Genomic DNA, 180,731 nt, shown 5'->3' on the forward strand with positions numbered 1-180,731 from the left:
TGGGGTTTCACGGGCTGGGCGGCTATCTGGCCAACGGGCTCACGGCGGCCGCCATCGCCCCCTACATTTCCTGACAGGGCCGGGCCCGCCCCATTTCGCGGCGCGCTTGACGCCACGGGGGTGCGGCTGTGGTGCCGCGAGGCGGGACCGGAAGGGGGGATGGTGGTTCGGGCGCTAGTGGCGGGGGTCGGGAGTTTCCCCACCGAGCCGGAGTGGTCATTGGTGATGCTCTGCTTGAGTGCGACCGGGATGCGTTCCTGGGCCGCTGGCGGGATCTACGGCAGGTTGCCGGCCCGAGGGAGCCCCTGATCGTGCATCTCGCCGGGCACGGTATCCAGGCCGCATCCGGCGGCCTGTTCCTAGCTGCTGCCGGAGCCACCGCCACTGACGGTCTTGAGCGACCAAGGCCTTGAGGAACGCGCCAGCAAGCTCGCCGGCGAAGCCAGCACCGCCCGGATACGCGCCGCCGAGCAACTTCTGGCCCAAGCAGAACCCAGTGCGGGTTGTCGCCGACCTGACCGGCTCTGGCACCCTGCGGCGACCACGTTGGGGAGGCCCACGCCATGCTCGACCAGGTCGCGAACTGCGCGCCCTCGGCGCCGGACCGGCCGGGGTGGCCGCGACGACCTGGTGACCCGGTTTGGAGATACGTCGCCACCTTCAGACCGCCAGCCGAGTGTTGGCGGTGATGCAAATCGGCTCCAGCGTGGATGACGGGGCCATTGGCTTCGATCGAATTCACGAAGCAGGACACCAGGTGTGGCTATCGCACCTGCCACATCTGGAGCGTATAGGTCGGCTTGCCGATCGAGCCGGGCGTGGTGGTCGTGATCGCCAGCATCTTGCCATCCGGGCTGAAGGCCAGTCCGGCGCCACCGATCCGGATGTTGGCCGGGCCTGCCGCTCCCAAGTACGAGCCCAGTGAAATGAGTCCGGTGGTTTGCTTGCTGGTGGCGTCCACGAGCCAGACCGCTCCGATGGACTTCCCTGTGATCTTTCCGCCGAAGGCCAGTGTGCGGCCGTCCGGGCTGACCGCGAAGGCATCGAACTCCTCCAGCAGGGGTTGCAGGGGAATCCGGGTGGCGGAGCCGCCGACCGCGTTCCGTTGGAACATCGGGATCTCGTGGGTCGTCTCAGGCGTACCGGCGTCGCCGTATATGAACACAGGCCTGTCGTCTGGGGCGAATCCAGGAGTGCCGTCGCAGTACAAGCTCCTGCCGTCCGGACTGAATATCGCGAAACCGCTGCCGCCATCGAGCCGCGCGGTGATGGTGGCCGTCGGCACCGTCACCAGCTGCGCGGACGTGCCGCCACTGGCGGCGACGGTGGTCCCGTCCGGGCTCAACGACAACAGGCCGATCGGGGATCCGGCGATCAGTTTCGGCTTTCCGATGAGCTTTCCTGAATCCACATCGTAGAACTCGACGTATCCATCGCTGCCGGCGCGCAAGCCGCCGACGGCCAGTGTCTTGCCGTCGGGGGTAAGGGCCAGGGCATTGGCATCACCGTAGCGGTCTTCGGCATAGGTCCGTTTCAGACGCCCGGTGTCCACGTCCCACAGACTCGTGGAATCGCCGCCGGTCACCAGGCTCCGGCCGTCGGCGCTGAAGGCGAGCAGGGTCCTTCCGCATTCCGGTGAGGAAAAGCTCCGGATGACTCGACCGGTGGCCGCTTCCACGAGATCGATGGTGTCCGCGGTTTCCAGCCTGTCGGGCCCGGTCCAGACCCACCGGGCGGCCGCCACCGACTTGCCGTCCGGATGGAACACCACTTGAGCGGGGTAGCCGGCGTACTTCGCGAGCCGCGCGGAGTCGGGCAGGACCGGCGGCGGTGGCATCGTCGAGGCGGGAACGGGCGACGCCGACGCGTTCTTCGCGTCGCCCTTCGATGAACCGTCGGCAGCCAGCACCGCCGTGACCGCGCCGCCCGCCCCCAGCGCGCCCAACACTCCGGTCAGCACCGTCCTGCGTCGGACGCCCCGCGACTCGGTCGCTTCCGGTTCGGGATCGATCACTGCGCCCCCTTGTGTACGGCAGTGTTCATAAGCACCCAGACTAGCGACCGTCGCCCGACGCCGTCACCAAAGCAGCCCCCGAACCGACCGGGCCTGCGGTCCTCAGCCCGAAAAGCCGACCCGAACCAGTCGACCTTCGCCGGCGAGGTCGACCCCGACCTGAGCAGCATGAAGCCTTCAGCCGGATTGCGGATCGGCGTCGATCGCGAGGCGATGGCGCGTTCGGGCGAGTACCGGCGGTCATGGCGTGATTGCGCACAAATCAATACCCTGTGTCGTGCAGTTCGACCGACCCGTACGATCCGAGCAGGTGGGGGCCCGTGACCAGTGTGATCATCCAGCTTCCTGATCGACTGGTGGAACTGGCGCCGGGTCAGGCGGTGACCTTCGGGCGCGGGGGCGGAGGTCAGGGCGGGTCGGTACACGTGGCGTTCGATGATCCGGCCGTGTCCCGGCTGGCCGGGCGCATCCGTGCTGTGGACGACTACTGGACGATCTCCAACCTGAGCTCGCAGGCCACGTACATCGTGGAGAACCCCGAGGGCGGAGGCGAGTTCGTGAAAGTGGCGCCGGGGCGGCTCGACATGCCGGTGCCGTTCGAGATCTCCAGACTTGTGGTGCCCGGTAGGGACGGCCAGATGTCGGTGAACGTGTTCGCTCCCGAACACGTCTACGTCACCAAGACCGTGCCCCACAGTGCTTCGACGACGCAGCCCGCGTTCGTGCTGAACGAGAGCTCCAAGTACTTCCTGGTGCTGGTCGCGTTGTGTGAGCTGCGGCTGCGTGACGGGGCATCGGTGGTGTTGCCCAGCGTCCCACAGATCGTCGAGCGGTTGAGGGGCCTGCAGTCCTGCCGCGAGCTGACGCGGTCCGCGGTCAATTTCCATATCGACTACCTCGCGCGCTCTAAGCTGCGGGTCCGAGATGTCGCCGCAGAAGGCGGGGAAAAGGAAGAGAAGGCGGACTGGCAGCGCGCCGCCATCGTGTCCACGGCACTGCGGTTCAACCTGGTTCGCGAGGAGCATCTGAGCCTGCTGCCGTCACGGACGCCCCGCTCGTCGGCGGCGGGCCCGGGGGACGTGGCACATCCGCAGATGATCGAGACGATCTCGCCGCGTCGGCGTCGGTGATCGGCCCCCGGCCGCGTGCGACGACCGGGGGTCCTGCGAACAGCCGCCGTTTCCAGCGGCCGTCACTTCCGCCGCGTGGTCGCCCCCAGCCGACGACGGAAGGTCATGAGAGTCCCGCCCAGGACGACGAGCACGGTGGCACTGACTGCGTAGGAAATGATGGTGGCTCCGGTGTGCGCGAGCTTCCCGGTGTCGTCGTTGTGCTGCGCCGGTGCCGAGAGCACGGTGTCGGAGCCCGTCTGGGCGTCCGATGCCGGTGGCTGGGCGGTGTCTGACGACTTGCCCACGCCGCCACCCAGGAAGGTGAGGTCGGTGTCGTTGTACGCCACCGGTGCGAACCGGGCGTCGGAGACTGTCCCCGGCAGGTTCTTGTACGTGCTCTGGAACGTCTTGGCTGACATCAGCGTGTGTGGTGACTTGGTGAAGTCCACTCCGCCCACCGCGTACTGCACCTTCTCCGGGACGCCGTTGATCGGGTAGTCGATCGAGAAGGTCGCGTCCCCGTCCTTGTAGGACTTGAGGTAGTCGGCGTAGACCTTCGCCGGGTTCCAAGCCGTGCGGGCCGGCCACCGGCTCACGTCGCCGCTGTCGATGATGGTGTGGAACGCGCCGGGATGCGCGGCGTCGCGCTCGCGGATCCACTCCGCGGCCACCCGGCTGTAGTAGACGCGGCGCAGGTCGGCGAAGCCCGGGTCGGTGTTCACCAGCTGCTGGGCCTTGGGCACCAGCAGCTTCTCGGTGACTCCGAGGTTGTAGTCCTGCGTGCTCTGCGGGAGCGTGCACTGCTTGCCGGTCGCCGGCGGGGTCTTGATCACCAGGCGCTGCAGCTCGACCTTCAGCGGCGCGTCGAGGATGTAGAGCTGGTCGCCCGATTCGCGGACGGTCGCGGTGTCCGGCTCGATCCAGACGCGATATGTGCCGGTGCACGGCGGCTCGGTGGCCGAGCCGTGCATCTGCTGCATGAGCTGTGTGCCGATCGGGTTGTTCGGGCCGGGCACCTCCAGGGACGACACGAGGTGCTTGAGCGCCAGATCGGAGGTCAGCAGGACGCGGCCGGCGTCGGTCTTGGCCAGGTGCGGGTCGACGATGCGGTCCGGTTGGTCGGGGTTGAGGTTGACCCAGAAGGTCTGCGGCGACAGCGCCAGCCAGGTGAACATGGAGTCCGAGGCCAGCTGCGCGTCCTGCATGCCGCCGAAGGACGGCTGGCCGGTGGTGTTGTCGTTGGCCTGGAAGGCGTAGTCGATCCCGCCGGTCGCGTCGGAGACGTAGCGCAGCTGCATCGTGGAGAAATCGATACCGCCCGGGTCGGCGGGGGCCTGATCCGGCGCGCCGGAGTCCTGGGCCTCGGCCTGGAACGCGTCGGAGGTGGCGTTGGCGTCGGCCTGGTCGGTGCCGGAGGCGTCCACCATGTCGGTGAGCGCTCCGCCGGCAGGGTTCTGCGAGCCGCCGGGCTCCATGAGGCTGGACGCGGCCGTGGCCTTGCCAGGCTGGTAGGCGTTGGTCACCACCGGGTTGGCCCTGAGAGTGACCGGCGGATTGAGCCCGGCGGCGGCCAGCTTCCGGATGGCGGCCTTGCTCGGCGGCCGACCGAAGACATACTGGATCTTGTACTTGGGGTTCTTGGCGAGGAACTCCTTGTCCTTCTCCAGCTGTGCGTCGTCGATACCAGTGCCCGACTTGAACTCGTAGATGACGTTCATGCTGCGGTTGATCGCGTCGAAGACCCGGTTGCCCGTCGAGGTGTTCTCAGTGTCCTGGCACTCCCAGTCCGGACCGCCCAGACCCATCGTCTTGGACGCCCACTCCTCGTAGGCCTCGCCCTTGTTCTTGTTGCCCTGGTTGGGCACGTAGCTCTTGAGCCACTTGTCCCACGGCTGCGGCGTCTTGCCCTCGGCCTGCTTGTCGGTGAGGTAGCGCTTCCGGGCCGTGTAGGCGTGGGCGGCGGTGCCGACTGTCACCTTCTTGGTGTTCGTCCCGTACTTCTGGAGCTGTGCCGGCGTCGGCGCCTTCAGTCCTCTGAGTGGTTCGCCGGGATTCTCGTAGGAGTACTTGCCTGTGGCGTGAGTGGGGATTTTGCCGGGCGTCCCGACCCCTGGAAGCTGTTCCCGGGGAGCCGCCTGCGGTATGCCGTACTTCTGACCGCAGTTGAACTTGTCTACGGCATAGCCCTGCGGGGCGATCCCGAAGACGAGAGCCGCCAGCATCGCGATGACGAGAGCGATGGCGGCGGAGCGGGGTTTGCGCGGAACCCCCTGGTGTGGCCTGCGTTTCACGATGTGCCTCCCCGAACAGAGTCTCGGCCGCCGGCCCGGGGCCATCGGCTGACCCGGTCCTCATCGGCTGACCGTCTTGCCCGTCAGGCAAACAGGGCTCTGATCCGCCCGGTACCTGTAAGCCTCCAGGGCGCCCGGGAAAGTGCAGGTCGGAGGCATCCTGGAGGCTTACAGGTGTCGGAGTGCGGTCATCGGTGATGGCATGGAGACCGCTGAGGGAAGGTGCGCGCCACGGAAGGTGGGAGGTGGGGCCGATGGTGAGTGGCAGGCAGCCGGGCGAACGGCTGGCCGACTGGTTGGAGATGCTCAGTCCGGTGCTGGACCGGCTGGCCTTTTTCGTGCCGCAGGACTTCGCCCGCGACTTCTCGGTGTCATCGTTGGACGCGTTGGAGGCGGTGCTCACAGCGCCGAATCAGGCGGCCGGCGACACCGGTCTGGTCGAGTCGGCCATGGCGTATCTCGGCGAAGCGCTGATGCGGGTCGGCGGCGGCCGGTGGACGTGGGACGACGACCCGGAGAATCCGCCGTTCAAGGGGCCGGTCATCCTGCTCGACGACGCACTCGGACTGCCGCCGCTGTCCCCGCTTCAGGTGATGGTGGACGCCCGCCTCACCGGGACGCGAACCGAATTCCGCAAGGTTCACGACCGCCTGCGGACGGCCGTCGCCGAATATCAGGACTCGCATCCGGGCTGGACCCCGACGAAGGAGCACAGCTCCGGCGTCGACCCGGTCGGCCTGGCAGAGCTTCCGCCACCGGATCCCTGGCTGACCGGCTGGTTGGCGGGCCGCGAAGCAGACTTCCCGCGCTGGGCCGCCGAGTGCGGCGGCACAGGGGAATGGCAGTTCACCCTGGCAACGATCGACGGCCTGGAACGGCTGTTCCTGGACCGCTTCGCCACCGTCGAGCAGTCCGCGGCACCCGAGAACGAGGTTTTCGTCGCCACCGCCTCGTGGGTTCTCGGCGAGACCGTGCGGCGAGCCGACCCGGGAGGCGTGGTCTGGCGCTACTACCCCGTCCCGCCGGAGTATGCCGACTTCGACGACTACTTCGCGAAGGTCGGCAATCCCTACGTGGGTTCGCCCGTGCTCTACCGGTTCCCGGACGTCGAGTTCGCCGATCCGCGTGTCCTGCTCCAGATCGTGGTCGAGGACCGCGAACCGGGGTGGCTGGCGCGCCGCCTGGCCGACTACCTGGCGCCGGTCACGTCCTGATGACGGCGCGCCGCGCCTGCGATCCTCGCGCGCCACTCATCGCGGAGGTGTGCCAGTCACGTGACCGCCCGAATGAGGGCTGAGATCGCTGGCCACCGCAGCATTCTTCGTTGACTTCACAAACCCACGATGGACAGCGGTGGCCCTCACGTCTCGCCAGCCCTACCGTCACACCAGCAACGAACGTCAGCTGGAATACCAGCCGGCGCAGCCAGGACGGCCCGATCGCTCCAGGCCGGTTTCGGACGAGCAACTCGGAACTGCCGCGGCCTTCCGATTGTTCTAGCTGGAAGCTGACTCCCAGCGCGTTACGGAGCCGAGCAAACCATGCTGGCTGCCGTCACGGGGCCGCGGGATATGGGAGTCGGCCCCATTGCGCTTGCCGCTCGCCCACTGAGTCGATCCGTGCTGCAAAGCCTGCCCTTACCAAGGGTAAGAGGGCAGGTCAAAAACATGCTGACAGCGGAGGATGTGGGATTCGAACCCACGGTGACTCTCGCCACTTTGGTTTTCAAGACCAACGCCTTAGGCCACTAGGCAAATCCTCCTGGAGCACCCCTGGCGCTCGTGAACAGAAAGTCTCTCACAACCCACGAGGGGCTCGTGGGCCTCAGGCGGCGCCGAACGGCAGCGTGTCCGGGCTCAGCGCGGCCGCCCCGGAGCGGGAGGCGGTCAGCCGGCGGCGGTGGTGCCGGCGGCACAGGACCTCGTAGCCGATCTCGTCCTCGACGGCGGTGTCGCCGACCACCACCTGCTCGCCCTCGACGACCATCTCGCCGCCGACGGTGCGGGCGTTGTGGGTGGCGCGGGCGCCGCACCAGCACAGGGTCTGCACCTGCAGTACCTCGATGCGGTCGGCCAGCTCGATCAGGCGCTTGCTGCCCGGGAACAGCCGGGTGCGGAAGTCGGTGGTGATGCCGAAGGCGTAGACGTCGATGCTCAGCTCGTCGACCATGCGCGCCAGCTGTTCGATGTGGTCCTCGGTGTAGAACTGCGCCTCGTCGGCGACCACGTAGTCCACCTTGCCGCCGGAGGACATCATCTGCACCACGTGGTTGAGCAGGTCGGTGCCGTTCTCGACCTCCACCGCCGCGGCCTTCAGACCCAGCCGGCTGGAGATGGTGGCGCTCCCGGCGCGGTCGTCCCGGGTGAAGATGAGCCCGGCCCGGCCCCGGGCGTTGTGGTTGTGGTCGAGTTGCAAGGCGAGGGTCGACTTGCCGCTGTCCATGGTTCCGGTGAAGAAGACGAGCTCGGCCATGGTCGCAGATTATCTCCTATACACGGGGCTGCCTGCGAACACCGGCGATTCGCGTGCGGATCCGCCCGAATGTCGGCTTCAGATGGGGCCCGGCGAGGACCAGGGCCGCGGCCAGTACCGCCACGGCCGCGAACAGCAGCCGGTCGCCGTCGGTCAGTGCGGCCCGCCAGGCGGTGAGCGCCATGTTCCGGCGCGAGCTCAGGACGGTCAGCAGCGAGACGCCCTCGACGTGCCCGACCAGGCGTATCGCGTGCAGGAAGCTGCCCGCGACGCAGCACAGCTCGGCGGCCGCTGCTGCGGCCAGCGCGGTGAGCGAGCGTCGGATCATCGCCTCACGATATCCACCGCCGCACGGGCTGGGGCAAACGCGTCGGGCGCGGGCCCCGGCAGCGGGGACCGCGCCCGCGGGACGCCGGGGCCGATCAGGCCTGGCGGCTGATGGTCACCGCGGTGCCGTAGGCGCAGATCTCGGTCCAGACGTCGCCCATCTCCGAGGTGTCGAAGCGCATGCCGACGATGGCGTTCGCGCCGCGGTTCATCGCCTCCTGGATCATCCGCTGCATGACGTCGTTGCGGCTGTCCATCAGGGCCTTGGTCATGCCCTTGAGCTCGCCGCCGAACATCGACTTCAGGCCCGCGCCCATCTGGCTGAAGGCGTTGCGGCTGCGCACGGTGAGGCCGAAGACCTCGCCGTAGACGGCGTCGATGCGGTAGCCCGGTATGTCGTTCGTGGTCACGCACAGGAAGTTCTGCTGGAACCCCTGCTGCTGCGGCGGCGGCGCGTACTGCTGTTGCTGCTGCGGCGGCGGTCCCTGCTGGTAACCGGGCTGTCCGTACGGCTGCTGGCTCATATGTCCCCCTGGTGATGGGCGATCGGTGGATGGTCCGTCGCTACGACGATACGACAAGGGACCCCCTGTCTGGTGAGCCAGTATGTCCGTCGTTTGAAGGCGCGGTGAAAGCGATTTGAACACCTGCCTTTTCCGATCGGCTCGGGTGCGCGGTTGCGGGGGTCATCTGGAAAGATTCCAGACGTGCAATCTTTGCGCCGCCCAGAGCCCCGTCCGACCGAACGGCGCCGCTCCGAGCCGGTGTCGGCGGCCCGGCCCCACATCGCGCTCCGGGCCGGCGCCTCGGGGCCCGCGCTCCCCCGCCGCCCCGCCGCGGAGATCCCCGTCATCGCCCACCGCGGCGCCTCCGAGGACGTGCCGGAGCACACGCTGGCCGCGTACGAGGCCGCGCTGCTGCAGGGTGCGGACGGCGTGGAGTGTGACGTGCGCCTCACCGCGGACATGCAGCTGGTCTGCGTGCACGACCGCCGGGTGAACCGCACCTCCGACGGCCGCGGCGTGGTGTCCACGCTGGAGCTGGCCCAGCTGCGGCAGCTGGACTTCGGCTCCTGGAAGCAGCCGGCCTCCGACGAGGAGTTCGCCGAGTACCCGGACCTGCGGCGGGAGGGCGCGCACCGGGTGCTGACCCTGGAGCGGCTGCTGGAGCTGGTGACGGGGCACCCGAACCGGGTGGAGATGGCGATCGAGACCAAGCACCCGACCCGCTACGCCGGCCTGGTCGAGGAGCACCTGGTGGCGCTGCTGGACCGGTTCGGGCTGGCGCACCCCCGGCTGGGGGAGCGGTCGCCGGTGCGGGTGATGTCGTTCTCGGCGATGTCGGTGCGCCGGATCCGGCGGCTGGCGCCGTCGTTGGACACGGTGCTGCTTCTGGACCGGGTTCCGTTGAGGTTGCGTGACGGGTCATTGCCGCGCGGAGTGCGCATCGCGGGGCCGGGAATCCACATTCTGCGAATCCATCCCGAATACGTGGAACGCGTGCATTCCATGGGAAATCGCGTTCACGTCTGGACTGTGGATCAGCCCTCGGACATCGACCTGTGTGTAGAACTCGGAGTGGACGCGATCATCTCCAACCGCCCCAAGGCGGTCCTGGCCAGGCTGGGCCGCGACGGCGCGGCGCCGCCGGCCACGGCGCGCCATGGCGTCATCGAGCTGAACCCTGATTCACCCTGACTTTGTCGTTTTCCGCAAGGACGAACCGGGCATCTACCGCGAGTAGCTCCTCGTCGGCAGGGAGGGAGCCGTGGGGGTCGTCATGTCGGTGCAACCGGAGAGTCCCCGGGAATCGGTATCAATACGTCCGTCTCAAACGGTCACACGCGCCCCGGCGCCCAGACCCGCGGGCGGCATGGGCGGGATCGAGTTCCCGTACACACCCGAAAGCGTCGGTACGGCCCGCCACGCGCTGGCCGACGCACTCCAGCGGATGCGCGTGGCACCCCCGGCCGCGGACGACGCGGTCCTGATCCTCTCGGAACTGGTGAGCAACGCCCTGCGGCACGCCCTGCCGCTGGCCGGCGGCACCATCCGGGTGGCCTGGTGGATGGCGGACGACAAGGTCCTGCGCATCGCCGTGACGGACGGCGGCCGCCAGCAGCCGGGACACGCGCCACCCCCGGAACCGGGGCTGGAGGGCCTCGATCTGGTGGCGGCAGACCTGGACGACGTAGACGAGTCCGCGGTGGACGGCCGCGGACTCGGCATTGTGGGGCTCCTGGCGGACGCCTGGGGCGTGGAACCGTGGTACGCGCCCGAGACGGAGGCGAGCACCCCGTACCTGCGCGACGCGGCAGGAATGGACCGAACGGGAGCGGGCCCGGCAGCCCCGCTCGACCCGACGGACCCCAGCGCCCCCAAGACAGTCTGGGCAGCGGTCCGCCTCCACGCCCGCCACGCCGCACCCCCACCCCCCGAAGACCACGACCGCCGCTGGTGGCGCCGCATGCGCGTGGCCCTGACCACGCACCTGCCCGGCGCCGGCCGCAACCGGGGCCGAGCCACCCGCCTGGGCGGCTCCCGCCTCGGCGAGGCCCGCGGCGGACCGGACGGGGACACGGTGGGCTCGGATACGGCGTGGGTGCCCCGGTACCCCGAGGCGCGGGTGGGGTGCACGGCGGCGGCCTGAGGGGCGCGAGGAGCCGGGCGAGGCTGGAGATGTGAGCGAGACCGGACGCGGCGCGCCGGCGCGGGGCGAGGGCTGACTCGCCTCGGCGGCGGTGCGGTGCGGTGCAGGCAGGCTTGGTGGCGCGGGCTGGTAGTGGCTGGCTACGACTGGTTGCGGCGAGCTGGGCTGCGGCGGCTATGGGGCGAGGGCTGACTCGCCCGGGCTGCGGCGGCGCGGTGCGGACGGGATTGGTGACCAGGCGCGGGCTGATGGTGGCCGGCGGCGGCGAGCTGGGCCGGCGCGGGCTTCGGTGGTGCCGCAGTGTGGGCGAGGGCTGACTCGCCTCGGTGACGGTGCGGGCTGGTAGCGGCGAGCCGGGTCGGCGCGGGTTTCGGTGGTGCCGCAGTGTGGGCGAGGGCTGACTCGCTTGGCAGGCGGCGCTGCAGTCCTGCGGTGTCGTGATCAGCGCTGGCAGCGCGGCCGGCCCCCCGACCGACCGCGCCGTCCTTGCCGTTCGTCCGCGCCGGCGTCCTTCAACGGTCGAGCAGCCGCCGGATCTCGCGGCTGAGGATGCCGAGGCCGTCCGTCGTCAGGACTGATTCGGGGTGGAACTGGAGGCCGGTGAACGAGGGGCCGCGCAGTGCCGCCGTCAGGTTCGTGCCGGGCAGGGCCACTGTCTCCAGGACCAGGAACTCCGGCATGCGGGCCGCGTAGGAGTTGTAGAAGGCGACGCGCTCCGTGCTGCCGAAGAGGTCCAGTTCGACCTGCGTGCCCTGCATCGGGGTCGGGAGGCGGACCAGTTCCAGGCCGAGGGCGGCGGCGAGTGCCTCGTGGCCCAGGCACAGGCCGAGGGTGGGGGTGCGGTGGTCGATGAGGAGTTTGGCCAGGTTGCGGACGCTGGTCATGCGCGGTGAGGTCGCGTCGCGAGGGTCGCCGGGGCCCGGCCCTAGGAGGATCAGGTCGTAGCCGTTGTGGTCCGGGACCTCGTCGTGGGCGACGCGGGTGGTCTGCAGGCCGAGCGCTCGCAGTTGCACGGCCAGCATCGACGTGAACGCGTCCTCGTTGTCGACGATCAGTACCTTGCGACCGGCCAGCACCGGGTCGACGAGGTCCGCGGGCTCGTGCTCGTTCAGCCAGAACGCCGACAGGTGCTCATTTCGTGACGCCAGGAGCGCCGCGATCTCAGGGTCCGCGGACCACGGCTCCGTCCGTGCCCCCGCCGCCGCATCACGCGCGTCGCCCCCGGCCGGCGCGGCCTGGCCCAAGCCGAGCTGCGCCCCGAAGCTCACCCCGAAAGCCCGCAGCACCCCCGCGGCCTTCGCATACGTCTCCCGCACCTCCTCATACGGATCCGACCCCCGCACCAACGTCGCCCCGACCGGCACCCGCACCGTCCCGTCGTTCCCCACATACGCCACCCGCAGCAGCAGCGGCGCGTCCATCGACGCCGCCCCCGCCGCGTCGCGCTCGATCAGCGCCGCGACCCCCGCGTAGTATCCGCGGCCGCCGCGCTCGTGCCGCTTGATCACGCGGAACGCGTTGCGGATGGGGGAGCCGGTGGCGGTGGGCGCGAACATCGTGGTCCGCAGGATCAGGCGCGGGTCCATCGTCGTGCGCGCCTCGATGTAGTACTCCGTGTGCGCGAGGTTCGCCATCTCCTTCAGGAACGGCCCGCGCACCCGGCCGCCGATGTTCCCCACCTCGGCGAGCATCTTCAGCTCTTCGTCCACGACCATCGCCAGTTCGTCGCGCTCCTTGGCGTCCCCCAGGAACGCCACCACGCGCTCCCGCGAAGCCGTCGCAGGGGCCTCGCGCAGGGTTCCGCTGATGGGGTTCATCACCGCGACGCCGTCGGCGAGCGACACGTGCCGTTCCGGCGTCGCGCCGACCATCAGCCCCTCGCCGGTGTCGATGAGGAACGTCCAGTATGCGTTCCGCTCCCGCTCCAGCAAGGCGCAGAACGCTCCATACGCGGTCTCCCGAGCGGAGTCGCAGTGCCCGACGAACGTCCGCCGCAGGACGAAGTTCGACCCCTCGCCCGCACCGATCTCCTCGTCCAGCACCCGCTTCACCGACGCGCCATACGCCTCGTCATCCACATCGAAAGCTCCGTCACGCAGTACCGGCGCCGTCGCCGGCGGCAACTGCGAGACCGCGCATCGCTGACGTCCAGTGATCCGCATGGCGAGCAACGGCGCATGATCGTCATGACACTCGTCCCCGCGCTCCATGAGCTGCCTATAGGGGACGAGTGCGAGAAGCGCGCCAGCGTCTTCTGTAGGGAGATCCGCCAAAGCCGGGAACTGCTCAAAGACGCGCCCGGTGAGGAGCTCTACCTCAACCTCTGCGCCGCGCCGAATCAGCGCGAACGGCCCGTCCGGAAGACGGTGGGGGAAGTCTGGAAGGGAGTCCGGGAAAGAGCCTGGGGATTCCTGGTGAGCCATTGCGGTGCCTCTCTGGAGAGGCCGCTCTGTGAGGCCCACCGGGGTTCTCCAGGAAGTTCTCAGAGAAACCGAAACCGGCCGCCTCGTGAGGCGGCCGGTTGGGGAGCGTGGATGCGCTTTACCGGGGTCCGCCTGAGACGGACCACCACCACTGTTGTGGGAAAGAGCGCATGACCAGACAGTAGCAGGGTGTCACTCGCCGTGTGGGCTCGTCTCACCCTCCGGGCCTACTAGGCTGACCCGGAAGCAAACACCCCAGCAAGGAAGGGCCGGCACGCATGGGCAAGAAGTCGAGCAGGACCGTGAAAGCCGGGCCGGCCAAGGTCGTGGACGGCGACATCCCCGTCGTCGGCGCCCGCGAGGCGTGCCCCTGCGGATCCGGCCGCCGGTACAAGGCCTGCCACGGCCGGGAGGCGGCCGCCGCCGCGCACCAGCAGGCCGGCGAGGCGACGGTCAACAAGCGGCCGTTCGAGGGCCTGTCCGGCGAGACCGACATCGTGGCCATGCGCGAGCTGGTCCCGGCCGCCACCGCGCCGCTGAAGCTGGCCGGTGAGCACGCCGACCGCACCGTCACCCTCGCCACCGTGCTGCCGATGGCCGCCCCGGCGGTGCACCGGGACACCGGCGAGATCATGCTGGCGCTCCAGACGCTGGCCACCTCCGGCGACCCGGACCGCGACCTGGCCGACGCGCTGCTGCGCGCCCTGGACAGCGAGCCGGGCACCGTCGTGGACTCCGCGGCGCCGGCGGCCGAGGGGCCGCGCCTGAAGGACCTGCTGGACACCAGCGGGGACGGCCTGGACATCACCGTCCACGACGACTTCTCCTTCTGGATCATCGACGGCGCGGAGGTGTCGGCCGAGGCGCAGCTCTCGCTGGAGCACGCCAACGCCGCCGCGTACCCGACCAAGAAGCTGGAGTCCGTCCCCTCGGCGTACTGGACGCGCATCCGCGAGAAGGGCCACCTCCGCTGGGTCATGCCGTACGAGGAGGAGAAGCTGATGGACGCGCTGGCCCGCCTGCACGCGGCCAAGCAGTCCAACCTCGGCGAGAACACCCGCTACGTCGGCGCCTTCCGGGCCTGCGGCCTGGTCGTCCCGGTGTGGGACCTCCCCAAGGAGATGGAGGCCGCGGAGATCGAGACGCCGGCCGCCGAGTTCGCCGAGCGGCTGGCCAAGGCGCTCGCCGACGACAGCCCGCTGACGAACGAGGAGCGTCGCGCGCGGGCCGGTCTGGTGAGCCGCCAGGTGACGCTGCGCTAAGGGCGGCAAACGCTATAGCGCGCAGAAGCGCGGGAGTCCTCAGGACTCCCGCGCTTCTGCGTTGCCAAATGCGCTACGCGCTACTGATGCCGTCCGCGCCGCCGCGTCGCGACGTACAACCCCGTCCCGCCACCGAGTCCGAGCACGGACAGCGCCGCCCACCAGAGCGACCCGTCACCGCCGTCCGAAGCCGTCGCCTTGGCGACGTTCGCAGCGGGAAGCGCAGGGCCGTTCTCCGGAGCGGCAGGACCGGGTTCGCCCTTGCCGTTGCCCTTCGCATGCTTGCCATGCGGTGACGAGTGCGACGGCGCGACATAGGCCGCCGGGTTCCGGGCGTCCCGCATCGTCGAGGGGGCCGCGGGCCCCGGCGTCTGTGGAACGCCCACATTCGCAGGAGGGCTCCCCGGCGTGGACGCTCCTGTGGTGAGCGTCGGGGTCGGCGTCGGCGTCGTCACCGTCCCCGAGCTCTGACACGCCACCTGCACATCGCCGAGGCGAAGCTTCTGCAGAGGTCCGCTATAGAGCTGCTTGCCTGCGCTGTCGTAGAAGACCCCGCTGATACTCAGGTCCATGTGCGCGTGCGCAGAGGTCGCATCCGTCTGTTGCCCCTGCATAGCGGTAGTGGAGTAGGTAACCTCAAGGCTTCCGTGATCCACACTCGTGACCCCGAGCTGAGCCCCGGTCACCGGCACCGTGGTCTTCCCGGTCCCGACCTTCGTCCCGAGCACCGTCACCGAGTCCGGAGACGTGTGTACATAAGTGTTCGCCCCTTGCGATGAAGACGGCACGCACTCTGCATGCGCGTCCACCGAGGAGATCGCATAGAGCTTCTTCCCATGCAGCGTGTACTCCACGGCAGGCTGCGCGTCGGCCCAGTTCTTCGCCGGGTCGGAGTGTGTCTTGGACTGTGCCGGCTGGTCCAGCGTGATCCGGTCGAGCACGCCTGTGGGGTCCTGCGTGCCGTCGGCGGAGTCGTCGCCGCCGTTCTGCGCCACCGTGCTGGTCGCGTACGTGCCCTGGAACGCGTTGACCGACAACGCCGGGACGCTGTCCACGGTCACCGTGATCAACGTGCTAGCCGCCGCATGTGTGCCAGCAGCGGCGGCGCCCGCGACGGAGACGGTCCTCGGGACGCTCTGAGCGGCTGCCGCGTGAGCCGCCAGACCCGCGCCGATCAGCGCGGTCCCGCCCGCGGCGGCGGCCGAGACGAGGGCCAGGGCGCGCGGCGCGGCCGTGCGTGAAAGTGCCATGCCGGACATGAAATCGCACGAACAGCAGCGGATCCGGCATTTCGCCCTTCGCCGATTCGCGTCTCGAACATACTTGTTTTGCGTCGAACCATCGGCGTGGGTACTGTGCTTCCAGCCCGGCCGCTGGCGCATCCCCCGTCGCCAGCGCCCGGGCGTCTAGGTACCGTGAGCGCTGCGCCTATTACCCAACGGAATCGCCGGGACCGGGTCGCAGATAGGCGTCCAGCATCTCGCTGAGCTCTTCCAGAAGCCGGTCCACCGGCACCGGTCCGGTCGCCCGCGCCGACACCACGAACGACTGCGCCGTCAGCAGTACCGTCCGCGCCTGCAGCGCCACCGAACCCGGCCGGATCGACCCGTCCTCGTGCCCTTGTTCCAGCCGCACCGACAGCAGGTCCAGCGCGTAGTGCTGGAGCGGGCCGAATTCGCGGGTCAGATACGGCAGCAGGAACTCGGCGTCGGATTCCAGGATCTTGTGCATCAGCAGATCGCCGTGGAAGGCCCGCACCACCTCGACCGTCCCGGAGACCAGCAGATCGCGCGCGCTCCGGTCGCCGCCGGCCGACTCCTGCAGGCCGGCGTTGCGCCGCACCACCCTGATCAGCTGCCGCCCGAGCACCTCGGTCAGCAGCGCGTCGATGTCCGGATAGCGCCGGTACAAGGTCATCCGGGACGCCCCGGCCCGCCGGGCCACCTCGGCCAGCGTGGTGTTGCGCAGTCCCAGGTCCAGCAGTGCGCTCTGGGCGGCGTCCAGGATCTTGTCGTCGCTGTGTCGGCTGCGGTCCATTGCCCGTCACGCTACCTCTAGGCTCGGGGCATGGAGGCGGAACCTGTCACGGAGGTCACATCGAGTGACGTCTTCGTCATCATCCCGGCCTGGAACGAGGAAGAGCGGATCGCCGCCACGGTGCACGCCGCCGCCACGCTGGGAACGGTCCTGGTCATGGACGACGGCTCCCGGGACGCCACGACCCGCCGAGCGCGCAGAGCCGGTGCCCGAGTGCTGACGAACCGCAACAACCTCGGCAAGGGCGCGGCTCTGGCCGCCGGCGTCGCAGCACTCCCCGACCGGGCCCGCTACGTCCTCTTCCTGGACGCCGACCTCGAAGACTCCGCGGCCAACGCGGGCCCGCTGGTCGAAGCCGTCCGGTCCGGAACCTGCGACATGGCGGTAGCGCTCCCGCCACCGCAGCCCGGCGGCGGCCACGGCCTCGTGGTCGGCCTGGCGCGCGAGGGAATCAAAAGGCTGACCGGTTTCGAGGCCGCCGCGCCGTTGTCCGGGCAGCGCTGCCTGACCCGCGCGGCCGCCGGGGCAGTCCGCTACGCGCCCCGCTTCGGCGTCGAGGTGGGCCTGACCATCGACCTGCTCCGCGCCGGTTTCCAGGTGGCCGAGGTCCCCGCGGACCTGCGGCACCGGGTCACCGGCGAGGACTGGCGGTCCCAGATCCACCGGGCCCGCCAGTACCGCGACGTGCTGCTGGCCCTCAGATCACGGTCCCTGCCGCTCCGGAGTCCGTGACCACCGCCTTGCCGGCGGCCTCCCAGGCCTGCATGCCGCCGGTCACGTTGACCGCCTCCACGCCGTTCTCGGTGAGGTACTGCGCCACCTGGGCCGAACGGCCGCCGGCGCGGCAGATCACGTAGACCGGACCCTCGGGCGCGCCGAGTTCCTCCTTACGCGCCACGAACTCCGACATCGGGATGTGCTTCGCGGTCGGCGCGTGTCCGGCCGCCCACTCGTCGTCCTCGCGGACGTCGAGCAGCAGGCCGCCCTCGGGCAGCGAGTTCACGTCGGTCGTGGCCAGCATGGTTACTCCTAGGTCCGCAGCCGGTATGGCTCGGGATTGCTCGTTCTGGCTTGGGACATCCATCAAAGCATTACGGCGGGGCCACCCGGACCGGCTAGCCTTGGTCCATGATTGACCTGCGACTCCTGCGCACAGACCCGGAGCGTGTCCGCGCCTCGCAGCGCGCCCGAGGTGAAGATCCGACCCTCGTCGACGCGCTGCTGTCCGCGGACGAGGCGCGCCGCGCGGCAGTCTCCCGCTTCGACACCCTGCGCAACGAGCAGAAACTGCTCGGCAAGCAGATCCCCAAGGCCGCGGGAGAGGAGAAGGCCGCGCTCCTGGAGCAGGCCAAGAAGCTCGCCGACGACGTGAAGGCGGCCGAGGCCGACCAGCACGAGGCCGACGACGTCCTGCGCGGCCTGCAGCTGTCGCTGTCCAACGTGGTCATCGACGGCGTGCCCGAGGGCGGCGAGGACGACTTCGTCCTGCGCGAGACCGTCGGCACCCCGCGCGACTTCGCGGCCGAGGGCTTCGAGCCGCGCGACCACGTCGAGCTCGGCAAGCTGCTCGGCGCCATCGACCTGGAGCGCGGCGTCAAGGTCGGCGGCGCGCGGCAGTACTACCTGACCGGCGTCGGCGCGCTGCTGGAGATCGCGCTGCTGAACATGGCGATGGCCCAGGCGACCAAGTACGGCTTCACCCCGGTGATCACCCCGTCGCTGGTGAAGCCGGAGGCGATGGCCGGCACCGGCTTCCTCGGCCAGGCCGCGGAGAACGTCTACCACCTCACCGAGGACGACATGTACCTGGTCGGTACCTCGGAGGTGCCACTGGCGGCGTACCACATGGACGAGATCCTGGACGCCGGCAAGCTGCCGCTGCGCTACGCCGGCTACTCGTCCTGCTACCGCCGCGAGGCCGGCAGCTACGGCAAGGACACCCGCGGCATCATCCGGGTGCACCAGTTCGAGAAGGTCGAGATGTTCTCCTACGTCCTGCCCGAGGACGCCGAGGAAGAGCACCTGCGCCTGCTGGGCTGGGAGAAGGAGTTCATCACCGCGCTGGAGATCCCGTTCCGGGTGATCGACGTCGCGGCCGGCGACCTGGGCAGCTCGGCGGCCCGCAAGTACGACTGCGAGGCCTGGATCCCGACCCAGGGCAAGTACCGCGAGGTCACCTCGACCTCGAACTGCACCGAGTTCCAGGCCCGCCGCCTGCAGATCCGGATGCGCACCGCCGACGGTGTGCGGCCGCTGGCCACGCTGAACGGCACGCTGTGCGCCATGACCCGGATGATCGTCGCGATCCTGGAGAACCACCAGAACGCCGACGGCTCGGTGACGGTCCCGGCGGCGCTGCGGCCGTACCTCGGCGGGCGCGAGACGCTGGAGTTGGTCGCGGGTTGAGGTTGAGCGGCCGGGGACGGGCTTCGCCCGGCTCCGGCTGACAGAATGCGACGGCGGCTGCCAATCGACTTGGATTCGATTGGCAGCCGCTTTGTGCCCGTGCCAGTGGCAACGGATTCTCAGGCGGTCACGGCCTCGGTCTCGTCCTGCGGTTCCGCCGCGGGCACCACGCCGTCGCGCGGCAGCATGAGGTAGGCGTAGACCGCGGCGGCGACGAACAGCAGGCCGGTGATCGTGAACATGGTGTCGATGGGGCCCATGTGGAGTCCGGCGACGTCGGCGTGGAAGTGCAGCATGACGGTGCTGAACAGCCAGCCGATCAGCACCGTCGAGCCGAGCTGCGTCACGCTGATCACCGGCATGATCACCGAGACCACGCGGCCCAGCATGGCCCGCGGCGTCACCTGGATGACGAGCGGCTCGATGGCCGCGTTGACCATCGCCACGGGCAGCAGGCCCAGGAAGATGACGGGGATCGCGGCCCAGATGGACGTCTGCCGGGCGTAGACCAGGACCAGCAGGCCCGAGGTCCCGACGGTCGTCCAGATCGCCTTCGTCATCCCGATCCGGGCGACGACCCGCGTGGACAGCAGTCCGCCGACGATGGCCCCGGCTCCGGCCGCCATGCCGAGCAGGCCGTAGAGCTTGGGCGCCGCGTGCAGGTTCTGGGTGGTGAAGAAGACGTCCAGCGTGTTCATCGCCTGGCCGCCGAAGTTCGCGATGCAGGCCGAGACGATGACCACGACCAGCACCCTGGTCTTGCCGAAGAACATGATCCCCACCGCGAACTCCGACCAGAAGCGCGATCCGGCCTTCTCGGCGGCGGTCGGGGCGTTGTCCGGGATGGACACCGTGCGGATCATCAGAAACGACACCACGTAAGACAGGGCATTGATGACGATCGCCCACTGCACGCCGCCGGCGAACAACAGCGGCGCGGCCAGCGGCGGACCGATCATCCCGGCCAGCGCGTCGGTGGACTGCGTGATGCCGGACGCCTTGGCGATCTCCACGGGGCCGTTGACCACATCGGGCACGACGGCCATGCGTGACGGGCCGAAGAAGGTCCCGGCCGCGTTGACGGCGAAGACGACGGCGTAGATGAGCGCCAGCCACACGCCGACCGGGAGCTTGTCGGCCGGCAGGAACGCCACGGCGGCGAGCCCGCCGACCAGGACGGCCCGGACCGCGTCCATCCGCAGCATCGTGCGCTTGCGGTTCCAGCGGTCTGCGAAGACCCCGGCGGCCGGCGCGACGGCGAACGTCGCGATCAGCCCGGCGATCAGCACGCCGGACACCGCGCCGGCGGCCCAGCTCTTGTGATAGCCCAGTTTCGTCGCGATCCACAGGACCAGTGTCGTATTGAAGACGTAGTCGCCGACTTTGGAGACCGCCTGGCCGTACCAGAGCCGCGTGAAGTCCCGGTTGATAATCGTCTTCAAAAGCTGTCCCCCCGGCACATTTACCCACAGCGTTTTATCGACTGCCTATACGTAGTCTGAGCTTTGATGACGGACGCGAACTACGCGAGGCTCCTGACGTCACCGTCGCACGGGTATAGGGGGCTTCTCGCCAATGAAACGCAGAACATCCAGCCTACTCACCGCTGTCGCACTGGTCTCGGGGGCGGCCGCCTCGGCGCTGGCCGTCGCGCCGGCGCACGCCGCGACCGACTCCGGAACCTGCGCCTCGGGGCTGGAGAAGCAGGCCCTGATCAGCTTCAATCCGCCTGCCGCGGTGGCGCCCGCGAACATCATGATCCGGGTCGCCGGCAACACCATCGACCCGGGCAACGGCTGCAAGGCCGTCCTGGACTTCGGCGACGGCCAGCAGGCGTCGCTGTCGACCGACGTCGACGTCGCGCACACCTACCAGAACCCCGGCGACTATCGCGTGACCCTGACACTCCAGTGGCCGGGCTACTCCCCGGCTCTGGAAAGCGCCCACCTGCTGGTGGGGGGTGCTGCCGGGCAGGCGCAGGTCACCCGGATCGCCGGCGCGGACCGGCTGGACACCGCGGTGAAGATCTCGCAGAAGCAGTGGCTCGCGGTGGACCCGAAGAGCAGCTGGGGCCAGGCCGAGACCGCGGTCATCGCGACCTCCGGGACGTTCCCGGACGCGCTCGCCGGCGGGCCCCTGTCGTTCTACAAGCGCGGTCCGCTGCTGCTGACCCCGCCGAACGCCGGGCTCTACGGGCCGGCCAACGACGAGATCAACCGCGTGGTGCCCAAGGGCCGCACCGTGTTCATCCTCGGCGGCTACGCCGCGGTCCCGGCGTCGGTCGACCAGCAGCTGATCAACGAGGGCTACAAGGTCCAGCGCTTCGCCGGCCAGACCCGCTTCGACACCGCGCTGCAGGTCGCGAAGTTCGGCCTCGGCGACCCGGCGAACGTGGTCGTGGCCACCGGCAAGGACTTCCCGGACGCGCTGTCGGCCGGTCCGCTGGCGGCCGGCCCCCGGGCCACCTCGGTCGCCGGCCAGGAGCCGCAGCCGGCCGCGATCATCCTGACCGACGGCCCGAACTTCTTCGACCCGAGTACCTCGGCGTACGTCAAGGGCAAGCTCGGCACCTCGAACTGCACCGCGGTCACGGCCGTCGGCGGCGCGGCGGTCCACGCGCTGAGCGCGCTGGCCGGCGGGCAGTGCCACAGCGAGCTTTACGGCGCGAACCGGTACGAGACCTCGGCGAAGGTGTTCGGCGAGTTCCCGCAGACCTACCTGGTCGGCGTGGCCAGCGGCGCGACGTTCGCGGACGCGCTGACCGGCGCGGCGTACGTGGCGAACGTGCAGCAGCCGCTGCTGCTGACCGACCCGAACAATCTGCCCGACGCGATCGGCGGGTACTTCGACGCGATGGGCAAGCAGCCCGGGGTGGCTTATGTCGACGTGTTCGGCGGGCCGAAGGCGATCACGGACAAGGTGTACACGCAGATCACCGATGCCGCGCACACGGGGCAGTACAACCCGTGAGGCGGTACGCCGGTAGTCACTACTAGCCGCTAGCTGACGGGCGTCCCGTTTTTCCACACCCTGTGGATAAGTGGGACGCCCGGCCTGTAGGCGAGGTGGAGGTGGCTCGGTGCGTCCAGTACGGCGAAGTCCGCGCGGGCGCCGACGCCGAGGTGGCCGACGTCCTCGCGGCGCAGGGCCTTGGCGCCGCCGACGGTCGCGGCCCACAGCGCCTCGGCCGGCGACATGTGCATGTCGCGCACCGCCACCGCGATGCAGAACGGCATCGAGTTGGTGTAGCAGGACCCTGGGTTGCAGTCGGTGGCGATGGCGACGGTCGCGCCGGCTTCCAGGAGGCGCCGGGCGTCCGGGTACGGCGAACGTGTCGAGAACTCGACGCCGGGCAGCAGCGTCGCGACAGTCTGCGATCCGGCGAGCGCCGCGATGTCCTTGTCGTCGAGGAACGTGCAGTGGTCGGCGGAGGCCGCGCCGAACTCGACGGCGAGCTGCACGCCGGGCCCGTTGCCGAGCTGATTGGCGTGCAGGCGCAGGTCCAGGCCCTTGGCCCGGGCGGCGGTGAGGATCTCGCGGGTCTGCTCCGCGTCGAAGGCACCGCGCTCGCAGAAGACGTCGGCGTAGTCGGCGAACGGCGCGCAGGCATCGAGCATGGGGCCCTTGACGAGGTCGACGTACTCCTCGGGCCGATCCTTGTACTCGGCGGGGACCACGTGCGCACCGAGGTAGGTGACCGCCTCGACCTGCTCGCGCGCGAGGCGCAGGGCCCGCGCCTCGTCCTCGACGGTGAGGCCGTAGCCGGACTTGCACTCGACGGTGGTCGTCCCCTGCCGCAGCATCTCGCCGGTGAGGCGCTTCAGGTTGGCGCGCAGGCCGTCGTCGGACGCGGCACGCGTGGCGGCAACGGTGGTCCGGATGCCGCCGGCGCTGTAGGGCGTGCCGGTCATGCGCGCGGCGAACTCCTCCGAGCGATCGCCGGCGAAGACGAGATGCGCGTGGCTGTCGACGAAGCCGGGAATCACCGCGCGCCCCCCGAGATCGACCCGCTCGTCGGCATCGGGCGCCTGCGCGGCCGGGCCGGTCCAGGCGACGCGGCCGTCGACGACGACGAGGGCGGCGTCGGCGAGGGTGCCGGGGGCGGCGTGGGTGGTGAGTTCGGCGATGTTGGTGAGGAGGGTGGTGGTCACGGTGCTTCCATTATGTTATGGGGGATTCGCCCCTTTTACGAGTATCGGCGAGGCCACTGACAGGCGACAGGCGACCGCCGACCGCCGCCGGTCCGGGCTTTGGCCGGGCCGCGCGATTCGCCAAGCCGCCGCGCGGGCCTCGTCTGCCGATCCGGACTACCGCGCTACTAGTTAGCTGCGCGGGTCACCGAGCCGCGAACCGAACTGCCTCGCCGCCAGCCACTTGACCGGCAGCTGCGCGCCAGAGTCCGCGAACCGAACTGCCTCGCCGCCGGCTACTTGATCGGCCGGCTGCGCGTCGGAGTCCGCGAACCGCTTGCCGCCGAGCTGCCGGCTTGCTGAGCCGTCATTCTGTTATGAGGCATCCGCCCCTTTTAACCAGTCTCGCCGCCCGCACTGACAGCCGCTGCCGTGCCACTGCCGCCAATGCCGGGCCGCTGCACAGCCGTGCTGCCGCCCGCGCCGCCGCGCTACTTGAAAATCGCCCCGATCGAAGCCTTCAGCCGCCCCGGCACATCCTCCACCAGCGCGTGCTGATGATCGCGCACTGTGAAGCGGCCGCCGACCACGACATGCCGCACGTCCGCCGCGGTGGCCGCGAAGATCACCGATTCGGCGGCGTGCGCCGGCTGGACGCCCGCCAAGCGCACCGTGTCCAGTGCGATCGTCGTGAAGTCCGCCAACGCCCCGACCTCCAGGCGCCCTGTCGCCGGCCAGCCGAGGGAGGCGTGGCCTGCCTCGGTCGCCGCCTGCAGCAGTTCCGCGGCGAGCCAGTGGCCTCGGCGTTCGGTGCGCAGGCGCTCGTCGAGTTCCACCGCGCGGGCCTCTTCGAAGAGGTCGATGACCGCGTGGGAGTCGGAGCCCAGGTTCACCGGGGAGCCCGCGAGGTGGCATGCGTGGGCCGGGCCGATGCCGTCCGCGAGGTCGCGTTCGGTGGTGGGGCACATGCAGACCGCCGTGCCGGAGGTGCCCAGCAGGTCGATGTCCATCTGCGACAGGTGGGTGGCGTGGACTGCCGTGGTGCGGGGGCCGAGGGCGCCGTGGGCGTGGAGCAGTTCCGTCGGTGTCTTGTGGTGGCGGACCAGGCAGGCGTCGTTCTCCGCGCGCTGTTCGGAGAGGTGGACGTGCAGTGGCATCTCGTTCTCCGCCGCGAAGGCCACCACCGGCGAGAGTTGGTCGACCGGTACCGCTCGCACGCTGTGCACCGCCGCGCCGATCCGCACTGTCTCAGAGCCCGCGTACGCCTTGCGCAGGGCCTCGACCCGGTCGGCCCAGCGGGCCGCGTCGCCGTCGGAGAAGCGGCGCTGGACGTCGTTCAGTTCGGTGTCGAAGCCGCCGGACAGGTAGCAGGTGTCGAGCAGCGTGAGGCGGATCCCCGCCGCTTCGGCGGCCTCGGCCATGGCGTGACCCATGGCGTTCGGGTCCTGATACAGGCCGCCCTTGGGCGAGTGGTGCAGGTAGTGGAACTCGCCGACGGCGGTGATGCCGGCCAGGGCCATCTCGGCGAAGACCGCCGTGGCCAGTTCTCGGTAGGAGTCCGGGTCCAGGTGTGCGGCGGCCTCGTACATGCGCTCGCGCCAGGTCCAGAACGTGCCGGACTCGACCTGGGTGCGGCCGCGGAGTGCGCGGTGGAAGGCGTGCGAGTGCACGTTCGCCAGGCCCGGGACGGTCAGGCCGGAGAGCTTCTCGGCGTTCTCGGGGCGGGGTTTCACCCCGCACGTGACCGAGGAGACGCGCCCCTGCGCCACCTCGATGAGGACCTTGCTCTTGATCTCGCCGCCGATCCAGGCCAGCTCGCACCAGAACGACGTGGTGGACGGGGTGGGTGAACCGGTCGGGGTCTGCGGCTTCTCGGGCGGCTTCTCGGGCAAAGTCACTGGCACAGCTCCTGCAACACGTCGGCGAGTGCGGTCACCCCGGCCAGGCAGTCGCGGTCGTCCGCGTGCTCGCCGGGCGCGTGGGACACGCCGGTCGGGTTGCGGACGTACAGCATCGCGGTCGGTACGGCCGCCGCCAGGATCCCGGCGTCGTGCCCCGCGCCAGTCGGCAGCACGGGAACGGCGCCGAACGTTTGACGAAGACTGCCCGCCAGACGGTTCCGCAAAACGTCGTCGAATTCCACGACCGGCGTGTGCGACTCCCGTTCGGTGCTCAGGACGGTGCCGTCCCGGCCGGCCCGCTCGTCCGCGGCTTTGATGATCTCCTCGGTCACGGCCGCCAGGATCTCATCGCCCGGGGCCCGGACGTCCAGCCAGGCGCGCACCCGCGAAGGGATGGCGTTCGTGCCGTTGGGCTCGACCACCAGCCGCCCGAACGTCGCCACCGCGCCGCCGAGCTTGGCCTTCTTACGGGCCGCCAGCACGGCGTTGGCGTAGGTGAGCATCGGGTCGCGCCGGTCCTCCAACCGGGTGGTCCCGGCGTGGTTGGCCTCGCCGGCGAACTCGAAGCGCCAGCGGCTGTGCGGCCAGATCGCCGAGGCGACCGCGACCGGCGACTCGGTGAACGCCAGCGCCTTGCCCTGCTCGACGTGCAACTCGACGTACGCGGCGATGCCGTCCAGGCGCTCGTCGTCACGGCCGAGCGTGTCAGGGTCCTGGCCCGCCTGCTCCATGGCGGCCGCCATCGTCGTGCCATTCAGATCGCACAGGCCGCGCGCCTTCTCGGCGGACAGCGCGCCGGTCATCAACCGGGATCCGGCGCAGGCGATGCCGAACCGCGCGCCCTCCTCGTCGGAGAAACAGGCCACTGCGAAGGGCTTAGCCGGGGTGAAGCCGCGGGCCCGCAGCACGTCGACCGCCGCGAACGACGACACGACGCCGAGCGGCCCGTCGAACGCGCCGCCGTCCGGCACCGAGTCCAGATGCGACCCGGTGACCACGGCGCCGGGACCCTTCGGCCCCCACCACGCCCACAGGTTGCCGTTGCGGTCGGTCTCCACCTCCAGGCCGCGCGCGGCGGCCTCGGAGCGGAACCATTCGCGGCACGCCAGATCCGCGGTGTTCCAAGCGAAACGGCGGTAGCCGCCGGTGTCGGAGTTCAGGCCGAGGGGCAGAAGCGAGCGCCACATCTGGAGGTAGCTGCTCGCTTCTGCCTCATCCACAGCCCTGTGGATAGCAGTTTGCAAGGACACTGTTACGCGTCACCCTCACGCATCGGCACGCGCACTCCGCGCTCCGCGGCGACCTCGTCCGCGCGGTCGTACCCGGCGTCGACGTGCCGGATGACCCCCATGCCCGGGTCGTTGGTCAGCACCCGGCGCACCTTCTCGCCAGCCAGCTTCGTGCCGTCGGCGACCGTCACCTGCCCGGCGTGGATCGAGCGGCCCATGCCGACGCCGCCGCCGTGGTGGATCGACACCCACGACGCGCCCGAGGCCACGTTCACCATCGCGTTCAGCAGCGGCCAGTCCGCGATCGCGTCGGAGCCGTCGGCCATCGCCTCGGTCTCCCGGTACGGCGAGGCCACGGAACCGGCGTCCAGGTGGTCGCGGCCGATGACGATCGGCGCGACGAGTTCGCCGGAGGCGACCATGTCGTTGAACCGCTCGCCGGCCCGGTCGCGCTCGCCGTAGCCGAGCCAGCAGATGCGCGCCGGCAACCCCTGGAACTTGACGCGTTCCGAGGCCATTGTGATCCAGCGCGCCAGCGACTCGTTCTCCGGGAACAGCTCCAGGATCGCCTTGTCGGTCTTGGCGATGTCGCTCGCCTCGCCGGACAGCGCGGCCCAGCGGAACGGTCCCTTGCCCTCGCAGAACAGCGGCCGGATGTAGGCCGGGACGAAGCCGGGGAAGTCGAAGGCCCGGGTGTACCCGGCCAGTTGCGCCTCGCCTCGGATCGAGTTGCCGTAGTCGAAGACCTCGGCGCCCTTGTCCTGGAAACCGACCATCGCCTCGACGTGCTTGGCCATCGACTCGCGGGCGCGCTGCGTGAACTCGGCCGGCTTGTCCTTCGCGTACTGCTTCATGTCGTGGAAGTCCACGCCGAGCGGCAGGTACGCCAGCGGGTCGTGCGCCGAGGTCTGGTCGGTGACGATGTCGATCGGCGCGTCCATCGCCAGCAGCTGCGGGACCAGCTCGGCGGCGTTGCCCAGCACGCCGATCGACAGCGGCTCGCGCTTGTCGCGGGCCTCGGTGGCGAGCTGGAGCGCGTGGTCCAGCGAGTTCGCCTTCACGTCCAGGTAGCGGTGCTCGACGCGGCGGTCGATCGAGCGCTCGTCGCAGTCGATACAGATCGCCACGCCGCCGTTCATCGTGACGGCCAGCGGCTGCGCGCCGCCCATGCCGCCCAGACCCGCGGTCAGGGTGATGGTCCCGGCCAGGGTGTCGTTGAACTTCTTCGCGGCGACCGCGGCGAACGTCTCGTAGGTGCCTTGCAGGATGCCCTGCGTGCCGATGTAGATCCAGGAACCGGCGGTCATCTGGCCGTACATGGTGAGGCCCAGGGCCTCCAGGCGCCGGAACTCCTCCCAGTTCGCCCAGTCGCCGACAAGGTTGGAGTTCGCGAGCAGGACGCGCGGCGCCCACTCGTGGGTCTGCATGACGCCGACCGGCTTGCCGGACTGCACGAGCATGGTCTCGTCGTTCTTCAGCGTCTGAAGCGTGCGCACCATCGCGTCGAAGGACGCCCAGTTGCGCGCCGCCTTGCCGGTGCCGCCGTAGACGACCAGCTCGTCGGGGTGCTCGGCGACCTCCGGGTCGAGGTTGTTCATCAACATGCGCATGGCGGCTTCCTGCTGCCAGCCCTGTGCGGTGATGCTCGTGCCTCGGGCGGCGCGGACCGGGCGCGGACCACTGGTCGCGGTCATTCCTGGACCCCTCTCATTCATGCTGGCGATCGACCGTATGATCTCATTCATTCAGACGGAGTAGTAACCCCACAAGGGAGCAGGGTGGCAATGAGCCAGACAGTGGTGATCGGTGAGGCGGATCTCACTTTCGGTGACGTCGTCGCCGTGGCCCGGGACGGTGCCCGCGTCGAATTGTCCGCGACTTCCCTGAAGGCGCTGGCCGAGGGCCGGGCCCTGGTGGACCGGCTGGCCGCGGCCCCGACCCCGGCCTACGGCATCTCCACCGGCTTCGGCGCGTTGGCCACCCGGCACATCGATCCGGAGATGCGCGCGCAGCTGCAGCGCTCCCTGATCCGCTCGCACGCCGCCGGCATGGGCCCGCTGGTCGAGCCCGAGGTGATCCGCGCGCTCACCCTGATGCGGCTCAAGACGCTGGCCACCGGCCACACTGGCGTGCGTCCCGTGGTCGCCGAGACCATGGCCGCGCTGCTGAACTCCGGGATCACGCCGGCGGTGCGCGAGTTCGGCTCGTTGGGCTGTTCCGGCGACCTGGCGCCGTTGTCGCACGTCGCCCTGGTGCTGATGGGCGAGGGCGAAGTCATCGGGGCTGACGGGGTTTCCGCGGTCGAGGCCGGACCGGTCCTGGCCGAGGCCGGCATCGAGCCGCTGGAACTGGCGCCCAAGGAGGGCCTGGCCCTCATCAACGGCACCGACGGCATGCTCGGCATGCTGATCCTGGCCCTCGGCGACCTGTCCGAGCTGGTGAAGATCGCCGACATCTCGGCCGCGATGTCGGTCGAGGCGCTGCTGGGCACCGACAAGGTGTTCCGCCCCGAACTGCACGCGATCCGCCCGCATCCCGGCCAGGCCGCCTCCGCGGCGAACCTGCTGAAGGTGCTGCACGGCTCGGCGATCATGGAGTCCCACCGCGAGCCCAACGAGTGCACCCGCGTCCAGGACGCCTACTCGCTGCGCTGCGCCCCGCAGGTCGCCGGCGCCACCCGCGACACCATGGCGCACGCCGCGACCGTCGCCGAGCGCGAGCTCGCCTCGATCGTCGACAACCCGGTGGTGCTGCTGGCCGACGGCCGCGTGGAGTCCAACGGCAACTTCCACGGCGCCCCGGTCGCCATGGTCCTGGACTTCCTCGCGATCGCCGCCGCCGACCTCGGCTCCATCGCCGAACGCCGCACCGACCGGATGCTCGACGTCGCGCGCTCGCACGGCCTCCCCCCGTTCCTCGCCGACGACCCGGGCGTCGACAGCGGCCTGATGATCGCGCAGTACACGCAGGCCGCGCTGGTCAGCGAGAACAAGCGGTTGGCCGTCCCGGCCTCCGTGGACTCCATCCCCTCCTCGGCGATGCAGGAGGACCACGTCTCCATGGGCTGGTCCGCCGCGCGCAAGCTGCGCACCGCCGTCGACAACCTGCGGCGCATCCTGGCCGTCGAGCTCGTCACCGCGGCCCGAGCGCTGGACCTGCGCGCGCCGTTGCAGCCCGCCGCCGGTACCGGCGCGGCCGTGCGCGCCCTGCGGGACGCCGGCGTCGGCGGCCCGGGCCCGGACCGCTTCCTGTCGCCGGAGCTGCGCGCCGCCGAGGACGCGCTGAAGTCCGGCGCTGTGGTCGCGGCCGTCGAGACGGCCGTGGGGCCGCTGAACTGAGGCCTCCGGCCCGCCTCACCCAGACCGGCGTGCGCCCGTGGGTTTCAATCCCGTTGGCGCGCGCCGCTTTGTGTGGTTACGAGTTTTCGAGGCGCTGGGTCATCGTCGCCAAAAGCTTGGCGTCGAGTGAGGGTGTTGTGTGCGAGGAGGACGTGTCACGCCGCGTGTCGGTTGACAGACAGTCCGAGGTAGGGCTGGCACCACCCCCGGCGTGGGGCGGTCGTCATGGCGCGGTACCCGGTCCGCCGTAGATCATGATTGCCATGCGGCTGAGATTCTCGGTGTGGACGAGGACCCTGATGGCGTCCCAGGCGGCCCGCCACAAGATGGCGATCGCGTTCGTCGGCTCGGCGATCGTGCTGGTCGGCTGGATGGTCTTCCTGGCCAACACGCTGCACGGCAAGGCCGTGGTGAGCCACTGGTCGACCGTGTGGATCGGCCTGGACACCATGGAGGCGCTGGCGTTGGCCACCCTCGGCATCCTCCTGGTCCGGCACGACCACCGGGCTCGCACCGCCGCCACCGTGGCCGCGACCCTGTTCGGTATGGACGCCTGGTTCGACGTGATGCTCTCGCGGGGCGGCGACTTCGTGCAGGCGCTGGTGCTGGCGGTGCTGTTCGAGATACCGCTGGCGGCGGCCTGCGCGGGGATCGCGCGGCAGACCGCTCGCTGGTACGACGTGTAGGAGAGGTGATCAGGCCATTGCGACCGCGGTGGCCGGTTCGCCCTCGGCGGCTTCCCGCTCCCGTCGCTCGGCCGCCTCGGCCAGCGCCGCGTCGATCCGCTTGTTGCTGGTCATCCGCGCCGCGACCACCGCCATCGCGGCCAGGATCCCGGCCCCGACGATGAACGGCGCCCGCAGCCCCGCCACATGCGCCAGCCATCCGCCGAACACCGCGCCGAGCGGGCCCGCGCTCAGGTTGATCAGCCGTCCGGTCGCCGCGACCCGCCCCATCAGGTGGTCCGGCACGATCGCCTGCCGGACCGCCGGCCCCAGCCCCATCGTGGTGCCCATCGCGGCGCCGAGTACCGTCTCGCCGACCGCGGCGACCCACGCGTTCGGAGAGAGGCCGATCCCCAACAGCGCCAAGGCTTCCACGACCGCGGTCAGCGTCAGCGTCCCGCCGGTGCCGAGCTTGCCCGCCAGCCGCGGCGCGAACGACGTCCCGACCAGCGCCCCGATCGCATTCGCCGTCAGGTAGAGGCCGAAGGCCGTGGTGCCGAGATGCAGGGTCTCCTTCACAAACAGCACCAGCACGGCGCTCGCTCCCATGAACGCGAAGTTCCCGACCGCCGGCCGCAGCGCCATCCCCACCAGCAACCGATTCCCGAGCAGGTACGCCGCCCCCTCCCGGGCCTCCCGCAGCAGCGATCCCCGCGGCTGAGCCGGCTTCGGCGCGGACTTGGGCAGTGTCCAGATCGTCAGGGAGCTGAAGAGGAACGACACGGCGTCGCCGAGAATGGGGACCGAGCGCCCCAGCGCGAACAGCAACGATCCGGTCGGGGGCCCGACGAAACCGCCGAGGGCCTGCTGCGCCCCCTGCAACCGCGAGTTGGCGACCTGCAAGGTGCCCAGGTCCCGCTCCAGCACCTCCGGCAGGAAGGCGATCGACGCGGTGTCGAAGAACACCTGCCCGATCCCCAGCAGGAACACCACGACGAACAGCGCGTAGATGTTCGCGGCGCCGGCCGCTATCAGCGCCGTCACGAACACCAGCAACAGGAACCGGCACATGTCGGCGATCACCATCGTCCGCCGCCGATCCCACCGGTCGACCAGCGCCCCGCCGATCATGCCGAAGAACAGCCAGGGCAGCAGCGAGCACGCCTCCATCGCGCCGAGCAGGATCGGGCTGTGCGTCATGGTCAACGCGAGCAGCGGGACCGCCGCGAAGTAGACGCCGTCGCCGAGGGCGGAGACCGCGGAGGCGGTCCATATGCGGTAGAAGCGCGCGGGAAGCTTGTCGGCCATCAGACGTCCTTCGGTCGGTAGAACGCAATGAACAGATCGGCGGCGGGCTGCGTGGGATCCGTGAGCTCTCTGAATTCGGCCATCAGGGCTTCGACGCGCTTGTTGAACTCCTCCCACGCCTCCGGGCTGAGCCGTGCGTGGTTCAGGGCGATGGTCTTCTGTTCGTTCAGCGGTGCGTCCTCCACGTCGGCCAACGCGTGCCGCATCAGCGTCTCGGGCTGTCCGGACCCGGGCTCCGGCAGCTCGATGCGCCGCCCGGTCATCGCGTAGTACTGCTCGGTGACGCCGCCGACCTTGCGCGTCTCCACGACCGCGACCAGGCCGGCCTTCGCCAGCACCTTCACGTGGTGGTTGGAGCTGCCCTTGGCGATCCCCAGCCGCTCGGCGATCTGGGTGATGGTCGCCGGTCCGTCCCGCAGGACGCGCAGGATCCGGTGCCGGGTGTGGCTGGCGACGGCGCGCAGCTGCTCGTCGGTCTGGATGTGGACGCTGTCTGCGTCTTCGGTGGTCACGAGCTCTATGGTCAAGGAGTCTTGACCGTTGGTCAAGATTTCTTGACCAACTGGGTGCGCGAAAGCTGGAGTGCGGGGGATGCGATGGTGGTGTTTGTCGCGCTACGTCACTTGTCGACGTAGAACCCGCGGGTCTCCGCGAGGGCTTCGTACGCTTCCAGCCGCTCCTGCGTCCGCTCTGGAGCGGCGTCGGCGAGCGACTGGAGCAGCAGCGCGGCGAACGCCATGGGTGCCGCGTGCGAGTCGAAGACGGATCGGGACCCGACGCCGACCGGCAGGAGCGCGTCCGCCAAATGTGCGAACGGCACCAGCGGGACGTCCGTCACTACAGCTGTCTTGAGTCCAAGCTCTCTAGCGCTCCGCAGCATGACGACGGACTCCGCCGAATAGCGCGGCAGTACAAACGCCAGGAGCCACGTACCGCCGGCGGACTTAGCCCGCAGCAGCGCCTCATGAGCCGGGGAGCCCGGCGTGTCGATCACGCGGACGTCTGGGTGAATGCGCGCGGCTCCATAGGCGAAGTAGGAGGCGACAGGCGCGGACATCCTTAGGCCGAGCACGGAGAGCGGTTCCGAGGCGGCGAGGTCGGTGCCCAGCCGGGCGAGCCGTGACGGATCGGCGGCGTACTTGTGCAGCGCTTCCAGGTTCGCTTGGTCGCTCTCCAGAGCGGAGTGCAGTTCGTTCCCCGCTATGCGTTCGCTGTGGATTCCCGTCTCAGGGACTCTGAGCGCGATCGGACGCAACGCGGCGCGCAACTCCGGGTAGCCCGAGAAGCCCAACGCGGCGGCGAACCTGGTGACCGACGGCTGGCTCACCCCGACGCGTTCGGCGAGCTCCATGCTCGACAGGAAAGCGACCTCGGGAAGGTTCTCCAGAAGGTAGTGCGCTATCCGTCGCTGTGCGGGCGACAGGCGCCGTCCGTCCAGCAGCGCCAGCAGCTCATCCGCTGGTGGCAGCGAGGAGGCCGGGCGTGCGGCGGACATCGCGACAGCGGATGTAGCGGGAGTCACAGCCGACGTAGCAGCATTGTCGACCGATGTAGTAGGAGTCACAGGCTCAGGGGCCGTCACAGCCTTCCCTCCTCCCTGTCGGTGCTGCCAACATCACTTGTGGCGCGCCAGAAGTTACTCGTCAGTAGGATAATCTGGGGCCTCGACTACCGTACCCTCCGTACGGACGGTGATCGGGATGTGTCCGTCGATACGCACGCGTAGGAGGAGACCGAGGCTATGCAGCTCGCAGCCATCGTCGTCTCGCTGGTGATCTCGGTCATCGGCTTCGGTCTGCTGGGCCGGACCGCTGTCTACATCTACCAGTTCGTGAAGCTCGGCCAGTCGGTCGCGCCCGGCGCGCGCACCAACGAGCCGCTGGAGCGGACCCGGAACCTCTTCCGGGAGTTCCTCGGCCACACCCGGCTGGCCCGCAAGGGCAAGCGCTGGATCGGCGCCATGCACTGGGTGGTCATGGTCGGCTTCGGCCTGCTGTTCTTCACCCTGGTCACCGCCTACGGCCAGCTGTTCTCCGCGGACTTCGCGATCCCGCTGATCGGCCGCTGGTGGCCGTTCGAGTTCGTCACCGAAGTGATCAGCTTCGTGATGATCCTGGCGATCGCCGGGCTGATGGGCGTCCGCCTGCGCAACCGCCCCTCGGGCGCCGGCTCGAAGGACAAGGGCAAGCGCTCGCGGTTCTTCGGCTCCACGATGTGGCAGGGCTACTTCGTCGAGTGGGTCATCCTCACCATCGGCCTGTGCATCATGCTGCTGCGCGGCTTCGAGGGCGCGCTGGGCCACCACCTCTCCTACAGCCTGCACTACCCGGTCAGCTACCCGCTGATCCACGCCTTCGATGGCATGTCGCGCGGCTCGCTGGAGAACTCGATCTACGCGGTCGCGATGGTCAAGATCGTGATCTCCATGGTCTGGGCCATCACCATCGGCCTGAACTCCACGATGAGCGTGGCCTGGCACCGCTTCCTGGCGTTCCCCAACATCTGGTTCAAGAAGAAGGCCGACGGCGGCACCGCGCTCGGCGCGCTGAGCCCGATGGCCTCCGGCGGCCTGCCGATCGACTTCGAGGACCCGGCCGAGGACGCCAAGTTCGGCGTCGGCGCGGTCGAGGACTTCACCTGGAAGGGCCTGCTGGACTTCTCGACCTGCACCGAGTGCGGCCGCTGCCAGGACCAGTGCCCGGCCTGGAACACCGACAAGCCGCTCTCGCCGAAGCTGCTGATGCTGGCCCTGCGCGACCACTCCGCGGCCAAGGCGCCCTACCTGTTCGCCGGCGGCGGCAAGGACCTGGAGGGCAACGAGAAGCTGGCCGAGGAGAAGTGGCTCTCGCTGCCGGACCTGGTCCGCGCCGAGGCCGAGCGGCCGCTGATCGGCACCGCCGACGACAACGGCGTCATCGACCCCGACATCCTGTGGTCCTGCACCACCTGCGGCGCCTGCGTCGAGCAGTGCCCGGTGGACATCGAGCACGTGGACCACATCGTCGACATGCGCCGCTACCAGGTGATGATCGAGTCCTCGTTCCCGTCCGAGGCGGGCACGATGCTGAAGAACCTGGAGAAGGCGCAGAACCCCTGGGGCATGCAGCCCAAGAAGCGCACCGAGTGGATCGCCGAGCTGGACTTCGAGGTCCCGGTGTTCGGCGAGACCCTGGAGGACATCTCCGAGGTCGAGTACCTCTACTGGGTCGGCTGCGCCGGCTCGCTGGAGGACCGCGCGAAGAAGACGACGAAGGCATTCGCCGAGTTGCTGCACATCGCCGGCGTGAAGTTCGCCGTCCTGGGCGGCATGGAAGCCTGCACCGGCGACCCGGCACGCCGCCTGGGCAACGAGTTCCTGTTCCAGATGCTGGGGCAGGGCAACGTCGAGATGCTGAACGAGGTCTTCGGCGAGGACACGCCGCGCGAGAAGCGCAAGATCGTGGCGACCTGCCCGCACTGCTTCAACTCGCTGGCGAACGAGTACCCGCAGCTCGGCGGCGAGTACGACGTCATCCACCACACGCAGCTGCTGGACACGCTGGTGTCCGAAGGCAAGCTGACCCCGGTGACGCCGATCGACCAGAACATCACCTACCACGACCCCTGCTACCTGGGCCGCCACAACAAGGTCTACACCCCGCCGCGCGAGATCATCGCCAAGGTCCCGGGCCTGAAGAACACCGAGATGCACCGCTGCAAGGAGAAGGGCTTCTGCTGCGGCGCTGGCGGCGCGCGCATGTGGATGGAGGAGCGCCTCGGGAAGCGCATCAACGTCGAGCGCGTCGACGAGGCGCTGTCGACGAACCCGGACGTCATCTCCACCGCCTGCCCGTACTGCCTGGTGATGCTCGGCGACTCGATCACCGCCCGGAAGCAGGCAGGCGAGGTCCCGGAGTCGATGGAAGTGGTTGACGTCGCGCAGCTGCTGCTGACTTCGGTCAAGCCCGTGGCGGCTCCTGTGAACGCCTGAGATGACCGGCCGGTAAAAGGGTCACAAAGAACCTCGACCAGCAGACGATCAACAGTTCGACGCTGCTAGCCTCGCCTCCGCAGGGTATGGGATACCGCGGAGGTGGGGCTTCAGTGTCTTTCGACGAGCCGGACGACGGGCCGCGCTACCCGGCTTCCGGGCTGCCGGACACCGAGTACGACGACGAGTACGACGACTCGGTGAACGAACCGACCGCGCCGCTTCCGACCCGCAGCCGTCCGGTGCTCCCGCCGGAACCGCAGTCGGAGTGGCGGCAGCGCGGCGGCCGGGCGTGGCGGTTCACGCGGACGCTGGCGATCACGGTGCTGGTGCTGGTCGGGCTGGGGGCCGTCGGCAACGTGCTGATCAACCACTACCCGCGCACCAGCAAGCACACGTACACGTACAACAACGTGCAGCAGATGCTGATCGCGGTCGACGGCAACGGCTCGATCAACATCACCGGCTCGGACACCGACGAGGTGACGATCAAGGCCACCGACAAGGCCACGCTGCTGGAGCCGGTGGAGCGCCAGATCATCAGCGCCGGCGGCTACCTGCTGGTCAGCGTGCACTGCCCGAACAGCGAGTGCGCCTCGAAGTACGACATCCAGGTCCCGCGCTCGATGTCGGTCGAGGCGATGATGGACCACTCCAGCGATCAGGCGGACATCTCGGCCACCGGCCTGGACGCGGCGGTGAAGCTGTTCACCGGCCGCGGCAACGTCACGATCAACCACCTGGCGACCACGTCGGACGTGAGCGTGACGGCCAACGGACAGGTGCAGGCCACGGATGTGAGCGCGGCGAACCTGGACGTGTTCGCGCCCATCGGCGACAAGATAAACCTGCAGGTGGCCGGGGACATCTCGAACATCCAGAACATCCGCGTCACGGCCGGGCAGCCGGCCGAGGTGACGCTGACCGTGCCAGCTGGCGGGTACCGGTTCTCATGCGTGCCGGCCGGGCACTGCACCGGGGCCAACGGGGACATCACGCAGGATCTGACGAGCCAGGTGCACGAGGACCAGAACTCGACGCACAACATTCAGGTGAACGTGGTGCAGAACACTGCGAAGATCCAGGCCGGCTGAGGTTCGGGGCTGCTGAGCTTCGCCGCCCGAAACCAGCGAGCCTGTTTTCGCCCTAGACGCCTTGAGGCGCGCCTCCTCAGCACCATTGCGGGAGGCGCGCTGCTTTCTCAGCGCTACAAGCTGGGAGCGGTCTCTACCGCCGCTCGTTCCTGTCGGTACCCCGGCCGAGGATGCGCTTGGCGTCCGCGAGGTACTGCAGGAGGCGTCCGATCAAGAACGCCGCGTATACGACACCGAAGATGATCAGTATCTCCATGGTGGTCCTCACCTCCCACCGATTCAGGCTGCGAGCCCGAGCCCACCGGCCCCGGGATCCGCGGGCGGAGTCCACGGGCACTGCGGGCACCTGGACGGCCAGCACCGGGCGCACTCGCCGAGGTCCGGATCCGCCCCGTCGCGCATCGTGTGCCGCCGCGCGCTGAGGTAGGCGGCCCAGCTCGCCTGTTGAGCCCGCTCCTGGTCGGCGACCCAGGGCTGCACCATCGAGGCCCCGAAGCACAGAGTGCACGTCAACCGGGCCTTGCCGATCCGGCCCTGCACGCAGCGCGGACAGTCTTCCAGCCCTGGTGACGATTGTTCGGGGGGCGTAGGGGTAGGTACTTCCATGAGGTTCTCTTCCCGTCTCTTCGAGTGATTCCGGTTTGGGGCCTCTCTTCGCCGGGTCGACGCCGCACTACGTCGGCCCGGCTTTCGTTGGTCCAGGTGGGTGGCTCTTTGGCAGAACCCTGTCGCGTACCCCTGTCTTAGTTGTACGATGCTCCTCGTCCAGAGGAGCTGTCAATTGCCATTCGCAAGTTCTTCCTGAATCTGCATCAGGCACCTGCCGTACGGCGGTTGCACTGTGTAGATGCCCACAGAACTTGCGTACGGAACATGCCTGACGGCAAGGAGGCCCAGGTGCGAGCGAATCAGCGAAACCAGCCGGTGGCAGGGATCAATGTTCTGCGCTGGGAGCTCGGCAACGAGTTGCGCTCCCTGCGTCAGGCTTCGGGCAAGAGCATCGCCGAGGCCGCCCGATGGTTGGAATGTTCGGACGCGAAGATAAGCCGGATGGAAAACGGCCAGCGTGGGGCGGTCGCGCGGGACGTGCGGGACCTGTGCAAGCTGTACGGGGTTCCGGCGCAGCGACGCGACCAGCTGATCACGTTGAGTCGGGAGGCCGTCGACGCGGACAAGGGGATGAGCACCACCATCCCGGCCAAGCATTCGACCTTCGTCGCGTTGGAGTCCCAGGCCAGGAGCCTTCGCAACTACGAGATGACCTTCGTTCCCGGACTGCTTCAGACCGAGCGGTATGCCAGGGAAGCCATCACGCGCAACGGAGACGAGCGCGATGAGGCTGAGGTGGAGCGAATGGTCCAGATGCGCATGGACCGCCAGAAAAGGATCTGGAATGAGGCCTCGCTGAAGGCCCACTTCATCATCGACGAGAACGTGCTGTGGCGCCCCGCCGCGCTCGACCCGCAGCCCCGTGCCGTCCGTGAGGAGCAGATAGATCGCCTCATCATGGCGACGCGTTTGGAGCACGTGACGCTCCAGATCATTCCCTACGGGGCGGGCTTCTATCAGGGCATGGAGGGAGCCACCATTCAGCTCCTGAATCTCGAAGACGGCCCGAAGGCGAGCAGCGCGTGCTACGTCGAGGGAGTCTTCCGCGAGCTGTTCCTGCGCGGCCACGCCGAGATCGCCGCCATCGGCGCGAAGTTCGCCGCGATGGCTGAGACGGCCCTGAGCGCGGAGGACAGCAGAAGATTTCTCATGCGTCTGCTGAGGGGCAACTACGAACACTGGTCTTCCGCGCGACCATCCGGGTCGTCGGGCTTAGGGAAGGTAGCCATGTCATGATCGAAAACGACGGCCTGCAATGGCGCAAGGCCGCCGCGAGCAGCGGTAACGGAACCTGCGTTGAGCTCGCCGCAGGTCAGACCGGTGTGGTCTATATGCGTGACTCAAAGGACCCGCAAGGAGCTGTCTTGACGTTCACTCGCAATGAGATCGCAGCGTTTCTGGATGGGGCCAAGGGCGGCGAGTTCGACGACCTGGCTTGATCAGCGGTGTTGGTGACAGGAGATGTCGACCAACACCCCTGAAGGCATATCCACCCATAGCCGACCCGGTCGAAGGTGCAGCCGAACGCTCCACGCTCACGAGGCAACGGGGCGTTCGCATGATTCTCATGGTGCGTAGCGATGCTTGTTACCGCTCTCTACCTCGGCAAAGTCTTGGTCATGGGGAGACTTGCGGCGATTGCTCCCTCTACCAGCGGGTAGGAACTACTCCCGGTACGGCGCGTCATTTCGGGAGGGCAGTCCATGCAAATCGATCAAAGTGAGGCGCGCTGGGTCAAGTCCAGTGCCTCAAACGGCAACGGGTCGTGTGTCGAGACGACCAGTGTCCGTACAGACGAGATCCTCGTCCGCAACAGCCGGGACCGAGAGGGTCCCGTCCTCGCCTTCACAAAAGCCGAATGGATCGCGTTCGTCGCAGGTGTGAAGGCCGGAGAGTTCGACGCGATCGTCTAAAACCGTCGCGGTTGCGGCCATTCCGGCGTCGGGTGTCGCCGCGGGTGCGTAGCATCGAGCGCGTGTCGTCCGAGAAGCCGCTGGTCTCCGAGTCCGCGTCCGCCGCCACTGATGCCGGTGGGCGTGGTCTTCCGTCCGTGCATGCCTTTCAAGTGGATCTGCGGGGGATCGTCGATCTCCTTTCGCATCATCTTTACTCCAGTCCGCGGGTGTTCGTGCGCGAACTTCTGCAGAACGCGGTGGATGCGATCACCGCGCGACGGGCTGTTGATCCCGGTTCCCCCGCAGTCGTGCGGATCCTTGCTGACGGCGCGCGGGTGCAGGTGCGGGATAGTGGGATCGGCCTCACCGAGGATGAGGTGCACCGGTTCCTCGCCACCATTGGGCGGAGTTCGAAGCGGGGCGCGTTGGGCGGTGATGCCGAGAGTGTGCTGGAGCTCGGTCGGGGGGATTTCCTCGGCCGTTTCGGTATCGGGCTGCTGGCGTGCTTCGTGGTCGCCGACGAGATCTGCGTGGTCACCAAGTCCGCCGTCGACGCCGACGCGCCGGCCGTCGAATGGCGGGGCGCCGCTGACGGCCACTACGACATCAGGATTCTGGCTCCCGAGGAGTCGCCCGCGGAGCCCGGGACGATCGTCACCCTGAAGCCACGGCACGGCCAGGAGTTCTGGTTCCAGGCGCCGCGGGTGGTCGAGCTGGCGCGGGACTTCGGCAGCCTTCTGCCGTACGAGACAGTCCTCGAAGACGAGGCCGGCTACACCTACCGCATCACCGAGACCCCGCCGGTCTGGGACCGCGAGTACTCCTCGCCGGGCACCCGCTTCGAGGCGCTGGCTGCCTACTGCCAGGACACCCTCGGCTTCGCGCCGTTGGACATCATCGAGCTCAACATCCCCCTGCTCGGCATCAAGGGCGCCGCCTACATCCTGCCCACCGCGGCCACCACCTCCGAACAGGGCGGCCACCGCGTCCACATCAAGGGCATGCTCCTCACCGACCAGGCGCGCGGCCTGCTGCCGGACTGGGCGTTCTTCGTCCGCTGCGTCATCGACACCGACGCGCTGCGCCCCACCGCCTCCCGCGAGGCCCTGTACGAGGACGACCGTCTCGCCGCCGTCCGCGAAGCGCTCGGCAACCGGGTCCGGGACTGGCTCGCCGGGCTGGCCGCGACCGATCCGCCACGTCTCAACCGCCTGCTCGTGGTCCACTATCTCGGGGTCAAGGCCCTGGCACGCTTCGACGACGACCTGTTCGCCCTGACGCTGCCCTGGCTCCCCTTCGAGACCACGGCCGGCCGGCTGCCGCTGACCGCCTTCGCCGACCAGCACCGCGTCATCCACCTGACGGCCGGCGACGAGGAGTTCCAGCAGGTCTCGCAGATCGCCGCCGCGGTCGGTCTGGGCGTGGTGAACGGCGGCTACACCTACGACGCCGACCTGGTCCGCAAGCTGCCGCGGGCGCTGCCCGGCGTGACCGTCCTCGACCTGGACCCCGAAACCATCGCCGCGCACCTCGACACCGTCGACACCGCCGAGGAGACGGTCGCCGGACCGCTGCTGGCCACCGCCCGCCGGGTCCTGGACGCCCTCGACTGCGACGTGGCCCTGCGCGCCTACCACCCCGTCACCATCCCCGCGCTGCTCCTCGACGGCCGCGAGGCCCGGCACGAGCGGGCCCGGGCCGACGCCGAGGCGGAGGCCGCCGCCGACGGCGACGACCTGTGGGCCGGCATCCTCGGCGCGCTGCGCACCGTCGGGCCGCGGGCCCGGCTGGTGCTGAACCATCGCAGCCCGCTGATCCAGGGCCTGATCGAGCTGGACGACGCCGAACTGGCCGCGACCGGCATCGAAGCCGTCTACGGCCAGGCGCTCCTGCTGTCCAAAAGGCCGATCCGGTCCAGCGAGTCGGCGTTGCTCAACCGGGCCTTCCTGGGCCTGCTGGGATTCGCCGTGGGGCGACGGCAGGAGCCCGAGACCGAAGAAGAGGACTGAGCCCGCCGATGTCCGTCATGCCCAGCACGAGCGAGCCGGCGTTCCAGCGTCAGACCTGGACCCCCGACGAACTGCGCGCGGCCCTGGTGGCGAACGAGGACGAGCCGCCGGGCCGGGCCCGGTCCGTGCGGGCCGAGGCGCTGCTCGCCGCCGCGGACAAGCTCGGCGATCCCGAGACCCAGATCTGCGCGCTGCACACGGTGATCGAGGCCTACGAGCGAGGCGGGGAGAGCTTCCGCTCGCCGGTCCTGTTCTCGCGCCTGCTGCGCCTGTGGGACCGCCACGGCAAGACCCTGCGCGACGCGAGCCGCCTCGAATACGAGACGCACTGGGTGTTCAAGTGGATGACCGCCGACCTGCTCTCGGTCCCCGAGGTCCCGCTGGCGACCGTCCACGGCTTCGTCGGCGAGATGGAACGCCGCTACCGCCTGGCCGGATACGGCATGCGTGCCGTCCACGCCCAGCGCTTCCGGATAGCGCAGCACCTCGGAGACGTCGCCGAAGCCGAAACGCACTTCGGACGCTGGCTGGCCGCCGAGCGCGACCAGATGAGCGATTGCCGCGCCTGCGAGCACTTGGCGCAGGGGACGTGGCGCGCGGAACGCGGCGACGATCTCGCCGCGCTGCGGCTGTGGCGGCCGACCGTCGACAACGAGATGTCGTGCCTGGACGAGCCCGCCAGCACCCTCGCCGCGTCGCTGAAGCCGCTGCTGCGCCTCGGCCGCTACGACGAGGCACGCGCGAACCACCTGCGTGGCTACCGCCTGCTCCAAGGGCACGTCGAGCTGCGCAGCGCTTTCGGACGCCACATCGAGTTCTGCGTGCTCTCGGGCAACGACGAGCGGGCCCTGGAGATCCTCACGGAGAACCGCCGCCTGTTCGACCCGCCCTACGAGCCGTCGGACTACCTCGAATTCCTGTCCTGCGCCGCCCTGCTGCTGCGCACCCTCGTCGCCGCCGAGCAGCACGTTCCAGTCGCCGGACCCGAAGGGCGGGACTGGCCGGTCGCCGAACTGCTGGGCCGGGTGCAATCAGAGATCGACGATCTCACCCACCGCTTCGACACGCGCAACGGTAACAACGCGGTGAGTTCCCGCATCGCCGCCACGATCAATCAGACGCCGCTGGTGGCGGAGCTGCCGCTCGTCGTCGCCCCGCGTCCGGCCGCATCGCCGCGGCAAGAGTCGGCGCCGACACCGGCGTTGCCGATCCAGCGCGAGCCGGTCCCCGAGCCGCCCTCCGAGCCGTCCGACCCGGACGCGGACATCGACTTCGACGACCTGCTCGCCGAGGCCCGCCGACTCTTCGACGTGGCCCATCCCGCGGCGATCAGGATGTGGGAACGGGTCGCGGCGGTGGCCTCCCGCCGCGGGATCGCGCTGGACCTGGAGGCACAGGCGCAACTCGCCGAGGAGCGGGCCGCCGACGCGCTCGACTGCGAGGACATGGAACGGGCTGTCCGGCTGCTCGGTGAAGCCGTTGAACGCTACGAGGAAGGCGGGATGCAGGGACGGGCCGTCGCCGTCCGGGCGCGCGGGCTGTTGGCCGAGGCGCTGCGTGAAAAGACCTACGAGCCCATTCCGGAACACGCTTTGATCGAGCTCTACGCGACCGCCCGAGTGCTGCTTTCGCGTGGCCGGGCCGCGCCGGAGGACGTTTTGACTGTCCGTCGCGCGCAGGCGTTCGAGGCGCGCCGTGCAACCGAGGTCGGCTCATACCCCGACCCCTACTCCGACCGCGAATCAGCCTTCGATGCCTTCGCGGAGAGCGTCGAAGCCCTCCTGGCCGACGCCATCGAGTTCGATGTCCCGGCCCGCGCCGCCGCCGCGCACACCATGCGGGCCGAGATCGCGCAGCGCCGTGGCCGTCCCGAGGAATCGGTGCCGGAACTGCTGGCGGCCATAGCGCTGTACGACCGCGCCGAGCGCCCCTGGGCGAATCTGCACCCGAACATGCTCCTCGCCCAGGCCTACCTCGCCGCCGACCGCGACGCCGACGCCGAACGGGCCGGTCTGGCCGCCCTCGACATCGCCGGGCGCTGGCCCGAGCAGCGCTTCCCGGCCGGGTACACCCGGCAGGTGCTGGCCAACGCCACCGGCGGCCTCGGCCGCTACGACGACAGCGCCGAGCACGCCCTGGAAGCCGTCGCGTGGGCCGACCGGCACGGCGTCCCGGACCTGGCGGCCAGCGCCCGCCACAGCCTCGCGTTCGCCTACGAACAGCTCGGCCGCGACGCCGACGCCGCCGCCATCCTGGAGTCCGCGCTGCCGGAGATCGTCGAGCACCTCGACGACCCGACCGTGGTCAACGCCCGCTGGGCGTTGGCCCGCTGCCTGGGCCGCCTGGAGGATTACCGGGGCGCCGCCGAGCAGTATCTGTTGGCCGCCTCGATCGCCGAGCACTTCCCGCAGCAGGGCGGGCACGCCATGCTCGCGGCGTCCGCCGGGCACGCGCTGCGCGCCGCCGGGCTCGCCGAGGAGGCCCGGCGCGCCTTCGATCGTGCCGTGATCCTGCTGCGCGCTCTGCCTGACCCGATCAACCTCGCCAAGACCCTCAGGGCCCTGGCCTGGGTGACGTTCGGCGAGTCGGAGGAAACGGCGCACGACAGCGAGCGCGAGGACGTCCTGGACCAGGTGCTCCTGCTGTTCGCGGAGGCCGCGCAGGTCCTGGAGTCCGCCGAGCGCTCCGGCGCCCACGAACGCGACGCCCAGGTCATCGCCTACGAAATGGCCGAGACCGACGACCAACTGGCCCGCCTGCACCTGAACGCCGACCTCTCCGACAAGGCGATGCCGTACGCCGAGCGCGCCGCCTCCGGATTCCGGGCGCTGCTGCCGCACAGCGCGATGGACTACGACTTCTCCGAGCAGATGGTGGCCTGGCTGCTGGACCGGTACGGCAGCCGCGACGCCGCGGTGGAGCGGCTGCGTGAAGCGATCGCGGCGTGCACGGAGGCCGGGGTCGAGGCGGTGCGCTGTGTGGCGTTCCTGGAGCAGCTCTCGGACTGAGACCCGTTGGACTGAGACCCGTTTCTCCCCCGCGTGCAACGATCCGCGCGCCGCCGGCCCTCTTCTGCGACATGAAGCACGAGACGAGGGGGATGGATGCGGGGTGACAAAAGTGAAAGCCGCGGGGACCACGAAGCAGAGTTCCGTGAGTTCATGGTCAGCCGGTGGGGCGGCCTGGTCCGGTTCGCCTACGGGCTGACCGGCGACCGCGGCCACGCCGAGGACCTGGCGCAGACCGCGCTGGCGAAGGCCTTCGCGTCCTGGCCGAAGGTGCGCCGCGCGCAGGACCCCGACGCCTACGTCCGCAGGATCCTGATCAACACCAACAACCACCGGTTCCGCAAGCGCCGGGTCGTCGAGCACCACGGCGAGGCCGCGGTCGAACCGGCCGTCGGCGACGGCACCGCCGCCCTCGACCAGCGCGACGCGCTCGTGGCGGCGCTCATGGAGCTGCCGCCCAAGCAACGCGCGGTCGTCGTGCTCCGCTACTGGGACGGCCTGACGGAGACCCAGGCCGCCACCGTGCTCGGCTGCTCGGTCGGCACCGTGAAGAGCCAGGCCTCGCGCGCCCTGGTGAAGCTCCGCACCAGCACACAGCTTCAGGACAGGAGTCTGACCTCATGAACGACGACCAGTTCGAACCGGGCCCGGGCGGCTCCGACGGCGCGGGCCCCGGCACCGGAACCGACGCCGGCCAGGAGATGTTCGCCGGCCTGGGCCACTTCACGACCGGGGCCATCCCGGTGGACGCGGTGGTACGGCACGGCAGGGCGATCCGCGCCCGGCGGCGCGCGGCCGGCGGCGGAGCGCTCGCGATCGCGGCGGCGCTGTCGATCGGCGTGCCGGTCGCGCTCGCCGGCGGGAGCGCGGGGGTCGGCGCCGCGAACGGCGGCCCGAGCGGGGTGTACGGAGCCACCAGCACCGGCGGGCGCGTCACCGTGAACCCGGTGCGGCTCACCGACGGCAAGGGGTATTTCTCGGGCGCGGTCGACGGCAAGAAATGGAGCGTCGACTTCGACAACGTGAACTGCTACAACATCCTGTGGACGTGCGGTTTCACGGATCTGTACACGTGGGACCAGTACGCCAGCCTGGGCGTCAACTCCAGTTGGGGGCTGCAGGGCCAGCCCGACGACTACACCCTGTACCTGAACAAGAACGTGGCCAGGGCCACGATCACCCTTCAGGACGGAGAAGTCCTGAAGCTGGACGCGGTGCCCACCGCGGGAGTTCCCGTGGCCATGTTCGCTCTGCCGTTCGGTCTCGGGGTAAGTAAGATCGAGCTCTTCGATACTCATGGCGCGGAGATCGCATATGCGATGCCGTTCAATATCAAGGGATCAGCCAGCGCCGCCGGGCATTGGTACAAGCCCGGCGAGACACCGGCCAAGGATTCCGGCTCGGTGGAACTGACGCGCACCGTGGTCGCCCCCGGCGTAGAGACGGTCATCACCGCTTACGCGGGAGCGGCGGGGCCGTGCGTGGTGTTCCAGGAGGGCGGGAAGTGGGGAGACCATCCGTCCCCGCAGTGCAGCGAGATCCCGGTGCTGAACGGGACCGAGCTGTCCGCGAAGGCCCCGGTGCGCGGAGGCGCCGCGTACATCCAAGAGTTCGGCAACGGTCTTGTCGCTCCCACCGTCGATCACATGGAACTCGACTTCTCCGACGGCACCAAGAGCACCGTGGCCATCAAGAGCCTCGGCGGCTACCGCTTCTATGCCTACATCGTCCCGAAGGGAAAGACTTTGACCAAGGTCACGGCCTTCGATTCCGCGGGCAAACCCCTTCCCGTCCAAAAAGGCGCCCCGGTGACGGTTGGCGAACAGAAATGGCCATCCCCGGACACGACGCGGTAAACTCTTGCCGCAAGAGCCCCTGTCGCCGCTTGCGACCGGGGCTTCCGTCGTTACACACAAAAGACGCGTCGCCCTAGAGGGACCTACTGGCAGCTAGTAGGCGTCTAGCGTTTGGAAAGGCATCTCCATGCCCGCTCTCGTGCTCGTCGGCGCCCAGTGGGGCGACGAAGGCAAGGGTAAGGCCACGGACCTGCTCGGCGGCTCGGTCGACTACGTCGTCCGCTACCAAGGCGGCAACAACGCCGGCCACACCGTCGTCATCGGCGACCAGAAGTACGCCCTGCACCTGCTGCCCTCCGGCATCCTCTCGCCCGGCTGCGTGCCGGTCATCGGCAACGGCGTGGTCATCGACCCGGCCGTGCTGTTCGCCGAGCTCGACGGCCTGGACCAGCGCGGGGTCGACACCTCGCACCTGCTGATCTCGGCCAACGCGCACCTGATCACGCCCTACCACCGGACCATGGACAAGGTCAGCGAGCGGTTCCTGGGCAAGAACAAGATCGGGACCACCGGGCGCGGCATCGGGCCGACCTACGCGGACAAGATCAACCGGATCGGGGTGCGGGTCCAGGACCTGTTCGACCCCTCGATCCTGCTGCAGAAGGTCGAGGGCGCGCTGCGCGACCGGAACCAGATGCTGGTGAAGGTGTACAACCGGCGCGCGCTGAGCGCCGAGGCGGTGGTCGAGGAGTACCTGGGGTACGCCGAGCGGCTGCGGCCGATGGTCGCCGACACCTCGCTGGTGGTGAACAAGGCCCTGGACGAGGGCAAGGTGGTGCTGCTGGAGGGCGGCCAGGGCACGCTCCTGGACGTGGACCACGGCACCTATCCGTTCGTCACCTCCTCGAACCCGACCACCGGCGGGGCGTGCACCGGCGCCGGCATCGGCCCGACGCGCATCACCCGCAGCATCGGCATCCTGAAGGCGTACGCGACCCGCGTCGGCGCCGGCCCGTTCCCGACCGAGCTGTTCGACGAGAACGGCGAGGCGCTGCGCAGCATCGGCCACGAGTACGGCGTCACCACCGGCCGGGACCGGCGCTGCGGCTGGTTCGACGCGCCGGTGGCCCGTTACGCCTCCCGGGTGAACGGCCTGACCGACTTCTTCCTCACCAAGCTGGACGTGCTGACCGGCTTCGAGCGGATCCCGGTCTGCGTGGCCTACGACGTGGACGGCGTCCGGCACGACGAGATCCCGATGACCCAGACCGACTTCCACCACGCGACCCCGATCTACGAGGAGTTCCCCGGCTGGACCGAGGACATCTCGGGCTGCAAGTCCTTCGAGGACCTGCCGGAGAACGCGAAGTCGTACGTGAAGGCGCTGGAGGAGATGTCGGGGGCGCCGATCTCAGCCATCGGCGTCGGCCCGGAGCGCAACGCGACCATTCAGCTGCGCTCGTTCCTGTAAGGGCATCGGCTCTCTTTGTTGACATGTTGCGGCCTCCCTCGCGGGGGGCCGCAACATGTACGTTCGGGGTTATGACTGACATCTCCTCCGACGACCTGAAGGCGGCTGGCGCGCAGGTCTTCGCGAACGACCGCGCCCACGTGTTCCACTCCTGGTCGGCGCAGGGGGCCATCAGTCCGGTCCCGATCGCCGGCGCGGAGGGTTCCTACTTCTGGGACTACGACGGCAACCGCTACCTGGACTTCTCCTCCCAGCTGGTGAACACCAACATCGGCCACCAGCACCCCAAGGTCGTCGCGGCGATCCAGGAGCAGGCCGGCAAGCTGTGCACCATCGCGCCGTCCTTCGCCAACGACGTGCGCGGCGAGGCCGCGCGGCTGATCGCCGAGCTGGCCCCGGGCGACCTGAACTACGTCTTCTTCACCAACGGCGGCGCCGAGGCGGTCGAGAACGCGGTCCGCATGGCGCGGTTGCACACCGGCCGCAGCAAGGTGCTCTCCACCTACCGCAGCTACCACGGCTCCACCTCGACGGCCATCTCCCTCACCGGCGACCCGCGCCGCTGGGCCAACGACGCCGTGGGCCAGTCCACCGGCGGCGCCGTGCACTTCTTCGGCCCGCACCTGTACCGCTCGCACTTCCACGCCACGACCGAGGCCGAGGAGTGCCGGCGCGCGCTGCAGCATCTTGAGGAGACCATCCAGTACGAGGGCCCGGCGACCATCGCCGCGGTCATCCTGGAGACCATCGTCGGCACCGCCGGCGTGCTGATGCCGCCGGCCGGCTACCTGGCGGGCGTGCGCGAGCTGTGCGACAAGTACGGGATCGTCTACATCGCCGACGAGGTGATGGCCGGCTTCGCGCGCTCCGGCGCGTGGTTCGCCGTCGACCACTGGGGCGTCACCCCGGACCTGATCACCTTCGCCAAGGGCTCCAACTCCGGCTACGTCCCGGTCGGCGGTGTGATCATCTCCGAGAAGATCCGGGAGACCTTCAAGGACCGCGTCTACCCCGGCGGCCTGACCTACTCCGGGCACCCGCTGGCGTGCGCCTCCATCGTCGCGACCATCAACGCGATGAAGGAGGAGGGCATCATCGAGCACGCGGCGCGGCTCGGTGAAGAGGTCTTCGGGCCGGAGCTGCGTGCGATCGCGGAGAAGCACCCGAGCGTCGGCGAGGTGCGCGGCGTCGGCGCGTTCTGGGCGCTGGACCTGGTCCGCTCCAAGGAGACGCGCGAGATGCTCGTGCCCTACAACGCGGCCGGCGCGGACGCGGCGCCGATGAACGAGCTCGCGGCGGCGATGAAGGCGCGCGGCGTGTGGCCGTTCATCAACTTCAACCGGCTGCACGTGGTGCCGCCGTGCACCATCTCCGAGGAGGACGCGCGCAAGGGGCTGGCGGCGCTGGACGAGGCGCTGGAAGTCGTGGACGCCTACGCGAGCTGACGTCCGCTGAGCGATCGAAGCACACGACGACGACGCGCGCTGCCGACCGGCGGCGCGCGTCATCTGCTGATATCTCCCGCTCCTGGAAGGAGCTGCTTCACCGCGGGTATTTTTGGGACTCGCGCGTTCGCGTCCTGAGATCGATCAAGGTCCGAACACGACTAAAGTTGCCACATGAGCCACGAGGTGGTCTTCCTCCCGCACATCCTGGGCCAGACGTGGGGCCAGGCCTTGGCCGCCGCGCGCACGGCGGCCCGCGAGGAGGACCCGAGGATAGTGGCCGCGCGCCTGGAGCCGTGGCCCGACCTCGTGCTCCACGCCGCGCAGATCCTGGGCCAGATCGAGGAGTTCCGCGGCCGGGGCCAGCGCGAGCTCGTGCATCCGGTGACCCGGCTGCGGTTCACGTTCTTCGGCGAGGACGGCGTCATCGCGCTGCCCTACTGGTACGACGGCCCGGTCGCGCGGATGGCGGCGACGATGGCGTTCCGCTTCGCGCACGCGGTGGAATCGGACACCGGCTTGGCGGCGTACGACCCGCAGCAGCGCATGCCGTTGGCCGAGATGGGTCTGGAGAAGTTCGTCGCCGGATACCTGCGGGGCCGCGAGAGGGCGCTGGAGCAGACGCAGGCGCGCGGCCCGGTACCGGTCGGGCACGCGCTGCCGACGGGACGGAGCGCGACGCGGCGGGAGCTGGCGGCCGGGCCCTCGGCGGCCGGTTCGCGCGGTACGGACGGCGGTGCGCGGGCCGGAGAGGCGGGCGCGCGTCCCGTGGCGGATGCGGGTCGGCCGACGGATCCCCGACGGCTGCGGCCGGCGGGGACGCCGGGGCGTGCCGACGACGCGGTCGGACCCACCGACGCCCGGCGACTGCGGCCTACCGGTGTGCCGGGCCGGGGACCGGCACCGGCACCGGGGCCGCGTCAGGGCGCGGACCAGCGGCAGGCGGCGAATCCTGGTCGGTTACGACGAGACGGCAAGCCGGCTCGGGACGACGTCCCCGGCACGGGAACACCGTCCGCGCGGCGCGAAGGCGCGGAGCGACGGCGCGAGGGTGCGGACGCGCGGCAGGCTGCTGATTCGGGTCCGATAGCCGGCTCGGGCCGGTGGTTCCGGCGCGGGAAGCCCGCGCGGGGCGAACAGGCGCGGGGTGAACAAGCGCAGCGTGAACAGGCGCAGCGGTCGGGGAAGGCCGCGGAGCCGAGGAAGGCGCCGCGTCGGGGTGAGCCCTCTGATTCGGAACGTGCACAGCGGGCCGGGCGAGTGGCCGAGCCCAGGAAGGCACCGCGTCGGGAGCCTTCCGATGCGGACCGAGTACAACGGCCGCGCGACGCGACAGATCCGCGGAAGGCGCCGCGGCGCGGCGAGCGTGAGGCCGAGCAGGGGCAGCGGTCCGGACGTCCGCCGGAACCCAGGAAGGTCTCGCGCCGCGAGCGTGCGGAGGCCGAGCAGGCGCAGCGCTCCCGGAATCCCCAGCGTGGCAGCGCGCCGCCCGGATCCGAGTGGGTGCCGCGTCCCGGGCGTCCCGAGCCGCGTGGTGGAGTGCCCACCGATCCCGGACGTCCCGAGCCGCGCGGCGGCGTGCCCACCGATCCCGGTCGAGCGCCGCGTTCGGGGCAGCCACCGCAAAGCGGTCGGGCTTCGCAGCGCGACGAGCCGTGGGGTACCGGAGAGCCGCCAGCGCCCCGGCGGCCGCCGCAGCGCGATGAGCCCTATGAGGCTCCGGACTTCTAGGGAACGGTGGCGTTCCCCACTAAGCTCTGCCGTGATGATCTCGCGCTCGGAATTCCAGCTGGTCCTCCTGCGGCGGATGGCCGACTACCAACCGGCCCTCGTGGAGCAGGCTCGGCAGGGCCTGGGCTTCACCATCACTGAGATGCGTGAAGCGAATGCCTGGTGGCAACGCTATGTGCGCTCGCGCTCCTCACCCCGCGGTCCGGAACGCTTTAGGGCGGTACTCGGTCCACCGGACAACGAGATGGACATGCGGACCGGGGATCTGGTCAGCCGGCTCTATCACTGGGTGCTGCCGTTGTGGCCGGAGCTGCGCTTCGAGATCGTGGTCGGTCCGGGCGGGCAGGTCTGGCAGGAGTGGCTGGTGCGGGCGCCCGGGACGAAGCCGCCGGCGGCGCCGGAGGATCAGGCGCTGAAGCCGTGGGAGTACGTGGTCGGGGACCTGGAGCGGATGTATCCGCGGGTGCGGCACCTTCCTGAGGACGCTCCGACGCGCTGGCACAGTGAGTACGGGTACGACGACGGGCACGGCGTCATCGTGCGGCGCCGTGCCCGTTTCGTTTATGGGCTGCTGCAGGAAGTGTCGGAGCCTTTGGAAGGAACTGCTTAAAGAGCGGCGGCTCTTTAGCCGTGCGTCTTAGCGAGCAGCTGCAGAATCTCCGCAGTAGAGGCGCGCTGGCCGATCTGCGGGAAGATGCGCTCGACGGCGTTCTCATGCACCTCGATACCGCGGTCGGCCATGGCGTCCGTGGCGAAGGCGACGCTGTAGTTGTGCGCATAGGCCTCGCGCGCGGTGGTGTCGACGCCGCGGCTGGTGACCAGGCCGGCCAGGACGATCTGCGTGACGCCGCGCCGGCGCAGCTGGGTGTCGAGCTCGGTGCCGTGGAAGGCGCCCCACTGGTGCTTGGTGACCCGGATGTCGGTGCTCTGCGCGCCGAGCTCGTCGACGATGACGGCGAAGTCCGCGGGCATCCCCTCGTCGTCTGCATCGTCTGCATCGTCTGCATCGTCTGCACCGTCCTCGTCGTCCTCGACCGACTCGTCGTCCCGGCCCTGCGGGGCGTCGGCGAAGTCGGGGGAGAAGGAGACGTTCACCAGGACCACCGGGAGCCCGTGCGTGCGGAAGGCGTCGGCCAGTTCCTTGCCGCGCGCTACTACCTCGGCGCCGCTATAGGGGACGGCGGGAGGCGTGACGATGCCGTACTGAAGGTCGATGAGGACGAGCGCGGTCTTCGGGTCGAGCGTCGTCAGCGCCATGTCGCGGGTTCCTTATCCGGTCTGTCCGCCTTGCGCGGTACGAAGGGACTGCGAGCGGTCGACCAGCACCACGATGAGCAGCAGCAGACCGCAGCCGATCATAACGACGGCCAGGGAGTGGAGGCCGCCTGAAGACGCCCCGGTGCGGAAGACGATCGCCACCGCGGCCGACGACAGGATGGCGCCGAGGTACTGGAAGGTGCGCAACAGTCCCGAGGCGGTCCCCATGCGCGACGCATCCGCCTGACGGAACAGGGCGTTCTGGTTGGCGAGACCGTTCATGCCCTGCGTGGTGCCCGCCAGAAGGCCCACGGCTATGAGGATCCATATAGCGGTTCCCCGGTTCAGGGCGAGCAGCGCTGTAGACGCCGCGATCATCGACACGGTGCCGACGAAGAGCTTGCTGCGGATCCCGCTGCGCCGTCCGGTGAACCAGGCCACGACGATCGCGGTGAGCGACGTCGGCAGAACGACGAGACCGGCTGCGGAGGCGCTGAGGCCGCGGCCTTCTTCCAGCCACTGCGTGAATCCGTAGATGAAGCAGTAGGTGAGGATGTAGGTGAGCGTCTGGCGCAGATAGGTGATCAGGAGCGGAGTGTTCCCGCCGAAGATGCGCAGATCTATAAAGGGCTCCCCTACGCGGAGCTCTATACGGACGAACGCCATGGCTATCGCAGCGGCGATGACTAGCAGGTAGAGGTGGCCGACGCTCAGGTCCATGAGGAAGAGCAGCAGGCTGGTCAGCATCGCGGCGAACAGGCCCATGCCGACCAGATCGATGCGGCTTCCGTTCTCTACTGGAGCGCTCTTGGGGAGCCTGCGCGCGCCGAGCGCTATACAGACCAGCGCCAGGGGGATGTTGACGGCGAACACCAGGCGCCATCCGCCGACGCCGATGAGCGCGCCACCGAGCGTGGGGCCGATGACCATCGTGCTCTGCGCCGATATGGAGAGCGCTGTGAGGATTCCGCTGGGCGTCTTCATACCGGTGCGCTGCGCTTCGCCGCGCACCGTGTGCATCGCCGCGGGGAACTGCGCACTGGTCCCGAAGCCCAACAACACGCGCGCCACGATCAGCACCCCGAGCGACGGGGTCACGGTACCGATCACCCCGGCGACGCCGACCATCCCGGCCCCGGCGAGGAAGAGCGGACGCGCCCCGAAGCGGTCCACAAGCCGGCCGATCACCGGCTGCCCTATAGCGGTCGCGAGGTAGAGCGCCGAGACGAGCCACACCGTCGCCGCAGGGGAGGCGCCGAAGGCCGCGCCGATCGGCACCAGCGCGATCGCGATCATCGAGGAGTTGATCGGGTTGAGGGTCGCGCCGAGGAGGAGCGGGACGGTGAGGCGGCGGTTGAAGGCGGGGGTGGGTGCTGTGGCCGGGGTGGAGGCCTGCGGGGGTGTGTCTGTCACTGTCATTCGCTCAACCGCTCCAACAATCCCAAGGCCGCGATCACCGTCGCGAGCTCGTCCGCCGAGTACCGCTCCCGCAGCGCCTGCTCCAGCCACTCGTCGCGGGCCCGCCGCGATCCGCTCACCGTCCGGTCGGCGGTCTGCGTCAGCTCGATGAGCTGGCGGCGGCCGTCGTCGGGGTCCTGGCGGCGGGCGATCATGCCGCGCTCCTCCAGCACCGCCACGGTGGCGGCCATCGACTGCGGACGCACGCGCTCGGCCTTCGCCAGGTCGCTGGTCGAGGCCGGGCCGTCGCGGTCCAGGCGGCCCAGGACCGCCAGCTGCGAGGCGGTCAGTTCGTGGACGTCGTCCACCTCGCGCAGCCGGCGGCGGAGGCGGCCGACCAGCACGCGCAGTTCGCGAGCCGCGTGCGCGGCATCGGTGCCGCTGCCTGCGCCGGTCTCGCTGTCGCCGCCGCCCTGCCGATCCGTCCTGATCCCAGCATCCATACCTTCAGTCTAAACTGTTCAGTCCAGACTGTCCATCTCCCCCGCCGGTACCCTAACGACCATGAAGGTCCTCGTCATCGGCACCGGCGGCCGCGAGCACGCCCTCGCCCGCGCCCTCAGCACCGACCCCGCCGTCACCGCGCTCTACTGCGCGCCCGGCAACCCCGGCATCGCGGAGATCGCCGAGCTGCGCCCGGTCGACGCGCAGGATCCGGCGGCGGTGCGCGATCTGGCCGTCGCGCTCGGCGTGGACCTGGTCGTCGTGGGGCCGGAGGCGCCGCTGGTGGCCGGGGTCGCCGATCCGGTGCGGGAGGCGGGGATCGCGGTGTTCGGGCCGTCGAGGGCCGCCGCGCTGCTGGAGGGCTCCAAGGCGTTCGCCAAGGAGGTCATGGCCGCCGCCGGCATCCCGACCGCCAAGGCCTACGTCTGCGAGAGCGAGGCCGAGTACGTCAAGGCGCTCGACGAGTTCGCCGGCTTCCCCTATGTGGTGAAGGACGACGCGCTCGCCGCCGGCAAGGGCGTCGTCGTCACCGAGGACCGCGCCGCCGCGCTGGAGCACGCGCGCGCCTGCGGCCGCGTGGTCATCGAGGAGTACCTCGACGGCCCCGAGGTCTCGCTGTTCGGCGTCACTGACGGCACCACCGTCATCCCGATGATGCCCTCGCAGGATTTCAAGCGGATCGGCGACGGTGACGCGGGCCCCAACACCGGCGGCATGGGCGCCTACTGCCCGCTGCCGTGGGCGCCGGAGGGGCTGACCGACGAGGTGGTCGCGACCGTCCTGCAGCCGCTCGTCGATGAGATGCGCCGGCGCGGCACGCCCTTCGCCGGGCTTGTCTACGCCGGCCTCGCCCTGACCTCCAAGGGGCTGCGCGTCGTGGAGTTCAACGCGCGCTTCGGCGACCCCGAGACGCAGAGCGTCCTGGCCATGCTCGAATCCCCGCTGTCCGAGCTGCTGTATCCGGCCGCGACCGGCACCCTCGCCGAGGCGCCCGGGCCGCGCTGGCGGGACGGCGCGTCCGTCACCGTCGTCATGGCGGCCGCCGGCTACCCGGGCACGCCGCGCGGCGGCGACGTCATCACCGGGATCGAGGCCGCCGAGCGGTTGGGCACTGTGGTGAACCAGGCCGGGACCAAGCGGAACGCGGACGGCGACCTGGTCACCGCCGGCGGCCGGGTGCTGGCGGTGACCGCCGTCGCGGACGGCCTCGGCGCCGCGCGCGCCAAGGCCTACGAGGGCGTCGCGGCGGTCGGTTTCGACGGCGAGCAGCACCGCACCGACATCGCGGCGGAGGCCGCGAAAACAGCTGGCTGATACGCCGACTGATAGGTCACCGTGAGGCACGGATCCCTTACCCCGCCATCCGAAAGTGTGTATTCACGCCACGGCCGCTAACCGCTGTGGGCGTTTCGCGCTAGCCTTCGCAACAGGCTCGTAAGCGGCCTGGACGCTTGGGGGATCCATCAGCACGGTGACTGCGACGACGGCGCGGGTGAGCGCCCACAGGGCGGCCCGCGCGCTACTGCGCGTCCGCGCGTGGGTGATAGCGGCCTACGCCTTGAGCGCTGCGGCGGCGAGCGCGGGCCTGATCGGCCTGGCGCGGGTGCGCGGCTGGGACGGTGCCGGACCCGAGGTGGCGGTCGCGGCGGCCGCGGTGGTGTGCGTGCTGTGGGCGCTGCCCGCGGTCCGGCTGCACCGCAGTGCCCTGGCGCCGCCGAAGACCGTGCCGCTGGGCGGCGAGGCCGCCCCCGAACTGGAACTGCTGGTGCGGCAGCTGGCGCTGCAACTCCAGGTGCCGAACCCGGCCGGGATCGAGCTCTCCCCGGACTGCGACGCGTGGCTGGATCCGCGTCCCGGCGGCCCGGTGCTGGTCATCGGGGCACCGTTCCTGTGGTGGCTGCGGGTCAGCGAACTGCGCGGGCTGCTGGCGCCGCTGGTGGCCGGGATGGCCGCGGCCGGGGACGAGCGGATCGTTCGGGCCCGGGCCTTCGCCAACCGGACCATCGGCGCGCTGCACGGCCGTCCGGGCCGGACGCTCCGGGTGTTCCCCGGCTGGCGGCTCCGGATCGCCGGCTACTTCGAGGCCCGCGCCGAGGCGCTGGAACGGGTCGTGGCCTGGGAGGCGGTGGCGGCCTCGCGGATGATCGAGCCCGCGGCCCGCGCCTACGCGCACGAGCAGATCAACATGGCCGCCGCCGGCTGGGACCGGGTCCTGACCCGGCTGGCGCACCCGGCCTGGGAGTCGGGCTACTGCCCGGTGGGGCTGAACGTGGCGCTGGTCGGCGCGCTGACCTCGCTGGGCCGCCGGGACCGGATGGCCGGTTCGCTGGCCACCCGGCTGAGCGAGCGTCCGGCCTGCGACCTGCTGGAGCAGCCCGGCGACGTGGACGCGCACGCGTCCCGGATGGCCGCCGAGCTGTTCGAGGGCCGCCGCATCGAGCGGACGGTGACCTGGGAGCGCTACGTCACCGCCGTCACCGAGCCGGAACTGGTGCGGCGCGCGGAGTCGGTACCCGAGGAGCACCCGGCCGCCAAGCGGATACGCACCCTGATCGCCGACGCCGGAGTGCCCGGCGCGCGACGCGGCGAGGGCGAGGGCCGCAGTGGTGGGGCTCGGGGCGGCGACGGCCCGCAGGGCGCGGTGATCCCCGGCCCGCGCCTGGGGGAAGTGGACGACCTGCCGTCCAGCGCCGGCGACGTCGCGGAGCCCGACATCGACAGCCTCGCCGCCTACCTCGCGGTCCGCCTCGTCGAGGCGCGCCTGGCGTCCTGGGGCCTGGACTGGCTGGACGGCCCGGTCCTGCGCGACCGCGTCGGGGACCCGGTGCCGATCCACGACATGGCGGCGGCGCTCGCGGACGCCGGAGACGTGTCCCGGCTTTCGGACTGGCTCGCGCACATCACGCGCTGAAGCTCGGGGAGGTCGCGCCCTGAAGCAGGACACGAAATAGCGCCGATTTCGAAGCATAAACACAGGATTTGAAAAATACTTCCGCCTCGGATCCAACCTCAGCGCGCCCCGCTGGGATCAAGTCACGTGAGAAGAATTCGGGGGTGGCGCCCACGCGGCGCCACTGATGCACGGGCCCATTGGCCGGGCATCGCAGCGATCATCTGGCCCGCGCTCGTCGTGGCCGTTCAAGGGGCCCGGCTGGGCCGGTGGATCGTCGACGACGCCGGGATCAGCTTCGCCTACGCGAGGAACATCGCGGAGGGCCACGGGCCGGTGGTGCAGGCGGGGGCCCCTCCGGTGGAGGGCTACTCGAACCCCACCTGGGTCGGGCTCCTGGCGATCGGGAGGCTGCTCGGCCTCTTTGACCACGGCGCGTGGTTCGGGATACCGGACTACGTCTTGTTCCCGAAGGCCTTGGGGCTGCTGTGCGTCATCGGCATCCTGAGCTGTTTCTATGCCGCGTGCCTGGCGGTGCTGCCCAACCGCATGGTGGCCGCGGTGGTCACCGCCATGGCCGGGACCGCGCTGGCGTTTGTGCCGACATTCGTCCTGTGGACGTTCTCAGGACTGGAGAACTCGTTCTATGCGTTGCTGGTCACCGCTGTCGCGGTCCTGTTGTTGCGTTCGGTGGCTGAGGACACCGACCGGTTGCTGTCCCGCCGGACCGCGGCCGTCGTCGGCGTGCTGGTCGCGCTGGCCGCACTCACCAGGCCGGACGGGTTGATCTATGGCGTCGTCTATCCGGCCGTCGTGCTGCTGGTGGTGGATCGGCGGCGCGTCCGGGATGTGCTCCGTCCGATCGGCTTCTTCGCTGCGTTTGCCTTCGGCCTTTACGGCTCGTACGTGCTCTGGCGCCGCTTCGAATTCGGGCGCTGGCTGCCGAACACCGCGGTGGCCAAGGCCCAGGCCAGTCCGTCGGCGAGCGATCTGAACCGGGTCTCCGACGTCCTGCAGTACCCCGGTCTGGTGATCTCGCTGGTCGCGATCGGCATCGTGGTCGCCGCGGCGGTGGCCATGCCGGCATTGCGGCGTCCGCTGACCGCGCTGCTCGTGCCGCTCGCGCTGGCGCTGCTCGCGTACTGCGTGCTGAACGCGGACTGGATGGGCCAGCTGCGGTTCTCCACACCGGTCTGGCCGCTGGCGGTGCTGGCCACGGCGGTCTGCGCGGCGCGGCTGGTCGTCAAGCCCGGACTGCGGCGCCGGATCGGCCTGGTCGGCTCGCTCGCCGGCGCCGTGTACCTGGCGCAGGGCGTCACCGGACCGATGCCCGGGGAAAGCGTGGCGCAGCCGGTGGCGCCGTTGTGCGTGGTGGCCGACGAGAGCGGCGAGCTGTTCAACTCCCTCGCAGACCTCGCCGGCGTCCAGAACGGCAGCCTGCTGCTGCCCGATCTCGGCGGGACGGCGCTGACCAGCCGGCTGCGGCTGCGGGACACCGCCGGGCTGGTCGACGCCAAGGTCGCGGACTACCTGAGTGCCAAGGACTCGAACGGGCTGCGTGACTACATCTTCGACGTCATGCAGCCGACCTTCATCCAGACCCACGGCGAATGGTCGCCGACCCTCATGGCCGGCTCCGGGTTCGACCCGCGCATGCTGGGGGATTACGCCCAGATCTACCCGCGGAGCCCGGACCCGGCGTCTCCGTGGGGCGGCAGCGAATGGGTCCGCAAGTCGGCGCTGAAGGACCCGGCGGACCTGGCGAAGCTGCGGGACTTCGCGGAGACCGCGATGCCGGGACAGGCCCGGTTCGAGCAGCGCACGCCGGACGGCGACTGCTCGGACCGGCTGCAGGTCGGTGAGCGCCTGGCTCTGCACTGATCGGCCCTGTCGGTCCGGCGCCGTGATCCGGCGCGCTGGGAGCCAGATCACACCACCGCCGACCTGCGGCGGTTAGGAAGGGCGGCGGCCGCCTGGGAGAATCGGGTGTCAGGACCTCCCGACGTCCGTGATGTGTCGACGAAGCACACAGGAAGGCCGCCGTCATGATCGAGCGCTACACCCTGCCCGAGATGGGCCGTGTCTGGTCCGAGGCCCACAAGTACGAGTTGTGGGCGAAGGTCGAGACGCTGGTCGTGGAGGCGCACGCGGCGGCCGGGACGATTCCGGAGTCCGCGGTGGAGCCGGTGCGCGCGGCGGCGCCGCCGACGCCGGAGGCGGTGGAGGCGATCGAGGCCGTCACGCAGCACGACGTGATCGCGTTCCTGTCCGCGTGGGCCGACAACACCGAGCCGCGCGAGGCCGCCGCCTACGTGCACTTCGGGATGACCTCCTCGGACCTGCTGGACACCGCGCTGGCGCTGCAGCTCACCGAGGCCACCGACATCCTGCTGGAGAAGGCGGACAAGCTGGTCGCGGTGCTGCGCGACCACGCGCTGGCGCACCGCGCGACGCTGCGCGTCGGCCGGACGCACGGGATCCACGGCGAGCCGGACGTCTGGGGGCACCGGGTCGCCGACTTCGCCTTCGGCGTGGCTCGCTCGCGCGACCGGCTGCGGCAGGCGCGCGAGGCGGTCGGGGTCATCGCGATCTCCGGCGCGGTCGGCACCTACTCCAACATCGACCCGGCGATCGAGGCCTTCGTCGCCGACAAGCTGGGTCTGAGGGCTGCTGACGTCTCCACCCAGGTGATCCTGCGCGACGGGGTCTCCGAATGGGTGTCGGCGCTGGCGATCATGGCCACGGTGCTGGAGGCCGTCGCGCTGGAGGTGCGCCACGGCCAGCGCACCGAGGTCCGCGAGCTGTGGGAGCCGTTCGGCAAGGGGCAGAAGGGCTCCTCGGCGATGCCCCACAAGAAGAACCCGATCATGTCCGAGCGGCTGGCCGGGATGGCACGCATCGTCCGCGCGCAGATCGTGCCGGTGATGGAGGGCATCCCGCTGTGGCACGAGCGCGACATCTCGCACTCGTCCACCGAGCGCATCGCGCTGCCGGACGCCTCGATCGCGCTGGACTACATGCTCAACCTGACCATTCGTCTGATGAGCGGACTGGTCGTCAACGCCGACCGCATGCGCGCCAACCTGGACTCCACCGGCGGCCTGGTCTACAGCTCCACGGTGCTGCTGGAGCTGGTCGAGATGGGACTGGAGCGCGACACCCAGGCCTACCCGCTGACCCAGCGCGCGTCGATGAAGACCTGGGAGACCGGGCGGCCGTTCCGCGAGACGCTGCGCGAGGAGGCCGACGCGGCCGGGCTGGCGATCGACGAGGCGCGGCTGGACGAGGCCACCCGGCCCGAGCGCTTCGTGGAGCGGCTGGACGGGATGTTCGAGAAGTTGGCGAAGCTGAGCTGAGCTTGATCTGACCGCGGGGACACCCGCGGGGCACCTGCGCACCTGCGCACCTGCGCACCGGCCGAAGCGGCCGTCGGACCGAGAGTCCGGCGGCCGCTTCGGCATTTTGTCAGGGATGTTTCGCGTGAAACATCGTTACGGGGTCAGTGTGGCGCCATGGTGCCGTCGCGTGGCACCACTGTTCATCAGGGGGAACGCAGGAAGTGAGCCAAGATGGCTTGCAATGGCACCACTTTGGTGCCAAAGTAGAGCCATGGAACTCACCCCCTACGTCGAAGCTCTCCGCCGCGAGCTGACGACCGCGGCCGAGGTCGGTGGCGAAGCCGCCCGGGCCCTCGCCGACCGGCTGCTGCCCCCGCTCGACGCGGCGGTGCGGCTCACCCTTCTGGAGGCGTTGTCGGCGGCGGCCGATGAGATCTCCGCGGAACTCGCTCCGGGTTCCGTGGACGTGCGGCTGCGCGGCGGGGACGCCGGGTTCGTCGTGACGCCGCCGCCCGCGCAGGCCGCTCCGGCCGACGCCGACGGGCCCGCGCCCGGCGACGTGCGCTTCCCGGTCACCGAGGGCGACGACGCCACCATGGTGCGGATCAACCTGCGGCTGTCGTCCAGCCTCAAGGCCATGATCGAGGACTCCGCCGCAGCGTCCGGGCTGTCCGTGAACGCCTGGATCGTTCGGGCCGCGGCCGCCGGGCTGGCCAACGAGGGCCGGCGCTCCGGGCGATCCGGGGCGTCGCCGAAGTCCAACCGGATCGTCGGAGAGAGCTACACCGGCTGGGCCCGCTGACTCCCAGCCCTGGTCCGCAGCCCTTCACAGCAACCCATCCCAGGCCGAGCCAACCGAAGGATTCGTCATGTCTCAGTCCACTTTCAAGGCCGTCTACCCCACCCCGACCGCGATCACCGTCACCCTCGACCTCTACGTCGCCGACGTCCGCATCGCCGCCTCCGACCGCACCGACACCCTGGTCGAGGTGCGGCCGAGCGACCCGGGCAAGGCCGCCGACGTCAAGGCTGCCGAGAACACCCGCGTCGAGTACGACGAGGCCACACGGTCCCTGACCGTCGTCACCCGCAAGCCGCGCAACCGCTTCGTCAACTTCAGCAGCAAGCGCCCGGAGTCCATCGACCTGCTCATCGAGGTGCCGACCGACTCCGACCTGCGCGCCGAGGCGGCGATCGGCGAGTTCCAGTCCGCCGGCGTGCTGGGCACGGTCGCGCTCAAGACCGAGATCGGCGGTGTGCGGCTGGCGCAGACCGGGCCGGTCAACGCGCGCTCCGGGGTCGGTGAGATCACCGTCGAGGAGGTCAGCGGCGCGGCCAAGGTGACCTGCGGGTCCGGCGTCATCCGGCTCGGGGCCGTGGACGGCGTCGCGGAGGCGACCAACAGCAACGGCAAGGTGATCGTCGGCGTGGTGACCGGACCGGCGACCGTCCGCTCCGCCAACGGCGGCGTCTACGTCGACCGTGCGCTGTCCGACCTCACCGCCACCACCTCCAACGGCGAGGTGCGGATCGGCGAGGTCGTGCGCGGCAAGGTGACCGCCACCTCCAAGAACGGCTCCGTCGAGGTCGGCGTCCGCGAGGGCAGCGCCGCCTGGCTGGACCTGAACGCCGGCGTCGGCCGGGTCCACAACGAGCTCGACGCCGCCGACGAGCCGCAGGCCGGCGAGCCGGTCGACAAGGTGGAGATCCACGCCAGCACCAAGCTCGGCGAGGTCGCCATCCGCCGCGCGCCGCGTCTGGACGAGGAGTGAGGACCGTGACGATTCCCGGTGCCCGGCCCGCCGCCGCGGACTCCGTTCCGGCGATCTCCGCCCGCGGCCTGCGCAAGTCCTTCGGGGAGAAGACCGTGCTCGACGGCATCGACCTGAGCGTGCCGGCCGGGACGATTCTGGCGCTGCTCGGCCCGAACGGGGCCGGCAAGACCACCGCCGTGCACCTGCTGACCACCTACCTGCGGCCGGACGCGGGTGACATCCGGATCGCCGGCCACGACCCGGCGAAGGATCCGCAGGCGGTGCGCCGTGCGATCGGCGTCACCGGCCAGTTCTCCGCGGTCGACGGCTATCTCACGGGTCGGGAGAACCTGATGCTGATGGCCGATCTGCACCTGCTGCCGAAGGCGGAGGGCCGGCGGCGGGCCGGGGACCTGCTGGAACGCTTCGAGCTCGCTGAGGCGGCCGACAAGCCGGCGGCGACCTATTCCGGGGGGATGAAGCGCAAGCTCGACCTGGCGATGACGCTGGTCGGGAACCCGAAGGTGATCTTCCTCGACGAGCCGACCACGGGTCTGGACCCGCGTAGCCGCCGCGTCATGTGGGACATCATCCGCGGGCTGGTCGCGGAGGGGACGACCATCCTGCTGACGACGCAATATCTGGATGAGGCCGACCAGCTCGCGCACCGGGTCGCGGTGCTCGACGGCGGACGCATCGTGGCCGAGGGGACCCCGGCCGAGCTCAAGACGCGCGTCCCCGGCGGGCACATCGAGCTGACCTTCGCCGACCGCGCCGAACTCGACGCCGCCGCGCTGGTGCTCGCCCCGACCGGCCGCGACGACGACGCGCTCACGCTCCAGCTGGCCGGCGACGGCCGGGTCAGCACCCTGCGGACCCTGCTCCAGCGGCTGGACGACGCCTCGGTCGAGGTCGAGGCGCTGGCCGTGCACACCCCCGATCTGGACGACGTGTTCTTCGCGCTGACCGGCAAGACCGACAAGGAAAGGGCTTGACGATGAGTACCCTGACCCTGGCCGATGGCCGTCCCGGCGGCGTCGACACCCGGACCCACGCCTGGGTCCACGCCCGCATCATGCTCCGCCGCAACCTGCGCCACATGCTGCGCTACCCCTCGCTGACCCTCATGGTCACGATGATGCCGCTGGTCTTCCTGCTCCTGTTCGTCTACGTCTTCGGCGGGACCCTCGGCTCCGGGCTCGGCAGCGGCACCCCGGTCGGCGTGCACGGCGGCCGCGAGGCCTACGCCGCCTACGTGGCCCCGGCGATCATCGTGATGGCGGTCGCCGCCGCCGCGCAGGGCACCGCGATCGCCGTGGCCCAGGACATGACCGAGGGCATCATCGCCCGCTTCCGGACCATGGCCGTCGCCCGCTCCTCGGTGCTGACCGGACACGTCGTCGGCGCCGCGATCCAGACCATGGTGAGCGTCACAGTCGTGACCCTGGCCGCCATCGCCGTCGGCTTCCGGCCGCACGCGGGAGTGGCCGAGTGGTTCGCCGCCGTCGGCGTGGTCCTGCTCCTCACCTTCGCCGTCACCTGGCTGTGCGTGGGCCTCGGGCTGTCGGCCAAGAGCGTGGAGACGGCCAGCAACTCGCCGATGTTCCTCATGCTCCTGCCCTTCCTGAGCAGCGGCTTCGTCCCGACCGCCTCGCTGCCGACGGGGATGCGCTGGTTCTCCCAGTACGAGCCCTTCACCCCGGTCAACGAGACGCTGCGCGGCCTGCTGACCGGCACGAAGATCGGGGACAACCTGGTCGTCACGCTCGCCTGGTGCCTCGGCGTCGCGGTGTTGTCCTACGCCTGGTCGCGGCGGCTGTATGAGCGGGAGCCGAAGGCGAGCTGAACCGCCGGTATTCTGAGCCCGTGATCACCGGCCTGAACCACCTCGCCAGCGGCAAGATCCGCGACCTGTACGCGGTCGGCGACGACCTGCTCCTCGTCGCCTCGGACAAGATCTCGGCCTTCGACTACGTGCTGGAGTCCGAGATCCCGGACAAGGGCCGGATCCTGACCCAGCTGTCCATGTGGTGGTTCAAGCAGCTCGCCGACCTGGTGCCGAACCACGTGATCAGTGCGGACGTCGACCAGTTCCCGGCCGAGCTCCAGCCCTACAAGGAGGAGCTGCGCGGGCGCTCGATGCTCTGCCGCAAGCTCGCCATGGTGCCGGTGGAGTGCGTGGCGCGCGGCTACCTCACCGGGTCCGGGCTCGCGGAGTACGAGAAGACCCGCACCGCGAACGGCGTTCAACTGCCGCCCGGGCTGGTCGACGGCTCCCGGCTGGACCGGCCGATCTTCACCCCGGCGATGAAGGGCGAGGTCGGCACGCACGACGAGAACGTCAGCTTCGACGTGATGGCCGAGCGGATCGCGGACCCGGAGCTGGCCGCGCACCTCAAGGACCTGACGCTGGCCGTGTACTCGCGGGCCCGGGAGATCGCCGAGGAGCGCGGGATCATCCTGGCCGACACGAAGTTCGAGTTCGGGCGGCTGCGCGGCGGGACCCTGGTCCTGGCCGACGAGGTGCTGACCCCGGACTCCTCGCGGTTCTGGCCGGCCGACGAGTGGAAGCCGGGCCGCACGCAGTCGTCCTTCGACAAGCAGTACGTCCGCGACTGGCTGACCTCCCCGGCCTCCGGCTGGGACCTCGCCTCCGACACTCCGCCGCCGCTGCTGCCGCCGGAGGTCGTGGCGGCCACCCGGGCCCGCTACGTCGAGGCCTACGAACGGCTCACCGGAGTGAAGTTCGACTAGGAGCCGCAGCTCACAGGGCCGGGTCATAGGAAACCTCTATGACCTCATGCCCGATCGGGGGCTAGTGGCGCCGGGCTTCGCGGGCGAGGCTGGAGGCATGGCGCACACGATCCAGCTTCCAGTGAGTCCCGCGATGTCGGCGAGGTCCCGATGGTCCGGCGTGGCGCCGCGCGACGCCTTCCGCCACATCGGCCCGAACTGGTACGCCTCGGTGATGGGCACGGCGATCATCGCCAACGCCGGTGCCGGGCTGCCGGGCTTCGAGCGGGGCGTGCCTCGCGTGGCCGTGACCGTGGTCTGGGCCGCCGCGCTCCTCTGGCTCGCGGTGGTCCTCCTGGCCCGCGCCGCGCACTGGCGCTGGCACGCCGACCAGGCCCGCCGCGACCTCCTCGACCCGGCGGTCGCGCCGTTCTACGGCTGCCTGTCGATGGCGATGACCGCCGTCTCGGCCGGGACGATGATCGTCGGCCGGGCCTGGATCGGCACCGGCGCGGCGCTCGGGCTGGCCTGGACGCTGTGGCTGGTCGGCACGCTGATCGGCCTGGCCACCACGGTGGTGGTGCCGTACCTGATGATGACCCGGCACGAGATCGCCGAGGGCAGCGCGACCCCGGCCTGGCTGCTGCCGATCGTCGCGCCGATGGTCTCGGCCGCCACCGGCCCGCAGCTGATCCCGCACGTCGCGGCCGGTCAGCTCCGCGAGACGATGCTGCTGGGCTGCTACGCGATGTTCGGCATCAGCCTGCTGGCCACGATGATCATCCTGCCCGTGGTCTTCTCCCGGCTGGTTCACCACAAGCCCCGGTGGAGTGTGGCCGCGCCCGGCCTGTTCCTGGTGCTGGGCCCGCTCGGCCAGTCGGTGACGGCCGTGAACAACCTCGCCGACGTCGGGCAGGGCGTCGTGAGCCCGCAACTGGCCGCCGCCCTGAAGCCGTTCGCGGTGCTCTACGGCGTGCCGGTGCTCGGCTTCGCGATGATCTGGCTGGTGCTGGCCCTGCTGGTGGTCGCCGAGGCCCGGCGCGACGGCCTGCCGTTCGCGCTGACCTGGTGGGCCTTCACCTTCCCGATCGGGACGTGTGTGACCGGAGCCACGGGGTTGTGGCACCACACCGGTCTGGCCGCCTACGCGTGGCTGGCCTGCGGGCTCTATGCGCTGCTGGTGGCCGCGTGGGGCGTGACCGCGGCGCGCACACTGCGCGGAGCCCTGTCGGGTGAGCTTCTCGTCAAGCGGCCGGAGGCACACATAACCCCCGGTAGAATCGGCTCCACCGCCATCCAATAGCCCCGGCGCGGACGTGCCGCGGCTGAAGCAATGGGAGTACCTGTGGCCCGCGTCCTCGTCGACGTCATGCTCAAGCCCGAGATCCTCGACCCCCAGGGCCAGGCGGTGCAGCGCGCACTTCCTCGCATGGGCTTCGACTCCGTCACCAACGTCCGCCAGGGCAAGCGCTTCGTGCTCGACCTCGCGGACGCCGACCCGGCCACCCTGCGGGCCACCGCCGAGCAGATGGCCGAGAAGCTGCTGGCCAACACCGTGATCGAGGACTTCCACGTCACCGTGCTGGACGAGGCCGGCGAGACCGGCGAGAGCGTCTGATGCCCGCCCGCATCGGCGTCGTCACCTTTCCCGGCACCCTGGACGACCAGCAGGCGCTGCGCGCCGCCGCGGCGGTCGGGGCCGAGCCGGTGGCGCTCTGGCACAAGGAGCAGAACCTGCACCAGGTCGACGCGGTCGTGCTTCCCGGTGGCTTCTCCTACGGCGACTACCTGCGCGCCGGCGCCATCGCCCGGTTCTCCCCGGTGATGGACACGATCATCGACGCGGCCCGCGGCGGCCTGCCGGTCTTGGGCATCTGCAACGGCTTCCAGGTGCTGTGCGAGGCGCACCTGCTGGAAGGCGCGATGATCCGCAACGGGGACCTGCACTTCATCAACCGCGACGTGACCCTGCGTATCGAGAACAACCGCACGGCCTGGACCTCGGACTACGAGGTCGGCGCCGAGGCCGTCATCCCGATCAAGAACGTGGACGGCCGCTTCGTCGCCGACGCGCACACCCTCGACGCGCTGGAGGCCGAGGGCCGCGTGCTGGCACGCTACGTCGCGAACCCGAACGGCGCCGCGCGGGACATCGCCGGCATCACCAACGCCGCCGGGAACGTGGTCGGCCTGATGCCGCACCCCGAGTACGCCATCGACGACCTGACCGGCCCCGCTGGGTTCATCGAGAATCGCAGGGTCCCGGGCACCGACGGCCTGCCGTTCTTCACCTCGATCCTCAAGAGCTTGGTTTCCGCATGAGCACCGGCAACTCCTCCGAGAACGTCTTCGACACGACCGACGTGTTCGTGGACACCGCGGTCGCGTTCGACACCGTCGCCAAGGCCGCCGAGACCCCCGACGTGAAGCAGCCGTTCCGCGAGCTCGGCATGACCGAGGACGAGTACCTGCGCGTCCGCGAGATCCTGGGCCGCCGCCCCAGCTCCTCGGAGCTGGCCATGTACTCGGTCATGTGGTCCGAGCACTGCTCCTACAAGTCCTCCCGGGTGCACCTGAAGCAGTTCGGCGAGAAGGCCCCGAAGACCGCCGCGTTGCTGGTCGGCCCGGGCGAGAACGCCGGCGTCGTGGACGTCGGCGAGGGCCTGGCCGTCACCTTCAAGGTGGAGTCGCACAACCACCCCTCCTACGTCGAGCCGTATCAGGGTGCGGCGACCGGGGTAGGCGGCATCGTCCGCGACATCCTCACCATGGGCGCCCGCCCGATCGGCGTCATGGACCCGCTGCGCTTCGGCCCCGCCGACGCCCCGGACACCGCGCGGGTGCTGCCCGGCGTGGTGGCCGGCATCGGCGGCTACGGCAACTGCTTGGGCGTGCCGAACATCGGCGGCGAGATCGTCTTCGACCCCTGCTACCTGGGCAACCCGCTGGTGAACGCGCTGTGCGTGGGCGTCCTGCGGGCCGACGAGATCAAGCTCGCCAAGGCCCCGGGCCCGGGCAACCAGGTGATCCTGTTCGGCGCCCGCACCGGCGGCGACGGCATCGGCGGCGCCTCGGTGCTGGCCAGCGCCACCTTCGACGCGGACGGTCCGGCCAAGCGGCCCTCTGTCCAGGTCGGGGACCCGTTCATGGAGAAGGTGCTCATCGAGTGCTGCCTGGAGATCTTCGCGGCCGATCTGGTCGTGGGCATCCAGGACCTGGGCGCGGCCGGGCTCACCTGCTCCACCACCGAGCTGGCCGCGGCCGGCACCGGCGGCATGGACGTGCGGCTGGACGCCGCGCCGCTGCGCGACTCGACGCTGACCCCTGAGGAAGTCCTCATGTCGGAGTCGCAGGAGCGGATGATGGCCGTGGTCGAGCCGGCCAAGGTCGAGGCGTTCCTGGCGGTCTGCGAGAAGTGGGACGTCACCGCGACCGCGCTCGGCGAGGTCACCGACACCGGCCGGCTGCGCATGTGGTGGCACGGCGAGCTGATCGTGGACGTCCCGCCGCGGACCCTGGCGCACGAGGGCCCGGTGTACAACCGGCCGTTCGCGCGGCCGGAGTGGCAGGACGCGCTGCAGGCCGACGTGCCGACCGCTTCCCGGCTGAAGCGGCCGGGGAACGCGGCGGAGCTGCGCGAGACGCTGCTGCGGCTGGTCGGCTCGCCGAACCTGGCCGACAAGACCTGGGCCGTGGAGCAGTACGACCACCGCGTCCAGGGCAACACCGTCCTCGGGCACGGCGAGGACTCCGGGATGGTGCGGCTGGACGCCGCGCTGCCGGGCACCTCGCTCGGCGTGGCACTGTCCACCGACGGCAACGGCCGCTTCACCAAGCTCGACCCGTACCGGGGCGCGCAGCTGGCGCTGGCCGAGGCCTACCGCAACGTGGCCGCCACCGGCGCCAAGCCGCTGGCCGTCACCGACTGCCTGAACTTCGGCTCCCCGGAGGACCCGGACGTCATGTGGCAGTTCGCCGAGGCCTGCCGCGGCCTGGCCGACGCCTGCCTGGAGCTGGGGACCCCGGTCACCGGCGGCAACGTGTCCTTCTACAACCAGACCGGCGAGCTGAACATCCACCCGACCCCCGTGGTCGGCGTCCTCGGCGTCATCGACGACGTCGAGCGCCGCACCCGCAGCGCCTTCGAGCGCGAGGGCGAGATCCTGCTGCTCCTCGGCGACACCCGCGACGAGTTCGGCGGCTCGGAATGGGCCCACGAGGTCCACGGCCACCTCGGCGGCCTCCCCCCGCGCCTGGACCTGAACCGCGAGAAGGTACTCGGCGAGGTGCTGATCGCCGGATCGCGCGACGGCATGCTCTCGGCGGCGCACGACCTGTCCGACGGCGGTCTGGCGCAGGCGGTCGTGGAGAGCTGCCTGCGCGGCGGGAACGGCGCCCGCCTGGTGCTCCCGGAGACGGACGCGGACGGCGGTGCGCTGGACCCCTTCGTCGCGTTGTTCTCCGAGTCGGCGGGGCGCGCGCTGGTCGCGGTCCCGCGCAGCGAGGAACTGCGGTTCACCGACATGTGCGTGGCGCGCGGGCTGCCCGTGGCGCGCGTCGGCGTCGTGGACGGCGACACCCTGGAGGTGCAGGGGCAGTTCACCGTGCCGATGGCGGAGCTGCGCGCGGCGCATGAGGCGCCGTTCCGGAAGTTGTTCGGGCACTCGGTGGTGGACGCCTGACGGTCTAGACGGCGTCGTCCTCGTCCGCTCCGGCGGCCTCGCGGACATCCTTGACTGGGTCGCTGCGGAGCTTCTCCAGAAGCTCTGCGGCGACCTTCTTGTTGAAGCCGCAGAGCGCGTAGGCGAGTGCTTCGCGGACGGCTGGGTCCGGGTGGTCGGCGAGGTGCGCGATGCGGAAGGCGTCGGCTTGGCCTCGGCCCTGGAGTTCGTCGAGGAGGTCGATGATCTCCGTGCTGTCCTGTGCGATGCGGAGCTTCTCCAGGACTTCCTGGCGGGGCCGGATGTGGCTCCGGTCGTAGTACGAGGACTTGTCGCGGATTTGGGAGATCCGGTACTCGCCCGCGTTCATGCACGCCGGGCAGGGGCAGGGCTTGTAGCCGTGCGCGTTCGGCCTATAGCGCCAGCCGATGGGGCGCTGGAGAGACCTGATGCGTCGGATCTCCTTAGCGTCGACACCGCGGGGGAGGAAGACTTCGTATCCGCGCATCTCCTCTGGAGACAGCGATAGGAAGCGCGCTACTGCTTGCGCCGCTGTCACTTCCTGCGGAGCGTCGCCGTAGTAGCCCACGGTCACCGCGGTGTCGTCCGGTATCCGGAAGTGGACGCCGACCAGGCGCGGCGACTTCCAGCGCTTGATCTCGCGGGACCACTGGTAGGTCAACGTGTAGTCGGCGAGGAGCGGCGTGCAGAAGAGGCCGGGGCGCGGGTCATCGCTGCGCGACCGGCTGACCGGCGATAGGCCGGAGCGGCGGACGCGCGCGGAGTTCTTCTCCGGAGTCAGATGTACGAACCAGGCCATAGTGCGTCCACGGTAGGGGCGTGGCGCTGATCAGTCACCTGCATTGTTGTAGCGGTAGGGCTCGTATACGCCGAACCCGTTGTAGTACGGATATGGGATCACGTGGTGCAGCGTCCCCTGGGGACACAGCTCGTAGCCCACATAGGAGTTGTGCGCGTAGTCGGCCCACCTGTCGAAGAGGATGACGTGGCCGGTGGTGACATCCGTGTTCAGCAGGACGTCGCCGGGGCGCAGGTCCTCTTTGGCGATCCGGTGCGCCACGTGCGGCATGGTCGACGTCACCAGGGAGTCGCGCAGGCCCCAGCACATGGAGACGTAGCCGGAGCAGTCCGTGCGGTAGCCCTCGTGCCACAGCCCCTGGTTGTAGGGGATGCGTTGCGCGACCCAGTGTTCGGCGTGCGCGATCATCTGGCGGCGAACGCGGCTCAGGGTGCCGAGCGCGGTCTCGGACAGGTCCTGGCCGCCGGCGCCGGCCGGATGCCAGAGGCCTGAGCCGTCGGGCGCGGATGCGGGTGCCGGAGGGGATGCGGACGCGCCCTGCCCGGCCAGGTCTGCGGATCCGGCGTAGGACCCCGCCGCGGCCAAACCGGTGACGTTCTCTTGTCCGGCGCCGAACACGGGGATGTCCTGGGTGCTCGGAGCGGAGGAGCCGTGCCCGGACGGCACCGTCGCCGGAGAGTGCATCGGAGGCACGGCCGCGTGCACCGCCGCGTCGGCCTGCTCGTAGGTCGTCTGTGTGTGCCGGATCCGTGCCGCGTCCTCGACCAGTTCCCGGACCAGCCGCTCGGTCGCCGACTCCAGCGCCGCGAGGCCCGAGGACTCCGCCGCCAGCTGGGGATCGGCCGTGGCGGCCTCGACGACGTGCCGCAGCGTGCTGCCGACCTCGCCGAGCTCGTGGGCGAAGCCGTCCCAGGCGGCGGCCAGCCACTCGAACTCCGGCCCGAGCGCGTAGAAGCTGGCGCCCGCCGACGCCGCCTCCGGGCTCGCCGCGCTCATCGCGCCGGTCCGTGCGCGCCGGCTCCGGCTTCCGGAGCGGTACCAGCCGTACCCGCCGCGCCGCTGGCCAGCCCACTCGCAGTGCCGCCGACCATCCCGCTGATCGTCCCGACGATGTCCGCGTGTCCCCTGCCCTCGGGTCCGGGCTGCCCGGCCGCAGCATGCTGTGCCGCCTGTGCCGCCTGTGCCGCCGCCACAGCCGCGGCGTGCACCCGCTCGGCCGAAGCCCGCAGGGCCACCGCCAGCTGCAAGCACTCCCGCGACCGCTCCGCCGCGCGGGCCCGGAACCGCTCCGCGGCGCGCCCGGACCACGTCACCTGCGAGGTGGCCCGCACGATCGCCGCGGACAGCTGGTCCATGCGCCGTGCCTGCGCGTCGATCGCACCGGACAGCGCGGCGCGCTCGGGGGTCGGGGCGGCGTCGGTGGGTGCGGGGGCGGGGCTCTCGGCGGTGATCACGGTGACAGCACGGTAGTCGCGAATCAGGCAGATCACCGCACACGCGACGCTGATTCACCACAATGGATGAGTTTGTCCTCAGCTCCGCCGGGCCGCCGAAAGTCGGACGTCACAAGAACTCCTCCGCATGCCAAAGCACCCGAATTGGCCCTCCCCGGCCCTCTCGCAGGTCCGTTATATTCCGGCCATGCCGAAGACCCGCCGCCCCGCCCCCGCCAAGGTCCGCCAAGCCGTCGCGAACCAGTGGCAGGCGCACATCGAGTACGCCGCCCGCCTGACGCCCGAGCAGCTGTCGGCACCCTCGAAGCTGACCGGCTGGGACACCCGGACGCTGGTCGGGCACGTCGCCTACACCGTGCACAGCGTGCAGTCCTGGGCGGCGCTGCCGGTCGAGGGCGGGCAGGCCGAGGTCTACGACTGGATGACGGCCACCCCCACCGCCGCGGCCGCCGTGGACGCCGTCACCCGCGAGCTGGTCGAGGAGGGCGTGGTCCTCGCCGACGAGGTCGCGGAGTCCGAGAAGCTCATGGAGCGCTACGGCGACGAGGACCTGATCGCGATGCGGTTCGGGCCGATGCGCTTCGACGACTTCCTGGTCTCGCGGATCGTGGAGGCCACGGTGCACGCCGACGACCTGGAACGCTCCACCGGGATCGAGTTCCCGCACGACCGGGAGGCGCTGGCGATCACCGTCCGCCAGTTGGCGGACGCGATGGCCACCAAGGTCCCGGGCAATTCGGTGGAGCTGCGGGTGCCGCCGTTCGCCGCCGTGCAGTGCGTCCCGGGGCCGCGCCACACCCGCGGCACCCCGCCGAACGTGGTCGAGATGGCGCCGCGGACCTGGATCCGGCTCGCGGCCGGCCGCATCACCTGGGACGAGGCGATGGACCAGGCGTTGGTGTCGGCCTCGGGCCAGCGCGCGGACCTGAAGGAATTCCTGCCCTTGATGGGGTGAGCGCTGACGGGGCGAGGCTCACGGACGTGCTGATCCTCACATCTGCCCAAATGGGAGTGGCTTATCAGTCGGGAGGATCATCACAGTCCGTGGCATAGACTCGACGTGTGATCCACCCTTCCGGCTTCCGCCCCGGCGATGGCAGACTCACCCACGAACTCGACCCCCAGGACACCGGCCCGCAGGACGCCTGCGGAGTCTTCGGTGTCTGGGCCCCCGGCGAAGAGGTCGCGAAGCTCGCGTACTTCGGCCTGTACGCGCTGCAGCACCGCGGCCAGGAATCCGCCGGCATCGCCGTGTCCAACGGCAAGCAGATCCTGGTCTACAAGGACATGGGCCTGGTCTCCCAGGTCTTCGACGAGGCCACCCTGCAGTCCCTGCAGGGGTACCTGGCCATCGGCCACGCCCGCTACTCCACCACCGGCTCCTCGGTGTGGGAGAACGCGCAGCCGACCTTCCGCGCCACCACGCACGGCGCCGTGGCGCTGGGCCACAACGGCAACCTGACCAACACCGGCGAGCTGGGCCGCATGGCCGCCGAGCGCCGGACCAGGACCGGCGCCACCGACAAGCACGCCATGACCTCGGACACCGGGCTCATGACCGAGCTGATGGCGTCCTACTCGGACCGCTCCCTGGAGGACGCGGCCGTGGAGGTGCTGCCGCAGCTGCGCGGGGCCTTCTCCCTGGTGTTCATGGACGAGACCACGCTCTACGCCGCGCGCGACCCGCAGGGCGTGCGGCCGCTGATGCTCGGCCGCCTGGACCGCGGCTGGGTGGTGGCCTCCGAGCAGGCCGCGCTGGACACCGTCGGCGCGAGCTTCATCCGGGAGATCGAGCCCGGCGAGCTGATCGCGGTCGACGAGAACGGCCTGCGCTCCCGGCACTTCGCCGAGCCCCGGCCCAAGGGCTGCGTCTTCGAGTACGTCTACCTGGCCCGCCCGGACGCCACGATCGCCGGCCGCAACGTGCACGCCGCGCGCGTGGAGATGGGCCGCACCCTGGCCCGTGAGGCGCCGGTCGAGGCCGATCTGGTGATCGCCACGCCGGAGTCGGGCACCCCGGCCGCGATCGGCTTCGCCGAGGAGTCCGGCATCCCCTTCGGCCAGGGCTTCGTGAAGAACGCCTACGTCGGCCGCACCTTCATCCAGCCCAGCCAGACCCTGCGCCAGCTCGGTGTGCGGCTGAAGCTCAACGCGCTGCGCGAGGTCATCGAGGGCAAGCGCCTCGTGGTGGTGGACGACTCGATCGTGCGCGGCAACACCCAGCGCGCGGTGCTCAAGATGCTGCGCGAGGCCGGCGCCACCGAGGTCCACCTGCGGATCTCCTCCCCGCCGGTGAAGTGGCCGTGCTTCTACGGCATCGACTTCGCCACCCGCGCCGAGCTGATCGCCAACGGGCTGAGCACCGACGAGATCGCCAAGTCGATAGGCGCCGACTCGCTGGCCTACATCACCCTCGACGGCATGACCGAGGCCACGCACCAGCCGGCCGACCGGCTGTGCCGGGCCTGCTTCGACGGCGTGTACCCGATCGAGCTGCCCGAGGAGGAGCTGCTGGGCAAGCACCTCCTGGAGATCGCGGTCGACCCGCTGGCCCACACCGACGCCCTGTCGCGGCCGTAACCCGGCGCGCGGCTGACGCCGACATCAAAGGAATTTCACCCATGTCTGGAGCCCCCGAGGCCGCCGGAGCCACCTACGCGGCGGCCGGCGTCGACATCGAGGCCGGCGACCGCGCGGTCGAGCTGATGAAGGAGTGGGTCGCCAAGACCCGCCGGCCGGAGGTCCTCGGCGGCATCGGCGGCTTCGCGGGCCTGTTCGACGCCTCGGCGCTGAAGGCGTACGACCGGCCGCTGCTGGCCACCTCCACCGACGGCGTGGGCACCAAGGTGGCGATCGCGCAGCGGATGGACAAGCACGACTCCATCGGCCGCGACCTGGTCGGCATGGTCGTGGACGACCTGGTGGTCTGCGGTGCCGAGCCGCTGTTCATGACCGACTACATCGCCACCGGCAAGGTGGTGCCCGAGGTGGTCGCCGGGATCGTCAAGGGCATCGCCGAGGGCTGCGTGCTGGCCGGCTGCGCGCTGGTCGGCGGCGAGACCGCGGAGCACCCGGGCCTGCTCAAGCCGGGTGAGTACGACGTGGCCGGGGCCGGGACCGGGGTCGTCGAGGCCGACCGGGTGCTCGGCGCCGAGCGGGTCCGCGAGGGCGACGTGCTGGTCGCGATGGCCTCCTCCGGCGCGCACTCCAACGGGTACTCGCTGCTGCGGCACGTGTTCTTCGACGTCGCGGGCTGGGAGCTGGACCGGGAGGTGCCGGAGTTCGGCCGCACGCTCGGCGAGGAGCTGCTGGAGCCGACCCGGATCTACTCGCTGGACTGCCTGGCGCTGATCGCCGCGGTGGGGGGGAACGGAAAGCCCGGGGTGCACGCGTTCTCGCACATCACCGGCGGCGGCGTGGCGGCGAACATCGCCCGGATCATCCCGGCGGGCCTGGAGGCCCGGCTGGACCGCGGCACCTGGACCCCGCCGGCGGTGTTCGGCACGGTCGGGCGGCTCGGCGGGGTGGCGACGCTGGAGCTGGAGAAGACGCTGAACATGGGCGTCGGGATGGTCGCGGTGCTGCCGCCGGCCGCGGTCGACCCGGCGCTGGCGCTGCTGGCCGGGCGCGGATTGCCGAGCTGGGTGTGCGGCGAGGTCGTCGCGTCCGAGGGGGCGATGACCGTGGGCGGTGCGAAGGGCGGCGACGGCGCGGCGTCCCTGCACGGCGACTACGCCGCGTAGTAGGAAGCATTCGGGAAACCCAAAAAGGCGCCTCGGCGGTCGGACCGCTGGGGCGCGACTTGCGTCCCACGAGACCCGCACGCATCATGCGCGCGAATCCGTTTCGGGCGTGACGAAGGCCCGTCCCAGTGGGACGGGCCTACTCAACCGGCGCTCGGCGGCCCGGTCCAGCCTCAACTGCGGCGGTGGTGACTGCGGTGGGAACCGCCGTCGTCCGCGCTGTCGTAGTCGTCATCGCCGTCTTCGTCGGCGTACTTCGCGTACAACTCGTCGTCGTCCGCGTCGTCGTCGTCCTGCTGCGACGGTGCCTCGGCGGTGTGCCCGTTGGACGTGTGTCCGTCCCGCTGCAGCTCACGCTGGAGCTGCGTCAGGTCGGTCCCCACGTCGCGATACTTCAGGTCTCGGGCGACCCGCGTCTGCTTGGCCTTGGCCCGGCCGCGCCCCATTGGCTCGACCCCCTCAACGATCGGGGCTGGTCTGCCCCTGCTCCGGTCATACGGTCAGTCGTGAGAATTCACGGTACCTGTTTCCCCAACCGATCGGTACGAGCCATACGGCTGATCGGCACGAACAGGCATAGCCGACCGCGTTACTCGGGTGTCACAGGCACGACCCCACGATAGCGCTTATACCCGCGTCGATGCCACGCGCCACCGGGGGTATCTGACGAGGCGTCCCATCGGGAGGCCTACGGCAGGTATACGCCGCGCAAGCGACCCACGTCGCGCATGCGGCGTTCGGCGAGCCGGTCGGCGGCCACCGAAGGGGGCACACCCTCCTCCGACGCCAGGGAGTAGATGCGCGCCGTCGTGTCGAAAATGCCCGACGCGCGGCGCTTGGCGCGCTCGAAATCGAAGCCGTGGATCTCGTCTGCGACCTGGATCACACCGCCGGAGTTCACCAGATAATCGGGCGCGTACAGGATCCCGCGCGCCTCCAGCTGCTTCTCCACGCCGGGGTGCGCGAGCTGGTTGTTCGCGGCGCCGCAGACGATCTTCGCGGTCAGCGCGGCGACGCTGGCGTCGTCCAGGGCTCCGCCGAGGGCGCACGGGGCATAGACGTCTATGTCGGCCGCGATGAGCTCCTCGGTGGTGGAGACGATCTCAACCTGCGCGTAGTTGTCGCGCAGCCACTGGATCGCGCCCTCGTACGGGTCGGTCGCCACGATCGACGCGCCGTCCTCGATCAGGTGCCCCACCAGGTAGCGCCCGACCTTGCCGACGCCGGAGATGCCGACCCGCTTGCCGGCCAGTGAGGACGAGCCCCACAGGTACTCGGCAGAGGCGCGCATACCCTGGAACACGCCGTACGCGGTGAGCACGGAGGAATCGCCGGCGCCGCCGGACTCGACCGAGCGGCCGGTGACGAACTTCGACTCCCTGGAGACGACGTCCATGTCCTGCACATAGGTGCCGACGTCGCATGCCGTGTAGTAGCGCCCGTTAAGGGACTGCACGAAGCGGCCGTAGGCGCGCAGCAGCGCCTCGGACTTGATCTCGTTCGGGTCGCCGATGATGACGGCCTTGCCGCCGCCGAGGTCCAGACCGGCGAGGGCGTTCTTGTAGGACATGCCCCGGGACAGGCGCAGGACGTCCTTCAGCGCGTCCTGCTCGCTGGCGTAGGGGAAGAAGCGGGTACCGCCGAGGCCGGGGCCGAGCAGAGTGTTGTGGACCGCGATGATGGCCTTCAGGCCGGTCTCCTCGTCGCGGCAGTACACGACCTGCTCGTGGTCGTTGGCGAATACCTCGCTGACGTCGTTGTCAGGCTTGTCAGACACTGCGTTGCTCCTGGTGATGACTGGTGGTCGGGGAGGCTTGCTGTGGTAGAGGCCTCCGTCGGGCGGGGCCGCACGGGGATCGCCCGGTCTGAACCCCTGAAGATGGAGGCAGTATGGAGGAAGCCTATTCGCGGCGGGCGGCGAACGAGCGCGTGGGGCATAAGTGGCGTGGATCGGTGGTTCACCGAACGTTCGGGCACATGCGTGGCGCGCCGCGGCTCCATAGGTGAGAGCATCACTACGTGCGCGCATCCCCCGGCGGCGCGATTCCGGCGCCCTATATGGCCTACCTGCGGGTGTATGAGCCGCTGGCCGCATTCCCGGCTGGAGAGCGCGCCGAGTGGGAGTCCTGGCTCCAGCGGAACCCCGAGCCCAAGACTCTCGCCGAGGAGCAGGGCACCTCATTGCGCGGCCTCGTGGCGGTCCCTCCCATCGCCGTTCCGGAGAACGAGTCCCGGGTCGCCTATGTGCTGGACAACGGAGAGAACCCACTGCTGTGCCCGTGGCAGTCGCGGCTGCGGTCCTGGCTGGCGCTGACCGAGCTGCGCGCGGTCCACGGCGACGGCGGGGTCCGGCTGTTCTGGCCGCAGCCGGTGCTCGACCGCGCGGACAGCGAGTACGAGCGGTGGTGGGCCGAGGACCCCGAGGCCCTGCCGCACATCCTGACGGCCTCCTGGCAGGTGCCGATTCGCTGGCTCGTCCTTTTCGGCCTGGAGGACGCCGTGCCGGGCGACGGGAGCGACGGCAGCGGTGGGGGTGGTGGCGGCGGTGGCGGCCAGGGCGATGAGAAGGTCGCCGCGGTGACGCTCCAGTTCCGGACCGCGATGAGCCAGGCGCGCAAGCGCTGTGCCAGGGCGCTGCGAGTCCTCAAGAGGTCGCTCGGGGCGGGGCCGCTTGTGGAGGCCGTGGAGACGCTGGGAATGTGGCTGGAGGAGTTCCACCCCCTGTCCGTCGTCGAACTCGACTACGGCGGTCTGATGGGGTTGCTGGTGGCTCAGGGCGCGTTGGGCGCCGAGGAGCGGGTAGACGGAATCGTCCTGGACTGTTCGGTGCGGTATGTGGCGGACGGTCTCGCTGCCCTGGCTCAGGGTGACGATACGGGGGTGACCGCTGCGTATCTGCGTTATCGCGCTAAGTGGGATGCCGTGCGTGTGCTCGCGCGGGCCAACTAGGTCGCGGCACGTTCAACGATCAGAGGTCTTCCGCACCGACTGTCCTCGATGGCAAGATCATCCCTCGGGTCGGTTCCGGACCGGTTTCGCCGCCCGGCCGCCGGGTCGAATCCGGGCATGGCGGGTGAAGCAACCAGCTGATGCCGTCCTGGATCGACACAGCGTTACAGGGGTGAAGCTGTCCGTATATCGGCCCCTACGTCCGCGGTCGGCCGGTGCGGGTTTTGTGTATCGATTTCATAGATATCGCCCACGGCCCCGGTTGGATGGTGTACTTGTACTGTGAACGACAAGCCGTTCGTCCTATAACCGACACGGCCGCACGGTCTTCCCGGGACCGGGCAAGCGAGGCTATCGGGGAGGGTCCACGAGAAATCGGGCGCGCTGGGCGCCCGTTTCCGTCAGGAGGAGTCCATATGACCGCACGTACGCCGGACGCTGAGCCTCTGCTCACGCCCGCCGAGGTCGCCACGATGTTCCGCGTCGACCCCAAGACGGTCACGCGCTGGGCCAAGGCCGGCAAGCTGACCTCTATCCGCACTCTGGGGGGCCACCGCCGCTACCGCGAGCAGGAGGTCCGCGCTCTGCTGAACGGCATCCCGCCGCAGCGTGAGGGCTGACCCGCCCAGGGAATCTCGTCGCAGTACCCAACGGGGGACGTACCGGCGACGCTCCAAGGGACGGGCCCCTTGGAGCGTTTCGCTTGAGTAGCCCCCCCGGGCTGCACCACCTCGGGTCACGACCCGCATGCGGCGCCCCCGCCCCGAACTCCCGTTGGCGCCCACGTGGGGAAAAAACGTAACGCCCGCCACCTGGCGATGTCCCAGGAGGCGGGCGTTGTCGTGCGCACGACAGTACGAGGCGGAACAGGCACCGGTCCTGTGTGGGCAGAACCGGCACCTGTCCCTGTCTCCGAGGCGGGCCTCCGGGGTGGGGTCAGCCGGTGAAGGCCTCGAAGGTGTGCGAGAAGTCGTACGCGTTCTGCTGGATCGAGGAGCAGGTGGGTGAGGCCCACGACGCCGGCTGCGCACACGCCTGGTCCCGTGTCAGGGACCACATGGCCAGCCGGCCGATGTGGTGCTGCGCGGCGAACTGTTCGACGACTTTGGCGTCGGAGACCTGGAACACCTCGTCGGCGGTGTCGTTGACGCCGATCATCGGGGTGATCCCGACCATGGCCCACAGCTGGGCGTCGGTGGCGCTCGGGTAGACCATCTTGAGCTGGTCGTGCACGGACTGCGCGGACTGGTCGGCGTACTGGCCCATCTTCCCGGACGGGCTCGGGGCGGCCCAGTCCCCGAAGTCCATGGCCATCACGTTGACGACCGAGACCTTCAGATTGTTCTTGGCGGCCGCGGTGACGATGTTCACACCGTCCTGGGTCAGGCCCGAGGGCAGGACCGGCAGGGTCAGCGACACGTCCAGGGTCTTGCCGGCCGCGGCGTAGTCGGACTGGAGCTGCGCCAGCGCCTGTGCCCGGCGGGTGACCGAGGCCTGATCGGTGGTGGCCGCGCCCTCGATGTCGAAGTCGACGTGGGTGAGGTCGTAGGTGTCGATCACCGACTTGTAGGCGGCCTTCAAGCTCGGCACGTCGGTGCAGGCCCGGGCCAGTTCGGTGCCGTTGGCGCCGCCGAAGGAGGCGATGGCGTCGCCGCCCTTGGACCGCAGGTCCGCCAGGCCGGCCTTCAAGCTGGTCTCGAAGGTGGGGTCGGCGGTGCCGTTCCACGCCGGGGTGCAGCCGCTGCCGCCGGCGAGCATGAACGCCGCGGTGACGTACTTCGTGCCGGCCGCCGCCGCGATCGCGCCGAGGTCCTGGCGCTGACTGGTGTCGACGTACGGCGCGAAGGTGTAGGACGCGCCGGACGGCGGCGGGGCCGGCACCGACGGGGCCGAGGAGGGCGCCGAGGACGGCGCGCTGCTCGGGGCCGACGACGGGACGGTGCTCGGCTTGCTCGACGGCGCGCTGCTGGGAGACGCGCTGGAGCTCGGCACCGTGCCCGGCGCGCTGCTCGGGGCCGAGCTCGGACCGCCGCCGCCTGTCCCGCCGGACGTCCCGCCGCCCGCGCCGCCGTCGCAGGAGGCGCCGTTGACCAGGCAGTTCAGTGGCGCCGCGCTCCCGGAGGTGGCGTCCACCACGAAGCCGAACGTGGCGCTGGTCCCGGTGGCCACGTCGCCGGCCCAGGACGGGTTCGCGACGGTGATGTGCTGCCCGGCGGCGGTCATCGTGCCGTTCCACAGGGAGCTGATGCGCTCCCCGGCCGGCAGGTCGAAGGAGACGGTCCAGCCGTGCACGGTCTGGCCGGTGCCGTTGGCGATCGTGTACTGGCCCTGGAAGCCGGTGCCCCAGTCCGTGGTCTTGGCGAAGGCGGCCGTGACGGTTCCACTGCTGCTTCCGGCGGCGCCGGCCGAGAAGGCGGCGACGGCTCCGGCGCCGACGACGGCAGCGGTGGCTAGTGAGATCCCTATGACGCGGGCGCGCTTCGACAGTCCCATGATCGAGCGGTGTCTCCTTGCGGTTGTGCGAGTGGGTGGTGGCACAGCGAGCCAACCGCAAGGACGTTCGGGGGCGGAAGAAGGTTAGGACGATCCGGTCCGGATCTTGACTCCGTCTTGGCACTCGCACGGGTGTTCTTGGTGTCTCCTTTACTCAGTTTGCGGATTCTGTAGTGATCGCCTCCCTTTCGGGCCCTGAGAAGACCTTCAGGAGCAAGTAGAACGCGGGCAGGATGACCACCATCCCGAAGGCCATCGCGATCAGCAGGGCGTGCAGGTTCGCAGATCCCGCGGCCGAGTCGCGGGCGGTCGCCGCGCCGACGGCCAGATCCGGGTACTGAGCCGCAGCCCAGCCGAGCAGCACGCCGATCACGGCGGTGGCCGCCGTGGCGCGGGCCAGGACGTAGTGCCGCTTCCAGATCACCGCGATCGAGCCGAAACCGCAGACCACTGCGACGACCACGAACGGGATCGACCGCTCGCTGAAGCGGTGCGCGACGGTCGGTGCGTCCTGATACAGCAGCGGCAGCAGGGCCAGGCTGACGACGCCGGCTAGGGCTGCGGCGGCCAGGGCCCGGCGTCGGAAGGCGGGGACCAGGTCTTCGGTTGCCGGGTCGGTGCCGGCGTCGTAGCAGAGGTAGACGGCGGCCAAGAACGCGGTGACGACGACCGCGAAGACGCCGGCCACCAGGGTGAACGCGGACTCGAAGGGCACCAGGGGCCCGGAGTTCGGGGTGATCTTGCCGGTGGCCAGTGCGGCGCCGCTGACACCGAGCATGAACGGGGTGATCGAGGAGGCCACCGCGAAGACCCGGCTCCACAGGCTGTCGGGTCCGGCGGCGCCTTCGCCGTAGGCGCGGTAGACGTACGCCGCCCCGCGTAGCACGATGCCGGCCAGCGCCAGGGCCAGCGGCAGTTCCAGGCCGCGCGCGATGATGCCGAAGGCGGACGGGAAGCCGCTGAAGGTCGCGACGATCACGAAGATCAGCCAGACGTGGTTGGCCTCCCAGACCGGGCCGAGCGCGTGCGCGATGAGGCGGCGCTCGCGGTCGGCGTGGCGGCCGCGGGCCAGCAGGTCCCAGACGCCGGCGCCGAAGTCGGCGCCGGCCAGCAGCGCGTAGGCGGCCAGGGCGCAGACGATCACGCCGAGCAGGAGGTCGACGGCGGTCATCGGGCGGCTCCTTCCAGTTCGGGGCTGCTCTCAGGGGTCTGAGGTTCGGGGTTCTCGGCCTCTGGGCTCTGAGGTGCGTGCGCCGGGGACTCAGGGTCCTGTGGCCCGGGGATCTCGACGCCGTCCGCCAGCTCCGGCGGCGCGCCGGTCGCCAGCCGGCGCAGGATCAGCAGCAGCGCCGTGGCCAGCCCCAGGTAGACCACGATCGTGGCGATCAGCGACCAGCCGATGCCGCCGCTGGTCGTCGCGGCCTCGCGGACGGTCATCCGGCCGTAGACGATCCACGGCTGCCGGCCGGCCTCGGTGACCTCCCAGCCGGCCAGCATCGCGGCCATCGCGGCCGGTCCGGTGAGGCCACCGGCCAGCAGCCACGGCCGGCTCAGCGGGATCAGGGGGCGGACACCCTTGCGGCGCCGCCGGAACGCGACCACGGTGAGCAGGGCCGCGAGCCCGAGGATCGCCATGCCGCCGGCCACCATCGTGTCGAAGGCCAGGTGCACCACCGGCGTCGCAGGCTGCTGCTTCGCCGGCAGGATCTCCAGGCCCCGGATGGTCTTGTCGGTGCGGAAGCCCGTGAGCAGGGACAGGCCGTCGGGGATCTCGATGCCGAACCGGGTCTTGCCGGTGCTCGGGTCGTAGATGCCGCCGAGGGTCAGGGGCGCGTGGCTCTGGGTGTGGGTCAGGGCTTCCATCGCGGCGAGCTTCGCCGGCTGGTACTTCTCCACCACCCGCGCGGCCAGGTCGCCGACCACCAGCTGGAGCGGGGCCATGGCCAGCACCGTGACCAGGCCGACCCGGAAGCCGCGCCGGTGGTAGCTGTCGCGCCGGCCGCGCAGCATCCCGACCGCGTAGACCGCGGCGACCACCCCGCCGGTGCACATGAGCGCGGCGAGGAGCATGTGCAGCGACTCCGGCAGCGCGCCGGGGCCGGTGAGCGGCGCCAGCGGCTCGGCGGAGACGACCTTGCCGCCGACCTCCTTGACGCCGGTCGGCACGTTCATCCAGGAGTTGGCGGTGACGATGAACAGCGTCGAGAGCGTGCCGGAGATGGCGATCGGCCACAGCGTGAGCCAGTGCGCCCGCGGCGACAGGCGCTTCCAGCCGTAGAGGTAGAGGCCGACGAAGATCGCCTCGGCGAAGAACGCGAAGGCCTCCAGCGTGAAGGGCAACCCCAGCACGCCGCCGTAGCGCGCCATGAACGCCGGCCACAGCAACCCGAACTCGAAGGAAAGGACCGTTCCGGACACCGCGCCGATGGCGAACAGCACTGCCATCACCCGGGACCACTTGCGCGTCAGGGCGAGCCACGTCGGGTCGCCGGTCTTCAGCCACCGGCCCTCGGTGAACAGCAGGAGCCAGGGAAGCCCCACCCCGAAGACCGCGAAGACGATGTGGAAGGCGAGCGAGAACCCGGTCTCGACTCGGGCGTCGGTGAGCGTGCTGCCGAGCATGGGCGTCTCCCATAGGTTCTACGATCCGTAGAAGTTCTACCAGTTGTAGAGTAACCCCATGGCGAACGAGCGCGCGGGCGGCCCCCCAAGACTGGGCGAACTGGAGCGCGCGGTGATGGACGTCCTCTGGAACGCCCCCGACGGAAGCACCGCGCAGGAGATCGTCGAACGCCTGGCGGCCCGCGACGGCACCGCCGAACTGGCGGCGACGACGGTGCTGACGGTGCTGGACCGCCTCCGCCGCAAGGACTTCGTGGAACGCGAACGCGCCGGCCGAGCGCACCGCTACCGCGCGGCACGCACACGCGACGACGTGATCGCCGCCTCGATGCTCGCAGTCCTGGAGACGACGGACGACCGCCGCTCGGCCCTGGTGCGCTTCGCCGGCTCGGTGTCGCCCGAGGAAGCGGCGCTGCTGCGCGAGGCCTTGGCGGGGCTGGAGGAGTAGACGGCGCGGTGATGGTCGGCGGTGCGGGCGCCTGCGCCGAGCGGGCAGAGATCGGCAGGCGGCGGCCAGGCGGCGTGCGGGCTGGCGCGATGTGCTGCGAGGCAAGTCGGCAGGTGGCGCGGCGGTGCTCGCTTCGCGCCGGGCGCGGCAGAAAAGTCGGCGGCCCAGCGGCGTGCGGCCTGGCCCGGCATGCAGCGCGGCGGGTCTGAGAAGCTTGTTGAGATGAGTGTTTCGCCGGCCGCCCCGGGCATGTCGACCGCCGTCTTGCGGGCGGCGCGCCATGTTTTCTGATGCCTGGCCCCTGGCCGTCCTCGCGGTGCTGTTGGCGTGGCCGGTCCCGGTGTTCCTGGCGCGCGCTGCGTGGCCGCGTCGTCATGCCCGGGCCGCGATCGCGTTGTGGCAGGCGGTCGGCGTCGCCGGTGGGCTGTCGCTGATCGGTGCGCCGCTCGCGGTCGGGGTGGCGCCGCTCGACAAGCATCTGCGGACAGGCTTGGTCGAGCTGTGGCGTGATGCGTTCCACCTGCGGGTGCCGAGTTCGCTGGGCCTCCTTCAGGAAGCCGCGCTGGCGCTCGCGGCCGTGCTCACCGTTCGGCTGGTCGGCGTGACGTTGCTCTCAGCCTTTCGGATCGAGCGGGATCTGCGCCGTCAGCGCGATGCCGTCGATCTCGCCGCCGAGCACGCCGATCGCCAGCTCCGCGTCCTCGAACACGCCGCGCCCGCCGCCTACTGCCTTCCGGGTACGCGGCCGCGCATCGTCATCACCGAGGGGACCATCGCCGCGCTCGCGCCCGATGAGCTCGAAGCGGTGCTCGCGCACGAGCGTGCGCACGCGAAGTGGCGGCATGAACTCGTGGTCCAGCCGTTCGTCGCCTGGGAGTCGGCGTTGCCGCTGCCCCCGGCACGCCGCGCGACGGCCTCGGTCACCGCGCTCGTCGAGATGCTCGCCGACGATCACGCCGCCCGCTCCGCCGGACGCCCCGCGCTGGCCCGGGCCCTGGTCGCCATCGGCGGGACCGCGGGGCCGGTGCCGAATCAGCGCGCTGACAACAGCTCCGGCGCCGCTCGCAGCACCCCGACGCTCGACCGCGTGCAGCGCCTGGTCAAGCCCGCCAAGAACGCCGCCGCTTTCACCGAGCGCCTCATCGGCCCGGCGGCCTGGTTCGCCGCGATCCTGCTCGTCGCGGGACCGACCTGGTACGTCCTGCGCTGACTCAGCCCCCGAAGAAAGCCGCCGCCGCCGAAGCCAGCAGGAACGGATCGTCCGCCCCGCCCAACTCCCGCGCCGAGTGCATCGACAGCGACGTGATCCCCACGTCGAACGTCGTCACCCCGAGCTTCGCCGCGGTGATCGGCCCGATCGTCGTCCCGCACGGCAGCGAGTTCTTCCCCACGAAGTACTGCGTCGGGATCCCCGCGCGCTCGCACACGTCCGTCCAGATCGCGCGTCCGAGCCCGTCGGTGGCGTACCGCTGGTTGACGTTCGTCTTCAGCGCCGGGCCGCCGTTCAGCCGGGGACGGTGCCCGGGCTCGTGGCGCTCCGGGTAGTTCGGGTGCACCGCGTGGCTCATGTCGCTGGACATCACCACGGTCCCGGCCAGCGCCCGCGCGTAGTCGTCCGCACTCCCGCCGAACTGCGCCTGCGCCACCCGGGTGAGCACGTTGTTCAGCAGCGGCCCGCCCGCGCCGGTGTCCGACTCGCTGCCGGTCTCCTCGTGGTCGAACGCCGCCAGGACCGGGACGGCCGACAGCGGTCCGGCCGCTCCCGTGGACGCCGCGATCAGCGCCTGCACCCCGGCGTGCACCGAGACCAGGTTGTCCATGCGCGGGCCGGCGATCATCTCCAGGTCGCGGCCCAGGTACGTCGGCGGCGTCACGTCGTGCAGCATCAGGTCGAAGCCCAGCACGTCGCCGGCCGAGACCCCGGCCTCCTTCGCCGCGAACTCGATCAGTGCGCCGTCCTCCACCGGCCCCAGGCCCCAGGCCGGGGTCAGGTGCTGCTGCTTGTCCAGCAGCAGCCCGGTGTCGTTCACGCCGCGGTCCAGGTGGATCGCCAGCTGCGGCACGCGCATCAGCGCGCGGTCCACGTGCACCAGCGCCGCGTCGCCCCCGCGCAGCACCAGCCGTCCGGCCAGGCCCAGGTCCCGGTCCAGCCACGAGTTCAGCAGCGGCCCGCCGTACAGCTCGACCGCCACCTGCCGAAAGCCCGCCGAGCCGGTGTCCGGCAGCGGCTTGACCCGCAGGTTGGGGGAGTCGGTGTGCGCGCCGACGACGCGGAAGCCGGTGTGCGCCTTCGCGTTCTCCGGCGCGTACCAGGCGATGAGCGCCGCGCCGCGGATCACGTAGAACCCGCCGCTGCCGGCCCGCTCCCAGCCGGCGCTCTGCCGGAGCTGACGGAACCCGGCGGCCTCCAGGCGGGCGGCCGCGTTCGCGACCGCGTGGTACGGGGTCGGCGAGGCGGCGAGGAACGTGAGCAGGTCGTCCGTGTGGGCGCGGTCGAATATCGGCATGCTTCAGAGCATAAGAGACCGGCGCCCCTGTCACTGGGAGTGACAGGGGCGCCCGGGACTTCGTTATGGCAGTGGAACCCTCATGCGGGTACTAGTGCCGTCATGGGCCCTCACCCGCGGGCGCCGGCTCCGACCCTCTCGTCGTCCAGGTCGCTGATCCGCGGCAGACCCTCGCCCCGGTCGCCGTCCTGGTGCGAGGCCACGCCCTTGTGGCCGGGCCACCAGGCCCTGGCGCCCATCAGCGCGGTGAACGCCGGCACCAGGAACATCGACATGATGAACGCCGCGATGCTGATGCCGATCGACACCGCGAACCCGATCTGCTGCATCATCGACAGCCCGCCCAGCATCAGCGAGGCGAAGGTGCCGGCCAGGATCAGGCCGGCCGAGGCCACCGACGGTCCGGCGTGCTCGACGGCCAGGGCCGCCGCCCGCTTCGGCTCGTTGCCCTCGCGGGCCTCCTCGCGGAGCCGGGAGATCATCAGGATGTTGTAGTCGGTGCCGATCGCCACCACGAACAGGTAGACCATGACCGGCAGCATGAACATCATGCCGGGCTTGTTCTGGACGGTCTGGAACATCAGCACCGAGGCGCCCAGGGTGCCGGCGTAGCCCAGCCCCACGGCCACCATCAGGTACAGCGGCGCGACCAGGGCCCGCAGCTGGAGCGCCAGCACCAGGAAGATCAGCAGGCCGGCCACCGGCAGGATCAGCGCCAGGTCGGAGTTGTTCGCCGACTGGATGTCCGCCAGCGCCGCGGTCCCGCCGCCGACCAGGGCCTTGGTCCCGGCCGGTGCCGAGCTGTGCGCCAGGGCCTTCAGCGGGCCGTTGACCGCGCTCATCGAGGACGCGGCGAACGGCGAGTCCTTGGTCAGCACCTGGATGTGCGCCGCGGTGCCGGCCGGGTTGTACTCCACGGTGGCGCCCTTGGTCCCGGCCGGGGAGCCGGGCTTGACCGGGAACGGCATCAGGCCGCCGAGCTGCGGCGAGGCCGTGCCGAGGGCGTCGGCGTAGCTCTGGATCTGCCCCCGGTCCAGGGTCTTGCCGTCGGTCGAGGTGACGATCACGTCGGTCGCCGCGGTGGCGCCCTGAGCGAACCCGGCGTTCTGCATGTCCTTGATCGCGATCGTGGACTCCACGCCGGCCGGCATCTGCGACTGCTGGTCGTAGTCGGCCTTGAAGCCGGTCGCGCCGATCGCCAGGCCCGCCATGATGACGAAGGAGACCGCGGCCACCGCCGCCGGACGCCTGCCGACCAGGTTGCCCACCTTGCGCGCCGGACCCGCGGTGGGGATCTTGCGCCACTTCTTGCCGGGCCAGAAGATCTTCGTGCCCAGCTTCACCATCAGCGCCGGCACCAGGGTCAGGCCGGCCAGCAGCATCACGGCGACCGCGATCGCCAGCGCCGGGCCCAGCGAGGTGAAGGCCTTGAAGGTGGCCAGGCCCAGGGCGCAGAAGGCGATGATGACGGCCGCCGCGGCCGAGGCGATGGCCTCGCCGACCCGCTCGACCGTGGTCTGGACGGCCTGCTCGATCGTGTCCCCGGCCCGCAGCCGCTCACGCAGCCGGAACAGCAGGAAGACGATGTAGTCGGTGCCTATGCCGAACAGCACCACGACCAGCATGATCTCCAGGAACGACTGCACGTGCAGGCCGAATCCCTTGGCCATCAACGCGATGACCGGCTGGGAGACCATCATCACCAGGAACACCGACAGGATCGGCAGCAGTACCGCGATGACGCCCCGGAAGATGAAGCCCATCAGGACGATGATCAGCAGCAGCGTGGCGATCATGACGATGCCGGTGGCCTTGTTCGACGAGTCCGAGGTGTCCAGGCCCATGGCCGCGTCGCCCGTCACCTCGGCCTTCATCCCGGTGCCGTTCAGCTTGCTCGCCAGGTCCGCGCGCAGCGCCTTGACGGCGTCGCTGCTCCCCTTCTGGTCGCCCTGGTCGGCGGTCAGCTTCGCGAACATCAGCTGAGCGGTCTGCTTCGGCGACACCTGACCGGCCTGCACCCCGGCCACGCCGGTGATGTGGTCGTCGGTCAGCGTGGTCGCCAGGTCCGAGACCTTCTGCTGCTCGGCGGCCGACAGCGCGCCGTCGCCGACCGGCCGGATCACGATGGTCGCGACCTGTCCCACGGTCGAGGGGAACTCGGCGTCCAGGGCGTTCTTGGCCTGGATCGACTCGTACTTGGAGGGCAGGAAGGAGGACTGGTTGTCGTTCGTCACGCTGGACAACTGCGGGCCGAGGGCGACGAGCGCCACGGCCGCGATGATCCAGCCGACGATGATCTTCCAGGGATTGTGGACGACGAAGCGTCCGAGCCGTCCGAACATGGGCGAACTCCTGAAGCGGTCTGGAGGCGGAGCGGTCTGATTTCGAGATATGTCTTGTGCAAGCTTTCACAAACTTACCGTGCGGCAAGTAGGCTGGGCTTCGAGAATTTGGCCCTGAGAGGGTTCATGAGACGCACCTCACAGTCGGAGCACGACCCGGGCGGCACCAAGGAACGCATCCAGCAGGTCGCGCTGGAGCTGTTCGTGCTGCACGGGTACGAGAAGACCTCGCTGCGCGAGATCGCCGACCGCCTCGGCATCACCAAGGCGGCGCTGTACTACCACTACGCCTCCAAGCAAGAGCTGCTGAAGTCGGTCACGCAGCCGCTGATCGACGAGTTCGAGCTCCTGGTCGCCGGCGACCCGGACCCGGAGACGTTGCTGCGCTCCTACATCGACCTGTTGGACCGGCACCAGGCGGTCTTCCAGCTGGTCGCCAACGACCACGCCAGCCTGGCCGCCGCCGAGCTCGTGGAGCGTTCGGTGAAGCTGCGGCGGGACGTCAACCGGCGGCTGGCCGGACCCGATCCGCGGCCCGAGGACTACATCCGCGCCGCCGCCGCGTTCGGGGCCATATCGCAGGGCTTCATGATCGCGCGGCGGGTTGAGTCCGCGGCCGATCCGGCGCTGCCGGACATCGAGGCGGCTGCCGCCGCGGCGGCCGGCCTGCCGGCTCCGGCCGACTACCCCGAGGGCGCCGAACTCGCCGAGATCCTGCTCGCGGCGGCGCTCGCGGTGTTGCGCTCCGGCTCCGGGTCCTGACGGCGGTCCCACCATCAGGCGTGCGGTCTCCCAAGTCCGCACGAAAACCCTGCTGGGCCCGGCGGCACCACGCCTATCCTGGTGGGGATGGATCTCGCGCTGCTGAGGACGTTCCTCGCCGTCCACCGCGCCGGCTCGCTCACCCGGGCCGCCGCGGACCTCGGCGTGTCCCAGCCCGCGGTGACCGCGCAGATCAGAACCCTGGAACAACGCGTCGGCCGGGAGCTGTTCGTCCGGCTGCCGCGCGGGGTGGCGCCCACGGCCGCCGCCGACGAGCTGGCTCGCGCCGTCGCCCCGCATCTGGACGCGCTCGCCGCGGTCGCGCACGAGACGCTGATCCCCGACTCCGGCTCGCACGCCGTGGTCCGCATCGGCTGTCCGGCCAGCCTCACCGCGACGCTCCTGCTCCCGGCCCTCGCCCCTTTGGTGGACGAGGGCCTTCGTGTTGTCGTGGCCGGCGGCCGCAGCGAAGAGCTGGTCGCGCAGCTGGCGGCCGGCCGGCTGGACATGACGCTGTCGGTCACCCGGCCGCGGCTGCCCGGGGTCACGGTGATCCCGCTGGCCGACGAGGAGTACGCGCTGGTCGGCGCGCCGCGCTGGAAACCGTTCGACCGCACCGGCCGCACACCGCTGCTGGATCTCGCTGAGAATCTTCCTTATATAGGTCTCTACTGGTCGTCCGTATACGACGCCGAATCCCCGTCCCACGCCGCGCTGGTCATCCCCGACCTGCGCGGCGTTCTCGATGCGGCGGTGGCCGGCTGCGGCGTCGCGGTGCTGCCCCGGCCGCTGTGCGCGCCGGCCCTGGACGACGGGACGCTCGTCCTGCTCGATGAACCGGAGATCCCGCCGATCCGTACTCTTTTCGTCGCGGTCCGTGGACAGCGGGCTCGGTCGGCGGCGGTCGGGCGAGTGCGGGACCGGCTGATCTCTGTGGCCTCGCGCTGGTGAGAAAGGCCTGCCGCCGATAACGAAGGCAAAGCGAAAGCCAAGAGTGGGTCAAGAGTCGCCGCTGCGACATGGGCCCGCCTGGGATCCGGCACCGGAGCGCATACGGGCTTTGCTTGGTTGTTCTACAGTGGGCGGGTCTGCCCGAGGGGGTTCAGAGAACCATGGAGACTTGTCAGCACTGCGGGACCGTCCTGCCGAAAACGCCGGGGGCGCGTTATTGCCCCAATTGCGGCGAGATGTCGGCGACGGTTCCGGCTGCTGCGTCCGATCCGACCCAGGCCTACGCGGCCGTGGGCGTGGGCAATCAGGGCGCGCCGAGCGCCCCGCCCGACAATGCCGTGAACAGCGGTATGACGTGGGCGCTGCCACCTCAGGAGGCGGCGACTCAGGCCATCCCGGCGCAGAGCGCTCCGCCGGAGCCGGACCCGTTCGCTCATCTGTACCGCCCCGAGGGCGGTGCGGCGCGGGCCAACCCGAACGCCACGCAGGTGATGCAGCCGGTCTCGCCCGACTTCGGCCGACCGGGGTATGACCAGCCCGCGTATGACCAGCCGATCGACTACCAGGCCGGGGGCGGCGGCGCCTACGCCGAGCCCTACGACGCCGGGTACGCCGACGACTACCCGGGCGAGCCCGGGGACGGCCGGCGCTCCAACCGCGGCGCGATGATCGGCATCGGCGTCGCGGCCGGCGCGGTCCTGGTGATCGTGGTCTCGTTGATCACCCTCGGCGGCGGCAGCTCGACTCCGACCGCGGCGCCCGGCGGTGCGCAGGGCTCGGTCACGACCCCGACCGGGACGCCCAGCTCGGCCGCGCAGACGTCGGCGCCGGCCAGCACCTCGACCAGCTCCTCGCCGAGCAGCTCGGCCAGCTCGCCGACCCAGCACACCCCGGGTCAGCTGCAGCTCGGCGACACCGGCGCCGAGGTGAAGTGGCTGCAGACCCGGCTGCACCAGCTCGGGCTCTACAACGGCCCGATCAACAGCACCTTCGACGCGCAGACGCAGGCCGCGGTCGCCGCCTTCCAGAACCGGACGCACGCGACGGACCCCTCCGGCGTCGTCGGCCGGTCCACCCGGACCGCGCTGATCGCCGCGGGGAGCAAGCCCACGCTGACCGTTCAGCTGGGTGCGGGCCTTCCGATCTTCGGCGGCGGGGACAAGCACCACAAGGGCCCGAACCCCGCGGACGTCAAGCGGCTGCAGCAGGCGCTGGCCGTGGCGCTGAACTCGAACGTGAAGGCCAGCGGCCAGTTCGACACGGACACGTTCGCCGCTGTGGTGCAGTACCAGAGCGCGTTGCACATGTCTCCGGACGGGGTCGTCAACGGTCCGGTGTGGACGGCGTTGCAGCAGGGGCAGATCGTCGGCTGAGCCCGCGGATCCGTGGCGCGCGTATCAGACCCGCGCGTCCGGATGGCACGTCCCGATCGCACGTCCGGATCGCACGTCCGGATCGCACATTCGCATCGGGAAACGGCCGCCGCGCATGGCGTCGGCCGCTTCCGCGTCAGCGCTTCTTCAGCGCTTCTTCGGAGCGCGCAGCTCCGAGGCGTCCTTCAGGCCGACCTCGACCAGCAGTGCGTCGCGTTCGGAGCGCGGGATCGAAGTCCACCGCTGGCCGCGCAGCGCGCCCTCCAGCGCGAGCAGCATGTGCGCGCACTCGTTGCCCTCGGCGGTGTCGGCGATCAGCTGCCATACCTCGATGGCGCCGCGCTCGCGGACCTCGTCCAGGGTGGTGACGCCGACGTCGCGGAGCCGTTGCGTCAGCACCGGCCCTATGTTCACGGCGTTCTGGATCGGGGTGACCGTCTCAGTCGAACTCACGCCTCCAAGCCTGAACCGGGAACGGGAAGCGGGCATCCCGGACTGACCCGTCAGGGGACGCGGACCGCTCAGACGATGGTGACCGGCTCCTCGGTGGCCTCGCCGTCGACGATCCGGAACGAGCGGAACTGAAAGTCCCCGAGTTTGTCCGTGTCGCGCGTGGACACCAGCACGTAATGCGCATTGGGTTCCATGGCGATACTGATGTCAGACCGCGACGGACGGGCCTCGGTCGAGGTGTGCGAGTGGTAGATGATCACCGGCTCCTCGTCCCTGTCGTCCATCTCCCGCCACACCTTGAACTGCTCGGTCGAATCCAGGCTGTAGAACGTCGGCGACCGCTCCGCGTTGGTCATCGGCACGAAGCGCTCGGGCCGGTCCGACCCTTCGGGGCCGGCCACGATCCCGCAGGCCTCGTCCGGGTGGTCCTTGCGGGCGTGGGCGACGATGGCGTCGTAGATCTCCTGCGAGATGGTCAACATGCCCACCACGGTAGGCCAACCACCCGATCGGACGCATCGCCGCATCGCCTGGCGGGATCGGCGGCAGGGGTAGGGGTATGACGACCAGGACCGAGCCCTCGAAGGCGACCGTCGCACCCCGCATCGTGTTCATCGCCGCCGCCGCGGCCCTGGGCGGTTTCCTGTTCGGCTACGACTCGGCGGTCATCAACGGTGCCGTCACCGGGATCCAGCACGACTTCAAGGTCGGCAGCGGGACCACCGGCTTCATGGTCGCCGCGGCCCTGCCCGGGGCGGCCGCCGGGGCGATCGCCGGCGGCTGGCTGGCCGACCGGATCGGCCGGATCAAGGCCATGCAGATCGCGGCCGTCCTGTTCACGATCAGCGGCGTCGGCAGCATGTTCTCCTACCAGCCCTGGGACCTCACGATCTGGCGCGTCATCGGCGGCTTCGCCATCGGCATCGCCTCGGTGATCGGCCCGGCCTACATCGCCGAGGTCTCCCCGCCGGCCTTCCGCGGCAGGCTGACCGCCTTCCAGCAGCTGGCGATCGTCCTGGGCATCGCGATCTCGGCCGTGGTCAACTACGTGATCAACCAGTGGGCCGGCGGCACCAACACCGACCACCTCGGCGGGTTGGCGGCCTGGCGCTGGATGCTCGGCGCGGAGGTGGTGCCGGCGATCGTGTACGGGGTGCTGAGCTCGATGATCCCGGAGTCGCCGCGGTTCCTGGTCGCGGTCGGGCGCGACGCCCAGGCCCGGCAGGTGCTCGCCGAGGTCGAGGGCACGGACGAGAACGTCGGCACCCGCATCGCCGAGATCCGCGAACAGCTGGCCGGGGAGGTCAAACCGAAGCTGGTGGACCTGCTCACGCCGAGTCGCAGGAACCTGCTGGCGGTGGTCTGGATCGGCATCGCGCTGTCGGTGTTCCAGCAGTTCGTCGGCATCAACGTGATCTTCTACTACAGCTCCCTGCTGTGGCAGTCGGTCGGCATCAACACCTCCAACTCGCTGCTGATCTCGATGATCTCGGCGGTGGTGAACATCGCCGGCACCGTGGTCGCGATGGCGCTGGTGGACCGGATCGGCCGGCGTCCGCTGCTGCTGATCGGCTCGGTGGGCATGGCCGCGACGCTGGGGCTGTGCGCGTGGATGTTCTCCTACGGCAGCCACGTCAACGGGAAGACGACCATGCCGAAGGGGCAGGGGATCGCCGCGCTGATCGGGGCGAACGCCTACGTGTTCTTCTTCGCGATGTCCTGGGGCGTGGTGGTGTGGGTGCTGCTCGGCGAGATGTTCCCGAACCGGATCAGGGCCTTGGCCCTGTCGGTCGCGGCCAGCGCCCAGTGGCTGGCGAACTGGCTGGTGACGGTCTCGTTCCCGTCGCTGTCCCGTTGGAGCCTGGCCGGCGCGTACTCGCTCTACGCGATCGCCGCCGCGATCTCCATCCCCTTCGTCTACTACCTGGTACGCGAAACGAAGGGAAAAACCTTGGAGTCCATGGGTTAGGTGTCGCGTAAGGACCCTTCTGCGTCGCAGGATGGACCCATGGGCCTTGACTTCCGCACCGATCCGGAGACGTTGCGCGAGATCGTCGACGATCCCGCCGCACTGTCCGCCCGGATCGGCACCCTGGCCGCGCTCGACCTGGAGGAGATGCCCGACGCCCGCTCGGAGTACGCCAACCTGCTGCGCATCGCCGGCCGCCATGAAGAGGCCGCCCTCGAAGCAGAACTGACCCTCGCCTCCGCCGACATGTCCGGAGACCTCCGCCGCATGGTCCGCGCCATGCTCCTGGTGGGCCACGCCCGCCAGTGGCGCGGCGAATGGGACCAGGCCGACACCATGTTCCACCGCGCCGAGAAACTGGCCCTGTACCTGAAGGACGACCACCTGGTCGCCGCCGCCGCCCACCACTCCGGCCGTAGCTTCTACGACCAGGGCAAGCACGTGGAGGCGGCGCTGCGCTTCCGGCTCGCGCTGGAGATCGACCAGCGGATCGGGAGCCCGAAGCTGCCGGTGGTGCGGGAGGCTTTCGAGGCGGCCATGGCGAAGTTATAGGGCTTCTAGCTGGGATGGGCTGGTCGGCGCGCTACGGTGGGCGCCGGCCGGCCTCAGCCGCCGAGCCGGAATGCCGCGAGCTTGTACTCCGGATCGGCCCGCCTGACGTCCTGCTCCGGCAGCGCCTCCAGGGCGCCGCAGATCTCCGCCACCCGGCGCGGATCGGCGTGCCGCGTCCAGGCGATCTCCTCCCGTACTCGGCGCGCCCACTCGCGGGGCGACCGTCCCTGGCCGTGCCCGATGTAGTCGGCCGCTCCCGCCAGCTCCAGTCCTGCCGCTGTCGCGACGTCGCGCACCCGCTCCATGCCGTCGCTCGCCGGTGGCGCCAGCTCCTGTTGGGCCGCTCGGAGGATGTCGCCGACGTCGCTGGATGTCTCGAACTGCGCCGAGTTCTTGTCCACGGTCGTCACCATCACCCCGCCGGGCCGCAGTACCCGCGCGGCCTCGGCGATCGCTGCCGCCACCACGGTCTCGTCGACCAGGTGCAGCAGCCACATGAACGTCACCGCGCCCACCGACCGCGTCGCCACCGGCAGCCGTGTCGCATCGCCGCGTACCGCCGTTCCGCGGCCGGCGAGCCGGGGCCGTGCCCGCGCCAGCATCCCGGCGGACATGTCCACGCCGAGCACCGTCCGCCCCGGCGCCGCCAGCAGCTCCGTCACGATGCCGGTCCCGCACGCGACATCGACCAGCGACGTACAGTCCCCTGGCACCAACTCCAGCACGGCCCCGGCCGCCGCGCGGGCTCGCGCCACGCCGCCGCGCGTCTGGTCGTAATGGGCTGCTTCGAGGTCGTAATCCAGCACGCTGGAGACGATACGACGCCTACTCCCCGCAGAGTACGCACGCGACCTCCCCTCGCCGGACGCCCGCCTCGCCGAGGCAGGAGCAGGATCGGCTCAGACAGCACCGCAGAACCCGGAACGCGCTACGCAGAAGTAGAGCGCAGAACGCCACTCAGGGAGACCGCCATGCACCCCCGCACCTTCCGCTTCGCCGCCGTCGCGGCCCTGGCCCCGACCGCGAAGGCCTGGCAGGCCCTGGCCCGGCGAGCCGAGGAGCTCGGCTACGACACCCTGCTCGCCCCGGACACCATGACCACACTGGAGCCCTTCACCGCCCTCGCCGCAGCCGCCACGGACACCGAGCGCCTCCGCGTCGGCACCTTCGTCCTCCCGGCGCCGTTCTACCCGCCCTCGGAGATCGCCTGGTGCGCGCTGGCCCTGGACCTGCTCTCCGGCGGTCGCTTCGACCTGGGCCTGGGGGCCGGCCGCCCCGGGGCCGAGGACGAGGTCGTGCACCGCGAGCGGCGCTTCGGCACGCCGGCCGAGCGGGTGAAGCAGCTCTCTGACGCCCTCCACATCGTCAAGGAGGAGATGGCCGCCGCCACGGCCGGCCGCTCGCTGCTCAAGCCGGTCCAGACCCCGCACCCGCCGATCCTGGTGGCCGCCTCCGGCCCGAAGATGTTCCAGCTGGCCGCCGCCGAGGCCGACATCATCACCCTCGGCCTGAACCCGCGCGCCACCGAGGAGGCCCTCGCCGCGAAGGTCGCCGAGCTCCGGGCGATCGCCGGCTCCCGCTTCGACGACCTCGAACTCAACTACAACATCGCCGGCGTCGGCACCGATCTGCCCGCCTATCTGAGCCAGCAGATGGGCGTCGACCCCGCCGAGCTGATCCGCACCGGCGCCCCGTCGGTCCTCACCGGCACGCCGCAGGAGATGGCCGACACCCTGCGCCGCCGCCGCGACGAGCTGGGCATCTCCTCCATCGCGGTGAACGGGATGTTCCTGGAGCAGCTGGCCCCGGTGGTGGAGATCCTCTCAGGGAACTGACCAAGGACCGAGCACGTCTAGTGTCCTGAGTCAGGAGACTAGCGCCGATCGGCCGGCATCCCCGGCCCGATCTCGGCACTGATCTCCGCCGGATCGGCGACGACGTCCGCGGCTGGTGGTCCGAAGCGGGCCTGCTCCCGCAGGACGCCGCCTCTGCCGTACGCGCCGAGCGTGCCGAACGCGCCGAGCGTGCCGAACGCGCCGGGCACACCGAAGACGCCGAGCACGCGGCGCAGGCTCAGCTCACATAAGGGCTCGAACAGCCCCGTACTCGTACCAGGGCTCGGTCAGAATCCGTTCCGGCTCCTCGGCATGCCCGCGGCCGCTGACCCGGTAGTACAGCATCCGCCGCGTCTTGTCCGACTCGTAGTTCCCCCCGATGTTGTGCCCGAGCAAGTAGTGCGCGAGCAGCAGGTCGCCGGCGCGCGCGGTGACCTGTTCCGGCTCGGGCAGCTTGATGTCCGGGTACGCGCAGTACATCTCCACGCCGCGCTCCCGGAAATACTCCGCATGCGTGAGGTGCGTGCCCGGCCAGACCCACAGGTTGCCCGAGTTCTCCGTCGCCTGGTCGGTGACGAAGACCCCGGCCAGCAGCGTGAAGCTGTTCGGCTTGAAGCCTGGCGTCGGCTCGCTGATAGAGGCGTCGATATGCGGCCGTCCCGGCTGGTGCGAGAACGGCGGGATGTTCAGCGCCACCTGGACCTGCTGCGGTTCCTCCAGCAGTCCGGGTTCGGTCAGCGCCTCGGCGTAGGCGAACGCGGCATCCATAAGAGGTTCGGTCAGCGCCGGTTCGTCGACGGCGGCCGGGAAGTAGAAGTGATGCCCGACGTGACCTTCGGCCGGCGGCTTGGCCTCGATCAGCTCGTCGATCCGCCGGTTCGCCCGCTCCACGAGCTCCGGGTCCACCACGCCGGGTACGACGAGGTACCCCCGCTCGCCGAACTCTTTCAGCTGTTCCTCGCTCAACACACAAGCCAGGCTAGGCATCGGGGATGGTGAGAGGCGACCGCTTTTAGGCAGCCGGCGACCAGCCCGGACCCCGCAGCACGTAGCCGAACCGCGCCCGCCAGCTCGCCGCGCCTCGCACGTCCCGGGCGATCGCGGCGTATTCGTGCACTGCGACGCGCAGCGGATTGAACGTGCCGATGTTCTTCGTCAGGCCGTACCGCACCGGCTCGCCCTCCGGCTCGAAGGACCGGAACAGCCGGTCGAAGACGATGAACACGCCGCCGTAGTTCTTGTCCAGGTAGCCCTGGTTCGATCCGTGGTGCACGCGGTGGTGCGAGGGCGTGTTCATCACGAACTCGACCGGCCGTCACATCTTGCCGATCCGCTCGGTGTGGATCCAGAACTGGTACAGCAGGTTCATCGCCGCGGTCGCGAAGATCATGTACGACGGGAAGCCGGCCAGCGCCAGCGGCAGCAGGAACACCGTGTTGCCGACGCCGGTCCAGGTCTGCCGCAGTGCGGTCGACAGGTTGTAGTGCCGGCTGGAGTGGTGCACCACGTGCGAGGCCCACAGGATCCGGACCCGGTGGTTCGCCCGGTGCTCCCAGTAGTAGAAGAAGTCGTACGCCACGAACAGCACGAGCCAGCTGGTCAGCGAACTCCCGATGCGCCACGGCGAGATCGCATGCACCCCGGCCACGGCGGCGACCGTCACCAGTCCCCAGCCCAGATTGCAGACGATCGAGCCGATGCCCATCGTCAGCGACGTCGCGGTGTCCTTGACCGTGTAGCCCTGCTCGCCCGGGTCCGGGAAGAATCGCAGCGAGAGCAGCTCCAGCGCCATGAACAGCACGTAGAAGGGGACCGCGAGGGTCGTGAGGTCTATGCCGTCGATCACACGGCGCATGTTACTGGCGGGTAGTCCAACTGGCCAGAGTCGGCGGGCCGTCGCTGCTTACGAATCGGTACCAGCCGGACGCCGAAGCGTCCGGCCGGTACGTCTGTCGGCTCCTCAGAATGGCCAGGCCGGACCGTCACCGGTGGCGAGCAGCGCGAACATGGTGAACACCTTGTCCGAGAACCCGCCGATCTCGAACCGGTTCCGCTTGCCCGGCGGAAGCGCGCTCGGGCCATAGCCCGCGGTGTTGATCCCGAACACCGGCACCGACTCCGGGATGAACGCGTCCGCGCCCTTGTCCCGGTTGTAGTAGTACGGGAACGTCTGCATGTCGCTGACGATCACCACCCGGTCGTGCTGGTCGTAGCTGTTCGCGATCGCGTCGACCATCCGCGTGCCGTGCCCGACCTCGCCGGAGCGCTTGGCGAACGCCTCGACCCCGCGCAGCACGCTGCCGCCCTTGGCGAGCTCGTGCGTGAACACGCCGTCGGCGAAGCCCACGAGGTCCACGGCGCCGGCCCGGCCGGACCCCGCCGCGCGGTCGGCCAGCGCGACCCCGATCAGGGCCCCGATGTCCAGGTGCGTGACGGTCGAGCGCGCGGACACCCGGCCGGTCATCGACCCGGAGGTGTCGACCAGGACCAGGGTGCGCCCCGGCAGCTCCGGGATCCCCGCGATCGCGTGCCCCAGCGCCCCCTCCAGCGCGTGTCCCCACCGCAGCGACGGCGCGGCCTTGTACGCCGACAGCCACCGGTACGGCAGCATCCGCGACCGCGCGACCTGTCCGGCGTCCAGGAACCGCGAGCAGACCTTCCAGGCCACCTCGTCGGCGACCCCGGCCTCGTCGAAGTTCCGCAGGTTCCGTGCCAGCGCCATTAGGCCCATCGACGGGATGACGGACTCCCACGCGGTCCGGTCCATCGGCCCCTGCAGCCAGCCGGCCAGCGCCTCCCAGGTCATGCCGGCCTCGGCCAGCCGCTCGGTCCCGCCGTCGGCGAGCAGCACCGGCCGCCGGTCCTCGACCGGCAGCGCGAGCAGCTGCGCCCGCTTGGCCAGCTTCGGCAGCGACTCCGGCACCGGGTTCTCCCGGCCGTGGCGCCGGTCCAGCGCGTGCCGGAACAGGTCGCCCTGCCAGGGCTTGTCAGCCGCGGCGGCCGGGTGCACGAGATCGATGACGTCGCCGAAGCGGTAGCCCTTGGCGTCCGAGTCGTACTTCGCGAACGAGTACTCGGTGTACAGGCGCGTCACGGCGTCGGCCACGCCGCGCTTCACCGGCTTCGGCAGCGCGCGGCCGTAGCGGCCGGTCCAGTACGCCAGCACCTCGCCGGGCTCGTCAGCACGCTGACACGCGGCGGCGATCAGCTGCCGGCTGTACCCGGACGCGCCGGCGTCCAGCCGGGCCCGTACCGCTTCGCACGCGGCGACCACCGCGGCGCTGCGCATGTTCGCCTCGGCCCGCAGCCAGGTGACGAACCGCAGCATCCACTCCGGGTCGGCGACGGCGACCGCGTGGATCAGATCGCGATAGCGCTTGTCGCGGACGTCGGCGGCCTCGTAGAAAGTGTCCTCGCCGACCATGTTGGTGACGGCCAGCAGGAAAAGGTCCGACTTCGGGTCGCGCTTGGAGGCCTTGCCGCCCTCGAAAGTCTGGGTGACAGTGGTCGACCCCTTGTTGAACTTCGCCATCCGGACCACCCCGTTGTGTTGCGGGGAGCGGCGCGCGCTTCACAGAAAGGCTGAATGACAGGGCCGGCAGATATGCCGGCCGACCCCCCGCGAAGTCAGAGCGCCCTCCCGAGATCAAATTGGCTGCGGTCTCGGTTCTTTGGAAGAAGTATCCGCCGCCTGCGCACCGGGAGGTGCCTTCAAAGAATGCTGGAGGCGCTGTCTGGCGCGCCACCTGTTTTCCCTTTATGCCGAAGCGGATTCCGGAACGGCCGCAGTCGTCTCCGGTTCCGTCACGACCGTCTTTGTCTTCCTGGGCTTCGCGAATCCGCCGAACACCAGCAGCGCGCCGATCCCCGTGGCCGCCGCGGACCACACCATCCCGGTGTGCATCGCGTGCACGAAGGCGAGGTCCGCCTGGTGCACGAGCCCGGGAATCCCGTTGTGCCGGGCCACGTTCCGCGCCATCTCGGCCGATGTCTCAGCCTGCTGCTTCAAGGGCGCGGGCAGCCCAGCGACCGAACCGCCGATCGCGTGCCGGTAGCCGATCGACAGGATCGTGCCGCCCAACGCGATGCCCAGCACGCTGCCGGTCTGCCGCATCGTCGCGTTCACCGCGCTGCCCGCGCCGGCCTGGGTCAGCGGCAGCGAGCCGAGGATCGCGCCGGTCAGCGGGGCGATCGTCATGCCGATCGCGGTGGCCTGGACGATGGCGATCGCGATGTAGCCGGGGATCGGCATCGTCAGGCCGACGCGGGAGAACACCGCCAGCGTGATCGTGGAGACCACCAGCGCGGTGCCGGCCACCCGGCGCACCGAGGTGCGGCGCGCCAGCCGGGCCGCGAGCGGACCGCCGATCACGACGCCGAGCGCGCCGGGGATGCCGATCAGGCTGGCGCGCAGGGCCGAGTAGCCGCGTGCGCCCTGGAGGTAGAACGCGAAGTAGAAGCCGCTCGCGCTCAGCGCCAGGAACAGCAGCGTCAGCGTGACGTTTCCGGCGGCGAACTGGCGCAGCCGGAACAGCCGGGGGTCGAAGCTCGGGTACTTGCGGCGCAGCTCCACGTACACGAACACCGCGGTGACGATCAGGCCGGCCACGACGGTGCTCCACACCTGCGGCTCGGTGACCGTGCCGTCCTGGCCGGCGCGGATCAGGCCGTAGGAGAGCAGGCCCAGGCCGGCCGTGGACAGCACCAGGCCGGGGAAGTCGAGCCCGCGCTTCTGCGGCGGCTGGAAGTTCGGCACCGTGCGGGCGATCGCGACCAGGCCGACCAGCACCACTGGCACGTTGATCAGGAACACCGACCCCCACCAGAAGTTCGCCAGCATCAGTCCGGCCAGCACCGGGCCGGCGGCGATGCCGACCCCGGCGAAGCTGCTGAGCACGCCGAAGGCCTGCGGGCGCTGCGCGGGCGGATAGGTGAAGCTGATCACCGCCAGCGTCGCCGGGATCAGCAGCGCGGCGCCGAGGCCCATGACGGCGCGGGCCGCGATGAGTTCGCCGGTGCTGTGCGAATAGGCGGCGAAGACCGAGGCCAGGCCGAACAGCGCCATCCCGGTCAGCAGGGTGTTGCGATGGCCGAAGCGGTCGCCGAGGGCGCCGCCGGTGAAGGTGACGGTGGCCAGTACCAGCGTGTAGGAGCCGGTGGCCCACTGGAGCTGGTCGGGCGTGGCGCCCAGGCCCTTCACCGGATCGGCCAGGGTCTCGTAGGCGGTGGACAGGACGGTGCCGTCGATCCAGATCAGGAGCTGCGCGAAGATCAGGACGGTCAGGATCAGACGCTGCCGTCGGCCGGACGGCGGGCTGCTTGTGGACATGGCTGGACGACCCCCCAGGATCGCGGAATGAGCAGGTTCGGAACGCCCCACGGCGGCTCGCAGGCCGCCGGGGACGCGCGGTATGATCGACAGGTACCTGTCGGATATCAGCCTGGCAAACTCGTCAGGTACCTGTCAATTGTTCCCGTGCTGTCTTCTGCGACCGTGAGAGGCGAGGTGTCCCGGAATGCCCCAGTCCGACAAGTTCGGTGACGACGGCGTCGTCAGCTTCGCCGTCCGCCACGTCTGGCTCGGCATGCGTGCCGCGATCGAGGACGAGCTGACCGAGTTCGGCCTGACCGTCCCGCAGTTCGCGACCCTGATCATGCTCGACGGGTCCCCGGGCCTGAGCATCGCCGAGGTGGCCCGGCTGTGCGGCAGCACCCGGCAGTCCGCGAACGAGATGGTCGCCGGCCTGGAAGCCCGGGGCCTGGTCGAGCGCTCCCCGCACCCGACGGACCGGCGTGCGCACCAGCTGCACGCGACCGAGGCGGGCCTGGAGATGTTCGCCAAGGCGCGGCCGGCCGTGCGGCGCCGCGAGGAGGAACTGGAAGCCGGGCTCAGCACCGAGGTGCGGCAGGCCGCGCGGGAGTGGATGGCGGCGCTGGCGGCGTCGTGCGACGTGGCGGACAAGAAGTAAAACCCTGTTGCGCGCTGCCGAAGCGGACGGCTACCTTGCGTACGCCGTGACCGAAGCGAAGGAGGTGAGACCCATGAAGGCGGTATCGACGTGGGTGCTCCCCGTGCTGTCACGGGCAGGCGACTGACACAGCGGTCGTCGGGAGCACCGGATTTCAGTGCTCCCGAAAGGTGACTGCCATGTCTTCCTCACTTCTTTTCACCAGTGATCTCTGCGCGGACGGCGTCCGCGAACGCGACTTCACCGTGGGCGACGTCCCCGGTGTCCTGTGGTCGCCGGACTCCCGTCCCGACCGCGCGCCCCTGGTCCTGATCGGCCACGGCGGCGGAATCGACAAGAAGGCGCCGGCCAGTGCGGGGCGTGCGCGCCGCCTGGTGCTCGGCTGCGGGTTCCACGTCGCCGCGATCGACGCGCCCGGCCACGGCGACCGGCCGCGGACCGAGCACGACGAGCGCGAGCTCGACGCGATGTTCGCGGCGCGCGACGCCGGCGAGCCGGAGGGCCCGATCATCGTGCGCTACAACGCTTATCTGGCCGAGCAGGCCGTGCCGGAATGGCGGATGACCCTTGACGCGCTCCAGGAACTGCCCGAGATCGGTGCCGAAGGACCGGTCGGCTACTGGGGAATCAACATGGGCACGGCGACCGGCGTCCCGCTAGTCGCCTCCGAACCCCGGATCACGGCCGCCGTGTTCGGCCAGCACTGGCCCGACTTTTTGGTCGAGCCGGCGCGGCGGATCACGATCCCGATCGAGTTCGACCTGCAGTGGGACGACGAGCACATCCCGCGCTCGGCCGGCCTGGCGCTGTTCGACGCCTTCGCCTCGACGGAGAAGACGTTGCACGCCAACGCGGGGCGGCACAAGGAGTTGCCGCGGTTCGAGGCGGACAGCGCCGTCCGGTTCTTCGCTCGGCACCTGGTTGGTGAGTCCGCGTCCGGGTCAGCACCGTCAGCGTCAGAGCCCGCGGCCCCGGCGGTGGTCGCCGCGTGACCGGAGCGACGTCGGCGTCGACGTCGGCGTCCGGCCACCCGGCCGGGCGCCGGTGCCGCACCGCTCAGCCGGCGGCGTGGTTCCCCAGCGACTCCTTGGTCACCGATCCCATCGAGACCGCGCTGACCCGGCCCTGCTGGTCGAACTGCACCGACGCGGTCGCCCCGCCGGGCAGCTCGGCGCTGATCGTGTCGCCCTCCTGCCGCCACGGGATGCCGAAGTGGTGGAAGTAGCCGGCGACCACCTCGTACGCCGAGCGGTTGAAGAACTGCGCCCCCTGCATCAGCAGTCGGGGCAGCGCTATCGGATCGGGCACGGCCACCGGCACCTGCGGGTCGTCCGGCACCATGTACAGCCGCCCGGTCTCGTTGGCCTGCACGCCGATGTAGCCGTCGGCGCGGAGCACCCCCATCGCCCCGAACGCCAGCATCTCCGCGGCGTACCGGGGGTCTTCGAAGCCCGACAGGTCCACCAGCTCCTCGGCGAACTCCGGAACGCCGTGCTCCTGTCCGAACGCCCGCAGCGCCTCGGCGGCGGCCACCACCGGCAGTTTGCCGAACCCGGGGTTGGCCCAGCCCCACAGCCAGGAGCCCTCCGAGGTGTCGAAGCTGCCGAGCACGCTGATCCGCAGCTCCCGCCCGGACTGCCGGTACCGGCGCTCGTCCAGGTTCACCGTCCACGGCCCGATCGGCAGGAACTCGTTGAACTCCTCGATCTGGCGCATGCCCCAGGCCGCGTGGGGCTCCGCCATACGGAGGAAGGCATCGCTGAACGCAGAAGTCACGTGTCGACAGTAGCGGGGCGCGGTGGATTCTGTCGGGGCGATGGTCCAAGCTGCGGGGTTAGTGGCAGGTGGCGGCCTTGATCTGAATTCTCAGGCGCCCCCGCGCGCTCTTGACGCGAGGCGTTCGGCGAGCGCCAGGACAAGATCGCGGAGCTCGGTCGGACGCTCGATCTCGAAGGGGAGGTCGAGCGCCGCCAACGTCGGCGGGAGCCAGTCGAGGCGTTCGGCGCGGACGGCGAGGCGGTGCCATCCCGGGCGGCCCTCCTCGGCGAGCGGCTGGAGGGTCGCGACGCTGGCCGGGAACCGCGTCCGGATCTGCTCGACGCTGCCCTGAACTCGAACCGCGACCTCGTGGCGGTACTCCGCCGTGGCGAATCCTTCGACGAGGCTGCGCACCGGATCATCGGCGGGCGGTTCGAAGGTGCCGGGCAGCGTCCGGACGGCGTCGATCCGGTCCAGGCGAAAGGTGCGCTCCTCGCCGATCGCCGGATCCAGGGCCCTGACATACCAGCGCTTCTCGTGGCTCACGATGGCATAAGGACGCACGGTCCGGTCTGTGCGCTCGCCGTAGGCGATCGCGATCGGCCGCCGATTGGCGACGGCATCAGCGATCGTGAGCAGCACGGTGGCATCCGGAGCATCGCTCTGATCGGGTTCCTCGCCGGTGAACGCGATGCTTTCGAGCACGCTGTCCAGCCGGTCGGCCAGCCGCGCGGGCAGCACCCGCCGGATCTTGGCAGCCGCCGTCTCGCCGGCCGGTCCCAGCGTCGCCGTCAGTCCGCTGCGTCGCCCCGAGAGCAGGCCCAGCAGCACCGCCAGCGCCTCGTCGTCGCCCAACATCAGCGGCGGCAGCCGTGCGCCGCGAGCGAGCCGATAGCCGCCGTAACGGCCTCGTACCGACTCGACGGGAATGTCCAGATCCAGCAGGTGGTCCACGTAGCGGCGCACGGTCCGTATGTCGACGCCGAGCCGGTCCGCGAGTTCGGCCGCCGGACGCACGCCGCCGGACTGCAACAGCTCCAGCAGCGTCAGCACGCGCCCGACCGGTCGGTTCACGCTTCCCAAACTAGCGCGGATACCGGACCGATTCTGTCCGGTATCGGCCGTACGGTGCGAGTGCAACGACTCGCAAGGAGAAGATCATGAACTTCGCATCGACCCGCGTCATCACCGCCGACATCACGACCCTGGTCGCCTTCTACGAGAAGGCCACCACTCTCGCCGCCACCTGGTTCACCCCCGACTTCGTCGAGCTCGCCGGTCCTGCTGGCGCGACTCTCGCCATCGGCAGCACCAACACCGTCCCGCTGTTCGCCGCCGGCAGCGCCACGCCGGCCGCCAACCGCAGCGTGATCCTCGAATTCCTGGTGGACGACGTCGACGCCCGCTGGCAGGAACTCGCCACCTGGATCCCCGAGTCCGACGTCGTCGGCGAGCCGAAGACCATGCCCTGGGGCAACCGCTCCCTGCTGGTCCGCGACCCCGACGGCAACCTGGTGAACTTCTTCACGCCGGTGACGCCCGAGGCGCGTGCCAAGTTCGGATTGTGACGCCCGGCTGTTTCGGGTTCTCCGGCCGCGCCGCTTCTTTCCGGTTCTTTCGCCTCACGCGGACGGCTGCGGCCGGAGTCCGTCCATCAGCACGTCGAGCAATCGCTGCGCCTGCGCGGCATTCCCGCGTTCGGCGGACACGGCGAGGATGCCGAGCACGGCGGCGCTGATGTCCTCGGGGCTGGTGTCGGCCCGGATCTCGCCGGCCGCGACCCCGGCGTCGAGGATGGCGGCGACGGCCGACAACAGCTCGCCGCGGGTGTGCGCCAGGGAGATCTCCCCGGAGTCGACCATGGCGAGCAGGGTGTCAGTCATCCCGCGCTTGGTGGCCAGCCAGTCGGCGAACAGGTCCATCCACAGGCGCAGCGCGCGCGCCGGCGGGTGCGCGCCGAGCAGGTCGTGCGCGCCGGCGGTCAGCCGCACCACCTGATCCCGGTAGACCGCGTCGACCAGAGCCTCCCTGGTCGGGAAGTGGCGGTAGACCGTGGCGACCCCGACGCCGGCCTGGCGGGCGATCTCGCGCATGGACGGCTCGGCCTCCGCCGTGGCGAACGCGCGCGTGGCGGCGGCGAGCACGCTCTCGCGGTTGCGCAGCGCGTCGGAGCGCAGCTGCTGCTGAGCGGGGGAGGTCGGGGCGGTGTCCATGGCTAAACGGATCGCGTTCCATTTTTGGCGGTCATCGGGTTAGTATAGGCCGGAGCCGAAACGGAGCATGTTCCGTTTCGCTTCTCTGCTGTTTCTCTGCCGCTGCTTCAGCGCCCGATCTGGAGATCCCATGGCTGACCACACCACCCCGGCGCCCGACACCATGCGCACGGTGCGCTTCCACGAGTACGGCGAGCCCTCCGACGTGCTGAGCCTGGACACCGCCCCGATTCCCGAGCCGGGCCCGGGCCGCATCCGAGTGGCCGTGCACGCCTGCGGCCTGGCCCCCGCCGACTGGGCTCTGTGCCGCGGCCTGTTCGCCGGCGAACTGCCCCGCGGCGTCGGCTGCGACGTCGCGGGAACCGTCGAAGCGGTCGGCGCCGGCGTCACGGACGTCGCGGTCGGCGACCTCGTGTTCGGTACCGCCGACTACGCCGGGCAGCCCAGCGCCGGCGCGGCGGACCACGCGGTGATGGACCACTGGTTCGCCGTCCCCGAGGGTCTGGACCCGATCCAGGCGGCCGCGCTCCCGATGGCGCTGAGCACCGCGTACTGGCACCTGGCCCGGCTCGGCCTGACGCCGGGCGCCACGCTGCTGGTCAACGGCGCCGGGACCACGATCGGCTACGCGGCGGTGCAGATCGCGCTCATCCGCGGCCTTCGCGTCATAGCCACCGCCGGCGAGACGTACGCCGCCCGACTGACGGACCTCGGCGCCACGGTCACGCCCTACGGCGACGGCCTCGTCGAGCGGGTCAAAGCCCTGATAGACACGCCGGTGGACATCGTCTTCGACACCGCGCCCGCGAACGGGGTGCTTCCCGATCTCGTCCGTATCGCCGGCGGCGATCCCCGGCGCGTCCTGACCTGCTCCGACCTGGCCGGCGCGGCAGAAGCCGGAGTGCGCGACAGCTTCCATGAGGACCCTGCGACGTTCGCCGACGAAGAGCGCTACGGCCACTTCCCCGAGTTCGCGAAGCTGGCCGCCGACGGGGCGTTCAGCGTCCCGATCGCCGGCACCTTCCCGCTCGGACAGTGGCGCACGGCGCTGGAGATCAGCCAGTCCGGACGCGCTCGCGGCAAGCTGCTGTTGGTGCCCGCCTCAACGTGAGGAGCCGGCTCCGTGACGACGACGGCGTAGGGTCTCACGCCGTGGGTTCGTTCGTACTGGTCGCCGAGGACGATGCGAAGCAGGCTGAGCTGGTTCGCCGCTACCTGACGCGCGAGGACCACGCGGTCCTCGTGGTCGCCGACGGCCGCGCGGCAATCGACCAGGTGCGCAGCAGGCGCCCCGATCTGCTGATCCTCGACGTGATGATGCCCGAGCTCGACGGCCTCGACGTGCTGCGCGTCCTGCGGCGCGACTACGACGTGCCGATCCTCGTGGTGACGGCCCGGTCGGCGGCCGAGGACAAGCTGGCCGGCTTCGACCTCGGCGCCGACGACTACCTCACCAAGCCCTACGACCCGCGCGAGCTGATGGCCCGCGTGCGCTCGCTGCTGCGGCGCGCGCAGGCCTCCAGCAACTCGGTCGGCACGGTCGGCTCGGCCGGCTCAGTCGTCCTTCCGTTGCGCGTCGGGCCGCTGACGCTCGACCAGGTCCGCCACGAAGTCCGGCTCGGCGGCGCCAGAATCGAGTGCACGCCGGCGGAATTCCGCCTCCTCGAAACCCTGATGTCCAGCCCCGGCCGGGTCTTCAGCCGGCGCCAGCTCCTCGACCGGGCGCACGAGCCCGACAGCTTCGTCACCGAGCGGACCGCCGACGCGCACGTGAAGAACCTGCGTCGCAAGATCGAGGCCGATCCGCGCAATCCCGTGTTCCTGCAAACGGTCTACGGCGTCGGCTACCGCATGACTGACGTGACCGACGTGACTGACATGACCGACGCGACCGCCGCCGACTCCGCCGATGCCTAAGTACGGCCTGCGAACCAGGCTCCTGGCCGGCACGATCCTGGTCGCGGCCGGTGCGGTCGCCGCGACGGCCTGGCTCTCGGTCCAGGGCGCGACCACCTCCATCGCGCAGCAGGAGAACACCGTCCGCCAGGCGTATCCCCTGGTCTACGAAGCGGTGGTCGACTACGCGGCCACGCACACGAACTGGTCCACCGTCGGCCCGGTCCTCGCCGGCGTGTCGCAGGAACTGGGAGTCCGCATCGTCGTCACCCCGGACGGCGGCCGGCCGATCGAGAGCTCGCCCGCCTCGGCGTCCGACTCGCCCGGCGCGGAGCCGTTGGTCGCGATCGATCCGCTGACCGTCGACAACCAGCTCGCCTCGACCCAGTTCCCGGACGGCATCGATCCCAAAGTCACCAGCCCCTTCCTGCTCACCACGCAGGAGCACTCCGATCTGGAGGCGCTCGTCGAGAAGGGAGCGGGCTGCCTGCGCTACAACGGCCTGGACGACGGCGTCGCCGAAGTCCCCAGCGGCCGCCCTTACCTGCGTGTCCCGCTGGCCGGCGCCCCCGAGTCCTGCCGCGCCATCCTGGGCGAGGGCGGCGGCTACGTCGGGTTCGAGGACTCCCCCTCGATCAGGCCCACCGCGACCGAGCAAGCGGCGCTCGACCAGCTCGGCGCGTCGATGAAGAGCTGTGTCACCGCCGCCCGGATGAAGCTGGCCTTGACCGGCGCGGGCGAGGTCACTGTCATCGCGCCTCCGGCCGCTGAAGCCCAGGACCGCACCTGCCTGCTCAACGCCCGACGCCTCCAACTGCGGCCGTACGTCGCACCCGCCGCGTTCATGGAAGCCATGCCCCTCGGCAAGGCCAACGGCCAGGCGACCGTCGGCCTGTCGTCGGCCGACAGCTGGCGCATCGCCGGGGTCGCCACCCTCGTCGCCCTGCTCACGGTCGGCGTCGCCATGCTGTTGGCGAACCGCGTGATCCGGCCGGTCCGCGCACTCACCGAGGCGACGCGCCGCATGCGCGCCGGCGACGGCACGGCCCGCGCCACGACCAGCGCCCGCTGGGAGATCGGCGAACTGACCGCGGCCTTCAACGAGATGGCCGAGCACGTCGCCCGCACCGACCGGCAGCGCAAGGCGCTGGTCAACGACATCTCCCACGAGCTGCGCACGCCGCTGAGCACGATCAAGGGCTGGCTGATCGCGGCCGACGACGGCGTGGCCGAGCTCGACACCGACCTGGTCTCGTCGCTTCTGGAAGAGACCCTGCTGCTCCAGCATCTGGTCGACGACCTACGGGACCTCGCCCTCGCCGACGCCGGGCAGCTGCGGCTGGAGCCGGTGGAGCTCGACCTCGGCGGACTGCTCCGGCACATCGCCGCGGCGGGCGGCGGACGCGCGATCGTCGAGGTGCCGCCGGACCTGCTGGTCGTGGCGGACCCGATGCGGCTGCGGCAGGCCGTCGGGAACCTCGTGGCCAACGCCGAGCGGCATACTCCACCCGAAGGGCGGATCACGATCCGCGCTGAGCAGGCCGGCGAAGCTGTCCGCATAGAGGTGATCGACACAGGGCCCGGAATCGCCGCAGAGGATCTGTCCTCTGTCTTCGACCGCTTCTGGCGCGCGGACAAGTCGCGCAACCGCCGCACCGGCGGGAGCGGATTGGGATTGGCCATCGTGCGCCAACTTGTTGAGGCACATGGGGGTGAAGTCAGTGTGAGCAGCACGCCGGGGACCGGGGCGACGTTCACCATCCGGTTGCCGTCGGCGAAGGAACCCGCATAGCGTTCGCACAAGTTCTTCGCATTTGCTCGGCAGGCTCGTGCGTTGTGAAAACCCATACCTGGTCTTCCCCTCCTGTCGCCGGCGGCGTGGTGGCCGCATGCGCGCTGGCTCTTGCCGCGTGCTCGTCCACTGCGGGCAGGCAGCCTCAGGCCCAAGTTCCGTCGCTGCCGGCGGTTGTCGCCACCTCCAGCTCGGCGAGCGCGAGTGCGAACGCGAGCCCTTCGGCGGGGACGATGAGCTCTGCCACCGCCGCACGGCCGCGTATCACCCTCGACATGACCAACACGCAGATCAGCGAGCTCTACGTGCGTTACAACCAGTGCATGGCGGCGAACGGCTACAGCAAACGGACAAACGTTCAGGACCAGGCCGCCAGGGTGAAGGCGGAGAACGCCTGCGTCTCCGAGGACCCGCTGCCGCCGTGGCAGCTCGACGCCAGCAACCCCAAGGCTGCCGAGTTCGTGCACGCGCTCGTGCAGTGCCTGCGCGACAAGGGCGTCCAGTACGTCTCGGCAGACTCCCCGCAAGGCGGCCAGTACACAGTGTCCTTTGGCGGGCCCAACAACGACTCCCAGTCGATCAACCTGGGCTTGCAGGACATGCCGGGCTGCGAGAAGCAGGTCGCCGCTCAAGGGCTCGGCAGCTGAGGTGCGTAAGTGGTTCCTCGCCGTGCTCGTCGCCGTGGTCGTGTCCGCGGTCGCCGTCACAGCGGTCTACATGTTGCGCTTCCATCCCGCGGCTCCGCCTGAAGCCAAGCCTGCCGCGCCGCAGACGACCACCATCACCCGCACCGACCTGAGCACGAGCGTCACCCTCCAGGGCACCCTCGGGTATGGCACCGCCACGCCCTACACCGGCCGCAAGAGCGGCACAGTCACCTGGCTGCCTGCCGTCGGCGCGGTCGTGGGCCAGGGCCAGACGCTGTACGGCGTCGACGCACAGCCGGTGGTCCTCTTTCTCGGCGCCACGCCGCTCTACCGCGCGATCAATGCACAGGCCACGCCTGGGCCGGACATCGCCGAGGTCAACGCGAATCTGCGCTCTCTCGGGTATGGAGTTGCGCCGGGCGGCGACGCGTACACCTCGGGCACCGAGGTCGCGCTCAAGAAGTGGCAGCAGCGCAAGGGGCTCACGGCGAACGGTACGTTGGCGATCGGCGACCTCGCCGTGCTGCCGGCGCCGGTCCGTGTCAGCTCGCTCGACGCCCAACTCGGGGCGTCGGCCACGGCGGATCTGCTGAGTCTGAGCTCGACGACGAAGCATGTCACGGCTGCCGCCGATCCGCGGCAGATCGATACCAGCGTCCTGACCCGCGGGCTGAAGGTCTCGCTCTCGCTGCCCGACAGCAAGCAGACCACGGGCACTGTTTCGGCGCTGAGCTCGCCCGGCGCGGCGGCTGCGGCTGGTTCCAATGCTTCCGGGGGCAGCGGCGGCGGCAGCGGTGGTGGCGCGTCCGGACCGTCGATGACTGTCGACATCGCCGACCAGTCGGTGTTGTCCGGGATGGACTCCGGCTCGGTCGGGGTCACCGTGACCACGGGCTCTGTGAAGAATGTGCTGGCTGTGCCGGTCGAGGCATTGGTCGCGGTCCAGGGCGGCGGCTACGCGGTGCAGGTGGTCGCCGGGACCGGCCAGACGAGCATGCTCGTCGGGGTGCAGACCGGCCTGTTCGCGAACGGGCTCGTGCAGATCTCCGGGCAGGGGATCGCCGAGGGGCTGAAGGTCGTGACGGTCTCGTGAGCGCGGTGCTGAGACTGGATCACGCCACCAAGGACTATGCCGGCGGCGTGCGGGCCCTGGACGACGCCTGCCTCACCATCGAGCCCGGCGAACTGCTCGCGATCGTCGGGCCCTCCGGCTCCGGCAAGTCCACGCTGCTGAACCTGATGGGCACCCTGGACCGGCCCTCCAGCGGGACCGTGTCCGTCCGGGATCAGGACGTGGCGACGCTGAACGACCGGGAGCTGTCCGCCCTACGCGCCAGAGAGATCGGATTCGTGTTCCAGCAGTTCCAGCTCATCGAAGGACTCAGCGCCGCCCAGAACGTCGCGACCGGCCTGCTCTACGCCGGCGTACCCCGCCGATCGCGCACCGCCCTCGCCGAAACCGCCCTGGACAAGGTCGGCCTCGCGCACCGCCGCGACCACAAGCCGCACCAACTGTCCGGCGGCGAGAAACAGCGCGTCGCCATCGCCCGCGCCCTGGTCAACGACCCGGCCCTGGTCCTCGCCGACGAGCCGACCGGCGCCCTGGACACCGCCAACGGCCGCGCGATCCTCCAGCTGCTCCACACGCTCAACCAAGCGGGCACCACGATCGCGCTGATCACCCACGACCGCCAGATCGCCGCCGCCCTACCCCGCCGAGTGGAGATCCTGGACGGCCGCATCACGGCGGACGAGGCGCTCGGCACGCCGGTCGCCGCGGAGCTGGGGGTGAGCACGTGACGCGCTTCGATGGAGAGGGCTCCGACACCGCTCGCGGTGCTTTGTCCGAACGCGATGCCGCCTCCGGGCTTGGCGCCCGCGATGTCGACGACTCTGCTGTTGCCGGGCGTGCCGCCGCCTCCGAGCGTGGCGCCAGCGGTGCCGACCGCTCTGCTGCTGCCGAGCGCGCCGCCGCCTTCGGGCTTGCTGCCCGAGGTCCCGGCCACTCTGCTGTTGCCGAGCGCGCCGCCGCCTCTGGGCTTGCTGCCCGCGGTGCCGACGACTCTGCTGCTGCCGAGCGTGCCGCCGCCTCTGGGCTTGCTGCCCGCGGTGCCGACCGCTCTGCTGCTGCCGAGCGTGCCGCCGCCTCCGGGCCTGCCGCCCGCGATGCCGACCACTCTGCTGTTGCCCAGCGCGCCGCCGCCTCCGCGCGTGCCCGCCGCTCCACCAGAGCCCTGCGCTCCCCCCACCCCTCCCGCCGCACCGTCCGCCTCAACCCCGCCGACATCCTCCTTCTGGGACTCCTCGGCCCCCGCACCCGCAAGCTGCGGGCCGTCCTGTCCTCCCTCGGCATCTCGATCGGCATCGCCACCGTGATCATGGTCGTCGGCATCCCGGCGTCCTCGCAGCGCGCCCTCACCGACCAGCTCTCCGCGCTCGGCACGAACCTGCTCAGCGCCCAGGCCGTCCTCGACCAGGACACCCAGACCCTGCCGCCGGTGCTGAAGTCGGCCGGGGCGATGGTCGCCAGGATTCCGCCGGTCGAGAAGGTCAGCGAGGTCGCCAACACCGGGGCCGAGGTGCGGCGCTCGCAGGCCATCCCGGCCAAGGACGGCTCCGGCGTCACCGTCCTGGCCGCCGAGGGCTACGACCTCCCCGCGGTGATCGGCGCCCATCTCGCCGCCGGGCAGTACCTCACCGCGTCGGACGAGGCGTTCCCGACCGTCGTCCTCGGCTCCGTGGCCGCCACCTGGCTGGGCATCACCACGCTCCCGCCGGGCCAGCCCGCCCCGCAGATCTGGATCGGCTCCCAGGCCTTCACCGTGATCGGCATCCTCACGGCCAGCCCCCTGGCGCCCGAGGTGCAGCAGTCCGTCCTCGTCGGCTGGGACGCGGCGCGCCACTACCTGAGCTTCGACGAGCACCCGACGCAGCTCTACGCCCGAGTCCGGGAATCCCAGATCTACGCGGTGCAATCCGTGCTCGCCGCGACGGTCTACCCGCAGAACCCGGGCCAGATCGTGGTCAGCCAGCCCTCCGCCGCCCTCGCGGCCAAGCAGCTGACCGAGACCGCGCTGTCGGGGCTGTTCCTCGGCCTGGCCGGCGTGGCGCTGCTGGTGGGCGCGGTCGGCGTGGCCAACACAATGATCGTGTCAGTGCTCGAACGCCGAAGGGAGATCGGCCTGCGCCGAGCCCTCGGCGCCACCCGCCGCCAGATCCGCGGCCAGTTCCTCACCGAATCCGTGCTGCTGTGCCTGCTCGGCGGCCTGGCCGGCGCGGCGGTGGGCGTCCTCGGAACCGCCGGCTACGCGATGTCCCGCAACTGGCCCGCGGTGATCCCCGTCGGCTCCGTACTCGGCGGCGTCGGCGCGGCGCTGGTGGTCGGCGTGCTCGCCGGGGTCCATCCGGCGGTGCGCGCCTCGCGGCTGCCGCCGACCGAGGCCCTGGCGACGGTGTGACGCGACGGCCCCGAAACTCCACCTCGGGGCCGTCGCTCAAGGCTTCGAAGCACCATCGCGGTACCCTGATTTGCATTCCGCACGGCACCCGTGCTCTGCCGAAGGCGAATGGCGGCATCTGTTGCCGGAGACGGAGGCCTGATGCCAGACGGGCAGCTGTACGACACGATCGGCGCGGCCTACACGGCGACGCGCCGCACCGACGCACGGATCGCCGCGCAGATCTGGGCGGCGCTCGGCGATGCCCGGACTGTACTGAACGTCGGGGCCGGCACCGGATCCTACGAGCCCTCCGACCGCGACGTCACCGCGGTGGAACCCTCGGCGATCATGCGGGCCCAGCGTCCGCCCGGCGCGGCGCCATGCGTGGCCGCCAGCGCCGAGAGCCTCCCGTTCGAGGACCAGTCCTTCGACGCCGCCATGGCCCTCGCCACCATCGACCACTGGCAGGACCCCATCGCCGGCCTCCGCGAGCTGCGCCGCGTCGCACACCGCGTGGTGGTGTTCACCCACGACGCCAGCGACCCCGACCGCTTCTGGCTGACCCGCGACTACCTGCCCGAACACGCCGCCCTCTGGACCGGCCGCCCTCCCCTGACCGACCTGGCCGCCGCGATCGCCGCCCGCCCCGAACCAGTCCCCATCCCCTGGGACTGCACCGACGGCTTCTACGAGGCCTACTGGCGCCGCCCCGAGGCCTACCTCGACGACCAGGTCCGCGCTGGCATGTCGGTCTGGTCCCGCGTCGGCCCCGCCGCCGAACAGCGCGCAGTGCACACCCTGCGCGCGGACCTGGCGTCAGGCCGATGGGCCGAACGCAACCGGGACTTGGTCGGTCTCGACGAAGCGGTCTTTGGCAGCTGCCTGCTTATCGCCTGATGGTGGTTGCACACCCGAGCCCGGTGCCCGTCTCGCTGGAACCCTAGCTCTGCGCCATATCCACAAACCGCGAGTAATGACCCTGGAAAGCCACCGTGATGTTCGCCGTCGGCCCGTTACGGTGCTTGGCCACGATCAGGTCCGCCTCACCGGCACGCGGCGACTCGCGCTCGTAGGCGTCCTCGCGGTGCAGCAGGATGATGACGTCCGCGTCCTGCTCCAGGGAGCCGGACTCGCGCAGGTCGCTCATCATCGGGCGCTTGTCGGTGCGCTGTTCGGGGCCTCGGTTCAGCTGGCTGATGGCGATGACCGGGACTTCGAGTTCCTTGGCCAGGAGCTTCAGGGACCGGGAGATCTCCGAGACCTCCTGCTGGCGGTTGTCGGGCCGCTTGGAGTTGCTGCTGCTGTGCTGCATCAGCTGCATGTAGTCGATGATCACCAGCTGCAGGTCGTGGCGCTGCTTCAGCCGCCGCGCCTTGGCCCGGATCTCCATCATGGACATGTTCGGCGAGTCGTCGATGAACAGCGGTGCCTCGGACACCGGGCCCATGCGGCGGGCCAGGCGGGCCCAGTCCTCGTCGGTCATCGTGCCGCTGCGCATGTGGTGCAGGGCGACGCGGGCCTCGGCGGAGAGCAGGCGCATGATGATCTCGTTGCGGCCCATTTCGAGGGAGAAGATGACGCAGCTCAGGCCGTTCTTGATGGAGCAGCTGCGGGCGAGGTCCAGTCCCAGCGTCGACTTCCCGATGGCCGGACGCGCCGCGATGATGACCATCTGGCCCGGGTGCAGCCCGTTGGTGAGGGCGTCGAGGTCGTGGAAGCCGGTGGGGACGCCGGTCATCTGCCCCGAGCGGTTGGAGATGGACTCGATCTCGTCGAGCGCGCCCTCCATGGCGTCGGCCAGGGGGACGAAGTCCTCGCTGGTGCGGGCGTCGGTGACGTTGTACATCTCCTGCTGGGCGGCGTCGACGATCTGCTCCACGTCGCTGCCGTCGGTGCTGTAGCCCATCTGGACGATGCGGGTGCCCGCCTCGACCAGGCGGCGCAGGACCGCGCGTTCCTTGACGATCTCGGCGTAGTAGCCGGCGTTGGCGGCGGTGGGGACCGAGTTGATCAGGGTGTGCAGATAGGGCGCGCCGCCGATGCGGTTGATGTCGCCCTTCTTGGTGAGCAGGGCCGCGACGGTGACCGGGTCGGCCGGCTCGCCTCGGCCGTAGAGTTCGAGGATGGCGCCGAAGACCGCCTCGTGGGCCGGCTTGTAGAAGTCGACGGCCTTGATGACCTCGATGACCTCGGCGATGGCGTCCTTGGACAGCAGCATGCCGCCCAGCACCGACTGCTCCGCCGGGATGTCCTGCGGCGGGGTCCGTTCGAAGCCGCCCTGGTAGGCCTCGTCGGCGGTGTACGGGAGGTCGTCGATGCTCATGTCCCGCCTCCCTTGCCCGCGTTGCCACTCCCGCGAAACCCTCGTCTCTCTTTGTACGGGACGGGTCCGACAGGCTCGTAGCCTCCACGGTACGGAACCGGACCCCGCCGGTCGAGGCGGCCGTCCACACCCCCTGTGGATAACCTGTGGATAAGCGGGGGAAAGCTGTGGAGACACGCCGATGTACCTGGGGACAGAGTGTGGAAGGTCCCTGTGAATAATGCGACCAACGACTGATCGTGAAGCCCTGACGTGCACGGGAGCGTCGCTGATTCGTCCACCGGCTGTGGAGAAAAATTTTCCTGGAAGAATCTTGCTGGACCCCCGGAGCTTTGCTAGACGCAGCGCTCTCCGGGACCGCCCGGGGACAGTGCGGGACCGCCTGGGGACAGCGGGAAAACCTGGGGACAACCCCGCTAAGCGGCGACCCCCGCTAAGCGGCGACCCCCGCTAAGCCGTCGCCTTCCCCGTCATCCGATCCAACAGGTTCCGCGTCGCCCGCTGGATCCGCTGGTCCACGAACCCGGGTGTGGACAACCCGTGGTTCCAGTGGAACGTCCCGGCGTCGAACACCCACGCCCCCGACGGGTACTGACACAGCACCGTCTGCTGCGTGTCCGTGACCGGCTTGTTCCCGTCCCCCGCCGCCGTGAACGGCGACTGCGCCAGGATCGTCGGCGTCGGCCCGCCCTTCACGTGCGGGAACACCTTGTCCGCCTCCCCGGCCACCAGGTGCGGGATCTGCTGCCCCTCCGTCAGCCCGGTCCCGGCCCAGAACCAGTGCGTCGTCGTCGACACCACCAGCGGCCGCGGCTTGGGGTCGGTGATGATCGCCGTGTACATCGACCCCAGCACCTGCTGTTCGGGCGCGCCCAGGTCGCGCCACAGCACGGTCCGCGCCACCCCGGCGTTCGCCGCCGGATCCGGGTGCCGCTTGTAGCAGGTCACCTGCCGGTGCTCCGAACCGGCCTCGGAGGCGTCCAGCCGGATGTTCCAGTAGAGGTTGTTCGCCGCCATGAAGGCGGCACTGACACCCCTAGTAAACGCGGTCTGCAGAACGCTGCGCATCTGCGGCGACCAGTACTCGTCGTGGCCTGAGAAGACCAGCGCCTTGTACTTCGTCGGGTCGATCCGCCCGGCGTGCAGGTCGATGCTCGACGCGTACGTGATCGTATACGGCTGTGCCTCGACCCACTGCGCGAACGCCTGGTCGAGCTCGAACAGCCGGGGCAGCCCGTCCTGGTGGTACGGCCGGTCGAAGGAGACCCGGGTCGAGCAGATGTCGGCGCCGCCCTCCTTGCCGTTGGGCAGGTAGGCGTTGTACAGGCTGGACCCGAGCTCTTTGTCCACCGGGTACATGTTGTAGGCCTGATACGTGGTGAACGGCAGCACCACCAGCAGCTCCGCCGCCTTGCCGTCCTCGCGCACCACGAACGGCACGCAGCTGCGGTACTTGTCCTCGCTCTCCAGCGTCGCGACGTACAGACCGCCCCGCCACGCGGCGGGCACGTTCAGCGTGTACGAGGACTGCCACGGCGCCACGACCGTCCGGGTCGGCTCGACGACCTTCGGTGCCGGCTGTGACTTCCCGGTGATCCGGGGGCTGGTGAAGACCAGCTCCGAGCCCTTGCCGGCGGCGGTGCGCCCGAGCCGGTAGAACTTGATGACGAAGCTCTTCGCCGGGCGCACGCTGACGTGGAAGTCGATCGACTCCCCGAGGTTCACGCTGGTCGACGACGCGAAGCCCTTGATCCGCTGGTCGCGGTCGTCCACCGCCTGGTAGCCGTCCGCGTCCGGCCGCCAGGCGCCGTCGTCGGACAGCGCCAGCGCCAGGGTGGGCACGGTCTCGCCGGTCTGGGCGTCCGAGCCGCCCTCCAGCCCCTCGCTGACATCGCCGCCGCCGCGGTGGTGGCCGCGGTCCTTGCCGCCGTATCCGGCGGGCGTGCCGGCGTCGCTGTTTCCGCCGTGGTTCTCCAGCATGTACGCGCCACCGGCCACGGCGGCCAGGCCCAGGCTGCCGAGGATCAGCAGCGACTGGCGACGGGAAGGGGCATGCATGAGCGAAGTCAACCAGGTGCCCGGCGCACTGGGCAAACACAATGCAAAAGGGACTGCTCCACCGCATTTGATCTGCGGTGGAGCAGTCCCTTTAAGCAGTTCCGTTGAGCCTTCTACAAGCCTTCTGGATTACCTCCGGAAAGGCTTTGGAGAGGGTTCTCAGGCGGCGACGACGGTGATCTCCACCTTCGCCTGCACCTCCGGGTGCAGCCGGACCGAGACGGTGTGGGAGCCGACGGTCTTGATCGGGTTCCCGATCTCGATCCGCCGCTTGTCCACGTCCGGGCCGCCGGCCCGCTTGACCGCGTCGGCCACGTCGGCGACGGTCACGCCGCCGAACAGCCGGCCGGACTCGCCGGCCCGGGTCGCCAGGCGGACCCGCAGGCCCTCCAGCTCGCCCTTGAGCTCGGTGGCGTGGGCCAGGTCGCGGACCGTGCGGACCTTGCGGGCCTTGCGGATCAGCTCGATCTGCTTCTCGCCGCCGCGGGTCCACGCGATCGCGTAGCCGCGCGGGACGAGGTAGTTGCGGGCGTAGCCGCCCTTGACCTCGACGACGTCGCCGGGCTCGCCGAGACCGCCGACCTCGTGGGTGAGGATGAGCTTCGTGCTGGCCATGTTTCCTCCCCCTTCCTAGCGGGTGGTGCTGGTGTAGGGCAGCAGCGCCATCTCACGGCTGTTCTTCACGGCCACGGCGACGTCGCGCTGGTGCTGGGTGCAGTTGCCGGTCACGCGGCGAGCACGGATCTTCCCGCGGTCCGAAATGAACTTCCGGAGCAGCGTGGTGTCCTTGTAGTCGACGTATGCGACCTTGTCCTTGCAGAATCCGCAAACCTTCTTCTTCGGCTTGCGGAGAGGTGCCTTAGGCATGGGATCTCTCCTGGTTACTTCTTCACTACGAGTTCAAGGGTCCGTTTGAGGGACCGGACGCCGGGTGCTTGTGGAAAGCGGGCGTCCTTGGAAAGCAGGCGTTTTAGAACGGGGGCTCGTCGTTGCCCCAGCCGCCGTCGCCGCCGCCGGATGCCCAGGGGTCGTTGCCGCCGCCGGAGTTTCCGCCACCGCCGCCGGAGTTACCGCCGCCGCCACCGGAGTTGCCACCCCAGCCACCGCCACCGCCGGAGTTGCCACCGGAGTTTCCACCCCAGCCGCCTCCGCCTCCGCCACCGGAGTTGCCGCCGCCACCGCCGGAGTTTCCACCCCAGCCGCCGCCACCGCCTCCTCCGCCGCCACCCTGGCCGCCGGGCCGGTTGGCCTTGGTGACCTTCGCCGTCGCGTACTTCAGCGACGGGCCGATCTCCTCGACGTCGAGTTCGACGACGGTGCGCTTCTCGCCTTCCTTGGTCTCGTAAGACCGCTGGCGCAGCCGCCCGGAGACGATCACCCGCATTCCGCGGGTCAGCGACTCGGCGACGTTCTCCGCGGCCTGACGCCAGATCGAGCAGCGGAGGAACAGCGCGTCGCCGTCCTTCCACTCGTTGGTCTGCTTGTCCAGGGTGCGCGGCGTGGACGCGACGGTGAAGTTCGCGACCGCGGCACCGGAGGGGGTGAAGCGGAGCTCGGGGTCGTCGGTCAGGTTGCCGACGACGGTGATGACGGTCTCGCCTGCCATGTCAGGTCCTCAAACGTGAGAGCGGGTGTCTTACCGCTGGTCGGGACGGATGACCTTGGTGCGGACGACGGTCTCGGACAGGTTCGCCTGACGGTCGAACTCCTTGACGGCGTCCGGCGTGGCCTGCACGTCGACGACGGCGTAGATGCCCTCGCTGACCTTCTTGCCGCTCTTGGTCTTGATCTCGTAGGCGAGCCGACGGCGGCCCCAGATGTCGTTCTTCTCGATGCTGCCGCCCAGATCGCGGATGACCTTGAGGAATCCCTCAAGGGCCGGGGCGATCGAACGCTCGTCGAGGTCCGGGTCCAGGATGACCATGACTTCGTACTGACGCATGTGCGTAACCCACCTCCTTTGGACTATGCGGCCACGGTCTCTCCGTGGCAGGAGGGTTTTGCGCGTCTCCCCTGGCCGGCACCGTCACAACTCGCCTGCGGCGACGCTACTCCGGCGCTCTGACACTCGGGGAACGGTCAAGGTTACCCCGGCGAGCCGCCCGGATTGAAATCCGTGTCGGTTCACCCGATCCTGGGTATTGGTCCGATTACGTTTGTGATCCGCTGTGCGCACGTGAGTGAGGTGACAGGGCATGACGCAGACGACCCCCGGTACGGGTGACTACGGCCCCGAGGTGGCCGGCCGGCCCGGATCGACCGCCGCGGACTACGCGGAGGACCCCCGCGAGCGCCCCGGCTTCCACATCGGCAGCCACACGCACGAGCTCGCCCTGACGGTGGCCGCCCTGGCCCTGGCCGTGGTCGGCGCCGCGATGATCGGCTGGACCGGCGGACACGTCCTGGGCGGCTGGATCGCGCTGGCCGGCATCGTGGTCGGCCTCTACGCGCAGCTGACGTCGGACACCACCTATGAGCGGATGGTGAACGTCTGCGCGATCGGGCTCGCCGCGGTGGCCTTCGCCTTCCACATCCATCACGGCGGTCTCTGGTAGTCACTGCCATCACTGCCGTCCCGGGAGCGCTTTCAGCGGTCCCGGGTGCGCTGTCGGCCGCCTGAGTAGCTCTGTCGGCGCCGGGCGTTAGCGTGGGGCCCATGGCTATGCTCATCGGCTCCCATGTCGGCAACGAAGACCCGATCGCGGAGGCGGCGGCCCGCGGGGCCGACGCCGTCCAGATCTTCCTGGGCGATCCGCAGAGCTGGAAGGCGCCGACCGTCGCCTATCCCGGCGGCGCCGCCGCGCTGAGGGCTGCCGCCGAGCAAGCCAACGTGGCCGTCTACGTGCACGCCGCGTACATCATCAACGTCGCCAGCACCAACAACCGGATCCGCATCCCGAGCCGCAAGCTGCTCCAGCAGACCGTCGCGCTGGCCGCGGAGGCGGGCGCCCGCGGCGTGGTCGTGCACGGCGGCCACACCACCGCCAACGACGACCCCGACGTCGGCTTCGAGAACTGGCGCAAGGCCGTGGACCAGTTGGAGCAGCACTGCCCGGTGTTCATCGAGAACACCGCCGGCGGCGATCACGCCATGGCCCGGCGCCTGGAGGCGATCGCGAAGTTGTGGGACGCCGTCGGGCACAGCGGCATCGGCCTGTGCCTGGACACCTGCCACGCCTTCGCCGGCGGCATCCCGCTGGAGAGCGCCGTCGCCGACATCTCGGCCGTCACCGGCCGGGTCGACCTGGTGCACGCCAACGACTCCCAGGGCGGCTTCGACTCCGGCATCGACCGCCACGCCAACTTCGGCACCGGCGAGATCGCCCCTCCGGACCTGATCGCGCAGGTTATCGCGGACGCCGGGTGCCCGGCGATCTGCGAGACCCCGGGCGGTCCGGAGGCACAGGCGGCGGACATCAAGTGGCTGCGGGAGCGCGTCGCATAAGGTTGGCGCATGGTCTTGAGGGTGCGGACGCTGAGCCGCGAGGAACATGTGGCGTTCATCGAGGAACGCGCGGCGGACAAGGACGTCGCGACCTCTGTCAGCTTCCTGCAGTGTCCTGCCAACGGCGACGTGAAGACGGACTGGCGGCCGGAGTCGGTCGGCTGGGTCGACGACGCCACCGGCCAGGTCGTCGGCGCGGCCCTGGTGCTCTACCGGGACGTGCCGATCCCCAAGCGGGACAAGCTCCCCTTCCTGCGCCGCTCCCTGGCCTACCTCCCCGAGGGCCCGATCCTGGACCTCACCTCCGCCGACGCCGGCCAGGCGCTCAAGCTGCTGCTGGCGCACCTGCGCAAGCGCCGCGCGTTCACGGTGAAGATGGGCCCGCAACTGGTCTCCCGCCGCTGGACCTCGGAGACGTTGAAGAAGGCGATCGCCGAGACCGAGGGCGGCGTCCGCCTGAAGGACATCAAGCCGGACTTCGAGGACCCCGCGGCCCTGCGCGTCATCGACAAGCTGCGCGCCACCGGCTGGACCCGCAAGGAGTCCGACGGCGCCGGCTTCGGCGACTTCCAGCCCCGCTACGTCTTCCAGCTGCCGCTGGTCGACGACGCCGGCAAGCCCCGCACCCTGGAGGACATCCAGAAGGGCTTCAACCAGCTGTGGCGGCGCAACATCAAGAAGGCGGACAAGAACGGCGTCGAGGTCACCCTCGGCGGCTACGAGGACCTCGCGGAGTTCCACAAGATCTACGAGATCACCGCCGTCCGCGACCACTTCACCCCGCGCCCCCTGGCCTACTTCCAGCGCATGTGGAAGGCGATGGAGGCGGAGAACCCCAACCGCCTGCGCCTGTACCTGGCCCGCCACGACGGGGAGCTGCTGGCCGCCACGACGCTGGTCACCGTCGGGGACCACGCCTGGTACTCCTACGGCGCCTCCGACAACCACAAGCGCGAACTGCGGCCCTCCAACGCGATCCAGTGGCGCATGCTCAGCGACTCGCACGCCGCCGGCTGCAAGGTCTACGACCTGCGCGGCATCAGTGACACCCTGGACCCGGAGGACCACCTGTTCGGCCTGATCCAGTTCAAGCTGGGCACCGGCGGCCAGGCGGTGGAGTACCTCGGGGAGTGGGACTACGCCCTGAACCCGCTGCTGCACCGCGCCTTCGAGATGTATATGGCCCGCCGCTAAGGACGCGACCCACTGCGCATCCCCTGAGCTGTTTCCCTAAGGAGTCGGAACCTTGTCGCTCACGCTGCACGTCGACACGGAGCGCTGGCGCGCCCACCAGGACGAAGTCCTGGCCCGCCACCCCGATCTGGTGCCGGTGGCCAAGGGCGTCAACGGCTACGGCCTCGGCATCCCGAACCTCATGGAGGCCGCCTCCAAGCTCGCCGCAGGCGGCGTGGAGATAACGGCAGTGGGCACGGCCGCCGAAGCCGAACAGGCCAAGGACCACTACTCCGGACGCCTCCTGGTCCTCACGCCGTACTTGCTCGGCGAGGACGTCCGCGGCCTCCCGGACCGCGTCATCCGCACCGTGTCCTCAGTCGAGGCGGTGGAGGCCCTGCTGGGCCGGCGTGTGGTCATCGACCTGATGACCTCCATGCGCCGCTTCGGCCTGGAGAAGAAGGACATCCCCAGGCTCGCCACAGCTCTGGAGTCCGACCAGGCGCGCGTCGAGGGCTTCTCGGTGCACATGCCGCTGGACCGCGTGGCAGGCGACTACCTCCGCGAAGTCAGCGATTGGGTCGACGCCTTGGTCGCCGCAGGCATCCCGGTGCGGACTCTGTTCGTCAGTCACCTGTCCCCCGCCGAGATCAGCACCCTGGCCAAGCGGCATCAGGGGACGACGGTACGCCCGCGGATCGGCACCGAACTCTGGCTCGGCAACCGTAAGGCGCTCCAGGCGCGCGGCACTGTGCACAGCGTGCAGAAGGTGAGCAAGGGCGACCGCTTCGGCTACCGCCAGCACAAGGTCCGCGCGGACGGCTACCTGATCGTGGCCTCCGGCGGCACCGCCCACGGCGTCGGCCTGGAGAACCCGAAGAACTTCGGCCGCGGCGTCCCGGGCCTCAAGTCCCGGGCGAAGTTCACGGCCCGCGCAGGACTGGCCCTGCTGAACCGGACCATGTCGCCGTTCTCCTGGCAGGGGAAGACGCTGTGGTTCGCGGAGCCGCCGCACATGCAGGTCTCGGTGCTGTTCCTGCCCGCCGGTGTCACGCCGCCGAAGGTGGGGGAGGAGCTGCCGGTCGAGGTGAGCCCGGTGATGACGCATGTGGACCGGGTGGTCTTCGACTGAGGGTGGCTCTCTCGGCCGGCGCCGGTCGGCATCAGCGGCGGCACGGCAGTCGGACCGGCAGCCGGACCGGTGCGGCTATCCCTTCACGCGCCCCAAGAAGTTCGCCATCGCCCGAGTCACCCGCTTGTCCTGATACCCCGGGTGCCCCAGCCCCAGCGGCCACAGGAACGTGCCCGCGGTGAACACCCAGGCGCCGCTCGGCGCCCGGTAGACGCTCGTGTTCTGGACGAACTGCGTGCCGTTGGAGATCGTGTAGGGCGTCGCCGTCAGCAGCGCCTGCTCCTCTGCCTTCGCCTTCGGCATCGCCTCGAAGAACGAGTCAGCCTCGCCGCCGAGGAGGCCGGGGATCTCGTCGCCGTCCTTGAGACCCGTGCCGGCCCAGAACCAGTGCCCGGCCTCGCGGACCACCAATGCGTGGCGGCCCTTAAGGATGCCGCTGTACTGCACTCCCATGAGTTGCTGTTCGGCGCGCGGATGCCCTTCGCCGGCGCGCCACATCCCGGTGGGGAAGTCTTCGACGTGCGGGTCCTCGAAGCCCTTGTAGCAGGACATGGTTCGCGTGGACTCGTCATAGCGGACGTGCCAATAGGCGTTGTTCGCAGTGAGGAACGCCAGAGACGTTCCCGCCGCTACCGCCTCTTCCGCGTGCCGGTACATGTCGGTGGACCAGTACTCGTCGTGGCCCGCGAAGATCAGGCCCCGGTACTTGGCCGGGTCGATGCGTCCGGCGTGCAGGTCCAGTCCCGTGGCGTAGGTGAGGTCGTAGCCCATTCCCTCGGCCCACTGGATGAAGGACTGTTCGCGGACGAAGCCGTCGGGCAGTCCGTCGGCGAAGTACGGCCGCGCGAACGAGACCTGTGTGGCGCGCGCGGGGTTGGAGATCCAGCCGCGGGCGTCTGTGGAGAACTTCGCTTTAAGCGCGGAGTCTCCTTCCGCAGCTTCCTTAGTGACGTAGCCGTAGTAGACGTTCCGACCCGTGATCCCGTCGCGCGGCCACCAGTTGTACGCCTGCCAACTCGTCGACGGCAGCACCACGAGGAAGTCGGACGCGGCCTCGTCGTCCCGCACGACGAACGGCACGTAGTTGCGGAACCCGTCGGCCTTGTCCAGCACCGCCACGTACGTCCCCGACACCCACTCCTTCGGGACGTCCAGCGTCCACGCCACCGGCCACTCCACCGCGATGCGGCCCGTCTCCGGATCGGCCGTGGGAACCGGCTGCGGCCCGGCGGTCAGCGTCGGCGAGACCAGGACGCGGCGTGCCGAGGCGCCGGCGTAGTAGCCGAGGCGGTAGACGGAGATCGTGAACGACCCCGCGGGCTCCACCGCGACGTGGAAGTCGATGGCCTCGCCGACGGCCACCGAATCGGTCGACGCGTAGCCCTTGATCTGGCGCTCGTAGTCCGTCCCCGGCCGCGACTTCCCCGCACCCATCCGCCAGTCCGCGGAACCCGCCTTAGCGTTCTCCGCAGTAATACGGTTCCCGCCGGCCGGGAGTACAGACGCCGGAAGCCCCACGCGCGGATCCCCCAGACGCCCCGGCCCGGACTTCAGGTGCGTGGCCTTCAGGACGGCGCGCGCGGCCGAAGCCGTGTTGGTCTTCTTGGCCAGATCGCGCAGGAACTTCGACGTGCTCGACATGGGGACGATCGTAGCCGGGAGGTTTGAGGAATCCCCTCTGCGGCCCAGATACCTGGCAGGACACTGATCGGGGGGACTACATGACTCGCATTCCGTTCGGCACGCTCCTGTCCACCGTGTTGGTGGCAGCCGCAGTCGTGTTCTGGGCGATCACGGTCACGCACAGTGACGCGGGCGTGAGCGCCAGCCGCGCCGCCGCATGCAGCTCGTCGCAGGCCGCGCAGGAGAACGCCTACTGCTGGATCGACGAGCCCGCCACGATCACCGACACCGGTGCTTTCCGGCGCACGATCGCCGTCACCGACGGCAAGCACGGCGGCACCCGCTCGGTACTGACGGGCTGGATCACGCTCGACATCCCGCCGTCGACCGCGCCGGGCCCGCAGATCCCGTTCGCGGAGGCGGACTGGCCGGCCTTCAATCCGCACAAGGGCGACAAGGTCACCGCGCGGGTCGTGCAGGGCAACGTGGTCAGCGTCGAGAACGCGCGGGGGACGTTCGCCGTCGTGGACGCGACCCCGGCCACGTACCCGCTGGTCTTCATCTCGCTGGTGATGCTGGTCTTCGGGCTGATCGGCGCGCGGGTCATGCGCCACACCCCGCGAACCGGCTTCCGCCGCGGCTTCGCGCAGGCCGCGGACCGGTACCTGATCGCGCTCACGGTCGTGGCGGTCGTCGTCTTCTACGTGCACCGCTCCGACGCGACGGTGTGGGGGATCGTGGTCACCGGCGGAACAACCGCCGCCGGCTACCTGGTCGGCGCGCGCTGGGTCCGGGCCGACAAGCGCGCCCGATCTGCCCGATCCGCTCAGTCCGATCGGTCCGCTCAGCCCGCCCACTGACCCGACAGGAACAGCAACGCCACGCCCGCCATGACCGGCGCGACGCAGCAGAGGTAGAGCGTGCGCACGGCCGGGCGCCGGGTGGCCCACGCGCCGAGCATCGTCCACAGCGGCCACCACAGGAGCATGGTGCGCGGGACGGACATGAACCACGTGGTGGTGCCCAGCGCGAGCAACGAGAGGGCGACGTAGAGGGCTTCGGGCCACCGGCGCTTCAGCAGCAGGAGCGCGGTCAGCCCGAGCCCCACGACCACCGCCAGCAGCTCCAACTGGAAGACCCACGCGGTGTGCCCCGCCTGGCTGGCGCCGAAGGCCGCACGCCAGGTCTGGTCCCACGCGTACTTCGGGTTGCGGAACGTGCGGAACCAGCCAGCGGCCTGCGCGTGCTGCCACGCGAACCAGTCGCCGGTGTCGTGGTGGAGGTAGAGCACGTAGGCCGCGACCGGCAGCGCCGGCACGACGAGCAGCGGCGCCTGCCGCCACCTCCGCCGAGCCCGCCCGGCGAGCACGAACTCCAGCGCGATCGCCGCCGCGAGGAACAGCCCGTTCACCCGCACAGCGCTGGCAGCCGCCGCCAGCACTACGGCGCTCACCCACCGATCACGCCGCGCCGCCGCCCACGCAGAGAACGCGAACGCGGCGAACAGGCTCTCGCTGTAGCCCGCCGCGAGGAAGACGGCCGCGGGCGCGAGGGTGAAGAAGAGCGCGGCGTTGGCGCCGGCTCGCTTGGCTCGGGCGCGGACGGTCAGGGGGAGGCGCGGGGAGGCCTGCGGAACAGAGGCCGGCTCGGAGTCCGGAACCTCAGCGCGCTTGAGGGCGGCATGGTTGTCGGCGTTGTTGGCGCCGCGCATGCGCGGCAACCGAAGCACTGCGTCCAGTGGATTGCGGTCGCGGCCGCGACGCACCCAAGCGCCCTCGACCTCCTGCGCCGCCAGCCGCCCCAAGGCCACCGTCGCGACCGCACTGCCGACCGCGGACACCACCAACCCGGCGGCGACCCAGTTCCGCACCAAGAGATGCGTCAGCCACATGGCGACGGGAAACCCCGGGAAGAACGCCACATGCCTCGGATCAGTCCCCGCCGCGAAGTACCAGTGCTGCGCGATGCTGGTGAAGATCCCCTCATCCCACCGGTCCCAGCGCGCCAGCCAGGGCCCCGGCGTCGTGGCCGCCGTCGCGAACACCCACGCACTCATCCACGCCAGCACGATCATCCCGAGCCGAGTCGCGCCCCACGCCCTCAACGCCGCGCGGTCCCCATCCCCGAGCCCGCGCCGGGGTCGCCGACCAGCAGACCGCACACGACCATCGCTTTCCAGCACGGCCCGCGCCTGCCGGCCGCTACTCTCCGCCGACCGGGCCGCCAGCGCGCCATCCTCCAGCGCGTCGCCGCCAAGCCCGCGGCTACCAAGTGCGCCGCCATCCAGCGCGCCATCGCCGAGCCCGCTGCCGCCAAGCGCGTCGCCATCCAGCACTGCCTGCGCCTGCCTACCGCTGCTCTGCGCCGACTGGGCCGCCAGCGCGCCGTCATCTAGCGCGCCATCCTCCAGCGCGTCGCCGCCAAGCCCGCGGCCGCCGAGCCCACCGCCATCCAGCTCCTGCGCCACGACCGCCTCGCCGTCAGGTTCGCGACTATCGTTCTCCGGCCGTCGAGCGCCCGGAGTATCCGGAGCATCCCGAGCCCCGTCCCCCGCGGCCAATCTCAGGCCGAAGCGAGCTCGGGCTCGGCGCCGGCCCCGTGCCCCGCCGCCGCCCCCGCGCGGTGGGAGCGGGGCTGCGACCAGGCCCAGACGTCCGGGCTGTCCGCCAGTGCGCCGCCCGCCGGGTCGTCGTCGATGCCGTCGGCGCGGATCGGGTCGCGGCGGGGGTCCAGGATGTCGCGGACGATCTGCACCATCAGGAACACGATGCCGGCGAGGTGGATCACGATCGCCCAGACGTAGAAGTTGTCCGGGAGTCCGCGGGTGTTGCCGTTGCTGGGCCCGGCCTGCCAGACCAGGTAGTACCAGACCGCCACGTAGTAGGCGGCCTCGCAGCACTGCCAGATCAGGAAGTCGCGCCAGCGCGGCCTGGCCAGTACCGCCAGCGGGATCAGCCACAGCACGTACTGCGGCGAGTACACCTTGTTCAGCAGCACGAACACCGCGACCGTCAGGAACGCCAGCTGCGCGAACCGCGGCCGGCACCGCGTCATCAGCCCCAGCAGCGCCACCGCCAGCCAGCCGGCCAGCACCAGGGCGATGATGACGATGTTCTTGTTCGGCGGCTCCCAGCCCCACCAGTGGCGGATCGCGAACCACGGCGAGCCCAGGTCGATCGGGCGGTTGTCGTTGAACGTGAAGAAGTACTTCCAGCCCTGGAAGGCGAAGATCATGACCGGGGCGTTCACCGCCAGCCAGGTCAGCGCCGCGGTGCCGGTCGCCTGCGTCCACTGGCGCATCCGGCCCGCGCGCCAGCACAGCACCAGCAGCGGGATCAGCAGGAACACGGGGTACAGCTTCGTCGCCGAGCCCAGGCCCAGCGCGATGCCCGCGACCACCGGCTTGTTCCGCGCCCACGCCAGCATCCCGACCGAGGCCAGCGCCACCGCGATCAGGTCCCAGTTTATGGTTCCGGTCAGCAACAGCCCCGGCGCCAGCGCGAACATCGCCGCGTCCCACGGTCTTCGTCCGGCGAGCCCGATCACCGCCAGGACGCAGACGATCGCGAAGATGATCAGGAACCAGGTCGTGACGTTGTAGAACCAGCGCACCTGGTCCGGGGTGTCGGCGCCCATCTTCTGCGCCAGCAGCGCCGCGGTCTCCATCGCCGCGCCGGCCACCACCGGGTACTCCAGGCCGTAGTTGCCGCTGGCCGTGTCGGTCTGCCGGTACGGCGTGAGGTGCTTGTCGAAGCCCCGGCCGTAGTACATGTACGGCACGTCGGTGTAGCACAGGTGGTTGTACTGCTGCTTGCCCGTGCCGTTCCAGGCCGTGGAGTAGCACGGCGAGCGCTGCGCCACCCCCAGCCCCAACGTGAGCAGCGTCAGCAGCACCAGCACCCTGGCCACCGTCCGGATCGCGGAGCGTGACCCCAGCCGGGGCCGCCACGCACGCGCGCCCAGCGGGCCGCCCACGGCGTCGGAGGCGGCGTTCACCACCGGGTCGTCGAGGGAGGGGGCGACCAGGATCGGTGCCGCCGCCGCGCCCCGGCCCGTCGGTTCCTCCGACGGGCCGGGCGCCTGGTCGCTCACGTCCGAACTCACTCGCACATCGTGCCCTACCGCTCCGTTCCCCGTCTGCATGTCCCCGGAAAGATCCGACCTCACCCGCCGAAGAGGTTCGACGAGCTTGAGCTGCTCGTCGGCGTCGACGTCGTCGGGCACTGCGGATCGGTCGGGTGCTGCTGGCAGAACCTGCTCGACGGCGTGGTCGGGGTGGTGCTGGTCGGGCTGGTCGGCCCGGTGGTGTTCGACGTCCCGGTGCCGCTCGGCTGCTGCTGCGAGCTGGTGTCCGTCGGGGTCGACGGCAGCGTCACACACTGCTGCGAGGCCGGGTCGTAACTCGCCGGCGACTGGCACAGCGGCGGAGCCGACGACGTCGTGGCCTTCGTCGGGGTCGGCGTCGGCGTCGGGCTCGGCGTCGGGACGAACACCGCCTGGCAGTTCGCCTCCGAGCCGGTCGGCGTGCCGGGCAGCGAGTTCGTGTCCGTGGCCAGCGGGCCGGCCGAGACGGACTGGCCGAAGCTCACGATGTTGCTGACACCCGAACAGATCGGTGCGTACGGCGCGAACGGTTTGGCGAAGTTGGTCTTGTCCTTGTTGAGCTCGATGCTCATGAACTTCGACCAGACCGTCGTCGGCCAGTCCATACCGTTGATGCGGGTGCTCTGGTCGTCATAGCCCAGACCCTTGATCGACTCCAGGGCCCCGTCCGGTGTCGATCTGAACACCGCCACGGAGGTCGCCAGAGACGAGGAGAAGCCCGTGAACCATGCCGAGTGGTTGAAGTCGGTGGTACCGGTCTTGCCGGCCAGGTTGCCGTTCGCCGCGCTCATCAGAGCGGCGGCGTCGGTGTTCGCACCGGCCGTGCCGCCCTTCTGGAGCACGCCCTGCAGCGCCGCGGTGACACCGGCGGCGGTGTTCGCCGACATCACCTGCTTGTTGATGCCGGTGTCCTTGCGCATCGACTTCGGCGTCCAGACCGTCTGCCCGGTGCGCTGGTCGATGATCGCGGTGACCTGCACCGGCTCGTGCGAGACGCCGCCGTTGTCGAAGGCGCCGTAGGCATTGGCCATGCGCATGGGCGTGATTTCGGCGGTGCCCAGGGTCAGCGAGGCCACCATCTTGAAGTCGGGGGTCTCCGGCTTGATGCCGAGGGCCTCAGCCATGTTGTAGACGGCGGGCACGCCCACGGACGGGTCCAGCTCCAGAGCGGCGAACACCGAGTTCAGCGACATCGCCAGGCCCTGCTTCAGCGTCGCGTTGCCGTTGAAGCCGCCGACCTCGTCGTCCTCGTTGGGCGGATACAACTTGGTGTTGCCGTGGGAGTCGGTGTAGGTCAGCGGCTGGGGGTTGCCCGGCGGGTAGAAGAGCGGCTTGACGTTGCTGCCCTCCTCCGTGCTGTCCAGCGAGAACTTGCCGGACTGCAGCGCGGTCGCCAGCGTGATCGGCTTGAACGTCGAACCGACCTGCACGCCACCCTGCACCGCGTAGTTGAACGCGTTCTGGCTGTAATCCTCCACGCCGTCGGTGCCGGTGTAGAAGGACTTCAGTTCGCCGTTGTGCGGGTCCACCGACGCGAACGCCAGGTGCACGTCATGGTCGGAGGCGTGGGTCTTGGGGTTCCACTTTCCGCCACCGCCGCCGCTGGTCCCCGTCCACAGCGCGTCCGCCGCGGTCTTCGAATCGGCCATCATCACGTGGTTGTACGTCGTGACGATCTTGTACCCGCCCTTGGACAGGTTGTCGATGTTCGCGAACTTCTGCGTCTGCGGGTCGTCCGGGTACTCCTGCAGCTGCGCCTGGAGATACTGCGTGGCGGAGTCCTTCATGTACCCGACCCACCCGGAGAGGTTCGGCCCCTTGAAGTCCTGGACAGTCGGCAGCTTGTTCTGGAGTGGGTCGGTGGCCGCCTTCGGCTCGAAGCCGTACTGCGACATGTTCGCCAGGACCGCGTTGTACCGCTTCAAGAAGCGCTCGAACGTCTTGGGGTTGTCCTTGCGGGACTTGTCGTTGACCAGCGCTGTGGAGAAGTTGCTGGGGTCGTTGATCACCGAGGCCAGGAACGCCGCCTCGCCGATGTTGGCGTTGGTCATCTGGCTGATCGGCTTGCCGAAGTAGGCGCGCGAGGCCGCGTCGATGCCGTAGGCGCCGCGACCGAACGAGATCTGGTTCAGGTAACCGAGCAGAATCTGCTGCTTGCTCTCCTGGTGGTTGAGCTTTATCGCGATCATGACTTCGTTGATCTTGCGGCTCAGCGTCTGGTCCTGCGACAGGTACGCGTTCTTCACGTACTCCTGGGTGATCGTCGAACCGCCCTGTTTGCCGCCGCTGCCGAACAAGTCGTTGAGCGCCGAACGCGCCACACCGGTGAACGACACGCCGGGGTCGGTCCAGAAGGAGTAGTTCTCCGCCGCGACGAACGCGTCCTGGAACGCCTTCGGGATCTGGTTTATGTCGTTGACCTGGTAGTAGTGGACGCCGATGTCCGCGAAGACCTCGCCGTCGTCATACGTGTAGGTGGTCGGGTTGCCGGCCGCGATGCTGTTCTTGACCTGCGGGATCTGCGTGTTCGCGTACGCGTAGGCCACCACGCCTATGACGGTGAACAGGAAGCCCAGGAAGACCGACAGCACCTGCTTGATGGACGGCATCCAATGCCGCCACCCGCGCTTTCCGTAGCGCGGGTAGTTGATGAACTTCATCCACCAGTCTTTGGGGGGCAGGTCGTCCGGGCCGTAGCCGCCGTTCCGGCCGCCGCGTCCGCCCCGGCCGCGACCGGTGCCGCCGGTGCCGCCAGTTCCGCCGGAGCCGGCCGAGGCGCGGCGTCCGGCGCCCCGTCGGCCGCCGCCGGAGGCGACCTCGGCCTCGTCGCCGTAGCCGTCGTGGTGCGAGTCGCCGTAGCCGGAGTTCTCGTAGCCGCGGTCGTCATAGGACCCGTACTCGTCGTACTGGTCGTCGTATCCGTCGCCGCCGCGCCGGCCGCCGCCGCGCTTGCCGAACATTCCGGACAATTGGTTGGTGAGCCCGTCGAGCTTGTCGGAGAAGCCGCCGCCGTTGGCCGACCGGCGCCCCCGTGATCCGCCGCCACCTCCGGCGCGCCGACTGCCGTGCTCGCTCATACCTCGGTCCGCCTCACCTGAGTCCTCTGTGGAGCCACGCTTTGCCGCACGCCCCCCTGCCTGCCGGAATCAGGCGGCTGAGAACCGCCATGAACCGGCTTGCTCGCGGAGACGCCCGAAACCGGTCAGTCGGTTGCGATCCCGCCCCGCCCCGGACGCGCTACCGGCACAGGGTACGCCACGGACCCGTGCGCGGAGCGCGACTGGCGTCGAAGTGTCCGTTTCGCCCCGGTCACCTGGGGACTTGTGCGGGACGGCCGACACCCGCTAACGTCTCGATGTATCGGAGCGATACATCGAGTGGCTGTATCGAGTTGGTGTATCCGCCCGATGTATCGCCAGTGTTTGTTTCACATGCAGGCGGCGGCGTACGGAACCGTACGGCGCGCACGGTCGAGGAAGGAGCAGCGATGGCGAAGCGGTCCCAGATCCTGGAACTGGCCGTCCTCGGCCTGCTCCACGAGCACCCGATGCACGGCTACGAGCTGCGCCGTCAGCTCAACGTGCAGCTCGGCGCCTTCCGCGCGCTGTCCTACGGGACCCTGTACCCCTGTCTGAAGGACCTGGTCGCCCGCGGCTGGATCGCCGAGGACGACACCCAGACCGCCAACATCGCCTCCTCACGCCGGGCCAAGATCAGCTACAAGCTGACCGCGGAGGGCAAGGAGCGGTTCCAGGAGCTCATGACCACCTCCGGCTCGGCGGCCTGGGAGGACGACAACTTCGGCGTTCATTTCGCGTTCTTCGGGCGGACGAACGCCGGCGTCCGGATCCGCATCCTTGAGGGGCGGCGCAGCCGTCTGGAGGAGCGGATGGAAGCGGTGCGGGGCTCGCTGGCCCGCAGCCGTGACCGGTTGGACTCCTACACGCTGGAGCTCCAACGGCACGGTCTGGAGAGCACCGAGCGCGAGGTCAGATGGCTCAACGAGCTCATCAGGACCGAGCACGAGCAGGCGTTCCCGACACCACCGCAGCAACCCCAGCAAGGCTCCCCGGAGCCCCGGGCCTCTTAGCGCCGGCGGCGTTGAGAGGTCACACCCGAGGCCCGGTCGCAGCCGGCCGGCCACTGTCCCCTTTCCATAAATATGCAGGAGAACGTGCCCGTTTCCCCCGGGCGCGGAACATGAAGGAGAAACCGTCCATGGGTTCGGTTCGAGTAGCGATCATCGGCGTCGGTAACTGCGCCGCCTCGCTGGTGCAGGGCGTCGAGTACTACAAGGACGCAGACCCCAACGCCAAGGTCCCCGGTCTGATGCACGTCCAGTTCGGCGAGTACCACGTCAGCGACCTGGAGTTCGTCGCCGCCTTCGACGTCGACGCCAAGAAGGTGGGCCTGGACCTGGCCGACGCCATCGGTGCCAGCGAGAACAACACCATCAAGATCGCCGACGTCCCGCCGACCGGCGTGATCGTGCAGCGCGGCCACACCAACGACGGCCTGGGCAAGTACTACCGCCAGACCATCGTGGAGTCCGACGCCGAGCCGGTCGACATGGTCGCCGCGCTGAAGGCCGCCAAGGCCGACGTCGTGGTCTGCTACCTGCCGGTGGGCTCGCAGTCCGCCGTCGAGTACTACGCGCAGGTCGCGATCGACGCCAAGGTGGCGTTCGTGAACGCGCTGCCGGTCTTCATCGCCGGTACCAAGGAGTGGGCCGACAAGTTCGAGGCCGCCGGGGTCCCGATCGTCGGCGACGACATCAAGTCCCAGGTCGGCGCGACCATCACGCACCGCGTGCTGGCCAAGCTGTTCGAGGACCGCGGTGTCGTGCTGGACCGCACCATGCAGCTGAACGTCGGCGGCAACATGGACTTCATGAACATGCTGGAGCGCGAGCGCCTGGAGTCCAAGAAGATCTCCAAGACCCAGGCCGTGACCTCGCAGCTGTCCCACGACCTCGGCGCCGGCAACGTGCACATCGGCCCGTCGGACTACGTCGCGTGGCTCGACGACCGCAAGTGGGCGTACGTGCGCCTGGAGGGTCGCGCCTTCGGCGACGTCCCGCTGAACCTGGAGTACAAGCTCGAAGTCTGGGACTCCCCGAACTCCGCGGGCGTCATCATCGACGCGGTGCGCTGCGCGAAGATCGCGCTGGACCGCGGCATCGGCGGCCCGATCCTGTCGGCGTCCTCGTACTTCATGAAGTCGCCGCCGGTCCAGTACTTCGACGACGAGGCCCGCGACGCGGTGGAGAAGTTCATCCGCGGCGAAGTCGAGCGCTGATTTGCCCCTGGTCGGGTAGGGCGTTGACGAGTTCATTGCCCTTACCGGACCAGCCGTCTACGCCATAGTCCGTAGACGAAATTACGCCTCAAAATACTGCCCCGAGCCTGCATAGGCCCGGGGCAGTTCGCGTAAGCTCCCGCGAGGTATTTAAAATCGCAAGGAGTCTTACATGGGTCGCAAGCGCGAAATTTCGGTCATATCGAGTCTCGCGGTGGCAGGCGCGGCCTTCGGCGGGACCATGGTCTCGGCGCCCAGCGCCTCAGCCGCGAGTATCACCGTCTCGGCGTCCGGTTCGGACGTCGTGGCGATCAACTCGTCCTCGCTGTCCGGCGGCGCGCCGACAGATCAGGTCAGCAGGCAGCTCGCGGCGGTCCTGGCCAACTCTGCGCGCTACCTCGGGACCACTTGGTACAACTCCACGTACAACAACGGCAACAACGTGGCGTCCGACGGATACCTGAACCTGGACATCGCCGGCGCCGTCCCCGAGCAGAGCTTCCGCCTGCCGGGCATGGCCGCGCTGTCCATCGCCACCGCCGTGAAGCTGGGCGACTGGGACCAGTACGACTCCGGCATCAGCCCCGACGAGGCCGAGAACCGCGCGGCGACCATGGTGCGCGCGCTCGCGCACCGCTACTACGCCAACAACTCCCTCGCGGGTGTGTCCACGTGGGGCAACAGCTGGCAGTCCCCGCTCTGGGCGTTCTACACCGGCCAGGCGGCGTGGCTGGTCTGGGACAAGCTGTCGCCGTGGGACCGGGACGCCGTGGCCCGGATGCTGGCCGACGAGGCGAACCGGCTGACCACCGGCAACGACGTCTACCTGACCTCGGACACCGGCAGCCAGCAGCTGTACCAGTACAACAGGTCCGGCGCGGACATCACCCCCGGCGACACCAAGGCCGAGGAGGACAACTACGAGGCGCAGCTGCTCGGGCTGTCCGTGGCGATGATGCCCAACCACCCGAACGCCGCGAACTGGCAGCGCCGCAACGAGGACCTGCTGATCGCGGACACCGCGACGCCTGACGACGTCAACGGCGCGGCCGGCAACGCCGTGGTCAACGGCCGCCAGCTGAACCAGTGGCTGCAGGGGTGGAACGTCCAGAAGGACGGCACCGTGCAGAACCACAACATCCTGCACCCGCTGTACATGACGGCGCTGGACCAGTCGCTGCAGCAGGTCGGCACCTTCGCGCTGGCCGGGAAGTGCGCGCCGCAGGCCGCGACGAACAACGTCGGCCTGACCTACAGCGCGCTGACGACGCCGACGAGCTTCCCCTACGCGCCGGACCCGAACAACCTGACGCAGGACGTGACGCTCACCACGTCCGCGCCGATCTACCAGTCGACGAGCTCGGCAAAGATCAACTACCCGCAGGGCAACGACTGGGGTACGCAGTTCCCGGCCTACTACGGGTCCTTCGACGCTCTCGTGAGTGTCTACAACTCGCACCTGACCGGCGAGAACCCGCAGGCGCCGGCCGCGTACAACTACGCGGTCACGCACCTCAACGCCGAACTGGACCTGCAGAACCGCTTCAGCACCGGCCAGACCTACGCGCCGTGGAACCCGGCGACGACGCCGGCCGACCAGGCCGAGAACTCCTATGTGGGCGCCGAGCAGCGCGTCGGCCAGATCGCGGCGCAGGCCTACATGGCGTCGTTCCTGAACCACCACAGCCAGGCCTGCTTCGACAACTCCGGTACGCCGACCCCGCCAAACGTGCCGCCGGCGCAGCCGACCTCCGTCTCCCGGCTGGCCGGCAACGACCGCTACGCGACCGGCGTCGCGGTGTCGCAGAGCCAGTGGTCCAACGCCGGCGGCGACAACACTTCCCGGGCGATCGCCGACGCCGTGGTGCTGGCGCGCGGCGACAACTTCCCGGACGCGCTGGCCGGTGTGCCGCTGGCCAAGCGGGACCGCGGTCCGCTGCTGCTGACCCCGCCGGCGTCGCTGAACGGCGCCACCGCGGCCGAGATCCGGCGGGTCCTGCCCAGGGGCAAGACGGTCTACATCCTCGGCGGCAACCAGGCGGTCTCGCCGAAGGTGCAGCAGCAGCTGCAGGGCATGGGCTACAACGTCCAGCGCTTCGGCGGCCAGGACCGCTACGGGACCGCGCTGCAGATCGCGGAGCAGGGCATGGGCTCCCCGCACCAGGTCGTGGTGGCCACCGGCGGGGACTTCGCCGACGCCCTGTCGGCCGGCCCGCTGGCCGCCGACGAGGGCAACGCGATCCTGCTGTCCAACGGCCCCACGCTGGACGCGAACACCAAGGCCTATATCGCCGCCGCCGAGCGCAAGAACGGCGCCCCCGACCCGGCCTTCCACCTCAACGCGGTGGGCGGCGCGGCGGTGAAGGCGACCAGCTATCTGGGCGGTGCGGCGCACACCCTGATGGGCGCGGACCGGTACGCGACGGCGGTGGAGGTGGCGAAGCGCTTCGCGGCCGACATGCCGGTGACGCAGTTCGGTGTGGCCACGGGCATGCAGTTCGCGGACGCCCTCACCGGCGGTGCGTACATGGCCAACGCCGGCGAGCCGCTGATCCTCACGCCCCCGACGGTCCTGGCCCCGGCGGACGCCAGTCTGCTGCGCACGATGCAGAGCCAGCTCTCGACCATCACGATGTTCGGCGGCCCGGTGGCCCTCAACAAGGCGGTGATGGACCAGATCACCCACGCGATCGGTGGTGTGGAGCGCTAAGCGTTCCGTTGCCCCGCTCACGTCTGAGCAAGACGGCGCCTGCTGGCCAAGGAATCCCCTTGGTCGGCGGGCGTTTCCGTTGACTTGAGTTTTACTCAAGTGTCCATTTACAGACTTCTGATATTCCACCACATTCCTTCGTGAGGCCCATCAGGCCGTCCTTGCCACCCCACGAAGGAGACCCATGCGCACGATCCGTCTGGCCGCGCTCACCGCTGCCGCCGCCACGGCTTTCACGATGTCGATATCGACCTCGTCGGCCGTCGGGGTGAGCCACTTCGGCGCCAAGCCCATCACCAAGGGCGCGGTTGCGAAGGCGACCTCGCAGGCCACCGGCCCCGACACCCTGTCGCTGCAGACCAACGGCAAGTCCGGCGTGGTGTCGCCGACCCCCAAGGTATACCTCGTCTTCTGGGGTTCGCAGTGGTCCAAGGACCCGGCGAAGGTCGCGCCCGACATGCAGAACCTGTTCAAGGGTCTGTACGGCGCGAAGGACACGTGGGGCACGATCCTCACGCAGTACTGCGAGAACGCTCCGGTCGGGACCACTACGTGCCCGTCGAGCGCGACGTTCGTGAAGCACCCCAGCGCCTCGATCCTCGGCGGTGTCTGGTTCGACAACGGCTCGGCCGCGCCGACCAACGCGACGCAGGCGCAGATCGCCTCCGAGGCGGGCAAGGCCGCCGGGCACTTCGGTAACAAGACCCAGGCGCCGAACCTCAACGCGCAGTACGTCGTCCTGTCGGCCACCGGCACCCACCCGGACGGCTTCCCGAACAGTGGCTTCTGCGCCTGGCACGACTTCACCAGCACCAGCTACGGCAAGCTCGCGTACACCAACATGCCGTACGTGCCGGACCTGGGCGCCGGGGCGTGCACCACGCTCACCGACGGCCGTCTGCTCTCGGGCATCGAGTCCACCGAGACCCACGAGTACGCCGAGACCGTCACCGACTTCTGGCCCACCGACGGCTGGAACAACACCGCCAACGGGGAGATCGGCGACGAGTGCGTCAACCTGGACGCGTACGAGACGCTGAGCACCGGCAAGTTCGACGTGCAGGGGCTGTGGTCCAACAAGGCGAATGCCTGCGTGACGCACGGCTGAGCCTGGTCGGGCTGCACTGTTCTTGAGTTGAGGTTCTTGAGTTGAGTTGAGTCGGGCCGCACTGATCCGGGCCCGTTCGGCCGCGGCGTGCGACCATCTGGAGAGACACGCCGCGGCCGATCCATGGGCAGGTCGTGACTCAGGCGCCGGAATACCACTAGCTTGCCGAGGCGTTGCGCCCACCAGGCAATGCCCATAGGAAAGCTAGGGAGAGTCCAGCATGCCCGAGACGGAGCCGACTACGACGACCCGCCCCGCACCGGCGGACTGGGATCAGTGGGCTGAGAAGCGCGACGCGTCCGTCTCCGCCGAGTACGGGGTCCTCGCCCTGGTCGCGACACACTGGCTGGAGGATGGCGCCGCGACGCGGATCGACGGGCTGCCGGGTGTGTGGGCCGCCGACGCGGACCGGGGGAGCATCATCGTCACGGCCACGTCCGCCGACGCGTTGCTGGTCGAGGGCGTTCCGGTGGACGGCGTGCGGCTGCTCGATCCCGATCTCGCGCCGGATCCGACCGTGGTGTTCCACCACGGCCGCAAGCTGGTGCCGATCGTGCGCGAAGGCGTGCTCGCGGTCCGGGTGTACGACCCCGAGGCCGAGAACCGCCGCAGCTTCGCCGGGATCGAACGCTTCTCCTACGACCCGGCGCTGGTCTTCGAAGCGCGCTACGAGCCCTACGTCCACGGCCACGTCGAGCGCGTGCTGAACGCGGACGGCAGGGAGCGCGGGCTGGCGCTGGACGGCGACCTCGTCTTCGAGCACGACGGCGCCGAGTACCGGCTCGCCGCGACGGCGGGGCGCGACGGGTTCGACGTCACCTTCGGCGACGCCACCAACGGGCCCGACACGTTCGGCTTCCGCCAGCTCGCCGTCCCCGCCCCGGAGCCCGGCAGCGGTTCGACGCGCCTGGACTTCAACCGCGCGCAGCTGCCGCCGTGCGCCTTCAGCGACCACTTCATCTGCCCGGTGCCCCCGGTCGGCAACCGGCTGGACCTGGCGGTGGCCGCGGGGGAGAAGCGGCGCGCGGTCCGCTCCTGACGCCGGCGGCGCACGGCGGTACCTCCTAATTCCCAGGGAACCAGTGGGTATACCGGCTGTTAGCATCGGCATCGTGCAGATCTCAGCAAAAGCCGACTACGCGGTCCGGGTGATGCTCGAGCTCGCGGCCCACGGTCCGGACCTGGTGAAGTCCACGGTCCTGATCGACCACCAGGGCCTGCCCCGCAAGTTCGTCGAGTCGATCCTGGTCGAGCTCCGCCGCGCCGACCTGATCCGCAGCCACCGCGGCGCCGAGGGCGGTTACAGCCTCGCGCGCCCGGCCAGCGCCATCTCCATCGGCCAGGTGATCCGCGCCGTCGACGGCCCCCTGGCGGAAGTGCGAGGGCTCCGCCCCCACGAGACCGAATACAGCAACGCCGCCGAGCACCTCTCGGACGTCTGGGTCGCCGCCCGCGCCGCTCTGCGCAAGGTGCTCGACGAGACCAGCCTCGCCCACGTGCTGAGCGGGAAGCTGCCGGCGCACGTGCGGCGGATGGCGGAGTCCCCGGAGGCTTGGCTGCCCCGGTGAGGTGGGGCGGGGGCGGGGCCGGTGAGGTGGGGTGCCGGTTCCGGCACGCGTTTCAGCACCCGCGTTGAGCTTCGAGCCCTCGCGCTCGCGAGGGCTCGAACCGCTCCGCGACCTGCCTACTGCGCCGGGGCCGCCGTCGGCGCCTGGTGATTGTCACAGGCCTGCCCGGTGCTCCACTGCCAGGGCGCGCCGCACCAGGTGTTGGCGAAGTCCGTGCTGACCGGCGCCGGGGCGGTGGTGGTGTCGTCCGGGACCGGGTTGCCGAGGTTGATGGCGGCGTTGGCGGACGTGGCGCCGCCGGCGAGGACGGTTCCGGCGCTCAGCGTCAGGACGGCGAGGGTGGCGAGCTTGCGCACGGCCGACTCCTATCAATGGCGGTTCGATGGTGGCTGCGATGGCGGTTCGGTGCTGGTTCACGGCGATCGGCCGCGCCATCGCGGCCGATCACGTCGCCCAACCCCGCGCGCGCTCGGCCGGTCACGGGCCTTGACCTCATCGGGCGAATAGTCAGGCGGCCGGCTGCTTCTTCTTTCCGCCGCCGCCCTTGCTGGGGGCCGGCTTGAACGAGGCGATGTACGCCGCCGTCGGTGAACCGAGCCCGGTCGCGGTGTCGTACCCCTTGCGGGCGCTCAGGCCGTGGTCGAAGCCGAGCTTGAACAGCCGCGCCTCGTGCACGTCGCCGAACATCCCGTGGTCCACGACGGCCGAGATCGGGTTCGGCGCGCCCTTCGGGTGGTCGACGATGTCGGTGAACTGCTTCGTGCCGGCCCGCTTGTACAGCGCCGGGTCGGCGAAGCCCAGCGCCCCGCCGGCGGCCTGCTCGGCGTCCGCCTGCACCGCGGCGAACATCGGCGCCGCGACCGACGTGCCGCCGACGACGTCCTGACCGTAGCCGCCGAGGGTCGGGTCGGTGTGGCCGGTGAGCACGGCGGTCAGCAGGTCGCCGTCCATCGCGATGTCCGGGACCGTGCGCTTCGGGGGGCTGGCGGGCGGCGGAGGCGGGGTCGGTGTCGGTGTCGGAGTCGGAGTCGGTGTCGGAATGGTCGTGGCAGGCGGCTGGCTCGGTGTGACGGTCGGCGCCGTCGGACCGGCCGGGCCAGCCGGACCAGGCGTGCCGGGCGTGCCGGTTGGGCCCGTCGGGCCCGTCGGGCCGACCGCATCGGGCGAGTCGCCCGCGCCCTTCGTGGCCGCCGTCCCCTTCGCGCCGGTCGGGCCACCGCTCGCCGCGACCGCGATCTGCGCAAGATCCTTCGGTACCACGCCCTTCTGATACGCCGGCTGTGCGAAGTCCGTACTCGCGCCGCCGCCCCCGCCGAAGAAGAACCGGCCGGGCATCGGCGCCCACTGGCTGCCGTCCGCCGACAGGTCCGAGCGCAGGTCGCCCATCGGCACCTCCCAGTGCCTCGTCCCGGTAGGCCCGAGCGCCAGCGCCGTACCGCCGACCGCGGTCACCCACGGCGACGCAGCCGGCCACTCCACCTGCGCCGCCGTCGAGCCCGCGTCGCACCCCGGCCCGGTCAAACCCGGCGCCTGGTCCCCGCAGTCCCCGGTGGCGAACGCGAACCCGATGCCCTCGGCCGCCCCGGTGATGAAGATCTTGTTCTCCTGGTCGATCACCGCCGGATCGACGCCTTGGTCCGAGGAGTGCATGAGCTCGCCGAAGGATCCGGTGACGGTGTCGGCCAGGTGCTTGTCCACGATCGAGGCCAGCGTCGCGGCGATGTCCTGGTCCTGGCACGAGGCGGCGCCGAAGTAGTGCACGACCGCGCCCGGCGCGAGCCCGTGCGCCATCTCCACGTCCAGCGCTTCCTCCCCGCCCCACGCCGCAGGGGTCTCACACACGCCGTCGCCGAGGTGCTTCCACGCACCGCGGTCCACGGACTCCGTGTACTGACCCGCGCCGAACGCCTTGTCCCCGACCGACGTCGCGAACTGGTCCGCATCGGCCCGCATCGTCGGCGAGCCGTAGGCGTCGACGACGCCGATGATGACCGCCTTGCCGGTGAAGCCCGAAGCGGTGACCCCGTACGCGGCGCGCAACTGCTTCGGCGAGTAGCCGCAGACGACGAGCGGGTCGGGCTTGTTGTAGCCCTGCGGAACGCCGGTCGCGGGGGAGCCGCCCCAGTCGGACGAGCACGCCGTGGACGTCGTCGACGGCAGCGTCGGGTCGCCGGGATTCAGCGGCAGGCTGCGCTTGATCGGTCCGCCGACGATGACCGGCAGACCGGCTCCGACCGGCCCAGCCGATCCGACCGGCCCCGACGGCTGCCTCGGCCCACCAGGGTTCACCTGCGTATTCGGAGCCTGAGGCAGAGCAGGCTGCATAGGCCCGCCCGGATTCACCCCGTCCCCGCTCACCACCCGCCGCCGCGGCCCCGCCGCGACCCGATAAGAGAACTGCCGCACCCCGTGCGTCTCCGGCACCAGCCCGGCCACACTCGACACCGTCCCGACCAGCGCCGGCGGCACCTGCGCGGCCACCCGCGCCGCGAGTCCCTCGCCCGGGTTGTCGCGCAGCTGCGGCAGCCTCCCGAACGCCTTCCGGATCTTCGCCGACGTCCCGGCCACGTCGATCCAGTGGCTGTTCTCCCCGGTGACCGTCAGCCCGCCGCCGGCCAGCCAGGCGTGCACCTTCGTCAGCTGCGCCGCCGTCGGCCCGAACTTCGCCCGGGCCTCCTCCGGCGTGAGGAAGTGCCGGTACTCCGCGCTGTGCGGATCCGACACCGCCGCCGCGAAGCGCTGCAACCCGTCCGGGTCAGCGCCGGCCAACCCGATCCGCGCAGTAGTAGGACCATCCACAACCGTCGCCGCCGTGGCGGTGGCCGACAGCGTGCTCGGCCCCGTCAGCAGCGTCGTGGCCACCAACGTGGCCGTGAGGTGCCTGAACCGCCCAACCATGGAGACTCGCCCTCTGCTCGTCCTACCCGGAAGACCGGGTAGGACATTAGCCATGGCAGAGGGCGAATCCCCGGATATTGATAGCTAGCGTGTCGGTCGGTTCAGGCCTCCGCGGCGATGGTCACGACCTCAGCCCCCGACCACTCCGCCGGGCGCTCCTGTCCCCCACCGTTTCCGCCACCCCGTCCCCCGCCATGACTACCGCTCGGCCGCCGCACCAGCGCCAGCACCGCCAGCCCGCCGACCACGCCCATCACGGCGGCCGCCAGGAACGCCGACCGCAGCCCGGAGGCGAACGCCGCGTGCACCACGTGCTCCAGCCCGGCCCGCCGGTCCGCTCCGCCGGCCGCCAGCACGCCCTGCGCTTGCCCGGCCGCCAGCGCGTCGGTCACCGCCGCCGGCCGTGCGACGCCCGAACCGTGCACCGACGACGCCAGCCCCGCGTGGAACACCACCCCGAGCACCGCGATGCCGAGCGCGTTCCCCAACTGCCGCGCCGTGTTCACCGCGCCGCTGGCCATCCCCGCACGCTGATACCCGACCGCCGCGACCGCCGTCGAGACCAGGCTCGGCGTGGCCATCCCGACCCCGACCCCGCTGATCGCCAGCCCCGGCACCAGCACCGTCCAGCCCGACCCGGCGCCGATCGCCATCTGCGCCGCCGACCCCGCCGCGATGAGCAGCAGCCCGACGCCGATCATCACCCGCGGCGAGATCCGGTCCTGCAGCAGCCGTCCGCCGAGCCCCGCGGTGAGGAACGCCATGCAGCTCATCGGCAGGAAGCACAGCCCGGCGGTCACCGGCCCCATCCCCCGCGCCGACTGGAGCCACAGGGACTCGTAGGCGAAGTACGAGAACGCCGCCCCGGACAGCATCAGCGCACCGATCATCACACCGGTGAACGTCCCCTTCCGGAACAGCCGCAGGTCCAGCATCGGCGTCTTCCCGCGCAGCTCCGCCACGAGGAAGGCGATCAGCGCCACGGCCGCCCCGGCGAACACCCCGACGGTCCGCGTCGAGCCCCAGCCGTAGTCGTTGCCCTTGATCAGCGCGTACGTCGCCAGCCCGGCCGCGGCGGTGAACGTCACCAGGCCCGGCAGGTCCGCCCCCGGACGCCGCTCGCCCCGCGACTCGCCGACGTACCGCAGCGTCATGGCCACCGCCACCACGCTGATCGGCAGGTTGACGAAGAAGATCCACCGCCAGTCCAGGTGCTGGGTCAGCAGCCCGCCCATGATCGGCCCGGCCGCCGCCGCGGCCCCGCTGACCGCGCCCCAGACGCCGAAGGCCGTCCCCAGGTCGCGCCCGGAGTACAGGTGGCTGATCAGCGCGACCGTGGTCGCGAGCATCGCCGCGCCGCCGACGCCCTGCACGGCGCGGAACGCGATCAGCACGCCGGGGCTGGTGGCCAGGCCGCAGGCGAGCGAAGCGCCGGCGAAGACGACGAGCCCGGTGACGTAGAGCCTGCGGTGCCCGGACCGGTCGCCGAGCGACCCGGCGGCCAGCAGGAGCGCGGCCAGCACCAGCGCGTAGACGTCCATGACCCACTGCAGGTCGGCGAACGTGGTGTTCAGGTTCCGTGCCATGTCGGGCAGGGCGACGGTGACGATGGTGACGTCCACCAACAGCATGAACGTCCCCAAGCAGACCGCTATCAGCGGCAGCCACTTGCGCATGAGTCCTCCTTGAGGACGCGGAGGGATGATCGGTCGTGCCGACGGTCCCAGGCGTTGGCGGCATCCGCTTATCCAGATTGCCGATCATGGCGGTTTTCAGTAGTCATAACGCCTGGCATGATGGATTTCCATGACAGTGGTGCAACGCAGTGACACCATTCAGCCCAGTGCCGCGGTCGAGGAGTTCGACGCGCTCGACCGGCAGCTGGCCCAGGCCCTGATGCTCGACGGCCGCGCCTCCTTCAGCCGGCTGGCCGAGGTGCTGGGCGTCACCGACCAGACTGTGACCCGCCGCTATCGCCGGCTGCGGGGCGACGGCCTGCTGCGGGTGATCGGCCTGCCGATGGGGAACCGCGTCGGCCACTACCAGTCCAACGTCAGGGTGCAGTGCGTGCCCGGGGCGTCCGGCGCGATCGCCGACGCGCTGGCGCGCCGCCCGGACATCGCCTGGGTGACTATCAACGCCAGCGGCACCGAGGTGTCCTGCATGACCCGCTCCCGCACCCGGCGCGAGCGCGACTCGCTGTTGCTGGACAAGCTGCCCCGCACCCGGCAGGTGACCGGGGTGTCGGTGAAGTCGATCCTGCACGCCTTCGTCGGCGGCCCCGGCGGCTGGCCGGGTCTGGCCGCCGGCCTGGCCCCGGACCAGGTCGCCGCGCTGCGCCAGGACTTCCCCACGGTGGGCGGGGAGTACGGACTCGACGACGCCGACCGTGCGCTGCTCACCGTCCTGGCCCGGGACGGCCGCACGCCGTACCCGGAGCTGGCCGCCGCCGTCGGGAAGTCCGAGTCGACCGTCCGGCGCCGCATGGAGCAGCTGACCGAGAACGGCGTGCTCTACTACGACGTCGAGGTCCTGCCGGTCCGCCTGGGCTTCCACGTCGAGGCCCTGATGTCGGCCTCGGTCGCCCCCTCGGACCTGGACGCGGTCGGCCGCGCGGTCGGCTCACACCCCGAGGTCCCGTTCGCCGCGGCCACCACCGGCGCCACCAACCTGACTGCCGTGGTGGTCTGCCGCGAGATCGAGGACCTGTACCAGTACATGACCGGCCGGCTCGGCGCGATCAAGGAGGTCGCGCAGCTGGAGGTGGTGACGGTGCTGCGCACGGTGAAGCGCGCCGGGCTGCTCACCGACGGATCGCGGCTCTACGACCCGCCCGAGGTCGGGTACTGATCGGGTACTGAGACGTCACGCTCCCTCTTTTCCGGAAACCGGAAAGCAGACCGGGCCGCAGATTCTCGTCTGTGCGGCCCGGTCCGGGAAGTACAGCGTGCTCAGGAAGCGGGCCCCTCGGCCTCGGCATCCGTCCAAGCCAGCTCCGCGACCGCCTGGTCGAACCGCGAGACCGCGGCGTCCACCTTCGCCTCGTCCGCGCCCGGGCCGGCCTGGCCGGTCAGGGCGATCGAGAGCCAGCGGTGGTCCGGGTCGCCGGCCACCGGGACGACGTACTCGATGTGCCGGGGGCGGGGCGGCTGCGGGCCGTCGTCGTCGGCGTCTTCCTCGGCGGCGGCGTCGGGGTCGAGGCCGGCGCTGCGGTCGATGCGGACGGCCGGCATGCCGGCGATCACGCCGGTCCGCGCGGTCGGGTTGGAGGCGGCGACGCGGGCCACCACGTCGGCCGGCTCCGGGACCGCCGTGCTCGGGATCTTCACCTCGGAGGCCATCACGGTCAGCGCCGGTGCCGGCCCCGCGCCGGGGGTCGGGATGTAGAAGTCGATGCCGCCCTTGGCGCGCCCCGCGACGATCTGGGTGTTCAGCCGGCCGGCGATCAGGCCGCGGCCGGCCTCGGCGGCGTCGGCCGGCACCGCGGCGAAGGCGCGGTCCAGGAACGCGTTGACGTCGGCCTCGGCGTGCTCGTCCAGGCGGATCCGGGTCCACCCCTGACCCAGGTCCAAGCGGTAGGTGATGGGCTTGCTGTTCGCCGTGTCGGCAGCCGTGGACATCCTGTGGTTCCCCCGTGCGGTGAAGGTGTTATGGCAGCTTTCGAGTCTACAAAGGCGAACACGTCTTCGCCTATCCGTTCCCTCGTGCGGCCTCGCTGCGGATGCGGGCCGCCGCCGGGGCTTGCAGGCTCGTCACGGGTGGCCGCCGCCCGGCGGTCGCACATCAGAGCGATGCGAAAGGATGGTGCCGCACATGCCCGTGCCGCCCTCCCCGGTCCCGCCGGTCCTGCCGGTCCTGCCCCGCGATCCACGCGACCAGGCGCTCGAACGCTGGTTCCGACATGACGGCCCGATCCGGTGAGCGCCATAGGCGGGCCGAGACTGCTCCGGGTGGGTGCGGTCGCGGCGATGACGCTTCTCGGGCCCGCGGCCGCCTCGGCCGCGGCGGACGCCACCCCCGCGCCGGCGGCCGGCGTGACGATCGCGGTCCTCGGCGGCGGCGCTCCCGCGGACGAGCACGCGGCGATCGACTACACGATCGAGCTGCACGACGCCGCGAGCGTGCCCTACCGGCACGTCGCGGTCACAGCGATGCTCCCGCCCGGCTTCCACGTCCTGCGAGCCGGCCTCGCAGCCGGCACATCGCCGACATCAGCGACATCGGCGACATCCTCCATGCCGACCTGGACCACGGACCTCGTCCCCGGCCAGTCGGTGGACATCCGGGCCCGGATCGCCGCCGGCACGGTCCAGGACCTGGCCGAGGCCCCCGAGCCGCTCAGCGGCCCCAGCGACGTGATCGACGGCTCCGGTCCCGGCGCCTCCGCCGCCATGGCCTGGTACTCGATCTCCGCCTGCGCACAGCGCGGCCCGGACGACGTCCCGGTCTGCGGCCTGTCCCGCCAGCTCCTGGTGAAGACCGACGACGACACCCGCCGCGGCGTCGAGGCGATGGTGCTCATCCTCGGCGCGCCGGCGATCGTCGGCGGCCTGGGCGTCTACGCCTGGCGTGCCCGCCGGGAGCCTGAACCGGGGTGAGCGCTCCGACGGTCAGGCCCCACGCACCCCGAAGCCGCCGGGCGAAGATGCCCGGCGGCCTCGGAAGGGAGATGTTCAGTTGAGCTGTCACACCCGGCGCTACCGCACGGTCTGCGCGCTGCGCGACGCCGCCCCGGTGGCGTGCCCGAGGAGCGCGGCCCGCCGCTTGGCCGCCAGCGTCCCGGTCCGGCCCAGCAGCATCGTGATCGCCATCACGACCAGCGCGTCGGTCAGCGCGTTCACCGAGATCTGGTGCTGGACCATCCACCGGCCGAGCTGCTCGTTGAACCAGTGGTTCGAGCCGTAGACGAACAGCAGCCGCGCGCCGATGACCGCGGTCCACAGCGCCGCGTACGGGGCCCCGGCCTTGGTGTAGACGGTGTTGTCCTTCGGGTCGTGGTGCACCTTCAGCAGTGCCGCGGCGCCGAGCCCGAGCAGCAGCCCGAGGGCCGCCGCGGCCAGTTCCAGCACCAGCCCGCTCCCGGAGGTGGCCGGGTGCTTCACATACAGCGGGACGATCACCGCGGCCACGATCGCCGGCCGCAGCAGCCGCCCCGTCCCCACCCTGCGGCGTCCCAGGTCGGTGCCGAGCACCGAGGCCAGAACCGCGATGTTGACGATCCACACGCTGGCGTCCATTGTCTTTTCCCCTCTTGACCTGCCCGTTCTTGCTGACATCGCAAGATTCGCAGGCGGCCGGTTGGAGTCGCTTCCATCCGGGGGTGGAAGGCGGGTGGAACGCAGGTGGGTGGAGGGGAGGCGGCTGAGGGCGGTGCTGCCTTACCCTCGACCGAGCTGCTCGGCGCTGAGCCCCAGCAGCTCCAGCGCGACCCGGTAGTCGTCGAACCCGGCGCCCTTCGCCAGCCCCAAGCTGATCGCGGTCCCGATGGCGTCGGCGAACCCCGCGACCGTCGACCCGTGAGCCCCGGCCATCAGCGACACCTGCGGTGGCCGGTCGTCGGGCCGCACCACCGTGACCCGGCCGGCATACCCGCCGACCAGAACGCTGACCGTCTCCGACGAACGCTGACGCGGCAGCCTGACCTGGGCCATTGCGCGGCTCCTGGGGTAGGGGCGCCGGGGGCGAGCCCTGGCGCGGACCGGTGGAAGAGGGAAGGCTATCGCCCCCCGACACCAAATCTCAGCACCCTGCAGGCGCCCTCAGCTCAGCGATCGCGGTCGAGGAAGTCGACCAGCGCCGCCGTCACCTCATCGGGCCGTTCCTGCTGAACCCAGTGCCCTGCGTCGATCCGCACCACGCCCCGCAGATCCGGCACGTGGCTCGGCAGATCGTCGATCAGCGCGGACGCGTAGCGGCTGAACGCGTCGCGCGTCCCGTAAATGAACAGTGCTGGGGCCTGGATCGGCGCGTGCTGCCAGGCGGCCGTGAGCTCGTGGTTCCGCTCCATGTTCCGGTACCAGTTGAGTGCTCCGGTGAACCCGGTCCGCTCGAACGCGGCCACGTACGTGTCGAGATCGGCGGGGGACAGCCAGTCCGGAATCCCTTTGTCCGGCAGGCGATCCAGCCACCCGCCGCCCTCCGGGACGACCGGATCCCACGGCTGCGACCCGGATCCCAACACGCCGCGGAACGTCGCCGGGACGTCCCGGGCCAGCTCCCGGTCCGCTGGACCGGGCTCCTGGAAGTACTGCATGTAGAAGGAGTCGCCGAATCGCTCGCGCATCGTGGTCAGCAGGCTGACATCCCCGCGCGGCACATACGGCACGCTCATCCCGACCACGCCGCGCACCCGGTCGGGCCGCATCAGCGCGGTGTTCCACGCCAGCACCGACCCCCAGTCGTGCCCGACCACGGTCGCCCGCTCGATCCGGTACGCGTCCAGCAGCCCGACCACGTCCCCGACCAGGTGCAGCACCGAGTACTGGCCGGCGTCCCGCGGGCTGCCGGTCTCGCCGTAGCCGCGCAGATCCGGCGCGAGCACGTGGTAGCCGGCGGCGGCGAGGTCACGGACCTGGTGCCGCCAGGAGTAGGAGTGGTTCAGGAACCCGTGCAGCAGCACGACGTCGGGCCCGGTGCCGGCCTCGACCACGTTCATCCGGAGTCCGCCGACCACTAGTGACCGCTTGTTCACCAGGCCACGGTACTCGGGGTCAGACCATCAGGACCCTGCTCTGCGATGAAAACACGTTGACGTGTCGGAGATCGTGAAGACATCCCGGGCCGAGAACCCCTCCGGCGGCCGCATCATCCTGCTGCCCGACATGGGCGGTCTGCGCGGGGACTACGTCAGCCTCGCGCGCCACTTCACCGGTACCGGCTGCGACGTCGTCGCCATCGACTACTACGGCCGCACCGCGGGCGTGGGCCCGCACGGCGAGGACTTCGACCACGAGCCGCACATGGCCGAGGCCCGCCGCGAGAACGTGCTGACCGATATCGCCGCCGCCATCGCCTATCTCGACACCTTCGGTACCGGCCCGACCTACACCCCGGGCTTCTGTGTCGGCGGCGCTCATGCGCTCTACTCCGGCACGGTCGCGTCCGAGGTGCTCGGCGCCGATCTGGCCGGGGTCATAGCGTTCTGCCCGTGGATCGGTGCCTACGGCCACGCCGAGGCGCTGCCGGACGACTTCATCAGTGCCCTGCGTGTCCCGATGCTCGGCCTGTTCGGCGGTAGCGACGAGGCGGTCCCGGTCTCCGTGCCGGAGTCCTTCGAAGCTCAGCTGACCGCGGCCGGGCGGCCGCACGAGATCGCCGTCTATCCCGATCAGCCGCACGGTTTCTACGAGTACGACCATCTTGGTGAGACAGGTCACACCGCGGCGGCCGCGGACGCGTGGCAGCGGCTGGAATCCTTCACCAAGGCGTGATTCCGGCGGCGGCGAAGATGAAACCTTGTCACTTCCGCCGCCCCACCTCGATCTTCTCCCGTGGTCCAGACCAATCTGCCGCTTGTCGCAAATCAGAGGTCTGTATATAGGCGTCCCAAAGGTTTGTCCGGCCGCGTAGCCGGTTTTCCGAAGTCTTTACGCCTCGAACCTGTTCGAACCCGCCGAAGCCCGCAAGGCTGAAGCCGCCCGCGTAACCGATCGCGGGTTCGCGCGTTGGTAAGGGTGTGGGTGGGAACTTGTGTGCGGAGCATGGGCCGCGGGGTGTGTCGTTCACCGGTACGCCGCCCCTGCGGCCCCTCGCGATCCGCCCGGCGGCGTATGATCCGGCGCTGACGAACCCCCGCGGACCCGGCGGTCCGTCCTCGCGCGGGTACCTGCGCGCGCGGCGTGAAACCCTTATCCACGCCCTCAGATATCGCCTCGCGCGCGTCTGCTGATGTAATGGGCTCAGGGTCGATCATGGCACATCTTTGTCAGGTTTCTGATATGTTCTTCGAATTCGAGCCGGTATCCACTTCGTAATCGACTCAGAACGTAGGGTTGGCATATGGCTTCCGTATCTGCTCGCAGTCGCAGCCACACCGGTGGTGACGTCCGGTGACCGCGGCGGACCGCGTCCAGGAGGCACCGCGTCCCGGCCACGGCGCACCCGGCCGGCACTCGGCCTTCGGCGCCGCCCCCGAGCGCCGGGCCGCCGGCCGGCGGCCGACCGCCTGGATCGTGGCCCCCTCGGTCTTCTCCGCGGTGCTCGCGGCCGCGGCGATCGTCATCGTGGTGAACGGCGCGCACTCGGCCGGCTACCGCGTCAGCGGCGGCACGATGACGACGGTCTACGTGCTCGGCGCCCTGATACTCGCGGTCGTCGTGGCCACCCTCGCCCTCGCCGGGCGTCCGGGCCGCACGGCCGAATTCGTGTCCTACCCCGAACCCGAGCGCCGTCAGGCGCCGCACCAGCCGCAGCCGCCGATGCCGCAGCACGCTCCGGCTCCGGCCCCGCTGCCGCAGCGGGTCCCGCCGCAGGCTCCGCCGCCGCCCCCGATGTCCCCGCAGGTCGTCGCCAACGCGACCGAGGCGGCCGCGACGCTGGCCGCGGCGACCAGGGCCGCGGCCGGTCCGTCGGCCATCTCCGACGAGGGCGTGGACCTGCAGGTCATCTTCGCGCAGCTGGTGCGCCGGCTGCTCACCCTGGTGCTGCAGCAGATCAACCGGCTCGACGAGCTGGAGAACGAGGTCGAGGACCCCAAGCTCCTCAAGTCCTTGTTCGGTATCGACCACCAGGCCACCCAGGTCCGCCGGTACGGCGAGAACATCGGCGTCCTGGTGGGAGCGCTCCCGCAGCGGCAGTGGACGCATCCGGTGCCGGTCACCGTCGCGCAGCGCTCCGCGGTCTCCGAGACCCCCGACTACCCGCGCGTGCAGGTCATCCCGCGGGCCCCGGGCCGGATCCACGGCCACGCCGTCTCCGACGTCATCCACATCCTGTCCGAACTGGTCGAGAACGCCACCAACTACTCGAATCCGACCACCAAGGTCACCGTCGGCGCGCACCGGGTGTCCGCGGGTCTGGCGATCGAGATCAACGACCACGGCATCGGCATGGAGCCGGACCAGTTCCGGCGGCTCAACACCCTGCTGCGCGACCCCTCCGGCGCCAACGTCAGGGACCTGCTCTCGCAGGGCCGCATCGGCCTGTCCGTGGTCGCGAAGATGGCCCAGCGGCACGGGATCGCCGTCGAGCTGGCGCCGAACGTCACCGGCGGCACCATGGCCCTGGTGGTGATCCCGGACGCGCTGCTGGCGACCGAGGAGCTGCCCGCCGACAAGAACCGCCAGCCCCGCCGCGGCATCGACACCACGCAGCTGCCGGCCCGCCCCGCGCTGGTCTCGCTGCCGGACGCGGCCCCGCCGGCGCCCGCCGCCGCTCCGAGTTCGGCCGCCTCGCTGTCCCCGGTGGCCGCCTCGATGCCGCCGCTGCCCGCACCGGCTACCTCGCAGGTGCCGCCGCTGCCGACCGCCGACGACACGTACCGCTTGGGGCAGCAGAACTCCGTGCGGGCGACGTCGCAGGACGCTGCGCAGGCCGGGTCATCCGGGTCCTCGGGCTCGTCGGGGCCGTCATGGGCCGCCGTGCCGCCGTTGCCGGCGGCGCCGGTCGGCGGGTCCGAAGCGTCGAGCTCGGGCTTTTCTTGGGACGCGTTGTCGACGTCGACGTCGACGAACGCGACCGACGAGGCGTCGGGCTCGGGTTCCGGCTGGGAGGCCTTGTCGACCGCGCCGACCTCGCCGACCGTCGCGGACAAGCCGTCGCGCCCGGCCCCGGCGACCTCGGTCTGGCCCGCCGAGCCGCGGTCGTCCCAGCAGTCGCAGCCGCAGTCGGCCTCGGCGCCCTCGATGGCCCCGTCCGGGTCGCAGCCGAGCTACTCCCAGTCGGCCCAGGGCCTGCCGATCCGGCCGCAGCCGGCCTCGGCCGAGCCGCAGTGGCCCTCCACCACCCCGCCGACGGCGACCGGCGGCCCCGCGCCGGTCCAGGCCGCGCCGGTGCCGCGCCCCACCGGCTCCGCCGCGTACCCGCCGCCGTCGGCCGGTCAGTACCCGGGCCAGGGCCCGGGTGCCAGCGCGCCGCCGTGGTCCCAGGCCGGTGCGCCGCAGCCGCAGCCGCAGCAGCCGGCCGGCGAGCCGGGCCAGCAGCCCCAGCCGGGCCTGCTGCCCGACGGCCGCCCGCAGCTGCGCCGCCGCACCCCCCAGGGCCACATCTCCGCGCGCCTGATCCAGGCTGAAGGACAGGAGAGCCGGCCGCACGACGCCGGCGCCCTGTCGCCGACGATGATGTCGGACTTCTGGCAAGGCCTGTCCTCGGGTACCGCGCCGGCCGACCCCCCGGCGGCCGGACCGGACCCTTCGCAGCACGATCGCACCACCGCGAACCGTCAGGAGTGGAACCAGTGAGCAGCAACCAGACCGAAGAGAATCTCAGCTGGCTGATCAACCGGATGCTGCAGAGCATCCCGGCCGCCCGCAGCGTGCTGCTGATGTCGACGGACGGTTTGGTCCGCGCGTACACCACCGGTCTGACCAAGGACGAGGCCGACACCCTGGCCGCCGCCGAGAGCGGCATGTGGGGCATCGTCACGGCCATCGGCAGGACCGTGCACGCCGGAAGCGTGCGCCAGGTCGTGGTGGAGTTGGACGGCGCGTTCCTGTGCGTCGGCGCCGCCGGGCCCGGCACCTGCATCGGGGTGCTCGCCGACCGCGGGGCCGACCCCCGGCAGATCGGGTTCGAGATGAACCGCTGCGTCACCGCCGTCGAACGGGAACTGCAAACGGCCCCGCGCGGCGCCGCGGACGGGGCGGTGGCAGCGGCGCGGGCCCGGTCGTGAGCCGGAGCGATCCCGATGCCTTCGTCGACTCCGCGGCCGGCCGGCTCATCCGGCCGTACGCGGTCGCCGGCGGCCGGACGGCGCCGAACGCCGACTTCCACCTGGTGACCTACGTGGTGGCCACCGGTCGGGCCCTGGGCGACCTGGGCCCGGACCACGACGACATCCTGAGCCTGTGCGACCGGCCGATCTCGGTCGCCGAGGTCTCGGCGCTGTCCGGGCTGCCGCTGGCCGTGACCAAGATCCTGCTGTCCGACCTGCTCGGCTGGCGCGCGATAGACACCCGCGCGCCCGTGCCCGTCTTCGAACGGGCCCGGCCGAGCACAGACCTTCTGGAGAAGGTGCTGGATGCCCTCTACAAGCTCTGAGCTGCCCGGCGGTCTCAAGCTCCTGATAGCCGGCGGCTTCGGCGTCGGCAAGACCACGCTGGTCGGGGCGGTCTCCGAGATCGCGCCACTGAAGACCGAGGCGACGATCACCGAGGCCAGCGTCGGCTACGACGACATCGCGCTCACCGGCGGCAAGACCACCACCACGGTGGCTCTGGACTTCGGCCGGATCAGCATCGCCAACGAGTACGTGCTGTTCCTGTTCGGGATGCCCGGCCAGGAGCGGTTCTGGTTCATGTGGGACCAGCTGTGCATCGGCGCGCTCGGCGTCATCGTGCTGGTCGACACCCGCCGCATCGAGGACTCCTTCGAGGCCGTGGACTACTTCGAGCGCAGCGGGATCCCGTTCCTGGTCGCGGTCAACGAGTTCGAGGGCGCGCAGTTCGCCTACACCGCGGTCGAAGTGCGTGAAGCGCTCCAGCTGCGCGCCGAGGTCCCGGTGGTGATGTGCGACGCCCGCTCGCGCACCTCGGCCGTGAACGTCCTCATCGCGCTGGTGAAGCACCTGCAGAGCACCGACTACCGGACCGTCCGGCCCTCCGCCCCCGAGCTGGCCGCGCATGAAGGAAGCTACATATGACAGAGCGCGACGACTTCCAGACCCCAGCCCTGCGGCTGGGCCGGCCGGCGCCCTCCGACGCCTCCGCGCGCGCCGCGCGCCAGCGCGAACTGGGCCTGGCCAGCACGCCGGACTCGGTGTTCGACGAGGTCGCGCGCAGGGCGGCCGAGGCCACCGGCGCCACCGCGGCGATGGTGAACCTGGTCGGCGAGTCCGGGCAGTACTTCGTGGGTCTGTACGGCAAGGAGCCGGCCAGCGGCGACCCGGCGTTCCTGGGCGACCCGGGGCGGTTCATGGACATGGACCAGGGTTTCTGCGTGCACGTCGTGGGCCGCAAGGCCGCGCTCACCCTGGACGACGTCTTCGAGTTCTCCCGCTTCCGCGGCAACCCGGTGGTGGACGAGCTCGGCGTGCGCAGCTACATCGGCGTGCCGCTGATCGACGACGACGGAACGGTGATCGGCACCGTGTGCGCGATCGACCCGGCGCCCCGAAGTGAAGCAGAGGGGAATTCCTGGGGCAATCAGGGCCTCCAGGTCCTGAAGGCGGCGCGCGACGAGGTGCTGGCGGAAATCAGCGGTCGGCAGAAAATCGCCGGGGTGCTGGAGGGCGTCGGCGGGACGGCGATGATCGCCGCGCGTCCGGGCCTGGAGGTGTTGTACGCGAACACCTTGCACGATCAGCTCTTCGGCGTCGTGGAGATGCTCGGCACGCCGGCTCCCGAGGCATACCCGCACCTCGCGCCGGTCGGCATCCTGGCGGTGATCGAGCACCTGGACCGCGGCGGCGAGCCGGCGGCCACCGCGCCGATCCCGTTGAACGAGCCCGCGACCGGCTCGGTGGTCTTCGCCGCGGTCCCGGTCCGGGTCCCCGGTCACGACGCCGCGGTGCTGACTCTGGGGCTGCGGGACAGTGACGGCGCAACCGTCCTGAGCCGGGCCAGAACGCTCGCCTCGGACATCGGGGACCTTGCGGACACAATCTGAATCTCAGGAGTAACACGTACCCCGGAGGGGCACGGCATATACGAGCCAGGACACTGTATTGCCAGGCGATGATCACGTGATAGGTATGAGTGCTGGCGCGCTCTTCGATCACGATCGGGCCCGCGCGGAAACGCCGTACAGCGGTGAGGAGAGAGTCGGTGTCAGCACTCATGAACCAGGTCTTCACCAACGACCGGCATGAGGCGGTGCGGGAGGAGGTCCGGGCTTTCGCCGAGCAGCACGTGCGGCCGCGGGTGGCGCAGATGGAGGACTCCCGCGAGGTCGACCACGAGCTCTCCGCGGCGATCGCCCGGCGCGGCTGGATCGGCGCGACCATCCCGGTCGAGTACGGCGGGATGGAACTCGGGCACCTCGGCAAGACCATCATCATCGAGGAGCTGTCCCGGGTCTCGGCGGCGATGGGCGCCATGGCCCAGGCGTCCCAGCTCGGCGTGGCCAAGATCCTGCACTTCGGCACCGAGGCGCAGCGCCGAAGATGGCTCCCGCCGATCGCCACCGGGAACTGCCTGCCCACCATCGCGGTGACCGAGCCGGAATCCGGCGGGCACGTGCTGGGCATGTCCGGCAACGCGGTGCGCGACGGGGACCACTACATCCTGAACGCCCGCAAGGTGTTCGTCGGCAACTCGCACGTCGGGCACGTCCACGGCGTGGTGGTCCGCACCGGCCCCGGCTCCAAGGGCCTGAGCGCTTTCCTGGTCGAGTACGACCGCCCCGGCGTCCGCCTGGAACCGCTGGACCCGACCATGGGCCTGCACGGCTTCAGCTTCGGCGAGATCGTCATGGAGAACTGCCGAATACCCGTGGAGAACCGACTCGGGCAAGAGGGCGAGGGGCTGGACGTGGCCTACTCGTCCAGCACTCTTTATGGGCGCCCGAACCTCACCGCGGTTGCGCTGGGCATCCACCAGGCGATCGTCGAGGACACGGTGGACTACTGCCGGCAGCGCCGGCTCTACGACGCCCCGATCCACGAGATCTCCTCGATCAAGGTCCGGCTCGGCGACATGCAGTCCCGGCTGATGACCGCGCGCCTGGCCGCGTACCACGCCGTCTACCTACTGGACCAGGGCCTGCCCTGCGATACGGAGCTGATGAACGCCAAGCTGGTCAACGTCGAGTTCGCCATCGACTCCGCGCGCGCGGCGATGGACATCATCGGCGCCCGCGGCCTGCAGACCCGGTACCGGATCGAGCGCTACCTGCGCGACGCCTACCACGTGCTCGCGCCCGCCGGCACGGCCGACATCCAGCGGCTGCGCCTGGCCGAGGCGGCGCTGAACGTCGACCGCGGCCAGTGGTCGGCGCGGTTCTCCAAGGAAGTGCGGGTGCGGGATTCCGGGCTGGTGTGACGGAATCCGGCTCAGGACTGGTGCTCGACCAGAGGCCGCAGATCCCGCATGACCTTGCCCAGGACCTCCGGGCCGGTGCCGAACACCATCTGCTGGTGGTCCGGCTTGGGGTAGTACGTGACGGTGCCCATCGTGGTGGCCGTCATCCACACGCAGACGGTGCTCTCCGCGGCCAGGCCGCCGGACTGGATCGCGCTGGAGACGCAGCCTGCCTGGCCGCCGTGCGGTCCCGCATCGATCATCACGTGGTTCTCGACGAGGTGGTCGCCTGTGCCGTCGGTGGTGTAGAGCGGGGCGACGTCGAAGACCGGCTTCATCTTGTCCGGTACGAAGCCGCTGCCGTTGTAGCCGGCGAAGATGAGGTAGACGTCGTGAGCCGGGTCGTCGTAGACCGCCATGACCTGTGATCCGGTAACCCCGAGCGGCGCGGCGCCCTTGGCGAGTTCGGACTGGATCGTGCCGAGCGTGGCGGCCTGGGGCTGGATCTGGGCGAAGCCGAAGATGGATTTCGGGGCGGACAACACCCATCCGCCGCCGGGAACGGTGCCGGCAGCCGGTGCGGTCCCCGTCGCAGAGGGCTGGGCCGCGGTGCTCTGATTGCTGTTCCCCGCCGCAGTGATGCTCTGGCTCGGTGCGATTGCCGAGCCCGTCGTCCCCGACGAACCGCCGCACCCGGCGAGTGCGACGGCACTTATGCCTATGATCCCGACGAACGGGATAAAATGTATCCGCGTCATGGCCGTCAGACTTGCACAGCGTCTCAGAGAACGGCCCCGAGATTTGCTTAGCGGCCCATGTAGCAGCGCTAATGGACGCATGGATCTGGACCCGCGCCGCCTGCTCCTGCTTCAGGCGATATCGGAGACGGACAGCCTGGCCCAGGCCGCCCGCCGGCTCGGGCACACGCCCTCGGCGGTGTCCCAGCAGCTGGCGAAGCTGGAGCGGGAAGCCGGTCTGGCGTTGGTGGACCGGGGCCCGGGACGGCTGGAACTGACCGAGGCGGGCCGGATCCTGGCCCGCGCCGGGAGCCGGATCGGCGACTCGCTGGCCGACGCCGAGCGCGAGCTGACCACCCTGACCGGCACGGTCGCCGGGCCGGTCACGATGGCCGTCGCGCCGGGCGGGACGGTGCTGGTGGCCGCCGGCGCGGTGTCCGTGCTGGCCGAGCGGCACCCCGAGCTGCGGCCCACGATCATCGAGGTCGAAGAAGCCGAGGGGCTGCGGATGCTGCGCGCCGGGAGCGTGGACATCATGCTCGTCGCGGACGATCGGGACACCGCCTTCCCGCTGCCTCCCGGCTACGTGTCCCGCGTGCTCATCGAGGACGAGTACCGGATCGCCGTCCCGAGCTCCTGGGATGTCCCGGCCAGTCCCGCGGACCTGTCGGGCAGACCCTGGATCACCGCCCTGCCGGGGACGGCCCGCGGCCGATGCTTCCGCCGGCTGGCCGAGCTCCACGGCATCGTGCCCTCGCGGGAGCACCTGGCCTTCACCCCGGGCACCTTGGAGATCATGGCCGCCGCGGGCCTGGGCGCCGTCGTCGCGCCGCGGTTCCACGCCGACTGGCTGCAGAACTGCACCGTGCTTGACCTGCCGGTGCCCGGCTCGCTCATCGCCCGGGCCATCCACCGGGCCACTCCGGGCGCCGAGGCGGTCGCGATCGCCGTCGCCGCGTGCTCGCTCATGCGCGCCGAGGAGCTGGTGGAGACGGGGATCCACAAGCGTGACATCATCATCCGGCGGTTGCACGACCCGGGGATGCCGCCGGCGTCGAGCCGGTGATCCTGCGTCGCGCCGGGAACGCGGCGCCGAACTGGTGACGCAGCGCCGAGGTGTTGACGCAGCGCTGGACGGCCGCGCCTCACCGGCTCTGCGGCAGGCCACCGATCTGCCGCACCACACCCCGCATCGCGAGCGTGTCAGGATGCTGCGGACCCGGCATCCGCTCCTGATCCTGCGGCACCCCCATCAACACCCCCATCAGCACCGCCCCACGCGTGCCGCGGCTGCCCGGTCGCGACCGACAGCCGTCCGATCCGGTCGCGCATCGCCAGCGCCTTGCCGGCATCGTGGTTCGGCAGTGCCGCGTACGCCGGCAGGATCGCCTGGTACTCGGCCAGCGCACCGGCCACGTCGCCGGTCTGCTCCCGGCACTGCGCGGCCTGGTAGCGGAAGCCGAGCGCCTCGTCGCTGCCCGGTCCGTGATCGGCGGCGGCCGTGCGAGCCAGCCGGTCGAACTCGGCCAGCGCCGCGTCGGACCGGCCGTCGAGCATCAGGATCTTGGCGTACTGCTTGCGCAGAGCGCGCACGACGGGACCGTGCGGGTCGTGCTTGCGCTGCGCGAAGGTCAGCGCCGAGCCGAGGATCTGCCCGGCCGGGGCGTAGCTGCCCTCGCCGACCAGCCGCTCCGCCTCGGCCAGCGCCGTCGCGAGGTCGACCTCCGGGCCGCCGCCGCGCTCGGCGGCCGGCACCGCACGAGCCGGCGCCGGAACCGGGCCCGGCGGCGGTGCCATCGGCGAGTGGAACGGCCGGAAGGGGTCGAAGGGAAGGTCGGCGGAGTCGGCCGGTCCCTTCGGCAGCATCGCCGCGAGGCGGCCGTACACCTCGTGCGCCGACGCCGGGCGCGACTGCGGCTGCTTGGCCAACAGCTCCAGAATCAGCTGCTCCAACACCGGCGGGACGTCCGGACGCAGCGTACGGACCGGCGTCGGCGGCTCGGTCGCGTGCTTGGCGAACAGCGCGTAGGGCGTCGGGGCGTTGAAGACCGGATGGCCGGTGAGGACTTCGTGCAGCACGCAGCCCAGCGCGTACAGGTCGCTCGCCGGTCCGGCGATCCCGGAGGACGCCTGCTCCGGCGCCATGTAGCCGGGGCTGCCGAGGGATTCGCCGGTCCGCGTCAGCTTGCTGAGATCCGGGTCGAAGACCGCCGCGATGCCGAGGTCCAGCAGGACCGCGGTCCCGTCGGGACGCAGCATCACGTTGCCCGGCTTCAGATCCCGGTGCACCACCGGGATCGCGTGCACCGCCGCCAGCACGGTCGCGATCTGTGCACCGAGAGCCGCCGCCTGCGGCCACGGCACGTTCTCGCGCTCGGCGACGAAGTCGGCCAGGCTCATGCCGTCGATCCGCTGCATCACCAGGTACAGCTCGCCGCTGTCCGGATCCCCGTCCACCCCGGCGTCGTGGATGGCGACGACGCCCGGATGGTCGATCCGGGCCAGGGCCCGGCACTCCCGCGAGAAGCGCTTGGCCGGCGTCGGCCGGTCCGGCTGACGCGCGGCGTCGGCCGCGATCAGCTTGACCGCGACGTGCCGGTCCAGACGCTCGTCGTAGGCCCGCCACACCTCGCCCATGCCGCCGCGGCCGAGCGGGACGTCCAGACGGTAGCGGCCGGCGATCACCCGGCCCCGGGTCACCGGGCGTCCTCGCCGCCGAGGAAGCCTCGTAGCTCCCTGAGATCGGCCTGGATCTCCGCGGCCATGGCGTGTGCGGCCGCCGCCGGGACCGCCGGGACGACCGGCGCGGGATACGGGGTCGACGGCGCGCTTCCGAACGCGGCAGGCGGCCACGCGGCGCTGCCGTACCCCGGGTGCGGATAGGGATTCGGGTACGGCGCTGCCTCCGGTCGGCGGCGTGCCGGCCCGGGGCCGCAGCCGCGCCAGGCGTACACGGTCGCCGTGATCAGGTAGCTGAGGGCGAACGCTCCGGCCCCGGCTTCCGCGTTCCCGTGCTTGTCGCCGGGAACCAGGTACACCAGGACGCACTCGCCGACCATCCCGGCCACCATGCCCGCGAGCCACCACCACGAGGCCGGAGTGCGCCGCCGCCGCGCGACGTGCACCGCAGGCACCCAGCCCAGCAGCCCGACCGACACGACCGGGATCACCGTCCACAGCACGCGGGCGACGAACGACCCGGCCCGCACGGCCGCTGACGGCGGCGGGTAATAGGCCGAAGGCGGTTGGGGAGCGCTCATAGTGCGCTCAGATTACTGACGTTGGCAGCGCCGAACCACCCGTGTGAACACCCTCGGGGTCAGGGCTGTCCCTCGCCGGCGGAGGGGACCACGGTGCCCTCGGCAAGCGCGTCGGTGACGCCTTGGACCAGCCGCTCACCCGCGTCGGCGGCCTGCCGCAGGACGTCGCTGAACTCCGCGATCCTCCGGAACGTCTCGGCGTAGCCGCGCTGCCGCTCCAGCGGAAGCCGCGGCAGCGGCGCCTTGCGCAGGTCCATGCGGCTGCTGGTGGACGCGTGGCTCACCGCCTGCCGGGCCACGGCGTCGCTGCGCAGATATCCCGCGACGAACCACGGGTCCAACCGCGCCGGGTCGGTCCGGACCACGGCCGTCCCACGCCCCGGGAGCGTGCCGACGGCCGCGTCGCCCTCGCCGACCACCCACGCCCGGCCGAGCGCTCCGCCCAGGACCGGCACCACGATGTCGCCGACCGCGATCTCGGCGTCGCCACCGATGCTCAACGCCCCGGCCCGGGCCAGATCGCCGAGGGTGGTCAGCGGCCAGGTGGCGGCAGGCGCCGCTTCGGTGCCCAGCGGCGGCAGGAGGTCGGTCAGACGGTCCAGCACGTCCTGAGCCGCTGTGCGGTACTCCAGAAGCCTGCCGTAGCCCAGACCGGTGTCGGGACGCGGCACGTGGCGCCCCGGGCTGAGGTCCACGGCGTCGTCGAGCAGATCGATGATCGGCAGTGCGACGCTGAGCCCTGATTCGCCTTCGAACGCCTCGGGATCCCGGTCGAAAGCCCGCCAGGCAGCCAGAATCCGCTCGGCGGCCGACGCGGACGGCACGCGCTCGGAGCGGTCGGCGTCGGTATGGTCGATGAACAGCACCCGGCTCGGTGCGGGATCCGCGAGAGCGGGGCGTTTCAGTACCCAGAGATGCAGCGAAAGCCCATACGGCGCCGCGCTTCCCGCCGGCAGCCCGACGACGGCGCGCAACACCCCGCGCCGCAGCAGCTCCGCCCGCACCCGGCGGCCCGGCCGGCGCGCGGCCACCGCCGGCGGCAGCAGGACCGCGGCGGTGCCGCCGGTCCGGAGCCGGGCCACCGCGTGCTGCACCCATGCCAGTTCGGCCTCGGCGCGCGGCGGCATGCCGAACTCCCAGCGCGGATCGTAGGCGAGCTCGTCATAGCCCCAGTCCCGCTGCGCGGAGGGTGGTTGGCACAGCACCGCGTCGGCTTCGAGGCCGGGGTGGGCGTCGGCGAGCAGCGCGTCGCCGGGGGAGACCTCGACGACGCGGCGGCTGCCGGCCGCCGCGACCGCGAGCCGGGCCGCGGCCAGCGTGGCGAGGGCGGCGTCGTCGGTCTGGCCGACGATCGACTCGGCGCCCGCGCCCGCAGCCTCGGCCGCGAGCAGAAGCGTTCCCGCTCCGCAGCAGGGGTCATAGACGACGGCCTTGTCTGCGCTGTCCCGAGGCATCGCCACGGCGGCCATCAGGGCGGCCAGTGCCGGCGTCGCCGAGCCAGTGTCGCGATCGCGGGCGTAGGCATCCAGGTAGCGACCGAGAAGCTCTTCGAAGATCGCGTCGGCGCCGGTCGTACCGGCGATCTCAGTGGCCTGACCCAGGAGGTCGGGATCGACTCCGGCCGGCTTCTTCCGGCCGGCTGCCAAGGCGGTACCCAGCGTCGCGAGCACCCCGGCCGTCCCGGCCTCGCCGCCGCCGGCGCCGTCGACCGCGCGCCACAGGCGCTCGCCGGCCGGGATCTCGGCCAGCTTGCCCTCGGCCCGCAGCCACCGCTCGACCTCGGCCAGCGAGAACGTCGGGCTGGTGTCGCTCCCGCCGACCGGGGCGGGGAAGCCGGAGTGCCGCCGCCGCCAGTTGCTCACGGCGGCGCGGCCGACGCCGGCGAGGCGGGCGATCTGCGCGGCGGTGACTTCGGTCTGCTCCGTCATGGCCGCAGCCTAACCGGCCGGTGTTCACAAGCGCCAGCCGTCCGTGCCAAGGAACTGTCTGTTGACAGTGTTCACAGCAATATGATTCTCTCGCTCTGCGCACGAACGAAGCCATCGAATCCAGGAGTACACAGATGACGCGTGAACACCTCAGCCCGGCTCGCGGCCCGGTGCGGACCGGCCTCGGCGCGATCGCCCTGGCCGCGGCGCTGGCCATGGCGACTTCGGCGTGCCAGAGCTCTTCGAAGGCCTCGGTGGTGGGCCAGGACTCGACGACGTCGGCCGCCGCCGTCGGCGGGGCCGGGACCACCACCTCAAGCTCGGCGGCCGCGACGTCGAAGTCCTCGGCGCCGGCGGCCGGCGGCGCCTTCAAGATCGGCCAGCAGGTGAAGGTCGGCGCCTATACGGTGACCGTCCACAAGGTGACGTATCCGTACACGAACGACCTGGACCAACCGGACGCCGGCAAGGCCTACGTCCTGCTCGACGTCGAAGTGACGAACAGCAGCGGCGATTCGCAGGCCTTCTCAAGCATGCTCCAGCTCGGCCTGAAGGACTCCACCAACCACACCTACGACGAGACCATCGTCATGGGCGTCGACGGGAACCCTCCGGACGGGAACATCGCGGCCGGCAAGTCGCTGCGCGGCCCGGTCGCCTTCGAGGTCCCGGCCGGTTCCAAGGGCCTGCAGTTCAGCTTCATGCCCGACCTCGGCAGCGACAAGACCTACATAGACCTCGGCGAATAGCCTGCCGGAACGCGACGGCCCCGACTCGGTCTCACCGAGTCGGGGCCGTCAGGCGTTCGGGTCGGGGTGACGGGGCTCAGGCCCCCGCCGGGGAAGGCGCTGTGAACACATCACGGGAGTCGAGCAGGTTGCCGGCGAAGGTCATCGGCGGCACGGAGGACGCGGCGGCCCGCTCCTGCTCGGTGATCGGCACCACGGTTATCACCTGCACCCGGCCCTCGCAGGTGTCGAGCCAGTCGGGCGTGTCCTTCGACAGCGGCCCGGCCAGGAACACCGCGGCGCAGCCCGGGAAGGTCGGGAAGTCGTGCTCGAAGCCGACGATCTGGGCCCAGGTCACCGACCGGCCGGTCTTCCACGGATACACGGCCAGATTCGCCAGCTGCATCGCGATCTGCTGCTCGTCCTCCGGCGTCAGCGCACCCGAGCGCGACAGCCACAACTCGGCCCGGCCGCCCTCCCGACCCTCCGGCGCGGGCATCGGCGCGGTGGCCATCCCGACCGTCACGAACGTGGTCAGACCAGCGGGTTCGGCGGGCCGGTAGATGAAGACGTCGAGCCGGGCGATCGGGCCCGGGCCGTCTTCGAACGTGATCGAGGCGGCCGCGTCCCCGCGGAGTTCCATCAGGGTTCTGTAGACGTCGCGCAGGACCGGAGGTGCAGACATGGAGCGAACCTACACCGGGGTCTGTCTTCGAGCTCTTACTCATAAGTTATCGAGATATTGCAAGAGTCTCACTCTCGTATAACTATGACCCGTATGAAAGTTGCACCTCCCTGTCGGAAGAGCGTCAAGCCAGTCCCGAGGAGATACGCCCATGACGGTCACACGCCGAAGATTCCTCACCACCGCCGCGGCCGGCTCGGCCGCGGCCCTGCTCGCCGGACCGGAGCTGCTGGCCGCGCCGGCGGCGAGCGCGGCGAGCCCGGCCGGCGACGTCGTCGGCAAGATCACCGTGGGCTACCAGGGGTGGTTCGCGTGCGCCGGCGACGGGGCGCCGATCAACGGCTGGTGGCACTGGTCGCAGAACTGGTCGCAGACGCCGTCGCCGTCCAACAACGTCATCAAGGCGTGGCCGGACATGCGCGAGTACACGCACACGTATCAGACCGCGTACTCGAACCTCGGCAACGGCCAGCCCGCGACGCTGTTCTCGTCCTACGACCAGCAGACCGTCGACACCCACTTCCTGTGGATGCAGCAGAACGGCTGCGACACGGCCGCGCTGCAGCGTTTCAACCCGAACAGCTCCGAGGGCCCGACCCGGGACGCGATGGCGACGAAGGTGCGCTCGTCCGCGGAGACCCACGCCCGCAAGTTCTACATCATGTACGACGTCACCGGCTGGACGAACATGCAGTCGGAGATCAAGGCCGACTGGACCACCAAGATGTCGGCGCTCACCGCCTCGTCGGCCTACGCGCGCCAGAGCGGCCAGCCGGTCGTGGGCATCTGGGGTTTCGGCTTCAACGACGCCAACCACCCCTGGGACGCCCCGACCTGTCTGGACGTGATCACCTGGTTCAAGAACCAGGGCTGTTACGTGATGGGCGGCGTGCCCCGCGAGTGGCGCACCGGCACCGGCGGCTCGCGCGCCGGCTACAGCGGCGTCTACCACGCCTTCAACATGCTCTCGCCGTGGATGGTCGGCGCGATCGGCACCGCAGCCGATTCCGACAACGCCTACACCACCTACACGGTGCCGGACCTGGCCGACTGCACCGCCAACAATGTCGACTACCAGCCGTGCGTCCTGCCCGGCGACGTCTCGGGGCGCCAGCGCGTGCACGGCGACTTCATGTGGCGGCAGTTCTACAACATGGCCCGCGCCGGGACGCAGAGCATTTACGTCTCGATGTTCGACGAGTTCGGCGAGGGCAACCAGATCGCCAAGACGGCGGAAAACCAGTCGATGTCGCCGACCGGCTCCGGCCTGCTGGCCCTGGACGAGGACGGCACCGCCTGCTCGTCGGACTACTACCTGCGGCTCACCGCCGACGGCGGCCGGATGCTGAAGGGGCAGATAGCCCTGACCGCCACCCGGCCGACGCAGCCGGTGATCAGTTCCGGCGGCGGCTCGGGGAACCTGGCCCTGGGCAAGGCGACCTCCGCCAGCGGCAACTCGCAGAACTTCGTGCCCGCGAACGCCGTGGACGGCGACCCGAACACCTACTGGGAGAGCGTCAACAACGCGTTCCCGCAGTGGTTCCAGGTCGATCTGGGCTCGGCGGCGTCGGTCGGATCGGTCGTCATGAAGCTGCCGGCGTCGTGGGGCGCGCGCACACAGACCCTGACACTCGCCGGCAGCACCGACGGCTCGACCTTCACCACGCTGGCCGGCCCCGCTGGCTACACCTTCGATCCGTCGACGGGCAACACGGTGACGGTCAACGTCGGCACCGCCTCCGCCCGCTACCTGCGAGCCACCTTCACGGCGAACACCGGCTGGCCGGCCGGGCAGCTCTCGGAGTTCCAGGTCTTCGCGCCCACCGGTGGCGGCGGCGACACCACGCCGCCGACCGCTCCGACCAACCTCACCGTCGCCGGCCACACCTCGACCAGCGTGTCGCTGTCCTGGACCGCGTCCACCGACAACGTCGGGGTCACCGGCTACCAGGTGCGGGTGAACGGCACGACGTCGCTGACCACGACCGCCACGTCGACCACCGTCAACGGGCTGTCCCCGTCCACGACGTACACGTTCACGGTCGTGGCCACGGACGCGGCCGGAAACCTGTCGCAGTCCTCGGCCTCGGTGTCGGCGACGACGGACGCCGCCGCGAACTCGAACCTGGCGCTCGGCAAGGCGACCTCCGAGAGCGGCCACACGCAGAACTACGCGTCGTCGAACACTGTCGACGGCAACGCGAACACGTACTGGGAGAGCGTGGACAACGCCTTCCCGCAGTGGCTGATGGTCGACCTGGGAGCCGTGACGTCGGTGTCCCGGATCGTGCTGAAGCTGCCGCCGGCTACGGCGTGGGGCGCGCGGACACAGACGCTGACGGTCAGCGGCGGGGCGGACAGCAGCGCCTCCTCGACGCTGGTCGGCTCCGCGGGGTATCTCTTCGATCCGGCGACCGGCAACACCGTCACGATCACGTTCGCGGCGAGCAGCGTGCGCTACGTGCGGCTGACGTTCACCGCGAACACCGGGTGGCCGGCTGGGCAGGTGTCGGAGTTCGAGGTCTACGCGAGCTGACGCATCGCACAGCGGCGGGGCGGGGCGGGGAGTGCGTGACTTCCGGCCCGCCGCTCGTGCTTTACCCCCGCTGATCGCGCGGCTTCTACCAGCGGACCTGCATGGCGCTGCGCATCATGGTCGCCTGCGAGAAATCCTGCAGGGCTCGCGTGTTGGCGTCGGCCATCTTCTGCATGATCTGCTTGAGCTCGTCGGGTCGCGGATTGATCAGGCCCCTGATGAGATGGCTTATTTGCCCCTGCCGCAGCATCCAGACCTCGTAGTAGGTGATGTCCAGACGCCCGCCCTGGCCGCCGACGCTGGCAGTCGCCTCCACGCATAACGCCCCCGGCGCCTCGACGAACCGCGACACCGCCTTAAAGGCCGACCCCAAGCCTTGGGCCCAGAAACGCTGAATCCCGCCGATCGTCGCGTCCCTGCTGTAGACCACGCTGCCCGCGTTGGAGAACCTGATGTCCGGGGCGAAGACGCCGGCCAGGCCGTTCGGATCCTGCGCACTGGTGGCGGCCCAGTAGCGCTGGTACACGTCCTGCCCCTGCGTGGGGCCGGTGGGCTGGGGCAGCGGTGACAGCGAACGCGGCGCGATGCTTCCGGTGGCGTGGAAGCGGATCCGGCCGGCGTCGATCACGAACACGTCGTAGCTGAAGACCTGCGCGTAGGCGGTCGACTGCACCGATTCCACGCAGAATGAGTCGCCGAGATCGACGAAGCTCTCGACTCCCGAGGTGGCGATCGGGCCGGCCACGGCGAACAGCTGCTCCAGTGCGCCGCCGATCTGCTCCACACCGGTCAGCACCTGGCCGGTCGCGGTCGAGACCTGCACGGCGTCCGGGTGGAACATGCCCCGGATCGTCGCCACATCCCCGGCGGCCAGCGCCGCACACCACCGATGGTGGAACATCTGCGCAGGACTCAGCTGCATGATCCGATCCCTCCCGACCAGCGCGCACCTATTCCGTCAGGCTCGCACAGCCGGGCCCGGGAGAATGTGGGGATTTTCTACGTGCCCTGTGTAGCGTTGCTAACGGATGGGCTCGTCCAGCGCCAGACCGAGGTGAGCGTGCAGCGCCCGTCGGCCGTCGGGGGTCACGGTGAGCGCGCGCGTCGTGCCCACCCGCTTCGCCCACCCGGCGGCGAGCAGGTGGCTGCACAGGGCACCGCCGACGGCACCGGCCAGATGCGTGCGCCGTTCGGTCCAGTCCAGGCAGGCACGCACCAGCGGACGGCGCGAGGCCGGCACCGCGACTCCGACCTCGGCGAGCCAGGCCGCTCCCGCCTCGGTCAGCCCCGGTTCGGGACCCCAGTCGAGCAGCCCGCGCTCCACCATCGCGTCCTTGACCGCCAGCGCGACCGTCCCGGCCAGATGGTCGTAACACAGGCGCGCGTTGAGCAGCGCCTCCTGCCGGCTGGCGACCGTCAGCGACCGCGGCCGGACCGGCTGCCGCGGCGCCAACTCGGCCAAGCCCTCGATCAGCTCGAAGACGCGCCGGTCGGCCATCCGCAGGTAGCGGTGACGGCCGTGCCGCTCCTCGACCAGGAGCCCGCCGCCGACGAGCAGGTTCAGGTGCGAGGTAGCGGTCGACTGCGTGACGCCGCCGTAGCGCGCGAGCTCGGTCGCGGTCCAGGCGCGGCCGTCCAGCAACGCCAGGCAGAACGCGGCGCGCGTCCCGTCAGCGAGCAGCCGCGCCACCGCCGCCAGGTCCACCCCGACGTCCCGGCCCGCGCGCTGATCGTCCATGCCCCGATTGTCGCCGATGTCGCTGATTACGCTTCGACGGCCGTCAAAGCGTTCTCGACCTACCGTGGCGGCATGATCCTGACCGACAGTCCCACCGCCGCCGACCTCGCGGCGATCTCCGACGCCCTGGACCGCTTCAACGTCGAAGCGACCGGCGTCGGCGACCGCAGACCGCTGGCCGTTCTGCTTCACGATCCCGAGACCGGCGACGTTGTCGGCGGCCTGTCGGGACGCACGTCGCTCGGGCTGTTCTTCGTCGATCTCTTCTTCGTGCCGAAGGCCTTGCGGGGCAACGGCCTCGGAGCCGAGATCCTTCGCCGGGCCGAGGACGAGGCCCGGGCTCGCGGCTGCCGCGCCGCGGTGCTGTACACGATCAGCTTCCAGGCACCCGAGTTCTATCGGAAGCAGGGCTGGACGGTGTTCGGCGAGGTGCCGTGCGATCCGCCGGGAACCAGCCGGGTCTTCATGGCGAAGGAGCTCGGCTGATCTCGTTCCCTCCCCGCACAGGGATGGCCGGCCGCCGCGACGAGCACGACGACCGGCCACCTGCCGTGACTATCGATTCACCGGCTCACGCCGGGTTTCTCACTGGTTCTGCTGGTCGGAGTAGTCCTGCTGCTGCGACCCCTGCTGCTGGCCGGACATCCGCCTGCCGTCGTCCAGCTGCTGATCCTGGTCGGGCTCCATGCCGCGCATGCCGCCCTGACCCTGGTCGAACTGCTGGAAGTTCTGGCTGTTCTGGTCCTGGGCGTCCATACCGCCCTGGCCGAACTGCGGCGCCTGACCGGACATGTCGCCGCTCTGGTAGCCCTGGAAACCGGGCTGGTCCTGGGCGTCGAGGTGCTGCTGGTAGTCGCCGTTCTGCAGCTTCTGCGGGTCGATCCCCATCTGCTGAAGGGTGTCCGCGTGCTGCTGGGGGTCGATCTGACCGCCCATCTGCTGCAGCTGCTGAGCCGCCTGCTGGTGGTCGCCGCCGAGCTGTCCGACGAGGTTCGCGATCTGGTTCGGGTCGTAGTTGGGCATGATCATGCCTCCTTCCCGTCTGGGAGCCGAACGGCCCTTGAGCAGCGAAACACGCTCCGCGCCGGTCCGCACCCGGCGCCGCTGCGGGCCGTCCCCCGAATGGGCCCGCCCCGGGAGGCGGCATTTCCGGCGCTGTTGCTCTATGTGCGGGTGCCGGTGAAGCCTGAGTCCTTGTTGTCTTCGACCCCTGAGACATCGTCGGCCGGCAGCCAATCGCGCCCGGGCCGGTATTCCAGCCACCGACCCCAAGCGGCGGTGTTCATGGTGCGGGACGGGAAGCTCACGTCGGTGAAGGAGTACGCGGACACCGACCACGTCGCCGACGTGCTCTTCCCAGCGGCCTGAGGCCCGGCGGCCGACTACGCGCTCGCGCGCGGGTGCCCGCGATACGTCCCGAACGACCAGCGGTTCCCCTCCGGGTCCCGGGCCCGGAAGTCACGGGAGCCGTAGTCGGTCTCGAACAGCTCCTGCAGGATCTCGGCACCGGCGGCCTCGGCGCGGGCGAACACCTCGTCCGGGTGGTCGGTCACGACGTAGGCGCCGAACGTGCCGGGGGCCAGCGGCCAGGCGTCGCCGTCCGAGGCCTTGGCCGAGCCGAGCATTACGCCGCCGCCCTCGGGCCAGGCCAGCTCGGCGTGGTGGACCTGGTCGCCGTCCTGGTAGACGACGGTCGCCTCGAAGCCGAAGGCCTCGGTGAGGAAGCGGATCAGGGCCGGGGCGTCGTTCGCCCGCAGTGTGGGCCAGACCTGCGGCGGCGGTGCCGTTTCGGCGGCTGCGGTCTGAGTGGCCGTGGTGTGTGTGGCCGTGGTCTGAGTGTCCGTCGTGTGCGTGGTGGTGGATTCGGTGGTCATGGCGGGTCGGCTCCTTCGCGGTGGTCCCCCGGGTCGTCGTTCGCGCCGGTGCCTCCAGGGTCACTCGCCGGGGTGCGCGCCCGATTGGATATTTCGGAACTCCTCGGCCAGCCAGCGGACCGGGGGGCAGCCGGCCAAGGCGTTGAACTCGCGGTCCAGGTGCGCCTGGTCGTAGTAGCCGACGTCCACAGCGAGCTCCGCCAGGCCGAGGCCGCGCGCCGGTCCCGGTCCCGGTCCCCGCTCGGGTTCCGATCCGGGACGGGGGCCGTGTCCAGAGCGTGAGCCACCGAGTCGCCGTCCCGCTTCGGAGCCGCGCCGACTGTCGGCGTCCGGCCACAGGTCGATCGGACCGCTGCGAGCCCGGTCGGTCAGCCGCCGCCGTGCGCGGTCGAACCGGAACACCCGGGCCGCGGCCTTGGGCGTGAGCCCGAACTCGGCGGTGAAGCGTCCGGACAGGCGGCGCGCGCTCCAGCCCAATTCCTCCGCCAGATCCGCGATCGGGAGCGTGCCGCCCGAGCGGCGAAGCAGCTGCCACGCGTGCGTGAGCTCGGCGGGGATGGCGGCATCTGCGCGCTCGGCGTTCTTCGCGGCCACTGCCACCAGCCATTCGTCCACCGCAGCGAACCGCGCCGGCCAATCCTCCGCAGCCCGGAGCCGCTCTTGGGCGTCCACGATGGCGTGCCCCAGCACGTCGTCCGCCGCCACGTCGGTCTCGGCCAACTCCCCGGCCGGCATCCCCAACACCGCGCGGGCAGCCAAGGGACTCAGCGCGATCTGCACGCCGGACTGCTGGCCTTCATGCGCGATGAGCGCGGGAGCCGTATGCAACCCGCCGAGCAGCAACCGGAAGTCACCCGGCGCCTGACCCGGATCAGGATGCGCGAGCACGGTCAGCGGATCATCGATGGTGAGGATGAGGGTCATGAACGGCGACGGCAACCCCCGATGCCGCATCGGCGGAACCCCCGCCTGCCGATACCCCGAATACCAGCCGACCAAAGGACGCACCGCATCCCCGGGCGCCACACGGACCATTTCGTCGACGACACCCGCACCGCTGGAGGCGGTTTCCGGACCCACGCCACCATTCTGACCGCCCGGAACGCGATCGGCACTACGGTCCGCAGACGCCGTGCACGACCCCGTGCACGACCTCAGCCGCCGATGGATCCAGGGCCCTCACGCGTGGTCAGGCTCTTCTCGGTCAGGCTCTTCTCGAACCAGTGGCCCGCATACCGGCTGTCGTTGTACGCCGGGATCTCGCGATAGCCGTACCGCGCGTACATCGCCCGGGCCTCCACCAAGTCGTGCCGCGTGTCCAGACGGATGACGCTCGCCCCCAGCTCCACCGCGGCCTCGTCGGCCGCACCGAGCAGCAGCCGACCGCCGCCGGCGCGGCGGAAGGGCGGCCGGACGTACATCCGGCTCAGCTCCGCCAGATCCGGCGCGAGCATCCGGATCCCGACGCAGCCCGCCGGCTCGTCATCGACGCGCGCCACGAAGAACACCACGAGATCGTCGTTGGGCTCGTCGCGCAGCACCATGTCCACCTCGCCGGGCAGGGACGGCCGTCCCTGGTACCGGCTCACCAACTCGTCGTAGTACGCGTACAGCAGCTCGGCGGCCTCGGGCTGCTCCACAGTCGCCCGCCGTACCGTCCACACCCCGGTCGTCGTCACGACCACCATCATCACGCCGCTGTCATCCGATTAACGGCCCCAGAGCCCAGAGCCCAGAGAACCAGACTCCCCGAGCGCCGATCGGGCCCCGCAATGCGCGGCCGCCGCGTCGTCGGAGAAGATTTCCTTATCCATCGAAAGCCACCAGGAGCTCACCATGCAGCTGACCAAACACGCCCACGCCTGCGTCTCGCTGGTCGGCGACCAGGGCCGGATCGTCATCGACCCGGGGTCGCTCACCCCCGACGCGGGCGCGGCGGTGGCCGCCGCCGAGGCCGTCCTGATCACCCACGAGCACTTCGACCACTTCGACGAGGAGCTGATCGCCGGCGCCCTGGAAGCCTGTCCCGAGCTGCGGGTCTTCGGTCCGGAGAGCGTGGTCGGCCGCTGGACGCAGGCCCGGCGCGGCCAGGTCACCGCGGTCGTGGCCGGCGAGGAGTACACGATCGGCGGCATCGGCGTCGCGGTGTTCGGCGAGCTGCACGCCCAGATCCACCGCGACATACCGCGCGTGGCGAACGTCGGCTACCTCCTCGACGGCCGCCTCTACCACCCCGGCGACGCCTACCACGTCCCGGACGCGCCGGTGGAGACGCTGCTGCTGCCGACCAGCGGACCGTGGACCAAGGTCGGCGAGGCGGCGGACTACGTCCGCGAGGTCGCGCCGAAGCAGGCCTTCCAGATCCACGAACTGATGCTCAGCGATCTCGGCCAGCAGTACTCGGTCCGCATGCTCGGCCAGGGTTCGCTGACCGACGTCCCGCTGTCCATCATCCCGGTCGGCGACACCGTCACCGTGTGATGGAAGCGGAAACCGCGACAACCGCGATCACCACCTGATCCCGGCACGCCGTCGCAGGCGCGTCAGTTGCCTGCGACGGCGTCCAGCTCCGCCGCGAACACCTCCGCCGGGTCGAATCCCATGCCGGCGAAGTGCCCGGCCAACTCCAGCGACAACACCCCGTGCAGCCGCGTCCACATGATGACGGCCCGGTGCAGCCGCGGCGGATCGGCGCTGTGCTCCCCGGCCCACGCGCTGTGCTCGGCCAGGTGCGCCTGCACCGGCGAGGCCGGCATCGCGCCGAGGTCGTCGGCGCCGGCGGCGTCGAGCAGCTCCGCCATCACCTCGTTCGCGAGCCGCGTGGTGTCCTCGGGGGCCTCGTAGCCCGGTACCGGGGTCCCGTAAATCAGTAGATAGCGCTGAGGATCCTCCAGCGCCCAGGCGCGCAGGGCCTGTCCCAGACTCCTGATACCGCCGCCGGACGCGGCGGCCGCGTGGATCGCGTCGGCCATGCTCTGGTACGCGTCCCGGATGAGCGCCGTGATCAGCTCGTCGCGATTGGCGTAGTACCGGTACAGCGCCGGTCCGCTCATCCCCATCTGCTTGGCGATGGCGTTCAGCGACAGCGCGGAGGCGCCGGCGGTCGCGATCTGCTCCCACGCGTGCTGCTTGATCTCCTCCTGCACCTGCGCGCGATAGCGCTGGCGGGGTGTCTCGGTCTCCTTCTGAGCCGTCGCCACGATCTTCTCCCTTCGGGACCGTCCGGTCCGTCCGCGTGCCCAGCAGTTAGAGGCTATCACTAGCGCGATTGACACTCACGCGACGTTGCTGTTATAACTTGTAACGAACGCAAGAGCTTCTAGAGAAAGGGCCGAGGCCATGACCGATCAGACTCTCGTCCAGGTGGTTCTGCCGGGCATCGTGGAGCCGGAGGACCTGCAGGTCCGGCGTACGGCCCGGCCCGAGCCCGGCGCCGGCCAGATCACCATCGCCATGGAGGCGACCGGGGTCTCCTTCGCCGAGCAGCAGATGCGCCGCGGGCGCTACTACGACCAGCCGCCGTTCCCCTTCGTCCCCGGCTACGACGTGGTCGGCCGGGTGTACGCGGTCGGCGCCGGGGTGGACCCGGCGCTGCTCGGCCGGCGGGTCGCGGTGCTGACCAAGGTCGGCGGCTGGGCCAGCCACGTGCTCGCCGACGCCCGGGACGCGGTCGAGGTCCCCGAGGGCCTGACCGCCGAGCAGGCCGAGACCGTGGTGGTCAACGGCATCACCGCCTGGCAGATGCTGCACCGCAGGGCGCACGTCAAGGCCGGCCAGACCGTCCTGGTGCACGGGGCCAGCGGCGGCGTCGGACAGGTTCTGGCCCAGCTCGCGCTCGCCGCCGGGGTCACCGTGATCGGCACCGCCTCGGTCCGGAACCACGACGCCCTGCGGGCCGCCGGGGTCCTCCCGGTCGACCGCACCGCGGACGTGCCCGAGCAGGTCCGCGAACTGGCCCCGGACGGCGTGGACGCGATCTTCGACCACGTCGGCCTGAGCAGCGTCGTCGAGTGCTGGCCGCTGCTCCGGCGCGGCGGCACGCTCGTCTCCTACGGCACCGCCTCGACCCGCGACGACACCGGCTCCAAGCAGCTGCCGGTGCTGAAGATCGTGGCCCGCACCACGCTGTGGACCCTGCTGCCCAACGGCCGCAGCGCCTCCTTCTTCAACATCTGGGCCGGCAAGAAGCTGAACCAGGACCGCTTCCGGGCCCGGCTGCGCGCCGACCTCACCGAGGTCTTCGGGGCTCTGCGGCGCGGCGACATCACCACCTCGATCGCGGCCCAGCTGCCGCTGGCGCAGGCCGGGGAGGCGCTGCGGCTGGCCGAGTCGGGGACCGTCTCCGGAAAGATCGTTCTCACTCCCTGAATCCACCGGTCCGAATCCGAACCAGCACCGATATCAGAATCCGAAGGAGCATCACCATGAACGCCGAGACCAACCTCCCCGAGATCAACCTGCCCGAGATCGCCATCGCCTTCGCCGCCGCCTGGAACGGCAGCGCCGCCGAAGCCCTCGGCGGGCTGTTCACCGCTGACGGCACCTACACCGACCACGCGATCAACGTCACCCTGACCGGCCACGAGCAGATCTCCGGCTGGAAGGCCCGCACCGACAGCATCATCGACGACGCGAACGTCACCGTGACCACGGCCTACCGCGCCGGCGGCCGGGTCACGATCGAGAGCGTCTTCGCCGGGCACATCAAGGGCGCCCCGACTCCGTTCGCCGTCCCGATGGCCTCACTGCTCGAAACCCGCGGGCTGCTGATCACCTCGAACCAGGACTACTACAGCCTGAGCTCGGTCCTCGCGCAGTCCGGCCTGCCCGCCGACTGGACCCCGTCGGAGTCCTGATCAGCGCCCCTTCACGCAGCACGCCGAAGCCTCTCACGGGCCCGGCGTGCTTCGCTGTGTCAGCCTTCTGTGACTCCCGCCGCGGCGGTCAGCCCGAGCAGCGTCCGCCGGAACTCCTGCGCCGCGTGCGGCAGCACCACGTCCGTGCGATGCGCCAACGCGATCGTCCGATGCAGAGCCGGCGGCGCGATCGGCGTCACCCGCAGATTCGGCTCCGCGTTCTGCGCCACCATGCTCGGCACGATCGCCACACCGAGTCCGGCCCGGGCGAACCCGAGCACCGCGTCCATCTCCCCGCCCTCGACCGCGAACACCGGCTCGAAACCCTCTGCCCGGCACGCCGCCACGGTCAGGTCGCGCAGGTCGTAGCCGTGCCGGAACATGATCAGCTGCTCGTGTTCGAGGTCTGCGACGCGCACCTGCCGGCCGTCCCCCGGCGCGGGCACGTTCGGGGCCGAGACCACGACCAGGTCCTCCCGCAGCAACTCCTCCGTGGTCAGCGCCGGAGAAGGGGACGGCAGCGGCAGCACCACCAGCGCCAGGTCCAGGGCGCCCCGAGCCAAGTCCCGGACCAGGTCATGCGACCCGCTCTCCTGGACCAGCAGCTGGATCCCGGGATAGCGCTGGTGATAGGTCCGCAGGACGTCGGGGAGCAGCCCCGTGCACAGCGACGGCGTCGCCCCGAGCCGCACATGCCCGCGCCGCAGCTCGGCCAGCTCCTGCACCTCCCGCCGGGCCGCGTCGGCGTCGGCCAGGATCCGGCGCGCCATCGGCAGCAGGGCCTCGCCGGCGTCGGTCAGCGTGATGTTCCCGCGAGCCCGCAGGAACAGGTCCGCGCCGAGCTCGTGCTCCAGGGCTCTGATCTGCTGGGACAGTGAGGGCTGCGTCACATGCATGGCCTCGGCGGCGCGCGTGAAGTGCCGGGTCTCGGCGACCGCGATGAAGTAACGGAGCTGGTGGAACTGCATGGCGCTTGATCCTTTTCCGGGTTCCCGAGCCCATCATAGGCTGTCTCTATCGTCACCAGCTGCTGCATGTCTTGGACCAATCGAGGACCAGCTCTTAGCGTCGGTGCCATGGTTACCGCAACGTGGACGGACCGGCGTCCGCCTTCCCTGCGCGCGGCTTGGGACAGCTCCGTCGGCAAGAAAGCCGTCATGGCGGTCAGCGGCCTGCTCATGGTGCTCTACCTGCTGGCCCACGCGTTCGGGAACCTCAAGGTCTTCTTCGGGCCCGGGCAGTTCGACGACTACGCGCACTGGCTGCGCACCATGGGCGAGCCCGTCATGCACTACAGCTGGACGCTGTGGGTCATCCGGGTCGTGATGGTGGCGGCCGTGGTCGCCCATGTCGTGTCCGCCTACCAGCTCAGCCGGCGCGACCTGCGGGCCCGGCCGGTGCGCTACGAGCACCGCAAGGCCGGCAGCAGCCACGCGACCCGCACCATGCGCTGGGGCGGGGTCATCCTGCTGCTGTTCCTGATCTGGCACATCCTCGACCTGACCACGGGCACCGTGCACTCGGGGTTCCAGCCGGGCCATCCCTACGCCAACGTCGTCTCCACGTTCAACAACTGGTACGGCGACGTCATCTACATCGTCGCGGTCTGCGCGCTCGGCCTGCACATCCAGCACGGCTTCTGGTCCGCGGCCCAGACGCTGGGCGTGGGCAGCGTGAAGCGCGACCGCCTGATCCGGACCACCGGCAACGTGGTCGCCGTGCTGCTCACGCTCGCCTTCGTGGCGGTGCCGGTGGGCGTGATGAGCGGAGTGGTGAAGTGACCGACCTCGACACTGACCCTGGCACCGAGACCGGCACCATCGACGGCACAGGCACCGGGCCCGGCTTCGACCCGGCCTCCTACACGGTCGGCGACCCGATCGCCGACGCCAAGGCCCCGGCCGGCCCGATCAACGAGCGCTGGGACACCCGCCGCTTCGAGGCCAAGCTGGTCAACCCGGCCAACCGCCGAAAGCGCACGGTCATCGTCGTCGGCACCGGCCTGGCCGGCGGCTCCGCCGGCGCGACGCTGGCCGAGGCCGGGTACCACGTCGTGCAGTTCTGCTTCCAGGACTCGCCGCGGCGCGCGCACTCCATCGCCGCGCAGGGCGGGATCAACGCCGCGAAGAACTACCGCAACGACGGCGACTCCGTGCACCGGCTGTTCTACGACACCGTCAAGGGCGGCGACTTCCGGTCGCGCGAGTCGAACGTGCACCGGCTGGCACAGATCTCGGTGGAGATCATCGACCAGTGCGTCGCGCAGGGCGTCCCGTTCGCCCGCGAGTACGGTGGCCTGCTCGACACGCGTTCGTTCGGCGGCGTGCAGGTCTCCCGGACCTTCTACGCGCGCGGCCAGACCGGGCAGCAGCTGCTGCTCGGCGCGTACCAGGCGATGATGCGGCAGGTCGCCTCCGGCGGCATCGAACTGCACGCGCGCACCGAGATGCTCGACCTGATCGTCGTGGACGGCCGGGCCCGCGGCATCGTCGCGCGCGACCTGCTGACCGGCGAGATCGAGACGTACTTCGCCGACGCGGTGGTCCTGGCCTCCGGCGGCTACGGCAACGTCTACTACCTGTCGACCAACGCCATGAACTCCAACGCGACCGCCATCTGGCGCGCGCACCGCAAGGGTGCCTACTTCGGCAACCCCTGCTTCACGCAGATCCACCCGACGTGTATCCCGCGCACCGGCGACCACCAGTCGAAGCTGACGCTGATGTCTGAGTCGCTGCGAAACGACGGCCGGATCTGGGTGCCGAAGGCCAAGGGCGACGAGCGCTCGCCGGAGAAGATCCCCGAGGACGAGCGCGACTACTACCTGGAGCGCCAGTACCCCTCGTTCGGCAACCTGGTGCCCCGCGACATCGCCTCGCGCGCCGCGAAGAACGTCTGCGACGAGGGGCGCGGCGTCGGCCCCGGCGGGCAGGGCGTTTACCTGGACTTCGCCGACGCGATCAAGCGGCTCGGACGCAAGGCGGTCGAGGAGAAGTACGGGAACCTCTTCGAGATGTACGAGCGGATCACCGACGAGGACCCGTACCGCGTCCCGATGCGCATCTACCCGGCCGTGCACTACACGATGGGCGGCCTGTGGGTCGACTACGACCTGCAGACCACGGTCCCCGGCCTGTTCGCGATCGGCGAGGCCAACTTCTCCGACCACGGCGCCAACCGCCTCGGCGCCTCGGCGCTGATGCAGGGCCTGGCCGACGGCTACTTCGTGCTGCCCGCGACGATCAGCGACTACCTCGCCCGGAACGCCGGCGAGCCGCCGGTGACCGCCGACCACCCGGCGGCGGTCGAGGCGGTGCGTGAGACGCAGGAGCGACTGGCCGCGATCCTGGCCGTCGACGGCGACCGGACCCCGGACTCCTTCCACCGCGAACTCGGCGAGCTGATGTGGGAGCTGTGCGGGATGGCGCGCGACGAGGCCGGCCTGCGCAAGGCGTTGGACCGGATCCCGGCCATCCGCGAGGAGTTCTGGCGCCGGATCAAGGTGCCCGGGACCGGCGAGGAGTTCAACCAGTCGCTGGAGAAGGCCAACCGGCTCGTCGACTACTTCGAGCTCGCCGAGCTGATGTGCCTGGACGCGCTGCACCGCAGCGAGTCCTGCGGCGGCCACTTCCGCGTTGAGTCGCAGACCCCTGACGGGGAGGCCGCGCGCAAGGACGACGAGTTCTCCTACGTCGCGGCGTGGGAGTACACGGGGCTGGGACAGGCTCCGGTGCTGCACAAGGAAGAGCTCGACTTCGACTACGTCCACCCGGCACAACGGAGTTACGCATGAAGCTCACACTGCGCGTCTGGCGGCAGGAGAACGCATCCCGGCCGGGCCGGATGCAGCCGTACGAGGTCGACGGCATCAGCCGCGACATGTCGTTCCTGGAGATGCTCGACGTCCTCAACGAGCAGCTGATCCTGGACGGCGAGGACCCGGTCGCCTTCGACCACGACTGCCGGGAGGGCATCTGCGGCGCCTGCTCGCTGATGATCGACGGCCAGGCGCACGGCCCGGAGAAGAAGACCACCACCTGCCAGCTGCACATGCGCAGCTTCCGCGACGGCGCCACCATCGACGTCGAACCGTGGCGCGCGGCGGCGTTCCCGGTGGTCAAGGACCTGGTCGTGGACCGCTCGGCGATGGACCGGGTGATCCAGGCCGGCGGCTACATCACCGCCCCGACCGGCGCGGCCCCCGAGGCGCACGCCACCCCGATCCCGAAGCCCGCGGCGGACCTCGCCTTCGAGAACGCCGAGTGCATCGGCTGCGGTGCCTGCGTCGCGGCCTGCCCGAACGGCTCGCTGAGCCTGTTCACGGCGGCGAAGGTCAACCACCTCAACACCCTGCCGCAGGGCGCGCCCGAGCGGGAGACCCGCGTCGTCGGGATGCTCGCGCAGATGGACGCCGAGGGGTTCGGCGGCTGCACGCTGACCGGGGAGTGCGCGACCGCGTGCCCGAAGGGGATCCCGCTGGCCTCGATCGCGGCGATGAACAAGGAGTGGTTGCGGGCGCAGCGGAAGGCTTCGCGGTAGGGGGCCCCGGTTTTTAGGCGCGCCTGCTTGATGTGTGGGTGTGGGTGTGGGTGTGGGGTGGCTGGGGTGTGGTGGGTGCGGTTTGGTGGTGGGTTTTAGGAGCTTTTTACGGCTTCGCGCGGGTTTAAGAAGGATCCGCTGGGTGGCGCAGTTCGGTGGTGTGCCGCAGGTTGCGTTGGCG

163 protein-coding genes, 1 tRNA gene and 2 pseudogenes (1 of these 166 running past the window's edge) are annotated in these 180,731 nt (G+C 70.4%); 92 read left to right on the forward strand and 74 right to left on the reverse strand.

All coding sequences use genetic code 11. The annotated features are described in order from the left end of the window. Positions 1–74: the end of a hypothetical protein gene (locus tag ABH935_RS27285; protein WP_370380790.1), read on the forward strand. 793 nt of this gene lie to the left of the window's left edge; only the last 74 of its 867 coding nucleotides appear in the window; its start codon lies beyond the left edge, outside the window; it ends in the stop codon at positions 72–74. A 689-nt stretch (positions 75–763) separates the two neighbouring features. Here the strand turns inward: ABH935_RS27285 and ABH935_RS27290 are convergent. Then, positions 764–2,014 carry a WD40 repeat domain-containing protein gene (locus tag ABH935_RS27290; RefSeq protein WP_370380791.1) on the reverse strand — a complete coding sequence of 417 codons (1,251 nt, stop codon included), beginning with the start codon at positions 2,012–2,014 and terminating at the stop codon, positions 764–766. A 320-nt stretch (positions 2,015–2,334) separates the two neighbouring features. Here ABH935_RS27290 and ABH935_RS27295 point away from each other — a divergent pair, with 320 nt between their 5' ends. Beyond that, the gene (locus ABH935_RS27295) at positions 2,335–3,144 is read left to right on the forward strand and encodes a serine/threonine protein kinase (protein WP_370380792.1); all 810 of its coding nucleotides are present in this window, start codon (positions 2,335–2,337) and stop codon (positions 3,142–3,144) included. Between the two features lie 62 nt (positions 3,145–3,206). Here ABH935_RS27295 and ABH935_RS27300 read toward each other — a convergent pair whose 3' ends face one another. After that, complete coding sequence (locus ABH935_RS27300; protein ID WP_370380793.1) at positions 3,207–5,417, reverse strand: hypothetical protein; 2,211 nt, start codon at positions 5,415–5,417, stop codon at positions 3,207–3,209. Between the two features lie 254 nt (positions 5,418–5,671). Here ABH935_RS27300 and ABH935_RS27305 point away from each other — a divergent pair, with 254 nt between their 5' ends. Beyond that, positions 5,672–6,631 carry a hypothetical protein gene (locus ABH935_RS27305; RefSeq protein WP_370380794.1) on the forward strand — a complete coding sequence of 320 codons (960 nt, stop codon included), beginning with the start codon at positions 5,672–5,674 and terminating at the stop codon, positions 6,629–6,631. Between the two features lie 463 nt (positions 6,632–7,094). Here ABH935_RS27305 and ABH935_RS27310 read toward each other — a convergent pair. The 4 genes from ABH935_RS27310 to ABH935_RS27325 form a co-directional block, all read right to left on the reverse strand. Further along, positions 7,095–7,179: transfer RNA gene (locus ABH935_RS27310), tRNA-Ser, on the reverse strand. Between the two features lie 62 nt (positions 7,180–7,241). Beyond that, positions 7,242–7,889 carry a thymidine kinase gene (locus tag ABH935_RS27315; RefSeq protein ID WP_370380795.1) on the reverse strand — a complete coding sequence of 216 codons (648 nt, stop codon included), beginning with the start codon at positions 7,887–7,889 and terminating at the stop codon, positions 7,242–7,244. 16 nt (positions 7,890–7,905) lie between these two features. Beyond that, entirely contained in the window at positions 7,906–8,217 is a 312-nt protein-coding gene (locus ABH935_RS27320) for a hypothetical protein (protein WP_370380796.1), read from the reverse strand. A 94-nt stretch (positions 8,218–8,311) separates the two neighbouring features. Then, a complete protein-coding gene (locus tag ABH935_RS27325; RefSeq protein ID WP_370346284.1) occupies positions 8,312–8,740 on the reverse strand; it encodes a YbjQ family protein in 429 nt (142 codons plus the stop codon). Between the two features lie 261 nt (positions 8,741–9,001). Between ABH935_RS27325 and ABH935_RS27330 the strand changes: the two genes are divergently transcribed. Then, positions 9,002–9,913, forward strand: a complete 912-nt coding sequence (locus ABH935_RS27330) for a glycerophosphodiester phosphodiesterase (protein ID WP_370380933.1) — start codon at positions 9,002–9,004, stop codon at positions 9,911–9,913. A 175-nt stretch (positions 9,914–10,088) separates the two neighbouring features. After that, positions 10,089–10,865, forward strand: coding sequence for an ATP-binding protein (locus ABH935_RS27335; RefSeq protein ID WP_370380797.1), 777 nt, complete (start codon positions 10,089–10,091; stop codon positions 10,863–10,865). A 512-nt stretch (positions 10,866–11,377) separates the two neighbouring features. Here the strand turns inward: ABH935_RS27335 and ABH935_RS27340 are convergent. Further along, a complete protein-coding gene (locus ABH935_RS27340; RefSeq protein WP_370380798.1) occupies positions 11,378–12,943 on the reverse strand; it encodes an anthranilate synthase family protein in 1,566 nt (521 codons plus the stop codon). A 623-nt stretch (positions 12,944–13,566) separates the two neighbouring features. On the opposite strand from ABH935_RS27340, the gene ABH935_RS27345 reads away from it, so the two are divergent. Continuing rightward, the gene (locus tag ABH935_RS27345; RefSeq protein ID WP_370380799.1) at positions 13,567–14,550 is read left to right on the forward strand and encodes a DUF5926 family protein; all 984 of its coding nucleotides are present in this window, start codon (positions 13,567–13,569) and stop codon (positions 14,548–14,550) included. 80 nt (positions 14,551–14,630) lie between these two features. On the opposite strand, the gene ABH935_RS27350 is transcribed toward ABH935_RS27345, so the two are convergent. Continuing rightward, complete coding sequence (locus ABH935_RS27350; protein WP_370380800.1) at positions 14,631–15,800, reverse strand: hypothetical protein; 1,170 nt, start codon at positions 15,798–15,800, stop codon at positions 14,631–14,633. A gap of 181 nt (positions 15,801–15,981) precedes the next feature. Further along, entirely contained in the window at positions 15,982–16,587 is a 606-nt protein-coding gene (locus ABH935_RS27355) for a TetR/AcrR family transcriptional regulator (protein ID WP_370380801.1), read from the reverse strand. Between the two features lie 30 nt (positions 16,588–16,617). Here ABH935_RS27355 and ABH935_RS27360 point away from each other — a divergent pair, with 30 nt between their 5' ends. Further along, a complete protein-coding gene (locus tag ABH935_RS27360; protein ID WP_370380802.1) occupies positions 16,618–17,319 on the forward strand; it encodes a glycosyltransferase in 702 nt (233 codons plus the stop codon). Here ABH935_RS27360 and ABH935_RS27365 read toward each other — a convergent pair. Beyond that, positions 17,285–17,605, reverse strand: a complete 321-nt coding sequence (locus ABH935_RS27365; RefSeq protein ID WP_194907660.1) for a rhodanese-like domain-containing protein — start codon at positions 17,603–17,605, stop codon at positions 17,285–17,287. The genes ABH935_RS27360 and ABH935_RS27365 overlap by 35 nt on opposite strands. Before the next feature lie 110 nt (positions 17,606–17,715). Between ABH935_RS27365 and serS the strand changes: the two genes are divergently transcribed. Continuing rightward, positions 17,716–18,993 carry a serine--tRNA ligase gene (gene serS / locus ABH935_RS27370; protein ID WP_370380803.1) on the forward strand — a complete coding sequence of 426 codons (1,278 nt, stop codon included), beginning with the start codon at positions 17,716–17,718 and terminating at the stop codon, positions 18,991–18,993. 119 nt (positions 18,994–19,112) lie between these two features. Here serS and ABH935_RS27375 read toward each other — a convergent pair whose 3' ends face one another. Beyond that, positions 19,113–20,435, reverse strand: a complete 1,323-nt coding sequence (locus ABH935_RS27375; RefSeq protein WP_370380804.1) for an MFS transporter — start codon at positions 20,433–20,435, stop codon at positions 19,113–19,115. A 133-nt stretch (positions 20,436–20,568) separates the two neighbouring features. Between ABH935_RS27375 and ABH935_RS27380 the strand changes: the two genes are divergently transcribed. Then, positions 20,569–21,963, forward strand: a complete 1,395-nt coding sequence (locus ABH935_RS27380; protein ID WP_370380805.1) for a cell wall-binding repeat-containing protein — start codon at positions 20,569–20,571, stop codon at positions 21,961–21,963. Between the two features lie 29 nt (positions 21,964–21,992). Here ABH935_RS27380 and hutI read toward each other — a convergent pair whose 3' ends face one another. The 4 genes from hutI to hutU all read right to left on the reverse strand — a co-directional run bounded on the left by hutI (position 21,993) and on the right by hutU (position 27,947). Further along, complete coding sequence (gene hutI, locus ABH935_RS27385) at positions 21,993–23,144, reverse strand: imidazolonepropionase (protein WP_370380806.1); 1,152 nt, start codon at positions 23,142–23,144, stop codon at positions 21,993–21,995. A gap of 470 nt (positions 23,145–23,614) precedes the next feature. After that, positions 23,615–25,015 carry a formimidoylglutamate deiminase gene (locus ABH935_RS27390; protein WP_370380934.1) on the reverse strand — a complete coding sequence of 467 codons (1,401 nt, stop codon included), beginning with the start codon at positions 25,013–25,015 and terminating at the stop codon, positions 23,615–23,617. A 2-nt stretch (positions 25,016–25,017) separates the two neighbouring features. Beyond that, entirely contained in the window at positions 25,018–26,211 is a 1,194-nt protein-coding gene (locus ABH935_RS27395; protein WP_370380935.1) for an allantoate amidohydrolase, read from the reverse strand. 65 nt (positions 26,212–26,276) lie between these two features. Beyond that, positions 26,277–27,947, reverse strand: coding sequence for a urocanate hydratase (gene hutU / locus ABH935_RS27400; protein WP_370380807.1), 1,671 nt, complete (start codon positions 27,945–27,947; stop codon positions 26,277–26,279). Positions 27,948–28,037: 90 nt separating this feature from the next. On the opposite strand from hutU, the gene hutH reads away from it, so the two are divergent. Further along, on the forward strand, positions 28,038–29,591 hold the full coding sequence (gene hutH, locus ABH935_RS27405) for a histidine ammonia-lyase (RefSeq protein WP_370380808.1): 1,554 nt from the start codon (positions 28,038–28,040) through the stop codon (positions 29,589–29,591). Between the two features lie 263 nt (positions 29,592–29,854). Further along, positions 29,855–30,277, forward strand: coding sequence for a hypothetical protein (locus ABH935_RS27410; RefSeq protein ID WP_370380809.1), 423 nt, complete (start codon positions 29,855–29,857; stop codon positions 30,275–30,277). Between the two features lie 9 nt (positions 30,278–30,286). On the opposite strand, the gene ABH935_RS27415 is transcribed toward ABH935_RS27410, so the two are convergent. The 3 genes from ABH935_RS27415 to ABH935_RS27425 form a co-directional block, all read right to left on the reverse strand. Beyond that, entirely contained in the window at positions 30,287–31,564 is a 1,278-nt protein-coding gene (locus ABH935_RS27415) for an MFS transporter (RefSeq protein ID WP_370380810.1), read from the reverse strand. Beyond that, a complete protein-coding gene (locus tag ABH935_RS27420; protein WP_370380811.1) occupies positions 31,564–32,076 on the reverse strand; it encodes an ArsR/SmtB family transcription factor in 513 nt (170 codons plus the stop codon). Before ABH935_RS27420 ends, ABH935_RS27415 begins: the two co-directional genes overlap by 1 nt. 107 nt (positions 32,077–32,183) lie before the next feature. Then, a complete protein-coding gene (locus ABH935_RS27425; protein WP_370380812.1) occupies positions 32,184–33,059 on the reverse strand; it encodes a MurR/RpiR family transcriptional regulator in 876 nt (291 codons plus the stop codon). A 246-nt stretch (positions 33,060–33,305) separates the two neighbouring features. On the opposite strand from ABH935_RS27425, the gene ABH935_RS27430 reads away from it, so the two are divergent. Together ABH935_RS27430 and ABH935_RS27435 are read left to right on the forward strand one after the other, a co-directional pair. Beyond that, a complete protein-coding gene (locus ABH935_RS27430) occupies positions 33,306–35,534 on the forward strand; it encodes a (Fe-S)-binding protein (protein WP_370380813.1) in 2,229 nt (742 codons plus the stop codon). 113 nt (positions 35,535–35,647) lie between these two features. After that, entirely contained in the window at positions 35,648–36,628 is a 981-nt protein-coding gene (locus ABH935_RS27435; RefSeq protein ID WP_370380814.1) for a hypothetical protein, read from the forward strand. 133 nt (positions 36,629–36,761) lie between these two features. Here ABH935_RS27435 and ABH935_RS27440 read toward each other — a convergent pair whose 3' ends face one another. Then, positions 36,762–36,884 carry a hypothetical protein gene (locus ABH935_RS27440; RefSeq protein ID WP_370380815.1) on the reverse strand — a complete coding sequence of 41 codons (123 nt, stop codon included), beginning with the start codon at positions 36,882–36,884 and terminating at the stop codon, positions 36,762–36,764. Positions 36,885–37,501: 617 nt separating this feature from the next. Between ABH935_RS27440 and ABH935_RS27445 the strand changes: the two genes are divergently transcribed. The 11 genes from ABH935_RS27445 (at position 37,502) to ABH935_RS27495 (ending at position 51,202) form a co-directional block, all read left to right on the forward strand. Further along, positions 37,502–38,473: a helix-turn-helix domain-containing protein gene (locus ABH935_RS27445; RefSeq protein ID WP_370380816.1), complete on the forward strand. Its 972-nt coding sequence runs from the start codon at positions 37,502–37,504 to the stop codon at positions 38,471–38,473. Continuing rightward, on the forward strand, positions 38,470–38,676 hold the full coding sequence (locus ABH935_RS27450) for a DUF397 domain-containing protein (protein WP_370380817.1): 207 nt from the start codon (positions 38,470–38,472) through the stop codon (positions 38,674–38,676). Before ABH935_RS27445 ends, ABH935_RS27450 begins: the two co-directional genes overlap by 4 nt. Positions 38,677–38,940: 264 nt before the next feature. After that, complete coding sequence (locus tag ABH935_RS27455) at positions 38,941–39,150, forward strand: DUF397 domain-containing protein (RefSeq protein WP_370380818.1); 210 nt, start codon at positions 38,941–38,943, stop codon at positions 39,148–39,150. An 80-nt stretch (positions 39,151–39,230) separates the two neighbouring features. Continuing rightward, positions 39,231–41,141 (forward strand): HSP90 family protein, encoded by a 1,911-nt coding sequence (locus ABH935_RS27460; RefSeq protein ID WP_370380936.1) that lies wholly within the window; start codon positions 39,231–39,233, stop codon positions 41,139–41,141. Between the two features lie 17 nt (positions 41,142–41,158). Beyond that, positions 41,159–44,149: a tetratricopeptide repeat protein gene (locus ABH935_RS27465; protein WP_370380819.1), complete on the forward strand. Its 2,991-nt coding sequence runs from the start codon at positions 41,159–41,161 to the stop codon at positions 44,147–44,149. Positions 44,150–44,245: 96 nt separating this feature from the next. Beyond that, complete coding sequence (locus ABH935_RS27470; RefSeq protein ID WP_370380820.1) at positions 44,246–44,773, forward strand: SigE family RNA polymerase sigma factor; 528 nt, start codon at positions 44,246–44,248, stop codon at positions 44,771–44,773. Next, positions 44,770–46,005: a hypothetical protein gene (locus ABH935_RS27475; protein ID WP_370380821.1), complete on the forward strand. Its 1,236-nt coding sequence runs from the start codon at positions 44,770–44,772 to the stop codon at positions 46,003–46,005. The genes ABH935_RS27470 and ABH935_RS27475 overlap by 4 nt, the downstream gene beginning before the upstream one ends. Positions 46,006–46,132: 127 nt before the next feature. Then, positions 46,133–47,416, forward strand: a complete 1,284-nt coding sequence (locus ABH935_RS27480; protein ID WP_194907527.1) for an adenylosuccinate synthase — start codon at positions 46,133–46,135, stop codon at positions 47,414–47,416. 71 nt (positions 47,417–47,487) lie between these two features. Continuing rightward, the gene (locus tag ABH935_RS27485) at positions 47,488–48,861 is read left to right on the forward strand and encodes an aspartate aminotransferase family protein (protein ID WP_370380822.1); all 1,374 of its coding nucleotides are present in this window, start codon (positions 47,488–47,490) and stop codon (positions 48,859–48,861) included. Positions 48,862–49,035: 174 nt separating this feature from the next. Next, a complete protein-coding gene (locus ABH935_RS27490; RefSeq protein WP_370380823.1) occupies positions 49,036–50,592 on the forward strand; it encodes a hypothetical protein in 1,557 nt (518 codons plus the stop codon). Between the two features lie 34 nt (positions 50,593–50,626). Further along, the gene (locus ABH935_RS27495) at positions 50,627–51,202 is read left to right on the forward strand and encodes a hypothetical protein (RefSeq protein ID WP_370380824.1); all 576 of its coding nucleotides are present in this window, start codon (positions 50,627–50,629) and stop codon (positions 51,200–51,202) included. A gap of 14 nt (positions 51,203–51,216) precedes the next feature. On the opposite strand, the gene ABH935_RS27500 is transcribed toward ABH935_RS27495, so the two are convergent. Genes ABH935_RS27500 through ABH935_RS27510 form a run of 3 tightly spaced genes read right to left on the reverse strand, consistent with a single transcriptional unit; the run spans position 51,217 to position 53,750 of the window. Continuing rightward, positions 51,217–51,849, reverse strand: coding sequence for an isochorismatase family protein (locus ABH935_RS27500; RefSeq protein WP_370380825.1), 633 nt, complete (start codon positions 51,847–51,849; stop codon positions 51,217–51,219). A gap of 12 nt (positions 51,850–51,861) precedes the next feature. Then, a complete protein-coding gene (locus ABH935_RS27505) occupies positions 51,862–53,268 on the reverse strand; it encodes an MFS transporter (RefSeq protein ID WP_370380826.1) in 1,407 nt (468 codons plus the stop codon). Beyond that, positions 53,265–53,750 carry a MarR family winged helix-turn-helix transcriptional regulator gene (locus tag ABH935_RS27510; protein ID WP_370380827.1) on the reverse strand — a complete coding sequence of 162 codons (486 nt, stop codon included), beginning with the start codon at positions 53,748–53,750 and terminating at the stop codon, positions 53,265–53,267. The genes ABH935_RS27505 and ABH935_RS27510 overlap by 4 nt, the downstream gene beginning before the upstream one ends. A 61-nt stretch (positions 53,751–53,811) precedes the next feature. Here ABH935_RS27510 and purD point away from each other — a divergent pair, with 61 nt between their 5' ends. The 13 genes from purD to purL all read left to right on the forward strand — a co-directional run bounded on the left by purD (position 53,812) and on the right by purL (position 69,148). Further along, entirely contained in the window at positions 53,812–55,065 is a 1,254-nt protein-coding gene (gene purD, locus ABH935_RS27515; RefSeq protein ID WP_370380828.1) for a phosphoribosylamine--glycine ligase, read from the forward strand. Positions 55,066–55,243: 178 nt separating this feature from the next. Continuing rightward, complete coding sequence (locus ABH935_RS27520; RefSeq protein WP_370380829.1) at positions 55,244–56,662, forward strand: hypothetical protein; 1,419 nt, start codon at positions 55,244–55,246, stop codon at positions 56,660–56,662. Positions 56,663–56,881: 219 nt separating this feature from the next. Beyond that, complete coding sequence (locus ABH935_RS27525) at positions 56,882–58,522, forward strand: hypothetical protein (RefSeq protein WP_370380830.1); 1,641 nt, start codon at positions 56,882–56,884, stop codon at positions 58,520–58,522. Between the two features lie 164 nt (positions 58,523–58,686). Next, positions 58,687–59,997, forward strand: a complete 1,311-nt coding sequence (purB, locus tag ABH935_RS27530; protein WP_370380831.1) for an adenylosuccinate lyase — start codon at positions 58,687–58,689, stop codon at positions 59,995–59,997. A 253-nt stretch (positions 59,998–60,250) separates the two neighbouring features. Then, a complete protein-coding gene (locus tag ABH935_RS27535) occupies positions 60,251–60,781 on the forward strand; it encodes a DUF1778 domain-containing protein (protein WP_370380832.1) in 531 nt (176 codons plus the stop codon). Between the two features lie 67 nt (positions 60,782–60,848). Continuing rightward, the gene (locus ABH935_RS27540) at positions 60,849–61,751 is read left to right on the forward strand and encodes a DUF4097 domain-containing protein (protein WP_370380833.1); all 903 of its coding nucleotides are present in this window, start codon (positions 60,849–60,851) and stop codon (positions 61,749–61,751) included. Then, complete coding sequence (locus ABH935_RS27545; RefSeq protein ID WP_370380834.1) at positions 61,748–62,728, forward strand: ATP-binding cassette domain-containing protein; 981 nt, start codon at positions 61,748–61,750, stop codon at positions 62,726–62,728. The genes ABH935_RS27540 and ABH935_RS27545 overlap by 4 nt, the downstream gene beginning before the upstream one ends. A gap of 2 nt (positions 62,729–62,730) precedes the next feature. Further along, the gene (locus tag ABH935_RS27550; RefSeq protein WP_370380835.1) at positions 62,731–63,579 is read left to right on the forward strand and encodes an ABC transporter permease; all 849 of its coding nucleotides are present in this window, start codon (positions 62,731–62,733) and stop codon (positions 63,577–63,579) included. After that, complete coding sequence (locus tag ABH935_RS27555; RefSeq protein ID WP_370380937.1) at positions 63,576–64,487, forward strand: phosphoribosylaminoimidazolesuccinocarboxamide synthase; 912 nt, start codon at positions 63,576–63,578, stop codon at positions 64,485–64,487. Before ABH935_RS27550 ends, ABH935_RS27555 begins: the two co-directional genes overlap by 4 nt. Positions 64,488–64,584: 97 nt before the next feature. Next, on the forward strand, positions 64,585–65,769 hold the full coding sequence (locus ABH935_RS27560; RefSeq protein WP_370380836.1) for a TDT family transporter: 1,185 nt from the start codon (positions 64,585–64,587) through the stop codon (positions 65,767–65,769). 42 nt (positions 65,770–65,811) lie between these two features. Continuing rightward, a complete protein-coding gene (gene purS / locus ABH935_RS27565) occupies positions 65,812–66,084 on the forward strand; it encodes a phosphoribosylformylglycinamidine synthase subunit PurS (protein ID WP_370380837.1) in 273 nt (90 codons plus the stop codon). Further along, the gene (gene purQ / locus ABH935_RS27570) at positions 66,084–66,788 is read left to right on the forward strand and encodes a phosphoribosylformylglycinamidine synthase subunit PurQ (RefSeq protein WP_370346382.1); all 705 of its coding nucleotides are present in this window, start codon (positions 66,084–66,086) and stop codon (positions 66,786–66,788) included. The genes purS and purQ overlap by 1 nt, the downstream gene beginning before the upstream one ends. Continuing rightward, complete coding sequence (purL, locus tag ABH935_RS27575; protein ID WP_370380838.1) at positions 66,785–69,148, forward strand: phosphoribosylformylglycinamidine synthase subunit PurL; 2,364 nt, start codon at positions 66,785–66,787, stop codon at positions 69,146–69,148. The genes purQ and purL overlap by 4 nt, the downstream gene beginning before the upstream one ends. Positions 69,149–69,152: 4 nt before the next feature. Here purL and ABH935_RS27580 read toward each other — a convergent pair whose 3' ends face one another. From ABH935_RS27580 to ABH935_RS27590, 3 genes are read right to left on the reverse strand one after another with little or no spacing between them, the layout of a single operon-like run. After that, positions 69,153–69,947, reverse strand: a complete 795-nt coding sequence (locus tag ABH935_RS27580; protein WP_370380839.1) for a HEAT repeat domain-containing protein — start codon at positions 69,945–69,947, stop codon at positions 69,153–69,155. Positions 69,948–69,977: 30 nt separating this feature from the next. Beyond that, complete coding sequence (locus ABH935_RS27585; RefSeq protein ID WP_370380840.1) at positions 69,978–70,943, reverse strand: hypothetical protein; 966 nt, start codon at positions 70,941–70,943, stop codon at positions 69,978–69,980. After that, positions 70,940–71,401 carry a hypothetical protein gene (locus ABH935_RS27590; RefSeq protein ID WP_370380841.1) on the reverse strand — a complete coding sequence of 154 codons (462 nt, stop codon included), beginning with the start codon at positions 71,399–71,401 and terminating at the stop codon, positions 70,940–70,942. The genes ABH935_RS27585 and ABH935_RS27590 overlap by 4 nt, the downstream gene beginning before the upstream one ends. A gap of 187 nt (positions 71,402–71,588) precedes the next feature. Here ABH935_RS27590 and ABH935_RS27595 point away from each other — a divergent pair, with 187 nt between their 5' ends. From ABH935_RS27595 to purM, 3 genes are all read left to right on the forward strand, one after another. Continuing rightward, positions 71,589–72,356 (forward strand): sterol carrier family protein, encoded by a 768-nt coding sequence (locus ABH935_RS27595; RefSeq protein WP_370380842.1) that lies wholly within the window; start codon positions 71,589–71,591, stop codon positions 72,354–72,356. 107 nt (positions 72,357–72,463) lie between these two features. Further along, positions 72,464–73,981 carry an amidophosphoribosyltransferase gene (gene purF / locus ABH935_RS27600; RefSeq protein ID WP_370380843.1) on the forward strand — a complete coding sequence of 506 codons (1,518 nt, stop codon included), beginning with the start codon at positions 72,464–72,466 and terminating at the stop codon, positions 73,979–73,981. A 41-nt stretch (positions 73,982–74,022) separates the two neighbouring features. Further along, a complete protein-coding gene (purM, locus tag ABH935_RS27605) occupies positions 74,023–75,144 on the forward strand; it encodes a phosphoribosylformylglycinamidine cyclo-ligase (protein WP_370380844.1) in 1,122 nt (373 codons plus the stop codon). Positions 75,145–75,317: 173 nt separating this feature from the next. On the opposite strand, the gene ABH935_RS27610 is transcribed toward purM, so the two are convergent. Further along, a complete protein-coding gene (locus ABH935_RS27610) occupies positions 75,318–75,590 on the reverse strand; it encodes a DUF3073 domain-containing protein (RefSeq protein ID WP_370380845.1) in 273 nt (90 codons plus the stop codon). 242 nt (positions 75,591–75,832) lie between these two features. Continuing rightward, on the reverse strand, positions 75,833–76,921 hold the full coding sequence (locus tag ABH935_RS27615; protein ID WP_370380846.1) for a Glu/Leu/Phe/Val dehydrogenase: 1,089 nt from the start codon (positions 76,919–76,921) through the stop codon (positions 75,833–75,835). Between the two features lie 242 nt (positions 76,922–77,163). Between ABH935_RS27615 and ABH935_RS27620 the strand changes: the two genes are divergently transcribed. Further along, positions 77,164–78,093, forward strand: coding sequence for a hypothetical protein (locus ABH935_RS27620; protein ID WP_370380847.1), 930 nt, complete (start codon positions 77,164–77,166; stop codon positions 78,091–78,093). Between the two features lie 416 nt (positions 78,094–78,509). Then, on the forward strand, positions 78,510–78,713 hold the full coding sequence (bldC, locus tag ABH935_RS27625) for a developmental transcriptional regulator BldC (RefSeq protein ID WP_012784549.1): 204 nt from the start codon (positions 78,510–78,512) through the stop codon (positions 78,711–78,713). Positions 78,714–79,029: 316 nt separating this feature from the next. Here bldC and ABH935_RS27630 read toward each other — a convergent pair whose 3' ends face one another. From ABH935_RS27630 to ABH935_RS27640, 3 genes are all read right to left on the reverse strand, one after another. Beyond that, positions 79,030–80,586, reverse strand: a complete 1,557-nt coding sequence (locus tag ABH935_RS27630; RefSeq protein WP_370380848.1) for a cellulose binding domain-containing protein — start codon at positions 80,584–80,586, stop codon at positions 79,030–79,032. A 154-nt stretch (positions 80,587–80,740) separates the two neighbouring features. Further along, on the reverse strand, positions 80,741–81,757 hold the full coding sequence (locus ABH935_RS27635) for a cytochrome d ubiquinol oxidase subunit II (RefSeq protein ID WP_370380849.1): 1,017 nt from the start codon (positions 81,755–81,757) through the stop codon (positions 80,741–80,743). Beyond that, positions 81,754–83,208, reverse strand: a complete 1,455-nt coding sequence (locus ABH935_RS27640) for a cytochrome ubiquinol oxidase subunit I (RefSeq protein WP_370380850.1) — start codon at positions 83,206–83,208, stop codon at positions 81,754–81,756. The genes ABH935_RS27635 and ABH935_RS27640 overlap by 4 nt, the downstream gene beginning before the upstream one ends. A 58-nt stretch (positions 83,209–83,266) precedes the next feature. Between ABH935_RS27640 and ABH935_RS27645 the strand changes: the two genes are divergently transcribed. Continuing rightward, complete coding sequence (locus tag ABH935_RS27645) at positions 83,267–83,656, forward strand: BlaI/MecI/CopY family transcriptional regulator (protein ID WP_370380851.1); 390 nt, start codon at positions 83,267–83,269, stop codon at positions 83,654–83,656. Positions 83,657–83,936: 280 nt separating this feature from the next. After that, the gene (locus ABH935_RS27650; RefSeq protein WP_370380852.1) at positions 83,937–84,866 is read left to right on the forward strand and encodes a M56 family metallopeptidase; all 930 of its coding nucleotides are present in this window, start codon (positions 83,937–83,939) and stop codon (positions 84,864–84,866) included. A 1-nt stretch (position 84,867) separates the two neighbouring features. Here ABH935_RS27650 and ABH935_RS27655 read toward each other — a convergent pair whose 3' ends face one another. Together ABH935_RS27655 and ABH935_RS27660 are read right to left on the reverse strand one after the other, a co-directional pair. After that, entirely contained in the window at positions 84,868–86,163 is a 1,296-nt protein-coding gene (locus ABH935_RS27655) for a M18 family aminopeptidase (protein WP_370380853.1), read from the reverse strand. Positions 86,164–86,273: 110 nt separating this feature from the next. After that, the gene (locus ABH935_RS27660; RefSeq protein WP_370380854.1) at positions 86,274–88,505 is read right to left on the reverse strand and encodes an MMPL family transporter; all 2,232 of its coding nucleotides are present in this window, start codon (positions 88,503–88,505) and stop codon (positions 86,274–86,276) included. A gap of 126 nt (positions 88,506–88,631) precedes the next feature. On the opposite strand from ABH935_RS27660, the gene ABH935_RS27665 reads away from it, so the two are divergent. The 3 genes from ABH935_RS27665 to ABH935_RS27675 all read left to right on the forward strand — a co-directional run bounded on the left by ABH935_RS27665 (position 88,632) and on the right by ABH935_RS27675 (position 91,591). Next, positions 88,632–89,267, forward strand: coding sequence for a TetR/AcrR family transcriptional regulator (locus ABH935_RS27665; RefSeq protein ID WP_370380855.1), 636 nt, complete (start codon positions 88,632–88,634; stop codon positions 89,265–89,267). An 87-nt stretch (positions 89,268–89,354) separates the two neighbouring features. After that, positions 89,355–90,218: a LysR family transcriptional regulator gene (locus ABH935_RS27670; RefSeq protein ID WP_370380856.1), complete on the forward strand. Its 864-nt coding sequence runs from the start codon at positions 89,355–89,357 to the stop codon at positions 90,216–90,218. 236 nt (positions 90,219–90,454) lie between these two features. Beyond that, positions 90,455–91,591, forward strand: coding sequence for a peptidoglycan-binding protein (locus tag ABH935_RS27675; RefSeq protein ID WP_370380857.1), 1,137 nt, complete (start codon positions 90,455–90,457; stop codon positions 91,589–91,591). A 147-nt stretch (positions 91,592–91,738) separates the two neighbouring features. Here the strand turns inward: ABH935_RS27675 and ABH935_RS27680 are convergent, their stop codons facing one another. Continuing rightward, complete coding sequence (locus tag ABH935_RS27680; RefSeq protein ID WP_194893594.1) at positions 91,739–92,044, reverse strand: TfoX/Sxy family DNA transformation protein; 306 nt, start codon at positions 92,042–92,044, stop codon at positions 91,739–91,741. A 68-nt stretch (positions 92,045–92,112) separates the two neighbouring features. Further along, positions 92,113–92,526: a Mov34/MPN/PAD-1 family protein gene (locus tag ABH935_RS27685; protein WP_370380858.1), complete on the reverse strand. Its 414-nt coding sequence runs from the start codon at positions 92,524–92,526 to the stop codon at positions 92,113–92,115. Between the two features lie 77 nt (positions 92,527–92,603). On the opposite strand from ABH935_RS27685, the gene ABH935_RS27690 reads away from it, so the two are divergent. Next, positions 92,604–94,013 carry a sugar porter family MFS transporter gene (locus ABH935_RS27690; protein ID WP_370380859.1) on the forward strand — a complete coding sequence of 470 codons (1,410 nt, stop codon included), beginning with the start codon at positions 92,604–92,606 and terminating at the stop codon, positions 94,011–94,013. Between the two features lie 39 nt (positions 94,014–94,052). After that, positions 94,053–94,565, forward strand: coding sequence for a tetratricopeptide repeat protein (locus tag ABH935_RS27695; protein WP_370380860.1), 513 nt, complete (start codon positions 94,053–94,055; stop codon positions 94,563–94,565). Positions 94,566–94,618: 53 nt separating this feature from the next. On the opposite strand, the gene ABH935_RS27700 is transcribed toward ABH935_RS27695, so the two are convergent. Next, a complete protein-coding gene (locus ABH935_RS27700) occupies positions 94,619–95,371 on the reverse strand; it encodes a class I SAM-dependent methyltransferase (protein ID WP_370380861.1) in 753 nt (250 codons plus the stop codon). Between the two features lie 165 nt (positions 95,372–95,536). Here ABH935_RS27700 and ABH935_RS27705 point away from each other — a divergent pair, with 165 nt between their 5' ends. Continuing rightward, a complete protein-coding gene (locus tag ABH935_RS27705) occupies positions 95,537–96,400 on the forward strand; it encodes a TIGR03621 family F420-dependent LLM class oxidoreductase (RefSeq protein ID WP_370380862.1) in 864 nt (287 codons plus the stop codon). A gap of 38 nt (positions 96,401–96,438) precedes the next feature. Here ABH935_RS27705 and ABH935_RS27710 read toward each other — a convergent pair whose 3' ends face one another. From ABH935_RS27710 to ABH935_RS27730, 5 genes and pseudogenes are all read right to left on the reverse strand, one after another. Continuing rightward, complete coding sequence (locus tag ABH935_RS27710) at positions 96,439–96,627, reverse strand: hypothetical protein (protein WP_370380863.1); 189 nt, start codon at positions 96,625–96,627, stop codon at positions 96,439–96,441. A 16-nt stretch (positions 96,628–96,643) separates the two neighbouring features. Further along, positions 96,644–97,369 (reverse strand): phytanoyl-CoA dioxygenase family protein, encoded by a 726-nt coding sequence (locus ABH935_RS27715; RefSeq protein ID WP_370380864.1) that lies wholly within the window; start codon positions 97,367–97,369, stop codon positions 96,644–96,646. Between the two features lie 43 nt (positions 97,370–97,412). After that, positions 97,413–98,255, reverse strand: a pseudogene (locus tag ABH935_RS27720) (sterol desaturase family protein). Between the two features lie 105 nt (positions 98,256–98,360). After that, the gene (locus ABH935_RS27725; protein ID WP_370380865.1) at positions 98,361–99,932 is read right to left on the reverse strand and encodes a TROVE domain-containing protein; all 1,572 of its coding nucleotides are present in this window, start codon (positions 99,930–99,932) and stop codon (positions 98,361–98,363) included. A gap of 225 nt (positions 99,933–100,157) precedes the next feature. Continuing rightward, on the reverse strand, positions 100,158–101,729 hold the full coding sequence (locus ABH935_RS27730) for an MFS transporter (protein ID WP_370380866.1): 1,572 nt from the start codon (positions 101,727–101,729) through the stop codon (positions 100,158–100,160). A gap of 187 nt (positions 101,730–101,916) precedes the next feature. Between ABH935_RS27730 and ABH935_RS27735 the strand changes: the two genes are divergently transcribed. Together ABH935_RS27735 and ABH935_RS27740 are read left to right on the forward strand one after the other, a co-directional pair. Beyond that, positions 101,917–102,369 carry a MarR family winged helix-turn-helix transcriptional regulator gene (locus tag ABH935_RS27735; RefSeq protein WP_370380867.1) on the forward strand — a complete coding sequence of 151 codons (453 nt, stop codon included), beginning with the start codon at positions 101,917–101,919 and terminating at the stop codon, positions 102,367–102,369. A gap of 179 nt (positions 102,370–102,548) precedes the next feature. Next, complete coding sequence (locus ABH935_RS27740; protein WP_370380868.1) at positions 102,549–103,361, forward strand: alpha/beta hydrolase; 813 nt, start codon at positions 102,549–102,551, stop codon at positions 103,359–103,361. Positions 103,362–103,425: 64 nt separating this feature from the next. Here ABH935_RS27740 and ABH935_RS27745 read toward each other — a convergent pair whose 3' ends face one another. Further along, on the reverse strand, positions 103,426–104,145 hold the full coding sequence (locus ABH935_RS27745) for a DUF6882 domain-containing protein (protein WP_370380869.1): 720 nt from the start codon (positions 104,143–104,145) through the stop codon (positions 103,426–103,428). A gap of 90 nt (positions 104,146–104,235) precedes the next feature. Next, positions 104,236–105,201, reverse strand: coding sequence for a helix-turn-helix transcriptional regulator (locus tag ABH935_RS27750; protein ID WP_370380870.1), 966 nt, complete (start codon positions 105,199–105,201; stop codon positions 104,236–104,238). 86 nt (positions 105,202–105,287) lie between these two features. Here ABH935_RS27750 and ABH935_RS27755 point away from each other — a divergent pair, with 86 nt between their 5' ends. Next, positions 105,288–105,695, forward strand: a complete 408-nt coding sequence (locus tag ABH935_RS27755) for a VOC family protein (RefSeq protein ID WP_370380871.1) — start codon at positions 105,288–105,290, stop codon at positions 105,693–105,695. A 54-nt stretch (positions 105,696–105,749) separates the two neighbouring features. Here ABH935_RS27755 and ABH935_RS27760 read toward each other — a convergent pair whose 3' ends face one another. Further along, positions 105,750–106,340: a TetR/AcrR family transcriptional regulator gene (locus tag ABH935_RS27760; protein WP_370380872.1), complete on the reverse strand. Its 591-nt coding sequence runs from the start codon at positions 106,338–106,340 to the stop codon at positions 105,750–105,752. A gap of 163 nt (positions 106,341–106,503) precedes the next feature. On the opposite strand from ABH935_RS27760, the gene ABH935_RS27765 reads away from it, so the two are divergent. From ABH935_RS27765 to ABH935_RS27775, 3 genes are read left to right on the forward strand one after another with little or no spacing between them, the layout of a single operon-like run. Further along, positions 106,504–107,451 (forward strand): NADP-dependent oxidoreductase, encoded by a 948-nt coding sequence (locus ABH935_RS27765; protein ID WP_370380938.1) that lies wholly within the window; start codon positions 106,504–106,506, stop codon positions 107,449–107,451. A 41-nt stretch (positions 107,452–107,492) separates the two neighbouring features. Then, positions 107,493–108,257 (forward strand): response regulator transcription factor, encoded by a 765-nt coding sequence (locus ABH935_RS27770; protein ID WP_370380873.1) that lies wholly within the window; start codon positions 107,493–107,495, stop codon positions 108,255–108,257. Then, entirely contained in the window at positions 108,250–110,028 is a 1,779-nt protein-coding gene (locus tag ABH935_RS27775) for a sensor histidine kinase (protein ID WP_370380874.1), read from the forward strand. Before ABH935_RS27770 ends, ABH935_RS27775 begins: the two co-directional genes overlap by 8 nt. Positions 110,029–110,173: 145 nt before the next feature. Here ABH935_RS27775 and ABH935_RS27780 read toward each other — a convergent pair whose 3' ends face one another. After that, complete coding sequence (locus ABH935_RS27780) at positions 110,174–110,305, reverse strand: hypothetical protein (protein WP_370380875.1); 132 nt, start codon at positions 110,303–110,305, stop codon at positions 110,174–110,176. Between ABH935_RS27780 and ABH935_RS27785 the strand changes: the two genes are divergently transcribed. From ABH935_RS27785 to ABH935_RS27805, 5 genes and pseudogenes are all read left to right on the forward strand, one after another. Beyond that, on the forward strand, positions 110,304–110,675 hold the full coding sequence (locus tag ABH935_RS27785; RefSeq protein ID WP_370380876.1) for a hypothetical protein: 372 nt from the start codon (positions 110,304–110,306) through the stop codon (positions 110,673–110,675). The genes ABH935_RS27780 and ABH935_RS27785 overlap by 2 nt on opposite strands. 1 nt (position 110,676) lies before the next feature. Next, complete coding sequence (locus ABH935_RS27790) at positions 110,677–111,768, forward strand: peptidoglycan-binding protein (protein WP_370380877.1); 1,092 nt, start codon at positions 110,677–110,679, stop codon at positions 111,766–111,768. Next, complete coding sequence (locus ABH935_RS27795) at positions 111,765–112,475, forward strand: ABC transporter ATP-binding protein (protein WP_370380878.1); 711 nt, start codon at positions 111,765–111,767, stop codon at positions 112,473–112,475. Before ABH935_RS27790 ends, ABH935_RS27795 begins: the two co-directional genes overlap by 4 nt. Positions 112,476–112,909: 434 nt before the next feature. Beyond that, positions 112,910–114,133, forward strand: coding sequence for an ABC transporter permease (locus ABH935_RS27800; protein WP_370380939.1), 1,224 nt, complete (start codon positions 112,910–112,912; stop codon positions 114,131–114,133). Between the two features lie 153 nt (positions 114,134–114,286). Next, positions 114,287–115,012, forward strand: a pseudogene (locus ABH935_RS27805) (class I SAM-dependent methyltransferase); the annotation flags it as partial. 43 nt (positions 115,013–115,055) lie between these two features. On the opposite strand, the gene dnaB reads toward ABH935_RS27805, so the two are convergent. The 6 genes from dnaB to rpsF form a co-directional block, all read right to left on the reverse strand. Then, entirely contained in the window at positions 115,056–116,438 is a 1,383-nt protein-coding gene (dnaB, locus tag ABH935_RS27810; protein ID WP_370380879.1) for a replicative DNA helicase, read from the reverse strand. Between the two features lie 450 nt (positions 116,439–116,888). Then, entirely contained in the window at positions 116,889–118,496 is a 1,608-nt protein-coding gene (locus ABH935_RS27815) for a N,N-dimethylformamidase beta subunit family domain-containing protein (RefSeq protein ID WP_370380880.1), read from the reverse strand. Between the two features lie 159 nt (positions 118,497–118,655). Continuing rightward, on the reverse strand, positions 118,656–119,111 hold the full coding sequence (gene rplI, locus ABH935_RS27820) for a 50S ribosomal protein L9 (protein WP_370380881.1): 456 nt from the start codon (positions 119,109–119,111) through the stop codon (positions 118,656–118,658). A gap of 15 nt (positions 119,112–119,126) precedes the next feature. Next, the gene (gene rpsR, locus ABH935_RS27825; RefSeq protein WP_012784583.1) at positions 119,127–119,363 is read right to left on the reverse strand and encodes a 30S ribosomal protein S18; all 237 of its coding nucleotides are present in this window, start codon (positions 119,361–119,363) and stop codon (positions 119,127–119,129) included. 103 nt (positions 119,364–119,466) lie between these two features. Continuing rightward, positions 119,467–120,102, reverse strand: coding sequence for a single-stranded DNA-binding protein (locus ABH935_RS27830; RefSeq protein WP_370380882.1), 636 nt, complete (start codon positions 120,100–120,102; stop codon positions 119,467–119,469). Positions 120,103–120,132: 30 nt separating this feature from the next. Further along, the gene (gene rpsF, locus ABH935_RS27835) at positions 120,133–120,438 is read right to left on the reverse strand and encodes a 30S ribosomal protein S6 (protein WP_012784585.1); all 306 of its coding nucleotides are present in this window, start codon (positions 120,436–120,438) and stop codon (positions 120,133–120,135) included. Between the two features lie 253 nt (positions 120,439–120,691). Between rpsF and ABH935_RS27840 the strand changes: the two genes are divergently transcribed. From ABH935_RS27840 to ABH935_RS27855, 4 genes are all read left to right on the forward strand, one after another. Next, positions 120,692–121,051: a hypothetical protein gene (locus ABH935_RS27840; RefSeq protein WP_370380883.1), complete on the forward strand. Its 360-nt coding sequence runs from the start codon at positions 120,692–120,694 to the stop codon at positions 121,049–121,051. Positions 121,052–121,152: 101 nt separating this feature from the next. Beyond that, on the forward strand, positions 121,153–121,941 hold the full coding sequence (locus tag ABH935_RS27845) for a deoxyribonuclease IV (protein ID WP_370380884.1): 789 nt from the start codon (positions 121,153–121,155) through the stop codon (positions 121,939–121,941). A 9-nt stretch (positions 121,942–121,950) separates the two neighbouring features. Then, positions 121,951–123,135 (forward strand): lipid II:glycine glycyltransferase FemX, encoded by a 1,185-nt coding sequence (locus ABH935_RS27850; protein WP_370380885.1) that lies wholly within the window; start codon positions 121,951–121,953, stop codon positions 123,133–123,135. 52 nt (positions 123,136–123,187) lie between these two features. Continuing rightward, positions 123,188–124,246 carry an alanine racemase gene (locus ABH935_RS27855; protein ID WP_370380886.1) on the forward strand — a complete coding sequence of 353 codons (1,059 nt, stop codon included), beginning with the start codon at positions 123,188–123,190 and terminating at the stop codon, positions 124,244–124,246. Between the two features lie 75 nt (positions 124,247–124,321). On the opposite strand, the gene ABH935_RS27860 is transcribed toward ABH935_RS27855, so the two are convergent. Next, the gene (locus ABH935_RS27860; protein ID WP_370380887.1) at positions 124,322–125,887 is read right to left on the reverse strand and encodes a N,N-dimethylformamidase beta subunit family domain-containing protein; all 1,566 of its coding nucleotides are present in this window, start codon (positions 125,885–125,887) and stop codon (positions 124,322–124,324) included. A gap of 80 nt (positions 125,888–125,967) precedes the next feature. On the opposite strand from ABH935_RS27860, the gene ABH935_RS27865 reads away from it, so the two are divergent. Next, on the forward strand, positions 125,968–126,729 hold the full coding sequence (locus ABH935_RS27865; protein ID WP_370380888.1) for a hypothetical protein: 762 nt from the start codon (positions 125,968–125,970) through the stop codon (positions 126,727–126,729). Here the strand turns inward: ABH935_RS27865 and ABH935_RS27870 are convergent. From ABH935_RS27870 to ABH935_RS27880, 3 genes are all read right to left on the reverse strand, one after another. Then, positions 126,714–128,336 carry a mannosyltransferase family protein gene (locus ABH935_RS27870; RefSeq protein WP_370380889.1) on the reverse strand — a complete coding sequence of 541 codons (1,623 nt, stop codon included), beginning with the start codon at positions 128,334–128,336 and terminating at the stop codon, positions 126,714–126,716. The two genes, ABH935_RS27865 and ABH935_RS27870, sit on opposite strands and share 16 nt — an antisense overlap. 95 nt (positions 128,337–128,431) lie before the next feature. Then, entirely contained in the window at positions 128,432–129,973 is a 1,542-nt protein-coding gene (locus ABH935_RS27875) for a glycosyltransferase family 87 protein (protein WP_370380890.1), read from the reverse strand. 59 nt (positions 129,974–130,032) lie between these two features. Further along, a complete protein-coding gene (locus ABH935_RS27880) occupies positions 130,033–133,050 on the reverse strand; it encodes a transglycosylase domain-containing protein (RefSeq protein ID WP_370380891.1) in 3,018 nt (1,005 codons plus the stop codon). A gap of 410 nt (positions 133,051–133,460) precedes the next feature. On the opposite strand from ABH935_RS27880, the gene ABH935_RS27885 reads away from it, so the two are divergent. The 6 genes from ABH935_RS27885 (at position 133,461) to ABH935_RS27910 (ending at position 140,657) form a co-directional block, all read left to right on the forward strand. Further along, positions 133,461–134,063: a PadR family transcriptional regulator gene (locus ABH935_RS27885; RefSeq protein ID WP_194918920.1), complete on the forward strand. Its 603-nt coding sequence runs from the start codon at positions 133,461–133,463 to the stop codon at positions 134,061–134,063. Between the two features lie 128 nt (positions 134,064–134,191). Then, positions 134,192–135,271, forward strand: coding sequence for an inositol-3-phosphate synthase (locus ABH935_RS27890; RefSeq protein ID WP_370380892.1), 1,080 nt, complete (start codon positions 134,192–134,194; stop codon positions 135,269–135,271). 172 nt (positions 135,272–135,443) lie between these two features. Next, positions 135,444–137,981, forward strand: coding sequence for a cell wall-binding repeat-containing protein (locus ABH935_RS27895; protein ID WP_370380893.1), 2,538 nt, complete (start codon positions 135,444–135,446; stop codon positions 137,979–137,981). Positions 137,982–138,165: 184 nt separating this feature from the next. Continuing rightward, positions 138,166–139,089, forward strand: coding sequence for a hypothetical protein (locus tag ABH935_RS27900; protein WP_370380894.1), 924 nt, complete (start codon positions 138,166–138,168; stop codon positions 139,087–139,089). A gap of 220 nt (positions 139,090–139,309) precedes the next feature. Further along, the gene (locus ABH935_RS27905) at positions 139,310–140,128 is read left to right on the forward strand and encodes a DUF1684 domain-containing protein (protein ID WP_370380895.1); all 819 of its coding nucleotides are present in this window, start codon (positions 139,310–139,312) and stop codon (positions 140,126–140,128) included. 73 nt (positions 140,129–140,201) lie between these two features. Beyond that, complete coding sequence (locus ABH935_RS27910; protein WP_194918909.1) at positions 140,202–140,657, forward strand: Rrf2 family transcriptional regulator; 456 nt, start codon at positions 140,202–140,204, stop codon at positions 140,655–140,657. 116 nt (positions 140,658–140,773) lie between these two features. Here ABH935_RS27910 and ABH935_RS27915 read toward each other — a convergent pair whose 3' ends face one another. The 3 genes from ABH935_RS27915 to ABH935_RS27925 form a co-directional block, all read right to left on the reverse strand. Next, complete coding sequence (locus ABH935_RS27915) at positions 140,774–141,013, reverse strand: hypothetical protein (RefSeq protein ID WP_370380896.1); 240 nt, start codon at positions 141,011–141,013, stop codon at positions 140,774–140,776. Positions 141,014–141,164: 151 nt separating this feature from the next. Continuing rightward, positions 141,165–143,555: a protease pro-enzyme activation domain-containing protein gene (locus ABH935_RS27920; RefSeq protein ID WP_370380897.1), complete on the reverse strand. Its 2,391-nt coding sequence runs from the start codon at positions 143,553–143,555 to the stop codon at positions 141,165–141,167. A gap of 101 nt (positions 143,556–143,656) precedes the next feature. Further along, positions 143,657–145,231 carry an MFS transporter gene (locus tag ABH935_RS27925; protein ID WP_370380898.1) on the reverse strand — a complete coding sequence of 525 codons (1,575 nt, stop codon included), beginning with the start codon at positions 145,229–145,231 and terminating at the stop codon, positions 143,657–143,659. 130 nt (positions 145,232–145,361) lie between these two features. Between ABH935_RS27925 and ABH935_RS27930 the strand changes: the two genes are divergently transcribed. Further along, positions 145,362–146,405, forward strand: coding sequence for an Lrp/AsnC family transcriptional regulator (locus ABH935_RS27930; protein ID WP_370380899.1), 1,044 nt, complete (start codon positions 145,362–145,364; stop codon positions 146,403–146,405). A 101-nt stretch (positions 146,406–146,506) separates the two neighbouring features. Here the strand turns inward: ABH935_RS27930 and ABH935_RS27935 are convergent, their stop codons facing one another. Further along, a complete protein-coding gene (locus tag ABH935_RS27935) occupies positions 146,507–147,175 on the reverse strand; it encodes a hypothetical protein (protein ID WP_370380900.1) in 669 nt (222 codons plus the stop codon). A 348-nt stretch (positions 147,176–147,523) separates the two neighbouring features. On the opposite strand from ABH935_RS27935, the gene ABH935_RS27940 reads away from it, so the two are divergent. After that, complete coding sequence (locus ABH935_RS27940) at positions 147,524–148,153, forward strand: hypothetical protein (protein WP_370380901.1); 630 nt, start codon at positions 147,524–147,526, stop codon at positions 148,151–148,153. A 99-nt stretch (positions 148,154–148,252) separates the two neighbouring features. Here the strand turns inward: ABH935_RS27940 and ABH935_RS27945 are convergent, their stop codons facing one another. From ABH935_RS27945 to ABH935_RS27955, 3 genes are all read right to left on the reverse strand, one after another. After that, entirely contained in the window at positions 148,253–148,792 is a 540-nt protein-coding gene (locus ABH935_RS27945) for a hypothetical protein (protein ID WP_370380902.1), read from the reverse strand. A gap of 141 nt (positions 148,793–148,933) precedes the next feature. Further along, complete coding sequence (locus ABH935_RS27950; RefSeq protein ID WP_370380903.1) at positions 148,934–149,206, reverse strand: hypothetical protein; 273 nt, start codon at positions 149,204–149,206, stop codon at positions 148,934–148,936. Between the two features lie 113 nt (positions 149,207–149,319). Continuing rightward, complete coding sequence (locus ABH935_RS27955) at positions 149,320–150,246, reverse strand: alpha/beta fold hydrolase (RefSeq protein ID WP_370380904.1); 927 nt, start codon at positions 150,244–150,246, stop codon at positions 149,320–149,322. Between the two features lie 73 nt (positions 150,247–150,319). Here ABH935_RS27955 and ABH935_RS27960 point away from each other — a divergent pair, with 73 nt between their 5' ends. The 7 genes from ABH935_RS27960 to ABH935_RS27990 all read left to right on the forward strand — a co-directional run bounded on the left by ABH935_RS27960 (position 150,320) and on the right by ABH935_RS27990 (position 157,690). Further along, positions 150,320–150,985, forward strand: a complete 666-nt coding sequence (locus ABH935_RS27960; protein ID WP_370380905.1) for a dienelactone hydrolase family protein — start codon at positions 150,320–150,322, stop codon at positions 150,983–150,985. A gap of 618 nt (positions 150,986–151,603) precedes the next feature. Next, entirely contained in the window at positions 151,604–153,952 is a 2,349-nt protein-coding gene (locus ABH935_RS27965) for an ATP-binding protein (RefSeq protein ID WP_370380906.1), read from the forward strand. Continuing rightward, positions 153,949–154,383: a roadblock/LC7 domain-containing protein gene (locus ABH935_RS27970; RefSeq protein WP_370380907.1), complete on the forward strand. Its 435-nt coding sequence runs from the start codon at positions 153,949–153,951 to the stop codon at positions 154,381–154,383. Before ABH935_RS27965 ends, ABH935_RS27970 begins: the two co-directional genes overlap by 4 nt. Continuing rightward, positions 154,380–154,751 carry a DUF742 domain-containing protein gene (locus ABH935_RS27975; protein ID WP_194916744.1) on the forward strand — a complete coding sequence of 124 codons (372 nt, stop codon included), beginning with the start codon at positions 154,380–154,382 and terminating at the stop codon, positions 154,749–154,751. The genes ABH935_RS27970 and ABH935_RS27975 overlap by 4 nt, the downstream gene beginning before the upstream one ends. Further along, positions 154,732–155,352, forward strand: a complete 621-nt coding sequence (locus tag ABH935_RS27980; protein WP_370380908.1) for an ATP/GTP-binding protein — start codon at positions 154,732–154,734, stop codon at positions 155,350–155,352. The genes ABH935_RS27975 and ABH935_RS27980 overlap by 20 nt, the downstream gene beginning before the upstream one ends. Next, positions 155,349–156,317 carry a GAF domain-containing protein gene (locus tag ABH935_RS27985; protein ID WP_370380909.1) on the forward strand — a complete coding sequence of 323 codons (969 nt, stop codon included), beginning with the start codon at positions 155,349–155,351 and terminating at the stop codon, positions 156,315–156,317. Before ABH935_RS27980 ends, ABH935_RS27985 begins: the two co-directional genes overlap by 4 nt. A gap of 170 nt (positions 156,318–156,487) precedes the next feature. Continuing rightward, a complete protein-coding gene (locus tag ABH935_RS27990) occupies positions 156,488–157,690 on the forward strand; it encodes an acyl-CoA dehydrogenase family protein (protein WP_370380940.1) in 1,203 nt (400 codons plus the stop codon). Between the two features lie 11 nt (positions 157,691–157,701). On the opposite strand, the gene ABH935_RS27995 is transcribed toward ABH935_RS27990, so the two are convergent. Continuing rightward, positions 157,702–158,211, reverse strand: a complete 510-nt coding sequence (locus ABH935_RS27995; RefSeq protein ID WP_370380910.1) for a hypothetical protein — start codon at positions 158,209–158,211, stop codon at positions 157,702–157,704. A gap of 295 nt (positions 158,212–158,506) precedes the next feature. Between ABH935_RS27995 and ABH935_RS28000 the strand changes: the two genes are divergently transcribed. Next, positions 158,507–159,472 (forward strand): LysR family transcriptional regulator, encoded by a 966-nt coding sequence (locus ABH935_RS28000; RefSeq protein ID WP_370380911.1) that lies wholly within the window; start codon positions 158,507–158,509, stop codon positions 159,470–159,472. A gap of 137 nt (positions 159,473–159,609) precedes the next feature. Here the strand turns inward: ABH935_RS28000 and ABH935_RS28005 are convergent, their stop codons facing one another. From ABH935_RS28005 to ABH935_RS28015, 3 genes are read right to left on the reverse strand one after another with little or no spacing between them, the layout of a single operon-like run. Continuing rightward, the gene (locus ABH935_RS28005) at positions 159,610–161,106 is read right to left on the reverse strand and encodes a protein kinase (RefSeq protein WP_370380912.1); all 1,497 of its coding nucleotides are present in this window, start codon (positions 161,104–161,106) and stop codon (positions 159,610–159,612) included. Continuing rightward, positions 161,103–161,666 carry a hypothetical protein gene (locus ABH935_RS28010; protein WP_370380913.1) on the reverse strand — a complete coding sequence of 188 codons (564 nt, stop codon included), beginning with the start codon at positions 161,664–161,666 and terminating at the stop codon, positions 161,103–161,105. The genes ABH935_RS28005 and ABH935_RS28010 overlap by 4 nt, the downstream gene beginning before the upstream one ends. Positions 161,667–161,725: 59 nt before the next feature. Next, complete coding sequence (locus ABH935_RS28015; protein WP_370380914.1) at positions 161,726–163,594, reverse strand: N-6 DNA methylase; 1,869 nt, start codon at positions 163,592–163,594, stop codon at positions 161,726–161,728. A gap of 134 nt (positions 163,595–163,728) precedes the next feature. Here ABH935_RS28015 and ABH935_RS28020 point away from each other — a divergent pair, with 134 nt between their 5' ends. Further along, positions 163,729–164,343, forward strand: a complete 615-nt coding sequence (locus ABH935_RS28020; RefSeq protein WP_370380915.1) for a DUF4352 domain-containing protein — start codon at positions 163,729–163,731, stop codon at positions 164,341–164,343. A 76-nt stretch (positions 164,344–164,419) separates the two neighbouring features. Here the strand turns inward: ABH935_RS28020 and ABH935_RS28025 are convergent, their stop codons facing one another. After that, the gene (locus ABH935_RS28025; RefSeq protein ID WP_370380916.1) at positions 164,420–165,007 is read right to left on the reverse strand and encodes a suppressor of fused domain protein; all 588 of its coding nucleotides are present in this window, start codon (positions 165,005–165,007) and stop codon (positions 164,420–164,422) included. A 151-nt stretch (positions 165,008–165,158) separates the two neighbouring features. On the opposite strand from ABH935_RS28025, the gene ABH935_RS28030 reads away from it, so the two are divergent. Beyond that, positions 165,159–167,543 carry a discoidin domain-containing protein gene (locus ABH935_RS28030; RefSeq protein ID WP_370380917.1) on the forward strand — a complete coding sequence of 795 codons (2,385 nt, stop codon included), beginning with the start codon at positions 165,159–165,161 and terminating at the stop codon, positions 167,541–167,543. Positions 167,544–167,628: 85 nt separating this feature from the next. On the opposite strand, the gene ABH935_RS28035 is transcribed toward ABH935_RS28030, so the two are convergent. Continuing rightward, positions 167,629–168,465, reverse strand: coding sequence for a nuclear transport factor 2 family protein (locus ABH935_RS28035; protein ID WP_370380918.1), 837 nt, complete (start codon positions 168,463–168,465; stop codon positions 167,629–167,631). A gap of 99 nt (positions 168,466–168,564) precedes the next feature. Beyond that, complete coding sequence (locus ABH935_RS28040; protein ID WP_370380919.1) at positions 168,565–169,281, reverse strand: ArsR/SmtB family transcription factor; 717 nt, start codon at positions 169,279–169,281, stop codon at positions 168,565–168,567. Between the two features lie 72 nt (positions 169,282–169,353). Between ABH935_RS28040 and ABH935_RS28045 the strand changes: the two genes are divergently transcribed. Beyond that, a complete protein-coding gene (locus tag ABH935_RS28045) occupies positions 169,354–169,767 on the forward strand; it encodes a GNAT family N-acetyltransferase (protein WP_370380920.1) in 414 nt (137 codons plus the stop codon). A 99-nt stretch (positions 169,768–169,866) separates the two neighbouring features. Here ABH935_RS28045 and ABH935_RS28050 read toward each other — a convergent pair whose 3' ends face one another. Next, entirely contained in the window at positions 169,867–170,304 is a 438-nt protein-coding gene (locus ABH935_RS28050; protein WP_370380921.1) for a hypothetical protein, read from the reverse strand. Between the two features lie 99 nt (positions 170,305–170,403). On the opposite strand from ABH935_RS28050, the gene ABH935_RS28055 reads away from it, so the two are divergent. Continuing rightward, on the forward strand, positions 170,404–170,649 hold the full coding sequence (locus ABH935_RS28055; protein WP_370380922.1) for a hypothetical protein: 246 nt from the start codon (positions 170,404–170,406) through the stop codon (positions 170,647–170,649). Positions 170,650–170,663: 14 nt separating this feature from the next. Here the strand turns inward: ABH935_RS28055 and ABH935_RS28060 are convergent, their stop codons facing one another. The 3 genes from ABH935_RS28060 to ABH935_RS28070 form a co-directional block, all read right to left on the reverse strand. Continuing rightward, positions 170,664–171,155, reverse strand: a complete 492-nt coding sequence (locus tag ABH935_RS28060; protein WP_370380923.1) for a VOC family protein — start codon at positions 171,153–171,155, stop codon at positions 170,664–170,666. Positions 171,156–171,215: 60 nt separating this feature from the next. After that, positions 171,216–172,235 (reverse strand): helix-turn-helix domain-containing protein, encoded by a 1,020-nt coding sequence (locus ABH935_RS28065; protein WP_370380924.1) that lies wholly within the window; start codon positions 172,233–172,235, stop codon positions 171,216–171,218. Positions 172,236–172,309: 74 nt separating this feature from the next. Next, positions 172,310–172,843, reverse strand: coding sequence for a GNAT family N-acetyltransferase (locus ABH935_RS28070; protein WP_370380941.1), 534 nt, complete (start codon positions 172,841–172,843; stop codon positions 172,310–172,312). A gap of 148 nt (positions 172,844–172,991) precedes the next feature. Here ABH935_RS28070 and ABH935_RS28075 point away from each other — a divergent pair, with 148 nt between their 5' ends. Continuing rightward, complete coding sequence (locus ABH935_RS28075; protein ID WP_370380925.1) at positions 172,992–173,636, forward strand: MBL fold metallo-hydrolase; 645 nt, start codon at positions 172,992–172,994, stop codon at positions 173,634–173,636. Between the two features lie 62 nt (positions 173,637–173,698). Here ABH935_RS28075 and ABH935_RS28080 read toward each other — a convergent pair whose 3' ends face one another. Next, positions 173,699–174,355: a TetR/AcrR family transcriptional regulator gene (locus tag ABH935_RS28080; RefSeq protein WP_370380926.1), complete on the reverse strand. Its 657-nt coding sequence runs from the start codon at positions 174,353–174,355 to the stop codon at positions 173,699–173,701. A 139-nt stretch (positions 174,356–174,494) separates the two neighbouring features. Here ABH935_RS28080 and ABH935_RS28085 point away from each other — a divergent pair, with 139 nt between their 5' ends. Together ABH935_RS28085 and ABH935_RS28090 are read left to right on the forward strand one after the other, a co-directional pair. Next, positions 174,495–175,523 (forward strand): medium chain dehydrogenase/reductase family protein, encoded by a 1,029-nt coding sequence (locus tag ABH935_RS28085; RefSeq protein ID WP_370380927.1) that lies wholly within the window; start codon positions 174,495–174,497, stop codon positions 175,521–175,523. Between the two features lie 56 nt (positions 175,524–175,579). Further along, positions 175,580–176,011, forward strand: coding sequence for a nuclear transport factor 2 family protein (locus ABH935_RS28090; RefSeq protein WP_370380928.1), 432 nt, complete (start codon positions 175,580–175,582; stop codon positions 176,009–176,011). A gap of 59 nt (positions 176,012–176,070) precedes the next feature. Here ABH935_RS28090 and ABH935_RS28095 read toward each other — a convergent pair whose 3' ends face one another. Next, positions 176,071–176,979 carry a LysR family transcriptional regulator gene (locus ABH935_RS28095; protein WP_370380929.1) on the reverse strand — a complete coding sequence of 303 codons (909 nt, stop codon included), beginning with the start codon at positions 176,977–176,979 and terminating at the stop codon, positions 176,071–176,073. 108 nt (positions 176,980–177,087) lie between these two features. Here ABH935_RS28095 and ABH935_RS28100 point away from each other — a divergent pair, with 108 nt between their 5' ends. The 3 genes from ABH935_RS28100 to ABH935_RS28110 are packed head-to-tail and all read left to right on the forward strand — an operon-like array spanning position 177,088 to position 180,550. Next, on the forward strand, positions 177,088–177,792 hold the full coding sequence (locus ABH935_RS28100; RefSeq protein ID WP_370380930.1) for a succinate dehydrogenase: 705 nt from the start codon (positions 177,088–177,090) through the stop codon (positions 177,790–177,792). A gap of 38 nt (positions 177,793–177,830) precedes the next feature. Next, positions 177,831–179,804 (forward strand): fumarate reductase/succinate dehydrogenase flavoprotein subunit, encoded by a 1,974-nt coding sequence (locus ABH935_RS28105; protein ID WP_370380942.1) that lies wholly within the window; start codon positions 177,831–177,833, stop codon positions 179,802–179,804. Beyond that, complete coding sequence (locus ABH935_RS28110; protein WP_370380931.1) at positions 179,801–180,550, forward strand: succinate dehydrogenase/fumarate reductase iron-sulfur subunit; 750 nt, start codon at positions 179,801–179,803, stop codon at positions 180,548–180,550. Before ABH935_RS28105 ends, ABH935_RS28110 begins: the two co-directional genes overlap by 4 nt. Positions 180,551–180,731: the final 181 nt, after the last annotated feature.

Origin of the sequence: Catenulispora sp. GAS73 (assembly GCF_041262085.1) — a bacterium.
GTDB lineage: Bacteria > Actinomycetota > Actinomycetes > Streptomycetales > Catenulisporaceae > Catenulispora.

Bases quoted from the DNA above. Each gene is read 5' to 3' on its own strand.
- ABH935_RS27305 (WP_370380794.1), top strand. From the start codon at position 5,672: ATGGTGAGTGGCAGGCAGCCGGGCGAACGGCTGGCCGACTGGTTGGAG.
- ABH935_RS27315 (WP_370380795.1), bottom strand. From the start codon at position 7,889: ATGGCCGAGCTCGTCTTCTTCACCGGAACCATGGACAGCGGCAAGTCG.
- ABH935_RS27320 (WP_370380796.1), bottom strand. From the start codon at position 8,217: ATGATCCGACGCTCGCTCACCGCGCTGGCCGCAGCAGCGGCCGCCGAG.
- ABH935_RS27325 (WP_370346284.1), bottom strand. From the start codon at position 8,740: ATGAGCCAGCAGCCGTACGGACAGCCCGGTTACCAGCAGGGACCGCCG.
- ABH935_RS27335 (WP_370380797.1), top strand. From the start codon at position 10,089: ATGGGCGGGATCGAGTTCCCGTACACACCCGAAAGCGTCGGTACGGCC.
- ABH935_RS27345 (WP_370380799.1), top strand. From the start codon at position 13,567: ATGGGCAAGAAGTCGAGCAGGACCGTGAAAGCCGGGCCGGCCAAGGTC.
- ABH935_RS27350 (WP_370380800.1), bottom strand. From the start codon at position 15,800: ATGGCACTTTCACGCACGGCCGCGCCGCGCGCCCTGGCCCTCGTCTCG.
- ABH935_RS27355 (WP_370380801.1), bottom strand. From the start codon at position 16,587: ATGGACCGCAGCCGACACAGCGACGACAAGATCCTGGACGCCGCCCAG.
- ABH935_RS27360 (WP_370380802.1), top strand. From the start codon at position 16,618: ATGGAGGCGGAACCTGTCACGGAGGTCACATCGAGTGACGTCTTCGTC.
- serS (WP_370380803.1), top strand. From the start codon at position 17,716: ATGATTGACCTGCGACTCCTGCGCACAGACCCGGAGCGTGTCCGCGCC.
- ABH935_RS27380 (WP_370380805.1), top strand. From the start codon at position 20,569: ATGAAACGCAGAACATCCAGCCTACTCACCGCTGTCGCACTGGTCTCG.
- ABH935_RS27395 (WP_370380935.1), bottom strand. From the start codon at position 26,211: ATGTGGCGCTCGCTTCTGCCCCTCGGCCTGAACTCCGACACCGGCGGC.
- hutU (WP_370380807.1), bottom strand. From the start codon at position 27,947: ATGACCGCGACCAGTGGTCCGCGCCCGGTCCGCGCCGCCCGAGGCACG.
- hutH (WP_370380808.1), top strand. From the start codon at position 28,038: ATGAGCCAGACAGTGGTGATCGGTGAGGCGGATCTCACTTTCGGTGAC.
- ABH935_RS27410 (WP_370380809.1), top strand. From the start codon at position 29,855: ATGCGGCTGAGATTCTCGGTGTGGACGAGGACCCTGATGGCGTCCCAG.
- ABH935_RS27415 (WP_370380810.1), bottom strand. From the start codon at position 31,564: ATGGCCGACAAGCTTCCCGCGCGCTTCTACCGCATATGGACCGCCTCC.
- ABH935_RS27425 (WP_370380812.1), bottom strand. From the start codon at position 33,059: ATGTCCGCCGCACGCCCGGCCTCCTCGCTGCCACCAGCGGATGAGCTG.
- ABH935_RS27430 (WP_370380813.1), top strand. From the start codon at position 33,306: ATGCAGCTCGCAGCCATCGTCGTCTCGCTGGTGATCTCGGTCATCGGC.
- ABH935_RS27440 (WP_370380815.1), bottom strand. From the start codon at position 36,884: ATGGAGATACTGATCATCTTCGGTGTCGTATACGCGGCGTTCTTGATC.
- ABH935_RS27445 (WP_370380816.1), top strand. From the start codon at position 37,502: ATGCCTGACGGCAAGGAGGCCCAGGTGCGAGCGAATCAGCGAAACCAG.
- ABH935_RS27450 (WP_370380817.1), top strand. From the start codon at position 38,470: ATGATCGAAAACGACGGCCTGCAATGGCGCAAGGCCGCCGCGAGCAGC.
- ABH935_RS27455 (WP_370380818.1), top strand. From the start codon at position 38,941: ATGCAAATCGATCAAAGTGAGGCGCGCTGGGTCAAGTCCAGTGCCTCA.
- ABH935_RS27465 (WP_370380819.1), top strand. From the start codon at position 41,159: ATGCCCAGCACGAGCGAGCCGGCGTTCCAGCGTCAGACCTGGACCCCC.
- ABH935_RS27470 (WP_370380820.1), top strand. From the start codon at position 44,246: ATGCGGGGTGACAAAAGTGAAAGCCGCGGGGACCACGAAGCAGAGTTC.
- ABH935_RS27475 (WP_370380821.1), top strand. From the start codon at position 44,770: ATGAACGACGACCAGTTCGAACCGGGCCCGGGCGGCTCCGACGGCGCG.
- ABH935_RS27480 (WP_194907527.1), top strand. From the start codon at position 46,133: ATGCCCGCTCTCGTGCTCGTCGGCGCCCAGTGGGGCGACGAAGGCAAG.
- ABH935_RS27485 (WP_370380822.1), top strand. From the start codon at position 47,488: ATGACTGACATCTCCTCCGACGACCTGAAGGCGGCTGGCGCGCAGGTC.
- ABH935_RS27490 (WP_370380823.1), top strand. From the start codon at position 49,036: ATGAGCCACGAGGTGGTCTTCCTCCCGCACATCCTGGGCCAGACGTGG.
- ABH935_RS27495 (WP_370380824.1), top strand. From the start codon at position 50,627: ATGATCTCGCGCTCGGAATTCCAGCTGGTCCTCCTGCGGCGGATGGCC.
- ABH935_RS27500 (WP_370380825.1), bottom strand. From the start codon at position 51,849: ATGGCGCTGACGACGCTCGACCCGAAGACCGCGCTCGTCCTCATCGAC.
- ABH935_RS27505 (WP_370380826.1), bottom strand. From the start codon at position 53,268: ATGACAGTGACAGACACACCCCCGCAGGCCTCCACCCCGGCCACAGCA.
- ABH935_RS27510 (WP_370380827.1), bottom strand. From the start codon at position 53,750: ATGGATGCTGGGATCAGGACGGATCGGCAGGGCGGCGGCGACAGCGAG.
- purD (WP_370380828.1), top strand. From the start codon at position 53,812: ATGAAGGTCCTCGTCATCGGCACCGGCGGCCGCGAGCACGCCCTCGCC.
- purB (WP_370380831.1), top strand. From the start codon at position 58,687: ATGATCGAGCGCTACACCCTGCCCGAGATGGGCCGTGTCTGGTCCGAG.
- ABH935_RS27535 (WP_370380832.1), top strand. From the start codon at position 60,251: ATGGAACTCACCCCCTACGTCGAAGCTCTCCGCCGCGAGCTGACGACC.
- ABH935_RS27540 (WP_370380833.1), top strand. From the start codon at position 60,849: ATGTCTCAGTCCACTTTCAAGGCCGTCTACCCCACCCCGACCGCGATC.
- ABH935_RS27550 (WP_370380835.1), top strand. From the start codon at position 62,731: ATGAGTACCCTGACCCTGGCCGATGGCCGTCCCGGCGGCGTCGACACC.
- ABH935_RS27560 (WP_370380836.1), top strand. From the start codon at position 64,585: ATGGCGCACACGATCCAGCTTCCAGTGAGTCCCGCGATGTCGGCGAGG.
- purQ (WP_370346382.1), top strand. From the start codon at position 66,084: ATGCCCGCCCGCATCGGCGTCGTCACCTTTCCCGGCACCCTGGACGAC.
- purL (WP_370380838.1), top strand. From the start codon at position 66,785: ATGAGCACCGGCAACTCCTCCGAGAACGTCTTCGACACGACCGACGTG.
- ABH935_RS27580 (WP_370380839.1), bottom strand. From the start codon at position 69,947: ATGGCCTGGTTCGTACATCTGACTCCGGAGAAGAACTCCGCGCGCGTC.
- ABH935_RS27585 (WP_370380840.1), bottom strand. From the start codon at position 70,943: ATGAGCGCGGCGAGCCCGGAGGCGGCGTCGGCGGGCGCCAGCTTCTAC.
- ABH935_RS27595 (WP_370380842.1), top strand. From the start codon at position 71,589: ATGCCGAAGACCCGCCGCCCCGCCCCCGCCAAGGTCCGCCAAGCCGTC.
- purM (WP_370380844.1), top strand. From the start codon at position 74,023: ATGTCTGGAGCCCCCGAGGCCGCCGGAGCCACCTACGCGGCGGCCGGC.
- ABH935_RS27610 (WP_370380845.1), bottom strand. From the start codon at position 75,590: ATGGGGCGCGGCCGGGCCAAGGCCAAGCAGACGCGGGTCGCCCGAGAC.
- bldC (WP_012784549.1), top strand. From the start codon at position 78,510: ATGACCGCACGTACGCCGGACGCTGAGCCTCTGCTCACGCCCGCCGAG.
- ABH935_RS27630 (WP_370380848.1), bottom strand. From the start codon at position 80,586: ATGGGACTGTCGAAGCGCGCCCGCGTCATAGGGATCTCACTAGCCACC.
- ABH935_RS27635 (WP_370380849.1), bottom strand. From the start codon at position 81,757: ATGACCGCCGTCGACCTCCTGCTCGGCGTGATCGTCTGCGCCCTGGCC.
- ABH935_RS27640 (WP_370380850.1), bottom strand. From the start codon at position 83,208: ATGCTCGGCAGCACGCTCACCGACGCCCGAGTCGAGACCGGGTTCTCG.
- ABH935_RS27645 (WP_370380851.1), top strand. From the start codon at position 83,267: ATGGCGAACGAGCGCGCGGGCGGCCCCCCAAGACTGGGCGAACTGGAG.
- ABH935_RS27650 (WP_370380852.1), top strand. From the start codon at position 83,937: ATGTTTTCTGATGCCTGGCCCCTGGCCGTCCTCGCGGTGCTGTTGGCG.
- ABH935_RS27655 (WP_370380853.1), bottom strand. From the start codon at position 86,163: ATGCCGATATTCGACCGCGCCCACACGGACGACCTGCTCACGTTCCTC.
- ABH935_RS27660 (WP_370380854.1), bottom strand. From the start codon at position 88,505: ATGTTCGGACGGCTCGGACGCTTCGTCGTCCACAATCCCTGGAAGATC.
- ABH935_RS27665 (WP_370380855.1), top strand. From the start codon at position 88,632: ATGAGACGCACCTCACAGTCGGAGCACGACCCGGGCGGCACCAAGGAA.
- ABH935_RS27670 (WP_370380856.1), top strand. From the start codon at position 89,355: ATGGATCTCGCGCTGCTGAGGACGTTCCTCGCCGTCCACCGCGCCGGC.
- ABH935_RS27675 (WP_370380857.1), top strand. From the start codon at position 90,455: ATGTCGGCGACGGTTCCGGCTGCTGCGTCCGATCCGACCCAGGCCTAC.
- ABH935_RS27685 (WP_370380858.1), bottom strand. From the start codon at position 92,526: ATGTTGACCATCTCGCAGGAGATCTACGACGCCATCGTCGCCCACGCC.
- ABH935_RS27690 (WP_370380859.1), top strand. From the start codon at position 92,604: ATGACGACCAGGACCGAGCCCTCGAAGGCGACCGTCGCACCCCGCATC.
- ABH935_RS27695 (WP_370380860.1), top strand. From the start codon at position 94,053: ATGGGCCTTGACTTCCGCACCGATCCGGAGACGTTGCGCGAGATCGTC.
- ABH935_RS27705 (WP_370380862.1), top strand. From the start codon at position 95,537: ATGCACCCCCGCACCTTCCGCTTCGCCGCCGTCGCGGCCCTGGCCCCG.
- ABH935_RS27725 (WP_370380865.1), bottom strand. From the start codon at position 99,932: ATGGCGAAGTTCAACAAGGGGTCGACCACTGTCACCCAGACTTTCGAG.
- ABH935_RS27730 (WP_370380866.1), bottom strand. From the start codon at position 101,729: ATGTCCACAAGCAGCCCGCCGTCCGGCCGACGGCAGCGTCTGATCCTG.
- ABH935_RS27735 (WP_370380867.1), top strand. From the start codon at position 101,917: ATGCCCCAGTCCGACAAGTTCGGTGACGACGGCGTCGTCAGCTTCGCC.
- ABH935_RS27740 (WP_370380868.1), top strand. From the start codon at position 102,549: ATGTCTTCCTCACTTCTTTTCACCAGTGATCTCTGCGCGGACGGCGTC.
- ABH935_RS27755 (WP_370380871.1), top strand. From the start codon at position 105,288: ATGAACTTCGCATCGACCCGCGTCATCACCGCCGACATCACGACCCTG.
- ABH935_RS27760 (WP_370380872.1), bottom strand. From the start codon at position 106,340: ATGGACACCGCCCCGACCTCCCCCGCTCAGCAGCAGCTGCGCTCCGAC.
- ABH935_RS27765 (WP_370380938.1), top strand. From the start codon at position 106,504: ATGCGCACGGTGCGCTTCCACGAGTACGGCGAGCCCTCCGACGTGCTG.
- ABH935_RS27775 (WP_370380874.1), top strand. From the start codon at position 108,250: ATGCCTAAGTACGGCCTGCGAACCAGGCTCCTGGCCGGCACGATCCTG.
- ABH935_RS27785 (WP_370380876.1), top strand. From the start codon at position 110,304: ATGACCAACACGCAGATCAGCGAGCTCTACGTGCGTTACAACCAGTGC.
- ABH935_RS27780 (WP_370380875.1), bottom strand. From the start codon at position 110,305: ATGTCGAGGGTGATACGCGGCCGTGCGGCGGTGGCAGAGCTCATCGTC.
- dnaB (WP_370380879.1), bottom strand. From the start codon at position 116,438: ATGAGCATCGACGACCTCCCGTACACCGCCGACGAGGCCTACCAGGGC.
- ABH935_RS27815 (WP_370380880.1), bottom strand. From the start codon at position 118,496: ATGCATGCCCCTTCCCGTCGCCAGTCGCTGCTGATCCTCGGCAGCCTG.
- rplI (WP_370380881.1), bottom strand. From the start codon at position 119,111: ATGGCCAGCACGAAGCTCATCCTCACCCACGAGGTCGGCGGTCTCGGC.
- rpsR (WP_012784583.1), bottom strand. From the start codon at position 119,363: ATGCCTAAGGCACCTCTCCGCAAGCCGAAGAAGAAGGTTTGCGGATTC.
- ABH935_RS27830 (WP_370380882.1), bottom strand. From the start codon at position 120,102: ATGGCAGGCGAGACCGTCATCACCGTCGTCGGCAACCTGACCGACGAC.
- rpsF (WP_012784585.1), bottom strand. From the start codon at position 120,438: ATGCGTCAGTACGAAGTCATGGTCATCCTGGACCCGGACCTCGACGAG.
- ABH935_RS27840 (WP_370380883.1), top strand. From the start codon at position 120,692: ATGACGCAGACGACCCCCGGTACGGGTGACTACGGCCCCGAGGTGGCC.
- ABH935_RS27845 (WP_370380884.1), top strand. From the start codon at position 121,153: ATGGCTATGCTCATCGGCTCCCATGTCGGCAACGAAGACCCGATCGCG.
- ABH935_RS27850 (WP_370380885.1), top strand. From the start codon at position 121,951: ATGGTCTTGAGGGTGCGGACGCTGAGCCGCGAGGAACATGTGGCGTTC.
- ABH935_RS27860 (WP_370380887.1), bottom strand. From the start codon at position 125,887: ATGTCGAGCACGTCGAAGTTCCTGCGCGATCTGGCCAAGAAGACCAAC.
- ABH935_RS27865 (WP_370380888.1), top strand. From the start codon at position 125,968: ATGACTCGCATTCCGTTCGGCACGCTCCTGTCCACCGTGTTGGTGGCA.
- ABH935_RS27880 (WP_370380891.1), bottom strand. From the start codon at position 133,050: ATGAGCGAGCACGGCAGTCGGCGCGCCGGAGGTGGCGGCGGATCACGG.
- ABH935_RS27885 (WP_194918920.1), top strand. From the start codon at position 133,461: ATGGCGAAGCGGTCCCAGATCCTGGAACTGGCCGTCCTCGGCCTGCTC.
- ABH935_RS27890 (WP_370380892.1), top strand. From the start codon at position 134,192: ATGGGTTCGGTTCGAGTAGCGATCATCGGCGTCGGTAACTGCGCCGCC.
- ABH935_RS27895 (WP_370380893.1), top strand. From the start codon at position 135,444: ATGGGTCGCAAGCGCGAAATTTCGGTCATATCGAGTCTCGCGGTGGCA.
- ABH935_RS27900 (WP_370380894.1), top strand. From the start codon at position 138,166: ATGCGCACGATCCGTCTGGCCGCGCTCACCGCTGCCGCCGCCACGGCT.
- ABH935_RS27905 (WP_370380895.1), top strand. From the start codon at position 139,310: ATGCCCGAGACGGAGCCGACTACGACGACCCGCCCCGCACCGGCGGAC.
- ABH935_RS27920 (WP_370380897.1), bottom strand. From the start codon at position 143,555: ATGGTTGGGCGGTTCAGGCACCTCACGGCCACGTTGGTGGCCACGACG.
- ABH935_RS27925 (WP_370380898.1), bottom strand. From the start codon at position 145,231: ATGCGCAAGTGGCTGCCGCTGATAGCGGTCTGCTTGGGGACGTTCATG.
- ABH935_RS27930 (WP_370380899.1), top strand. From the start codon at position 145,362: ATGACAGTGGTGCAACGCAGTGACACCATTCAGCCCAGTGCCGCGGTC.
- ABH935_RS27935 (WP_370380900.1), bottom strand. From the start codon at position 147,175: ATGTCCACGGCTGCCGACACGGCGAACAGCAAGCCCATCACCTACCGC.
- ABH935_RS27940 (WP_370380901.1), top strand. From the start codon at position 147,524: ATGACGCTTCTCGGGCCCGCGGCCGCCTCGGCCGCGGCGGACGCCACC.
- ABH935_RS27945 (WP_370380902.1), bottom strand. From the start codon at position 148,792: ATGGACGCCAGCGTGTGGATCGTCAACATCGCGGTTCTGGCCTCGGTG.
- ABH935_RS27950 (WP_370380903.1), bottom strand. From the start codon at position 149,206: ATGGCCCAGGTCAGGCTGCCGCGTCAGCGTTCGTCGGAGACGGTCAGC.
- ABH935_RS27980 (WP_370380908.1), top strand. From the start codon at position 154,732: ATGCCCTCTACAAGCTCTGAGCTGCCCGGCGGTCTCAAGCTCCTGATA.
- ABH935_RS27985 (WP_370380909.1), top strand. From the start codon at position 155,349: ATGACAGAGCGCGACGACTTCCAGACCCCAGCCCTGCGGCTGGGCCGG.
- ABH935_RS27990 (WP_370380940.1), top strand. From the start codon at position 156,488: ATGAACCAGGTCTTCACCAACGACCGGCATGAGGCGGTGCGGGAGGAG.
- ABH935_RS28000 (WP_370380911.1), top strand. From the start codon at position 158,507: ATGGATCTGGACCCGCGCCGCCTGCTCCTGCTTCAGGCGATATCGGAG.
- ABH935_RS28010 (WP_370380913.1), bottom strand. From the start codon at position 161,666: ATGAGCGCTCCCCAACCGCCTTCGGCCTATTACCCGCCGCCGTCAGCG.
- ABH935_RS28015 (WP_370380914.1), bottom strand. From the start codon at position 163,594: ATGACGGAGCAGACCGAAGTCACCGCCGCGCAGATCGCCCGCCTCGCC.
- ABH935_RS28020 (WP_370380915.1), top strand. From the start codon at position 163,729: ATGACGCGTGAACACCTCAGCCCGGCTCGCGGCCCGGTGCGGACCGGC.
- ABH935_RS28025 (WP_370380916.1), bottom strand. From the start codon at position 165,007: ATGTCTGCACCTCCGGTCCTGCGCGACGTCTACAGAACCCTGATGGAA.
- ABH935_RS28030 (WP_370380917.1), top strand. From the start codon at position 165,159: ATGACGGTCACACGCCGAAGATTCCTCACCACCGCCGCGGCCGGCTCG.
- ABH935_RS28035 (WP_370380918.1), bottom strand. From the start codon at position 168,465: ATGCAGCTGAGTCCTGCGCAGATGTTCCACCATCGGTGGTGTGCGGCG.
- ABH935_RS28040 (WP_370380919.1), bottom strand. From the start codon at position 169,281: ATGGACGATCAGCGCGCGGGCCGGGACGTCGGGGTGGACCTGGCGGCG.
- ABH935_RS28045 (WP_370380920.1), top strand. From the start codon at position 169,354: ATGATCCTGACCGACAGTCCCACCGCCGCCGACCTCGCGGCGATCTCC.
- ABH935_RS28050 (WP_370380921.1), bottom strand. From the start codon at position 170,304: ATGCCCAACTACGACCCGAACCAGATCGCGAACCTCGTCGGACAGCTC.
- ABH935_RS28055 (WP_370380922.1), top strand. From the start codon at position 170,404: ATGGGCCCGCCCCGGGAGGCGGCATTTCCGGCGCTGTTGCTCTATGTG.
- ABH935_RS28060 (WP_370380923.1), bottom strand. From the start codon at position 171,155: ATGACCACCGAATCCACCACCACGCACACGACGGACACTCAGACCACG.
- ABH935_RS28070 (WP_370380941.1), bottom strand. From the start codon at position 172,843: ATGGTGGTCGTGACGACGACCGGGGTGTGGACGGTACGGCGGGCGACT.
- ABH935_RS28075 (WP_370380925.1), top strand. From the start codon at position 172,992: ATGCAGCTGACCAAACACGCCCACGCCTGCGTCTCGCTGGTCGGCGAC.
- ABH935_RS28085 (WP_370380927.1), top strand. From the start codon at position 174,495: ATGACCGATCAGACTCTCGTCCAGGTGGTTCTGCCGGGCATCGTGGAG.
- ABH935_RS28090 (WP_370380928.1), top strand. From the start codon at position 175,580: ATGAACGCCGAGACCAACCTCCCCGAGATCAACCTGCCCGAGATCGCC.
- ABH935_RS28095 (WP_370380929.1), bottom strand. From the start codon at position 176,979: ATGCAGTTCCACCAGCTCCGTTACTTCATCGCGGTCGCCGAGACCCGG.
- ABH935_RS28100 (WP_370380930.1), top strand. From the start codon at position 177,088: ATGGTTACCGCAACGTGGACGGACCGGCGTCCGCCTTCCCTGCGCGCG.
- ABH935_RS28110 (WP_370380931.1), top strand. From the start codon at position 179,801: ATGAAGCTCACACTGCGCGTCTGGCGGCAGGAGAACGCATCCCGGCCG.